This window comes from Polaromonas sp. P1_F9 (genome assembly GCF_056405615.1).
This window is the reverse complement of sequence record NZ_JBFUBT010000002.1, coordinates 55,529-278,517: the sequence shown is the minus strand read 5'-3', so window position 1 is coordinate 278,517 and position 222,989 is coordinate 55,529. Positions and strand designations below refer to the sequence as shown.

Sequence of the window (222,989 nt, the reverse complement as noted above, 5' to 3'; positions counted from 1 at the left end):
AGTTGCAGGGCGCTCCGCTAGCGCAGTTCGTTTGCCACTGCGACGATTGCCAAGCGGTTCATGGCAATGCCTACTTGAGCGCCCTTTATCCAAGTGCAGCAGTGTCGGTGACTCGAGGCGAAACTGATGTGCTTTCTCTTCGAACCACACCTCGAACCAAATGTACCTCCTGCGGCACATTCCTCTTTGCGGAAGTGCCTGGCCTTGGCGTGCGCGGAGTCAACGGTAGCCTGTTCCAGCCAGGTACGTTTCGTCCGCAGTTTCATGTCCAGTGCACCTATGCCCTGGCACCTATCGAAGACGAGCTACCTCACTTCGCGGGCCTGCCAGCCCGGTTTGGGGGCTCTGACGAACTTGTTCAGTGGTAGGGCAGAAAGTGCGGCCTAACCATTCCTTCAAGCGGACCCGCCTACGGCGGTCCGCTTAAGTCAAACGTTAGGCCTCATGGATCGTTTTGACGCTCGGCTCCGCTTGTTTCGTCGCTGGAACTATTTGGCTATAGCTGCCTTTCTCGCCCTCCTGCCGCTCACACTCTTGGTAGGCTGGGCGACGGACGGCGGACCGCTTTCTCCCGCAGCGCCGATCGCATGCTTCTCCGCCTCGGCAGTTGTGATCGTGTTTACCTACATTCGCATTCGAACATTTCGCTGTCCCCGTTGCGGGGAGCTCTTTACGCTCCGTCACGCGCTGGGATCAAATAGTCGTGGGCGCAGGTGCGTCCACTGTGGACTCGATGCTTGGGGAGAAAGAGATGCATAGCCAGCCTTTGGCTCTGAGGCCTAACAAGCCGCTCCAGCGGACAGGCTCTGGTCGGCTTCGCCTCCCGCCCGCCGCGGAGCTTCGGCGTTAAATGGCATGAACTACCGCTGCCCTTTGCCGGAACACCTACAGCGTGAGGCGAGCTCTTTTGTCGAGTTTGCTAACGGCGGCGCTCAGGCGACGGCGAGGCTCAATGATGGCCGAGTGTTTCATGAGGTTCTCATTTCGAACGGCATTGCTGTTGTAGCCGTCCGCGGCTGGGATGCGCCACCTTTTGAGGGGGGCGAAATAGCGAGCCTCTCCCAATCGGAAGACGACAAGAGTCCAAAGGATCGAGGTGGCTGGCAGTTTTGGGACGCCTGGAGCCAACATGCCACTTAACATGTCAATCGACACGGACCCACACCTGCAGGAGGCGGCTTCGCCGCCAAAGGTGGCGGTCCGGTCATCTTCACGTTATGCTGCATATGAGCCAATCGGGTCTGTTTAGCAAAGAAAGGCAAACGTCAGTGACTGTGTCCATCCGTATTCGATTGCTAGTCATTTCAACCGCACTACTTGGCGGCTGCGCGAATAACACGCCTGCCTTCCCCGCACCGAGTCCGAGTGAATTGAAGGAATTGAGGGCACGTGCACCAGAAGGCAGTGCACCGCCACGGGAGTTTGTCCGAACACCTATTCCAAGCACACATCCACTTGTCGGAGTTTGGCGGATTGAACTCGCGGGAGGCAAGTGTGCTGAGGAGTACGAACTCAGAGCTGACGGTACAAAAAAATCTATGTCTGGCGAAGAGCGCAACGAATCAGAATTCATGATTTCGCCGAGCGCTCGTAAGACCTACTGGTACAAGTGGGTTGACAAGATAACTAAGAATAACGGTAAGCCGGACTGCATGGGTTCTCTCACAACCGTGGGGCATACTGCCGTGAACTACGTCATCGTGCATCCGAGCGGCCAACGGTTCGCGCTTTGCGAGAGGGAAGACATGAACTCCTGCTATGCGGAGTTCTTCCGGCAGGTGCGCTGATCGGAACTGCATGCAGCATAACAAGTCGGCCAACACGGACCGCGTTGCGGCAGGCTTCGCCCGCCTCAGAGCGTCCGGTTGCCTCCAACGTTAGGTACGTCATATGAAACACTACGTCGCAACACTCCTTCTAGCCACGAGCTGCGCAATCTGCCTGGCGCAGTCCGAAGTACCGCTTGAGGAGTCGCGGGGCGCAGCGCAAGCGCTGGGGTATGCGAGCGTTTCCCAGGCGCTTGAGTCCCTCAAGGCGAAGCCTGGTGTCAGCATCAACATCACCAAACCCGACGGCTGGGTCATCATCAACGAGCCGAACCCGACATTTGCCGTGTGGTCGTTCACTCCAGAAGGTCACTATGCGCATCCGGCCGTCGTGCGCCGCATCATCCAGCAGCGGCCAAACGGAGAGGTCTACGTTGAAATGGCCGCTCTTTGCCAAGCCACGAAAGAGCCATGCGACAAGCTCATTCGAGAGTTTCAACAACTCAACGAACGCATGCGCGAGCAAGTACGTGCTCGTATGCAGCAAGGCAAGGCGCAGCAGTGAGTACACCGGTGCCTAACCTTCCATCGAGCGGACGTCTTCCAGCAAGCTTCGCTTGCTTCCAGCCGCCGCTCATGTCAAACGGTATATCGCCAGAATCTGGGTTGGCGTGGGGGCGCCAAGTTGAGCTCGTTCCTTTCCGTTGACGGCCTGGTTACGATCGCCGTGTTGGGGCTGGTGTACTTTCTCGCGAACTGGTTCTGGAAGCGGCAGGCCCTTGCGCGAGCTTGCGAATGGGCTGCGCTGTCGAATATGAGAGTAAGCCTCGGATCGCACTCGATGTTTCGAATGCACCACCAAACTCCACGAATCACGTTCGAAGCCGTCGAGGAATCGGGTCGAAGGGTTCGATGCACATTGGAGCTGAAGGCGACATCATTATTCTCGGGACCCTTGGGTCACTCTGCCGTGGCCGAATTATTGGAAAAAACGGAGATGTCAGCCCATGCCCCATAACATGCCAATCGACGCGGACCCACATCTGCAGAAGGCGGCTTCGCCGCTTGGAGTGGTGGCCGGTCATCTCCAACGTTAGGGAGCACAAACACTGTGAGCCACGACATACGTCTGCTTCTTGTCAACGATGGCGAGTCGATCCGTGATGTCGCCTATCGTGATGAACTTGGCGACGAGCAGTACACGTCGGAGGAACGGTCTCGGAACCTCAAGATCGTCGAAGCGTTGGAAGCGGCCTTCCCCGATCTTGATCGCTTCGAATCGAGCAGACACTTCGAACTGACAGATGTCAAAGGAAATACAGGATTGCAGGTGAGTCTGTACAGCTCCTCGGGCGCCGTGGCGTTGCCCTACTGGCATGAGGGCAATGCGGACGAAGTGCTGAAGAAGGTCGACAAGATCCTGCGAATCATTCTGGAGAACGGCCCATTCGTCGCGTTCGATCCGCAGACGGAACAGCAACTATTCGCCGAAGGCGGAGTCAGCGAGGCAGCCAAGCCTGTATACGCCTTCGGCGTAGCGGCAACCAAGCAGATCGGAAAGAAGCCATGGTGGCGCTTCTGGCAGTAGTGCTCCCTAACCCTTCCATCGAGGCGAGAGCTAACGGCTTGGTGCCAGGCCCGCGAGGCACCCAGGTACATCATGTGCCTCGCGGGCCTGGCGCCAACCCGTCGTCTCCGCCTCATGTCAAACGTTAGGTATCCACATGTCCGCTACAACGATCATTGCAATTGGGGCCATTCTGGCCGTATTGGCTTACGTCCTCATCTCGGCGAACAGAGCAGGCCAAGTGGCAGTTCCCGATTTGCGCGTTCTGTCCCAACTGAGGCAAGTTGGCTCCAAGCTGAATCAACCGCACAAGGTCGACTTTTTCTTGTATTTGCCGTCGCAAGATTCAGCAGACCGCGTGGCAAAAGACCCATCTTTCCGCGGATACGACGTGCAGGTGAAGCCCGGCGCGCAAGACTCATCCGAGTGGCTTGTTCAGGCGAGCAAAACGATGATTCCAGATTTAAAGGTCCTAGTAGAGATCCGGGAACATCTTTCAGCTTTAGCCTCGGCAAATGGAGGCGCGTACGACGGCTGGGGCGCCGAGGTGGTCCGATGACCACAACATCTAACCCGGCAATCAAGCGGACGGCCGTATCTGCCGCCGCTTACCTGGTACGTTAGACAACATCAGAAGCCGCCATGAGCCTGCATCCAGACTATCCAATCGTCACGGGAACCTATCAAATGACTGATGAATGGGCGGTCGCTCTTCCTGAAAGGTTCAATCGACGAATAGAAGATGGAAGCCTTGTTCTCTGGAGGGCAGCACTCACCTTCTGGGTCACCATTTGGGGGAACGACAAAGGCACACCCGAAGAGCAGCGGCTAGCTTCAATTCTGGAAACAGCCAGCGATCTTCGAGGCGAGCAACAGATCGAACGCGCCGGGAAGCTTATCCGGCTGACATACGAATTGCCGGAAGAAGATTACTCCCGAGAAAAGTCTTCCTATAAATCAATTTCCGGTTACGTCATCGCACCCATGGGGCATGTTCAGATCTCTGCTTACTTTGATACGCCTGCCGCTCGCACCCTCGGGTACAAGATCATTCATTCAGTGCGCAATGTTGCTTAACCCTTCCTTCATGCGGACGTGCCTCCGGCACGCCACTTAATTCAAACGTTAGGCGCCGCAAGATGCGGAGCGTTCACTCAGAGGTTCTAAATGTCTCTCACTTTGTCTGCATCTGATTTGGCCACGCGCCTGGCAGTCGAGGACGCCGTCGTTCAGATGTTCGTTGCCACCGACGAACGAGACTGGCCAGCGCTGGAAAGTTGCTTTACCAGCCCCTTTACGCTCGACATGACCTCCATGGTCGGTGGAACGCCGACCGAAATGACGCCAAACCAGGTGGCTCAGGCATGGGCTGCCGGATTCAAGCCGCTCGACCACGTTCACCATCAGATTGGCAACCTTCGAACCGAGGTCAGTGGTAATCAAGCGCTTGTCAGATGCCACGGCGTGGCCTTTCACCACCGGGGCAAAGCAATCGGCCTGAAGAGCCGCATCTTCGTGGGTACGTACGAACTGCAGTTGCTGCCGTTCCCGGACAGATGGCGCATCTCCCGGCTTGTCTTCAAGCTCAAGTTCATCGAGGGCAACCTGGAACTTGAGAAGTCGGCATCGCTGTGAGAATGACGCCTAACCCTTCTATCGAGCGGACGTCTTGCCCGTCACCTCGGTCAGGCCGCCGCGCATGTCAAACTTAGCCCGCATATGAGCGACACCTGGCATGTCCAATTTCGCGCAGAGGACTTCAGCGCTGGGAGTGAATTCCTGACGCGAAGTCTGTGGGCGCGCCTGCCACATAGGTGGTTACTCTCCGTTCTGAGTGGCTCGTGTTCTGGTTGTTCTTGTCCGAGCAGCTTATGGCGGACGAACTCTGAGCTAAGGTGGGGGCCTTCTTCGCGGGCATTCGAGAGCTTCCACCGTGATGCCTTCGCACCCAATGCCACCTGACATCTCGTTCGACATGGGTCCACAGCAACAGGCTGAGATCTCGCGGCTCGTGTTGGTGGTCCGGTCATCTTCACGTTAAGTCGCATGAAATACGCCACGCTTTTTTTCCTGCTGTTTGTGCCGGGAGTCTTCGGGCAAATGGAGTGTGATCGAAACTGTGCGCAATCGAGAGTGGATTCGGAGTTCGACAAGGCGGATGCCCAACTCAATCTCGTTTATCGGCGGTTAATGTCGTCACTATCACAGGCTCAGAAAGATAAGCTCCGGGTCGAACAACGACTTTGGATTCACGAGGTTAGAGACGCTTCTTGCACGAGGCGAATCGAGACAGAATGGGGAGGGTCTTGCTCAACCACTTGGTGTGTTATTGCCGAGGAGCAGTGCCGGGTGTCTGAAACGCAGGAGCGCACCAAGCAGCTTGAACAAATGATTGAGGGCGTAATAAGATGAGCATTCGACTTAACTGGTCGCCCGACACGGACACGCGACATCAGACCATCGCTTTGCGGCAAGCGCTGATGGTCCGGTCATCTTCACGTTAGATCAATTCACGAACACTATGTGGCCATTCAATAGAAAGCCGAAAGCGGCGACGCAAACGATGCCTCCCGGAGCAATTTCCTACAGCCAATTGGACATTACGGAGAGCTTTGGCGACAACCTGCGGTTGAAGCCTGAAGACTGGATCGGGACCATTCCGTTGAACAAGAAGATTCCAAGCGGAAGCGGTTTGCCACCAATCGATGCGAGCGAAGAAACCGTTTATGAGATTGCATCACGGCTTTCAACGCTCCGGGAATCCATATCGATACCAAATGACGGTGTTTACTGTCCAGTTTGCCATGTTGCAAACATTGAACTTTCAAGGTTACGCTCGCCCTGTCCCAAGTGTACGCGGCCACTGCTAAAGTTCGGCTGGGATTGACATGACGTGGTTTAACCGGTCGATCCATACGGACACACAGCAGCAGGTTGCCGCTGCGCGGCGCTTGCTGCGTACCGGCGGCCTCCAACGTTAGGCCTCACGATGGCACTTCAGCGAATTGGTTTGGACTCCAACTGCCTGACCTACCTTATCTGCGCCGCAACACAGAGTACGGTCGGAGGCACGCCAATCGACGAAGAAGGCGTCGCACTCATTCGAGCCTGGTTCTATGCTCCAGGTCGCTTCTTCATCACTGACACGGTGGCCAGGGAATGTGGAGATATTCGCGATGCACAGAAACTTGCTGTCCACTCAAGTTTCACGTCGTACACATACTGGGGAATCCCGGTTGACGACCTAGCGGGTACCCGCAGGCGCGCAAATGAACTCAAGGTGCTCCATAGTGGCGAAGCAGACTGCCTTGCCCTCGCAGAGGCGGAAGACGTTGGGCTCGATGTCTTGCTCACCTATGACAGGAACTTTCTAAGACTGAGGGCCACCTCGGGAACAAAGGTCCAACTCTGTCGGCCAACCGAGCATTGGGCGAGCTTGGCAATCCCTAAGGGAGCACCCCCAGTAAATTGGCCAACGCAAGGAAATCCTCTTGAAGGTCAGTCTTGGTGGTTGTGGCAGTGATGCGTAACTCTTCCGTCGAGAGGGGCGTCCAAGGGTTATCGCCCTTGGACGCCGCTCATGTCAAACGTCAGGCATCACAGGAACCGACATGGAGTACTCGTGGGGAACGCAATGGGCATCGCCGTACATGCGCCGAGCGCTACTCGCCTCAATTCGTGGCTATCAGAAGTACCTCTCTCCGTACAAAGGCTTTTGCTGCGCATATGGCCAGCACACCGGTCGCGCCAGTTGCTCCGCATTCGGCTACCGTGCGGTACGCCGCCACGGCGTTTTCGGTGGCCTAGTGCTAATCCGTCAAAGAAGCTACTTGTGCGGCGTCGCTCACCGTCGGCATTGTCAGGTTGGCGGCCGACCGGATCATTCTCAACGTGGCTTTTGCGATGTAGGCTGCGACGCACCATGCGATGCAAGCTGTGGCTTGCCTGGCGGAGAAGGCCTGGTGGATGCCTGTGATCTCGCTAGCTGTGGTGATTGCGGCGGGTGCGATTGGCCACAGCGCAGGAGTAAATCTGCGGAGAAAGAGAAATATGTCTATATTCCACCAAGAGTGTGGAGTCGCGTTGAACCGAGCTCGCATAAAGGCACACGCAGCGATGCCTGACCCTTTAGTCAAGAGGATGTCACCCGGCAAGCCAGGCGCCGCCTCTCATGTCAAACGTTAGAGCCTTTGGCGGACACTCTCGGCTTCTTGTGTGATACCGCCAGTTTCACAACTTTTCTGTAGGAGGAATTATGAGAAATCAGATCGCCGGTGGAGGCGCAGTCTTAATTGGCATTGCTATCGTACTTGTCGTCCTGCTCAGTGACGGACCTGTACCGGTTAAACCGCTATTGGGTGGGCTTGCATTCATCGGTGTTGGAGCCTACTACCTCTTGGTGGGAAAAAAAGCCGCATCGCTGAAGGAGTTCGTAGTGGATGGAAAGATGGTGACCGATGAAACCGACGGCAAGAAGGTCTAACTGGTCGTTCGACACGGAAACGCACCTGCGGGAGGTCGCTGCGCGGCATGTGTTGCGTTCCGGTCAGCTCCACCATTAGATGATGAACACACTCGCCATATGCGTCGTCGTTCTGGTCGTGGCGAACCTCGCCCTCGCTGCGTGGGTTGTGCTTTCGCCGGCACTGACTACGACTCAGAAGACCTTTCAATGCCTGATCGTGTGGCTACTGCCTGTCCTTGGAGCGGTCTGCGTTTTGTTTGTGCACTTGTCCGACGCAGAGCCTCGCAGACGCAAAACGCCTCCACCGGGTGATGGTTCTGATCCAATGCCAGGAGGTACTCAATGAGCAAGCGGGGTCCCGCGTGCACATCTAGCTGGCCAATCGACACGGACTCACAACAGCAGCAGGAGTCGACGGCGCTGCAAGTGTTGGTGATCCGTTCCTTTTTACGTTAGGAGTAATCAATGAGCACCCTTGTGAATGATTCTTCAGCTTTTGGGGCGCGCCAACGACGAATGCTGCTGGAGATCCTGATAACGGTCCGCGATGGCTTCGTCGAAGCTGGAGTGAAGAAGGAGAAGAAGCTGCGGGAGTTGACTGAAAACCTGACGTTCCATTTGGCATGCATCGTCGATGGGTCGAGGGTGATGAATACTGGCGCGGAATATGTGCACCCCGTACTGGCTTTTACGAAAGGCACAGGTAAGAAGCCAGACTACGCGGAGTTGGTCTACTCTGGTGGTGGTTCTTGGATGCACGAGCTGCTTGACGAGGAGCTCACAAATGAAGCATTCGAAAAGGATGATTCCTGACGCGCCCGTCGAGTGGATCGCCTGTGGCGACCGCTCACATACACGTTAGATTTCACACAACCCTCAGGGGAAAACATTGATCCCATTGCACTTTCAGCCAGCCATCGAAACAGTAGATGGATATGCCAGCGACGCCATTCGGATGACGCAAAAGATCTACACCGTCGACATTTCCTCCTTTGCCCCATCCACACTGCGCCGGGTCGACTCCGTTTTGGAAGAATGGAAAACCGGCGGTGCCAAGATGGAGCAGGTAGCAAAGTCCATCTATGCCTTCGGTTCGTTTGCTGGTGAGGTTTTGCTTAAGGCCAGGCATGGCGAGTGGTTTAAGCCAGATCAACCCCCAAATGAAGGAGACTTCTTCGACTATCCGTTCCTGGCTGTTCGCCTGAGTGGCGGAGCAGTCTGGCGCCCCATCAATCTTGGCTTTCAAATCATGGACTCAGTGCCAAACTCAAGCTATTGGAACTCAATCGTCGATCTTCTTGGAAGAGTATCAAGTGAAGCCTGACCTATCAATCGACACGGACCCACAACAGCACGAGGCGGTGTCGCCGCGAAGTGTTGTGCGCCGGTCATCGTTACGTTAGGCCTCTGAGTCCAAGCTATGCGCGCCCTCGAACTCAAGATCCCACCGCCGCTCGTGGCGCTAATCATCGCGGCCACCATGTGGATCGCTAGAAATGTTGCGCCGACGCTTGAACTGTCGCCCGCCACTCGCATCGTCACAGCCGGCGTCGTCGCGGTCATTGGCGGCTACTTCAGCATTGCTGGCACCATCGCGTTTCGGCGAGCCAAGACCACGGTCAATCCTTTGAAGCCGGAGAGCGCATCGTCACTCGTCACGTCTGGTGTCTATCGGATCACTCGCAATCCAATGTACGTCGCACTCGCCTTGCTTCTGGTGGCATGGAGCTTCTACTTGTCAGCACCTGCGCTCCTGGCCGGCTCAGTGCTCTTCGTTCTCTATGTCACTCGCTTCCAGATCCAACCCGAAGAGAGGGTACTGCGGCGCATGTTTGGTAACGAGTACACGTCGTACACACAGAGGGTGCGAAGGTGGCTGTGAGGATTGACCCTCCTTCAAGCGGACTTGCCTTCGGCGGGCGCATGAGTCAAACGTAGTGTGTCTCATGAGGCCGACGATAGCTGCATTCTGGAAATTTCTGACGCTAGCCGTCTCATTCGGCCCCATGGCGCTCGGCGTATGCGTGCTGCTCCTTCCCCGGTTTCGCTCGTTGCATGGCACAGTTGCCGAATGGATACTCCTGGCCGTACTGCTACTGCTTCCGTTTGTCGGCGCGTTCGGCCTGATCAAATACATGCCGTGCTCGCTCAGGGTTCGAATTGCTATCGCCGTGGCCTACGTATTGGCCATGGCTATGCCGGTGCTGCTCACAGCCATCTTCATCGGATGTTCATGGGCGGGCACGTGCTTCTAGGTGCATGCTTTAACATGTTGGTCGACACGGACGCCCAAGGGCGTCCGCGCTTACGACTCTCCTGTCCCTTGGTCGCCGGTCATCTCCTACGTTAGGCGTCAATATGCGCTCACCGCCTAAAACACCCAAGCCGCTGCGCGACATTCGGTACTTCGAGAGCATCGATCCCCCTCGGCTCGATCATTCCATGCCGCACTATGCATCGAAGCTCTACGATTTCCCACGCGCCTGTGTAGCTCTTGGCCAGCGCGTCGGGATGAAGTGTGAAGAGCTTGGAATGTCTATCGGCCATGCCGATCATCTCTACCTGTGCTTTACACCATCTCTGCCCGATGGGGCAGTCAGGATGACTGAATACGCCACGGAGCGTTGGCACCGCTTCGTGCTCTGCGGAATGGATCCAATGTTCAATTCCCTGCCGGACGAAAGAAAGCTGGCTGTAGTCACCGAGGCAACGTTTTCAGCACTCCGCATGCTTGCGCCAGCCGAGGCGCCAGCGCTTGAAGTACTTCGACATTCAGTCGAGTCAGAAGGCGAGGCGCTCAGAGTGTGCCTCAAGGTCAAAGCGACGAAGCAATACCGGGTACGCGTCGAGCAAACGGTCCCCGTGCATCCACAACCCGCCGAGGTATTCGTTGAAGTCACAAATCTGAGAACGCAGCACTCGAAGGTGGTTAGAGTTGCGGAGGTGAAGTTCTACGATGATGCGCCAAGCCTGGTTGATCGCATCGCCATCATTGATCACAAGCTCACGATTCATCCTCGAAAGTCCTTTCGAGCCAGCCTCATTACCGCGGACTACCAAGTTCCAATTCAACTTGGTCTGGCCGACCTGGGTGGCGCCTAATCCTTCCTTCAAGCGAACCCGCCTGCGGCGGTCCGCTTACGTCAAACGTTAGACATTAAGAGTAGAGAGCCGGAGCATGAAACGCATCATGTACATCGAGAACAAATCAGGTGGTTTGAGCGGTTCCGGCCGCATTGGCTGGGTGGAAATGTCGCGCTCGACGCGATCGTACACATACGCCGGGAAGCGTTTTCTGAAAACGAAGTCCGGCTACAAATACAACTGCATCGAGGAAGAGACGGGAGCGCGTTACTGGATCTCTGGCCCCAAGAAGAAAGGTGGCGACACGATGTACGGCGGTATTATCGACATTGATGACGATGCAAGGCTTGAGTACTGGGCCAAAGTCCGAGGCCAGCCGGAGTGCATTCATCTAAAGCAAACCAGGTAACCAGACATGTCTGACATTCCGCTTGGCTCGGACACGCAGCAGCAGGATGCTGCTACGCGGCGCTTGCTGCGCACCGGGAAGCTCGAACGTTAAGCCGCATCAGCGGCGCATCTTTCATCATCAAACAAGCATGACAGCACTTCGCGAAATTCACAGGCACAAAAGTACCTTGCAGTTGGCACGCAAACTCCTCACTGCGGCAATAGTGCTTCAGCTCCCGTTTCTGATCGAGATCGCGCTCAGACAAGCCGATTTACTGCTTCACCTGAACACCCTGGGCAACAGGCAAATGCCGGAAAAGACGTTTTGGTTTTTGAGCCTCACGGCGTCCGCCCTGGCGATAGTCGGGTTCACCATCGTTTGTCGCCAGCTATCGCTATGGGAAGGCGATCTGGAAAACACCGAATTCGTACAGCGAACCCGGCTACTTGGAACAATGAAAATTGCTGCGGGCATTCAACTCTTCTTCTATCTCGTCTTTCTGCTTCCACTGTTCAGCCTCATTCCAGTAGTTTGGGCGAGGTCGAAAGCCACCGCCGCCATTCAAGACCTTGAGGTCTTGATGCCGAATCGTCGGCGTTAGGCGGAGCACTAGCAGGGATGCGCTTGCCCGCATGTCGCGCGGATGCGTCATGTGGCCATTGCGGCCATGCCGGCTGACAAAAAACGGACCCAATACAGGTAAATTTCCCTGGTGCCAAGGCTATAGTGCAAATACTGAACCTGCTTCAGGACTTGGTCCAGCAAGTGGGCAGACTGCAAGGAAGGATTGCGGGGCTTCACGGAATTTTTATAACCGTATGAATTTCGGAGCATTGCCTTGAAACCCGGCATGCAAGCGGCTTACAGGAGGTTTTAATGTCCAGATTAGATTGCAAGCGCCAGGTTATACCGCAGGTTTTGCGGCATACATTACGTTAGAGCGCATCAATACATGATTCGAAACGAACGCGTGACAGCCAGCCTGGAGGGCGAGTTCGTCGTCTTTCTGATCGGACTGCGGATCAACGAGCCACTCAAAGTGCACAAGTGGTGGCCCGTCACTCGCGCAATGCCTAAGATGCTCGAGGAGCTCGGCCGTCAACCCGAGCTTGGGTTCATTCATGCAGAAATGTGGTTCTCCCGGACGACGATCATGGTTCAGTATTGGCGCTCTATGGAGCAGTTGCTGGCCTACGCGAAGAACAAGACTGCAGAGCACCTTCCGGCGTGGCAAGCCTTCAACAAGGCCGTGGGAACGAACGGCTCGGTCGGAATCTGGCATGAGACCTATGCAGCCTCACCCGGAACCTACGAGAATGTATACGTCAACATGCCTCCGTTCGGCCTTGGCAAGGCGGGCGCTCTGCATCCCGCCTCTGGCGGCCGGCAATCGGCAGCTGGCAGGTTGAGTGCAGGCAAGAATGCGCTCTAACCCTTCCTTCAAGCGGACCTGCCGTCGGCAGGCCGCTTAAGTCAAACGTTAGGCAAATGCAAACAATCTTGAGTGTTGCGTTCGGCTTCATGGCGGTGTTAGCTGCCACGGCGATTACGGTGTTGGCAGGTTCGCCGTCCGCTGGACACCCAGCTCAGTACGCCGCAGCATTTATAGTCGCGGGGGTGATGCTGTCCGTGCCATTTGCCCTTGTATCCCTTTGGCTCGCTTTGGCTGACCGAGGCATCGAACGTCGCGAGAGGCTACGGATTCTGGGGATCACGCTTTTGGTGATCGGGGCGGCCCGGTGGCTCGGAATCCTCATGGCGATCGGCCCCGTGTTTGCGGAAGGAAGTCTTCTGCTCATGGCACTTGGCGGGGCCTTTCATATTCGGAGCAAGCAGCTAACCAAAGGGACGGGCAATGCATAACATGGCAGTCGACACGGACGTCCTCAAGGCACCCCGTCGCGCGCATATGGTCTGCCGATCACTTCTACGTTAGGCCGCAGCAAACTCCCTGGCCCCCCGGCACAGATGACATCCCAAAAAAAGCATGCCTAGTTTCACCATTGCCGGTCGCTTGGCCCCTGCACTCTTAGGCGGAGCCCTCGTTGCTCTGCTTGGTTGGGTATCCTTCGGATCACTCCTGCCAGGTGCTGCGGCGCCTGTTGGCGCCTGGATGCTCGGTGCCGCCGTAGCGTTTGGCGCGCCGAGTACATCCAAGGCATGGCGTAGGGTTCTGCTCCTGGCAGGGCTGCTCTCGTTTGTGGCGGCTTGGGCAATGTGGGTTGCGGTTTTAGGCGGAACGCAGGGTGCCGTTCAGGCCACACGCGCCGAAAACGCGCCAGGCTTCTCCCTTCTTGTCCTGGTTGGCGCCGTGTTGTTATTGTTCCTTGGACCTCCATTCTTCATCTTGCTCGGTCTGGGACTCATGGTACTTGCCCACTTTGTGGGCCGAGAGCCACCACGCCGCAAGGGAAAAAAGCCAAGCCTCGCAGATGAAACAGGCGACTAACCCTTCCATCGAGAGAACGGCACAGGGGCTTCGCTCACGCCGCCTCTTATTTCAAACGTTAGACGCCATCTCACACATGCCATCACCAGTCATCATCGCGCTTGACTTCGAATCCTCGGCTGAGGCGTTGGCATTGGTTGATCGGCTCGGCCCCGAAGCCGATCACTACAAGGTCGGCCTTCAGTTGCTCACAGAGGCTGGCCGAAGGCAGTTCGAGAGCTGGTGTCATCAGGCAAACAGGTCTTCCTCGATCTCAAACTTCATGAGATATCGAATTCCGTAGCCAATGCAGTCATTTTTACGTCAGGCCTAAAGAGCCACCTATGTTTCGAATCTTCGGTAGCCGAGTTGTCGCGATCTGTCTTGTTATGTTTGGCATCTTTCTCATGTATGCCGGCCACAAGAACGCCAACAAGTTTTCGGCATTGCGCGACCACGGCAAGACGACAAAAGCCGAGGTAGCCAAGCTGGAGTGGAAGGAAAAGAAGAATACCCATGCTGACAGCCTGTACACAGCGCATGTTCGCTTCACTACGGAGGATGGTCGCGAAATTCGGACTGAGGTCGGTGTTGCTGCAGAGCTTGGCCGTGCTTTGCGCAGCAACTCTGTCCCATCTAACATGACGGTCCGTTATTTACCTGAAGCACCCAGCACGCTTCAAGACATCAACCAGGACGACTCTTCCGATGCCCAGAAGGGAGTTGGTCGCTATATGCTGCTTGCGGGACTGGCAATGCTGGTCATCCGCTTTCTTTTCAGGGCGTGCGAAAATGATGCCTAGCCCTTCCTTCAAGCGGATCTGCCTGCGGCGGTCCGCTTAAGTCAAACGTCAGGCCTCATGGAGAAAGACTGTGGCAAACGAAGCGAGCAAGAAAACCATTGTCATCGTCCCTGGAGGCGTCGACGAATACATAGAAAAGTGTCCCGAGAAGGTGCGATCCCTATTGATGGACATTCGATCCGCAGTGCAGTCAGCGGCACCCGGCTCCACCGAGACCACCAGCTACTTTCAGATGCCTGGCTACCTCTATGAAGGGTATGACTACAACGGAATGTTCGCTTGGTTTAGCTTCAAGTCACAGCACGTGCGCTTGCATGTTCGCCCTCCGGTCCTGGAGAACAACGGAAAAGATCTTGGTGATTTCCCTACAACCAAAGCCATCATCGGTTTTCCCGTAAGCGGAGCGATACCGAGAGCCTTGGTGAAGAAGCTGGTGAAAGCGAGCATCACCGAAATGAAGAAGAAGGCACGTGAATAGAAGGCAATTATTCCTGGTGCATGCGGGGCTGTCGTGTGAGGCCTAACCCTTCCTTCCAGCGGACATGCCTACGGCATGCCGCTTAAGTCCAACGTTAGGCGTCACTTGAAGCAGTTCCTTGTACCGTCAATCCAAAATTGAGAGGTCATGTGCACACGCTTTACTACACCCCCAATACTTGTGCGCTGGCAACACATCTGGCATTGGCTCATGCAAATGCTGAGTACGAACTGGTGCAGATCGATTTCTCGAAGAACGAACAACGGGCGGCCGACTATCTGAAGATCAATCCGAAGGGGCGGGTTCCAGCGCTCGTAACGGAACGCGGCGTCCTGACGGAAACACCGGCCATGCTCATGTTCGTTGCCCAGACGTACCCGGGCGCGCATCTGGCTCCGCTTGATGACATGTTTCGACTTGCGGAGATGAACGCTTTCAATAGCTATTTGTGCTCCACGGTTCATGTCGCCCACGCCCATCGAATGCGCGGTCACAGATGGGCAGACGAACCTGAAGCGTGGGACGCCATGCGAAGGAAGGTTCCTCAATCCGTGGGTGACGCCTTCTCGCTTATTGAAGGCGAGTATTTACGTGGACCGTGGGTTTTGGGAGAAGAGTTCTGTGTGGCAGACCTGTATCTTCTAACCCTTGCCCGCTGGCTTGAGGGTGACGGGGTGGACCTCTCCCGCCTTCCCCGAATCCTTGGTCACAGGGCGCGAATGCTGGCGCTCCCTCTCGTCGCCAAGGTCATTGCTCAAGAGGAAGGGCCGACGAAATGACGTCTGACCCTTCCGTCGGGTGGAGACTCCGGAGGCCGCTTCGCGCCCTTAGGCCTGCCTTTCATGTCAAACGTTATCCAGCTGGTAATTGCGTGGTGTGTATATGAACCTTGCATTCAAGTCGTCCGGACGCATTCTCCTGTCGCTTACGCGCTCGGAGCTGGTCACTTTGTCGAACTCTTTGAATGAGGTTTGCAACGGTATCAATATCACCGAAGCCGAGTTCGAGACCCGGGTCGGTGCAAGTCGAAGTGAGGGGCTTGAGCTGCTCGCTCGAATCATTGCTGCTATCGATGCGCCGCACACCGAAGTCGAAGTCGCGAGAGCGTGGGCCGACAGTGGCGCCGTTATGGTCAAGGCAATTTCTGCATTCGGTGATCCTGTGGAACTGGGTGAGGAGGATGTTCGGCGTTTCGCTGAGGACCTGGCCTCTGCAATTCGGGAGGCATTGTGACAATGAGTAGGCCGGATAACATATCAATCGACGCGGACCCGCAACGACAGGATGTGGCTTCGCCGCAAGTGTTGATGGTCCGATCATCTTTACGTTATGTCGCAAACGCCACCGCCTCCTGACGTCGGCAATCTCTGGCAGCGCGTGCACAAGCAATGGCGCGACGCTGGAGTGGGCGTAAGCGCGGGCGCAACTGAGGAAGCGATTGCGGAATTTGAACGTCGGTACGAAGTAGTTTTGCCTGAGGATGTCCGGGCCTATTTCGTTGCTGAAAACGGAACTGGCCATGAGATGGATGATGTGTATTTCCGCTTTTGGCCGTTGGCAGAGATCAGGCCCGTGAAAGACGAACTGGATGATTCAGGCGGTGTCATTTACCCTGATCGCTTCGCGTATCCCGACTGCTTCGTGTTCGTTGATCATCTTATGAACAGTTGGCTCTACGCCGTCCGACTTACGAGCGACCGGAATCAACTCGCCCCGGTGTACCGCGTCACAGCCTCAGACGAGGGTGGGGAACAGACGGCTCCAACATTCCGTCTATTCATGAGCCGATACGCGGATCGGCCGGAGAGCATTCTTTGAGGCCGTTGCGACATAACCTGTCGTTCGAAACGGACGCCCAGCGGCGTTCGCTCCCTTCGGTCGCAGCTTTGCCGGGTTGCCAGTCAACGTCGCGCTAGGCGCCACCCAACTTCCATCACACATTACTCCCCAGCATCAGCCGCAACATGAAGGTCGGTCAAGCAATCATTCGCACGGCCCTATGGCTCTCGGGAGCAGGTGCGCTTGCCCTGGTTCTCGCAGCCGGCTACTACGCCAACGAAGTGAGGGTTGCCAGAGTTGCAACACCGTCTCTGATTTCCGAAACCTGGAAGCGCTTTGGGGCCCAGCTGAAACCCGCTGACTTGTCGAAAGACAGGCAAGCCATGTTGTTGGCAATTGAAGATCCTGCGTTCACCCGGCATCACGGCGTTGATCTTGAAACCCCCGGCGCAGGAATGACGACCATCACGCAAGGTCTGGTCAAGCTCATGTACTTCCCGGACGGGTTCAAGCAAGGTGTCGCCAAAGTTCGCCAGACGCTGATAGCGCAATACGCCCTGGATTCGCTGGTTTCCAAGAACGATCAAATGCAACTGTTCCTGAATATCTGTTATCTGGGCAGCAAGAATGGCCAGCCCGTTCATGGCTATGCGGCCGCCGCGCAGGCATATTTCGGCAAGAGCTTTGCTGAACTCACTGACGAAGAGTTCCTGTCGCTCGTCGCAATGCACATAGCCCCCGATAGCCTGAAGCCCGGGACGCCTGAAAACACCCAACGCGTTCAACGTATTCACGCCTACCTTTCTGGCAGGTATCAGCCTGCGAGCCTGCTGGATGTTGACTACAACGGAAAGCAACACGGAACATTGGCGGAGGAAGCCCTCATGTCATTCTTGGGGCTTGTCACTGACGCAAGGCCTGAACGTGCTGGTAGCTAACGCACTTGACTTGCAGTGGTGCCCAGCCTTTTAATTGAGACTACGCATCCCGGCAAGCCGGGTCACGCTTCACATCTCAAACGTTAGACCGCACGAATTACGCCATGGCTTTCGCATCACATGAAGAGTACTTCGCGAGCGTGCCCGCTGATTCGCGCCTTCGGCTCCAATCCATTCAGGAAAAAGTTGAGGAGTTGGTGCCACGTGCCTCGCGTTGCATAAGCTACAACATGCCCGCGTTCAAGCGCGGTCGGGTGTTCTTCTACTTCGCTGCATTCAAGAAACACATTGGTGTCTATCCACCCGTCACGCAAGATGCACGCCTCGTGCAGGAACTCGCGCCATACCGTGGCGAAAAGGGCAATTTGTCCTTCCCGCTGAAGGAGGAGCTTCCAATCGAGCTCATTGGCCGGGTTGCCCTGGCGTTGTCGCGGGAGTACGGCCGTGAGTGAACGGTGCGCGTGGTCCCTGACCCTTCGTTGCTTTCTGGAGTTCCCCACGCCGCAGGCAGGGCAGGGCTGTCCGCGCCGACGCTGCCGCATGCGCGCGTCGAGGCCAGCCCCTGTATGAGCTGGAACAAAGACTGCGCCTTGTTCGTCGTCTTTGCTTTGCTATCAAATCAGTAGCTGCTTGCGCTTATCTGCATTGGTCTTGGGGCCTGTTTCGCATATGAAAATCCCCAACAACAGTTGATTCTGGCGCTGCCATATCTCGCAGAAGGCCCCGTAATGGCCTCCAAAGCGGGTTTTGAGCTCTTTTAAAACTGAAAACTGGCTACGGCCCAATCTGAACATGCGCAAGCAGCTATTAAATCAATAGCGTTTCAAGCGGGCAGGGCGCCCATTTGATGACCGGACACATGCGCGCGCCTGTGCTTGTCTGTCGCATCCACGCCATAGATTCCAAAGCGTTCTTGGCGAGGTCGATTCTCATGGTGATAATCGCCGTGATTTGCCTCCCCGGTGAGCAGATGAAATCGCAGGTCTCACGACCGCTTGCCTAGGATGGAAATCCTTGCATTCACAAGCGACAAACGCTGTCGGCCGCAAGGTGGCCGCGAGTTGACCAAAGCGCAGCGGCTTTGTCACGTCCTGACTCTTTCATCAACCGAAGGTGCCCCCGGCAAGCCGGGCAGTGCCGGTCATCTCAAACGTTAGGCGTCACTGGCCATGCAGAAATTTTTACTCGTTGGTGCGTGCTGGGCCTTCTGGCTAATTTATGTCGTCGCCACCGTCAAGACCGATCTGAGAGCCGGTATCTCCTTGTGGCCATTCGTCAAGATGGCAGTCGCCGCTGTTGTTGCCGGATATGTCAGCTCGGTCCTTCTGAGCCCTTCGACCGAAGCGCAGGATGAAGCCGAAGAATCCCACTGGCGGCCTATGCCGCTGTTGATCAGGGTTGTCCTGGCAGTCGCAATCTTCACTGGAGGCCTTGGGCTGATCGCCATGAGCCTGGCTGCCTCTTTGTTCGGTGTCATCGGAGTGGTGATCGGGATTGCCTGCTTGCCCTTAGCGCTCTACTTTCTTGTCGCCGGCAAATACAATCCGCACGATGTGCCTTGAACCCTTCTATCTGGAGGTGCTGATCGGAAGACCGGTCAGCATGGCCCTTCCAAAGCGTTCAACCGTGCACGTAGCGGCAATTCCACTCTTGCTATCTGACGCGGACTACAGGCTTAATACGCGGAAAGCATCACACACAGCACCATGCGTTCACTTTTAACCCTGCTTGCGTTTGTCATCACCTCAACACTCGCCACGGCTGCAGAGCCCAGCAAGTTCCGGGCTAGCTCGTTCGTACTTCTTGCTGAATCAAGGCTTCCCGAAGCAGCGGCCTTTCGTGCACAGCTCGAGGTGCGGCTCAAGGGAAGGATCAAGATCGATGACATGGAAACAGACGGCCAAAAGGTCATTCTTCTTCGATTGCAGGGTGGCACCGTGATGATTGGGCTGATCGATGCGCCCCTGCCAAAAGGCCAGATTGACGACCTGTGCCAAGGCGCCTGGTACTGGAAGAGGGCCTGCGAAGAGACTGCCCGGCACAAAGCCCATGTCTACGTCAGTATTCTGGACACGAAACTCGATCAGCTGGACGCTTATCTCTTGCAGACCGACGTGGTGACAACGCTGATGGACCAGAATGCCATCGCAAGCTATTGGGGTGCGAGCTTGCAGTCCCGAGAGGCATTCCTGAAACAGAGCGCGCAGGCCAGTCGAGCGGGGCCGCCCGTTTGGCTTTGGGTTAACTTCCGTATCTCAACCAATCTGGAGAAGGGGTTCTCGCTGTCGACGCAAGGAATGGAGAAGTTTGACCTGCGGGAAATTGAGACCAAGGACGTGAATCGGAATGGTCTGGAAGTGTTCTCCCTGCTCATGAACATGGCCCAGTATCTCGTCAGCAGTGGACCGGTGATTAAAGACGGGGAAACGATAGGCGCTTCACCAGCATTGAACATCAGGGTTCACCAGGGACCGTCATATTGGCGGGAAGGTGTCACAGTCTACAGAGTGATGTACCCAAAGGAATGAGGGCCGCATGCGTGTGTGGTTTTTTCCCTGACGATCTGCAGGCCAGCACTCGCGACGCAAAACCTCAGCGCGCGCATTGGCCGGCATGGTGAGGAAAGCTTCTACCTCCCGTGCCCTCCGTGTCGTGCGGATGCGTCATGTGGCCATTGCGGCCGTGCCAACGGACAAAAAACGGACCCAGTACAGGTAAGTTTTCTCGGTGCCAAGGCTATAGTGCAAATACCGAACTCGCTCCCGGACCCGGTCCAGCAAGTAGGCGGACTGCAAGGGAGGATCGCAGGGGTCTCACAGGATTTTAATACCTGTATGAATTTTAGAGAACGGCCTTGAAGCTCATCATGCAAGCGGTTTACGGGAGTATTTGATGTCCGGATTAGATTGCAAGCGCCAAGCTATACCGCAAGGTTTGCGGCATACATTACATTCGGCGCCACTATCTAACTTTGCGTACTCAGTCATGATTCGAAAATTCCTGTCACTTCTCATCTCCTTTGCCGCATCTTCCGTCGCTTTCGCACAACCGGCTCAGTCGTTCGACAACAGCTCCTCGAACCTCATGGTGGTGCTACGGGAGTCCGTTGGTTCGAACAGTCAGGACGAATCGCTGGTGCCAATGGGCAAAACCAAGGTCAAGCTTGCGGACGGCAAGGAAATCGAAATCGAAACGGGATGGTACTCATACATCGGAGACATGCACGTTCGTTTTGTCTTCGATACACCCACGTCAATGCCGAACGCCTCTCCGAAAGACCTGGAGCGCTTGAGGCTCACGCCGGAGGCAGCGCTCGAGCTTGCGGTCAAGAACATCAAGCGTGTGTATGGAGAGCCCAAGGCGACTCCCTGGAACGATCTGATGCAGGTCAAGGGAACGTCGCCCGATCTCAACAGCAGCTATTTCCTCGACCGGGAGTTTTGGCTGGGTCTGCTCAAACAACATCCTGAGGGTGTTGTTGCCCTCGTTGCGAAGCGTGGTGGGTTACTCTACTCACCCTTGTCGGACCAAAAGGCCGTCGAGGGCATGCGAAAGGGCGTTGAGTATTTGCACTCCAGCAGCGAACGTCTTCGCGTCTCTTCTGCGCTGTATCTTTTCAAGGACGGAAAGTGGTCAGTCTTCCAGGCTCCAGTGGCGAGGTAGTGGAGCACCGCGTGACGCCTAACCCTTTCGCCGAGGGGGCGTTCAACATTGAGCTTCTCCTGCTGTCGGCCGCCTCTCATGTCAAACGTTGAACCGCATGAAACGCTTTACCATCACCCTCATCCTTTGTATCGCAGCGTCTGGTGCATCGGCCCATCAAGACAGACGACTTTCGCTGTCTTCGGGAGGAGCAATCCCCGAACTGCCTCTCCGGTACGCGGCAACGCGCGTTCAGATCGGGTTCTCGAAGGGCAAAGCAGGAAGGCTCACGAAGCTGACACTAACCTCCGTCGGACGAAGCACTGTCGTCAAAGGCTGCTTGCTCGAACTTGTCCCTGCCAGTTCGTGGAAAGGAGTCGCTCTGGCTGGGTCCTGGTATCACGACAAGCAATTCCTGCCCGACTACATCCAGATTCTGTTCAAGACGTCGCCATCACCTCGCGGCCTTCCAGAAGAGCCTGGCGTCTTGTTCCTATTCAGCCTGGAAGACGCACGCCTACTTGAGGTCAAGAAGATAGTTCCGCTTCCCCAAGAACACGCGGTCGAGTATCAAGAAATCGCGCTACATGATGGTTGCCCCGGCAAGCCGTAGGCCACGTCGCCGCATGCGACCTGACCCCTTGCTCAAGCGCCGACGCGCTACGGGAAGCCGTTTCGTCTCCGCGCGCGTCTTTGCTCGAGTGTTAGACCTCAGATGACTATCTGGCGATTCATCTTGCTTGGACTCGCATGGGGCTTGGCCATGTTGGTCTTCTTTCTTTATGATTTTCGAGGCGGTTCGAATCCAGTCCTTACGCTTCTTCTGGTGACGGGCCTATTTTTGATTGGTGGCGTCCTGTTTGGTGTTTCCATGTTCCTCTTAACGAAAGTCACTGCTCGTGTTGCCGGTTTCGACATATCGATGACTCAAAAGACAAAGCTTGGACTTCGGAGCTCGATTCTCATCGCCGCGGGTATCGTGCCTTCTGTGGCAATCATTGGGGTCGTATTCACGCTTCAATACGAATTTTTGTGGGTGGCACTGGCGGCATGCTTGGGGCCCACACTTGTTCTCTTGCCGGGCTCGGCCAAGTCAATCAGTGGCCGATTGCTGTTCGTTCGATGCATTGGTTCGGTGACAGTGGGTGCATTCGCCGCCGCTACAGCCGGCGCATTGTTGATGTCCTTCGAGTTGAGTCCGGTGTTTCTGTTGACGTGCGTTGCATATGCGGCGGCTTGGACTATCGCTCAAGTTATTTCTATATTGGTTCGTCCGCATTTCAGTCAGCGGGCAGGGCAGTGACGGCGAAATCCAACATGTCGCTCGATGCGGACCCACAACTGCAGAAGGCCGATTCGCCGCGAGTATTGCCGTCCGGTCAGCTCCAACGTTATCCAGCATCGATCCGCAGCGTAGGCATGCGAACCGAAATGGCATGAGAGCTTCGACCTGGCTTCGGTGCGTTGGCTACTCTGTCGTAGTCATTGCTTTACTGCTGCTTTTGGGGGTTGGCGACCTACTGCCAGTTGACCTTTTTCTTTGGCTTCAAGTTCTCTGGTCTGGCGCTTCGACTCCGCGCCACATGCGTGTCGGTCCCACGAGGGAGTCGAGTATGCTCGTGTGGGGTTTGCTGGCATTTGGCCTCATCCTGATTGCGACGGGTTGGGCGCTAAAGCCGAAACGAGAGGAGAAGTGACTTAGGGTGACTTATGCATAACATGTCAAGCGACACGGATCCACAACAGCAGGAGGCGGCTTCGCTCCGAGTTTTGATGGTCAGGCCATCTTCACGTTAGGCTCCTTCTTCCCTGTCTCATGCTTGCAAAGCTATTCGCCGCACTCTTGGCACTCTCTGGAGTACTGCTGGTCCTTGTAGGGAGCGCGGCTATCATCCAGGCCGAACCCAACTCACCATGTTCTTTGGAATGCTATTTGCCTTCGTCGCGTTCGGAGTGGGCTGCCTCATCGCCTCCATCGGTGTCTTCCGAATGCAGCGATACGGCTTCGTTTTATGCATTGGCCTGGGCGTAAGTGCCGCCAGCCTCGCGCTTATCGTTTCTGAATCTGCAGGCCAGGGAGTGCTCTGGCCAATCTTTGCGTTCATGACGGCCAGCGGCGCTGCCGGCTTGTTTGTGAAGTCAGGCGCCGATGCTACGGGAAGAGCCGCGCCGTGACCAAACGTTCGATTTTCTTGACGGCATATTGCCTTCGTTCTACAGCCTAACAGCTCACGTCGAACTTTCGGCGTCTTTCAGCGTCACCAATTTGCAAGGGAGTTAGTTTTGAACAAGGCATGTGCAGTATCGGCAAGTTTGTTGGCCTTCTTGTCGGTTGAAGCCGCAGCCCAAGCCATACCAATGGAGGAACAGACATTTACCGAGTTTGCCGCACAAGCAGTACGGCGAGAGGCTGGCGACACGCCTGTCTTAATAAAGGGGCCACTTACACTGTCAGTTGGCGCCTTGCAGGCCAATCTAGAGAGGGTTTTCGGTTTTTGCGGCTCTAATAATTCCGGTTGCGCATCCGAAATCGACCGGTATGCCAAGGGCGTGGCGCAAGTGCTAAAACAACAGAATGCGCCGGTAGATAAAAGCTCAGTGCGCCTCGTTGTCCGTTCAAGCGAATATATCAAGCGAGCGCAGGAATCTTTGGGTGGTGATGGCCCGACGCTTCAAACGAAGCCACTCGTTGAAGGGCTGGTATCGGTAGCCGTGCTCGATACGCCGCGCGCCGTGAGACCGCTTGACGATCGCGACCTGAGAAAACTCAACATGTCACAGAGTCAGCTATTTGAGCTTGGTAGTGAGAACCTGCAAGCCACACTGAAACCTCTCGCTGACAGTGCGAAGCCCGTCGGAAGCGGGCAGATTGGAGCTATTCCAGGTAGCGTGTATGAGGTCGGCCGCGTCGCCATTCCTTCTCAGTGGGCACCTCTTGCAAATGCTCAGCAAGGTCTCCTTGTTATAGCTCTGCCAACAACGGATATGGTCTTGTACATATCGGAATCTACTCCGTCAGCAATAGATGCACTTCGGGCGCTCTCAAAAGACACCGCTGCAAAATCATCCAATCCTCTTTCGCCAACCACCGTACTCAAATGGACCGCTGAGCGATGGATACCCGTACAGTGAGTGCCAAGGTGGCCGCATCAATGCCTGACCCTGACATCGAAAGGGCTCGACCCGGCAAGCCGGGTCGAGCTTCTCAAACGTTAGACTTCTGGGGAAATATGCACAGTCCCATTGAGCTCTTCAAAACCATATGGCTCGACGCCAGGAATCGCGGGTCGTCCAAACACAGGAACGCTGTTTGTGTTTCCACCATCGATGCGGATGGATACCCCAGTTCGCGATTTGTCGATTTGAAGGAAGCAGAAGAGACGGGCTTCGTCTTTTGCACGCATTTGGACTCTGGCAAGGCCCTGGACATCGCTCGCAACCCCAAGACCGGCATTACCCTGTGGTGGGAGCATATCGCCACGCAGGTGCGTATCAAGGGCATGTGCACCGCGATACCGGAACAGGAGGCCGATGTCCATTGGGCGAGTCGCCTGCGCGATGCCCAGATCGCCACAGCGACATTTCAGCAGAGCCGTCCGCTCGCGAGCCTGGAGTCGCTTGCAGACCAATACGGACGCGCCGTAGCCTCCTACGATGGCAAGTCAATCCCTCGCCCCGCGAACTGGGGTGGATTCAGGCTTCGGGCCGGGCATATTGAATTCCTGGAGTTCAAAGAGAGCCGCCTGCATGCGCGCACCGCCTATTCCCGCGCCGGTACCCGTTGGGAGCAGGCTTTTTTGCAACCGTAGCCGTCGCACCTATCGTCAGAGCATGTACCTCCGGGCATCCCAGCTTCCACAGCTCTCGTCGGTTCGCTACCTTGAGCGAAGCCGCGTCCTCGTCGCCGCTGCCCGCAGTCACAATCGATGGATGTTCGTTCGGATAGCTGCGATCTTCTTTCTAATGCTCGCAACGGCTACAGGTCTCAACTTCCTGCCCGCGTCACTTGATATTTCCGACTGGACCGGAACCGCAGCGGCACTGCTGTGTGGAGTGCTCTTCTATGCGCTTCTTCTGTGGGAACTGAATGGACCGCTTGAGAAAGCTGTGGCAAAGTACCTTTCTGGGAGTCCGCTTGATACGCCCCAAACATCTGTTTGCCCTGGACGCTGAAGCGCTCCAATGCGTCGTAGACTATGGACGGATGCCGGTCGCTCTTCGTGAAGGAAAGTCGTGAGCCTACTGAAGTTCGTTGATTGGCGATATCTCTATGCGCTTTACTGGTTGGTGTTCGCCTGCCTTTCAGTTTCTGCTGCGCAGAGCCCAGGATATGTGCTGCACCCTGAGTCAGTCCCATTTCCCTGGCCCGGCCTCATGGTGCTATGGGCATTGCTGGCGCTCGCTGTGGGCGTCTTCTACGTGATACTCCGGCCGGGTGTATGGGAGACGTCATGGCTTCGCTTTGGTGGGGCTCTGGCACTGTCGGGTGCGCTCCTGATGTCTTGCATATTGACCCTTGTCACCGATATGCCGGGGCTTTACTACATCCCGACCTCGTTCGCTCTGACCACGTTTTCAGCCCTGACCATCATCGGCCTTGCACGTGCAATTGCCGGTGTCTGGAGTCGCGGCTGGCAGGCTCCCTGACATGCCGGTTGGCTGAATGCGCGCCGTGTGGCATGACCCTTTACTCGCGCGGCTTCACGGGAATGGTGATACCGCCGACATTGTTCTCGGCTTTGCAAGGCCTGCGGCGGCAGGTTTGGTCCAAACCTTAGATCTCACCAATGCCCGATTACGACAACCCCGAAGTTGAAGCCCAGTGGTGTGCAGAGCGCCGTGCTGAAGTATCCGAATACTTGCAGCGCGAAGGTTTGGTGCATGGCCGAATCGGCGTGGAGCCGGCATGGCACCTTGCCCCCTATGTCTCAGTTTGGGCCGTCGAAAGCCTTGAGAGCCCTGGTTCGGTGGGCTGGTGGGCTATCTCTGGCGATATGCCGAACGACTATGTTTCCTCAAGCAAGGCTGGAACTCCGCGGGAGGCGGTACATGCCATCGCTTCTCTCTGGCAGGACGCGGCTCGATGCATGGCGCGTGGGGAGCGGCACCCAACGTTTGTCATTGGTACGGGAGAGAACATGGAAGAACTCGCCCCCATGCTCGCATCGAGGGCCGGGTTACTGCTGGAATGGGCCGATGATCCAGCGGTATGGGAAGACGATGAGCTTTAACGAGCTCAAGTTTTTTCTCTAATGACCTCGGTCTTCTCGCATCACAGGCCTAAGCCTTGCTTCGGGTGAGCACACAAATCTTAAGTTCTTCGCATATGCCATCAACAACTCAAGCCCTGTTCATTTTTCTCGCGTGGTCTGGCGTCCAGGCCGTATTGCTTCTTGCGTCGCTGCGGTCCAGGCAACCCTTGCCGGAATTGCTCGCAGCTGTAGAGAAAGTCGAGCCTTCGATGGCGCCGGCGGAAAAAGGTGACATGGCCAGAGGATTCCTCTGGATCAGCGTTGTCTGGTTCGCCCTGGCCACAACCATTTCGGCGGTTTCTTTCAATTCGGCATCGGAGGGAAGCCTGTGGGGCCTGACCGTTTTTACAGCCATAGGTGGCTGGTCGCTCTACGACGCAGCGTCAAGCCCTGTCGTTCTGGGCCGCATGTACCCGGGAAGCATTAAATGGACAAACTGGCTTACAGCTCTATTGAGCTCAACGGTCTGGTTATTGCTCTTTGTGATGCTGGCCATTCAATGGCTCGCCTGAAGCCACCTGGCCCTCTTTTCGCCGGTGGTCCCCGAAATCCGTGAGTGAATCCGCGACGCCTGGATTGGTGGTCGGGGTTGTCAGCTTCGAATCCACCTTACAACGCATAACTTAGCGGGAGCTTTGTCGTTGACTTGATCCGCTCCATGGCAAAGCTGGAATTGATGTCAAGGAATTCCATGTCCTTGATCAAGCTCTTATAGACCCGGTCGTAGGCCCCAATGTCAGGAACAACGACACGCAACATATAGTCCGTCTGGCCAGACATCCGGTAGCAATCCATCACCTCCGGGATCGTTGTGACGAGCTTGTGGAAGGCCAGCAGCCACTTGGCGTTATGTTGACTCGTGCGTATCGAAACAAATACGGTGACGCCGACATTCAACAGTTCGGGCGATAGGAGTGCCACCCGTTTCTGTATGACTCCACGAGTTTCCAGTCCCTGGACACGCCGCCAGCAAGGCGTTGAGGTAAGCCCGACACATTCCGCAAGCTCATTGATAGAAATGCTTGCGTCGGTCTGCAGCGCCTCCAGGATGGCTTTGTCGAATTTGTCCATTGAGTACTGATATTGAGAGGAGTGGAAAATTCTAAGGTTATTCTGTAATTTAGCATTAAATACTCAAAAATTCTACTCAAGTAGGTCATTTTAGGATTTATTTTCCGCAAACCGTCCTAAGATAGCGACCTGGGTTCAGTACTCTTCAACGGCATGTCTTCCCTCAATCAATGGAAATATCATGATGATCAAGTGTCTTATTTTTGCCGGGATGTTTGCAACGTCTCTGTCAATTCCCATTGCAACCCAAGCACAGCCTGCGACGCAGGCGGGCAGACCGGTTCGTATAGTCATTCCATTTGCGCCGGGTGGTGCACAGGACGGCATTGGTCGCTACTTCGCGAACCAGTTAGGGGAACTGTTGAATGCGCCAGTGGTTATCGAGAACAAGACCGGTGCCGGCGGCGTCATCGCTGCAGATGCGGTTGCGAAGGCAATGCCTGATGGGACAACGCTGCTGCTCGCTACTGGCGGCGCAATCAGTATTGCTCCGCACCTCAACAGCAAGCTCCCGTATGACCCTGCGCGCGATCTGACCTCCGTCGCGCTCCTTGCGGACACCCCTATGGTCCTTGCCGTATCAGAAGCAAGCCCGTACAAGACGCTCGCCGACGTCTTGCGTGACGCCAAGGCACGCCCGGGGAAAATAAGCTTCGCTTCGACCGGCAATGGGACGGTTTCTCACCTGAGCGGCGAACTGCTTGCGCAATCCAGCCAGATCAAGCTGTTACACGTCCCGTACCGCGGAGCGGCGCCGGGCATAACTGATCTGCTCGGCGGTCAGGTGAACCTCATGGTTACCAGCGCAGCGTCCATCGATCCATTTGTCGAATCCAACAAGGCGCGAGTCCTCGCGACATTCACCAACAAGCCACTTCAAGCGATGCGCGGAGCTCCGACGGCGGAGCAGGCGGCCGGCCTGAAAGGGCTTGAAATCCCCGTGTGGGTTGGCCTCATGGCCCCGTCAAAGACACCCCCTGCAACGATCGAAAGAATCGCCAACGCTGTTCTCGCCATTTGTCAGAAGCCCGAGACTCGGGACAGGTTTGCCGCCTTGGGAGCGGAGAGGGTTTGTGGTGGTCCCAAGGAACTGGCACGCGTCGTTTCCGAAGATTCGGAGCGCTGGGGCAAGGTCATCCGCCAGGCTGGCATCAAGGCGGAATGAGGTTCGAAGCGTGAAAATCGGAATTATTGGAAGTGGTGGCATCGGTCTTGCAAGTGCAAGCTGGCTCGCACACGGTGGTCACAAGGTCGGTCTCTGGTCAAGGCGAACCGAGAGCGTCGATGAATTGCGACGCGAGTCACTCAGATCGACCGGTGTGCTCGAATCCAGGCAAATGATCGAAGTCGTTGACAGCCTGCAAGAATTGGCGGCGACTTGTCCAGTGCTCTTGATCGCGGTGCCGGTTAACGGCCACCGCGACGTCATCGAGGCGCTCGTTGGGCACTTGCACGATGGTCACACGATCATCGTTAGCTCCATGAGTTCGCTGTCTTCGCTCTACCTGTACGAGTTGGCAGTCATGCGCGGAATCAAGATAGTCGTGGCCAGCTTCGGGACCACTGTGCTTACCGCAAGGCGCGAATCGCCAACGCAGGTTCGCATCATGACGCGTCGGGAAGAATTGGGAGTGTCAGCACTTCCAATCACTGCGCTAGAGAACGTGCGTGCGCTGTGCACCAGTTTGTTCGGGGGCGTGTTTCCGGGGCATCCGAATGCGCTCGCCACGGCGCTAACCAACATAAATCCAGTAGCACATGGTCCGTTGGCCCTGTTCAACTGGACGCGAATTGAGCGCGGTGAGAACTGGCCCCAGTACCACTACATGACACCCCGTGTGGCAGCAGTCATTGAGCGCCTCGACGCAGAGCGTCTGGCTCTGGCGCGAGCCTTTGGTCTCGAGGTGCGCACTATTGAACGGCACTTCGCGCAATCGTTCGGCACACAGTCCGCGCGTCTGGCGGGCATCGCCGCCGAGCTGCATGAAAAACGCGGTGGACCCCCTGGTCCCACGGACATCGCTACGAGATTCCTTGCCGAAGACGTCCCATTCGGGCTGGTCTTTTCACTAGCGCTTGGCGCAATGGCCGGCGTAGCGATGACGGCGACGCAGGCAATAGTCGACATGGCTTCTCTAATCACGTCCAAGGATTTCGCTTCTGAAAACGATCTCATTGATGTACTGAAGCTGCGAGAGGAAAGCATCGAAGGACTGTTGGCTCGGCTATCAAAAGGGGAGGGGCAACTCGCAATCGACCCGGTGTTGGCGTTAGCGAAGGCTGCGCCATGAAGTCCAGGCATTGGTCTTTGGAGGCAGTGCGTCGAATTGGACGCGACTTCCAGCGCTCTGCGGACACCCATCTCATGATGCTCGAATTGCCAGGCTTTCCGGATCTGTCTTTCTATATCAAGGATGAGTCGACGCACCCCACGGGCAGCCTGAAGCATCGTTTGGCGAGGTCGCTGTTTCTCTACTCTCTTTGCAATGGATGGATCTCTCCATCCACCACCATAGTCGAAGCGTCCTCGGGCAGCACTGCGGTTTCTGAGGCTTATTTCGCCAGGCTTCTCGGGCTTCCATTTGTGGCTGTGATGCCGCGGAGCACCTCGCGGACGAAAATCGATCTCATCGAGTATTACGGCGGGCGCTGCCACTTTGTTGAGCGGGGCGACGAGGTCTATTCGGAAGCGCGCCGCTTGGCAGGTGAGTGCGGTGGCCACTATATGGACCAGTTCACGTATGCAGAGCGAGCGACGGATTGGCGCGGCAACAACAACATTGCCCAATCAATCTTCGAGCAAATGCGAGATGAACCTTATCCCGTACCAAGCTGGATTGTCGTGGGCGCCGGCACTGGTGGAACATCGGCCACGATAGGGCGGTACATCCGCTATACGGGGTCTGACACGAAGCTGTGCGTTGTCGACCCTGAGAACTCGGTTTTTTACGAGTATTTCAGCTCTGGGGATGCGTCTTTAACCGGGGAAGTTGCCTCTGGAATCGAAGGTATTGGCAGGCCAAGGGTCGAACCATCCTTTATTCCCGGCGTGATTGATCGAATGCTGAAGGTGCGCACCACCCAGTCTATCGGTGCAATGCGTGTGCTTGAAGAACTGATTGGACGGCGGTTTGGTGGCTCCACGGGCACTGACTTCTACGGCGCGTTGCAACTCGCCTGCGAAATGCAGGTGCGTGGCGAAAAAGGATCGGTGGTGTTCCTTGCCTGCGACGCCGGTGACCGCTACTTGGATACGTACTATAGCGACGCCTGGCTGCTCGATAACAACCTGGACATAGAAGCTGACACAGGAAGAATTCGATCCGTTTGTCAACGTGGAGTGGTGGAAGCGACGACGCTCGTCGCTGAAAAAGTGGGGCGAGCATGAAGAAGTGATAGAGCGGCCCGAGTGGTTGATTGCCGCTTTCGAGCGTGACGAGGCTCCGCCAATCATCGAGCGGCACGCGTCATTTTGAGCGGCATACGTCCTGACCTTTAAAAATCGAGATGATGTACTCCGGCAAGCCGGCTTACCCTCTCTTCTCAAAGTCAGTCATCATCGACACACCTCCAACTACTTGATTCGCCCATGGAATCTCCCAAACTCAGAGTCGGCCAGCCGATTACGCCCGAGCAGTTCGACGAGCTTACGGACGCGCAGCTGTCACGGCTCGTTCCCAAGGCGTATCGCGAATTTTTCCCCGGTAAAGATTTCTGCGCCGATGGGTACTTCTATCTTCACGATGGAACGGCCTGGAGCTTTTATCGAGGGGATTTCCTTGATGAATAGCGCTTGTCTCCCGGCAGATGCGCCTTGGTAACACCTGCGGATATGACGTTCGTTTCCATAGCGTGAAAGTGCTTCACGCGCTAACAGGGCGAGCACAATCCGGGACGCCGGAGCATGCCTCTTATTTATCTACCGCCGCCGATCAGCACGCTATATGCCTCACGCGTCTCCGGCGACACAGAATCCACCAGCTGCGCATGCGGCGTCTTGTGACGCACCAGCACGCGGGCCGAGGCGATGGCCTTTGATTTGCAAAACCAGTGGCAGGTGTGCTGCATCAAAAAGAGCTCGGCTGACATCGTGAAGGCCTTGGCCTTGGGGCTGAGCCCGGCGGCATTTTGGGCCACGCGCGCAATACCGGCGGCGTGAATCGCCAGGGCAATGCGCATGTCAAAGCTCATGGCCGGCAGGATCAGGGTGGCAAATGGAAAACTGATGGGCAGCCGGCTCACGCGGGCGTCGGGTTCGGGCACCCTGGCAAACTCTGCCGCAAATTTGCTGAACTGCACGGCCAGCTGCGCTTCGGAGTTGGCCAGTTGTTGCCAGACCTGCTCACGCCGCCCGGGTTCTTTTTCGCCGAGTGCCCGCAGATAACCGTCGGCCAGGGTTTCCATGAGTTTTTCAATCTGGTAATTTCCCAGATGGCTGCCCAGCAGCGCTATGCGTTGGCGTTCTTCCCTGGCTTTCAGGAGGTAGGTGCCGATGGCGACAAAGGTCACCAGGAGAAAAAGGTCCATGTCGGGTCCGGTTGCATGCGTCAAGCGCTGGCAAAGGTCTCACCAGCATGGGTTAAGTGTAGTCACGCAGCCTTTTCCCGCGCTTGCGTCACGGAACACCCCTTGCTCCTGTTCCCTTTCTATCGCTGAACGGTGACATGGGTGCGACGATTTTGGGGTTTGCTTACAAAATCACTTGTCTCCCGGCCAATGCCTTGCCCCAGGCCAGCAGCCGGTAGCTGCGATGAGCCGGCATGTAGTAGGGGTCGTTTTCGACCAGCTCCGCGGCACGCGCCCTGGACGCAACCTCCATGACCCAGAGGCCTCCCACAAAGCTTTCACCGGGCGCTTCACGTAAACCGCCTGCAATGAGGATTTCGTCCTGGTGTTGCCGAAGATAGGCAAGGTGAAGGGGTTCACGCTCCTGCCGGATCGCCAGCATGGCGGGTGTGTCGTCAAATAGGGCTATCCAGCGCATGGGGCCATCCTGGTTGAAGTGATGAATGAAGTGATGAAGATGGGGGGGTTGGGGCAGTGATGAATCACGATGAGGGTTGTTTGCTCTTGCCGGGAGCCTTTGGCGGCCTGGCAGTGCGCACCTTGCCGCCCTGGCTTCCCGCCGCGGCTTGTCTTAAGCCTGCCAGGGCGGGCTCCAGTACTTTCATGTCTGCGTTGGCTGCGTAGACGGCATAAGCGGGATACAAAAACTCCGGCTTGCCTGGCACGCGGAACAGGCGGCCTTCCTTGATGTGGTTGCGCACCACGTTTTGCCGGAAATAGCCGGCACCGCCCACGGCAAGCAGGTACTCCAGCCCTAACGGCCCCAGGCTGGAGGAGACCCCGACACTGGAAAGCTCCGGGAACGCCAGGCTGTGCTGTGCGGAGAATTCGCGCCCCCAGTCCACGTAGACGTAGTCGGCGGCCTGCGGCATCTCGAGCCGGGGCGAGGTGGTGACCAGCACCAGCTTTTCTTCGATCAGCAGTTCGATCCTGAGGCCGGGGCGCTGCCGCGGTGCATAGGCAATGACGATGTCCAGTGTTCCGTGGGCCACGCGTTCCAGCAGGTCTTCTGCAACACCCACCTCCGTGCGAAGCGCCAGGTCGGGCGCGTGTTTGCGCATCCAGAACAGCCAGTCGAGCATCAGCGGTTGCCAGAGGCTGATTTCACAGCCAACGGTCACCAGCGCGCGGCGCCCGGGTGGCACGGCCATCTGGTGGCGGGCGCGCTCCCAGACTTGCACCAGCGTCATGGCGTGCCGTACAAACTGCTCGCCTGCGGGCGTGAGCGATGCGCCCGCCTTGTTCCTCACGAAGAGCGTGCGTCCCAGCAGTTCTTCCAGCGTTTTCACACGAGCGCTGACCGCGGTCTGGGTGACATGCAGCCGTTCTGCGGCCTGGACAAAACTGTGGCAGGACACGATTTCAAGGAAGGTGCGGGCGAGGTTGATATCCATGGCTTGTCTCCCATTTTTTTGGTTTTGGAGGCCTTGCTCTAAAAGCAATTTTTCTGCATTCAAACGCAATATAAGTCGTTTTACTTCTATACTCGTAAACCCTATATTCTCGTCATGGCCTCTGTTTCGGCAATCGTTGCCGCTCATGTCACTTCGAAAGGACCTTCCATGACACGCACCGCATTTTTCACTGAGCCCGCTTCTGCCAACGCCTCTGTCGGCGGCCGTTCGTTGCAGGCTTCTTCCTCGTTTTCTTCTTTGCTACGCAAGGCGATTCACGCTGCGCAATTTCTCCTGCCGGGTGCACCATCTGTCGCTGCTGCGCCTGGCCAGCCCTACCCATGGCTGACGGCAAATATCCGCCGCAGCATGAGCCCGCGTGCCCAGCGCCTGATCCGCGCCGACTATTGATCCCTTTGGGCGCTGCGCCGCAACTGCGGCCGGCGCCGGCCTGGGGCGCTACATCTTCAGGCGCTGCGCATAGCCCGTCATCTCCAGATACCCCATCCCCACGCGCTTGCCGTTGCTGTCGATCAGCTCGCTCAAGCCTTCCCAATAAATCGCACCCGTCGACTGGCGGCTGTCCAGCTCCTGGTTGTCGATGACGGCGCGTACGGTATAAAAATCGGCCGGTGTTCGCACTATCCATTCCACGGGATAAGTGGCTTGCGTCAGTGGGCTTTTCCAGTGGCGTACGGGTTTAAAAATGACCTCGCCGCGGCTGAAGGTGTACAGCCCTCCCTTGGTTGAGCGGAACGAGCCGCCATCCCACAGCGTGTTGCCGTCTTTGCCCCGCAGCCTGAAAGCGGTGAGGGCGCTGCCGTCCAGCAGGTTCATGCCTATCCAGTCCCAGCCCGTGGCGTCTGAATGCAGAATCTCTTCGCTCCATTCGTGGTCCAGCCAGGCTGTTCCTGTAACGGCAAAGTTTTTTCCCTTGACTTGCAGGCTGCCGCGCGCAGCAAGCTGCGGCTGGCTGTAGTAATAGCTGGCCTGTTTTTCGTCAGGCCCTTTGCGCGACAGGCCCTTGTTGCCCTGTAGCAGCACACCTTGCGTTTCTTCAAACTGCAGCTTGAGTGCAAAGTCGCTGGCCGGAAGCTCTGCGGTGTACCTTGCGCCTTCGGCTTTCAGGGACCAGTCGCGCAGCTTGACGGCCATGTCCTGCTCGCTGGCCATTGCGACGCCAAAACCTTCCCGTGCGATGCGCTGGTCGTGCCAGAGTTTGTTGCCTTGCACATCAGTGATGGCGGCATGCGCAAAAACCAGCTGCCTTGCGGCGAATTTTGACGACATGCCCTGCGTATCGTCTACGCGTGAACGGAAAAAGGTCAGCTGAAAGCCGAAGAGGCGACTATCCGCGGCCGTGGCCTGGCCGGTGATGTACCACCACTCGGTGCGAAAGCCGGGGTGTGCGCCGCGGTCGCGCGGGAATGCGAGTGTTTTGGCCGGCAGGGCGTGGGCTTCCAGGCCAGCCAGGCTCGCCAGGCCGGCCGCGCCTCCCAGCAACAGCTGGCGCCTCGGCAAACCGGCGGGCAACAGTGGCAGGCGCATCGGGCTCTTCAGGCCTGCGCAGGCCGCATCAACCGGTTGATCTGCTCGTTCGCTGCCGTGCAGTCGCCCATTTTTTCAGCGACCCAGTTGGCGTTGTAGTACGTGGGCAGGTAACGCTCGCCGGAGTCGCACAGCAGCGACAGGATAGAGCCCTGTTCGCCGCGCGCCAGCCGGTGCTTTAGGCTGTCGGTGGGGTGGGTCGATTCATCCTTGAGGTAGAAGTCGATGCCGCGCGCGGCGAACTCCGGCAGCGGCAACGGGATCAGGTGCGTGTCGGCGCTGCGCAGGTAGTCGGCCTCAATGCGGGCGATGGCGGCGCTGAGCGAGGAACTGCTGGAGGTCTGTGGGGAAGTCATTGCCTGATTCTCGCAGCAAGACCTGCCGGCGTAAAACGTCTTCTACCGGCTTGCCGGCAGGTGCAAGGGCTTCAGCGCCATTCCAAGTGGCGGGACCCAAGGTCATTCATCAGGCCGGGGATTTCACCACGGCCTATGCCGAGGTCATTGAGTTGGTGGTCGCTCATCAGGCGCAGCTCATTCAGGTTCCGTCGCCTCTGTGCGTTTTTGCGCAGGGCGGCCAGAAGCTTTTGGCCTAGCTCTCTGGCTGGAAAGCCGGGCAGGGCTCCCGGAAAAATTCTCATCGTCTTCGTCAGCATTTCGCGCACTCCTGGTAGGAAGTGCCCTATGGTGCTGAAAATCATGCTATTGTGGAAGTTGAATTTCCTGATCGAAATTATCAGAATTACTGATAGAGACACTTCCATGCGCGAACTGAACCTGGACCAATTAAGAACGCTGGTCGCCATCACCGATCTGGGCACCTTCTCTGCCGCGGCGCAAGGCCTGCACCTGGCGCAGCCCACCGTCAGCCTGCACGTGAGCGAGCTTGAAAGCCGCCTGGGCACGCCGCTGGTGGTGCGCGGCGGTCGGCGCGTTGAGCCCACACCGGCAGGCGCGGTGCTGGTTGAGCGGGCCCGCCGCCTGCTGCGCGACGCCGACGATGCGGTCGATGCGGTGAAACGCCACGTCGAGGGCCGCACCGGCCGCGTGCGCCTGGGCACCACCACGGGCGTGCTGGTGTACTTTTTGCCGCAGGTGCTCAAGGCCATGGAACAAGCCCACCCCGACATCGATGTCGAGGTCAGTATTCTTGGCTCCGCCGACACGCTGCAGCGCTTGCTGGACGGCACGCTCGATGTCGGCCTGGTCGCCACACCGCCGCCCGCGCAGCGCGGCATGGTGATCACCCACTGGCGCAGCGACCCGATGATGGCGTTTGTACCCAAGCGCTGGAAGGCGCCCAAACATGCCACGCCCGCATGGCTGGCCACCCGCCCGCTGATCTTCAACGAAACGCCGACTCACATGTACCGCATGACCATGGCCTGGTTTGCCGACGCGGGTTTCACGCCGCGCGCACGCATCGAGCTCAATTATTCCGAAGCCATCAAGAGCCTGGTGGCCGCCGGTTACGGCGCCGCGGTGCTGCCCAGGGAGCAGTCGCTGGAGGAATCCAACGTGCGGCATGACGTGCAACTGGTGCCGCTCAAGCCCGCGCTGACGCGCCACACGGCCATGGTCCACAGGCCGCTGGATGCGCTCGACGGTGCCACCCGTAACCTGCTCAAGACACTGGCGAGTTTTCGGCAGGCCTGAGCCCATTTTTTTCGAAATTTGCAAAAAAAGTTGCGCCGGGATGTCGATTGAGGCCTATCCCGAACGTCGTGAAGTAGATGGCCGGTCAATCGCATGTCCGGCATCCATAAGGCACTTCACTTAACCAGACTTCTCAGCAAAAGGAGAAACCACCATGACCCTTCCGACGACCCCCACCATCACGGCCTTTGAGCGTTCGCCCGATCGCGGCCGTGGGCTGGCGCGTGACATGCGCGTTCGCTGGGCGCTTGAAGAAGTGAGCCAGCCTTACGAGGTTCGCCTTGTTTCGTTCGCGGCGATGAAGGAACCCGCACATCGCGCGCTTCATCCTTTTGGGCAGATTCCGACCTATGAAGAAGGCGATCTTGCGCTGTTCGAGTCAGGGGCCATCGTGTTCCATATTGCAGAGCGCCATCAAGGCCTGCTGCCAGACGATGCGAATGCCCGCGCACGCGCCATCGCATGGATGTTTGCCGCGCTCAACACGGTAGAGCCGCCCATCATTGACCGCTCAATGGCCGTGCTCTTCGAGCGGGACAAGCCCTGGTATGCGGAGCGCCTGACCGCGCTCGAGGACAGCGTCCATGCGCGGCTGGGCGACCTTTCCAGCCGGCTTGGCAATGCCGACTGGCTTGACGGTGCGTTCAGCGCCGGAGACCTGCTGATGGTGACGGTGCTGCGCAGGGCGGCCGTATCGGGGCTGCTGGAGAAATATCCGAACCTCTCAGCCTATGTGGCTCGTGGTGAAGCGCGGCCCGCTTACCAGCGTGCTTTTGATGCGCAATTGGCGGTTTTCACTGGCACGCCACCCATCGACTGACTGCAGGTCGCGATAGCAGTTTTGCAGCGTTCATTTCGGAAACCGTGAGCACCCACTCCAGGCCCAAAGCGGACATTACGGTTGCAAGTTAAATATGGCGCTGAGAACTGCACCAATGCAGATGCCCAATGTGAAAATAATTATTGCCCAAGCACAGAAGTGATACGCGAGGGGACGATCTTCATAAAACAATCTAGACCCGCTGTATCGCAAGGGCAATCGTTTGCTCCAATGGCGTATGAGCATGACCCCACATGCCCCGCTTAGAGCAATGCCCGCAGCTCGTATTGGCCAACCTCCAATGCGTCCGAGGGCGCAAACACCAAGGATCAGAAAAGCAGTAAATGCCATGCCGAATAGCAGTCGATCAGCCCAAAGCGCCGAGCTAGGCTGCCCACAAGCGACGCAGTACTTATTGGGGGACGGCGATGCCTCTCGGCACCATCGGCAATTCCAACTTAGCTTGGAGCGATTTTTTCCCTTATTGAACATCGTGCATGGCAGGTGAGTGTCCGCTTATGGCCGAAAGCAGCCACCCGCTTTATAGCATCAGGCTACCTTTTCTCCCACTGGTGCGGCGAGAGAGTTCGGAGCCACGGGCCAGGAAGAAGCGGTGCAGTTCCCCGGCATAGCCGCTGCCCACCGCTTGCTGGACTGAGGGACGCGCAGCGAGAGCGGCGCGCCAGGCCTGCACCTTTGGCAATTGTTCAAAGAACCCTGTCTCACCCACGTCGTCCAGCACATCGAAATAACGGAACACGGGCCCGAACACGGCATCGACCATGCAGAAAGATACACCGGCGAAATAAGGTCCCTGATCCGGCAGCACGGCCTCGAGCTGGGCAAACCGGCGCCGGATGTCTTCACGATGCCGCGCCAGCGCCACCGTATCAGCCGCGTTATAGAACGCGCCGATGGCATTGAGCAGGGCGGAGCCGAACTCCATCCAGGCGCGGTGCTGTGCCCGCTTCAGGGCATCAGCCGGATGCAGGCGCGGCAGCAGGGTGTCGTCCAGGTATTCGCAGATCACGGCGGATTCAAAAATCGCGTCGTCGTCGACTTGCAGCACCGGCGTCTTGCCCAGCGGCGAGATCGCCTTGAACCAGTCGGGCTTGTTGGCGAGGTCGACGTTGATGCGCTCAAAGGCGACGCCTTTTTCGGCGAGCACGATGGCTGCGCGCTGCACGTAGGGACACAGGGTGTGGCTGATGAGGGTGAGCTTCATGGTTGTTCTCTTTCTGCAAAGGTCAGCGCGGCACCAGCAGGCGGCTGCGGCGTGCAGCCCAGGCACCATCACCCAGCAGCCATTGGGCGAGCGAGGCTACCAACAGGAACAGGGGGTATTCCCAGCCGCCTTTGGGACTGGTAAACACCCAGCCGTTGGGCCAGTGCACCCAGACGACCACCAGCAGCACCGGCGCGAGCAGCAGCGATGCCTGGCGCCCATAAAAGCCCAGCAGCAGCGCCGCGCCTCCGGCCAGCTCCACTGCCACGACAACGTAGGCCATGAAGCCGGGCAGGCCGACCGATTCAAAGAACTGCGCCGTGCCGGGCAGGGTGAAGACGAAGATTTTGAGCAGCGCGTGGGTGACCCACATGGTGCCAAGGGCCAGGCGCAGCAGGGTGGCGCCGTGGCTGGCGCTGAAGTTTTCAGGGGTTTCGATGGTCATGATGTAAAGCCCGGCAAAGGGCGTAGCGTTGAAGGAGCCGCCACTTTACGATTGCAAAAATACAATGTAAATTGGCAGTCATGAAAACATCTATTGCAAAAATGCAATACGCGCTGACGGCCTCCGACCTGGAAATTTTGCTGGCCATGGTGCGCGGCATGACGCTGGCCGAAGCCGCGCGGCGGCTGGGCGCAGATGCGTCCACAGTGTTCCGCTCGGTGCAGCGCATCGAAAAAAACCTGGGCCAGCGGCTGTTCGAAAGATCGCGCCTGGGCTACCTGCCGACAGAGCCCATGCTGGGCCTGGTGCCGCATGCGGAGCGCGTGGAGGCCGAGCTTGAAGCGGTGCGCGCCAGCATGCAGCGGCCGCATGAAGGCGTTTCAGGCCTTGTGCGGCTGACCACGACAGACGCGGTATTGCGCGGGCTGGTGCTGCCTTCGCTCAAGCCGCTGCTGGCACAGCATCCGCTGCTGCAGCTCGACATGCGCACCGGCAATGAACTGGTCAGCCTGAGCCGGCGCGATGCGGACCTGGCGCTGCGTGCAACGCGCAAGCCGCCCGACCACCTGGTGGGCCGCAAGCTTGGCACCGTGCGCTTTGTGCTGTGCGGATCCAAAGCGCAGGCGAAGGCGGTGTCGTCCAAAAAAATCCCCTTGCTTGATGCGCTGGCGAAACTGGACTGGATAGCGCCCGACGAATCGCTTCCGGAGCACCCCTCGGTGCTGTGGCGGCGCAAGCAGTTGCCCAAGGTCACGCCGCGGCATTATGCGGACGGCATTGTGGCGGTGATGGATGCGATCAAGGCGGGATTGGGGGTGGGCATTGTGCCGCGCTTCATGCTGGCGGGGGAACCCGGGCTGGTGCCACTGACGGACACCCTGGCCGACTGCGAGTCAGACCTGTGGCTGCTGGCGCACGCGGAGTCGCGCCACCTGCGGAGAATTTCCGTGGTGTATGACCACTTTGCAAACAGCATCAGGCTGGCCTGATGCGTCGGACATCGACGTCAAAACGCTGAAGTCCGGAAGACGACTTCCCCGCTGGGGACGTGCACGACACGCACTTCCTGCCGAGTGGGGTCGGCCACGCTTTTCACGGCGACAGCCACGGCCAGCGAGTAGTCTGCGAAAAGGTGATTCGAGCTCGACGGCAGCAGGCTGCCCTCTGCCGGATCGACATTTTCAATGCGGTAGTCGTGCGGCGGTGCTTTAGCAGGTCTCATGATGCAACCTCTCTGGTGAATGCCTCCATGGTAGGAGTTCATCAGGGCGCCGTGATGACAATCGCGCGTCAGAAACGTGACCATGAGTAAGCAAACGAAAACGCCTTTCGGCGTGGCCGCGTGCATTGGAGAAAGCTAAAGATGAGAAGGCAGCAGAAGCTGCAACAGTCAGCGTGGAGGCCCTGTATTCATTGGCCAACCCGCGGAGCGCCTCGTATCAAGATGTACGGCACGATACACACGATGAGACGAGGCTCGCGCGGCGAAGCGGCCATTGCGTGGCAGGCAGCAATTCTCAGTGCAGTTCGCGCCGCGGATCGCGCTCGGAGAGCTCCAGGTTTTTCATCTCGACGGCCACCGACTTCAGCATGTCGAGCGCGGTCTCCGGCGTTTGCACAATGCCCAGCCAGCCGAACAGGTGGTGGCGCAGGAACAGCAGGATCTTTCCGGTCAGCGGATCGCAGGCAACCCAGTGCCGCGGGCTGTAGCTGGGCTCCAGCGCACTCAATGGCGGGCAGTCCAGCGGGTAGGGCGGGTCCATGTCGGCGCGCAAGCCGGCAAGGCTGGCGACGAGTTCTTCGAGCTCTTCCGCCTGCAGCCTCAGGGGCTGGTTGAGTGCCAGGGTCACGCTGCCGTCGTCATTGCGGGTGAGCTGCAAGCCGTGGGGCGGCGGGGAGGAGGCATGCCGTGCGAACTTGCCTGTCGGGTTCGCGTTGGCGCCGGTCAGGGGGCTGGTGTTGGTGGTCATCGCGTTCTCCGCAGGCATTTGAAAGAGAAAAAAAGGGCGTGGGAGACAAGGGCTGGCAAAACACCTGCGCACTTGACGGCCACCGCATGAGCCACAGTGTGATGCCGGGAGCGGCCGGATGGCGTCGGAAACCGGCCTCCACGCCTGTAGGACGGTGCACGGGGGCTGCTCCTTGCCCGTGGCGCATCCTTTCGCGGCAAATGCCGCAAAGGGACAAGGCCTACCAGTCTTCTTTCACCGCCAGCACGGCGTCCCGGCCTGCGGCCGCGCGGCCCGCCAGCCAGGCCGTCACGGTGCCGGCCACCACCACCGCGGCGCACAGCAGGGCCAGGCGCAACCAGGGCACCATAAGGTCCATGGTCCAGTGAAAGCTTTGCGGGTTCACCACGTACACCAGCACGGTCGACACCGCGAGTCCCAGGGCCAGCCCCGCCAGCGCGCCTATCACCGTCCAGGCCGCGCCTTCACCGGCCACCACGGCCAGGATTTGCCGGCGTGTCAGCCCGAGGTGCGCCAGCAGGCCAAACTCCTTGCGGCGTGCCAGCACCTGGGCGCTGAAGCTGGCGGCCACGCCGAAAAGGCCGATGGCGATCGCCACGCCCTGCAGCCAGTAGGTGACGGCAAAACTGCGGTCAAAAATCCGGAGCGATGTGGCGCGCAGCTGGCTGACGGAGGCCAGCTCCAGCAGCGCGCCGGCGCCGGACTGCTGCTCGGCCAGGCCGCGCACGGCCTGCTGCACCTGGCTGTCGCTGGCGCCCTCCGTCAGCCACAGCGCGAGGTCGTTGGTGCGCTGGTCGCCGGTCAGGCGTTCGAAGTCCGTGTGGGCGATGGCGATGGCGCCGAACTGGCGTGCGTAGTCGCGCCAGACGCCCGCCACATAAAACACGGGCATCCCGGATCCCACCTTGCTTGCTATCAAATCAGGAGCTGCTCGCGCAGACCCTGATTGGGTCAGAGCCATAAAAGCTTGTGAAAGTGGGCGAAAGACGGTGCCTGGGCGTGCCCCGTACAGGTCCACCATCGGCTCGCTCACATAGATGCCAATGTGCCCGGGCGGCACCGGCAGCGCCTGGCCCACCAGCGGCAGTGCGGTGGCCGGGTTGTCCAGCGGGCGGGCGATCAGGGTGACGCTGGGCCTGGCGGTATCCAGCAGCAGCTGCGTGGTGCGCAGGCTGCCCACCCGCGCCACGCCGGGCAGGCGGCCCAGCGCGTCGACAAACTCCGGAGAGAAGTACGCCGTGTCGCTGGCGGAGGTTCCCAGCGCCGTGCGCACATACAGGTCGGCCGGCAGCACCACGTCCAGCCAGTGCGTGACCGACTCGCGAAAGCTGGTCACCATCACCGTGAGCGCCACGGCCAGGCTCAGCGACGCCACCACGCCGCTCACGGCCACCGCGGCGCTTTCGCGCACGCGGCGCGCGCGCTCCACAGCCAGCAGCGGCAGCAGCCGGTGGGCCACCCGGGGGCTGAGCCGGTTGTAGATCAGCGAAATCAGCCAGGGCAGGGCGGTGATGCCGCCGACCAGCAGCAAGCCCACTGACACGTACGCTGCCAATGGAATGCCAAATAGCGGTGGAACCAGCGCCAGCAGAGCGCCAGCAGCTATCAAAATGATACTGAACCAGTGGCCGCCGCCGGTGCCTGCCGCAGCGCCGAGGCCCTTGAGGGTTTGCGCGGGCGGCAGTTTTTGCGCCGCACGCGCCGGCCACCATCCTCCCACCCCGGCGGCAGCAATTCCCAGCGCACCGTAAGTGAGTGCGGCCCAGCCGTTCCATTGCAGGGTAGGTGCGACGCCGGAAAAGTAGCCGCCCCCCAGGTCCCCGCCCAGCAGCCGCAGCGCCAGCGCAGCCAGGCCGGAGCCCAGCGCGATGCCCAGCACGCTGCCGGCCACGCCCAGCAGCAGCGACTCGGCCAGCACCAGCTGCAGGCGTTCACGGCCGGTCAGGCCCAGCACGCCCAGCAGCGCGAATTGCTGCGCGCGTTTGGCCACACTCAGCGAGAGCACCGAAAACACCAGGAAGGCGCCTGTGAACAAGGCCACCAATGCCAGCACCGTCAGGTTGACGCGGTAGGCGCGCGACAGGTTGCTGACGCGTTCGGCCGCATCGCCCGGCGCCGTGGCGGTGATGTTGGACGGCAGCTGCAGCGACTCGATCACACGGCGCGCATCGGCGCCGGCGCTGAGCCTGAGGTCGATGCGCGAGAGTTGTCCGGCCTTGCCGAAGAGTTCTTGCGCGGCGGCAATGTCCATCACGGCCAGGGGCCCGCCACCGGCGCCGACGCTGCCGGCCACAGAAACCCTGCGCAGTTCCAGGCCGCTTTGCAGGCGCAACTCCGGCGAGTGCAATGCTTGCTGCGCGGCGGGGTTCAAGAACACCTTGCCAGGCGCAAACAGGGCGAAGCGTCCCGCGTCGGAAGACGGCACCGGCATCAGCGACGGCGCGATGGCGGCCACCGCCAGCGCGTCGACGCCGATGATGCGCAGCGGCAGCCGGCCGGTGGGGGAGGTGTCGTCCAGCGCATACGTGCTGATTTCAAGCACCGGGCTGGCCAGCGCGACTTGCGGATGGTTGGCCACGCGCGCGTACACCGCCTCGTCAAAGCTGCCCTGCACGGCACGCAGCTCCAGGTCGGGTTGACCGTTGACCGCGCGCACCGCCTGTGAGAACTCACTGAGTGCCGACGCATTGATGAGCTGTACGGAAAACGCCAAGGCCACGCCCAGCATCACGGCCACTACGGCGGCGGCGTTGCGCCAGGGGTGGTGTTGCAATTCCCGCCAGGAGAAGCTAAAGAGCAGGGCGCGCATGCGCTCATTGTGCCTTTCAGCGCCGCCGCCAAATCAGTCCTTGGAAAACGAGCGAAGCCGCCATCTGTATCGGTACAGAATCGGGCTTTCTGGCTCTGCCCAGAAAATGCCTCGTCATTTAAGCTTGCGGTCTCTTTTGGATGCCTCCCCGGATCTTTCTGAGTTTCTACCCCGGAATGAAAGCGTATTCACCATGCAACTCCCTACCTACGATGACGTCACCGCCGCTGCCGCGCGGCTTGAAGGCCATGCGCACCGCACGCCCGTGTTGCGGTCCAGTACTGCGGATGCCCGCTGGGGCGCGAATTTCTTTTTCAAATGCGAAAACTTCCAGCGCATGGGCGCTTTCAAGTTTCGCGGCGCCTTCAATGCGTTGTCGAAGTTCGACGCGGCGCAGCGCCGGGCTGGTGCCATCGCGTTTTCGTCGGGCAACCATGCGCAGGCGATGGCGCTTTCGGCGCGCCTGCTCGGCATGCCCGTGGTCATCGTGATGCCCAAAGATGCACCCGCTGCCAAGCTGGCCGCCACGCAGGGCTATGGCGCGGAAGTGGTGCTGTACGACCGTTTCACCGAAGACCGCGAGGCACTGACGAAACGGCTCGCCACCGAACGCGGCATGACCTTGATCCCGCCTTATGACCACCCCGACGTGATTGCCGGCCAGGGTACGGCCGCGAAAGAGCTGATCGAAGAAACCGGCCCGCTGGACCGTCTCTATATATGCCTGGGCGGCGGCGGGCTTACCAGCGGTTCGGCACTTGCAGCCCGCGCCCTGTCACCTCACTGCAAGGTCTATGGCGTCGAGCCTGAAGCCGGCAACGACGGCCAGCAGTCGCTGCGCGCAGGCCGTATCGTGCACATCGAAACGCCCAAGACAATTGCCGACGGGGCGCAAACCCAGTACCTGGGCGAATACACCTTTGCCATCATCCGGCGCGATGTGGACGACATCCTCACGGTCAGCGATGCGCAGCTGATTGAGTCCATGCGCTTTTTTGCCGAACGCATGAAGATGGTGGTGGAGCCGACAGGCTGCCTGGCGTTTGCCGGGGCGTGCGCCGCGCTGCATGCCAACCCTGCCGCACCTGGTGAAAAGGTGGGCGTCATCATCAGCGGCGGAAATGTTGATTTGACGCGCTACGCAGAGTTGCTGGCCCAGGCCTGAAGTCCTGACTACGAGGAGCGCAGCCTACGGCTGAATCCCGTCGGCACTCAGGTGCAGCCGGCGGTCGGCGCGTGCAGCGGCGGCTTCCGAATGGGTGACCAGCACCAGCGAGGCGCCGTGTTCGCGGGTCTGGGCGATCAGCGCATCCATCACTTTGGCGGCCGTTGTTGGGTCCAGGTTGCCGGTGGGTTCGTCGGCCAGCAGCAGGCTGGGCCGGTGCACCAGGGCACGGGCAATCGCCACACGCTGCAGCTGGCCGCCGCTGAGCTGCTGGGGCAGCCGCCCGCCCATCCCCGACAGGCCGACTGCATCCAGCAGCGACTGAACGCGCGCATCGTCCGGCTCGCCGAGCAGCAGCAATGGCAGGGCCACGTTTTGCGCAACATCCAGGTGCGGCAGCACATGAAAGGCCTGAAACACAAAACCCACATGGCGCCGCCGCAGCAGCGCACGCTCGTCGTCGGTCATGGCGCCCAGGTCCTGGCCGTTCAGCAGCACCGTGCCTTCATCCCAGGTATCGAGCCCGGCCATGCAGTTGAGCAGCGTTGATTTACCGACGCCTGATTCGCCGATGATGGCGACGAACTCGCCGGGCTCAACATCCAGCGTGACATGGCTGAACACGGCGGTTGCGCCGTAGCGTTTGGCGAGGTCTCTGAGTTGAAGGCTCACGTTATCCGCCCTACGGAAGCCTCAACCAGCGCAAGCACCTGCTGCAACGCATCGGCCGCATCGCAGGCCACGACCTGGCGCTGCGGCATGGAGCGCAGCCAGGTGATCTGGCGCTTGGCCAGCTGGCGCGTGGCGAAAATGCCTTTGTCGCGCAGCTCGGCCAGCGGGTAGTTGCCATCCAGTGCTTCCCACGCCTGGCGGTAGCCGACGCAGCGCATGGAAGGCAGGTCAGGCGTGAGGTCGCCGCGTGCGCGCAAGGCTTTCACTTCGTCCATCAACCCGCCGGCCAGCATGGCGTCGAAGCGTTGGGCAATGCGCTCGTGCAGCCAGCTTCGGTCTTGCGGTTCAAGGGAAATAAGGGCTGTAGCCATTGACGGCTGTGCGCCAGCAGCTATGTTTTTTGTAGCATTTTGCTGGTGGAAGAATGACAGCGGCTGGCCTGACACGCGGAAAACCTCCAGCGCACGCGAGATGCGCTGCGAGTCGTTCGGTGCGAGCCGGGCGGCCGTGACCGGGTCCACCCGGGCCAGTTCGGCATGCAGCGCCGGCCAGCCGTTGGCGGCTGCTTCGTCGGCTATCAGGGTGCGGGTGGCAGGGTCGGCCCTGGGCATGTCGTCCAGCCCGTCGAACAACGCCTTGAAGTACAGCATGGTGCCGCCCACCAGCAGCGGCAGTTTGCCGCGCCCGCGGATGTCTTCCATCAGCCGGTTGGCGTCGGCCACAAACTCGGCCGCGCTGTAGGCGTTCAGCGGGTCCCGGATGTCGATCAGGTGGTGCGGTACAGCGGCCAACTCGGCCGGTGTGGGCTTGGCGGTGCCGATGTCCATGCCGCGGTAGACCAGGGCGGAATCGACGCTGATGATTTCCACCGCGTGGCGCTGTGCAATCGCCATGGCGGCGGCGGTTTTGCCGGAGGCCGTCGGCCCGGCCAGTGCGATGCCGCGCATGTCAGGCCCTGGCTGCGGCCTCATGGGCAGGCTCTCCGTATTTCTGGATCACGGTCCAGGCCGTGGCGGCGATCAGTGCGCTCCAGAACCAGACGCCGTTGGTCAGCGGCCGCACCGTGCCGTCCATGTGGGTTCCCAGCCAGCCGCCCATGCCGAAGGCTACGACCATCATCAGAAAACCGTTGAGGGCCGATGCAGCGCCCGCCGCCTGGGGGAAGGGGCCTACCGCGCCGCTCTGCCCGCAGGGCTGGTGCACGCCATGCCCCAGCATGAACAGGTAGTAGGGCAGCATGATGGCCCAGACATTCTGGATGCCGGCCCAGGCCAGCACGCCCATCAGGGTTCCGCCGGCCAGTGTGAGGCACGCAGCCACAGCCACCGAGCGCCGCACGCCAAAGCGTGGCAGCAACCGGCGGCAGATGAAGGTGCCGGTGAGGTAGCAAAAACACATCGAAAACATGATGAGGCCGTAATGCGTTTTGGTCAGGCCCAGCACCTTGATAAACACGAACGACGAGGTGGCCAGAAAAGTGAAGAGGCCGCCGTAGGAGGCCGCGGTCAACACCGAAAACGCCAGGAACGTGGGGTTGCGAAGAATATGAACCCAGGTGCGCAGCAGTGTGGCCGGCTGCAGCGCACGCGGGTTTTTCTGGGCCAGGGTTTCTTCAAACCGCAGTGAGATGAGGGCCAGCGTGGCCGCGCCGAACACGGCCAGCGCCATCAGGGCCATGCGCCAGCCGAAAAGCTCCGACAGCAAGCCGCCCAGCGGTGCACTGATGCAGGCCAGCACGCCCAGGCCACTCAAGCCCTTGGACATGGCGCGGGCGCCTTCGAGCGGCTGGTACAGGTCGCGCACAATGGCGCGCGCACACATCACTGCCGCGCCCATGGCGGCGCCCTGCACGATGCGCCAGGTGATCAGCAGCGTCATCGACGATGCGAGCGTGCTGCCGACGGAGGCGAGGGTGTAGGCGCACAGGCCCCAGAGCAGGATGGGGCGGCGGCCAAAGCGGTCAGACAGCGGGCCCCAGATCAGCTGGGAGGTGCCGAAGGCCAGCAACAAGGCGCTGAGCGTGAGCTGCGCCTGCGACATCGGCGCGCCGAAACCTTCGGTCAACGCGGGCAGGGCGGGCAGGTAGAGATCGGTCGTGACCGGCTGGATGCCCAGCAGCATCGACAGCACCAACACGACCATGCCGGGGGACATGGCGGGCGCCGCGGTCTTCGAAACAGGAACATCCATTGAGCTGAGCGTATCAGACAAATGCCGGCGTAGCCCCCGGAGCGGCCGTCTCCAGAATGAGCTCAGGACCCGGAAGAAGGGAACGGAGGGCGCAGAGGGAGCAGGCGGTCCAGGCCGGTGATTTTTGCGTGCTGCAGCAGCATGATGGTCTTGGCGTCTTCGATGGCGCCGCTGCGCACCATGGCGAGCGCGTCTTCCAGCGGCAGCTCGATCACCTCGATGTCTTCGCCTTCATTGACGATGCCACCGCCTTCCCCGGTTCGGTCCGAGCTTTCGTAGGAGGCCACGAAGAAGTGCAGCTTTTCAGTGACCGAGCCCGGGCTCATGTAGGCCTCGAACACCTTGTGCGGCGCCTGGATGCGGAACCCGGTTTCTTCGGCTGCTTCGCGGCGGATGCAGGTCTCGGGGTCGTCGCCATCGAGCAGTCCGGCGCAGGCTTCGATGAGCATGCCGTCGGCACAACCGTTGACCCAGGCCGGCAGCCGGAACTGCCTTGTCAGCACCACGGTCTGCCGCCGGACGTTGACAAGAAGGATCGCTGCGCCGTTGCCGCGGTCGTAGACCTCGCGTGCCTGTTGCTGCCACGTGCCGCCGCGGCGGCGCAACTCGATGGTGAGCTTGCGCAACACATACCAGTTGTCGGACAGGCGTTCGTCGCCGATCACGCGCACGTGTGGTGTGGGCGGTGGAATCAGGAAGGAAGGGCGCATTCGGGTTGTTTGATTTCGTGTAATATCGTGCATTATTATGAAATTTCGTGCAGTTGTCCATCCAGCTTCATCCTGGACAAAAACCGGAGCCGAAACCCCATGCTGACCAGCCAACGCAAACACCTGCTGCTGACGCGCCTTGACAATGACGGGCAGCTGGTTGCCAAGGCCATCAGCCAGGAACTGGGTATTTCGGAAGACACCGTCCGGCGCGACCTTCGCGAGCTGGCCCAGGCGGGCAAGCTCCAGCGTGTCCATGGCGGGGCTTTGCCCGCTTCGCCGGCCGTCGGCAATGTGGCGGTGCGTGAGCAGATTGCGCCGCTGGACAAGCAGGCCATCGGCCGGGCGGCGGCGGCCATGGTCCAGCCCGGGCAGGTGGTGATCATCGACGGCGGCACCACGGCGTTGCAGATGGCGCGGCACTTGCGCGAAGACCTCCATGCGACGGTGTTTACCCACAGCCCGGCGGTCGCCATGGAACTGGCGCGCTGTCCCCACGTCGTGATTCAGCTGCTTGGCGGGCGGCTTTTCCGGCACTCCATGGTGGCCATGGGGGCCGAGTTGATGGAGCAGCTCTCGCGCCTGCGGGCCGATGTGTTTTTCATGGGGGCGACCGGCGTGCATGCGTCGGCGGGCGTGACCACGGGCGATTCCGAAGAAGCCGCCGTCAAGCGGGCGCTGCACCGCTGTGCCTCGGAGACGGTGCTGCTGGCATCGGGCGAAAAACTTGGTGCGGCTTCAGCCTGCCGCATCATGGCGTTGGCCGATGTGTCGGCGGTGGTGGTTCACAGGGGCACGCAGGCAGCGTGGATCAGCAGCGCCAGACGTGCCGGCGTGCGTGTGGTGAGGGCCGGCTGATCAAGCCTGGGGTATCAGGGCTTTGCCGGGGCGGCCAGGCTGTTCAGCGCAGGCCCGACTTGTACCGGGCGATGGCCTTGGCCCGCAGGTCTTCGCTGATTTCTGTTTCACTTGCAGCGGGGGCGGCCGCTACGGCGCGCGACGATGCGGACGCTGACAGCAACGGTTCGCTGCCGCTGCGGGGTCCGAAAATCTTGGTCTGCGCGTAGGCTGCATAGCTGCGCAGGCGCTCGTCCTTGCTATTGAGCGCTTCCTGAATTACCTCAGTGGCGTACGGCAGGTCATGCAGGAATTGATGGACATTCAACGAACGGCCGAACTCCCGCTTCATGGGAATGACCATCCGCACCGCGTAGGCCATGAGATCGGAGTCGTCAGGCGGTGTCATGGTTAGCAGCATGGTTTACGTGTCTTGATGGTGGGGAACTCAAGCACCTGAAATCATTTCACCGTGCTGGGCAAGGTCAAGCCCCAGTTCTTCCTCTGCCGCGGTGACGCGAAGGCCTGCCAGGGGTTTGACCACCAGCAAAATAAGCCAGGTCGCGACGCCTGCGTAAGCTGCAACAGCGCAGGCGCCGACAAGGTTGGTCAGCACGGTGGCGGTCACGGGTGCAATTTCCTTGAGCGCAAAGACCGGGGTCAGGACCGTGCCGATGATGCCGCCAACCCCATGCAGCGCAAACACATCGAGCGAGTCGTCGATTCCAGTGGCCCGCTTGAAGCGGGTCACGGCCAGGAAGCAACCGACGCCGCCCGCAAAGCCCAGCACCGATGCACCCATGACACCGACAAAACCGGACGCTGGTGTGATGGCGACGAGGCCGGCAATGGCGCCTGTTGCCATGCCCAGCACGCTGAACTTGCCGCGCTGGACATATTCGCAAATGCCCCACATGAACGCGCCAACGCAGGCCGCCACCTGGGTGGCCAGCAGGGCGCCCACGGCGCGTGAGCTGGCCTCAAAGGCCGAACCTGCGTTGAAGCCAAACCAGCCGGCCCACAAAAGCCCGGCGCCGATGATGGATACCAGCAGGTTGTGCGGCACCATGGGTACGGTTCCGAAACCTTTGCGCGGACCCACGACCTTGGCCGCCACCAGGCCGCTGACGCCGGCCGCGATGTGCACCACCGTGCCACCCGCAAAGTCCATGTGCCCCATGCTGGCGAGCCAGCCGGTAGGCTGCCAGATCCAGTGCGCTACCGGCGCGTAAACCAATATCGTCCAGAAAGCCGCGAAGAAGATGGTGGCGCTCAGGCGCATGCGCTCCACGGTGGCGCCGATGATCAGCGCGAAGGTGATGATGGCAAATGCCAGCTGGAACAGGAAGAAAGCGGATTCCGGCACGGAAGGCGCCGAAACATGTGCGCCGACTTTTGCGCCCAGCAGCCCTTCGCTCAGCGCGCGGCTCATGTCGCCGATCCAGGGGTTGCCGGGCGTGAAGGCCAGCGAGTAGGCAATGCCCGCCCATACCAGCGTGACAACCGTGGTGGCCGCAAAAGTGTGCGCCACGATGGAGAGCGCATTTTTGGCGCGCATCATGCCGCTGTAGAACAGCATGATGCCGGGAATGGTCATCAACAGCACCAGGACGGTCGAGATGAGCATCCAGGCGGTGTCTGCGCCATTGAATTTCGCAACGGCAGGCGCCGCGGCGGCGGCGGTGGTCTGGGCGTGGAGAGGGGCAGATGCCAACAACGCCAGCGCAGGGGCCAGCAAAGTGAAGGCAGGCGGCCTGCGGATAACCAGGACTTGGCTCATACATTCCCCTCTCGTTGTTTCAGCTGTTATCAGCTGCTATGCGGTACGGGGGAATGTTACATCCGGCTACATGTATTGGGTAAGTAAAAAATACCCGTTTTTGAGCATTTATTCCTTATTCTGGGGTAGTTCTACCTCTTTTGGGGCGCGCTTATTGCCGGCTATTTGCAAGGCCGCGGGCTGGGCGCTTTTGATGAGAGCCTTGTCCGGGCCCTTGTCGAGATATTTATTCATGTCAAACAACTGCCCCAGTGCCTGCCGGTACTGGGGCTGGCCGACCAGGTTGGTGTCGTGGTGCGAGCCACCCGGCACCAGCAGGAAGAGCTTGGGCTGCGCTGCGGCGTCATAAAGTTTGCGCCCCAGGTCCGGCAGGATCAGGCGGTCTTCGCCGCCATGCACCACCAGCAGGGGGGAGCCGATCTTGCCGACCTTGCGGACGGCCTCGAAACGCTGGGTGATCAGCAGCGACACCGGCATCCAGCCCCACTGGGACGTACTCACCACATCGGCGATGGAAGTGAATGTGCTTTCGACAATCGTGCCGCTTTCATCGGCCACTTCAGTGGCCAGGTTGATGGCAATCGGCCCGCCCAGCGAGTGGCCGAAGATGTAACGGGGACGGCCGGGGTACTTTTTGGCCAGCCAGTCCCAGGCGGCACGGGCGTCTTCGTAGGCCGATGTTTCCGACGGCAGTTCATAGGTGCTTTTGCCAAAACCGCGGTAGTCGATCCCCAGGACCGAGAAGCCGAGCTCCTGCATGCGGCGCATGCGCGGCGCGGAGCCGGTGACGTTGTAGCGTGCGCCATGCAGGTACAGCAGCACGGGGGTTTTGCCTGCGGCATCAGGCGAGTCTGCGGGTAGCCACAGGCCGTGCAGGCGGACGGGGTGGTCACCGCCACTGCCGTTGCCGCTGGGGGCGTTGAAGTCAATCCAGACGTCTTCCATGCCAACGGCGGCGGCGGCGCCCCCGCTCCATGTGCGGTCGCTGGGCTGGAAGATCCAGGCCCGCTGCTTTTCGTCAAGGGTGGCGCAACCTGCCAGCAACGCCAGCGTCATCAGGAAAGAAGTAAAGAGGTGCCAGCGTTTCATGCAAGTGAATGATTCGCCGGAGGCTGAAAAGTTCAGCGCCCGCGCATGAAGAGCGTGTCAAGCTCCCGGATGCTGACCTGCCGCCAGGTGGGCCGCCCGTGGTTGCACTGGTCGGAGCGCTCAGTGGCTTCCATCTGGCGCAAGAGGGCGTTCATTTCGTCAAGCGTGAGCTTGCGGTTGGCACGCACGGCGCCGTGGCAGGCCATGGTGGACAGCAACTCGTTCTGGGCCCGCTGTATGACGGTGCTGGCGTCGTGCTGGGCCAATTCGGCCAGCACGCTGCGGGCCAGCTCCACCGCATCGCCCTGCGCCAGGCTGGTGGGTACGGCGCGCACCGCCAGGGTCTTGGGCGAAAAAGGCGTGATTTCCAGGCCCAGCGTTGCCAATGCCTGGGCGTTGGCCTCGGCCGTGGCCACTTCCTGGGGGCTGGCGGCAAAGGTGGCCGGAATCAGCAGCGGCTGGCTGATGATGCTGGCACCATCGGCACCGTCCATCTGGGTTTTCAGGCGCTCATAGACGATGCGCTCGTGCGCGGCGTGCATGTCCACAATAACAAGCCCCTGGGTGTTTTCGGCCAGCACGTAGATGCCCTGCAACTGGGCGATGGCGCGGCCCATCGGCCAGTCGCCGGAGGGCAGGGCGCTTGCGCCTTCAGGCACGCCAGGGTTTGCCATGCCATTTCCGGGCGGGGGAATGGTGGCGTACAGGGCATCCTCGCCCGGCTCCCGCTGGCTGGGTGCGATGGCTTGCGATGAAGGCCACATGGCGTCAAAGTCGGAGGCCCGGTGGCCGCCGTTCGCTACAAAATTAATAGCTGGTTGCGCCCATCCCTGTTGCACAAAAGCCTTGTTTTGCTCAGGAAATCCGGTGGGCGTGACAGCAGCGTCTTCTGCGCCGGCCTGGACAGCTGCCGTGGAGCGCGGGATGGCCAGCGCGTTTTCGGTGGCATGGCGTACGGCCTGGTGCACCTCGCGGCTGTCGCGAAAACGCACTTCGATCTTGGTCGGGTGCACGTTCACGTCCACGCGGGACGGGTCGATCTCGACATACAGCGCATAGACCGGCTGGCGGTGGCCGTGCAGCACGTCCTCATACGCACTGCGCGCCGCGTGGGTCAGCACTTTGTCGCGTACATAGCGGCCGTTGACATACGCAAACTGCTGGTCGGCACGCGAGCGGGCGGCATCCGGAATGCCGGCGACGCCCCAGACGCGCACGGCAGGCAGGCCGTCGGCGCGGCGCGCTGAACTCTCATAGCTGACGGTCACGGACTGTTCGACAAATTCGCTGCCCAGCACATCGGCCAGGCGCTGCTGGTGGGCGTCGTCGCCTGTCGCCGCGCGCCATTGTTCGACCAGCTTGCCTTCGTGCCAGATCGCAAAACCCACATCGGGCCGCACCAGTGCATGGCGGCGTACGGCTTCAACGCAGTGGGCCAGTTCGGTGGAATCGGTTTTCAGGAATTTTCGGCGCGCGGGCGTGGCGTAAAACAGCTCCCGCACTTCCACGCTGGTGCCACGGCTGCGCGCGGCGGGCTTCAGTTCGCCGGTGCGGCCGTCAAGCTGCCACGCGTGTTCATCTGCGGCGGTTCTGGACAGCAGGCTCATGTCGGCGATCGAATTGATCGCCGCCAGCGCCTCGCCCCGAAAACCCATGGTGCCGACGGCTTCGAGATCCTGCAACGACGCAATCTTGCTGGTGGCATGGCGCCTCAGGGCGACGGGAAGTTCTTCGCGCGGGATGCCGAAGCCGTCGTCTTCGACCACGATGAGCCGCACGCCGCCGGCCAGCAGCCGCACCGTCACCTGCGTGGCGCCGGCGTCCAGCGCGTTGTCTACCAGTTCGCGCACGACGGACGCTGGGCGCTCCACCACTTCGCCGGCCGCAATCTGGCTGATCAGTTCATCGGGAAGTTCGCGGATCGGGCGGCGTGCGGGGAGAGTCATTGCGGAGATTTTACGGGTTTGGCTGTGAAGGGACAGACCGTAAACCCCCTGCTTCCCGAGGTCTTCCCGTGCTGGTTCAACGGGTAACTTGTAATAGTCTGTTTAGAGACTTGCGAAGATGAGAGGCATGTCATGAGCGCGTTCGCAAGCCATGCAGGTCCTGCTGGTTCCATACCTGTCAAAATCGCCGGCATGGAACTAGTCACCTTTCTCATCGATTTCATTCTTCATGTCGACAAGCACCTGGAGGCCTTTGTCGCCAGCTACGGCGCATGGGTGTATGCGCTGCTTTTTCTGATCATCTTTGTGGAAACCGGCGTGGTGGTCATGCCCTTTCTGCCGGGTGACTCGCTGCTGTTTGTTGTGGGCGCCATGTGCGGTGTCGGGCTGATGAATTACCCGCTGTCCGTTGGTCTGCTGTTTGCCGCCGCCGTGCTGGGCAACCAATCCAACTACACCATTGGCCGCTATTTCGGGCCCAAGGTGTTCCAGTGGGAAGACTCGAAGTTCTTCAACAAAAAGGCCTTCAACCAGGCGCATGAGTTTTACGAGCGCTACGGCGGCATCACCATCGTGGCGGCGCGTTTCATGCCTTTCTTGCGGACTTTTGCGCCTTTTGTGGCGGGTGTGTCCCAAATGACGCGCAGCAAGTTCACGCTCTATGACATTGGTGGCGGCGCGCTCTGGGTCGGCGGTATCGTCACCATCGGTTATTTTTTCGGCAACATCCCGTTTGTCAAAACCCATCTCGACAAGATCATCTGGGCCATGATTTTGATTCCCGGCCTGATTGTCATTTTCGGCGCCTGGAAGGCCAGGCGAAAAGCCGGCAACGCCGGCGCCTGAAGATGCACTGATACGCGTCCGCGCCAAAAGCCTGATGTTGAACGGGCTTGATGTAACACAGCCACGCGCAACTGCGCACGTGATAAAAATGACAGTGCCGCCTTTCTGGCTGGCAGGAAAACCTGAATGAACATCACTCCCCTGGACCTTGCTGCAGTGCACACCCTGCCGGAATTACTGGCCTTTCGCGTGGCACACAGCCCCGAGGCTGAGGCTTACCGTGAATTCGATGCCGTCACCGGGCAATGGCATAGCACCTGCTGGGCTGAGGCCAGCGAGCGGGTCGCGCAGTGGCGGCGTGCGCTGGCGGCTACACAACTGCCGGCCCATGCAAGTGTTGCGATCCTGCTGCCCAACGGCCTCAATGCCGTGAGCATTGACCAGGCGGCGCTGTCGTTGGCGCTGGTGCCTGTGCCGCTGCATGCCATTGACAATGCCGGCAGCATTGCCTACATCCTGGCCGACTGCGAAGCTTCCCTGCTGATGGTGTCGTCGCTTCCGCAGTGGCAGGCCATTGAGGCTGTTGGAACGCCCTTGCCGGCGCTTCGCTGTGTGGTGGTCGCCGCACCTGAAGCGCCATTGAGCGGGGCGGGTGGGCCGGTAGCTGTCGTGCCCCTGGCCGACTGGCTGGCGGCGGGGGAAGGGTACGCCGGCTTGTTGCCAGCACCGAACGAGGACGACCTCGCGGCCATCGTCTATACCTCCGGCACCACGGGCAAACCCAAGGGCGTGATGCTGACGCACCGCAACATCGTGTCCAATGTGCGGGCCATCCTGTCGCTGGTGGTGCCGGCGGTGGACGATATGTTCCTGTCGTTCCTGCCGCTGTCGCACACGTTTGAACGGACTGCCGGTTATTACCTGCCCATTGCCGCCGGAAGCTGCGTGGCCTATGCGCGTTCCGTGCCCTTGCTGGCCGAGGACCTGAAAACCGTGCGTCCCACTGTGCTGATTTCGGTGCCGCGTATTTACGAACGCGTATTTGCCAAACTGCAGGAGACACTGACGCAGTCGCCGCTTAAAACACGCCTGTTTCTGGCGGCGCAGTCTGTCGGCTGGCGGCGGTTTTGCCGCGCACAGGGATTGCTTTTGGCGGAAAGCGAAAAAAGTCCGTGGGCATGGCTGGATCCCCTGGTCTGGCCCCTGCTGGAGCGGCTGGTGGCCGGAACCCTGCGGGCGCAGTTTGGTGGGCGCGTGCGGGTGGCAGTGAGCGGTGGTGCGCCCTTGTCGCATGCGGTGGCACGCTGTTTCCTCGGGCTGGGCCTGCCGCTGTTGCAAGGCTACGGCATGACGGAGACATCGCCCGTGGTGTCGGGCAATGGTGTCGACGACAACGACCCGGCAACGGTGGGCAGGGCATTGCCGGGTGTCGAGGTGCGCATCAGCGCCAACCAGGAACTGCAGGTGCGCGGCCCGCTGGTGATGAAGGGCTACTGGAAACGCCCCGAAGATACCGCCCGCGTGCTGACGGACGACGGCTGGCTGTGCACCGGAGACCAGGCCGTGATCGATGGCGGGCGCATCCGCATCATGGGACGCCTGAAGGAAATCATCGTGACGTCGACCGGTGAAAAAGTGCCGCCTGGCGACCTGGAGGTGGCGATTGCCGCCGACTCCCTGTTCGACCAGGTCTTTGTGGTCGGTGAAAACCGCCCCTTCATCGCTTGTGTGGCGGTGGTCAACCCGGCCGAATGGCGGCGTGTGGCTGCAGCGCTGGCGCTGGACCCCGAGGACCCGGCCAGCCTGCACCTGCCGGCCGTCCACAAGCTTGCGCTGGAGCGCACGGCAACCCAGACAAAGGACTTTGCACGCTACGCGACACCGCGCGCCATATACCTCACGCGGGAACCGTGGACACTCGAAAACACCCTGATGACGCCGACGCTAAAGCTCAAGCGCAACAACCTGGTGGCTCGTTATGCGCGCGAAATCGAGGCGATGTACCGTCCCGAAGCGCGGATTAGCGCCCACCCTTGAGAAACAGGTCGCGGTCGGGTGCGAAATTGGCATGCAGAGGCAGCATGGCACCGCCCAGTGCGCGAGCGTCGGAGCCAATGCTGCCGGCGATCACCTGGGCGGGCCAGAGGCCTTCCCAGTTGTAGCGGCCGAGTGCTGCGCCCGTGGCGTCAATCAGGCGCTGCAGCAGCGGGCGGCAAAAGGAGCCATCCATCACCACGGCATCGATATCCAGCAAGGCCGTTGCGCTGACCACGCTGTGGGCCAGTGCATTGGCGGCGCTGGCCACCCAGGCCTGCGTGTCGGACTCGAACGGCGGCTGCAGGGCGCGTTCGTCATAGGCTGCAGCCGGGTCAAACCCGCGCGCCTTGAAGCACTGCTCCAGTTCCCAGAGCGAAGCCTGGCTAACCAGCTGTGGCGGCGCGCCGGGTGGCTGGGCCGCCTGCAATGGCAGCGACGCCACGGCGCCGGCGTTGTTGTGGAGGCCGGCATGGAGTTGTGAATTGAGGACCAGGCCGCCGCCCACAAAGGTGTCGACAAACAGGTAGAGAAAGCTCTTGAGGTCGCGCCCGCGGCCCGACACCAGTTCGGCCACACAGGCCGCCGAGGTATCTTTGGCAAAACTCACAGGCAGCTCGGTCATGGCTTGCACTTCGGCGCTGAGGTCGATGTGGTTCCATCGGTCCGACTGCTGCGCTGACAGCCCCAGCATCCGGTGCCAGCCACCGATCTGGAAGGGCGCGGCCACCCCCACACCGATCAGTCGCGGAGCCAGTGCACCGAATTGCTCGCGCAGGATGCGCAGGTTCTGGCCGATCACGGGGAGCAGTGTGTCGGCATCGGGGAAGGCATAGGCCAGCGACAGGCGTTGGCGGACCTGCCCGGTGAAATCGACCAGCAGCCAGTCGGTGCTGCGCCGGCCAATCTTGATCCCCACGGAGAAGGCGCCGTCGGGGTTCAGCGCCAGCGGCACTGAGGGCTGGCCAATGCGCCCGCGCACGCGATCGTGCCGGATCAGCAGGTCGTCTTCTTCCAGCCGGGCAGTGATCAGCCCGATGGTCTGTGCGGTCAGGTTGGTCAGGCGGGCCAGTTCGGCTTTGGGTAAGCTGCCGTGCAGGCGGATGGCCTGCAGCACCACGCGTTCATTGAACTGGCGCATACCCACGTGGTTGGAGCCACGCTGACGCAGCCATACAGGTGCGGCTGCTTCGGATTCCGCGGGGGTAGCGGGAGTGGCCGCAGTGACAGGAGATTCGGTCATGGACGCAGATTTTCGCCGATGACCCCTTTGCGCAGGATGAAGTTGCCAAAAGGCTGCAATTCACCCGTCACCACAATGGCATAGGCCTGACGTACCCGTTCATAAAACGCGTAGCGCTCAACACCTTCGGCCTGCTGGTGGGGCAGCCAGCCCGGCGCCAGCAGCCCCAGTACCTCGCGCTGCAGCTCTGAACGGTAGGGCGCCTCGGTACCGCTGACCTGCATGTAGGCCACCGGATGGTCCACGTCTTCAGCCAGGTGCAGCAGCGAAGCCACGGCCCGAACTGTCCGCGCCATGCCATGGCCAGGCAGGCGCAGCACGGGTTTGCCCGCGCCCACACTCATGGCCGTGAAGTTGGCGTCGGCCAGCAGCAGCGCATCGTCATGGCCCATCTCGGCCAATACCTTGAGCAACTCGGGCGTGAGCAGGGGGTCAATGCCTTTAAGCATGGGAGAGTCCCGGAGCGACAAGCGTGGAAGTCTTCTCCACACCAGCAGGGGCCGCGGATCTGGCTTTGCCAGTCCGCAGGCGCAGCGCCCCCCCGGGGGGCAGCGTAGTACGCGAAGCGACAAGCGTGGGGGCTGTTTCAGGCAAGTGCGGACTCCGGCAGTTCTTCGGCCGTCTTGGCGCCCGTCATCACGGCCACGGTGTCGCTCATGCTGATGGTCTTGGGATTCACGACTGCCGCACGGCGGCCCAGACGCTGGATGTGGATGCGATCGGCGATTTCAAACACATGCGGCATGTTGTGGCTGATCAAGATGACGGGGAGGCCCTTTTCTCGCACCCGGCGAATCAGCTCCAGCACCATGTTGCCCTCTTTCACGCCCAGAGCGGCCGTGGGCTCGTCCATGATGACCACATGCTGGGCAAAGGCGGCGGCGCGCGCCACGGCCACGCACTGGCGCTGGCCGCCGGAAAGTGTTTCCACGGCCTGCGTCATCGAACGGATGCCGACCTTGAGCTCCTGCATGCGTGCAATGGCCTGCTCCAGCATCTTCTTCTTGTCGAGCAGACGCAGCCAACGGCCCAGGGGGCCGGGCTTGAGGAGTTCGCGGCCCAGGAACAGGTTCTCCGCAATGCTCATGGCAGGGGCCACGGCCAAATCCTGGTAGACGGTTTCGATCCCGGCACGGCGCGCATCGATAGGAGACTTGAAGCGCATCGGCCTGCCGTCGAGCAGCAACTCACCTTCGTCGGGTACGGTGGCGCCCGACAAGGCCTTGATCAGCGAGGATTTTCCTGCGCCGTTGTCACCGATCACGGCCAGGATCTCTCCGGCACGCAGTTCGAAGTCGGTACCGTCCAGCGCGGTAACCTGGCCGTAGCGTTTGACCAGCCCTTTGGCTTGCATGATCAGAGGTGCGGAAGTGGGGAGGGGCGTTGGGGTGTTCATCAGCGGGGCCCTTTGCGCGACATCTGGTCGGCCGCGACCGCCAGGATCACCAGAATGCCGGTAATCAGTGTCTGGTAGACGGAGGCAACGCCCATCAGGGTCAGACCGTTGCGGAACACGCCCACAATCACCGCACCGACGAGCGTGCCGAGGATGATGCCGCGTCCGCCAAACAGGCTGGTGCCGCCCAGCACCACGGCGGTAATGGCATCCAGGTTTTCCGTTTGCCCGGCATTTGGGTCACCGACACCGGTGCGCGCCACCGACAGGAGCGCGGCGATGCCGTAAAAAAGACCGGCCAGTGCATAGACGGCCACCAGCACGCGGTCGACCCGGATGCCGGTCAACCGTGCGGCTTCGGCGTTGTTTCCCACGGCATACAGGTGCCGGCCCGGTGCGGTGTCCCGCAAGACAAACCACGCCAGCAGATACAGGCCAATCATGGTGACGGTCCCCAGGCTGACTTCGGTGCTGCCCAGATCGAAGGTATTGCCCAGCGCAGTCAATTCCGCCGGGAGGTTGGGAACGATTTGCGCGTTGGAGTAAATCTGGGTGATCGCAAATGCGATGTTCAGGGTGCCCAGCGTCACGATGAAAGGGGGCAATTTGATGCGGGTGACCAGCAAGCCATTGAGGAGGCCGAAGCCGGTCGTGACTGCCAGGCCACAGGCAATGGCCAGGTAGGGGTTGACGCCGTAATTCACGGCGAACTTGGTCATCACCATGCCACCCAATGCCATCACCATGCCGCAGGACAGGTCGATGCCAGCCGTCAGGATGATCAGGGTCTGTCCAATGGCCAGGACACCGACCACCATCACCTGCTGCAGCACCAGGGACAGGTTTGCACCCGTCAGGAAGCGATCTGACTGGGTGGTAAAAAAGATGCAGGTGGCCAGCAGGGCCAGCCAGGGGCCGAGGGCCCCCCACGGGATGTGGCGCGAAGACAGGTTCATTGGTAAGGGTCCAGGATGGAGAAAATGATTTTGTCATCCCGCACCGGGTTCGGTCCGGGATGACAGTCGGCAAGCAGCAGGTCGATTACTTGGTGCCCCAGCAAAGGTCCATGCCGGTTTTGACGTCTTTGCTGTCTACGCCTGGGAGAGCTTTGGCCGAGATCAGGGTCACGCCGGTGTCGGTGTAACCCGAAGCCTTTTTGCCGCCCTTGGCGTAGCTGACACCTGCTGCCACGCCCAGCGCCGCCATGGTCAGGGGGTATTGCTGCGACGTTGCGGTGATGATGCCGGCTCCCGTGTCCTTGATGCCCTGGCAGCCGCCGTCAACCGAGAGGATGGTCACGCCTTTTTCCTTGCCGGCCTTTTTCAGTGCATTGAATGCGCCAGCGGCTGCAGGTTCGTTGATGGTGTAGACCACGTTGATATCGGGATTTTTTTGCAGGCAGTTTTCCATGGCGGTCTGGCCTTTGGCCTGGTCACCAAAACTGTCAGCCATGCAGACCACGGCCGGGTCTTTGGATAACTCGTTGGATTTGGCATCGGCCGCTGCCAGGCCGAAACCCTTCATGAAGCCGTTGTGACGCTGCGCGCCCACGGGGTGACCGGGAAACAAATCGAGCGTGGCGATTTTGGCGGGCTTGCCGGCCAGTGCTGCCTTGGCGTACTGGCCAATCAGCACACCGGCCTTGTAGTTGTCGGTGGCAAACAGCGCGTCAGCTCCCGCAAAAGGGCTGTCCAGTGCAATGATCTGCACGCCCTTGGCCTGCAGTTTTTTGACGGTGGGTGCGATGGCATCGCCGCTGGCGGTGATCAAAATGGTCTTGGCGCCGGCGGCAGCCATGTTTTCGAGGGCCGTGATCTGTCCAGCGGTGTCGCCGTCCGATTTGCCGGCGGCGGTCAGCAGCTTGGCGCCGAGTTTTTTGGCCTCGGCTTCGGCGCCTTCCTTCATCTTGACGAAGAAGGGATTGGTTTCGGTTTTGGTAATCAGGCCGATCACAGGTTCGCCCGCTGCAAAGGCCGATGTGGCGGCCAGCGCGAGGCTGGACATTGCCAAGAGAGTGGTGGTCTTTTTCATCAAATTGTCTCCTTGTTGAATCGACATTCCAGGCCGTCGGGCACTGGGGTTCGCGGGAAAGTACCCATAAGTGCTGGGCGTTGGTGAACTATAGTGGCGCTTGATTTATTAAATCAAGTTGTTTTAGTTATGGATTACCCTGAGATTATGGAAAACCCTGAGAAATTGGTTCAAGTTGCAACCGCTGGTGAGGCATTGATTGACCTGATCGTTCAACCGGACGGACGTTATGAACCCTGCCCGGGTGGCGCTGTTTTCAACCTGACGCGTGCGCTGGCCCGGCAGGGCGTCAACACCCTGTACCTCAACCCTCTGTCGCGCGACCGCTTTGGCCGCCAGCTGGTCGCAGTGCTGACTGGGGATGGTGTGCGGCTGGCCTGCCCACAGCCGGTGGCAAAAAGCACCTCACTGGCCGTGGTGGGGCTAAATGACGCAGGCCATCCCGACTATGTTTTTTACCGGGAGGAAGTGGCGGACCGTGCGGTCACGGCGGACAGCCTGATCCAGTCGTGTCAATGTGTCCCCGCGCTCGAGATGGTGTACACCGGTGCCCTCGCCCTGGCGCCCGAGGATGCGGGCCGCTACCTGCCATGGCTGCGAGCCCAGCATCAGGCGGGCAGCATGGTGGTGGTGGATGCCAACCTGCGGCCGTCGGTCATGCCGGACCTGCAGGCCTACAGGCGCAATGTGCACGCTGCGCTGCAACACGCCGACGTGGTCAAGGTCAGCGATGAAGACCTCGAAAACCTGGAGATACCTGGCACCGATGTATTTGCGCGGGCGCAGCATCTGCTGGATACGAGCGGAGCCAGCTTGCTGATACTGACCCTGGGGCCGCACGGAGCCTGTCTGTTGACAAGCGATGGCCGGCGGTGGCGCGCCCGCGAATCCCGGCCGTTGTCGGTGGTGGATACCGTGGGTGCAGGCGACTGTTTCCTCGCCGGGTTCATGACCGCCTTGCTCTTGCGGAAAACCGGCGCGAGCGGCACCGACTCCCTGCTGACGCTGCCCGACGATGCGGGGCGCAACTTGCTGGTCCATGCTATGGCCAGCGCCAGCTTGTGTGTCATGCAGCGTGGCTGTGTGCCTCCGACCGGGGCGGAAGTGCAGGCCAGGATGGAAAAGGCAACCTGCGTATTTGACTGACGGCTGCTACCGATGCCTTGCTGAAAAGATCAGGGAAAGAGGTTAGAGATCGTAAGTAAGCGTATTATCTGTCCGAAATCCTGTGCGCAGGTACGCTGCAGGACCCGGAGACACTCAGATGAACGCACCCCATACCCTGTCACGCTGGAGCGACCCCGGCTCCAGTCGCGTGCCCTTTTGGGCCTACACCGATGCGCAGCTGTACCAGCGCGAGCTGGAGAAAATCTTTTACGGCGCGCACTGGTGTTATGTCGGCCTGGAGGCCGAAATCCCCAATGTGGGCGACTACAAGCTCAGCCATGTGGGCGAGCGGCAGGTGCTGATGGTGCGAGACCGCATCGCGCCCAAAGACCGTGCCACCGATCACGGCATACGCGTCGTTGAAAACCGTTGTGCCCACCGTGGCGTGCGTTTTTGCCAGAACCCGCAGGGCAATGCGCGCAGCTTTGTCTGCCCTTATCACCAGTGGACCTACAAGCTCAACGGCGACCTGGCGGGGCTGCCCTTCAAGGACGGCGTAAAAGAAGGTGAGTGCGTCAACGGCGGCATGCCCGAAGGGTTCGATCTCAAGGACCATGGGCTGACCAAGTTGCGTGTCGCAGTGCTGCACGGCCTGGTGTTTGCCACTTTCAGCGACGACACCGAACCGCTGGAAGACTATCTCGGCCCGCAGATCACGCCGTGGCTGGACCGCATCTTCAAAGGCCCGGAAGGGGCGCGCAAACTGACGCTGCTGGGCTACAACCGCCAGCGCATTCCGGGCAACTGGAAGCTGATGATGGAAAACATCAAGGACCCTTACCACCCCGGCCTGCTGCACACGTGGTTTGTGACCTTCGGCCTTTGGCGTGCCGACCAGAAAAGCCGCATGGTGATGGACGGCGAGGGCCGCCATGCCGTGATGATTTCGCGCCGCAATGAGGGCGGGCAGAACGACGCGGTGACCGAAGGCGTGACCTCGTTCAAGGCCAACATGGCCCTGCATGACGACCGCCTGCTGGACGTGGTGCCCGAGCCTTGGTGGAAGATGCCCGATCCATCCAGCCCGGGCAGAGACATTACGCCGACCGTGACCATGATCACGCTGTTTCCCAGCCTGATCATCCAGCAGCAGGTCAATTCGCTGAGCACACGCCACATCGTGCCGCGTGGGCAGGGCGAGTTCGATTTCATCTGGACGCACTTCGGCTTTGCCGACGACACACCCGAAATGACGCAGCGCCGCCTGCGCCAGGCCAACCTGTTCGGCCCGGCCGGTTTTGTCAGCGCGGATGACGGTGAAGTGATCGAGTTCAGCCAGGCCGGCTTTGCACAGGCTGGCGACACCGGCTCAACGCTGTGCGAGCTGGGCGGCACCGGCACCGAGATGACGGAGCACATGGTCACGGAAGCCCTGATCCGCAGCATGTATGCCTACTGGAAGAAAGTCATGGGTCTATGACGGCGAGTGAACAGGGACTGCAGCGCCTGATGCTGCAACTGGAGGTGGACCAGCTCAATGCAGCCTACGCGGCGGCGCTGGACGAAAAGCGCTTTGAAGCGTGGCCGGAATTCTTCGTGGAGGAGGGCAACTACAAGGTGCAGGCCCGCGAGAATTTTGACCGCGGCCTGCCGCTGGCCCTGATGGCGCTGGAAAGCCGGGGCATGATGAAGGATCGGGTGTATGGCGTCACGCAGACGATCTATCACGGGCCGTATTACATGCGCCACATCGTCAGCCCGGCGCGCATCCTCTCGGAGGAAGGCGATGTCATCAAGGCCGAGGCCAATTACGCGGTGTTCCGCACCAAGCCGGGTGGGGTGAGCGAGGTCTACAACGTCGGGCGCTATATCGATGAACTCATCAAAAAAGACGGTGTCCTGAAATTCAGAAGCCGCCTTTGTGTGTATGACAGCGAGATGATCCTCAACTCGCTGATCTATCCGGTGTAGAAGGGGATCGCCGTTGCAAGCCGCACCGACCCCGGCAGGCGCCGAGGCTGCATTGCCTGGCGTTTCTTTTAGCGCCTTTTACCGACCTCGTTACCGATCACCGCACCTGCTGCCGCGCCGCCCACGGTACCCAGGGTGCTGCCGAATACGGCATTACCGACCAAGCCCCCGGCCACCGCGCCAACACCGGTGCCAATCTGTGCATTGGTCGGGCTGGTGCTGCAACCACCCAAGCCTATTAGTGCCGCTGCTGCTACCGCTGACATCATCAATTTCGTATTCATCTTGTCCACCTTTGCTCAGAGTTTCAGGCTCTTGCTGGGTATTCACATGGTGAAGTCCTGACCTTGCCTGTGATTTCACTGTAGGAGGACGGGTATTTGAAGGTTGTAGGAGAAGGTTGCCGCGGCGTGTCGGCTTGCTGCGGTCTTTGGTGGTAATTTTCGGCGCATTAATGCGCATCAATGTGCGGCGATGCGGTGCTTAAACGGCGCGGTTGCGTGCCAGCGGCGGGTTGCGCGCGAAGTAGCGCGTGATGCCGCGCATCAAGGCGTCGGCCAGCTGTACCTGGTATTCGTCGCTGCGCAGTTTGGCTTCTTCGTCGGGGTTGCTGATAAAGGCGGTCTCCACCAGCACACTGGGAATGTCAGGCGCTTTGAGGACAGCGAATCCGGCTTGCTCGACCTTCGGTTTGTGCAGCTTGCCGACATTGCCGATCTCGCCCAGCATGGCGCTGCCAAGCTTGAGGCTGTCGTTGATCTGCGCCGTGGTGCTCATATCGAGCAGGGCTTTCTGTACCTGGGCGTCCTTGGCCTTGACGTTGATGCCGCCCACCAGGTCGGCCGAGTTTTCCTTGTCGGCGATCCAGCGCGCGGCGCTGCTGGACGCGCCTTTTTCGCTGAGCGCGAAGACGCTGGCGCCCTGTGGACGCGCCGTAAAAAATGCGTCGGCGTGGATGCTGATAAAGAGGTCGGCCTGCACGCGACGCGCCTTCTGCACGCGCACATGCAGCGGCACAAAGAAGTCGGCATCGCGCGTGAGATAGGCGCGCATATTGGGCTGCTGGTTGATGCGGTCGCGCAGGCGGTGCGCGATCTGCAGCACCACGTCTTTCTCGCGCGTGCCGCCGGGGCCGACGGCGCCGGGGTCTTCCCCGCCATGGCCCGGGTCCAGCGCGACGATGACGAGACGGTCGGTCTTGTTCTTCGCAATGATGGCCGCTTCGGGCGAGGTCTTGGCGCCGCCCGGGCTGGCAGGGCTGGTGGCTGGTTCGTGGGCCTTGTCCTTGTCTTTTTCCGCGACGGCTGCCGGCGGCTTGCCGTCGGCCTGTTTTCCTGACTGCCGCGCGATGAGGTCGGCGATGGGGTCGTTGGCGGGCGGGGGGGGGGCGCCCGTTTGCCTGTCGGCGAGCTTCTCGGCAATCAGGGCTTCGAGCGGGTCGGCGACCTGCGTCGGGTACAAGTCAAACACCAGCCGGTACTGGTAGGCGGCCACAGGCGGCAGGGTGAACACCTGCGGCTGTATGGGCTGCTTGAGGTCTATCACCAGCCGCACCACGCCAGGGGCGTTTTGCCCCACGCGTATGCCCGAGATATTCGGGTCGTCGGATTTCACCTTGGCCACCAGTTCGCGCAGCGCGGGGATCAGGTCTATGCCTTCGATATCGACGGCAAGGCGCGGCGGCTCGGCGATGAAAAACTGCCGTGCCTTGATCTCACCGTCTGACTCGATGGTGAGCCGCGTATAGTCTTTGGACGGCCAGACGCGCACGGCCACGATGGTTGCGCCGCGCGCGATGTGCTGGACACCCAGCAGAAGTACCACGCTGCCCAGTTGCAGGGCGCTGCGGCGGGTGACGGGCTGCCGCTTCATGCCAGCAATTCCGCGCCTGTGGGCGTGTGAGCCGTCAGGGTAACTGCGCGGGTATCGTCCGGCAGGACTTCCAGGTGGAGCAGCAGATCAGGTAGCGGCAGATGCGGGCCTGCTTTTTCCGGCCATTCGACCAGCTTGAGCCCGCTGCTGGCAAAGATGTCGCGTAACCCCGCCTCTTCCCACTCGCGCGGATCGTTAAAGCGGTAGAAGTCAAAATGCCAGATATTCATCTTCGACAAAGTGTAGGGCTCGACCATCGCATACGTGGGACTTTTGATGCGGCCTTCGACGCCCAAACTCTTGAGCAGGTGGCGCACAAAGGTGGTCTTGCCGGCGCCAAGGTCGCCCTGAAGCTCAATGAGCGCACGGCCAATGGCGGGATGACCCGCCAGTGTTTGCGCGAATGCCGCCGTGGTCGCTTCGTCGGGCCAAGTAATGTTTTTTACAATCAGCGGGTGCCCGCCAGCAATTCTTTGAACAGTCATCAATTCGTTTCTCAAATTCAAACCTGGGCGCGCGAGCTTGGATTTTCGCAAATTGGCGTGGCCGGTGTGGATTTATCGTCGGCCGAGCCCGGATTATCAGCCTGGCTGGCCGCAGGCTTCCATGGTGACATGCATTACATAGCGGCGCACGGGCTCAAACGGGCCCGGCCGGCCGAACTGATACCGGGCACCGTCAGCGTCATCACGGCACGCATGGACTACCTGCCCGCATCGACAGCTGTTGCCCCGGGCGAATGGCAGGCCCTTGAATTCGCCCGGCTTGAACGGCCGGCGGAAGGCATTGTGTCGGTGTATGCGCGCGGCCGCGACTATCACAAGATCATGCGTGCCCGCCTGCAAAAACTCAGTGAACGCATCTCCAGCCACGTCGGCCAGCTGGGTCACCGGGCTTTCACCGACTCCGCGCCTGTGCTGGAGGCCGAACTGGCAGCCCGTAGCGGCCAGGGCTGGCGCGGCAAGCACACCTTGCTGCTCAACCGGGAAGCGGGCTCCATGTTCTTCCTGGGGGAAATCTACGTCGACATTGCCCTGCCGCCCAGCGAGCCGGTGACGCCGCACTGCGGCACCTGCCAGGCCTGCATTGACGTGTGCCCGACGCGGGCGATCGTCTCACCCCACAAGCTCGATGCACGGCGTTGCATCTCTTACCTCACCATCGAACACGCGGGCCCGATCCCGCTGGAGCTTCGTCCGCTGATGGGTAACCGGATTTATGGCTGCGACGACTGCCAGCTGGTCTGCCCGTGGAACAAGTTCGCCCAGCGCAGTGCCTTGCCTGACTTTGACGAGCGCAGCGGCTTGACGGGGCAGCAACTCGTCACCCTGTTCGGCTGGACGGAAGCGGAGTTTTTGCGATTCACCGAAGGCAGTCCGATACGCCGTATTGGCCATGAACGCTGGTTGCGTAACATCGCCGTGGCGATGGGCAATGCCCTGCGTGTGCTGGATGCGGCGGACGGCCGCGGCTTGCACGAGGCCCTGCAGGCGCGAGCCGTGCATGCCAGTGAGCTGGTCAGGGAGCATGTGGCCTGGGCGATGAGCCAGCAGCCGGCCGTCAGCCGTGCCAATTAAAAATTTAATGAATCGGCCTACGACCATTTAAAAATGGGCGTAAGCAGCTACTAAATTGATAGCGCATGCCGACCGCCCATCCGTTGATAATGTGCGCTGCACACGAAAGGAAAAGATATCTTCATGGACCCCACGATCTCAGGCGCGCTGGCGTCACTCTTTGGCGCAGCCGTCGGTGGAAGCATCACCTTCTTTTTGAACCGCCAGCTGCACAGGCACCAACTGGCGCTGGCACGCGAGCAGCACAAGACAGAATTCATGGCCGAGGAAACGGCGCGCCATTTTCTCAGCCACAAGGGCTACACCGACCGCTCGTTTGAGACCCTGCAGACGCATCTGGGCGGATTTGACGAAGACGAATTGCGCAAGATCCTGGTGCGGGCGGGTGCGATCCGGACTTATCGGGAGGATGGGTCGGAGTGGTGGCGGCTGCTTAGCCGGATGGACGAGTACATCGCTAAGAAAAAATGATCCCCACCCAGGCTCACTGCGTGTAGCCTGTTCCTCCCTTCCCCTCTTCAATCCAGCATGAGCCGTGGAACCGGCTTTGCCGGGCCACAGGCGGCGGCCCCCTCGGGGGGCAGGGAGCTACACGAAGTGAGCGACCGTGGGGGCTAACGCAGGATGCCGAGGGCAAACGGCAGGCTGACCACGCCTAGCATGGTGGACAGCGTCACCAGCCCCGCCACGTAACCCCCGTTGTAGCCCATGCGCGCCGCCAGTACATACGCGCTGGAGGCCGTCGGAAGGGCGGAAAACGCCAGCAGGATGGTGCTTTGTAGGTCCGACAGCCCGACGGCTTTGCACAGGCCCAAGGCCATGAGCGGCATCAGCAGGTGCCGTATCGACAGCACGGCCACTGCCAGCGTTTTGGCTTGCGACAGGTGGCCGAACTGCATGCCGGCGCCTGCCGCCATCAGGCCCAGTGCCAGCGAGGCGGCTCCGATGCGGGTCACCGTGGGTTCGAGCCAGACAGGCAGGGTAAAGCCGAGCAGGTTGGCCGCCAGGCCTGTGGCCGTGGCGAGGATCAGCGGATTGCGCACCAGCTCGCCCATGAAGCCGCGCTTGGCATGCCGCGCCATGGGCCACACCGCCGCCACGTTGAAAAGCGGTACGCACACACCAATCAGCACAGCGATCAGCTGTAGGCCCTGGCTGCCTGCCAGCCGGTCGGCCAGGGCCAGCGCAATGAAGGAGTTGAAGCGAAATGCCACCTGCGCGCTGGCGGCGTGCTCACGCGAGTCGATGTGCCTGCCCAGCCATGGCAGGTGCGGCAGGCTGTAGGCCATCGCAATACCGGCAATCCCCAGCAGGATGCCGGCGCTGATGAGGCTGGAGGCGGCGCCCAGATCCAGCGGGCTTTTGACGATCGAATGAAAAAGCAGGACCGGAAACAAAAAGTAATAAACCAGGCTCTCCACCTGTTCCCATACGGTGCGGTTGAGGGCGGTGTAGCGGCAGACGAGGTAGCCGCAAACAATGAGGGAAAAGTCGGGAAAAAGAAGCTGCGCGTAGTTCACTCGCCGAGAATAACCGCAATCCCCCCGGGTTTGCCCTTATGCGTAATCCACAACTGCGGGGCACGAATGTTGCGATTACCATTTCTGCTATTTCATTGAAGGACTGAACATGCAACGTCGTTATCTGTTTGCCTATTCCGTGGTGTCCGCGCTTGCGCTGGGTGCCGCCGCAGGCCCCGCATTGGCACAGGGTTATCCCAACAAGGTGGTCAAGCTCGTGGTGCCGTTTGCACCCGGTGGCACCACTGATATCGTCGCCCGCGTCATCTCCGAGCCCCTGGGCAAGGCCTTGGGCCAGAGCGTGATCGTCGAAAACAGGGCCGGCGGCGGCGGCGTGGTGGGTGCACTCGAGACATCGCGCGCCGTTCCCGATGGTTATGCGCTGGGCGTGGCCACGGTGTCCACGACTGCGGCCAACCCGGCCATCAACCCCAAGATCCCGTACAACACGCTGACGGACTTCACGCCCATCATCAATATTGCGGCAACGCCCAACATCATTGCGGTTCACCCGAGCTTTCCGGCGCGCAACTACAAGGAGTTTGTGGCTGAGCTCAAAAAGAACCCCGGCAAGTATTCCTATTCATCCTCGGGCACCGGCGGCATCGGTCACCTGCAGATGGAGCTCTTCAAGAGCATGTCGGGCACCTTCGTGACGCACATTCCCTACCGGGGTGCAGGTCCGGCCCTGAACGACACCGTGGCCGGGCAGGTGCCCATGATTTTCGACAACCTGCCGTCGGCGCTGCCGTTCATCCAGCAAAAGCGCCTGATCCCCATTGTGGTGGCCGCGCCCCAGCGCCTGGCCGTGCTGCCGGATGTACCCACTTTCAAGGAAGTTGGCCTGGAGCCTGTGAACCGCATGGCCTATTACGGCATCATCGGCCCGAAAGGCTTGCCAAAGGACGTGGTCGACAAGGTCAGCGCCGGGGTGAAGAAATCGCTGGAAGACCCGGCGATACGCAAACGGATCGAAGACACCGGCTCGCTCATCATCGCCAATACGCCCGAGCAGTTCACGGCGCAGATCAAGGCCGAATTTGATGTCTATAAAAAGGTGGTCGATTCGGCCAGGCTCAAGCTCGAATAAGGCTGGGAATCCGGCACGGCCGGAAGCGAAGCTACCCATAAGCCGCCGCGCATTCAAATGTGCGGCGGCTTTTTTGTTATGGTCACCCCATGCAGCCAGAAAGCCAGTCCAGTATTGATGGGTTTATTGACGCCTTGTGGCTGGAAGACGGGCTGTCCAAAAACACGCTGGCGGCTTACCGCCGTGACCTGTCGCTCTACGCCGGATGGCTGGCTGCCAGGGAGCAGGGAGGGCGAGGACTTGACGAGACGACGGAGGCCGACCTCAACCGCTACTTTTCGGCCCGGCACGCTGCGACCAAGGCAACATCCGCCAACCGGCGCCTGACAGTGTTCAAGCGCTACTTTCGCTGGGCATTGCGCGAACACCTGATTGCCGCAGACCCGACGCTCAAACTCCAGTCGGCAAAGCAGGCGCTTCGGGTGCCCAAAGTCATGAGCGAAGCCCAGGTTGAAGCACTGCTGGCCGCACCCGACGACAGCACGCCGCTGGGCCAGCGTGACCGCGCCATGCTGGAGCTGCTGTACGCCAGCGGCCTGCGTGTGAGCGAGCTGGTGGGCCTCAAGACATTTCACCTGGGACTGAACGAAGGGGTGCTTCGCGTCATGGGCAAAGGCAGCAAGGAGCGGCTGGTGCCCTTCGGCCAGGTGGCACGGGAATGGATTGTGAAATACCTGGCGGACGCCCGTCCGGCCATCCTGGGCGGGCAGCAGACCGACGACCTGTTTGTCACCGGCCACGGCAAGGGCATGAGCCGCGTGATGTTCTGGATGCTGGTGAAAAAGTATGCGCGGCTCGCCGGCATCAACTCGCCGCTGTCTCCGCACACCTTGCGCCATGCATTTGCCACGCATTTGCTGAACCACGGCGCCGACCTGCGCGCGGTGCAGATGCTGCTAGGGCACGCCGACATTTCCACCACCACGATTTACACCCATGTGGCGCGCGAGCGGCTGAAGGCGCTGCATGCGCAACATCACCCGAGAGGCTAGATATGGCCCCCACGCTCCCCCACTTCGTGTGGGTCGCTGCCCCCCGAAGGGGCCGCCCGCCTGTGGCCCGGCAAAGCCGGTTCCACGGCTCATGCTGGCTTGAAGAGGGGAACAACCAAGGGTGCCGCGGGACTGGCTTTGCCAGACCGCAGGCACCGCCCCCTGCAAGGGGGGAACGGGCTACACGAAGTGAGACCGGACGGGGGTGTACATGTAGTCCCGAGTGAACGGGTAGCTAGACTGGGCGCCGGTGACCGGTGTGTTGTGCACATCACCTGAGGGCTTGGCCGCCAGCATCTGGTGCAGCGAGATCCAGCCCTGCTCAAAGCTCATGGCACTGCCGGCCAGGTACAAGCGGTAGGCTCGCAGAGTCTTCTCCGCGCGCTCGGCTCCGCCGTCTGTGGCCAGTATCTGGCGCGCATCGTCCAGCCGGGCCTCCAGGGCGTCCGACCAGTTCCACAGCGTGCGGGCGTAGTGAGGGCGCAGGTTTTCCGTGTCCACCATCTCCAGGCCTGCGCGCGACATGTGCTCCAGTACGGCGCTGACATGCATCAGCTCTCCGCCGGGGAAGATGTACTTCTCGATGAATTCACCCATGCCGGCGCCGAGCTGGCGGTTTTCCAGGCCGCCGGCCGTGATGCCGTGGTTCATGACCAGCCCGCCAGGAGCCAGCAGGCGCATGATCTTCTGGAAGTAGGCCGTCATGTTGGCATGGCCCACATGTTCAAACATGCCGACAGACGATACCTTGTCGAAGGGCTGGTCTTCCGGCATGTCGCGGTAGTCGCGCAGCTCCATGCGTACGCGCCCGCCCAGGCCTTTTTCTTCGATCAGGCGCTGCACATGCGCATGCTGGTTTTTCGACAGGGTGATGCCGGTGGCGTCGACGCCGTAATGTTCGGCCGCCCAGATCAGCAGGGCGCCCCAGCCGGCGCCAATGTCCAGGAAACGTTCGCCGGGCTTGAGCATGAGCTTGCGGCAGATGTGGTCGAGCTTGGCCTCCTGGGCCCGGGCCAATGTCATGGCGTTGTCGCTGTAGTAGGCGCATGAATACACCCGCCGGGGGTCGAGCCAGAGCGCATAGAAGGCGTCGGACACGTCATAGTGGAACTGGATTTGCGCTGCATCCCGGCTTTGGGTGTGGGCGGCCAGGGACTTGGCGCGGTGCAGCAGGCCGGACCACCAGCCGGTGTCGCTTTGCACCGGATTGCCGGGCAGCAGCTTGGTGACGGCGCGCATGACGTCGCGCATGGCGCCTTCAAGCTGGAGCTTGCCTTCGACATACTCTTCCGCCAGCGCGCCGATCTGTCCGGCCTTGAGGCGGGCGATGCTGGACCAGTGGGAGAAGGCGAGCTTGACGGGGGCGTTGGGCTCTCCAAGGCATTGGCCCTGAGGCAACTGCAAGGCGATGCCCGCGGGCAGGCGCGGCAGTTGCGAAGGGACGTCTGGAACGAGGTGCGGGATCATGCGCAAACTCCTTTTCAAGAGTTTTGCAGTCTAGCGCCCCCTGAAAATTCCTGCCGCATCCTGTGCGTAGGAATTCGCCGCTTTTCGATGGGAGCGTGTCAGACAGCGTTAATCGTTAGTATTAACAAGACCCAGCAGTGCAAGTTCTGCGTCGTCGAAACCCGCCCGGCGGCGGGCGTCCAGGTTCAGCGGGCCTTTGAGGCGGGGCGCCTCATATTGCCGCGCCAATACCGCATAGGTGGCGACCGGGTCCAGCCCGCGCAGGGTGCACAGATGCCGGTACCAGCGGTTGCCGATGGCGACGTGGCCGATTTCGTCGTGCAGGATGATGTCCAGGATGTCGACGGCTCGCAGCGCGTCCGGCGTGCCGACCTTGCGCAGCTTGGCCTGCATGGGCGGGGTGGCGTCCAGGCCGCGGGCCTCCAGGGTGCGCGGCACCAGCGCCATGCGCGCCAGCACGTCGCCGGCGGTCTTTTCCGTCATGTCCCAGAGGCCGGTGTGTGCGGGGAAATCGCCATACTCGTAACCCATGGCTTGCAGGTGGGCGCGCAGCAGGCTGAAATGGTGGGCTTCTTCGGCAGCTACCCGCAGCCAGTCCAGGTAATAGGCGCGCGGCATGCCGGCAAAACGCCAGATGGCGTCCAGGGCGAGGTTGATGGCGTTGAACTCAATATGGGTGACGGCGTGGAGCAGGGCCGCCAGGCCTTCATGCGTGAAGGGCGAGCGTTTGGGGACATCGAGGTGGGAACGCAGTTCGGGCCGCTCCGGGCAGCCGGGCAGGCCGGCCGGTGCCTCAAGCGGTAGATCGGTTGCTATCAAAAGAGTAGCTGCTTGTCCATGCAGCGCCTGGGTTAGAAGCACTTTTTGTTCTGAATCTTTGGCCAGCAGCGCCCGCAGCGCTTGCTGGCGCAGTTCGGCTGGAGGCGGTGTCATCGTCATGGGGGAATTGTCGGTGATACCGTGAAACGTGGTGGGGCTTGCCGCAGAGCGCCGGGCAGACATCAGGCGGGGGGCTCCTTACAATCGAGGCGTAAGGCTTGTGGCTGGTACACGCCCTGCTTCCTGTCTGCTTTTCATCACTTCTCTTTTAATTTCGAATAAACCCATGGCCATCTATCAACTGGACAAGCTGACCCCCACCGTTCCCGCGTCCGCCTGGGTGGCCGACAACGCCCAGGTGATCGGCGATGTGCGGCTTGGCGAAGACTGCAGCGTCTGGTTTGGCGTGGTGATCCGGGGCGACACCGAAACCATCACGGTAGGCCGGGGCACCAACGTCCAGGACAACAGTGTGCTGCATGCCGACATGGGCGTGCCCCTCACCCTCGGAGAAGACGTCACGGTGGGCCATCAGGTCATGTTGCACGGCTGCACCATCGGTGATGGCTCGCTGATCGGCATCCAGGCGGTGGTGCTCAATCACGCGAAGATCGGCAAGAACTGCCTGGTAGGCGCGGGCTCCGTGGTCACCGAAGGCAAGGAATTTCCGGATGGCTCCCTGATCATCGGCAGCCCGGCCAAAGCGGTGAGGCAGCTTTCCCCCGAGCAGATCGAGGGTTTAAAAATGATCGCGAAGCACTATATAGAAAATGCCCAGCGCTACAAAGCCGGGCTCAAGAAAATCGCCTGAACGGCACTTAAGCATGATCAAACCCAAAATATATACACAGAGCGCTAGCGTCGGAGTTCCCATTCCAGCAGGGGCCGCGGAACCGGCTTTGCCGGGCCGCAGGCGCAGCGCCCCCTCGGGGGGCAGCGCATTACACGGAGCCGAAGGCGAAGTGAAAAGCGTGGGGGCCTAATGTCTGAGTTGCATAAATTCATCTTTGAAGGCCTGCCGGTTCGCGGCATGCTGGTCCGCCTGACCGATTCCTGGCAGGAAATCCTCAAGCGCAGGCAGGCAGGCGGCGGCTATCCGGCCGAGGTTATGCAGCTGTTGGGCGAAATGACGGCCGCCGGCGCGCTGATGCAGAGCAACATCAAGTTCAACGGTGCACTCATTCTTCAGATCTTCGGTGACGGCCCGGTCAAGCTGGCTGTTGCCGAAGTGCAGCCCGACCTGAGCTTGCGCGCCACCGCCACGGTGACGGGTACGGTCGATGCGGGCAGTTCGCTGAGCCAGCTGGTCAACGTGAGCAATCAGGGCCGCTGCGCGATCACGCTGGACCCCAAGGACAAGCTGCCGGGGCAGCAGGCCTACCAGGGTGTGGTGCCGCTTTTTGGCGACCAGCGCGAGAAGATTGAGAATCTGGCGGAAGTGCTTGAGCATTACATGCTGCAAAGTGAGCAGCTCGACACCAAACTGATTCTTGCAGCCGACGGCAAGGTGGCTACCGGCCTGCTGATCCAGCGGCTGCCGGTCAAAGGCCAGGGGAACCTTGAAGGCCAGATTGATCGGGACGCCAATGAAGACCAGATCGGCGTCAATGAAGACTACAAACGTATTGCCATGCTGGCCGGCACGCTCAAACGCGAAGAGCTTTTAACCCTCGACGCCGACACGATCCTGCGCCGTCTTTTCTGGGAAGAGCAGGTCACCCGGTTTGAACCCGCTACCCCCAGTTTCGCCTGCAGCTGTTCGCGCGACCGTGTGGGCAATATGCTGCGCAGCCTGGGTACAGACGAAATCGAGAGCATCATTTCCGAACGCGGCAAGGTCGCGGTCGGGTGCGAATTTTGCGGCGCGCAGTATGAGTTTGACCCGGTGGATGCGGCCCAGCTTTTCACCAGCCAGACCAACCAGCAGCCACCCACGTCCACCGTGCAATAGTTTCGTGGGCCGCGCTGCGGCGGGGCAATGCCTCAAGCGGTTGCTGCGGCGCGCTCCGCCAGCAGGTCGCTGAGCAGGCGGTGCTCACAGGCAGGATCGCTGCACTTTTCGCAGACCCACACCCAGGCCTTCTGGTTTTTTTTGGATCCTGGTGTTGCGCCGGGCGTGCTTCGGGTGAAAGCCGGAGCACGGGGCCGCAGGCTTTGCGCGGCCTCCAGCGCCCGGGCAAGGCGCTGCTCTGCGGTTCCGTACATGACGCGATAGGGAATGCTCGCGTGCGACAGGGCCGCGCGAATCGACTGGTCAGCGCTTTGTTGAAGGTGCCAGCGTTCATCGGCCGTTTTGGCCGCCTGCAATGGCACTTCTTCCAGTCCCATGAGCAGCGTCAGCCCAAAGCTGGGGAGGTCGGCAGGAAGGGACGCGGCATCGGTCACGGCTACGGTGGCTTCGTGCCCTGAAATTTTCAGGGCGCAGTCCAGCGCAGCGGCAAGCTGTCTCTTTCCGGTAAGTGGAGCGCCGGTAACGGCAATTTTCAACACGGACACTTTCGCAGGCTGGATACCAGGGCTTACTTGGTCACCTGCACGAAGATTTCATTCGGCTTGACCATTCCGAGCTCGATCCGGGCTTTTTCTTCGACCATTTCGAGGCCTTCCTTGAGGTCCCGGACTTCTGCAGCGAGCTGGTCATTGGCGGCCTGTGCCTGGGTGTTTTTGGCTAGCTGTTCGGTCAGCCGGTGCTGCATGTCGCGCACGCTGGGAATGCTGCCCCGGCCGATCCAGAGTTGCGCGTGGAATATGCCCAGCAGCGCAATCAGGATGGCGGGGACGAGCCGGTTTCCCATGCCTATGCTTGAAAGTGATGTTTAAAGGGCCAAGTTTTTTCGCCGGGCCGCCCCAAGAAAAAACGCGCCCCCATACGTGAGGAACGGGGCAGCGAACCGCCGTAGGCACGCGAAGCGACGAGCGTGGGGGCCATTTACTTGAGGTTATAGAAGGCCGCGCGGCCTGGGTAGGACGCGATGTCACCCAGGTCTTCTTCGATGCGAAGCAACTGGTTGTATTTCGCCATGCGGTCCGAGCGCGAGAGTGAACCCGTCTTGATTTGGCCCGCGTTGGTGCCCACGGCGATATCGGCGATCGTGGAATCTTCGGTTTCGCCCGAACGGTGGCTGATGACGGCGGTGTAGCCGGCGCGCTTGGCCATCTCGATGGCGGCAAAGGTCTCGGTCAGGGTGCCGATCTGGTTGATCTTGATCAGGATGGAGTTGGCAATCTGCTTGTCGATGCCTTCCTTGAGGATCTTGGTGTTGGTGACAAACAGGTCGTCACCGACCAGCTGCACTTTTTTGCCCAGGCGTTCAGTCAGGGTCTTCCAGCCGTCCCAGTCGCCTTCGGCCATGCCGTCTTCGATGCTGATGATGGGATATTTGTCGACCCAGGTGGCCAGGATGTTGGTCCATTCGGTGGCGTCCAGGCTCAGGCCTTCTGCGCCCAGGACATATTTTCCGTCCTTGTAGAACTCCGATGCTGCGCAATCGAGGCCCAGGGCAATTTGCTCACCGGCCACATAACCGGCGGCATCGATGGCTTCCAGGATCATCTGGATCGCGGCTTCGTGGTTGGCCACATTGGGTGCAAAGCCGCCTTCGTCGCCGACGGCCACGCTCATGCCCTTGTCGTGCAGGATTTTCTTGAGCGCATGAAAGACTTCGGCACCGTAACGCACAGCTTCGCGAAAGCTCGGTGCGCCAACCGGAATGATCATCAGCTCTTGCAGATCGAGATTGTTGTTGGCGTGCGCGCCGCCGTTGACCACGTTCATCATGGGCACGGGCATTTGCATGGCACCGCTGCCGCCGAAGTAGCGGTACAGGGGCAGGCCGGCTTCTTCAGCCGCTGCGCGGGCCACGGCCATGCTGACGGCCAGCGTTGCATTGGCGCCCAGGCGCGATTTGTTGTCGGTACCGTCCAGGTCGATCAGCGTGCGGTCCAGGAAGGCCTGTTCGCTGGCGTCCAGGCCCAGCACGGCTTCGGAGATTTCGGTGTTGATGTGTTCGACGGCCTTGAGCACGCCCTTGCCGAGGTAGCGCGACTTGTCGCCGTCGCGCAGCTCGATGGCTTCACGCGAACCAGTGGACGCGCCCGAAGGCACAGCGGCACGGCCCATGACGCCGGATTCCAGCAGCACGTCGCACTCAACGGTAGGGTTGCCACGGCTGTCGAGAATTTCGCGGCCGACGATATCAACAATTGCGCTCATTAGGTTCCTTTTTTTGTAGAGAGGGGATCAGACCGGGGCGGCAACGCCTTCGACCAGGACCATATTGAAAAACTCGGTGGCGCCAGCACGCTTGGCACGTGCGGCGCGGTACATTTCGTCGTCATAAAAGGCCTTGGCCTTTTCGTAGCTGGGAAAGCGCAGCATGGCGACGCGTGCAGGTTGCCAGGTGCCTTCCAGCGCCTCAAACTTGCCACCGCGCACCAGGTATTCGCCCCCAGCGGCTGCAACCGCGGCGGGCGCGGCCGCCATGTACTGCTTGTACTGCTCGGGGTCGGTGATCTTCATGTCGACAATGATGTAGGCGAATGTCATGGCTTGTGCAGGCTTGCGGGATGGATCGCTGGCTCAGGCGCTGAAGTTGTTTTCGAGGAAGCCGTTTTTCTTGGTGACACGATCCAGCTCGAGCAGTGTTTCCAGCAGCGCCTTCATGTGCTTGAGTGGCACGGCGTTGGGACCGTCGCACAGGGCTTTGGCCGGGTCTGGATGGGTTTCCATGAACAGGCCAGAGACGCCGACGGCCACTGCGGCACGCGCCAGCACCGGCACCATCTCGCGTACGCCGCCGCTGCTGCTGCCCTGGCCGCCGGGCAACTGCACCGAGTGGGTCGCGTCAAACACGACCGGGGCGTTCGTCTCCCTCATGATGGCCAGGCTGCGCATGTCGCTGACCAGATTGTTGTAGCCAAAGCTGGCGCCGCGTTCGCAGGCCATAAAGTTGTCTTCCGGCAGACCGGCTGCCTTGACGGCCGCGCGCGCCTTGGTGATGACGTTCTTCATGTCGCCCGGGGCCATGAATTGGCCCTTCTTGATATTGACCGGCAGGCCGGACAGCGCAACGGCGTGAATGAAGTCGGTCTGGCGGCAGAGCAGGGCCGGTGTTTGCAGTACATCGACGACCTTGGCGACCTGGGCGATCTGGTCTTCGGAGTGGATGTCGGTCAGCACCGGCACGCCAATTTCCTTTTTGACCTTGGCCAAAATCTCCAGCCCTTTCTCTGTGCCCAGTCCACGAAAGGCCGTCTCGCTGGTGCGATTGGCCTTGTCGAAACTGCTTTTGAAGATAAAGGGAATGCCCAGCGAGGAAGTAATTTCCTTGAGCGTGCCGGCAGTGTCCATCTGCAACTGCTCGGACTCCACCACGCAGGGGCCGGCGATGAGGAAAAAAGGTTGGTTCAGGCCAATGTCGAATCCGCAGAGTTTCATGGTCAGGCTACCGCCTTGAGAGGCTTGGCGGCAGCTTTCGGGTCCTGGCCTGCCGTGGCGCGCTGTTGGAGTACGGCCGCGATATAGGCATTGAACAGCGGGTGGCCATCCCAGGGCGTGGACTTGAACTCGGGGTGGAACTGTACGCCGACAAACCAGGGGTGGACGTCTTGCGGCAATTCGACGATCTCGGTGAGTTGCTCGCGCTGCGTCAGCGCGGAGATGACCAGGCCCGACGCACGCAGGGCATCAAGGTAGTTGACGTTGGCTTCATAGCGGTGGCGATGGCGCTCTGTCACCACGTCACCATAAATCTTGTGGGCCAGTGTGCCGGCTGCGACGTCCGAGCTTTGCGCACCCAGGCGCATCGTGCCGCCCAGGTCGGATTTGGCATTGCGTGTCTTGATGGTGCCGTCGGCGTCTTTCCACTCGGTGATGAGCGCGATCACCGGGTGCGGGGTAGCGGGGTCGAACTCGGTGCTATTGGCGTCCTTTAGGCCGGCCACGTGGCGCGCGAATTCGATGGTCGCGACCTGCATGCCCAGGCAGATGCCGAGGTAGGGCATCTTGTGCTCACGGGCGAAACGGGCGGCGCAAATCTTGCCTTCAACGCCGCGTATGCCGAAGCCGCCGGGCACCAGGATGCCGTCAAAGCGTGCCAGGCGCGAGACATTGTCCTGCGTGATGGTTTCGGAGTCGACATACTCGATGACCACCTTGGCGTGGTTTTTCATGCCGGCGTGGCGCAGGGCTTCGTTGAGCGACTTGTAGCTGTCGGACAGGTCCACATACTTGCCGACCATGGCGATGTGCACTTCGGTCTGCGGATGCTCGGTCTCGTAGACCAGGTCGTCCCAGCGCTTGAGGTTGGCCGGTGGCGTGTTCAGGCGCAGCTTGTCGCAGATCAGGCCGTCCAGGCCCTGTTCGTGCAGCATGCGGGGCACTTTGTAAATGGTGTCGACGTCCCACATCGAGATCACGCCCCACTCGGGAACGTTGGAGAACAGCGAGATTTTTTCGCGCTCTTCATTGGGGATGCGGCGGTCGGCGCGGCAAAGCAGCACATCGGCCTGGATGCCGATTTCACGCAGTTGCTTGGCTGTGTGCTGGGTGGGTTTGGTCTTGAGTTCGCCGGCGGCGGCGATCCAGGGGACATAGCTCAGGTGCACGAAGGCCGTATTGTTGGCGCCCAGGCGCAGGCTCATCTGGCGCACGGCTTCCAGGAAGGGCAGGGACTCAATGTCGCCGACGGTGCCGCCGATTTCGACGATGGCGACGTCGACCGCATCAGCCGTTTCGTAGCCGGCGCCGCGCTTGACGAATTCCTGGATTTCGTTGGTGACGTGCGGGATGACCTGCACGGTTTTGCCGAGATAGTCACCGCGGCGTTCTTTTTCAAGCACGCTTTTGTAGATCTGGCCGGTAGTGAAATTGTTGGCCTTGCGCATGCGCGTTTCGATGAAACGCTCATAGTGGCCGAGATCCAGGTCGGTCTCCGCGCCATCGTCGGTCACAAAAACCTCGCCGTGCTGGAAGGGCGACATGGTGCCCGGATCCACATTCAGATAGGGATCAAGCTTGATAAGAGTGACTTTGAGGCCTCGCGATTCGAGGATCGCAGCTAAGGAGGCTGAGGCGATTCCCTTGCCCAGGGAAGACACCACACCGCCGGTGACGAAGACAAATTTGGTCATGTCAGGTACGAACCGCAAGTTCGTAGAGGTGGTAAACGGAGATTATACGGGTTGCTTGCCGTGATACCCCTTGGAGGGTTACTGAATTTGGCCTAAAGCCGTTTCGGGTTCGCATGGCGGCTCGCAGCCCGCGCTTGACAGGCCGGTGTTGACCAAGCAAGCAGGGGCCGCGGAACCGGCTTTGCCGGGCCGCAGGCGCATCGGCCCCCTCGGGGGCAGCGCATTACGCGACGCGAAAAGCGTGGGGGCTTAGCTGCTACATTGCGGAACATGACGAATCAAGAGAATATTCCGGGAAATGGCGCTGACGGTGACGAAGCCCTGGACCTGGCCGGCAAACACATCGTGCTGGGCCTGTCGGGTGGCATTGCATGTTACAAGGCCGCTGAACTGTGCCGGGCGCTAATCAAGGCGGGTGCCACGGTGCAGGTGGTCATGACCGAAGCTGCCGAGCAGTTCATCACGCCCGTCACCATGCAGGCCCTGAGCGGACGGCCGGTCTACACCAGCCAGTGGGACAGCCGTGAAGCGAACAACATGGCGCACATCAACCTGTCGCGCGAATCCGATGCGATCCTGGTTGCGCCCATGAGCGCCGATTTCATGGCCAAGCTGCTTCATGGGCGTGCCGATGACCTGCTGAGCCTGATGTGCCTGGCCCGGCCCATCGACAAGGTCCCGTTGCTGGTGGCGCCGGCCATGAACCGCGAGATGTATGCGCACCCGGCGACCCAACGCAATTTTGTGCAACTGGCCGGTGATGGCGCCACGGTGCTGGGCGTGGGCAGTGGTTTTCAGGCCTGCGGCGAGACCGGCGACGGACGCATGCTGGAGCCTGAGCAGATCCTCGAAGACCTGATTGCCTTCTTTGCGCCCAAAGTGCTGGCTGGGCAGCATGTGCTGGTCACGGCCGGCCCGACCTATGAGGCCATAGATCCCGTGCGCGGCATCACCAACCTGTCGAGCGGGAAAATGGGTTTTGCCATTGCGCGGGCTGCGCGCGAAGCAGGGGCTGAGGTCACCCTTGTTGCGGGTCCGGTCGGGCTGCCCACGCCACGCGGGGTCACTCGCGTTGACGTCAAATCTGCACAAAATATGCTTGAAGCCGTTACAGGACATGCGCAAGCAGCTACTATTTTTATAGCAACGGCGGCCGTCGCCGACTGGCGGCCGGCAGCGCCTTCAACGCAGAAAATCAAGAAAGACGGCTCCGGCCAGACGCCGCAGCTGGTGTTTACCGAAAACACGGACATCCTGGCCACTGTCGCCCAGTCACCCGCCGCCCAGGCAGGCCGGTTATTTTGCGTGGGCTTTGCGGCTGAAAGCCACGACCTGGCTGGCAACGCCGAGGCAAAGCGCCTGCGCAAAAAAGTGCCGCTGCTGGTGGGAAACATCGGCCCCGACACCTTCGGGCAGGACCATAACGCGTTGCTGCTGGTGGATGCGCAAGGCAGCACCGCGCTGCCCAAAGCTTCCAAGCTCTCGCTAGCGCGGCAACTGGTGGCAGAGATCGCGGCCCGGATGGCGGCGCCCTCCAGCGGGAAAGCGGCTGCACCATGAACCTTCCCTCGAATACGCCGCCTGACGGCGATTTCGTCAGCTATGTGGAACGCCTGACAAACGCGAACGCGCCAGGCGTCCATGAAGACCGGCTTGAGCCCCAGGACAAGATTTCGCTCCGCGCCCCGTCTTCGGCAAGCACCGCGACGCCCCCGGCCAAGCCCGTGGCCGTCGTGGCCAGCGGCGCCGCCTTCCTCACCCACGTCAAATGGGTCGTCATCCTGTGGATCGCAACGCAGGTGCTGTCCGAGGTGGTGCCCGGCGCCGGATTCCTGTTTCTGCCCGCGCTGCTGGTGTACGGGGCGTGGGCGGTCTTCCAGGCCAACCGTCATTCATCCGGCGCACTGGTGCGGCGCCTGCGCGAGCTTGCGTGGCAAGCAGCCGAAGAGGCCCGGAAAAATCAACTACCCAAGAAAAAATAGTTCATGCAAATCGACGTCAAAATTCTCGATCCGCGCCTTCAGGGCAACCTTCCCGCCTACGCAACGCCCGGCAGTGCCGGCCTTGACCTGCGCGCCTGCCTGGAGGCGCCCCTGACGCTGGCCGCCAACGCCTGGCAACTGGTACCGACCGGCATTGCCATTTACCTGCACAACCCCGGCTATGCCGCGCTCATCCTGCCGCGCTCGGGGCTGGGCCACAAGCATGGCATCGTGCTGGGCAACCTCGTCGGCCTGATCGACAGCGACTACCAAGGGCAGTTGATGGTCAGCGCCTGGAACCGCAGCGATGTGCCATTCACCATCGAGCCGATGGAGCGAATTGCGCAACTGATGATCGTGCCCGTGGTGCAGGCGCAGTTCAATGTGGTGGCGGAATTTCCCGCCAGTGAGCGTGGCGAAGGCGGGTACGGCTCTACGGGCAAAGCCTGAACGGCTGCCGCGCTGCGGGCAAAGGGCGTCAGGGAGGGTGTTTTCCTACAGCCCCTGCGATACGGCTCCCACGTCGCGACAGCTTTAAACCCCACCTTGTATTTGCTGCGGCGTGTCCTTAATGAGTCATGGGAGTCTCCGCGCTCCTGGTATCGGCTTCCCTTTAGCGTGAATCCGATGCCAGACCGGGATCTCATGAACTTATTAACAGGAGAGACTCATGCAAAACACATTTCGCCTTATTTCCTCGGCTTCCGCGGCGCTGGTACTGATGGGGCTGGCCGCCTGCGCGCCCATGAGCCCTAACAGCGATTCGTCCTATCCCGCTACCACTTCAACCTATCCCGCTTCTTCGCCCTATCCCGCCAATCAGCAGAATGCTTACGTCGAATACGGACGGGTCATCAATGTAGAGGCCATCCATACGACGGAACAAGGCCGTGGTTCTGGCGTAGGTGCAGTCCTGGGCGGCGTCGCGGGTGCTGTGGTGGGGCATCAGATCGGCGGCGGCAGCGGAAAGGATGCTGCAACAGTGGTGGGGGCGGTGGGCGGCGCAGTGGCCGGCAACGCCATCGAGAAGAATCGCAACGCGACCATTCGTGAGAGTTATCGCGTCTCCGTGCAACTGGACAATGGCAGCTCACGCGCCTTCGACGTGCCCAGCTACGGCAACCTTCGCGTGGGAGACCGCGTAAAGATTGAAAACGGCCAGATCAACCGGATCATGTAAAGCTGCGGTTCCTCCGCATCTGAAGATGCCGGCTACTCCCCCAGGGGAATGGCCGGCTTTTTTATGTCGGCAATCACACGCGTCTCAATGCAGCGTGCCGCTTCCCGGTGTGATAGGTTCGAGTTTGAAAAAGCCGGTGCCCAGTGATCCCTGGCCGATTTCCTCTTCGCTGGCTTCACGCACGGCTTCAACCCTGAGGTTCAACCGGATGGCGATACCCGCAAGGGGATGGTTGCCGTCGAGTACGACGTGATCGGGGTAGATCTCGGTCACTGTGTAAATATGATCATGAGGCGCTTGCCCGCTGCTTCCTGGCGGAAGGGCCATGCCGTCGAAGGTCATGCCTTCTTCCAGTTCGGCGGGAAAAATCTTGCGGGGTTCGAGGAAAACCAGGTTCTCGTCGTAGTCACCGAAGGCGTTTTCGGGCTCAAGATGCAACTCAAGCTTCTCTCCGGCTTCATGGCCTTGCAGTGCTTCCTCGATCTTCTCCAGGAGGTCATCGCCGCCGAGTAAAAACTCGATGGGTTCGTCCAGCTCGTCCAGCACATCGCCCAGAGTGTCTTTCAGCGTCCATGTCAGGGCTACGACGCATTGCGGGGTGATTTTCATCCGACAATTGTCCCATGGATGTCAATCAATCTCTAGAGCTCCTCGCCGGCCTGAGCCCGGCGCAATTCATGCGCCGACACTGGCAAAAAAAGCCGCTTCTCATCCGCCAGGCACTGCCGGGGCTGCAGCCTGTGCTCAGCCGCGCAGCGCTGTTCAGGCTCGCGTCGCGTGAGCAAGTCGAATCCCGGCTGATCGTCCAGCAACCCAAAGGGTGGCGGATGAAACAGGGGCCTTTTGCCGCGCGAAGCCTCCCGCCGCTGAGCCAGAAAGCCTGGACCTTGCTGGTGCAGGGGGTGGACCTGCATGACGCCGGCGCGCATGCACTGTTGCAGAAGTTCCGCTTTGTGCCCGATGCCAGGCTCGACGACCTGATGATTTCGTTTGCTACGCCCCGCGGCGGCGTTGGGCCGCACTTTGACAGCTATGACGTGTTTCTGCTGCAGGCCAGCGGCCGGCGGAGATGGAAGATCGGGCGGCAGAAAGACCTGACGCTGCAGGAAGATGTGCCGCTGAAAATCCTACGGAATTTTGTTCCTGAGGAAGAGTTTGTCCTGGAGGCGGGCGACATGCTTTACCTGCCTCCGCGCTATGCCCACGACGGTATTGCCGAGGCGTCGTTGCAGGCCGACGGAAAACCTGCAGATTGCATGACATATTCCATCGGGTTCAGGTCGCCTGCACAGGGGGAACTGGCCGCGGAACTGTTGCATCGCCTGGCCGAGTTCACTGAGGACGATCGCCATGAGGGCGACGAATCTGCCGCGGAAGAAATCGGCCGCAAGGCACGGCCCCGCCTGTACCGCGATGCGGGGCAGGCCGCAACCCCAACACCGGCTGCCATGCCGTCAGAGCTCACGGCCTTCGCCGGCCAGGCGGTTCTGGACGCGTTGAAAGATCCCCTGGCTGTGGCTTGCGCCCTGGGCGAATACATGACCGAACCCAAGCCCTCGGTATGGTTCGATGAGGTGGAGTGCGAGTGGGATGCCGATGCGGCACGGCAGGGGGGTGCCGGTGTGCATCTCGACACACGCACGCGGATGATGTATGACAGCGACCATGTGTTTATCAATGGCGAAAGCTATCGCGCCAAAGGCGCCGATGCTGCCCTGATGCATCGCCTGGCCGACCAGCGCAGCCTGGCCCCCCGGGAGCTGCGCAAGGCTGGCGCATCTGCCATCGCGCTGCTGGGCGACTGGCACGACGCGGGCTGGTTGCGGCAGACGCTGCCTGGGAAAGACGACTGACCTGCTTGCCAAACAGCCTGGAGACGTTTTATGGATACGGAAAAAACCAGTTCTGCCCTGCCGCCCGCCTTGCTGGAAGGCCGGTTTACCGGCCGCAGCGATTTCACGGAGTTGATCAGGCAGTCGCTTTCAGCGGCAGCCGTACAGGGGTGGCGTGAAATCATTGTGTGCGATCCCGATTTCGAAGACTGGCCTCTGGGAGAACGTGCAGTCGTTCAGGCGCTGAATGACTGGTCCATGACGGGCCGGAAATTCACAATGTTGGCCAAAAACTACGATGAAGTGCTCAGGCGGCACGCCCGGTTCGTCACCTGGCGGCGTACCTGGGCGCACATTGTGGAATGCCGCGCCAATACGTCGGGTGCGGCGGACGATATGCCCAGCGCCTTGCTCGGCCCCGGCTGGGTCTTTGAACGGCTGGATGTGCAGCGCTGCACTGGCATTGCCGGCTCTGAGGTAGCCAGGCGGGTGGCGTTGAGGGAGCGAATCAATGAGCGTTTGCTGAAAAGTTCGCCGTCGTTCCCCGCCACCACGCTGGGGCTTTGAGGCGGGCATTTTTGCGTCTGAGGGCGCTACAGGCCTGTAAAGGCTGGCTTAGGGTTTTCCGGCTTGCGTTCCTGTTTGTAATATCCGGCATATAATTTAAAGCTGGGTAGAAAGAGCTCGAGTCCTTTCCCCGGTCAAAAATAACTTGAATTCCGGTTTGGGTTTTCTTTTGGCAATTTCCGGAAATTGTTTTCTTAAATATCATCAAGGATCGTAAAAATGAACAAGTCACTCGTTTTGGCAGCTATCGTTGCCGCTGTTGCTCTGGCTGCTTGCGGCAAGAAAGAAGAAGCTCCAGCACCGGCACCAGCTCCAGTTGCTGCACCAGCTCCAGCTCCTGCTCCAGCTGCTGACGCATCGGCTCCTGCCGCTGCTGCATCGGCACCTGCTGCTGACGCTGCCGCCGCTGCAGCCGCTGCTACCGCCGCTCCAGCCAGCGCTGCGAAGTAATTCTTCAGCGAGTCGAAAAAAGCCGCCGCGAGGCGGCTTTTTTTATGGGCGCTTGGTTGCCGCCATGGCCGGCATGCACCTGCATTGCAGGGCCCGCGACGCTTTTTCAGATATGGATCCAGCGTGTGCCGACGTCGGGCCTGGCCACAATGATGTCTTCCGCGTCCCAACCCACGGCTGCGGCCATCAGGTCTTGCACCAACTCTGGCCGGTTGTTTTGCGCGCTGAGATGGGCTGCCACCAGGTGACGTAGTCCGTGATGCATGACGCCGCGGACAACATCCGCAGCGGCCGTATTGGAGAGATGTCCATATTGACCGCCCACACGCCGCTTCAGGAACGCGGGATAGGACGATTGGGCCAGCATGTCGGAATCGTGGTTGCACTCCAGCATCAGGGCATCGCAGCCGCCAAGGTGTTCCAGGACATGCGAAGTGGCATGGCCGAGGTCGGTCAGAATGCCCAGCTTCGCCGAGCCGTCGGTACAGCTGAGCTGCAAGGGTTCCCGGGCGTCGTGGGGCACCGTAAAAGGCGTCAGCTGCATGCCGCCGAGGTCAATGGCTTTCCCGTCGCGTGCCTTGTGCAGCAACCCGTCAAAATCCGGTGCCCCTATGCCTGCGTGAGTGCCATGGCTCATCCAGACCGGGATCCGGTAGCGAAGCGACAGTGACCGGGCGCAGCCAATGTGGTCACCATGCTCGTGGGTGATGAACACGGCGTGGATGTCTTCGGGTTGCAGCCCCGCCTCACCGAGCCTGTAGAGCAGGTGCTTGAGCCCCAGCCCGCAGTCGACAAGAATGCGAAGCGGCGTGATTCCCGACGCTTCAACCAGTGTGGCATTGCCTGAACTGCCACTGCCCAGGCTTTTGAACCTCAACACACCGGTATGGAATCGTCAGTCGGGATGAACAAGGTCACGAACCGGGATTTACCGCAAATCGTCGGCAATCACCTGAATGATGCGCTGGGCATTGGTCGATGCTTCAGGCGCACCCTGGGCATTGAGAACCGACACCGTGGTGCTTTCGCCCTGGCTCTTGACCGCGATGCGGTATTTCAGTGGCGGCACCGCCGGTGGCGAGCCGCTGAACAGCTTGCTGAAGAAACCGGGCTCAGTCTTGTTCACAATGGGCTCGACGTAGCGCACGAAGTAGGTTCCCTGGCTGCGGTCGCGGTCTTCAACCGTGAAGCCGGTGCGGTCCAGCGCCAGGCCGACGCGGCGCCAGGCGCGTTCAAAGCCTTCGTCGATCTGCACGACGGGCTGGTTGTTGACCGTGGCGATCCGCGAGGTTTGTTTGTTCGCACCGGCGGCCACCAGGGCCTTCGATTGCTCTTGCGTGACACCCAGCTTGACCATCAGGCGGCGCAGGAATTCGGCTTCCAGCTCCGGGTCGGCAGGGCGGGGTTGCCACATGGTGCTGTCCCCGCCGGTGGAGCCTGCCTTGACGCCGGTCAGCACCTCGACCATGCCGCGGTGGCTGACATAGATTTCCGTGCCGCCATCAGGGCGGCGCTCCAGCCGTGTGCGGAACTTGTCGCGCTCACCGGTGGAGTAAAGGCTGTCGAATACTTTGCCGATGGTGTTGCGGATGAAATCCTGCGGGAGCTTGGCGCGGTTTTCCGCGTAATCGGTTTCCATGATGCCGAGGTTTTCCTGGTCCTGCGACAGCAGGAAGCCGCTTTCCAGCCAGAAATCGCGCACGGGTGTCCAGAGCTTGTCTGCAGGCCGGTTCACCACCAGCCAGCGCTGGGTGCCTGCGCGTTCGATGCGAACGTCGCCCACGGTCACAGCTGCGGTTTGTACGGCCTGGGTTGGCTGGCCCACCTGGTAGCTGCTGGCGGACACCGCAGTGCCGGGCACCACATAACGGGTTTCGCGGCTCAGTTGTGTCAGGTCGGGAGGGACCGCCAGGGAAGGAGCTTTGGCGCCGCTGCTTTTGTAGTCGACGCGTTCGCCTTCCATCACATCCCTGATGGAGGAGCAGCCGGCGAGCAGGCCGAGGGCAACCAGTGCAGACACGGTTGCGGCGCTCCGGGCTTTGGAAAATGCAGGATGTGTTGGCAATATCTTCACTTGGGTTCCCTTAAAAATCAGATCAGGCAAATCAGATCAGGCCGCAGATGCGCAGGGCGCTTTCCACGGCGGCTTCGTTCGATGTTTCCAGCGGCGTCATCGGCAGGCGCAATGTGCCGCCGCAAAGGCCCATCCGGGCCATGGCCCACTTGACGGGAATCGGGTTGGCTTCGACAAACAGGTTTCGATGCAGCGGCAGCAACTTTAGTTGCAGCTCCATGGCGCGGCGGGCATCGCCGGCCACGGCGGCCACGCACAGCTCGTGCATGAGGCGCGGCGCGACGTTCGCCGTCACGCTGACATTGCCCTGGCCGCCGCAAAGCATCAGCGCCACGGCGGTCGGGTCGTCGCCTGAATACACGGCAAAGCCCTTGGGCACTTCCTTGATCAACCACTGCGCACGCTCGATGTTGCCGGTGGCTTCCTTGATGCCGACAATGCCCGGCACCTGGGCCAGGCGCAGCACGGTGGCATGCGCCATATCGGCGACGGTGCGGCCGGGCACGTTGTAAAGCACGGTGGGCAGGTCGCCAACCGCTTCCGCAATCGCCTTGAAGTGCCGGTACTGGCCTTCCTGGGTGGGCTTGTTGTAATAGGGGACAACCTGCAGCTGGCAGTCCGCGCCAACGCCTTTGGCAAATTTGGCCAATTCGATGGCTTCGGCCGTTGAGTTGGCGCCGCAGCCGGCCATGATGGGCATGCGCTTTTTGGCCTGCTCAACCGACACCCGGATGATTTCGCAATGTTCTTCGACATTGACGGTTGGGGATTCGCCGGTGGTGCCGACCACGCCAATGCAGTCGGTCCCTTCGGCAATGTGCCAGTCAACCAGCTTGCGCAGGGTGGGGTAATCTACGCTGCCGTCGTCGTGCAAGGGCGTTGCCAGTGCAACGATGCTGCCAGTAATGGGTTTCATGCTCTGCTTGTAAACGTTCGCGGCCATGCAGGTATCTGGGGTGTTCCGGCCTGAACAGCTTCAAGCCGGCCCCGGAAAAGGCCAATCCTGCATTCTACCCAGAGCCTAGGTCAGTCTATAGCGGGGTGGCCCCCCATCCGCGGTATGAAGGGGGGCGGATAAACCCGCAGTGGTGGCTGATTCGCGGACGGCGGCGATGCGCTGGACAAAGCGCGGCGGACGCTCCTCAAAACCCTCCTCGAAGGCCACCACTCTCAAGCCCTGGCAGACCTGCAGCAATTCACCGGGACGCAGCAAAAAGTCGGGGCGTGAGGGCTTGCCCACCGTTTCATTGCCCTGCGTAAAAGTTTCGTAAATCAGCACGCCACCCGGCGCCAGACTGGCCAGCAGCGTGGGCAGGAGCGGCCGCCACAGGTAATTGGTGACGACGACGGCCGCAAACTGTCGTCCTTCAAAGGGCCAGGGGCCTTCTTCAATATCGGCCACCACGGCCTCAACCGCTTGTGCGGGAAGCGAATTTGCTACGAATTCGATAGCTGCTTGAGAACAGTCCACAAGGGCCAGAGGGTGATTTTGTTCATAAAACCAGCGAGCGTGGCGGCCGTAGCCGCAGGCCACATCCAGCACCAGGCCGCGCTCAGGCACCAGGTGCGCCCAGCGCCGCACCCAGGCGGAGGGTGGTTCCGTGCCGTGCGCCGTGGTCATGTTGGCTTTACGTCGTCTTTGAGCGCAGCGAGCGCCATTTCTTCGACCCGGCCCGGCGCGATCAGCTTGAGCCAGCGGCCCAGCTTGCCCTTGGCCGTCATGACGACTTCGCGGTCGCGGCGCTCCATGCCCTGCACGATCAGCCGTGCGCATTCTTCCACGCTCATGGCGTCGTCTTCTTTCAGGCCGCTGGCACCTGCCGCCACGCCGGCCGCGTTAAAGCCGCGGTGGCGGATGCGGGTGGCGACCACGCCCGGGTAGGCCGTCGTTACGCTGACCCCGGCCGTTTTAAGCTCGGCGCGCAATGCCTCGAAGAAGCCCGTCATGGCGAATTTGGTGGCGCTGTAGGCGGTGCGGCCCGGCACGCCGATCAGGCCCGCCAGGCTGGAGACCGCCACGATGCTCCCGTGGCGCACTTTTAAATAGGGCAGGGCGGCATGGGTGCACCAGACACTGCCCCAGAGGTTGATGCGCATCAGCTGTTCGTACCAAGCCAGGTCCTGGGCCTTGACATCTTCAAAAAGGGCTTGTGCCGACATGCCTGCGTTGTTGATCAAGGCATCGATTTGCCCGAACCGGCCGATGGCGGCGGCCACCAGCTGGCGGCATTGGTCTTCATGCGACACATCGGTCTTGACGGCCAGGGTCAGCGCCCCATGGGCAACGCATTGGCCCGCAACCTCATTGAGCAGTGCTTCATTGCGCGCGGCCAGCACCAGCGCCACGCCGGCGCCGTGGGTTTTGGCCAATTGCCGCGCCATTTCAGCGCCTATGCCGTCCGAGGCTCCGGTAATTACTATTGTTTTCATAGCTGCTTGCGCCCGTCCTGATTGGGCCGCAGCCCAAAACACACATAAAACCCCTGGACAGGGCCTTGCACTAGAAGCAGGCCCAGACCTGGTTGGCGAGTGTGAACAGGAAATCCGGCCGTGTGTAGAGGGCAAACACCCCCAGCGACGCGATGATCGCGAGCGTCCACAGGCCGATTCTTTTGGCCATGTCAGGCCCCTTGGGGCACGGCCGCGCGTGCAATCGGTGATTCACGCACAGGCAGGTTCACCAGCGCGGCAAACACGCCCAATGCAATCGCGATGTACCAGACGATGTCGTAGCTCCCCGTGCGGTCATATAAGTAGCCGCCCAGCCAGACGCCCAGGAAGGAACCGATCTGGTGGCTGAAGAAGATAAAGCCGCCCAGCATCGACAAGTGCTGGATGCCGAAGATTTGCGCCACGACGGCGTTGGTCGGCGGAATGGTCGACAGCCACAGCAGGCCCATCAGGCTGGCAAAGATGTAAACGCTCAGGGGGCTAAGCGGCGCCGCCAGGAACACCGCAATGACTACCGCGCGCGAGAGATAAATCGTCGCCAGGATCTTGCGCTTGGCAATTTTCTGGCCCAGCGAGCCCGCAATATAGGTGCCGAACACATTAAAGAGGCCGATCAGCGCCAGCGCATAGCTTGCCACCTGGGGAGACAGGCCCTTGTCCTTGAGGTAGCTGGGCATGTGCACGCCGATGAACACCACCTGGAAGCCGCAGACAAAGTAGCCCGCCATCAGCAATTGAAAGCTCGGGTACTTGAAAGCCTCGCGCAGCGCCTGAAGGATAGTTTGCTCACGCTTGGCGGGCTGCCCACCGGTGAACCCACTTTCGCGCAGGCCCAGCGCCAGCGGCGCAATCAGCAGCACCGCGCCGCTCAGCACCAGCAGAGCCTCTTTCCAGCCCAGGCTGCTGATCAGGAAACCTTCGGTCGGCACCATCAGGAACTGGCCGAACGAGCCCGCCGCCGCGGCCACGCCCATGGCCCAGGAGCGCTTGTCGGCTGAAATATTGCGCCCGATCACGCCGTAAATCACGGCATAAGTGGTTCCGGCCTGTGCGGCACCAATCAGCACGCCGGCAGTCAGGGTGAACAGGAAACCGGTGGGTGACAGCGCCATGCCCACCAGGCCCAGCCCGTACAGCAGCGCGCCGCCCACGATCACGCGGAAGGCGCCAAAGCGGTCAGCCGCCATGCCGGCGAAGATGCCGAACACGCCCCAGGACAGGTTTTGCACCGCCAGCGCAAAAGCAAAAGTCTCGCGCGTCCAGCCCTGCGCCTGCGTGATGGGCTGTAGCCAGAGGCCAAAACCGTGGCGAATGCCCATGGACAGCGTGACGATGGTGGCGCCGCAGATCAGGACCTGCAGCATGGAGAGTTTTTTGGTTTCGGTGGTCATGGACGGGCCGCCGCGAGCGGCGAAAAAAGAAAGGTCTGGAGCGGAGAACGCGCTATCTGCCGACTGTAACGAAAATGGCAAAACACTGCCCGGGCCGCACTTCGTTCCGTGTCTCAAATCAGGTTGACTGTATGTCTATACAGTTACTTTGCCGGCCCCGACTACAATTGCGGCAATTCTTTCATCTGCCATGGCTGACAAACTACCCACCGAATATTCCGAAGGTTCGATCCGCGTGCTCAAGGGCCTGGAGCCCGTCAAGCAGCGCCCGGGCATGTACACCCGCACCGACAACCCCCTGCACATCATCCAGGAAGTGCTGGACAACTCCGCCGACGAGGCCCTGGCCGGCTTTGGCAAGAAGATCAAGGTCACGCTGCACTCTGACGGCTCGGTCAGCGTGGATGACGACGGCCGTGGCGTTCCTTTCGGCCTGCACCCTGAAGAAAAGGTGCCGGTCATCGAGATCGTCTATACCCGGCTGCACGCGGGCGGCAAATTCGACAAGGGCAAGGGCGGCGCCTACAGCTTCTCGGGGGGGCTGCACGGTGTCGGCGTGAGCGTGACCAATGCGCTGTCCAAGCGGCTGGAAGTCACCTCTTACCGTGAAGGCATGGTCGCCCACCTGGTGTTCTCGGGCGGCGACGTCATTGAAAAGCTGCACCTGCGCAAAAACGGCGAGGGAGACCGCAAGACGGGCACTACCGTCCGCGCCTGGCCCGATTCCAAATACTTCGAATCGGCCGCGCTGCCCATGGCCGAGCTCACGCACCTGCTGCGCAGCAAGGCGGTGCTGATGCCCGGCGTCACGGTCACGCTCACCAACGAGAAAACCAAAGACACCCAGACCTGGCTCTACAAGGGCGGCCTGCGCGACTACCTGATGCAGACGCTGACCGGCGACCCGGTGATCCCGATGTTTGAGGGCGAAGGTTTTGCCGACGCTTCGCACGAGAGTTTTGCCGAAGGCGAGGGCGCGCAGTGGTGCGTGGCCTTCACCGAAGAGGGCCAGCCGGTGCGCGAAAGCTACGTCAACCTGATTCCCACCAGCGCCGGGGGCACGCATGAAAGCGGCCTGCGCGACGGCCTCTTCAATGCCGTCAAGAGCTTTGTCGACCTGCATTCGCTGCTGCCCAAGGGGGTCAAGCTCTTGCCGGAAGACGTTTTTGCCCGCGCAAGCTATGTCCTGAGCGCCAAGGTGCTCGATCCGCAGTTTCAGGGCCAGATCAAGGAACGCCTCAATTCACGCGACGCGGTGCGGCTGGTATCCAGCTTTGTGCGGCCGACGCTGGAGCTTTGGCTTAACCAGCACGTCGACTACGGCCGCAAACTGGCCGAACTGGCCATCAAGGCCGCCCAAACCCGGCAGAAAGCCGGCCAGAAGGTCGAAAAACGCAAGGGCTCCGGTGTCGCCGTGCTGCCCGGCAAGCTGACCGACTGCGAAAGCCGGGACCTGGCGCACAACGAAGTCTTCCTGGTCGAGGGCGATTCGGCCGGCGGCAGCGCCAAGATGGGTCGCGACAAGGAAAGCCAGGCCATCCTGCCGCTGCGCGGCAAGGTGCTCAATACCTGGGAGGTCGAGCGCGACCGCCTGTTTGCCAACACCGAAATCCACGACATCGCGGTCGCCATCGGGGTGGACCCGCACGGCCCCAATGACACCCCAGACCTCTCCGGCCTGCGCTACGGCAAGGTCTGCATCCTGAGTGACGCCGATGTGGACGGCTCGCACATCCAGGTGCTGCTTTTGACCCTCTTTTTCCGCCACTTCCCCAAATTGATCGAATCAGGTAATGTCTATGTGGCCCGGCCGCCGCTGTTCCGGGTAGACGCGCCGGCCCGTGGCAAAAAACCGGCATCCAAGGTGTATGCCCTGGACGAAGGCGAGCTGATTGCCATTTTGGACAAGTTACGCAAGGATGGCGTAAAAGAAGGTGCCTGGAGCATCAGCCGCTTCAAGGGCCTGGGCGAGATGAATGCGGAACAATTATGGGAAACCACACTCAATCCTGACACCCGCCGCCTGTTGCCCGTGCAACTGGGCAACCAGGATTTTCTGCAAACCGAGACGCTCATCACCAAGCTGATGGGCAAAGGCGAGGCCGCAGCGCGCCGCGAACTGATGGAGTTGCACGGTGACGCCGTGGAAATAGATATTTGATGAATTCTTTTTTGACGTTGTATTCAGCCTTGCCGCGCCTTGCACGCCTGTTACGCGCGCTGGCCCTGCCCCTGGCCGTCTTTGGGCTGGCTACGCTGTTTGCGGCGCCAGCCCGGGCCGACATCTGGGGCTATGTGGACAAAGACGGCATTGCGCATTTTTCGGCTGTGCGGCTGGATGAGCGGTATGAGCTTTTCTTCCGTGGCGCTGAAAGTTTCAGCGCAGGCGACAACGTTGCCAAAAGCGGCAAAGCCGTCGGCAACGGCGCCAACCGGGCCACCGGCGTGGCCAATGCGCCGCCCAAGCTGCTGGCTTATTTTGATGTGTCGCCCAATTACAAGGCCGTCAAGCACCTGTTGCGCGAAGCTTCCGCCAAGCATGGCATCGACTACGAGCTGCTGCAGGCCCTGATCGCCACCGAATCCGGATTCAACACCCAGGCCGTTTCGCCCAAGGGCGCGGTCGGGCTGATGCAGTTGATTCCACCAACAGCGGAGCGCTACGGCGTGCGGGCTACCAAGGATTCCACCATCCACAAAAAGCTCACCGACCCCAAGACGAATATCCGGGCGGGCTCCAGCTACCTCAGCGACCTGATTGCCATGTTCCCCGGTCAGCTTGAACTGGCGGTCGCGGCCTATAACGCCGGCGAGGGCGCCGTGCAGCGCGCGGGCAACAAGATCCCCAATTACCCTGAAACAAAAAACTACGTCAAAACCGTGATGCAGCTCTATAACCACCTCAAGCCGCCCAGCATGATGGCCGGCCGTGTCCGCATGGAAATGATGGGCGGCGCAACCGGCCGCAGCAACATGGTGTCGCCCACTGTGGTCTCCACCGCTACGGCAGAGGCCCAGCCCGAGCAGAACTGAGGTCACAATGCGCCGTGTGTTCAGCCCGGCAGCCTGAAAAACGGCATTCCTTTTGTAACCCTGTGCCAGCCGCACCCGCGTGTGCCGGCATGCGTCACGCCACCTTACCCGCCAAGCCAAACTCAAGATGGATCTCTTTACACCGGACGCAGTAGCCCCTATTCCCGAACCCGCCGACCAGGATTCCCTGGCTGCGTACGCGCAGCGGGCTTACCTTGAATATGCGCTCAGCGTTGTCAAGGGCCGCGCCTTGCCTGACATTTGCGACGGCCAGAAACCAGTGCAGCGCCGCATCCTGTACGCGATGCACCGGATGGGGCTGTCGTTCACCAACGCTGCGCCTGCGGGTCCGAAGGCGCGCAAAAGCGCCAAGGTGGTCGGCGACGTGCTGGGCAATTTCCATCCGCATGGTGATACTGCTGCTTACGATGCGCTGGTGCGGATGGCGCAGGATTTCAGTCTGCGCTATCCGCTGATCGACGGCCAGGGAAATTTCGGCAGCCGTGACGGTGACGGCGCGGCCGCCATGCGCTATACCGAGGCGCGCCTCAGTCCGATCGCGCGCCTGCTGCTTGACGAAATTGACGAGGGCACGGTCAACTTCATGCCGAACTATGACGGCACGACGGAGGAACCCAAGCTGCTGCCGGCACGCCTGCCGTTTGCGTTGCTCAACGGCGCCAGCGGCATTGCCGTCGGCCTGGCCACCGAAATCCCCAGTCACAACCTGCGCGAAGTGGCCGACGCCTGCGTGGCACTCATCAAGACGCCCAAGCTCAGCGACGAGGAGTTGTACACGCTGATCGCCGGGCCCGATTACCCGGGCGGCGGCCAGATCATCTCGAGCAGCGCGGAAATCGCGGCAGCTTACAACACGGGCCGCGGTTCGCTCAAGGTTCGCGCGCGCTGGAAGATTGAAGAACTGGCGCGCGGCCAGTGGCAACTGGTGGTGCAGGAACTGCCGCCCGGCGTCAGCACCCAGCGCGTGCTGGAGGAAATCGAAGAGCTGACCAATCCCAAGATCAAGACCGGGAAAAAGGCCCTGAGTCAGGATCAGGTGCAGCTCAAGCAGACCATCCTGGCCGTGCTCGATGTGGTGCGCGACGAATCCAGCAAGGACGCCGCTGTTCGCCTGGTGTTCGAGCCCAAGACCAGCAAGATCGGCCAGTCCGAACTCATCAATACCCTGTTGGCCAACACCAGCCTGGAAAGTTCCTCGTCCATCAACCTGACCATGGTCGGGCTGGACGGCAAGCCGACGCAGAAAAACCTGCGGCAGATGCTGCTGGAGTGGATCGAGTTCCGCCAGACAACGGTGCAGCGCCGTTCGCAGTTCCGCCTCGACAAGTTGCTGGCACGCATCCACATTCTTGAAGGCCGGCAGCTGGTGCTGCTCAACATCGACGAGGTGATTGCCATCATCCGCCAGTCGGACGAACCCAAGGCTGCGCTGATTGCGCGCTTCAAGCTCACCGATGTCCAGGCCGATGACATTCTCGACATCCGCCTGCGCCAGCTCGCACGACTGGAAGCCATCAAGATCGAGCAGGAGCTCAAGACCCTGCGTGAAGAGCAGGGCAAGCTCGAGGAAATCCTGGCCAGCCCGGCCGCCTTGCGCCGCCTGCTGGTCAAGGAAATCGAGGCCGACGCCAAGCAGTTCGCCGATGCACGCCGCACGCTGATCCAGGCCGAGAAAAAAGCCGTACTCGAAGTCAAGGTGCTCGACGAACCGGTCACTGTGGTCATCAGCGACAAGGGCTGGGTGCGCGCACGCAACGGCCACGGACATGACCCGGCAGGCTTTGCCTTCAAGTCCGGCGACGGGCTTTACGGTACCTTTGAATGCCGCACCGTCGACACGCTGCTGGCCTTCGGCTCACGCGGCCGCATTTATTCGGTGCCGGTGTCTTTGCTGCCCGGTGCGCGCGGCGACGGCCAGCCGCTTACCACCCTGATCGACCTGGAGTCCGGCACGCAGCTGGTGCATTATTTTGCGGGCCCGTCCAATGCCGCATTGCTGCTGAGCGCCAGCGGCGGCTACGGCTTCCTCGCCACGGTCGAGAACATGACGTCGCGCCTCAAAGCCGGCAAGGCCTTCATCAGCTGCGCCGAAGGCGAAACCATTTGCAGGCCGTCGCACGCCGCCTTCAACAGCGGCGCCGCGCCTTTGGTGCCGGCCACGCATGTGGCTTGCGCCTCGACGAACGGCCGTATCCTGACCTTTGAAATCGCCGAACTCAAGATGCAGGCCGCCGGCGGGCGCGGCCTGATGCTGATCGACCTTGAAGCCAAAGACACTTTGGCCGGTGCAGCCGCTTACACGCGCAGCGTGAAGATCGAAGGCATTGGCCGCGGCGGCAAGGCGCGCGAGGAGACGCTGGAAATCCGCAGCCTGAACAACGCCCGTGCAGCGCGCGCGCGCAAGGGCAAGGCGGCCGACCTGGGCTTCAAACCCACCGGCATCAGCCGCGTTGAGTAAAACTGACTGAAGGCCATAACTGGCGGGCGCAAGAAGCTATTGATTTAATAGCAAGATGCTGCGCTCGCCGGTCTGCCAGCTATCCAGCAATCAAGCTGCCAAGAGCAGATCAAGCTTCTTCAGGCCGGCCACCGTCTCCAGGCAGGCTTGCGCCACTTCCTTGCCCTTGGTCAGGAAATGCGCGGTGAAGAACTTGCGGTGTTCGTCATGCTCATGAAAATGCTGCGGCGTCAGCACCGCTGAAAACACCGGCACGCCGGTTTCCAGCTGGATGCCCATCAGCGCGCTGATCACTGCATCGGCCACAAACTCATGGCGGTAGATGCCGCCATCGACCACCAGCCCGCAACAGACCACGCCTGCATAACGGCCCGACTGTGCGAGTTTTTTCGCGTGGAGCGGAATCTCGAACGCGCCGGGCACTTCAAACGTGTCGATGGATTCAGCGGCGACGCCTTGCCGGGCCATCTCGGCCAGGAAGGCACCGCGGCCCTGATCCACGATGTCTTCGTGCCAGGACGACTGGATAAAGGCGAAACGTGCCTTGGTGGGTGCGCCGCCCGAACGGGAAGCTGAAGGTGGGGAAATATCTGTCTGACTCATGGAATCCTCTTTGCCAGGTGTTACCAGAATCAGGGCGCACGAGCCTGCGGCCAGCACGTGGGAGAACCAACAGCCGCTGCGGAGAACCCGCACCCAGCCATAGGCGCCCACGGCACAGCCGTAAACATCGCGCTCTCTTTCATCCGGACTGTGACCGTCGGCTTTGGAGTTGAACCAAATCTGCTGACCCTGGTTGCCATGTGAAGCACGGCAACCAGGCGCTCGCGGGCTGATGCAGTCGCCTGCAAACACCGCCGGTGGGGAATTTCACCCCGCCCTGAGAACGCTGCCCGGCGAAATGGCCGAGCGCTACGAGTTTAAGCCGGGCCGCCAGATAGCGCTTGTCGCCGGCGCGTCGGCCCCACAGCCATTGCGGGTGCTGCGGTAGCCGGCTTATTCGACTTCAGCAACCAGGTCGATTTCGACGCAAGCGCCCATGGGAACCTGGGCCGCGCCAAAGGCGCTGCGTGCATGCTTGCCGGCGTCGCCGAAGACTTCTGCAAACAACTCGCTGGCGCCATTGGTCACCAGGTGCTGCTCGGTATAGTCGCCGGTCGAGTTGACCAGGCTCATGAGCTTGACGATGCGCTTGACCTTGCCCAGGCCGACGGCGGCTTCGAGTGTGCCCATCAGGTCGATGGCGACCGAGCGCGCGGCGGCCTTGCCTTCTTCTGTCGTCATGTTCTTGCCGAGCTGGCCGACGAGGGGCTTGCCGTCCTTCTTGGCAATATGGCCGCTCAGGAACACCAGGTTGCCGGTCTGCACGAAGGGCAGGTAAGCTGCCAGGGGCGTTGCCACGGTGGGCAGGGTGATGTTCAGTGCTTTCAGCTTGTCGTAGGCGCTCATGATGGTCCTTTTGGTGAAGAAAAATGGTTCCTGCCCAATGGGAGAAAGCGCGAGCAGCTATGTTTTTGATAGCAAATGAGGCTGCGCGGCCGGCTGGCAGTGCAGGGAATTGTAGGATGGTGCCCGGGTTCCGGAGGCCTTTGGGGTCATGAAAGGAATTGATGGAGCGGTGGCGCAGTCACGTTTGAGGGTGCGTTGCTGGAGGAGCCACCAGCCTTGCGAAAACCGGTCAGTTCCCGGCGCTTGCCAACGGCTCCACCGTAACGGCCACGTCGAGGACGTGCTGTGCGCCGCCGCGTATCACACCGCGCATGGGCGATACATCGAGGAAGTCGCGGCCGATGGCCAGCGTGACGTAGTCTTCACCAGGTGCGCGGTTGTTGGTGGGGTCGAAGTCGAGCCAGGCGCCGAGGCCGGGGCAGTACACCGAAGCCCAGGCATGCGAGGCGTCGCTGCCCACCAGCCGTGGCTGGCCGGGCGGTGGCGTGGTGAGAAGGTAGCCGCTGACATAACGCGCCGGCAGGCCCATGGCGCGGCAGCAGGCCACCATGATGTGCGCGAAATCCTGGCATACGCCTTTGCCCAGCTTGAGCGCCTCGAGCGCAGGCGTGCTGACTTCGGTGCTCTCGCTCTCGTAGGTCATGGCGCTGTGAATGCGTTCCATCAGGTCGCGCGCCGCCTCGGGCAGCGGCCTGCCCGGCAGGAAGCTGGGGCGGGCAAATTCGATGAAGGCATCGTCGCGCGGCACATAGGGTGAGGCGAAGAGGAATTCGGAGGCGCTGTCGTAAGCCGCGCCGGCGCGGTAACGGAACTGTTCGCGCACCTGCTCCCAGGCGGGCGATGCAGGCTTGCCCGTGGACAAGGTCGCTTCTGATTGCAGCGGGTTGAGGGCCGATGTGGAGACAATGCTGTCGGCCACCACGGTCAGGCTCTCATGTGCCGCCTGCAGGGAAAAGTAGGTGCGCGTGTTGCCGTAGACGTCTTCGGTTTCGCGCAGCTGGACCGGTTCGGGATTCACCCGCAGCGCATAGTCCAGCAGGGTCTGGCCGTTTCGGCTGGCGGGCTTGAGGTGCACCACATGGTGCGCGTTTTCCACCACCGGGGTATAGCGGTAACGGGTTTCGTGAACGACATGAAGCAGCACGGGAAAACTCCTAGGGCTCAGGCGCCCAGGCTCTGGCTGGCAGAAGCCGCGTGGCTGAAGTAGCGGCGGCTCAAGGTGTCTGACAGCTCCAGCGCGGCATCGCAGCATTGCTCGAGCAGCTGCACCAGCCGCCCGTCATGTTGCCCGCCGTTTTCATCTTCGCTTTCACCGGTGCTGGCCTGCGCTTCCTGGCACAAATCAGCCAGGGCCCAGCTGCCGGGGTCGGGCAGTTCCATGGCCAGGTCGGGCATGTCGCCCGGCGCGCTGCCCGCCAGCTTGGCAAGGCGCCCGCGCAGGGTCTGCACCACCCAGCCGAGGGAGCGCGGGTTGTCGCGGTCCAGCACCAGCAGGTCGAGCAGGGCCGGGATGTCGCGGCGCTGCTGGTACTGCGCGTGGAAGGTGATGGTGCTGTCGAACAGCGCCACCATGGCGTTGAAGCCGCCTTCCTCAAAGACCGATCCGGTTTCGAAACCGCGCACCAATGCGCCCGCCAGGGTGTTGAGCCGTTCAATCAGCCGGCCCACGCTCAGGAGGCGCCAGCCGTCGTCGCGTGTCATGCGGTCGGTTTGCGCACCCGTCATGGCTGAGAGGAAGCCGCTGGCCGACTCGAGCGCCCGCAGCGCCTCGACGGAAGAATATTCGAGCAGATATTGGCTGGATTGGCTCTGGCTTTGCCCACCCTGGCTTTGGGTCTGGCCCACAGCGCTGAACGATGAGCAGCGCTGGAAGAAGTCGGTCTCGGTGCGCACGATCATGTGCCACTGTTCCTGCGACAGCCGTTCGCGCACGGCAGATGCGGCGCTCTTGAGGGCCCGCAGGTTAAAACCGACGCTGGCGGCCTGTTCGGTGTCGGCCAGGTTGGCGATCAGCGCGCGTTCGAAGACACGGCGCGCATGCGTGGCCGGCGGCACGGTGTCCAGCACCAGCGCATTGCCGACGGCCATACTGGTCAGCCAGGCCAGCAAGGGCTGCGAGGTCTGGTCTTCGCCGCCCAGGCATTGCAGCGTGATCTGCGCCAGCCGCGTGGAGTTTTCGGCACGCTCGGTGTAGCGGCCCAGCCAGAAAAGGTTTTCGGCCGCGCGGCTGGTCACGGGCGGGCGGTGGCGCAGCGGCGCAGCGGCCCAGGCAGGCGCCGGCTGCTCGGTGCGCGGCGCGGTGGTGTGTTCGGCCGCCGCCCTGGCTGCCGATGGATCGCCCAGCACCCACACGTCGGCGCTGCTGCCGCCGTGCTGCATCGACGACATGTTTTCGTTCTTGCCCGCCAGCCGTGCCAGCCCGCCCGGCAGCACCTGCCAGGAGCCGTTGCCGTCGGCCACCGCAAACACGCGCAACATGGCCGAGCGCGGGGAAATCCGCTCGCCCTGCCAGGTCGGCGTTTGCGGCAGAGGCAGATAAGCCTGCACGGTGAAGTCTTCGCCCCGGCGAACAATGCGGCCGGCCCATTCGTCCAGTGCACGGCGCGACAGGGTATGGCCGATGACGGATTCCATGCCGGTGCCCGGGTAGGTCGGCTTGATCACGCAGGTCTTGAGCTGGCTCAGCACGTCCTGCATTACCGCCTGCTCGCCGCACCACCAGGTGGCCAGCGAGGGCAGGGCCAGGGTTTCACCGAGCAGGTGCTCGGAGAGTGCGGGAAGAAAGCCGAGCAGCGCGCTTGATTCGAGGAAGGCCGAGCCCGGCGTATTGACCACCAGCACATTGCCCGCGCGTATCACCTGCAGCAGGCCGGGCACGCCCAGTGTGGAGTCTGAGCGCAGTTCCAGCGGATCGAGGAATTGGTCGTCCAGGCGCTTGAGCAGCCCATGCACCCGCTCCAGGCCGCGCAGGGTTTTCAGGTAAAGCTTGTCATCGCGCACCAGCAGGTCGCTGCCCTCGACCAGTGTCAGGCCCAGGAAGCGCGCCAGGTAGGCGTGCTCGAAATAGGTTTCGTTGTAAGGCCCCGGCGTCAGCAGCACCACGCGGCTTTCCTCGTTGCTGTCCGTCGGGCTCATGGCCTTGAGGCCATCCACCAGCGCCTTGTACGACGCGGCCAGCCGCTCCACCTTCATTTCGCGGAAGGCTTCGGGGAACAGCAGTGAAATCGTCAGGCGGTTTTCCAGCAGGTAGCCCAGGCCCGAAGGCGCCTGCGTACGCTGCGACACCACCGACCAGCGGCCGTCGGGGCCGTGCGCGATGTCGAAGGCGGCAATGTGCAGATAGGTGCCGCCGGCCGGCTGCACGCCCTGCATGCCGCGCAGGTAACCCGGGTGGGCATGCACCAGCGCGCTGGGCAGCAGGCCTTTGGAGAGCAGCTCCTGCGGGCCGTAGATGTCGGCCATCACGCGGTCCAGCAGGCGGGCGCGCTGCTGGATACCGGCCTCGATCTGCGCCCAGTCGGCGGGCGAGACCATCATGGGGAATAGGTCCAGCGACCAGGGCCGCTGCGGGCCGTTGGCGTCGGCGTAGACGTTGTAGGTCACGCCGTTGTCGCGGATCTGGCGGCGCAGGTTGGCGGTGCGGTGGTTCAGGTCGTAAAAGCCGTCGCTGCCGAGGAAGTTGAAAAAGCGCGTCCAGTCGGGCGACAGCGCGTCGTCCGTCCCCGCCGCCGGGGCGTCGGGCCGGGCGGGGGCGGTTTCAGGGGGGCTGCCTGCGGCCCGCAGCGCGGGCTGTGCCGGCGCGGCCGTTTCCACGGGCACGGGGCCCTCGGACACACGGCCCCGCAACTCATCGAAATGCCCCGCCGCCGCATGGGGCGCCAGCGCGGCAGCCAGTGCACAGGGGGATTCAAGCGACTGGGCGGCAAAAAGTGACTGGGTGTTATTTTCCACGTGGGTGCAAGTATGCCTGTGGCCCATCCCCTGCAAGGCTCAAGGCGGGTTCAATGCGCGGCCAAATGGCTATTTATGCCGCCTGTGCATGCAAATGTTGCAGCCATAAGACAGCCGTTGACGGTACGGGGAGGTGCTTCGCCCGGGGCTCTCAAGCTCCCGGGCGATTGCCGCCGGCACAGATTCAGCGCAAATCGAGCGTGAACGGGAACTCCCGGCTCGGCTGCGCCGGCGCGACGCGCATCTTGCCGGGTGTATGGCCCATGCGGAAAAAGCGCGTGAGGCGGCGGCTTTCAGCCTCGTACGAATTGACCGGCAGCGTGTCGTAGCTGCGCCCGCCCGGGTGCGCCACGTGGTACTGGCAGCCGCCCAGCGAGCGTTCCATCCAGGTATCGACGATGTCAAACGTGAGCGGCGCATGCACGCCGATGGAAGGGTGCAGGGCCGAAGGCGGGTTCCAGGCCTTGTAGCGCACACCGGCCACATATTCGCCGACGCGGCCGGTGCTTTGCAGCGGCAATGCACGGCCGTTGACGGTGACGACATAGCGGTTGTCGTTCAGGCCCGTCACATGCACTTCGACGCGTTCCAGCGATGAATCCACGTAACGCACCGTGCCGCCGGCCGAGCCTTCTTCGCCCATCACGTGCCAGGGCTCCAGCGCACTGCGCAGCGTCAGTTCAATGCTGTTGGCCTTGACCTGTCCGATCAGCGGGAAGCGGAACTCGAAGTGCGGTTCGAACCAGGCCATGTCGAAGGCGTAACCTGCCTCGCGCAGCTCGGTCAGCACGTCTTCAAAATCCATGCGTATAAAGCCCGGCAGCAGGAAGCGGTCGTGCAGCTCGGTGCCCCAGCGCGTGACACGGCCGTGGTAGGGCTTGTTCCAGAAGCGCGACACCAGCGCGCGCAGCAGCAGCTGCTGGGCAATGCTCATGCGCGCATGCGGCGGCATTTCAAACGCGCGCAGCTCCAGCAGGCCCAGGCGCCCGGTGGCGGAGTCGGGCGAATACATCTTGTCGATGCAGAACTCGCTGCGGTGCGTGTTGCCGGTCACGTCGACCAGGATGTTGCGCAGCGTACGGTCCACCAGCCAGGGCGGCATGTCGGCGCCATACTTCTTGCGGTTGTTCTCGATCTCGCGCAGGGCGATTTCCAGTTCGTACAGCTGGTCGTTGCGGGCCTCGTCCACGCGCGGCGCCTGGCTGGTCGGGCCGATGAACATGCCCGAGAACAGATAGCTCAGCGACGGATGGTTGTGCCAGTAGGCGATCAGGCTGCCCAGAACCTCGGGCTTGCGCAGGAAGGGGCTGTCGGCGGGCGTGGCGCCGCCCAGCACAAAGTGGTTGCCGCCGCCGGTGCCGGTGTGGCGGCCGTCGGTCATGAACTTCTCGGCCGACAGGCGCGTTTCATGCGCGATCTTGTAGAGGAATTCAGTGTGCTCCACCAACTCGCCCCAGTTGTAGGCCGGGTGGATGTTGACTTCAATGACGCCGGGGTCGGGTGTGACCTGCAGCATCTTCAGGCGCGGGTCGCGCGGTGGCGGGTAGCCTTCGAGCACGAGGCTCACGCCCAGCGATTGCGCCGTGGCTTCCACCGCGGCCAGCAGGTCGAGGTAGTCTTCCAGCCGCTCCATCGGCGGCATGAAGACATAAATCGCACCCACTTCGCCACGGCCCGACTTGTTGGCCTTGCTGTCCGGGTCGGCCTTCGGTTTGTCTTTCGGGCCATTGGCGCGGGATGGGTCTCGTACTTCCACGCAGAGCGCGGTGCGCGTGAGCCATGCGGCCGATTCAAAGGGTTTGGGCGCGCGATCGTCGGCAGGCGTTGTTGCCTCTGCGGCCGGCTTGCCATTCAACCCGTCCGTACCGTTCGTTCCGTTGTTTCCCAGCGGGCGGAATTGCAGGATGCGGCTGGCTTGCGACAGCGCGGTATTGCCCGTCATGTAGCGCGCCATGTACTGCGCGAGCGAACTGGCGCTGCCGCCTGCCGAAGGGGCTGCCGGTGTGGCGCCACTGGGCGCACTGAAGCTGCCGTTGTAGCGCGCGGCCAGTGCGGAAGCCGCCGGCAGGTCTTGCCGCGGCGCAAATGGGTCGGACTCGATCATGTAGGGGTAGTCGGTCTTGGACACCCAGGGCACCGAATCCAGCGGCAGGCGATAACCCATGGGCGAATCGCCCGGCATCAGGTACATGCGTTCTTCGCGGAAGAACCAGGGGCCGGTGGTCCATTTGGGCCCACTCAGCGCGGGCGAGGCACCGGCGTTTCTCTGCTTGAGCTGCTCTTTGGTCTGCAGCGGCAGCACATAGCCCACCACGGAATCCAGGCCCTGCATGAAGACGCGGCGCAGGCGTTCGCGCTCCATGGCGTCGTCCAGCTTCGAATCAAACGGGTCGACGTTGACCGGCAGGCGGCGCTCACGCCAGAGGTAGTACCAGGTATCTTCATAGCCCGGAGTGATGTAGGTGGTGGCCAGGCCCAGCTTGCCCGCCAGCGTCTGCACAAAGCGCTGCGCATCGGCGCTGGTGTAGTTGCAGGGCTGGCGTTCGTCGGCAAACAGGTTCGGGTTTTGCCAGATCGGCTGGCCGTCCTTGCGCCAGAAAATGCTGAGTGCCCAGCGCGGGAGTTGCTCGCCCGGGTACCACTTGCCCTGGCCGAAATGCAGGAAGCCGCCTTCGCCATATTCGGCGCGCAGCTTTTGCACGAGTTCGGTCGCATAGCCGCGTTTGGTCGGGCCCAGCGCGTCGATGTTCCATTCGGCCGCGTCGCGGTCGGTGGTGGCCACAAAGGTCGGCTCGCCGCCCATGGTCAGGCGCACGTCGCCGGCCGCCAGGTCTTTATCGACCTTTTCGCCCAATGCCAGCACCGCTTGCCATTGCTCCTCGGTGTAGGGCTTGGTCACGCGCGGCGATTCGTAGATACGCTGCACTGCCATGTGGTGCTCGAACTCGACTTCGGATTTGTCGACACCGCCTTCGACCGGCGCTGCGCTCGACGGCTCGGGCGTGCACGCCAGCGGAATGTGGCCTTCGCCGGCCATCAGTCCCGAGGTCGGGTCCAGGCCGACCCAGCCGGCGCCGGGCAAAAACACCTCGCACCAGGCGTGCAGGTCGGTGAAATCGGCTTCCGCGCCGCTGGGGCCGTCGATGGATTTGACGTCGGCTTTCAGCTGGATCAAATAGCCCGAGACAAAGCGCGCGGCCAGGCCCATGTGGCGCAGCAGCTGCACCAGCAGCCAGCCGGTGTCGCGGCAGGAGCCGCAGGCCAGGCGCAGGGTTTCTTCGGGCGTCTGCACGCCGGGCTCCATGCGAATGGAGTATTTGATGTCTGACTGCAAGCCCTGGTTCAGGCCCACCAGGAAATCGATGGTGCGCTTGGGCGTGCGGTCGATTTTTTCAAGATAACGCTTGAGCAGCGGTGTGGCCGGCTGGGTGGCCAGGTAGGGCGCCAGTTCGCGGGCCTGCAATGCGTTATAGGTAAATGGGAATTCTTCGGCAGCGGGCTCAAGAAAGAAGTCAAACGGGTTGAACACCGCCATTTCCACCACCAGGTCCACCGTGACCTTGAACTCGCGCGTCGGCTCGGGAAACACCAGCCGGGCCTGGTAATTGGCAAACGGGTCCTGCTGCCAGTTGATGAAATGCCCGGCGGGCTCAACCCTGAGGGAATACGACAGCACCTGCGTGCGGCTGTGCGGCGCAGGCCGCAGGCGCACGACTTGGGGACCGAGTTTGACCAGGCGGTCGTATTTGTAATGCGTGATGTGGCTCAGGGCGACGTGGATGGACAAGGCAGCCTCGCTTTTAAAGGAACGGGCGTGTAACCACGCCCTCGGAAAATACGCTCAACAGACCGCCACATCTTGCGGTCTCAGGAACGCCGTGTAAACAGCTTACCCGGATTTGGTGGCATTTCTGAAAGCAAGAGCTGCGCCACGTGGTCTCTTTTTGCTCTCTGATGGCTCCCCGATATCTCTCTGGGGGGCGAGCAGCTGTTTGCTGCTGTCGGCTGGCAGCCCCGCTTTCCCGTTAAGCTCAAAGCGTGAGTGCATAAAAACAAGTCAAAGGGAGGCAGGTTTGAATCGACCTGTATCAGCCGAGGTGCGGCTGCGTGATGCAAGCCCGGGGCCGGTGTTTGCCGGTTTTATTGCGGGCGTTGCCCTGCAGCTGCAGCAGTCCGCCTTGTGGCCGCAACAGATTTATGCCGCCATGGCGCTTCTGGCCTGCACCGTGGCGGGCCTGTACCTGCGCTTTGGCAGGCTGCGCCTTCCTCCATGGGGCAGGGTGGTTTCGGCCTTTGCCCTTGCTGCCTTGCTCGGCGTGGGCCTCACGGGCTGGCGTGCCGGCGCCTTTCTGTCTGCGGCGCTCAACCCGGCGCTGGAGGGCCGCGATATCGAGGTCACAGGCCAGGTGCTGGCGATGCCGCAACCCGGAGAAGACGGGCTGCGCTTTCGCCTCGCCGTGGAATCCGCGCGCCTCAATGGCGGCCAAGTCACCTTGCCGCCGCACATCATGCTGGGCTGGTATTCGGGCTTTGCCGGGCGCGAGCCCGCCGTGCCGGCCCAAGACGCCGACCCGTCCGAGATAGCGCTGGCCTTGCAGCGCCAGCCGCAAGCCCTGCGCGCCGGCGAACGCTGGCAGATGACGGTGCGGCTCAAGGCGCCGCATGGCAACAGCAACCCCTATGGTTTTGACTACGAACTCTGGCTGTGGGAGCAGGGCATACAGGCTACCGGCTATGTGCGTGCCGGGCCGCGGGACACACCGCCGGTAAAACTCTCCAGCAGCTGGCAACACCCCATAGAGCAGACCCGGCAAGCCGTGCGTGAAGCGATCTTTCAGCGCATCGAAAACCGGCAGCTGGCCGGTGTCATTGCCGCGCTGGTGGTTGGCGACCAGGCCGCCATCGAGCGCGCCGACTGGGATGTGTTTCGTGCCACGGGCGTGGCCCACCTGATGAGTATCTCCGGGCTCCACATCACCATGTTCGCCTGGGCTGCCTCACTGCTGATCGGCGCGCTTTGGCGGCGATCAGCGCGTTTCACGCCGCGGTTGTGCCTGGTGTTGCCGGCAGCCGCTGCAGGTGCCTTGGGCGGCTTGCTGCTTGCCACCCTGTATGCGCTGTTTTCCGGCTGGGGCGTGCCCGCGCAGCGAACCATCTGGATGCTGGCCACCGTGATTCTGCTTCGGCAAGGCGGCAGGCAGTGGCCCTGGCTGCAGACCTGGCTGCTGGCCATGGCCGTGGTAGTGGCCCTGGACCCGTGGGCGCTGATGCAGGCCGGGTTCTGGTTGTCTTTCGTTGCGGTGGGCGTTTTGTTTGCTACAGATTCAGGAGCTGCTCGCGCTCATGGGGAAAGGGCTGCAGCCGAATTTCACTCAAAAAATCTGCCTGAAGGCAGGCGCTGGTGGCAGCACCGGCCCAGGTGGCTGGACGGCGTTGCCCGCGCCATGCGGGAGCAATGGGTCGTCACGCTGGCACTCACGCCCCTGTCGCTGCTGCTGTTCAACCAGGTTTCGCTGGTCGGCCTGCTGGCCAATGCCGTGGCCATTCCGGTGGTAACACTGCTCATCACGCCGCTGGCTTTGCTGGGCGTGGCGTGGGCACCGGTGTGGTCGCTGGCGGCATGGTCGGTCGGCGGGCTGGCAGTGTTTTTGCAATGGCTGGCGAGCTGGCCGCTGGCCTCCATCAGTGTGGCGGCGGCACCGCTGTGGTGTGCGGTTGCCGGCGTGGCGGGCGGCGGCCTGCTGGCCACGCGGCTGCCGCTTCATTTTCGGGTGCTGGGGGTTCCCCTGCTATTGCCCGTGCTGTTGTGGCACCCGGTGCGCGTGGCGCCGGGTCAGTTTGAATTGCTGGCCGCGGACATCGGGCAGGGCAATTCCGTGCTGGTGCGTACGGCAAGCCACACGCTGCTGTATGACGCCGGCCCGCGCTTTTCGCGCGAAAGTGATGCCGGGCACCGCGTGCTGGTGCCGCTGTTGCGCGCGTTGGGGGAGCGGCTGGACATGCTCATGATCAGCCACCGCGACATCGACCACATCGGCGGGGCCCAAGCCGTCCTGGCCATGCAGCCAGAAGCCAGCCTGGTGAGTTCGATTGAAGACGGGCATCCGCTGCAAACGCTGCGCAAAGCCAGCCGCTGCATGGCCGGCCAGCGCTGGGAATGGGACGGCGTGGCATTTGAGGTGCTGCACCCCGTAGCCGCTGATTACGACGCCGCCAGCAAGTCAAACGCCATGAGCTGCGTGTTGCGCATCTCCAGCAGCATCGCTGGCGGCAGCCGCACAGCCCTGCTGGTCGGCGACATCGAATCGCCGCAGGAACTCCGGCTGGCGGCAAGCGTTCCGGCCAGCCTCAGGGCCGACTTCCTGCTGGTACCCCACCACGGCAGCAAAACATCGTCCAGCGCGGTGTTCCTCGATGCCGTCAGGCCGCAGTGGGCGATGGTGCAGTCGGGTTACCGAAACCGTTTCGGCCACCCGGTGGAGTCCGTGGTGGCGCGTTATGACGAGCGCGGCGTACACCTGGTGAAATCGCCGCAGTGTGGGGCTGCTACGTGGCAAAGCCTTCGTCCGGACGAGATTTTGTGCCAGCGGGAGCAGGGCAGGCGCTACTGGCATCATGTGCCTGAGCGTTAAAAAAATGAGCGGACGCACCGCCTTGGCGCATAACTTGCTAAGCTACGTTAAAACAATTGCCATGCGCATAACTTGCTGGAGATCAAGCCAATGAGCCGACCGATGTTCGACGAAATGAACGCCACGGAGTCCAGCGTCCGTGAGCATTACCAGGGTTACCAGCGTTGGCTGGCCCGGCAGCCTGCCGACGTGATGCAGGCCCGCCGCGCCGAAGCTGAAATGATTTTCCGCCGGGTCGGCATCACTTTTGCGGTTTACGGTGCCAAGGACGAAGACGGCGCCGGCACCGAACGCCTGATTCCCTTTGACCTGATTCCCCGCATCATCCCCGCCCACGAGTGGGCCAGCATGGAAAAAGGCCTGGTACAACGCGTCACCGCGCTCAACCGCTTCATCCACGACGTGTACCACGGCCAGGAAATCATCAAGGCCGGCGTGGTGCCGTCCGAGCAGATCTTCCAGAATGCGCAGTTCCGACCCGAGATGATGGGCGTTGATGTGCCCGGCAATATCTATTCGCACATCAGCGGCATCGATATCGTCCGTGCACCCGACGCGCAGGGCAACGGTGAGTACTACGTGCTCGAAGACAACCTGCGCGTGCCCAGCGGCGTGAGCTACATGCTGGAAGACCGCAAGATGATGATGCGGCTTTTCCCCGAGCTTTTCAGCGAAAACCGCGTTGCACCTGTTGCGCATTACCCCGACCTGCTGCTCGAAACCCTGCGCGGCATGGCGCCGCCGGCCACGGCCGAACCCACGGTGGTGGTGCTGACGCCCGGCATGTACAACTCGGCCTATTTTGAACACGCCTTTCTGGCGCAGCAAATGGGCGTCGAGCTGGTCGAGGGGCAAGACCTTTTCGTCAAGGACAACTTCGTCTACATGCGCACCACGCGAGGCCCCAAACGCGTCGACGTGATCTACCGCCGCGTTGACGACGACTTCCTCGACCCGCTGGCCTTCCGCCCCAATTCCACCCTGGGCTGCGCGGGCCTGCTCAATGTGTACCGCAGCGGCAATGTCTCGCTGTGCAACGCCATCGGCACCGGCGTGGCAGACGACAAGTCGATTTACCCCTACGTACCCAAGATGATCGAGTTCTACCTTGGCGAAAAGCCCATCCTGAAAAATGTGCCGACCTACATGTGCCGCAACAACGAGGATTTGCAGTACACCCTGGCCAACCTGAAGGACCTTGTCGTCAAGGAGGTGCACGGCGCCGGCGGCTACGGCATGCTGGTGGGGCCAGCTTCCACCAAGGCCGAGATCGAAGAGTTCCGCGCGGCCTTGCTGGCCAATCCGTCGGGCTACATTGCGCAACCCACTCTCAGCCTGTCGACCTGCCCCACGTATGTTGAAAGCGGCATTGCGCCGCGCCATATCGACCTGCGGCCTTTTGTGCTGAGCGGCAAGGAAGTGCAGATGGTGCCGGGCGGCCTCACGCGCGTGGCGCTCAAAGACGGATCGCTGGTGGTCAATTCGTCGCAGGGCGGCGGCACCAAGGACACCTGGATATTGCAGGACGGCTCGTCCATGCAGTACCAGTCCCAATCGCAGTCGCAGTCGCAATCCCGGGGAGGAAAATAATCATGTTGTCACGCACTGCAGACCACCTCTTCTGGATGTCGCGCTACACCGAGCGGGCCGAGAATACAGCGCGTATGCTGGATGTGAACTACCAGACCTCGCTGCTGCCGCAATCCGATGCGCTGGTGCAGGCCGGCTGGCAGGGCCTGCTCAGCATCAGTGAGCTCAAGCCCTCGTTTGCCGCCAAGTACGGCGACACCATCAACCCGCGCGACGTGATGGACTTCATGGTGCGCGACGAGAAAAACTCGTCCAGCATCATTTCCTGCCTGCAGAACGCCCGTGAAAACGCCCGGGCCGTGCGCGGCACGCTGACCACCGAAGTATGGGAAACGCAGAACCAGACTTACCTGGAAGTCATCCGCATGCTGCGCAGCGGCGACTTCGAACGCGACCCGGGCCAGTTCTTTGAATGGGTCAAGTTCCGCTCGCACCTTTCGCGCGGCGTCACGCTGGGCACCATGCTGCAGGACGAAGCCTTTCACTTCCTGCGGCTCGGCACCTTTCTTGAGCGTGCCGACAATACCGCCCGGCTGGTGGATGTGAAGTTTCACGCCGTGCAGAACGACTTCCTCGGCATGGCCGGCGAGAAAGACCAGGAATACGACTTCTACCACTGGAGCGCCATCCTGCGCAGCGTCTCGGGCTTTGAGGTCTACCGCAAGGTTTACCGCGACGTCATCAAACCCGAGCGCGTGGCCGAGCTGCTGATCCTGCGCGCCGACATGCCGCGCTCCCTGCTGGCCTGCCTGAACGAAGTCATGAGCAATCTTGCCATGGTGACCAGCGACACCAGCAGCGAAACCCAGCGCCGCGCCGGCAAATTGCGGGCTGATTTGCAGTACGCACGGATCGACGAAATCCTCGCCACGGGCCTGCACGCATTCCTCACCCAGTTCCTGGACCGCGTGAATGAACTGGGCGCACACATCAGCCGCGAGTTTCTTGTGCCGGCGACGCATTGAGCCCCCACGTTCGCTCGCTGCGCGTAGCTCTCTGCCCCCCGAGGGGGCGCTGCGCCTGCGGCCCGGCAAAGCCGGTTCCGCGGCCCCTGCTGGCGAAAACCTCTCTCTCGGCGACGCTGCAGTGCGGCCGCGGTGCGTCCGATTCAGTATTTGCTCGAGCATGAAACTGCACGTCCGGCACATCACCGACTACCGGTATACCGAGCCGCTGCGCTATGCGCTGCAGACGCTGTGGCTCACGCCGCAGTCCAGCCCGGCGCAGACAGTGCATTTCTGGAGCCTGGGCGCGCCTGAAAAGCTTTTTACCCAGCGTGACGCTTTCGGCAACACCATCAGCTCTTACACCTTTGTGGGCAAGGATGCCGACAACGTGCGCTGGAGCCTGGTCAACGCGGCCGGCGATGTGGAAACCTTTGGCGTGGCCGAGTTCAACGACCCGGAAACCCTGCCGCACCCGTACTTTTTTCTGCGCGCCACGCATCTGGCCGAACCGCACTGGGAACTCGCCGAATTTGGCCGCCGCTTTATTCCGCAAAGCCTGGACGGCACTGCAAGTTTGCCGGCCCTGCTGGCATTGAGCCAGGGCGTGGCAGGCGCTGTGAGCTACCTGAAAAACAGCACCAACGTGACGACCACGGCGCTGGAGGCCTTCAAGTCCGGGGCAGGCGTCTGCCAGGACCAGGCCCACGTCATGGTCGCCATCTGCCGCAGCCTGGGTTACCCGGCGCGCTATGTCAGCGGCTACTTCTACGCAGCCAACGAGCCCGACCTCGCCAGCCACGCCTGGTGCGACGTGTGCCTGGACGTGGCAACGCGCCGCTGGGTCAGCATCGACGTCACCCACAGCTGCCTGATCGACCAGCGCCACGTGCGCCTGGCCATGGGCACCGACTACAACGCCTGCCCACCCATCAAGGGTGTGCGGCAGGGAGGCGGGGAAGAGTCGATGACGGTGGAGATCACGATTCAGCCGGTTTGAGCCTGTTCTGGTGCTATTGTTTTGATAGCTGCTTGGGCTTTCTGGGATTGGGCTGGAAGCATAAATCGCTCAAAAAAAAGCTGGAAAGTGCTCCAAAACCTGTTTTAGCGCTTTAAATGACCGCCTGGGGCGTCAAGGAGGTCTGCAGCGGCCAAAAATGGCCGTCTTTAGGCATAAAAAGCGGACTCAGCCCAATAGGGATAAGCGCAAGCAGCTATTGAATTGATAGCGGTTCAGACAGGACGCGCATCCAGCGAGCCGGCAGGAATTGGCCAGGGCGACCGAATCTCATGGTGAATCAAAGTCGAGTGGATGCTGGATGCCTTACCTGGTCGTTGCAGCGGCTTGCAAACGCCAGCTTATGCCGCAGGTCTGGCTGCATACATTTCGTTAAGCATTGAAGAACGCCCGGCCGTCAGTGCGGCGTAGACTGCTCATCCGTGCACCTCGCGTACTCATTGAAGGAGGCTCCCATGGCTGAGTTGGTTGCCGGGGCGAAGATGCCCATTCGACGCCCCGCAGTAGAGGTTTTCAACGCGTTTGTCCAACCTGATCTCATCACAAGGTTCTGGCTGAAAAGCACCACCGGCCCGCTCGCTCAAGGTGCTCAAGTTGAGTGGCAATTCATGGTTCCCGGCGCGACTGAACGTGTGCGCGTCACCGCATTCGATGCGCCGTGCCGCATTGCGTTCTCCTGGCTGGAAGGCGGGCTGGACGTCGACATGAAGTTTGCCGAGGAACAAAAAGGCGCGACTGTCGCCAGTGTTGAGGTCCGGGGTTTTGAAGACGACGGCGGCACGGATCCGGTGGTGAATGCCACCGAAGGGTTCACCATCGTCCTGTGCGACCTGAAGGTGCTTCTTGAAACAGGGGATCCGGCAGGGCTGGTGAAGGACAAGGCGGAGTTCATACACCGAACCCGCGACAACTGAACTCCCATCGAGAATTGCCTGGAGGCGTGTGCTTCGGCGCGAGATGCGGTACGCTTTCACGATGACCGAGATCAAGCCCGCAAACTTCCCTGATGACCTTGAGCATGTCGTAGCCATCCTTCGGGAGTACGTTGGCAGTCCCAGCGTGAGCCTTGCCTTCCAGAATTACGAGGCGGAATTCGCTGCGTTACCCGGAAAGTACGCGGCACCTGAAGGCCGTTTGCTTCTCGCATGGAAGGGCGACACTGTCGTAGGCTGCGCCGCGCTTCGCCGCGTTGACGCAACCACCTGCGAAATGAAGCGCGTCTACGTGCGGCCGGATGCGAGAGGCGAAAGCCTTGGACGCCGGCTCATCGAGCGCACCGTCGATGAGGCGCGGGCTGCAGGCTACTCCCGCATCTGTCTCGATGTCCTGCCTGAGTTTTCCGCCGCACAGCACGTCTATGAAACGCTGGGCTTTCAGCCGGCGCCGCCCGTCACTTTCAATCCCGTTCCCGGCACCAAATACCTGGCCCTCGAACTTTCCCCGTCACAGATGCGATCTGAGACTTACTGGTTTCCCGCAAAGCGCTACGGTTGGGGCTGGGGCCTTCCAGCCGTGTGGCAAGGCTGGGCCGTCATGGCGGGCTTTGCCTTCCTGATTCTGGCTGGCGCCGTGTTTCTGCTTCCAGGTCACGGTCAAGCTGTATTTGTCATGTATTCGGTGCTTCTATGCGCCGTGCTTGTAGCCGTCTGCTGGCTAAAAGGCGAGCCCCCGAGCTGGCGCTGGGGTGACAAGTGAAGTCACAGATGCATCCCACTCTTGCCGCCGCCGTACTCGCTATCGCCGCAAGCGGTGGCGCACACGCCACCGGCTCCCTGTCGTTCGAAAGTGCCGGCTACGTTCTGGACTTCGAAATCGGGCAGCAGGAGCGCCCCGTTCTGGCTGGCGTGTCGTTTGCCGCGCCTGGGGCGGGCTCGAATTCGATGCTTCGGCCGCCGCACCTGGTGGTCGTGGCATTTGATACAAAGGCCAAAATCCTGCTCGTTCGCTACAGGAATCCGGGAGACAGCAAGCTGCCGCCGGATTTCGAACTCTCCGTCCGCGGCAATGACGGTATCTTGAAGTTACCGAATCGCTCGGTCACCGGCAGGTTCAACTGGGAAATGTGAGCTGGGAATGCCACTCGCCGCATAACGCCAATGTTGAGTGCCGTAACGCGCATATGCTTCACCTTTACGATCGAGAAACTTCTGGCAATGCCTGCAAGGTGCGCCTGCTGCTGGTCTTCCTGGGCATTCCGTATGATCGAATCCTCGTTCCCTTAACGGTCGATCATTTCAGCCGCCCTTGCTGGCCTGTTTGTATTGAATATTGGACTTCATCATGAATAAATTGCTTGTCTTCCAGCTCACGGTTCAAAGCTCCTATGTCGGCAACGTTGAGCATGATGCTGAAGGTGATTACTTCGACACGGTTCAGTGGTGGTTCTCGGAAAACGAGACCTGGCGCATCAAAACGTTTGCAATAGACCAGGACATCCACACGCATCGTATTGCTGGCCCAATCGCTGAAGAAGTTGCAATGGAGAACACCATGAAGCACTACGAAGATGTGGTCGAGAGAGCGTTTGCCGTCGAGTTCGACGATCTGGGTGACGAGAGCGAGGTGTCGGAAGTCATGGAAGATTTAGGGGGAGCCTCCGCGCTGGAGATTGCAAGAAACGGGAGCCAGTTTGCCTTCTGGAATCCGTCACGCCTGAAGTACACCTCCAAGAGTCAACCGGTCTGAAGCTCAACCACTCATCTCAAACACCTGCCCACAAGAACAAAATTCATGAAATTCGAATTTGGAACGCCGAAGGCGCTGGACGATATCTCGCTGCAGGACGCCGAGAATCATCCCATTTGGTTGTGGGCTTGGGAGGCCGGACTGGAAGGCGAGGTGGAAGACGAGACGTGGCAGTGCCCGGTCTTGAACACCTCGGATGTCACGGATGCAATGACGGAGCCGGTCATTACGCTGTGCATCGAGGGGAGCGATGTGATTGGCTCGGCCAGCTACAACGCGGAGCTTGATCAACTGGAAGCAATTTCCATCTGGGAGAACGGTGCCTGGGCAGGAATCCAGGAGACCACGCTGGCGACACCGATTACGTTGATTGCTGTCCCCAGCATTCGCGGCGTCACGGGTGTCAGGTTTGTTTGCAGTGAACCCGACGAAGATCGAGCTTCACGTGAGGGCTGACTGCGGTGGGTACTTGGGGCTGGAGCGGCGCATGACGCAATTTGCCAGCTTGGTCGGCACGGATGTTCGGCCAGCCTGCTTTGCATGCTTGTTGGCTGCCGATTGATTTCAACGTCAGGCTAAAAATGCGTTACCCGGAATCAAAACCGCCATGGACCGGCAGCTGCCTTTGCGCAAAGGTGCAGTACCAGCTGACTGCGCATCCGCTGACGTTCTACGCGTGTCATTGCACAGACTGCCAGCGGCGCACCGGCGGTGCCATGCGGCTGGCCATGTGGGTTGACCGCTCGGCGCTGGAGGTCACGCAGGGAAGCCCGCAGCTCCTGACATTTGACATGGGAAATGGGCGTCAGCGCAGGGCGAAAGTGTGTGTTGATTGCGATACCCGGTTGTGGGCGGAACCGGCCGACAAGCCGACCATGGCGGCGCTGCTGCCCGGCACACTGCACAACGCGCGGGAGTTTGAGCCTGTTGCGCACCTCTGGACAAAAAGCGCGCTCTCCTGGGTGGTGATTCCGCCAGGCGCTGCCGTGTACGAAACCCACCCCGATCGCCCGGGGGAACTCGCCAGGCTGTGGCAGGAGGCGATGCAACAGCATGGCTCCGGCGATGCGAACCAGGCACCGGTCGAGCCTGAAAATTGCGGCAGCTGAATTTCCCCTTTTCGCCAACACATCAACAACAGACATTAATCCCATGATGACAACAGCGCTCCTTATCATCGACGTTCAGACGGCTCTTTGTTCCGGTGAGGGCGGGGCCTTTGAAAGCCGGCGCGTCATTGACAGAATCAACCAGGTGTCTGCCAAGGCCCGCGCCGCGGGAGCTCCCGTCATCCTGATCCAGCACGAGGCGCCGAATGATCCGCTGGAATATGGAACTGAGGGTTGGAAACTCGCCGATGGGCTGGACACCCAGCCGACCGATATCCGCCTGCGGAAGAAGGCGACGGATTCGTTCCACAACACGGAGCTGCAGACCCTGCTGCAGGAGCGTGGCGTCAAGAAGCTGATCATCTGCGGCCTGCAAAGCGACTTCTGTGTAGACACAACGACCCGGCGGGCCCTGGCTCTCGGCTATCCGGTCACGCTGGTTTCGGATGGCCACTCCACCGTGGACAACGGAATCCTCACTGCGGCACAGATTTCGGCACACCATACGACGACGCTGGCAAACATCCAGAGCTTTGGGCCAAGAGTCACTCCACAGCTAGCGGGCGAGATCAAGGTTACGGTCTGAGCCAGTTTTGATTTCCATGCACGCACCCTGGATGCCCATCGCCTTTGCCGAAGCGGGCGTTCGCACATTTCCCGTCGGTCAAAGCAATCCCCGGGTCACCGAATACCACGCGCTCACCAATATCCGCGGCTATGACGACAAGGCCTCGTGGTGTTCTTCGTTCGTGAACTGGTCGCTGGCCCAGGTCGGTATTCCCGGCACCGGGTCTGCGCTGGCACGCTCATGGCTGGACTGGGGCGAGCCCCTCAGCGCGCCTATGCCTGGCTGCATCGCCGTGCTGTCGCGGGAAGATCCCGGCGGCTGGAAAGGGCATGTCGGTTTCTTTCTCCGGGCGGATGCGGAGTATGTGTACTTATGGAGCGGCAATCAGCTCGACGAGGTGCGCGAGCATTTTTATCCGTTGGCGGCGGTGTTGAGCTATCGCTGGCCTTCGCAGAATGCGGGTTGATGCCTGACCCGCAGGAACACGCTATGCCACAAGTTCTGCTCGAGGGGTATACGGTCGATGAGGTGCTGGACCTGCCGACCCATGAACTCCAGGCCATGGTGCTTCGCGACGAGCCGCTCGTGTTCAAGGCCGGCAGCGCCAACATGCTTGGGAAATTCAAGGTGCAGGGCGATACGCTGTTGATGGAGCTGGCGCATATTGATGGCGGAGGCGAGGGTGCCTTGCCCAGCCTGGCTGCCCTTGCGAGCCGCTTTGCAAAGCGCGAGGGCCTCGCTTTCGTGGAGTGGCGGGTCCATGCGGTTCATTGCGCCACGCCGAATCTCAAGTTGCGCCGGGTTCTCGAAAGAAAGGGTTTCGCTGTTCGTGAAATCTCAGGTGTCGGCGAGTGCTATTGGCTGCGCGTACCGGTCGCCGGAACTTAACCAGGGTGTTGCATTCGGATCCATGCCGGCACCCGCCATCGCCTCACTGTCTGACCCGCGCCGCCACTTCCCGCCCCAGCTCAATCACTGCCATCGCGTAATAGCTGCTCCAGTTGTAGCGGGTGATGGCGTAGAAGTTTTCGGTGCCCGCAATGTATTGCGGCGCGTCCGGGCCGTTGAGCAGCTCCACCAGCGCGAGCGGCCCGGTGTGCTGCAAGGCAGGGCCGTCTAAAACCGCACCCTTGGCCGTGAAACTCTCAACGCTGAAGGTGGGCAGGATGTCCGGCGCCATCAGGGCGTCCATGTCGAGCCGGCTTTTGTCGAAGCCCACGGGGTAATGCGTGGGCATGCCGGGCTGCCAGTTGAAAGCCTTGAAGTAACTTGCGACCGAGCCGATCACGTCGGCCGGGCTGCCCGACAGGTCGATGTTGCCATCGCCGTCGAAGTCCACCGCGTATTTGACCCGGCTGGAGGGCATGAACTGCGGCATGCCCATGGCGCCTGCGAAGCTGCCGCGTGCGTCGAAGGGATTGGCCTCAAGCCGGCGTTGCAGGGTCAGGAACTGTTCGATTTCGCCCTTGAAGAATTCGCTGCGCTCTTTAGCGCGGGGGTGGCTGGCCGGAAAGTCGAAGGCCAGCGTGGTCAGCGCATCCATTACGCGAAAACTGCCGGTGTCGCGGCCGTAAATGGTTTCCACGCCGACGATGCCGACGATGATTTCGGCGGGTACGCCGTATTCCTTTTCGGCGCGCTCCAGCGTCTGCTGGTTCTCCAGCCAGAAGCGTCTGCCGGCTTCGATGCGCACCGGGTCGATGAAGCGGCTGCGGTAGACCCGCCAGTTTTTGACGAAAGCCTTGGCCGGCGGCTGCATCAGCCGCACCACGGTGGCGTTGTAGCGCGACTGGCCGATCGCATCGCGCACCCAGTCGGGGTCCAGGTCGCGGCGTGCGGCCATGTCGTCGGCAAACTGCATGGCTTCGGGGCGGGTCGAATACAGCGGCCCTTGCGCCGGGGCCGATTTGGCGGCCACGCGCTTTTTGATATTTGTTGCCTCGCCAGACCATGCTGATCCCGCGCAAGCAGCTATCAAAAAGAGAGCAAATCCGAAACGTTGAAGGCGCATGAAGGAGGGTGATCGAATGACGAGGGGTGAGCGGGGAGGGCTGGCCCGATTTTAAGCGGGCCAGGCGAGCCGCTCGAACTCCTGCCTGAGCACGTGAAGTTCTTGCGCTGTCTTTCCGCTGTTTGCCGGCACGGCGGCGTAGCGCAGGTGTTCGAGGCGCATCAGCCAGTCGTGCAGTGCTTCGCCTTGTGTCCCGTAGCGGCGCAGCACCTCCAGCGCCAGCTGGCGAGGCGAGGTGGCGGGCGTGCTGTGGATACCGGCCTTTTCCAGCCGCTTGCGCACACGGGCCAGCAGGCGCAGCCAGGGGTCGTGCTGCGCACGGTCCCAGAGTGTCCAGGCCGCGCCGGCCAGGGCGGCCAACACCACGATGCCGATCAGCACATAGCTCAAGTCTTCCCAGCTGGGGGACTCAAAGCCGATGTCTTTCAGCAAATTGAGTTGTTTGCCCTGGGTGTAGTTCAGCACCCACTGGTTCCAGCTGTTGTTTACGGCTTCCCAGGTAGCGCGCAGCTGCGCCGTCAGGGTTGGGCTGAAATTGCCCAGGGCTTGTGCCACCACGCCTTGCGGTGCGGCCAGGCGCTGGAACGCCCCTGTGCGTCCCGGCGCCACTGCTGAGGTCGGGTCTACGCGCACCCAGCCTTCACCGGCCTGCCAGACTTCGGCCCAGGCATGCGCGTCGCTTTGCCGCACCATCCAGTAGCCGTCGACGCTGTTGAGCTCGCCGCCCTGGTAGCCGGTGACGATGCGCGCCGGAATGTCGAGGGCGCGCATCAGGATGACAAAGGCCGAGGCGATGTGTTCGCAAAAACCTTCCTTGCGGTCAAACCAGAATTCGTCGGCGGTGTGTTGCCCGTACACACCGGGCTCCAGCGTGTAAACGTAGCCCCCGGTGCGCAGCCGTTCCAGCGCAACCTGCACCAGCGTGCGGGTATTTGCCGCCGCATAACGCGGGTCGCGGCGAATCTCGGCTGCGAGCGCCAGCGTGCGGGGATTAAAGCCGGCCGGCAGGGTGACAAATTCTTGCAGGCCGATCACCTGCTGGCGCGGCCCGTGCCTGAAGATCGGGTAACTCTGGGCCTTGTAGCGCACCAGGTCGGTGATGGGGCGGCTGGTGAACCACTGAAGGTCGGCGTCCATGGTGCTTTGGTAGCCGGGCAGGCTGGGGCTTTGCGGGGCCGCCTCCATCACGAAGATCCAGGGTTGGTTGTTGGGGGCGAGAGTTACTTCATAGTTGACGGGCGCACCAGCCACCTCGAGATTGGCTGGCAAGGCGTAACGCGATGGCAGGAAGGCGCGCAGGGGCTGCCAATTGCGTCCATCGAAGTTTGAAAGGACAGGTCCCCGGAAATACAGGTCTTGCTGGGGTGGCGGTTTGCCGCCCTCAAACCGGATGCGCATGGCCACGCTGTCATCCAGTGCCAGGGTAGCGATAGTGCCCACCTGCATGCTGGGGCTCAGGCCGCTGCGGCCGGTCATGGCGTCGCTCGGTACTCCCCACAAAGGCGCCAGGCGCGGAAACAGCAAAAACAGCACCAGCATGATGGGCGCGCCCAACAGGGCCATCCAGCCAGCTGTTTTGGCGGCTTGCAGCAGCGGCGGTTTGCCCACCGGCAAGTGGGCATTGACCAGCACGGTCAGCAGCCCCATCAGCCCCAGCAGCATGCTGAAAGCGGTGAGCAGGGACTGTGAATAAAAGAAGTTGCTCAGCATGCAGAAGAAGCCGAGAAAGAACACCACAAAGGCGTCACGCCGGGCCCGCAGCTCCATGGTCTTGAGCGTCAGCAACACCACCAACAGGGTCACACCCGCATCGCGGCCAAACAGGGTGCGGTGCGTCATCAGCGTGGCGCCAATGGTGAGCGCCAGCAGGGCCAGCAGCCACCACTTGCCCGGCAGCGGCCTTGCCTGCACGGCCAGCCAGCCGCGCCACACCAGCACGGCGCTGGCCAGCACGCTGCACCACAGCGGCAGGTTGCCCACCTGCGGCAGCAGCACCCAGGCGATGACCAGCAACAGGAACAGGGTGTCGCGGGCGTCGCGGGGAAGGGTTTTGAGGCGGGTCAGCATTGTTGCTCCTGCTGGCCGCCTTCGCGCTGTCTCGATTGCCGCGGGCTTTGCTGCGGTTGCTGGCCGGGGGGTGCCCGGCGGCAAGTAACTTTCTTTTGCTTCGCCAAAAGAAAGTCACCAAAGAAAAGGCGACCCTGGTTCCTGCGTCCCCTGCCCTTCGCTACGGGGCAACCTGCGGTGCTCGGCTCAGGCGGGGTCTCGCTCGAACTCGCCTTCGGCTCAGACAATCGCGATCCCTGATCCGCCTGAGCCTGCGCTCCTCGGCGCATCCACGAGGGGTAATCGGGAGCGGGGACCAATACCAACAAGGACACGCCATGGCGTGTCCTTGTTTCTTCAAGTGTTCGGGTTCTGGTATTCGGCTGTTGGCTGTTGGTATTCCTTACCTCACCCCTTCTGTATGCGCCGAGGAGCGGAGGTCCAGACGGATCAGTGCAAAAACTTGTTTGAGCCGCAGGCGAGTTGTTTTTGACCCCGGCTGGACCGAGCACCGCAGGTTGCCCGTAGCGAAGCGGAGGGACGCAGACAGCAGGGTCGCCTTTTCTTTGCTTACTTTCTTTTGGCGAAGCAAAAGAAAGTGAGTTGCCGCCGGGCAACCCCCGGCCAACAGCCCCCAGCAAATGGCACGGCCGTCGGACAAACGAAAACCTCAACATACCGCCAACGCCTCCAGACAAAGCCTTTTATGCGCCTCCCCACTGGCAGGCTTGATCTCCACCGAAGGCAACCTCAAGCCATAGTCCAGCGCGAGCTTGTCGGCCATCAACACCCAGGCACACAGCCGTGAAAGCTTTTGTTCAACACCCCCTGAGCCCGCATTCATGAAGTCCAGCCAGAGTTCATGCCGCTGGGCTTGCTGCGTGTCGCGCACGACCAGGCCGTTGCCCTGCTCGTCGGCCTTGGCCGCTTTTTTCCAGACGATCAGTTTCATGGGGTCGCCGCGGCGGTAACTGCGTACGCCATCGAATTCACCCGTGCTTTGCGCCCGTGAGGCCGCCGCCGCGCCGCCGGAGCGGGGCTCGCCAGGCGGCAGCGGTGGCGGGTGGGCTTCGGGCTGCGGATAGACCAGGATCTGGGCGGCTGGCCGCCACACCGTCCAGACGCGGAAGGTGCCCAGCGGGTAACGGGTTTCAGCGGTCAGCGTCGGCAGCCGGTGCAAGCCTCGCTGCGGCGGCGTGAAGGCCACCTGCACCACGCTGCTGCCCTCGGCGGGAACGTCAGTCCACACCCAGTGCTGCTCATCGCCCTTTTTTGCGTCCACATCGTGCGGGTTCAGTACGCTCAGCCCGATGCCATGGCGCGCGGTTCGCCTGGCGTTCATGAGTTTTACATCAAATGCGGCGGTAGCGCCCGCATAGTGAGCGGGAGGCGCTACTAAATTCATGGCAAGACCGCGCAGCGTGCCGTGGCAGACGTGCATGCCGACCAGCGCGCTGCCGGCCAGCAAGAATGTCAGCAGGTAGCCCAGGTTGAGCTGGTAGTTGATGGAGGCCACCAGCAGCACCAGCAGCGTCACGCCCAGCATCAGGCCTGGGCGCGTGGGCAGGATGTACACATTTCGCTGGGTCAACGACACGCTGTCTGTGAACGGCAGTTTGCTTTGCCACCACTTCTGGAAGCGCCCGCGAATGAAGGCAGAAGGGTTCCATTCGCGGGCCGCCGTGGAACCGGCTTTGCCGGGCCACTGGTGGCGACCCCCGGGGGGGGAGGCGCCGGAGGCGCTTCGGGGGGCGTCCATCTTCTTCAGGGAAGAGGCACGGCGTCGAGCATGGCCCGCACCTGCTCCACAGGGCCGCGCCCGGCGTCGCTGACGGGAATGAGCCGGTGTGCGGCGGTTTGCGGCAGCACGGCAGCAATGTCGTCCGGCGCTACGTAGTCCCGCTTGCTCAGGAAGGCCTGTGCTTTGGCGGCCCGCATGATGGCAATGCCTGCGCGCGGGCTGAGGCCTTGCAGAAACCAGCGGCCCGAGCGGGTCGCGGTGACCAGGTCCTGCAGGTAGTTCAGCAGCGGCTCCGACGCATGAACCTGCGCCACCATCTGCTGCAGCTCCAGCAGGTCGTGCGGTGCCAGCAGGGCTGGCAGCTTTTCGACCATGTCGCGCCGGTCGGCGCCCCGCAGCAGTTCGCGTTCGGCGGCACGGTCGGGGTAGCCCAGCGAAATCCGCATGTGAAAGCGGTCCAGCTGGGATTCAGGCAGGGCGTAGGTGCCGAGCTGGTCGTGCGGATTCTGCGTGGCGATCACAAAAAACGGCAGAGGCAGGGGCCGGGTTTCGCCTTCGACCGTGACCTGCTTTTCCTCCATGGCTTCGAGCAGGGCGCTTTGGGTTTTCGGGCTGGCCCGGTTGATTTCATCGGCCAGCAGAACCTGCGCGAAAACCGGCCCTGGGTGAAACACAAAACTTTCCTTCTGGCGTTCGTAAATCGACACACCCGACAAATCGCTGGGCATCAGGTCGGCGGTGAACTGCACCCGGGAAAACTGCAGCCCGAAAGAACGGGACAGCGCATGGGCCAGGGTGGTTTTTCCGACCCCCGGAACGTCTTCAATCAGCAGGTGGCCGCCGGCCAGCAGGCAGGCCACGCAGTCCTGTACCTGTGCCGGTTTTCCGACGATGACCGTGTTAAGCTGATCAAGAAGTGCCTGGAGTTTTTCTGTGACTTTCATGGTGCCAACCATACCGTAATTTTTTTACAAATTATTTCCCCATGAACGCGACTGGTTATTTCACGCACGCAGATTGCCGCAAGCATGAGATGGGCCCCGGCCACCCGGAATGTCCGGAGCGGCTCGACGCGATTGACGACTGGTTGCTGGCTACCGGCGTCAAGGACGCCCTGGACGCACGCGAGGCCCCCCTGGCGGCGCTGGGCGACATCGAGCTGGCGCACGACCGCATGATGGTGGCGGCGATCCGCGGCCTGAGCGACAGCCTGGTCGATGACATCCAGGCCGGCGGGCCGGCCTATGCGCAGATAGACCCCGATACCGCGCTCAATGCGTACACCTGGAACGCCGCCCTGCGCGCGACCGGCGCCGTGCTGGCGGCCACTGACGCTGTGATGTCCGGAGAGCTTGAGAACGCGTTTTGCGCGGTGCGCCCGCCGGGCCACCATGCCTGCCACAACCGGTCCATGGGATTTTGCGTTTTCAACAGCGTCGCCGTTGCGGCCAAATATGCGCTGGAGCGCCACGGCCTCAAGCGCGTGGCGATTGTCGACTTCGACGTGCACCACGGCAACGGCACCGAGGACATCCTCAGCGGCGACGACCGTGTCCTGATGGTCAGCTTTTTCCAGCACCCGTTTTACCCTTACACCGGCACCGAAAACCACGCCAGCAACATGCTCAACCTGCCCGTGCCGGCCTATACCAAGGGAATGGCCGTGCGTGAGCTGATCGAAGCGGCGTGGATTCCGCGCCTGGAAGAGTTCAAGCCTGAGATGATTTTCATCAGCGCCGGTTTTGATGCGCACCGCGACGATGACCTGGGCCAGATGGGACTGGTCGAGCAGGACTACGCCTGGATCACCCAGCGCCTGAAGGACGTCGCCAGGCGCCATTCGCAAGGCCGCATCGTCTCGTCGCTGGAAGGTGGCTACAACCTGAATGCGCTGGCGCGCAGCGTGGAAGCGCATATCCGCGTCCTGGCCGATTTGTAGGGCATTCATGAGTGCCGTATCTGCTGAGCTTTCGGCTCCCGTGCTTCATACGCAGGACGCGCGCGGTGTCCAACGTCTGGTGCTGAACCGGGCGGCCACTTTTAATGCGCTCAGTGAAGACGTGCTGTCTGCACTGCAGGCTGCACTGGATTTGATCGCGGCCGACAGCTCGGCGCGCGCGGTGGTCATCTCGGCCGAGGGCAAGGCTTTTTGTGCTGGCCACAACCTCAAGGACATGCGGGCCCGGCCCGAGCTGGCCTATTACCAGAAACTCTTTGCGCAGTGCACACGCATGATGCTCAGTATCCAGAAGCTGCCGGTGCCGGTGATTGCGCAGGTGCAGGGCCTGGCCACGGCGGCTGGCTGCCAGCTGGTGGCGCAATGCGACCTGGCGGTGGCCGCCAGCGACGCGACTTTTGGCGTGAACGGCATTGACGTGGGCCTCTTTTGCGCCACGCCCAGCGTGCCGCTGGTGCGCAACGTTCCTGCCAAACAGGCCATGGAAATGTTGCTCACCGGTGAATTCATTACCGCGGACGAAGCACGTGCGCGGGGGCTGGTGAACCGGGTCGCGCCATCGGAGTTGCTTTGCGATGAAGTCGAAAAACTCTTGCAGTCGCTCCTGTCCAAGCCGCGCGAAGCACTCGCCATGGGCAAGGCGCTTTTCTACCAGCAACGTGAAACCGGCATCGAGGCCGCTTACCAGCTGGCGGGCCAGTCCATGGCCTGCAACATGGCCCATGCTGTGGCACAGGAAGGTGTGCAGGCCTTCATCGAAAAAAGGAAACCCCAATGGCCAGCGCCGGCGCCCTGACGACCCGTTCCGCTTCTCCCCGCATCGATACCCTGGACGGCTGGTTTACGGCGCTGACCCAGCCTACGGCCCTGAAGGAACTGGCGGCGCTGGTCGTCTGCGTGTTGCTGGCCTGGTTGGTGGTGCGCGTGGCAAGCCGGGCACGCTCGCTGGCCGACGAATCCTCCATCCTTTTCGGACGGCGCGTGATTGACGGAGTGCTGTTTCCGCTGTTGCTGCTGTCTTTTGCCTATGCGGCGCAAGCCCTCCTGGCGCGTGTCATGCCGCTGGCCCTGTTCAAGGTGGCGATACCGGTGCTGCTATCGCTGGCCGCAATTCGCCTGGGGGTCAAGGTACTGCAGGTGGCTTTCAAGGACGCCCCGCTGGTGCGGGCCCTGGAGCGCACCATTTCCTGGCTGGCCTGGATCGCCATGGTGTTGTGGGTCAGCGGCTTCTTGCCGGTGATTCTTGATGAGCTCGACGACATCAAGTGGAAGGTCGGCAATTCGACGCTGTCGGTGCGCACCATGATTGAGGGCGCGCTGACGGCCGGCGTCGTGCTGCTGATCACGCTGTGGATTTCCTCGGCCATCGAAGCGCGCGTGTTGCGCTCGGCCACCGGCAGTGAGCTTTCCCTGCGCAAGGCGGTCAGCAACGCCGCGCGAGCGGTGCTGATGTTTGTGGGCCTGCTGCTGGCGCTGTCGGCGGTGGGCATCGACCTCACCGCTTTGTCCGTGCTGGGCGGCGCCATCGGGGTGGGTGTGGGTTTCGGTTTGCAAAAGCTGGCCGCCAGCTATGTCAGCGGCTTTGTCATGCTGGCTGAGCGCAGCGTGCGCATCGGCGACAACGTGCGGGTGGACACCTTCGAGGGGCGCATCACCGACATCAATGCGCGTTACACCATCGTGCGTGCGCCGTCGGGCCGCGAATCCATCGTGCCGAATGAAATGTTCATCAGCAACCGCGTTGAAAACCTGTCGCTGACCGATTCCCAGGTGCTCCAGTCCACCGTGGTATCAGTCGGTTATGACAGCGACGTCGAGCTGGTGATGCGTCTGTTGATCGAGGCGGCGCTGAAGCAGGACCGCGTGCTGCGAGACCCTGGGCCAGGGGCCAACCTCACCAACTTCGGCGCCGACGGGCTGGAGTTCACGCTCAACTACTGGATGGTCGACCCGGAAAACGGCCAGCAGAACCTGCGCTCGCGTGTCAACCTCGCCATTCTGGAGTCCCTGCGCTCGCACGGCATAGACATTCCGTACCCGCAGCGTGTAGTGCATACCCGCGTGAACGTTTCGGAGGACGCAAAAAGCGCGGAGGGCGGGAAAGGCGCCGCCAGTGCCAGGCCTTCCTGAGCGGGTCAAGGATGGCTTGTGGTGCGCCTTTTCCCTGTTCCGTCACCTGTTGCTGCATCGGCAGTTGACGCTTGAAAGACACCTGCAGGCCAGGGGTTGGGCAGGATGCTCTAATTCCGTGTGTCCGGCCCTTTATAATGAAAAATAGAACGACCGTTCTTTTTCTGCCTGGGCCCCCCTGGATACCCTCCGGTGACCAGTCCCGCAGTCCGCATCAGGAATACCGCAGCATAGAATGCAAAGTTTACGTTTACGTTAACGTCAATTCAGTCCCGATTTCATTTCGATTTCAACTAGTACTCAATCCATCAACTCTGGAGTCCTCTCATGAAGGTCTTGGTTCCCGTCAAACGCGTTGTGGACTACAACGTCAAAGTCCGCGTCAAATCCGATGGCACTGGTGTCGACATCGCCAACGTCAAGATGAGCATGAACCCGTTTGACGAGATCGCCGTTGAAGAAGCGACGCGCCTGAAGGAAAAGGGCGTCGTGACCGAAGTCATCGCCGTCAGCTGCGGTGTGCTGCAGTGCCAGGAAACCCTGCGCACCGCCATGGCCATCGGCGCCGACCGCGCCATCCTGGTCGAGACCGCCGAAGAACTGCAGCCGCTGGCTGTGGCCAAGCTGCTCAAGGCGCTGGTCGAAAAAGAACAACCCCAGCTCGTCATCCTCGGCAAACAGGCGATTGACGACGACTGCAACCAGACCGGCCAGATGCTGGCTGCGCTGCTGGGCTGGCCCCAGGCCACCTTTGCCTCCAAGGTTGAAGTTGCAGACGGCAAGGCCAAGGTCACGCGCGAAGTCGACGGCGGGCTGGAAACCCTCTCGCTCACGCTGCCGGCCATCATCACGACCGACCTGCGCCTCAATGAGCCGCGCTACGTCACCTTGCCCAACATCATGAAGGCCAAGAAGAAGCAGCTCGACAACATCAAGCCCGAAGAGCTCGGCGTCGACGTCAAGCCGCGCATCAAGACCCTGAAGGTCAGCGAGCCGCCCAAGCGCAGCGCAGGCATCAAGGTGGCCGACGTGGCTGCCCTGGTGGACAAGCTCAAGAACGAAGCCAAAGTAATTTAAGGACTGATGACATGACCGCACTCGTTATTGCAGAACACGACAACGCCAGCATCAAGCCAGCGACCCTCAACACCGTGACCGCAGCCGCCCAGTGCGGCGGCGATGTGCACGTGCTGGTGGCCGGCAAGGGTGCCGAAGCCGCCGCCAAGGCCGCCGCGGCGATTGCCGGCGTGGCCAAAGTCATCCACGTCGAAGGCGATCATTTCGCCCACGGCCTGGCCGAGAACATGGCCGCGCAGGTACTGGCCATCGCCGGCGCCTATTCGCACATCCTGTTTCCCGCCACCGCCTCGGGCAAGAACATCGCCCCCCGCGTGGCCGCGACGCTGGACGTCGGCCAGATTTCCGATATCACCAAGGTCGATGCCGCCGATACCTTCGAGCGCCCCATCTACGCCGGCAACGCGATCGCCATCGTGCAAAGTCTGGACGCGACCAAAGTCATCACCGTGCGCACTACCGGCTTTGACGCTGCTGCCGCCACTGGTGGCTCCGCTGCGATCGAAACGCCCGCGGGCGTTGCCGACAGCGGCAGGTCGACCTTCCTGGGTTCCGAGATCGCCAAGAGCGACCGCCCCGAGCTGACGGCCGCCAAGATCATCGTCTCCGGCGGCCGTGCGATGGGCTCCAGCGAGAAATTCAACGAAGTGCTGACGCCGCTGGCCGACAAGCTGGGCGCAGCTCTCGGCGCATCGCGCGCAGCGGTTGACGCGGGCTACGCCCCCAATGACTGGCAAGTGGGTCAGACCGGCAAGATTGTCGCGCCCCAGCTCTACATCGCCGCCGGTATTTCCGGTGCGATCCAGCATCTGGCCGGCATGAAAGACAGCAAGGTCATCGTGGCGATCAACAAGGATCCGGAAGCGCCTATTTTTAGCGTCGCTGACTACGGTCTCGAGGCCGACTTGTTCACTGCTGTACCCGAGTTGGTTGCCGCACTGTAATTGCAGGCATCAAAGGGCGTCTTCGTGACGCCCTTTTTGTATCCGGACTTGCCGCGCACCGACGGCAGCCATCGACTAAGTGGAGAGACAAATGAGTTACACCGCCCCCCTGAAGGACATGCTGTTTGACATCAAACACCTGGCCAACATTGAACAGATCGCGCAAATCCCCGGCTTTGAAGAAGCCGGCTTCGACACCGCGCAGGCTGTACTTGAGGAGTGCGCCAAGTTCAATGAGGGCGTGCTTGCGCCGCTGAACCGCGACGGCGACATCAATCCTTCCAGCTGGAAGAATGGTGAAGTCACCACTACGCCCGGCTTCAAGGACGCCTTCCGGCAATACGTCGAGGGCGGCTGGCAGGGTCTGCAGCACCCGGCCGATTTTGGCGGCCAGGGTTTGCCCAAAACCATAGGTGCCGCCTGCGGCGAAATGCTCAATTCCGCCAACATGAGTTTTGCTCTGTGCCCGCTGCTGAGCGATGGTGCCATCGAAGCACTGCTCACGGCTGGCTCCGACGAACTCAAGGCGGTCTACCTTGAAAAATTGGTGAGCGGCCAATGGACAGGCACCATGAACCTGACCGAGCCGCAAGCTGGTTCGGACCTCGCCATGGTGCGCAGCCGTGCCGAGCCGCAGCCCGACGGCACGTACAAGGTTTTCGGCACCAAGATCTTCATCACCTATGGTGAGCACGACATGGCCGAGAACATCGTGCACCTCGTTCTCGCCCGCGTGACCGGCGCGCCCGAAGGTGTCAAGGGCATCAGCCTCTTTGTCGTGCCAAAATTCATGGTCGGCAAAGACGGCACCCTGGGCGCGCGCAACGACGTGCACTGCGTGAGCATCGAGCACAAGATGGGCATCAAGGCGTCGCCCACCGCCGTGCTGCAATACGGTGACAACGGCGGCGCCGTCGGCTACATCGTCGGTGAAGAAAACCGCGGCCTCGAGTACATGTTCATCATGATGAACTCGGCACGCTACGCGGTCGGCATGCAGGGCATCGCGATTGCCGAGCGCGCCTACCAGAAGGCTGTGGAATTTTCCAAAGACCGCGTGCAGAGCCGACCTGTCGATGGCTCCATCAAGGCCAGCGCGCCCATCATTCACCACCCGGACGTCAAGCGCATGCTCATGACCATGCGCGCCTACATTGAAGGCTGCCGCGCCATGGCTTCCGTGGCAGCTGCCGCTTATGACGCGACCCATCACCACCCCGATGCGGATGTGCGCAAGCAGAACCAGGCGTTTTACGAATTCATGGTGCCACTGGTCAAGGGCTACAGCACTGAAATGAGCCTGGAAGTGACTTCGCTGGGTGTGCAGGTGCACGGCGGCATGGGCTTTATTGAAGAAACCGGCGCGGCCCAGTACTACCGCGACGCCAAGATTCTGACCATCTACGAAGGCACGACCGCCATTCAGGCCAACGACCTGATCGGCCGCAAGACTTTGCGCGACGGCGGCCAGACGGCCAGGGCGATTGCCGCGCAGATCGAGAAAACCGAAGGCGAGCTGCTCAAGCAGGGCAGCGCCGACGCGCTGGCCGTGGCCAAGCGCCTGAAGGCCGCGCGCCTGGCATTCATCGATGTGGTGGATTTCGTGGCGGGCAACACTAAGGCCAGCCCCAACGCCGTGTTTGCCGGCAGCGTTCCTTACCTCATGCTCGCGGGCAATGTGGTGGCCGGCTGGCAGATGGCGCGTTCGCTGCTGGTGGCGCAAGAGCAAATCGCCCAGGGTGTTGATGTTGCCTTCATGCAGGCCAAGATCACCACCGCGCGCTTTTACGCCGACCACCTGCTGACCAAGGCGCCTGGCGTGCGCGACAGCATTGTGGAAGGCGCAGACAGCGTCACGGCGCTGGCGCTGGACGCGTTCTGACCTTGCATACACTGCTATTTATTTGATAGCTGCTTGCGCGCGTCAGTAAAGGGATGCAGCATGTTTTTTCTTGAATTCAGAATAACAACGGAGCCACCATGTCCAGACTGCCCGGCGCATTGAACAAGCTGCCTTTGCCCATCATCGGTTCGCCGCTCTTCATCATCAGCAACCCCAAGCTGGTCATCGCGCAGTGCAAGGCTGGTGTCGTCGGCGCCATGCCCGCGCTTAACGCCCGGCCTGCGTCGCAGCTCGATGAGTGGCTGGCCGAGATCACCGAGGCACTGGCAGCCCACAACAAGGCCAACCCCGACAAACCCGCCGCGCCTTTTGCCATCAACCAGATCGTGCACAAGTCCAACGACCGGCTGGAGCACGACATGGAGATGTGCGTGAAGTACAAGGTGCCCATCTACATCACCAGCCTGGGTGCACGCGAAGACATCAACGCTGCCGCCCACAGCTATGGCGGCGTGGTGCTGCACGACATCATCAACAACAAGTTCGCGCGCAAGGCAATTGAAAAGGGCGCCGACGGCCTGGTGGCCGTGGCCGCCGGTGCGGGCGGCCATGCGGGCGTCAAAAGCCCGTTCGCGCTGATCCAGGAAATCCGCCAGTGGTTTGACGGCCCTCTGGCGCTGTCCGGCGCCATCTCTACTGGCGGCGCGGTGCTGGCCGCGCAGGCCATGGGCGCAGACTTTGCCTATATCGGTTCGGCCTTCATCGCGACAGACGAAGCGCGCGCGGCCGACGCCTACAAGCAGGCCATCGTCGACGGCAACTCCGACGACATCGTCTACAGCAGCCTCTTTACCGGCGTGCACGGCAACTATCTCGCGCCGTCGATTCGCGCAGCCGGCATGGATCCTGAGAACCTTCCCGAAGGCGACGTCAAGACCATGAACTTTGGCGGCGGCGAGGGCAGCAAGTCCAAGGCCTGGAAAGACATCTGGGGCTGCGGCCAGGGCATTGGCTCTGTCAGCAAGGTCCAAAGCGCCGCGGCCTTTGTGGACCAGCTCAGGCGCGAGTACGAGCTGGCACGCCAACGGGTCTGCGCTTAAGCGTCATCGGTACCCAGAGCAGCGCTGCGACTGAAACACCCGCTTTGACAACCGCAACCCGACGCTTTCCCGGCATGGATGCCCTCAAAGGGCTGGCCTGCGTCCTCATTGTTTTGCATCACCTGGCTTTTTATGGCCCGATGTCGGATGTGGTGCACCCGTTTGCACCGGCCCTGATGGACTGGCTTTACGACTACGGCCGCATGGCTGTGCAGGTGTTCCTCGTCGTGAGTGGTTTTCTGGCGGCGGCCTCGCTTGCGCCACAGGGTGTGGCCGTGTTCGGCGCACCTGGCGCCCTGATTTTTCGCCGCTACTGGCGGCTCGTCAAACCCTATCTGGTGGCGCTGGCCGTGAGCATGCTCGTGGCCGCGCTGGTCAGGCCCTGGTTCGCACATCATTCGGTGCCGGAGGTCCCTACGGTGCACCAGCTACTGGCCCACGTCCTGCTGCTGCAGGACTTGCTCGGGCAGGACGCGCTTTCTGCCGGTGTCTGGTACGTGGCCATCGACTTCCAGCTCTACGCCATGGCGGTTCTCATTTTTGCCTTTGCCCGGCGGTTCCAGTTTCAGCCGCATGACGGCGACGCAACACACACCACTTCGGTTTCGGCCCCGCTCGGCGTCAGCCTCATTCTGATGGTCGCCTTGGCCTCGCTGCTGTTTTTTAACCGCCTGCCGGCCTTTGATGTCACCGCCCTCTATTTTTGCGGCTCCTATGCCCTGGGCATGTTGGCCTTCTGGGCCGCAAACCGTCTCGGCGCGCGGCGCAGCTTCTGGCTCGTGACCCTGGCGGTCATGGGCGGGCTGGCTCTGGCGCTGGATTTCAGGGGGCGCCTGGTCGTGGCGCTCGTTACCGCCTTCGGCCTGGTCGGGCTGGCGGTGCTGCAGCCAGGTGCCTGGCCGGTGCGGTGGTTGCAGCAACGCCGGCTGGTGCAGTTGGGCCGCATGTCCTACTCTGTGTTCCTCATCCACTTTCCGGTGTGCCTGCTGGTTAATGCCATCGTGAGCCATTTCTGGCCCACGCAACTTGCGGCAAACGTCCTGGGCCTGTTGTCGGCGTTCCTGCTGTCGCTGCTGGCGGGTTGGGTGCTGTATCAGTCGGTGGAATCTCGGCCGATTCCTTTGCGGCCGCGCTGGCTGAGTCGCTTTTATTTGCGTTAAAAAGCAGCTCTTCGCCTTTCTGGACGGGCGCAAGCAGCTATTGAATTAATAGCATTCAACCGGAGCCCGGCTCACCGCCTGAACATCTCCAGCTTCAACGCGGCAGGCTCGCCCAGCCATGACGCATGCGTGGTGTGGTCGGCCAGGTCGTCACCGGTAAGCCCGTGCACAAACACATCCAGCCCGTCGCGGTGTTCTTCGAGCCAGGGAATGACGCTGCCGAACGCCGCACGGTCAAATGCCAGCTGGCAACTCCAGCGCGGGTGCGGTCCCACCTCTCGTTCATGCACCCGCCCCACGGCAATCCCGAAAAGCGCGCCAGCTTTTTCGCACAGGGCACGTGCCTGCTCAACGGTGCCGGGCCCGAAATACACGTGGGCGTGGTAGCGGGCATAAAGGTTTTCAGGTCGCTGAATCATGGTGAAACGGAAGGGAGGAGAGGGAAGGAAAAATGGAAAAATAGAAAAGGGGCGTATCAATCACGCGTTGGATGAGCCTCAGGCATCCTCCAGAAACATCAGGGTCGGTAGCGGTACATCGGGGTTTTCTTCGCGGGCTTTTGCATGCGTCTGCTTCATGCGCCGCTGGCAATGCGCCAGGTCTTTCACCTGAAACAGAAAAAACACCTCGGCCGCGTCTTCCGCGTTTTGCCAAAGATGCTCCAGGTGCATGCCTTGCTTCGCATGTTCGTCCGCGTCATCTTTCAGCTGTTGTTTGACGGCGGCCAGCGGCGCGCCGGTGAGTTTTGCCAGTATGTGTGCCATGGTATGTCTCCTGCTTTAAACCCATTATTGCGGGCACTGCCGCAGGCATTTGCCAAAGGGTTTTTGTTTGAATATACTGTATTTATATACAGTATCTATGCGCCCCTGCCGAGCGCTGCCCTGCCTCCAACCAAAATCCTGTTGACCCATGTCCGACGCCGTCATCCCCCTCCATGCCATCAAGGGCCGGGGCACTGCTACGCGCATGCCGCACCGGTTTGAGAAAGACGTGCGCAACGCATGGGACGATGGCTGGGGAACGCTGGAAGAAGGCGCGGCGGACGAAGCGCCCCGGATCGAAACCACGGTCACGATGGAAGACGCCCGCAGCGCCATCGTCGGCAACGATTCGCCCGACATCTTTTTTGACTACAGCATCAACCCGTACCGCGGCTGCGAGCATGGCTGCGTGTACTGCTATGCGCGGCCCACGCACAGCTACCTGAACCTTTCGCCGGGGCTGGACTTTGAAACCAGAATCATCGCCAAGCGCAACATTGCCGAGGTGTTGCGCGCCGACCTGCGCAAACGCAGCTATGTTCCCAAGCTGCTTAACATCGGCTCGGCCACAGACTGCTACCAGCCCGCCGAGCGCGAGCTGCGACTGACGCGCGGCATCATCGAGGTGATGCAGGAAGTGCGGCACCCGTTCTCTTTGATCACCAAATCCAGCGGCGTGGAGCGCGACCTCGACTTGCTGGCGCCGCTGGCCGCCGACAAGCTAGCCGCCTCCTACGTGACCATCACCACGCTCGACGGCGAACTCGCGCGCAAGCTCGAGCCGCGCGCGGCCGCACCGCATCGGCGCCTGCGCACCATACGCACGCTGGCAGAGCACGGCGTTCCTGTCGGCGTGAGCGTGGCGCCGCAAATCCCGTTTGTGAACGACGACATGGAGCATGTGCTGGAGGCGGCCTGGGAGGCCGGTGCACGCAGCGCGTTCTACACCGTGATCCGCTTGCCCTGGGAAGTGGCGCCCATTTTCAAGGAGTGGCTGGAGCTGCACTACCCGCAGCGCGCCGCGCGCATCATGGCGCGCATCCACGAAATGCGTGGCGGCAAAGACTACGACAGCGACTTCGCCACGCGCATGAAGGGCCACGGCCTGTGGGCTGAGCTCATCAAGCAGCGTTTTGAGAAAGCCTGCAACCGGATCGGCTTTAATCGCCAGCGTATTGAGCTGGATCTGAGCCGGTTCCGGCCGCCAGCGGCTGCGGGTGCCGAAGGGCAGGGCAGGCTGTTCTGAGGGGCACGCGTCAGTTCGACGCGAGGGCTATAGTCCAACAAGTGTGTGCATCACACCTCATGCTGTCTGAAAATTAAAGGAGTTCACCTTGGCCCTCGAGTGGAAATATTCATCGGAAGGCATGGCCGATGCGGACTGGGAAGAGCTCTCCAATCTCTACCGCCTTGCCCCCTTGGGCGACAAGAAGCCTGCGGACCTGCAGATCGTCTTCTCCAACAGCATGTTCAAGTGCTTTGTGTATGAGGGCAGCAGGCTGATTGCCGCCGGCCGTGCGGTAGCAGACGGCAGGGACTGCTCTTACATCTGCGACATCGCAGTGGCGCCGGACCGGCAGGGATCAGGCATGGGCAAAGACATGGTGGCGGCGCTGGTGAAGCTTTCCAGTGGCCACAAAAAAATCATCCTGTATGCGGTCGCCGGCAAGGAACCGTTTTACCGCAAGCTTGGCTTTCGGCACATGCTGACCGCGATGGCGATTTTTGCGAATACCGAGCAGGCGATTCAGAGTGGTTTGATCAGCGACACCTGATTTTGGTGACCGGTGCTTCGCTAGCGCAGGTAGCTGCGGTTGAGGCGCACTTCGAGCTTTTTCTGCAGCGTTTCGAATGAGGCACTCATCGCCCAGTAAATGCCCGCCGCCGCCAGGTACAGCGGAAAGGGCTGAAAGGTCGTGGCAATCACTTCCTTGGTCGCCAGCATCAGCTCGCCCACGGCAATCACCGACACCAGCGAGGTGTCCTTGATCAGGCTGATCAGGCTGTTCGAAAGGCTGGGAACTGCCAGGCGCAGGGCCTGCGGGCCGATCACATAGCGCAGCGTTTGCGCTTGCGTCAGGCCCAGGCTGCGGGCTGCATTCCATTGGCCGTGTTCCACACCGTTGATCGCGCCGCGAATGGTTTCTGAAAGGTAGGCTCCCACATTCAGGCTCAGGCCCAGGATGCCCGCGCTGATCGGGTCGAACTGGATGCCGATGCTGGGCAACCCAAAATAAATCACAAAGAGCTGCACCAGCAGCGGCGTGCCGCGCATGCAGCTGACATACAGCGTTGCAAATTGCGAAAGCCCAGGCACCTTGGCCAGCCGCGTGACGGCCACGAGGGTGCCGACGATGGCGCCGAAGAAAACAGATGCCACTGCCAGCAGCAGCGTCCACGCGGCGCCCTTGAGCATCAGCGGCAAAGCGTCGCGCAGCAACTGGGTCAAGCCAGACAGATCCATGGGAGTCTCCACAAATAAAAACCCCGGCGAAGAGCCGGGGTGTTTCAGGGCGCCTGCCGGAAGGCGGCGCGCGGCTGATCGAATGTTACTTCGGTTATTTCACGGCGACAGGCGGCTTGCTCACGTCGCGGTCAAACCATTTGGTGGAGATCTTCGCGAAGCTGCCGTCGGCTTGCAGGTCTGCCAGCGCCTTGTCGATGGCGGCCTTGAACTTCGGGTTGTTCTTCACAAAAGGAATGCCGGATTTTTCAAGGTCACCCACGGGTGCACCGGGCTTGAGCGGCAGCTTGGTCTGCTTGACGATGTACGGAATCAGCAGGCTGTCGTTGAGCGCGGCGTCGATGCGGCCCAATGCCAGATCCTGCAAATACTCTTGCGCGCCGGGGTAGGTTTTCACGTCGATGCCGCCCACTTTTTTGGCGATGTCGGCGTAGTTGGTGCCCTGGCCCAGGCCGAGCTTTTTGCCCTTGAGGTCGGCCAGCGTCTTGAACTCGCGCTTTTCGTCCTTGCGGATGATCAGCTGCGGGGCCGAAATGGTGTAGGGCTCGGAGAAGTCAAAGGTCTCCTTGCGTTTATCGGTGATACCGACCTGGTTGATCACGACGTCGTATTTGCCGGCCTGCAGGCCCGCCAGGATGGCGCTCCACTCGCTGGTGGAGAACTCGGCTTTGACGCCCAGCTTTTGCGCCAGGGCATTGGCCAGCTCTACTTCAAAGCCGGCCAGTTGGCCGCCCTCTTTGTAGTTGAAGGGCGGGTAGGTGCCTTCGAGCGCCACTTTGAGTGTGCCGCGCTGCTTGACGGTGTCGAGCAGGTCGGCTGCGCTGGCGCTGAGCGCGAGCGTCAAAAGGAGTGTGGAAGTGATAGTGGAGGCGGCGGCCTTGCGAATATTCATATTCAACTCTTGCATAAGAGAATTGTTATTGAGATGAATATTGAATATTAAATCTGCCGCCACTTTGGTGCATGCGCGGCAGCAAAAGCCCTACGGCGAATCCGGATGCTTCGCGGACGCTGCGCGTGAACTCAGGGCTTGGCGCAGTGGGCGTAGATGTCGAGCGCGGGCTTGTAGACGCTGGTCTGCACATTCATCAGGCCGAGCACCGAGTGAAAGTAGTTGTCGTGGCTCACTGGCGCGTCCAACTGCTGCTTCAGGCACGCGGTGGTCAGCTTGTTGCGCTGCTCGAATCCGGGCGAGAGCCAGGTGATCCACGGCACGCGTTTTTGCACCTCGGGTGCGATGCCATAGGGCATGCCGTGCAGGTAGAGGTTGTTCTCGCCCAGCGACTCGCCATGGTCGGCGAGGTAGAGCAGGGCGGGTGCGCTGCGCGCTTCTTGCGCCTTGAGCCACTGGATGGAAGACGCCAGCAATTTGTCGGTGTAGACGATGCTGTTGTCGTACGCATTGAGCAGGCCTTCGCGACTGCAGCTTTGCAGCGCGTTGTCGGTGCACTCGGGCAGGAATTTTTTGACAGCTTGCGGCGAGCGCTTGTAATACGCCGGGCCGTGGCCGCCCATCTGGTGCATCACGACCACCACGCCTTTGGCGCGGCGCTCGGCCGGCAGCGCGGCAATGCGTTCGTCAATGCCGTGCAGCATGACTTCGTCAAAACATTCGCCGCTATCACACAGGCCTGGTACTTTGAGCTGTACGGTGTTCATGTTGGGCACGCGGTCACACACGCCTTTGCAGCCCGATTGATTGTCGATCCACAGCACGGCCAGGCCCGCGCGCTGCAGCACGTCCAGCATGCCTTCGTAGTTGGTGGGCCGCGAATCATAGGCTTCACGCCCGAAATTGGAGAACATGCAAGGCACCGACGCAGCCGTGCTGGTGCCGCACGACCACGCATTGCGCAGGCTCACGATGTTTTCTTTGGCCAACAGCGGGTTGGTGGGGCGGCCGTAGCCGTTGAGTGAAAAGTTGGCGCTGCGCGCTGTTTCGCCCAACACCAGCAGCAGCAACGGCGGTTTGGTTTGGGCTGTGTAATTGGCGCCGAGTCTGGCGTCTTCGCCCAGAGGGAGCACGACGGATTCGTCGCGCTGGAAAGGCTTGGCTGCGATGGCGCCGAGCGCGTAATAGGAATTGAGTGGATTGATCAGGTAGCGCACATACGTGTAGTTGCGCATCACAGAGGCGATGCTCTGGAAGAACACAAACACCACCAGCACCAGCAACACGCAGGCGCCGGTGAAGGTGGTCGCGTTGACAAGCACTTGTCGCACCGCGCCTGCGCGCCTGACCTTTTGCCGCCACAAGAAGACCATCGGCAGGACCGCCAGCGCCGTCACCGTGGCCAGCAGCCGCCAGTTCAGCAGGTCGCGTGTTTCGCGCACATCGGTCTGCAGCGTGTTGATCATCATGGTCTTGTCGATGACCACACCGTAGGCCATCATGAAGTAGGCGCCGAAGGCCGCCGACAAGAGGAAGATCGTGATGGCCGGCTTGAGCGTCCAGCGCCAGGCCAGCAGGCTGAGCAGCGCCGTGGTGGCCAGCGTGATCACCAGCGCCAGCGCAATGCTGATGACGACAGCCTGGCCGCCAGTGAGGCCGGGCAGGCGGGCCAGTTCGCGCCATAAGGCCACATTGCATGCCGTGGCCATCCAGAGGCTTGCAATGACCACCAGCCACAACGGCTGCATGCCGGCGTCTTGCCGCACAGTGGCCAGGGGAGCGGGCCGCGATGTGGAGGATGCGGAAGGGGAAGGGCGCAGCGGCATAGCGCTGGATTGTATTGGGGCGGCCTTAATGCAGGCTTAAGGCAGCCTCACAGCCTTCAATCAAGCGGCCACGGCCGCGGCCAGACCCAGCTGCCGCGCATGGTGCTGCAGGTGTTCGGCCATGAAGGTTGCGATGAAGTAGTAGCCGTGGTCATAACCTGCATGGCGATGCAACGCCAGCGGTTGGCCTACTTTGGCGCAGGCCGTTTCAAAGAGCTCGGGGTACAGCTGCTCGGCGAGGAATTTGTCGTCCAGCCCCTGGTCTATGCGTATGCCGCCCGGGTAGGGCGCCGCGGGCATCAGGTTCATCAAGGCGGTGGCGTCATGTTCAACCCAGTTTGATTCATCGCTGCCGAGGTAGCCAGTGAAGGCCTTGCGCCCCCACGGGCAGTGGCTGGGCGCGCAGATGGGCGCAAACGCAGAGACGGATGTGAAAAGATCCGGATGCCGGAGTGCCAGCGTCAACGCGCCATGGCCGCCCATCGAGTGGCCGAAGATGCCGATGCGGCCTGCGTCAATCGGCAGGGCGCCCGTCAGCAGCGGCAGCAGCTCTGCCGTGATGTAGCTCTCCATGCGGTAGTGCTGCGACCACGGCGCCTGTGTCGCGTCAAGGTAAAAGCCCGCGCTGCGGCCGAAATCCCAGCTGTCGGTCTCACCCGGAATCTTTGCGCCGCGCGGGCTGGTGTCAGGCGCTATCAGCGCCAGGCCCAGCTCGGCCGCCAGGCGCTGGGCACCGGCTTTGATCATGAAAGTTTCTTCGTTGCAGGTGAGGCCCGCCAGGTAGATCAGCGCCGGCACCATCTCCCCAGTCATGGCTTGCGGCGGCAGGAACACCGAGAACTTCATGGGCAGGCCAATCTCGCGCGAGTCATGCTGGTAAAAGCGCTGCACGCCACCGAAGCAGCCGTGTTCGCTGAGGAGTTCCAGTTGGGTTGCCATGGCCGACTAATAGATGACCACACCGCGAATCGATTCGCCGCTTTTCATCAAATCAAAACCTTTGTTGATATCTTCCAGCGGCATGGTGTGCGTGATCAGGTCGTCGATATTGATCTTGCCTTCCATGTACCAGTCGACGATTTTGGGTACATCAGTGCGGCCGCGCGCGCCGCCGAAGGCCGAGCCTTCCCATTTGCGGCCGGTTACCAGCTGGAAGGGACGGGTGCTGATCTCTGCGCCGGCTTCGGCCACGCCGATGATGATGCTGCGGCCCCAGCCCTTGTGCGTGCATTCCAGCGCCTGGCGCATCACCTTGGTGTTGCCTATGCATTCAAAGCTGTAATCCGCGCCGCCGTCGGTGAGTTGCACGATGGCGTCGACGACGTTTTCGGTGTCCTTGGGGTTGATGAAGTGCGTCATGCCGAATTTGCGCGCCATCTCCTGCCGCGCGGGGTTGATGTCGACGCCGATGATCTTGTCGGCGCCCACCATCTTCGCGCCCTGAATCACATTGAGGCCAATGCCTCCCAGGCCGAACACCACGACGTTGGCGCCAGCCTCGACCTTGGCGGTAAAGAGCACCGCGCCAATGCCGGTGGTGACGCCGCAGCCGATGTAGCAGACCTTGTCAAAGGGCGCGTCTTCACGAATCTTGGCCAGCGAAATTTCGGGTGCGACGGTGTAGTTGCTGAAAGTGCTGGTGCCCATATAGTGAAAGATGGGTTTGCCGTCCAGGCTGAAGCGGCTGGTGGCGTCGGGCATCAGGCCCTTGCCCTGCGTGCCTCGAATCAGCTGACACAGGTTGGTTTTGCGCGAAAGGCAGAACTTGCATTGCCGGCATTCGGGCGTGTAGAGCGGGATGACGTGGTCGCCTTTTTTGAGCGTTGTCACGCCGGGGCCGACATCGACCACAATGCCCGCGCCCTCATGGCCGAGGATGGCCGGGAAGATGCCTTCCGGGTCGGCGCCCGAGAGCGTGTAGTAATCGGTATGGCAGATGCCGGTGGCCTTGATCTCGACGAGCACCTCACCGAACTTCGGGCCCTGCAGGTCCACGGTTTCAATGGTCAGGGGCTGGCCTGATTTCCAGGCGACGGCGGCTTTGGTTTTCATGGGTGTTGGCTTGCGCTTGAAGTGAATGGGATGAGGTTCAGTGCGTAGGTCACTATAAGCCAGTCACCATCGACAAATCTCGACTGAGGCCATATCTTCACGGGCCCCGATGTTTCATTTTGAGAAAAGCTGGGCCTCGCACCCCGGGCTGTGTAGCCGGCCCTATGGCTGGAATATGCCGCGCATCGTGGAAGCAGAGCCTTCTCGGCCTTCTCTATAAATAAAAAAGCTGCCTGACCCATTAAATATGAGCGCAAGCAGCTATTAATTTCATAGCATTGAGGTTTGGCAGATGAAACCCGCCACGGCTTGTTTCAGCGGCTAGATTCTTTTAGGTACTGCGTGCGTGCGGCGATGGCGGTGTCGGTGAAGTCGGTGAACACGCCGTCAACGCCTGCGCGGTAAAAGGCCAGGTACTCGGCCTTGGCGTCGCCCCGGTAGTCGGTGGCCAGGCGGCGCGACTCGTTGCGGAAGGTGAAGGGATGAACGAACAGGCCTGCCTTGTGCGCATCGGCGACGAAGCTGGTGGCTGGCTGCGAGGTGGAGTCCGCGTCGTTGAGCTTTCCGTCGCGGTTGATGTCGACCTGCTTTCCGTCGGCGCCGAAGGTGCCCTGGGTGCTGATGATGTAGCGCTTCCAGGGGCCGATGCCGTCTGCGTAGGTCTTGATCTCTGCCAGGCCTGCGGGTGTGACCATGGCGCTGAAGAAACGCTTGTCGCCGGCCTTGGTCCAGTCGTAGGGGCGATCGCTGGGCACCGAAAAGGTCACGCGGCCGGTTTTCGGGTCAATGCCGTCGCCGTCGATCAGCTGGATCAGGCGCGTGTTGAGGCCCTTGCTCTTCATGTACTTGAGGCTGCCGGGCTCGAACGACTGCACGTAGATCGGCGCGGTCTTGCTGTTCCAGCCGGCTGCGTTGATGATGGCGATCAGCTTGTCCTCCATCGGCAGGCCGAGTTCGCGGAAGTAGGTCGGATTCTTGGTTTCCGGGTAGATCGCAATCGTGCGGCCTGTCTTGATGGATTGAGCCTTGGCCATGTCCACCACTTCCTGAAGGGTCGGGATTTTGTATTGGCCGTTGAACTGCTGCGGGCGCTCGGCGTCGGTCGAGATCGCGCCCAGGGTGCGAATCTCGGCCAGCGTGAAGTCGTTGCTGAACCAGCCGGTCTGCGTTTCGCCGTCGACCTGGATGGTCTTCTTGCGCGAAGCGAACTCCGGGTGTTTGGCCACGTCGGTGCTGATCGCCAGGTTGGGGTCGTGACGGGTGACCAGCACGCCGTCCTTCGTCACGACCAGGTCCATCTCGATCACGTCGGCGCCGAGTTCGATCGCCCGCACATAGGCCTCCATCGTTTCTTCCGGCACATAACCCGAAGCGCCGCGATGGGCGATGACCAGTGGCGCCTTGCCGTCAAGGGTGGGCAGGCCTGCTTGAGATGTTGTGCCTGAGGAGGAGCAAGCGGTGAGTAGTACGCTGCTGCAAACAAGGGCGAGCAGGCTGCCTTGCTTCACGGCCTGGCGGGTCGATACGGTCATGGGTGTTTCCGGAGTTAAAGGGCTGATCGTATGTGTCTGATCACGACAGGCGTGTGACAGTGTGTAGCGCCCGGCCATAAAAAATGCCGGAGCAGGTCCGGCATTTTTCTGGGGCGCGGGGATCAGGCGCTGAAGAAGCTCTTGAGCTTGTCGGCCCAGCCTTCTTCGCTGGGTGAATGCTTGGCTCCGCCTTTTTTCAGCGACTCGTCCAGCTCCTTGAGCAGCTTGCGCTGGTGCTCGGTCAGTTTGACCGGTGTTTCCACTGTGATATGGCAATACAGGTCACCCGGGTAGCTGGAGCGCACGCCCTTGATGCCCTTGCCGCGCAGGCGGAACTGCTTGCTCGCCTGGGTGCCTTCGGGAATGTCGATGGCCGCTTTGCCGGCGAGTGTCGGCACTTCAATTTCCCCACCCAGTGCGGCGGTGGTGAAACTGATGGGCACGGCGCAGTGCAGGTCGTCGCCGTCGCGCTCGAAGATGTCGTGCTTCTTCAGGCGGATCTCGATATAGAGGTCGCCAGGCGGGCCGCCGTTGGTACCGGGCTCGCCGTTCCCAGTGGAACGGATACGCATGCCGTCGTCGATGCCCGCGGGAATCTTGACTTCGAGTGTCTTGTTATTCTTGGTCTTGCCCACGCCGTGGCAGGTCACGCAAGGTTCGGGAATCAGCTTGCCAGTGCCTTTGCACTGGGGGCAGGTTTGCTGCACGCTGAAGAAACCCTGGCGCATTTGCACCACGCCGTGGCCATGGCAGGTGGTGCAGGTCACCACCTTGGTGCCGGGCTTGGCGCCGCTGCCGTGGCAGGTATTGCAGTCGTCCCAGCTGGGAATGCGAATCTGTGCGTCCTTGCCGTTAGCGGCTTCTTCGAGCGTGATTTCCATGGCGTAGCTCAAGTCGCCGCCACGGTAAACCTGCCGGCCGCCGCCACGTTGTGCCCCGCCGCGCTGGCCGCCGAAGACGTCGCCGAAGATGTCGCCAAAGGCCTCGGCAAAGCCGCCAAAGCCTTCTGCGCCGGGGCCGCCGCGCATGTTGGGGTCTACACCGGCGTGGCCGTACTGGTCGTAGGCCGCGCGCTTGTTCTCGTCGGAAAGCATCTCGTAGGCCTCTTTGGCCTCCTTGAATTTTTCCTCAGCAACCTTGGATGCATCCCCCTGATTGCGGTCCGGGTGGTGCTTCATCGCGAGTTTGCGATATGCCTTCTTGATGTCTTCATCGCTGGCGTTTTTGGCAACGCCCAGCGTGTCGTAATAGTCTTTTTTGGTGGCCATGGCAGGTCAGTCAGGAATCGTTATTGTGAGGGTCAGCGGGAAACACAAAAGCGGAAATCCTGGATTGCTCCCGGTTTTCCGCCTTTGCTGGCTGCCTTCGCCGTCTGCTTTTGCATGCAGTTATCGCGCCAATGCAGGGATGCTTTGTAAAAAAGCGCTTAGCCCTTTTTGACTTCCTTGACCTCGGCGTCTACGACATTGTCGTCTGCCGGCTTGGCTTCTGCCTGCGCTGCGCCCGCTGCGCCTGCGTCACCACCGGCTGCCGCCTGCGATGCTTGCATGTCGGCGTACATTTTTTCGCCGAGCTTCTGGCTGGCTTCCATCAGGGCCGTGTTCTTGGCGTCGATGGCGGCCTTGTCGTCGCCAGTGAGCGCTTCTTCCATGTCCTTGATGGCGGCTTCAATCTTTTCCTTCTCGCCGGCTTCGAGCTTGTCGCCGTACTCGCCGAGAGATTTCTTCACGCTGTGCACCATGGCCTCGGCGTTGTTCTTGGCGGTAACGAACTCGACTTTTTTCTTGTCTTCTTCGGCGTTCAGCTCGGCGTCTTTCACCATCTGCTGAATTTCGGCCTCAGACAAACCGGAATTGGCCTTGATGGTGATCTTGTTTTCCTTGCCGGTGCCCTTGTCTTTGGCGCCGACGTGCAGGATGCCGTTGGCGTCGATGTCGAAGGACACTTCAATCTGCGGCGTGCCGCGCGCTGCCGGCGGAATGCCTTCAAGGTTGAACTCGCCCAGCGCCTTGTTGCCCGAGGCGATTTCGCGCTCGCCCTGGAACACCTTGATCGTCACGGCCGGCTGATTGTCTTCAGCGGTCGAGAAGGTCTGTGCAAACTTGGTCGGGATGGTCGTGTTCTTCTTGATCATCTTGGTCATCACGCCGCCCATGGTTTCGATACCGAGGGACAGCGGAGTCACGTCGAGCAGCAGCACGTCGGTGCGGTCGCCTGAGAGCACCTGGCCTTGAATCGCTGCGCCTACGGCAACGGCTTCGTCAGGGTTCACGTCCTTGCGGGGTTCCTTGCCGAAGAGCTCCTTGACCTTTTCCTGCACCTTGGGCATGCGGGTCTGGCCGCCGACCAGAATCACGTCATGGATGTCGGCGGCGCTGACGCCGGCATCCTTCATGGCGATGCGGCAGGGGGCAATCGTGCGCTCGATCAGTTCGTCGACCAGGCTTTCGAGCTTGGCGCGGGTCAGCTTGACCAGCAAATGCTTGGGGCCGGTCGCGGGGTCGTGCGCGATGTAGGGGATGTTGACTTCGGTGGCCGGGCTGTTGGACAGTTCGATCTTGGCCTTTTCTGCCGAGTCTTTCAGGCGCTGCAGGGCCACGACATCTTTGGACAGGTCGATGCCGCTGTCTTTCTTGAACTCGGCCACGATGTAGTCGATGACGCGCTGGTCGAAGTCTTCGCCGCCCAGGAAGGTGTCGCCGTTGGTGGAGAGCACTTCAAACTGCTTCTCACCGTCGACGTCGGCGATCTCGATGATGGAGATGTCAAACGTGCCGCCGCCCAGGTCATACACGGCGATCTTGCGGTCGCCCTTTTCCTGCTTGTCCAGGCCGAAGGCGAGAGCCGCTGCGGTGGGTTCGTTGATGATGCGCTTGACTTCAAGGCCGGCGATGCGGCCGGCGTCTTTGGTGGCCTGGCGCTGTGCGTCGTTGAAGTACGCAGGCACGGTGATCACGGCCTCGGTAACGGGCTCGCCGAGATAGTCTTCGGCGGTTTTTTTCATCTTGCGCAGGATGTCAGCAGACACTTGCTGGGCCGACAGCTTCTTGCCGCGCACTTCCACCCAGGCGTCGCCGTTGTCGGCGGCCACGATGGCGTAAGGCATCAGCGCGATGTCCTTCTGGACTTCTTTTTCGCTGAACTTGCGGCCGATCAAACGCTTGACGGCGTACAGGGTGTTCTTGGGGTTGGTCACGGCCTGGCGCTTGGCCGATGCGCCGACCAGCACTTCGCCGTCTTCCTGGTAGGCGACGATGGAAGGGGTGGTGCGCACGCCTTCCGAGTTTTCGATCACGCGGGGCGTGTTGCCCTCCATGACGGACACGCAGCTGTTGGTGGTGCCGAGGTCAATGCCGATGATTCTTCCCATGATGATTTACTCCTGCTTTTTTGATTCGTTAAAGATTGAAGGTGGGGTGGCCGGGGTGTTCAGTGCCGCTGGCCGCGGTATGGATTAACTATGTTGATAACTTGTGGGTAAGTTGTGTGGCTTCAAGGGCTTCAACAATGTTTTCAAGGTTTTTTAAGCGGTTTTTACTTGGGGGCTGCCACCGTGACCAGGGCGGGGCGCAGCACGCGCTCGGCGATCAGGTAGCCTTTTTGCAGCACGTTGACCACGGTGTTGGCTTCCTGGTCGGCGGGCACCATGCTGATAGCCTGGTGCTGCGTCGGGTCGAATTTGGTGCCAGGAGCCGGGTCGATGGCGACCACCTTGTTGCGCTCAAGTGCACTTTTCAGCTGCTTGAGTGTGGCTTCGGCGCCTTCGCGGATCTGCTCGGGCGTGACGTCCTTGATCGCCAGCCCGGCTTCCAGGCTGTCTGCCACGGGCAGCAGGCTTTCGGCAAAGCTTTCCAGGGCAAATTTACGGGCCTTGGCGACTTCTTCGTCTGCGCGGCGGCGGGCGTTTTCGGTCTCGGCCTTGGCGCGCAGGTAGCTGTCGGCCAGCTCGGTGTTCTTGGCCTGCAGCGTGGCGACTTCGGCCTGCGCGACCGTCAGCGCGTCAAACTCGTTGGCGGCCTGCGCCGCTTCCAGTTCTTCAGGGCTGGGCTCACCGCTAAGTGGTTGATTTTGTTCGGGTTGTGTATTGTCAGACATGCTCGAAAACAGGGTTGAAGCTGGTAATGTTTCCAGCTGGGGATGGCAAAGCCCTTTTCAAGACAGGGGCTTCGTTTTTGGTTCAGATAGTTTGGCTGCGGGTGCGCGGCCTGGGGTATCCAGCACGGTTGGGGCCCTGCCGTTCCTGTGCGGACCGGTGTGCCCCAGCCGCAGAAACTGGTTCGTGGCTTGAATTGTAGTGGCTGGCCACCCGTTCCCCGGCCGGCAAGGCTGGTTCTGCCTGTCTACGGGATGGTGCCGGCTTGCAGGCCTGCGCTATGTTATTGATAGCTACCGGCGCACATTTTTATTGGGCTGAAAGGCTAAATCGTCGAGATTTCGACGGCAAAAACCGCTTCAAGGCACTGCCGGTTTCTGCATGTGCATCATGAGTTCGCGCTTGTTGTCACGGCTGCGGTGGGCATGTTCGCGCATCAGGGCTTCGGCACGCGCCCCTTCCCCGGCCAGCAGTGCGGCCAGCACGTCTTCATGGTCGGTTTGTGCGCGCTGGATGAACCCGTATTCGAGCAGGGGCAGGGCGCCGTTCAGGCTGAGCGCACCGGCGCCGGCCATCGGCGTTTTGCTGACGTGGGCCAGCGCGGAGGCGAGTGTGCTGTTGCCGGCGGCGCGCACCAGCGCGTCGTGAAAGCACGCGTTCATCGGCACCCAGCGTGCCGCGTCAATCACATGGCCGGCAGCCTGCGCTTGCTTCAGCAGCAGCCTGCCTTCTTCGACGCAGGCCTGCAGGGCCTCCCGGGTTTCGGGCGTGATGCCGCGCTCGGCGGCCTGCCTGGCTGCCATGCCTTCCAGCACGCCCCGCACGTCGACTGCATTGGCGATTTCGTCAACGCTGAACTGCCTGACGCGAAAGCCGCGTGTCGGCAGGCGTTCCAGCAAGCCTTCCTTTTCCAGCTCGCCGAGCGCAATACGGATCGGTGTGCGCGAAACCGCCAATTGGGCGGACAGCTCAAGCTCCACCATGCGTTCGCCCGGGGCCGCCTGGCCGCTGAGGATTCTTTGCCTCAATGTTTGCGTGGTGTAGTCAATCTGGGAAGACATAAACGGCAGGGGTTGATAGCGGTTGGCTGAGTGAAAGGATTATTGCATGCAGTATTTCAATTTATTAGGGTTAATAAGGTTAAGCAAGCCTCTATTGCGTGCAATAAAATAAGATGACTAAGAATTTTGAGGTGAATGGCGCATGAACAGGCATGAACATCAACCTGCCGCCAGCGTTGCGGCCAATAGCCCTCCAGGAGACACCATGAATCTACTTCGCCTCCATTCCTTGCGACGGCTTGCCCGAACGGCAACGCGGCTGGCAGCGGCTTGTGCTACTTCGTTGGTGCTTGTCTTCACAGGCTTGTGCGTTGCGCACGCCCAGCCGGCTGCAAGTTATCCCAGCAAGCCCATCAAGCTGATCGTTCCTTTTCCTGCGGGCGGTGGTGGTGACACGCTGGCCCGGCTGGTCATGCAGCGCGCAGCGAAGGAACTGGGCCAGCCCGTCGTGGTGGAAAACCTGGGCGGCGCCGGCGGAAACGTGGGCAGTGCAACAGCGGCCAAGGCGCCGGCCGATGGCTACACCCTGCTGTACGGAACCAATGGTACGCATGCCATCAACCACGCGATCTACAAGTCACCCGGCTTCAACCCGTCTCGCGACTTCGAGCCCGTGACCCAGCTCACCCGCATCGCCGCCATGGTGGTGGTGCGGCCCACGCTGCAAGTCAACTCCATGGCCGAGCTCACCAAACTGCTCAAGGCCAATCCGGGAAAATACACCTTTGGCTCCGCGGGCAACGGCACGACGTCCCACCTGGCCGGAGAAATCTACAAATCGCGCGCGGGCCTGGCGGTGGTGCACATACCTTACCGCGGCGGCGCACAGGCCATGACGGACCTGATGGGCGGGCAGGTCGACATGATGATCGAGGTCATGCCGAATGCCGCACCGCAGGCGAAAAGCGGACGTGTCAAACCATTGGCGGTGACGACAGCCACGCGCGTGGCGGGCTGGCCGGATCTACCCACCATCGCGGAGTCGGGCTTGCCCGGATTTGATGTGAGCGCGTGGGACGCGATTTTTGTTCCCGCCGGAACCCCCAGGCCCATCGTCAATCGCCTGAACGAAGCGATCAACAAAGCCCTGGCAGATCCGGAATTGCGCGCACAGCTGCAATCGCGTGGTGCCGAGGTTGCGCCGGGCACCCCCGAGGAACTGGCAAGGCATATTGCCGGCAGCATGACCCTGTGGGGTGATGCGGTGAAGCGTTCCGGCGCTGCGGTGGATTAGGGCGCCGGGAAGTGCGTGGATGAATACCTGATGAATACCGTTGATCGGTAAAACAGCGCAACAAAAAAGCGACCTTCAAGGTCGCTTTTTTTCGGGCCGGTCTGGCCGGGTAATTTACTTTTTCTTGGTCTGGCTGACGGCCCATTTGCCGGCAAACGCCTGCAGGTCGTTCAAGCGCTTGAGCAGGTCGGCGCCCAGCGTGGTGACCGTGTAGCCGTCGCTGCCATGGCCAAGCAGGCCGGCTGCGCGCAATTCCTTGATGCGGGTATTGAGGGTATTGGGTGTGATGCTGCCGATGCTGTCTTGCAGAAGGCGGAACGTCTGGGGATGGCCGTCTTTCAGGGCCCACAGCACGCGCAGTGCATAGCGTGCTTCCAGCAGTTCAAGCAATTGGCCTACCGCTGCATTTTCTTTGGCGCTCATCAGGTTATCTCCTCGGGTCACAGTTTGGTCACAGGGGGTTGTTAAGCAGAAAGCTTCGAAAGCTTGGGGCCAAATATAACGCAAATTGCTGACTGCTACGAGTTTTATAGCTGCCCACGCCCGCTGCCGTTGGACTACAGCCTGAAACTCTCTTGGAAAACCCTGATGCGCCGGATGCGGCAATGGGCTTAAAGAACGCACCGGGTAAGCCCAGGCGCATCATTTCTACCTACATCACGGGGATCCGTGTTGCCGGATGGAGTGCTACAGCGCTGCCTGTTCTGGATGATTCCATGATCGTTTCAATCACCTGTTGCACCCCAAGTGCGGAGCGCCCCGTCACGGCGGGTGCGCATCCATTTTGGACAGAGCGAATGAAATCCTGCAGCACGGCGCGATGAGCGGCATGGTCGAAGGCCATGGGGTCGGCGCCACCGCCGGAGGCCTGGCGTGCACCGGCGGTCAGCGTCTTTCCGCTGGAAAAAACCGCCTGCATTTCACCGCCTTCCAGCGTCACGGTGCCCTGGGTGAAGTTGAGTTCAATGCGCTCGGGAAAACCGGGGTAGGCCGCCGTGGTGGCCTGAACCACAACGATTGCACCATTGTTGTAGTGCAGCAATGCGGCCGCCGTGTCTTCGCCCTCCATGCGATGCACTGCGCTGGTGCCAGCAACGCCTGTGATGCGCTCCGGCATGCCGATGAAGCTGAGCATCAGGTCGAGGGTATGAATGGCCTGCGTGATCAGCACGCCGCCGCCGTCCCGCGACAGGGTGCCGCGTCCGGGCTCATCGTAATAACTTTGCGGCCGCCACCACCGGATCGACGCGGCGGCGCTGACCAGCGGGCCCATGGCATCGTCACGCAGCAGTGCCGCCACGGCAAGGGCCGCGTCACGCATGCGGTGCTGCAGCATCACCGCCAGCTTGACACCCGCAGTTTCGCAAGCCTCGACTAATGCATTGGCCCGGTTCAAATCAATTTCGAGCGGCTTTTCGACCAGCACATGCTTGCCTGCACGAGCAACCTGCTGAACAAGATCCAGATGGGTATTGGGCGGCGTGAGAACCAGCACGGCTGTCACGCTGGCGTCTTCCAGAATATCTTTCAGGCGCGTGGTCCTGCGCGCGCCTCGAGGCACTTCTACCGCAGCCAGCCGTTCGGTGTTTCGCGCATAAACCCAGGCGACCTCTGCTTCGCTGGCCAGGTCTTCAAGACTTCGGAAGTGAGGTGCAGAGCCCAGCCCTGCACCGATGACGGCGAGGCGCAGCCGCTCAGGGCTGGGTACGGACGGCATGTTCAGTCAAGCTTGACGTTGGCCGCTTTGATGACTTGCGCCCATTTCTCGACCTCGGATTTCTGGAAGGCGGAGACCTGCTCGATCGTCATGTTGGACGGTTGCATGCCCAGTCCTTTGAGGCGTTCCTGCATCTCGGGTTGCGCGGTGATTTTCATGATTTCATCGTGCAGCCTGTCAATGATGGGCTTGGGGGTGCCGGTGGGCACAAAAATGGCTTGCCACGAGGCAACCTCAAATCCGGGGACGGATTCGGCCACCGTTGGCACATTCGGCATGGACTCCAGGCGCTTGGCGGATGTGACCGCCAGCGCGCGCACCTTGCCGCTCTGGATATGCGGACCTGCTACGACCGTGGTGTCGAACATCATGTCCACCTGCCCGCCGATCACGTCCTGGATGGCGGGGCCGCTGCCTTTGTAGGGCACATGGATGAACTGGGTGCCCGACTTGAAGCCCAGCAGTTCCAGCGAGAGATGCTGCGACGTGCCGCTGCCGGCCGATGCGGAAGAAATGGTTTTCGGTTTGGCCTTCGCTGCGGCCAGCACGTCCTGCAGCGTTTTGTAAGGGCTGTTGGCTCCCACCACCAGCACGACCGGATTGGTGCCGATGAGCGCCACCGGCGAGAAAGACTTGATCGGGTCGTAACCCAGTTTCGGGTAAAGGCTCACATTGATGGCATGCGAGCTGACCGTGCCGCCCAGCATCGTGTAGCCATCTGCCGGTGCGCGGGACGCGACTTCCGAGCCGACGCTACCGCCAGCACCGCCCTTGTTGTCAATCACGATGGTGGTGCCGAGTACCGGCCCGAGTTTTTGGCCAATCAGCCGGCCCAGGATGTCGGTGGTGCCGCCTGCAGGAAAAGGCACGATGTAGGTGATCGGCTTGCTGGGCCACTTGTCTTGTGCGAGGGCAGGGAGCCCCAGCGCCGACAGGGCAGCGCCGGCAAGTGCGGAATGGATGAGGGAACGGCGTTTCATGGTGTCTCCTGTGTGTTGTCTGGTGGTGTTGGCTGGAACTTACTTGATGGCCTGAATGCGCTCGTACAGGCTCTTGGGCCACGGGGCATCGGCAGCGGTGAGCGAAGGCAAGACCGCTGCGGCAAAAGGCGCGCGGTCTACCTTGTTGACGGTTTTGCCTTTTTTCTCGAACTCGGCGACCAGGCGGTTTTCGGCATCCACAATGTCCTGGCTGGCGCGGCTCGACGCCTCCCATAGCACCTGGTCGAAGACCTTCTTGTCGGCCTCACTGAGTTTGGACCAGACCGAGCCCGACACGGCCGTGAGCAGCGATTCGGTGATGTGGCCGGTCAGGGTGATGTATTTCTGGACTTCGTAAAACCTTTTGGCCTCGATAGTGGGCAGCGGGTTTTCCTGTGCATCGACCGTGCCGTTTTGCAGTGCCAGGTAGACCTCGGCAAAGGCGATGGGTGTCGGGTTCGCACCCACGGCCCTTGGGAACATCACAAAAAGTGGTGCGTCGGGCACGCGCAGTTTGAGGCCCTTCATGTCCTCGGGTTTGTTGATGACTTTGTTGGAAGTCATGTGGCGCAGGCCGTAGTAGGTGTAGCCCGCAATGTGCTGGCCGCCGGTTTTGCTGGCATAGCCCTGGGCCAGCTCCTGAAAGATCGGGCCGTTACGGAATGCCTGGAAGTGCGCGTAATCGCGAAACACAAAAGGCGCGGCAGCGATAGACAACGGCGGGTGCGCACGCCCGGCAAAGGCCGCGCCGGTGTAGATGATGTCGACGGTGCCCAGTGTCAGGCCCTGGTTGATGTCGGTTTCCTTGCCCAGGGATGAAGCCGGGAAAACCTCCACCACATAGCGGCCGTTGGTCTTCTTCCTGATTTCGTCGGCGGCCCAGACGGCCTGTTTGTGAAAAGTTTCCGAGGTCTCGTAGACGTGAGCCCATTTGAGTTTGGTCTGGGCTGCGGCGGCGCCTGCGCCCAGCGTGCCGGCCAGTGCCAGCAGCATCGCACCCGCAATGCTGCAAAGGGTTCTGCGTTTCATGTCTTGTCTCCTGATTGTTTTAGTGGCTCACTGGGTATCGTTGGTGGGGAAAGGGCGCCGCGGTATACCGCCCCCGGCGCCTGGCGGGCAAAAAATATCCCCTGAAAATGGGTATGACAGATTTCCGGAACCCTCTAAATTCCGGCAGCCTGCTGGATTCATCGAACCATGCAGGGCATCTTGTTGTTGAACTTCCAGTCGGGGATCAGGTATTGCATGGCCACGGCGTCGTCGCGCGCACCGAGGCCGTGCTTGAGATAAAGCTGGTGCGCTTTTTCCACTTCGGCCATGTCCAGCTCTACGCCGAGGCCCGGTGTTTTCGGCACTGCAACCTGGCCGTCCACAATTTGCAGGGGTGCCTTGGTCAGGCGCTGGCCGTCCTGCCAGATCCAGTGCGTGTCAATCGCGGTGACCTTGCCCGGCGCGGCCGCAGCCACGTGGGTGAACATGGCCAGGGAAATATCGAAATGGTTGTTGGAGTGAGAGCCCCAGGTCAGCCCCCATGTCTGGCAGACCTGCGCGACGCGAACGGAGCCTTGCATGGTCCAGAAATGCGGGTCGGCCAGCGGGATGTCGACCGACTGCAGGTGAATGGTGTGTGAGAGCTCACGCCAGTCGGTGGCAATCATGTTGGTGGCGGTCGGCAGGCCGGTGGCCCGGCGAAACTCTGCCATCACTTCGCGGCCGGAGAAGACGCCTTCGGCGCCGCAAGGGTCTTCTGCATAGGCCAGCACATCGCCGCGGCCCTGGCAGATGCGGATGGCATCCTTGAGCAGCCACCCGCCGTTCGGGTCCAGTGTGATGCGCGCATCGGGAAAACGCTCGGAGAGGGCGATGATGGCCTCCATCTCTTCCTCGCCCCGCAGCACGCCGCCTTTGAGCTTGAAATCCTTGAAGCCGTACCGCTTGTAAGCCGCTTCGGCCAATGCCACGATGCCATCGGCGTCCATGGCGGCCTCGTGGCGCAGGCGCAGCCAGTCGTCCTCTGCATCCGGCGCACTGGAATAGGCCAGGTCCGTCTGCTTGCGATCGGCCACATAAAAGAGGTAGCCCAGCATGGCCACTGAATTCCGCTGCTGGCCTTCGCCCAACAGGGCGGCCACAGGTACACCCAGGAATTGGCCCAGCAGGTCGAGCAGGGCGCTTTCCACGGCAGTGACGGCATGAATTGCCACACGAAGGTCGAAGGTCTGGTTGCCGCGGCCGCCGCTGTCACGGTCGGCAAAACGTGTGCGCAGGGTGTTGAGAATCTGGTTCCACGCGCCTATCGATTGGCCCTCGATCAGTTCACGCGCATCTTCCAGGGTCTTGCGTATTTTCTCGCCGCCCGGTACTTCGCCCACGCCGGTGCGGCCGGAGCTATCGGTCAGGATCAGCAGGTTACGGGTAAAGAAGGGGCCGTGTGCACCACTGAGGTTGAGTAGCATGCTGTCCTGGCCAGCCACGGGAATCACCTGTACGCGGGTGATTTTGGGTGTTTGCGAGGGAGCGGAAAAGGCTGTTGCGGGGGCGTTTGAAGCGGGCATACCGGACGGGTCGTAGGATGGTTGATAAAAATTTATCAGTTATCGTACAACTCACTGCCAGTTTATGCAACCAGGTTTGTGCCCAGGTTTTGGGGAGATGAGGCCCCGGAGGATTCCTCGGGGGGTTGCATCGTATGCGCGTTGTTGCCCCTGCGAAGCCGTTCCCGGCTATTGGAAAGGTGCGTTCGCATCGCCGCGCGTGCCGCTTCCGCATCCTGGCTTCGGATGGCGTTGTAAATGCTCTCGTGCTCGCTGTTGACCCGCTGGAGGTAATTGAACCGGCCTTCCGGTGCGCTATGCGTCGTGTTGACCCGGGTGCGCGGAATGATCATGGTGCCCAGGTAGGTCATGAGGTCGGCAAAGTGCCGGTTGCCTGTGGCGCGGGCCACTTCCATATGGAACTGGAAGTCCGGCGGCACCGCGTCGGAGTCCAGGCTGATGGAGTCGTGAAAGGCGCGCAGCGCATTTTCCAGGGCCTTGAGGTTTTCTGGCGTTCTCCTCTGTGCAGCGAGGCCTGCAGCTTCCGTTTCCAGGCTGATGCGCAACTCCAGCACGGAGATCACGTCGGCCACAGTTGCAAAGTCTTCGGCGGTAATCTTGAAGTTGCCTGCGTCCTGCGGCTGCAGAACAAAGGTTCCGATGCCGTGCCGGGTTTCGACCAGCCCGGAGGCCTGAAGTTTGGACAAGGACTCGCGCACGACCGTCCGGCTCACGTCAAAGCGGGCCATGATTTCCGCTTCGGTCGGCAGTTTTTCGCCCGGCTGCAAGTGGCCCGAACGGATGCTGGTGGCCAGATTTTCGACGATCTCACCCACCAGTCCGCGGGGGCGGCGTATCCGCAACGACTCTTCGTGAAAGCCAGCCGTAAGGCTTGCCTCAGAGCGACTAGGGGTTTTCCTTGAGTCCATTAAAAAACCATTGACAAGCTAGGGGGCGAACTGGAGAATTCCAAGTCATCAGACAACCTATGACTGCGATGTTCTTGGGTTGACTTTAACAAACTTCATAAAAAAGTCCAGTGTTTGCAATCACACCGGACGCAGATGTAAAAAATGACCATCAAAGTTCACGAAAAGCTTTTGCTGACCGGCGCGGCCGGTGGCTTGGGCAAGGCCTTGCGCGAGCGCCTGAAAGCAAATTGTTCGGTGCTCCGGCTCTCGGATGTGCAGTCCTTCGGTGATGCTGCCGCCAATGAAGAGGTCGTACTCGCGGACCTGGCCGACGCAGCAGCCGTCAACAGCATGGTGCAGGGTGTGGACGCCATTGTCCATCTGGGAGGTGTTTCGGTGGAGGGGCCCTTTGGCCCGATTTTGCAGGCCAACATCCTGGGTGCCTATAACTTGTATGAGGCGGCCCGCAAAAACGGTGTCAAGCGCATCGTCTTTGCCAGCTCCAATCACGTCACCGGGTTTTACCGCCAGGACCAGACCATCAACGCCGACTACCCGCCGAGGCCCGACGGCCTGTACGGCCTGTCCAAGGCCTTCGGCGAAGATCTCTCGCGCCTCTACTTTGACCGTTACGGCATCGAAACTGCCTGTGTGCGCATCGGTTCTTCGTTCCCCGAGCCTAAAGACCGCCGCATGCTGGCGACCTGGCTGAGTTTTGATGACCTGCATCGCCTGATTACCGCCTGCCTGACGACGCCAGTGCTGGGCCACAGCATTGTGTTTGGCATGTCTGACAACGCCGTCACCTGGTGGGACAACAGCCGCGCACACCACATCGGTTATGTGCCCAAGGACAGCTCCGACATCTTCCGCGAGGCCGTCTATGCCCGCACGCCCGCGCCTGACCTGAAGGATCCTGTCGCCCAGTACCAGGGTGGTGGCTTTGTCGTGGCCGGCCCTTTCGGCGACTGAGCGTCTATATTTATGAGTGAAGTTCAAGCCGAACTGGTTCTGGATGCGCGCAACGGCGTGGGCGAAAGCCCCGTCTGGAGTGCGGCTGAACAGGCGCTTTATTGGGTCGATATTCCTGCGCGCAAGCTGTGCCGCTGGAGCGTGGCCGACGCCGCGCTGACCGAATGGGCCGCCCCCGAAATGCTTGCTTGTGTTGCTTCAATAGGCGGCACGCCGGACTGGGTTGCCGGCACTGAAAGCGGTGTGTTCCGCTTGAGCCCGCAAACGGATGGCCAACTGGGTTTCAAGCAGCTTGCCGCTGTGACCCATGCCATGCCCGGCATGCGCTTTAACGACGGCCGCTGCGACCGTCAAGGGCGCTTTCTTGCCGGCACCATGTTGATGAATATGGCCGCTGGCGCACGTGTTGGTTGTATCTACGGCTATCAAAAAGATAGCAAAAATGATTCGCAATTGAAAAAACTCCTGGATGGTTTCATCACACCGAACGGCATGGCCTTCAGCCCCGACGGCCGCACGATGTACCTGTCGGACTCGCATCCGTCGGTACAGGCCATCTGGGCCTTTGACTACGACACCGACACTGGCACGCCATCAAACCGGCGCGTCTTTGTCGACATGAACCCGCTGCCCGGCCGTCCGGATGGCGCGGCAGTCGACGCCGACGGCTGCTACTGGATCTGCGGCAACGATGCCGGCCTGATTCACCGCTTCACCCCCGCCGGCAAGCTGGACCGGTCACTGGCCGTGCCGGTGAAAAAACCTGCCATGTGCGCCTTTGGCGGCGCCGGGCTCGACACCCTGTTCGTGACGTCGATACGCCCTGAAGGTGTCGACTTGTCTGACCAGCCGCTGGCCGGCGGTGTGTTCGCGTTGCGCCCCGGTGTGCGCGGGCTGCCCGAGCCACAGTTTTCCCGCTAGTTATTTATAAACCGGTTCTTCAAGGAGACAACCATGACCTTCCGCAGAAACTTTATCGCCGCAGCCGTTGCGGCAGTCGCATTGGCCACATCGTTTACTGCCTCGGCGCAGAACATCGTGCTCAAGGCATCTGACACGCACCCGGCGGGTTATCCGACGGTTGTCGCCGTCGAGAACATGGGCAAGAAGCTTGAAGCCCAGACCAATGGCCGCATCAAGATGCAGATGTTCCCCGGCGCCGTGCTGGGTCAGGAAAAGGAAACCGTCGAGCAGACCCAGCTCGGCGCCTTGCAAATCAACCGCATCTCGCTGGGCGTGATCGGCCCCATCGTGCCGGAAGTTGACGTGTTCAACATGCCTTTCGTTTTCCGCGACATCCCGCACATGCGCAAAGTGATCGACGGCCCGATCGGCGACGAACTGCTGGCCAAGGTCACTGCCAGCCCGGCGCGCCTGGTTGCCCTCGGCTGGATGGACGGCGGCGCACGCAGCCTGTACACCAAGAAGCTGGTCAAATCCCCCGCCGACCTCAAGGGCGTGAAGGTCCGCATGATGGGCAATCCGCTGTTTGTCGACACCATGAACGCCATGGGCGGCAACGGCATTTCCATGGCTTACGGCGAAGTGTTCAGCGCACTGCAGACCGGCGTGATCGACGGTGCAGAAAACAACCCGCCCAGCATGTTCACTTCCAACCATTACACCGCCGGTGCCAAGTACTACGCCCAAACCAATCACCTGATCATTCCAGAACTGCTGGTGATGTCCAAGGTGACATGGGACAAACTCACGCCAGCCGACCAGGCTCTGGTCAAGAAGCTGGGCCGTGAGGCACAGCTGGAACAGCGCGTACTGTGGGACAAGAGCGTCGAGGAATACTCGGCCAAACTGAAGGCAGCGGGTGTCGAGTTTGTGCCGGTGGATCAGAAGCTGTTCTTTGACGCCACGGCGCCCGTGCGCGCCAAGTACGGCGTGAAGTTTGCTGACCTGATGAAGCGCATCGACGCAACCAAATAAGCGTTGCTCCCGGGCCCAGGTGCGCTGCCGACGCAGCGCGCCCGGGCCGTCTTGCCGTATTGCGGAAATACCATGAAACACCATACCCTTCGCTTCAACGACTGGCTGTACCTTGCGTGCATCTGGATCTCGGGCCTGTCCATCTTTCTCATGTCGCTGATCATTCCCTGGGGCATCTTCACACGTTACGTGCTGGGCACCGGTTCGCAGTGGCCGGAGCCCATTTCAATTTTGTTGATGGTGATCTTTACCTTCTTCGGCGCCGCTGCCGGCTACCGCGCCAACGCTCATATTTCTGTAGCCATGGTTACAGACCGTATGCCCGAACAAATGCGCAGCGTCGTTGCCTGGCTGATGGACATCCTGATGGCGGTGGTATCCGTCTTCATGGCCTATTACGGCGCCAAGCTCTGCATACAGACCTGGGGCCAGTACATCGGCGAAATCCCCTGGATGCCGGTGGGCGCCACCTATCTTCCGCTGCCCCTGGGCGGCTTGATTACGCTTATCTTTGTACTTGAACGCATGGCGCTGGGCCATCAGGGTGACCGCGAAGTTGTCACCTACGACCACGAAAAAATTGAAGGCGAGGCACTCTGATGGATGCATTTGTTCTGCTGGGGTCTTTTCTCCTGCTCATGGTTCTGGGCCTGCCGGTGGCTTATGCGCTGGGCTTGTCCGCGCTGATTGGCGCCTGGTGGATAGACATCCCGCTGGACGCGGTGATGATCGCGATCTCCAGCGGCGTCAACAAGTTTTCGCTTCTGGCAATTCCCTTCTTCGTGCTGGCCGGCGCCATCATGGCCGAGGGCGGCATGTCCCGCCGGTTGGTGGCGTTTGCCAGTGTGCTGGTCGGTTTTGTGCGCGGCGGCCTGTCGCTGGTCAATATCCTGGCCTCAACTTTCTTCGGCGCCATTTCCGGCTCGTCGATGGCAGACACGGCCTCCATCGGTTCGGTGTTGATTCCCGAGATGGAGAAAAAGGGCTACCCGCGCGACTTCGCTACGGCGGTCACCGTCAGCGGCTCGGTGCAGGCCATCCTGATCCCGCCCAGCCACAACGCAGTGATTTATTCGCTGGCCGCCGGCGGCGGCGTGTCGATCGCGGCGCTGTTTCTCGCGGGTGTGCTGCCTGGCTTGCTGCTGGGTCTGACCCTGGCTGTCATGTGCCTGTTCATCGCAAAGAAGCGTGATTTTCCCAAGGGTGAAGTCATTCCCATGCGGCAGGCGCTGAAGATCTGCGTCGACGCGCTGTGGGGCCTGATGACCATGGTCATCATCCTGGGCGGCATTCTGTCGGGCATTTTCACGGCCACCGAATCGGCCGCCATTGCCGTGATCTGGGCCTTCTTTGTCACCATGTGCATCTACCGCGACTACAAATGGCGCGAGCTGCCCAAGCTGGTGCATCGCACGGTCAAGACCCTGTCCATCGTGATGATCCTGATCGCGTTTGCTGCAAGCTTCGGCTACATCATGACGCTGATGCAGATTCCGCAACAGATCACGGGCATGTTTACCAGCGTCTCGAACAACAAGTATGTGGTGCTGCTGATGATCAACGTGCTGCTGCTGATCCTCGGCACGCTGATGGACATGGCGCCGCTGATCCTGATCATGACGCCTATCCTGCTGCCTGTGGTCAAACAGCTCGGCGTTGACCCGGTGCATTTCGGCATGATCATGATGGTCAACCTCGGCATGGGCCTGATCACGCCGCCGGTCGGCGGGGTGCTGTTTGTCGGCGCGGCGGTAGCCAAACTTCCCATCGAAAAGGTAGTGCGGGCGCTGTACCCCTTCTTTGGCGCGCTGCTGCTGGTGCTGTTCATGGTGACCTACGTGCCGGCGCTGTCGCTGTGGCTGCCTAACCTGCTGCTCAAGTAATTCATGTCCGTATTGAAGATCACCGCGGTTCGCATCACGCCCATTGCCTTTCGCGACCCGCCGCTCCTGAACGCGGCCGGTATTCACGAGCCCTGGGCGTTGCGGTCCATCATCGAGCTGGAAACCAGCACGGGCCTGGTTGGCATCAACGAAAGCTATGGCGACTTGTCGATGCTGGAGGCGCTGGCCAAGGTCGCGCCCAGCCTCGTCGGCCTGTCGCCCTGGGCTCTCAGCGAGATGGAGTTGCGTGTCGCCGCGCAGGTCACGCCGCCGAAGCAGACCGCATCGGAGTTCCTCGGCCAGCAGGTGTCACTGGCTCCCGGCACTCATGTGTCCAAAACCGTGGCCAAGGTCATCAGTGCTTTCGAGGTTGCCATGCTGGATCTGCAGGGCCAGCTGGCCGGCGCGCCGGTAGTGGACCTGCTGGGCGGTGCGGCGCGCGACCGCGTGCCGTTTTCGGCTTACCTGTTCTACAAATACGCAGAGCACATCGACAAACCTGCTTCTTCCGGGTATCCGCGTGACGCCTGGGGCGAGGCCCTCACACCGCCCCAATTGGTGGCCCAGGCGCGCCGGATGATCGATCAGTACGGCTTCAAGAGCATCAAGCTCAAGGCCGGTGCGCTTGCGCCGGATCAGGAAGCTGCGGGCCTGCTGGCGCTTGCCGAGGCCTTCCCCGGTGTGCCGCTGCGCATTGATCCCAATGCCAACTGGAGCGTGGCGACCAGCCTGAAGATCGTGGAAAAGCTGCGCGGCGTGCTCGAGTACTACGAAGACCCTGCGCCCGGCCTGGAGGGCATGGCGGCTGTGGCGCGCGACTGCGAGGTGCCGCTGGCCACCAACATGGTGGTGACTGATTTTGCCGAGTTCCGCCGCAATGCCGAAATGGGCTGCCCGGTGAAGATCGTGCTCAGCGACCACCACTACTGGGGCGGCCTGCGCGTCACGCAGCAATTGTCGCGGCTGTGCAGCACCTTTGGCCTGGGCCTGTCGATGCACAGCAACTCGCACCTTGGCATCAGCCTGATGGCGATGACCCACCTCTGCGCCAGTGTGCCGCTGCTGACTTACGCCTGCGACACCCACTATCCCTGGCAGGACGAGGAAGTGGTGGAGGGTGGCCGCCTGCGTTTTGAGGACGGCAGCCTGCGCGTAACGACCACCCCCGGCTTGGGCGTGACGCTGGACCGCACGGCTTTGGCGCGCCTGCACGACAACTACCTGCACTGCGGCATCCGCAACCGCGACGACCTGGCGCAGATGCGCAAATACGACCCGGCGTTCACCGGCGCGCAACCCCGCTACTGAACGGCGCCCATCCGCAGGACGAATTCAACCATGAAACAAGGACTTGCCATGCTTCCAGCCTCGTTGCGCACTTCGTTTTTGCTGCTCGCCGGCGCGGGCCTGATCGCCGCCTCCGGTGCCGCCAGCGCGGCCACCTGGGTGTACGTTGCCAATGCCGACAGCCAGGACATCTCGGTGATGCAGCTGGACCGCGCGGCAGGTGCCCTCAAGCCGGTGGCCAGCGTGCCTGTGGGCGGCACGGCCATGCCCATGGTGGTGAGCCGCGACAAAAAATTCCTCTATGTGGCGCTGCGCTCGCAGCCCTTTCGTGTCGTGACTTTCGCCATCGACGGGGCCACGGGCGGCTTGAAGAAGCTGGGCGAGTCCACGCTGGCCGACAGCATGGCCAACATCGACCTCGACGCGACTGGCAAGTGGCTGCTCAGCGCCTCGTACGGCGGCAACAAGATCGCCGTGAACAGCATAGGCGCCGACGGCGTTGTGGGTGCGGTGCAGCAAATCGTCAGGACTGCGCCCAATGCGCACGCCATCCATGCCGACGCTTCGGGCAAGTACGTTTTCGCCACCAGCCTGGGCGGTGACAACCTCTCGAGCTGGAAGTTCGACCCCGCAACCGGTGTGCTTTCGGCCAACGACCCTGCGCTCATCAACGTTGCCCCGGCCAAAACCGGCCCGCGGCATTTCTTGTGGAACAAGGCGCAGACGCACGTCTACCTGATCAACGAACTGGACGGCGGCGTGGACGTGTTCAGCTATGACGCCGCCAGGGGCGCGATGAACCATCTGCAGCGCAGCACCGTCGTGCCGCCGGGCTTTGCCGGCAAGGTCTGGGCCGCCGATCTGCAGATCTCGCCAGACGGCAAGTTCCTCTACGGCTCCGAACGCACGTCGAGCACGCTGACCACCTTCAAGGTCGACCCTGCCACAGGCCGTATTGCCGTCGTCGGCCAGACGCCGACCGAAAAGACCCCGCGCGGCTTCGCGGTGGACTCGACCGGCCGCTTCCTGATCGCTACCGGCCAGGACTCGCACGGCGTTTCGCTGCATGCCATCGACCCCGCCACCGGCCTGCCGGGCGCGGGCAAGAGCCAGCCTGGCGGCAAGAACCCCAACTGGGTCGAGATCGTGGACTTCTGATGACTGCACCCATGAGCCGCCCACCGCTGTACATCCGCATGCACGATGCGGACAACGTCGCCATCGTCGCCAACGACGGCGGCCTGGCGCCGGGCGTAGTGTTTGCCGACGGCCTGACGCTGATCGACCGCGTGCCGCAAGGCCACAAGGTGGCGCTGGTCGATTTGCCCAAGGGCGCGGCGGTGCTGCGCTACAACGTGCCCATCGGTTATGCGCTGAAAGACATTCCCGCCGGCAGCTGGGTGCACGAGCGCCTGCTCGCCATGCCCGACGCGCGCGGCCTCGACGGCCTGCCGATTGCCACCATCAAGCCGCCGGCACAGGCCCCGCTGGAAGGCTACACCTTCGAGGGTTACCGCAATGCCGACGGCTCGGTCGGCACCCGCAACATCCTGGCCATCACCACCACGGTGCAGTGTGTGGCCGGCGTGGTGGAGTTCGCCGTCAAACGCATCAAGGACGAATTGCTGCCGAAGTTTCCCAACGTCGACGACGTGGTTGGCCTGGAACACACCTACGGCTGCGGTGTCGCCATCGACGCCCCCGACGCCATCATCCCGATACGCACGTTGCGCAACATCAGCCTGAACCCCAACTTCGGCGGCGAGGTGATGGTGGTCAGCCTGGGCTGCGAAAAGCTCCAGCCCGAGCGCCTGATGCCGCCCGGCACCATCCAGATCGTCGACGAACGCAGCGTGGCCGACGTCGGCATCAGCGCCGAAGCGCCGCTCGATGTGGTCTGCCTGCAGTCCGAGAACCATGTCGGCTTCATGTCCATGATCGACTCCATCATGCAGGCGGCCTTGCTGCATCTTGAGAAGCTCGATGCGCGCCGCCGCGAGACCGTGCCCGCCAGCGAACTGGTGGTCGGCGTGCAGTGCGGCGGCAGCGATGCCTTCTCCGGCGTCACCGCCAACCCGGCGGTCGGCTTTTGTACCGACCTGCTGGTGCGCGCCGGTGCCAGCGTGATGTTTTCCGAAACCACCGAGGTCCGCGACGGCATCGACCAGCTCACCTCGCGCGCGGCCACGCCGGAAGTGGCACAGGCCATGATTCGCGAGATGGCCTGGTACGACGCCTACCTGCAAAAAGGCCTGGTCGACCGCAGCGCCAACACCACGCCCGGCAACAAGAAGGGCGGCCTGTCCAACATCGTCGAAAAAGCCATGGGCTCCATCGTCAAGTCCGGCAGCTCGCCCATCAGCGGCGTGTTGGCGCCCGGTGAAAAGCTCAAGAACAAGGGACTGACCTACGCCGCCACGCCGGCCAGCGACTTCATCTGCGGCACCTTGCAGCTCGCCGCCGGCATGAATTTGCATGTGTTCACCACCGGCCGCGGCACACCTTACGGCCTGGCCGAATGCCCGGTGATCAAGGTCGCCACCCGTAGCGATCTGGCGCGCCGCTGGCACGACCTGATGGACATCAACGCCGGCTGCATTGCCGACGGTGACGCCAGCATCGAAGACGTGGGCTGGGAGATGTTCCACCTCATGCTCGAAGTGGCCAGCGGCCGCAAGAAGACCTGGGCCGAACACTGGAAGCTGCACAACGCGCTGGTGCTGTTCAACCCCGCACCCGTGACCTGATTTTTCGTTCAAAAACACGCAAGGAGACATCATCATGCAACGCCGTACCCTGATTCACACTGCCATCGCCGCAGCTGCCGGCGGCCTGTCGGCCCTCTCTGCATTTGCGCAAGGCGCCTGGCCCACTGGCAAGGCCATCACCTATGTTGTGCCGTTCCCGCCCGGCGGCAACACCGACACGCTGGCCCGCCTGATCGCCCAGCCGCTGTCCACCGCGCTCGGCACGCCAATCGTCATCGACAACAAGGGCGGCGCCGGTGGCAGCGTGGGTTCGGCCATCGCGTCGCGCGCACCGGCCGACGGCTACACGCTGCTGGGCGGCACCGTCAGCTCGCACTCGATCAACGTCAGCCTCTACAGTACGCCCATCGGCTACGACCCTGTCAAATCCTTCACCCCGGTCGCCATGCTGGGCGTGAGTCCGTTGCTGCTGGTGGTGCCGGCCAGCAGCCCGCTGCGCACCCTGGACGACGTGCTCAAGGCCGCCCGCGCCAAGAACGGCGGCCTGAGCTCGGGCTCGCCGGGCATCGGCACCTCGCCGCACATGGCGCTGGAGCTGCTGGCCAGCCAGTCGGGCGTCAAGTTCACCCATGCGCCGTACAAGGGCTCGGCGCCCGCGGTGCAGGACCTGATAGGGGGCCAGCTCGACATGATGTTCGACACCAGCCTGATTGTGGGCCCGCACATCCAGAGCGGCAAGCTGCGCCCGATTGCCGTCACCGGCGGCCAGCGCGTGCCCAGCTACCCGAATGTGCCGACCATCGCCGAGAGCGGCCAGAAGGGCTTCGACATGGTGTCCTGGCAGGCCATGTTCGTGCCCGCGAACACACCACAAGCCGTGGTCGACCGTCTGCACGCCGAAGTGATGAAGGTGCTGGCCTTGCCCGAGATTCAGGCCAAGCTCAAGGTGTTCGGCATGGAGCCCTCCAGCATGACGCCCGCGCAGTTGCTTGAGTATCAGAAAACCGAGGTCGACAAGTGGGCCAAGGTTATCAAGGCCGCAAACATCAAGGCCGAATAAGCCCGTACCCCCTTCAGAGAGCAACAGCAAACCACCATGACACAAGCCACGCCTTACCAATCCTTTCCCAACAGCTTCAAGCGCGACCTGCTGGCCGGCAAAAAACTGATCGGCTGCTGGTCCTCGCTGTCCAACGCCATCACCACCGAGGTGCTGGGCGTGGCCGGCTTCGACTGGATCCTGCTTGACGGTGAACATTCGCCCAACGACATGGCCACCTACATCCCGCAGCTGATGGCGCTGAAGGACAGTGTCAGCGCACCCGTGGTGCGCCCGACCAGCAATAACTCGGTTGAGCTCAAGCGCCTGCTCGACGCCGGCTTCTACAACTTCCTGATTCCTTTTGTCGAAAGCGCCGAGCAGGCCGTCAGCGCCGTTGCCGCCACGCGTTATCCGCCCCAGGGCATTCGAGGTGTCTCGGTATCCCAGCGCAGCAACAAGTACGGCACGGTGCCGGACTACCTCAAGTCCATCAACGACCACATCTGCGTGATGGTGCAGATCGAAAGCATCGCCGGTACGGCGGCTGCTGACGAGATCGCCGCCACCCCGGGTGTCGACTGCATGTTTGTCGGCCCGTCCGACCTGGCCGCCGGACTGGGCCACCTCGGCAATGCCGGGCACCCGGAGGTGCAGGCCGCCATGGTGAAAATTTTTGCTGCCGCCAAGGCGCACGGCAAGCCGATCGGCATCCTGGCGCCGGTGGAAGCCGACGCACGCCGCTACATGGAGATGGGCGCGACGTTTGTCGGCGTCGGCAGCGACCTCGGTGTGTTCCGTGGCGCCACGCAGGCCCTGCGCGACAAATACCTCGCCTGATTTTTCTATTCTGTCATCCCGGACCGCGCGGCCGGGGCCATCCCTATTTTTACGAACAAGGAGCATTTTTATGAGCAAGCTTGGTTTTATCGGCCTGGGCATCATGGGCGCGCCGATGGCTGCGCACCTGATTGCGGCAGGACACGAGGTTTTCATGAACACGCGGAGCAAAGTGCCCGCGGCTCTCTTGACAGGCAAAGGCAAGGCCTGCGATTCCATCGCCGACGTAGTAAAGCAGGCGGACATCATTTTCCTGATGTTGCCGGACACGCCCGACGTGGAGAACGTGCTGTTTGGCGATGGCGGAGTGGCCTCGGTGCTGACCAAAGGCAAGACAGTGGTCGACATGAGTTCCGTCTCGCCGATGGACACCAAAGAGTTCGCCAAGAAAATCAACGCCCTGGGTTGCGACTACCTCGACGCCCCGGTGTCGGGCGGTGAAGTCGGCGCCAAGGCTGCCAGCCTGACCATCATGGTGGGCGGCCCGCAGGCGGCGTTTGACCTCGTCAAGCCGTTGTTCGAACTGATGGGCAAGAACATCACCCTGGTGGGCGGCAACGGCGACGGCCAGACCTGCAAGGTGGCCAACCAGATCATCGTGGCGCTGAACATTGCGGCCGTGGGTGAGGCCTTGTTGTTTGCCAGCAAGGCTGGCGCCGATCCAGCCAAAGTGCGCCAGGCGCTGATGGGCGGTTTTGCCTCGTCGCGCATTCTGGAGGTTCATGGAGAACGCATGATCAAGCGCACCTTTGCGCCGGGCTTCCGTATCGGCCTGCACCAGAAGGACTTGAACCTCGCGCTCAGCGGTGCACGTACGCTGGGCCTGGCTTTGCCGCAAACGGCGGGCGCCGCCCAGCTGATGCAGGCCTGTGCCGCCAACGGCATGCAGGACCTGGACCATTCCGCTCTGGTGCGCGCGCTTGAACTTCTGGGCAACCACGAAGTCGCGTAACTCATCCGCATAAAGAGTCCACAGAGGCTCTCGGCGCAGCTGGTGGAGGACACCGCTTTTCATACATCCGGAGACGAACATGCCGATCAATCGACGCGAGCTTATGGCTGCTTCACTGGCTTTGGGGACTGGCGCTGCGAGCGCGCAGGCGTCATGGCCATCCAAACCCGTACGCCTGGTGGTGCCGTACCCACCCGGCGGTTCTTCAGACATCATCGCGCGCGCCATTGCGCAGCCTCTGTCCGAGGCGCTCAAGCAGTCGGTCATCGTGGACAACAAGGCTGGCGCCAACGGTAACCTGGGCGCCGACATCGTCGCCAAGTCCGCACCCGACGGCTACACGCTTTTGCTGTGCGACACCGGCGCGCTGGCCATCAGCCCTTCGGTCTATACCAAGCTGGGATTTGATCCGTCCAAGGACTTGCGCGGCGTCACCATGCTGGCGTATTCACCGCACCTGCTGGTGGTTCATCCCTCGGTCCCCGCCAGCAATCTCAAGGAGCTCGTGGCGCTCTCGCACAAGACCGACCTGAACTTTGCGGTAACGGCCATGGGTAGCGCGCCGCACCTGGCCGGTGTCGCGGTTGAGCGGGCGAGCAAGGCGAAGTGGCAGTACATCCCGTATAAGGGCGGTTCGCAAGCCGTCAGCGATACGATCGCCGGCCAGACCCAGGTGTTGATGAACGGCATGCTGGCCACCTTGCCGCATGTGCAAAGCGGGAAGCTGAAGATCCTGGGTGTCTCCAAGAGCACGCGCATGCCGCTGATTGGCAATGTACCGACGCTGGCGGAGCAGGGTCTTGCCAACTTCGAGTCGGGCACCTGGCAGGGTTTGCTGGTGGCCAACGGTACGCCGGCAGCCGTCATCAATCGCCTCAACACCGAGCTCATCAAGATCATCCGCAGTCCGGACATCCGCGCCAAGCTGGCGGGGCAGGGTGCCGAGGTGGTGACCATGACGTCGGCCCAGCAGGATGCATTCTTCAACCAGGAACGCGCTCGTTGGGCCAAGGTTGTTGCAGAAGCGAATATCAAGCTGGACTGAAAAAATCATTGCGTGACTTAGTGGTGGTATCGCCTGATATTTTTGGGTGATGAGCGCGGATCCGTGGGAATATCGAGCAAGGGATTCAATTTTGAAAAGAAACGAGTCGGACCCATCAGAGGCTGACCGTTATAGCCACGCCAGGAGACAACATGCGGACTTCATTCAAGGGGCTTTTGTGCCTCTCTTTCGCCCTATGCGCGGGCGCCACCATGGCGCAGACCAAGCTGCGGGCATGGAACATTCATCCCGACGGCTATCCGGTATCGGAAGCGATGAAGAGCTTCGTGGAGCAGGTGGCCAAGAGCACCAGTGGCCGCTACAACATAGAGCTCTTCAATAGCGGCACGCTCGGTGACCAACCCAAGGCCGTTCAGATGCTCAAGAGCGGCGAGATCGATGTGGCCGAATTCAGTTCGGGTCCGCTGTCGGACGCCGTGCCGGGCATCAAGGTGCTGAACCTGCCCTTCCTGTTCACTGATTCCGCGCACATGTTTCGCCATCTGGACGGCAAGCTGGGTGAGCGTTTTGCCGCCAACCTGAAGGCCGCCGGCTTCGTTGTGCTGGGCTGGTATGACGGCGGCGGCCGTTCTTTTTACTGCGTCAAGCCCGTCAACAATATCAGGGACCTCGCCGGCATGAATATTCGTGTCCAGCAGTCCGAAATTTACATCGAGATGGTGAAGCTGATGGACGCCAAGCCGGTGGCCTTGCCCTTCAAGGACGTGCTGGGCGCCCTGGAGCAGGGCAAGGTGGACTGCGCCGAGAACAACCTGCCTTCGTATGAGTCCACCGGACACTACAAGGTGGCCAAAAACGTTTACGTTACCAACCATGTGATCTCGCCCGAGGCCTTGGTCGTCTCGACCAAGCTGTGGGAAAAACTCAGCAAGGAAGACAAAGCCGCATTCACCGAGGCCGGCGCCAAGTCCGCCCTCCTGATGCGCGAGCTGTGGAACAAGCGGGTGGCCGCGGCGCTGGAGACCACGACGAAGCAGGGTTCGCAGTTCGTCAAGGTCAGGGATGCTTCGCCCATGGTCAGGCGAATGGGGCCTTTGTATGGAAAATACATGGCGGACCCGACCACACGCGAAGAACTGTTGACAATTATTTCGAAGTGAGCGTTCCAGACGTCAGACACTGCCATGCTGCTTGACCCCGCACGATTTGTACGAGAGATCGACGGCAAGTTCACCGCGTTGTTCACGCTGCGCAACGGTCAAGGCATGACTGTGTGCGTGACAAACTACGGCGCAAAGATCGAGCAGGTACTGGTGCCGGGCCGCGATGGCCGCTTTGACGACGTGGTGCTGGGTTACGACAGCATCGACGGCGCGATCGGCGGAGCGCCCTCGGTGGGGGCTTTCATCGGGCGGTATGCAGGCCGTATTGGCCATGCGCGCTTCACGCTGGGTGGCAAGGAGCATGTGCTGGCCGCCAACAACGGCCTCCACTGCTTGCATGGCGGCGTGAAAGGCTCGCGTTTTCGGGTATTCGATGCAGTGCAGCGTAGTGATTCCAGCGTTGAAATGCGTTATGTGTTTGCCGATGGGGAAGAGGGCTTTCCGGGCACGATGGCGCTGCGCTTGACCTACAGCGTGACCGAGGCGAACGAGCTGGTGCTCGACTATGAGGCGCTCGCGCTGGATGCCCCCACGGTAGCCAATCTCACCACGCATGCTTTTTTCAATCTCGAAGGCGCGGGAAGTCGTAACGCACTGGAGCATGAGGTCACGATTTGCGCCAGCCGCTATTTCGAGATGGCGCCTGACCTCATCGCGACAGGCAGGTTGCTGCCGGTGGAAGGAACGCCGTTTGATTTGCGCAAGCCGGTCGTGCTGAACACGCGCGTGTGCGGCTTGCAAGCCGAGGCCGGTATCGGCCTCGTCGCCGGGTATGACGACTGTTTTGAGATTGACCGCTCTGCCGCCAGTGATGAAGATCTGGCGCTATGCGCGCGCGTGAGTGTACCCATTAGCGGGCGGGTGATGGAAGTCTGGTCGACAGAGCCCACCATGCAGTTCTACACCGGTCTTGTGGCAGGCGAGCCGCTGGCTGGCGGGCCGGGCAAGGGCGGCAGGCAGTACGCGCAGCAGCAAAGCCTGTGCTTTGAGCCCCAGGGCTACCCCAACGCACCCAATGTGCCGGCATTTCCTTCCGCCGTGCATGAGCCGGGACAGAGCCGCCAGGGCCGCACGCTCTACCGCTTCAGCACTTCTTAGGCAAGTGCGTTCCGCATGTCAAAATGCTCCGGCAACAAGCAAGGAGCTGAGCATGCGATGGTGGAAACTGGCGTGGATGTTTGGTATGGTGTGGGTGGCGCAGACGACTGGCATGCCCGCATGGGCGCAGCAGCCCGAGCGCGTGCCGCCGCAGATCGTCAAACTGCCTCTGCAGATCGACGGTAAACAGTATGAGGTTGTCACCCATCTCTACAAGCCCGCGGGCGAAGGTTCGTTTCCGCTGGTGATCTTTTCCCACGGTCGGGCGCCGTCGCGTGTTGACAGGGCCAAGCTTGAGTATCCGGTGCTGGTCGGGCACGCCAACTACTGGCTTCGCAAGGGTGTTGCCGTGGTTGCCCCGGTACGGCCAGGATATGGGGACACCGGGGGCACCGACAGGGAGGACTCCGGCATCCGGTGGAGCGGCAAGGTTTGCACCGGCGACCCCGACTTCACGCGTGTGGCCAGCCACGCGGGCCAGACGGTGGTCGCGCTGCATCAATGGGCGCTGCAGCAGCCTTGGGTGCGCAAGGACAGGGCGCTGCTGGAAGGACAGTCAGTGGGCGGCATGACGACGGTGTCGGTTGCGGCGCTCAACCTGCCGGGCGTCGTCGGCGCCGTCAATTTCGCGGGCGGCTCAGGGGGTAATCCTGAGGACTCTCCAACCAGGAGTTGCAAGCCCGAGAACATGGGCAAAACCTATGGCGAGCTCGGCAAGCTGGTCAAGGTGCCCAACTTGTGGCTCTACGCCGAAAACGACCAGTTCTGGGGAGCCGAGGCGCCCCGCGAATGGCACGATGCCTTCAAGGTCGGCGGCAGCGATACGCAGTTCGTTCAGACCGGCCCGGTGCAGGGACATGACGGGCATTCACTGCTGACCTACGGCGGAAAAATGTGGTCGGTGCCGCTCGATGCGTTCGTGCGCAAAGTGGGACTGACGGCGCCCTGAGTTTTGATCAGGCGTAAAAAAGCCCGGCGCCTTTTTGGAGGCCGGGCTTTTGAGAGGAGCAAGCGCGTTTACAGCGTATCGATAAAGCTGCGCAGCTTGTCCGAACGCGAAGGGTGCTTGAGCTTGCGCAGCGCCTTGGCTTCGATCTGGCGGATGCGTTCGCGTGTCACGTCGAACTGCTTGCCGACTTCTTCCAGCGTGTGGTCAGTCGACATCTCGATACCGAAGCGCATGCGCAGCACCTTGGCTTCACGTGGCGTCAGGCTGTCGAGAATGTCTTTCACCACGTCCCGCAGGCCGGCCTGCATCGCGGCTTCCAGCGGTGCGGTGTTGGCGCTGTCTTCGATGAAGTCGCCCAGGTGCGAATCGTCATCGTCACCGATCGGCGTTTCCATCGAGATCGGCTCTTTGGCGATCTTCATGATCTTGCGGATCTTGTCTTCAGGAATCTCCATCTTGGCGGCCAGGATGCTGGCGTCCGGCTCGAAGCCGAATTCCTGCAAGTGCTGGCGCGACAGGCGGTTCATCTTGTTGATGGTTTCGATCATGTGCACCGGGATGCGGATGGTCCGCGCCTGGTCCGCGATGGAGCGCGTGATCGCCTGGCGAATCCACCACGTGGCGTAGGTCGAGAACTTGTAGCCGCGGCGGTATTCGAACTTGTCGACGGCCTTCATCAGGCCGATGTTGCCCTCCTGGATCAAGTCAAGGAACTGCAGGCCGCGATTGGTGTACTTCTTGGCGATCGAAATCACCAGGCGCAAGTTGGCCTCGATCATTTCTTTCTTGGCGTCGCGCGAGTTGGACTCGCCTTCGTTCATGCGCTTGTTGATGTCCTTGAGCTGACCAAGCGGCACCACAACGCGGGCCTGCAGTTCGGCCAGTTTGGTCTGCAGTTCCTGAATGGGCGGCACGTTACGCGCCATCACTACCGACCAGGGCTTGCCGGACGCGACCTGTTTTTCAACCCACTTGAGGTTGAGCAGGTTGGGTGGGAAGTCCTTGATGAAGACTTCCTGCGGCATGCCGCATTTCTCGACAATGATGCGGCGCAATTCGCGCTCCTTCTTGCGCACGTCCAGGACCTGACCGCGCAGCATGTCGCAGAGCTTTTCAATGGTCTTGGCGGTGAAGCGCACGGTCATCAGCTCGTCGCTCAGGGCTTTTTGCGCCTTCACGTAGGTGGGTGTGCCGTAGCCTTCCTTGTCGTAGGTCTTGTGGACCTTCTCGAACAGGGTGGCGATCTTGTCGAAGCGGCTGAGCGCTTCTTTCTTGAGTTCTTCGAGCTTTTTGGTCAGGGCCTTGGAGCCGCCCTTGCCGTCGTCGTCGTCTTCTTCGTCGAATTCGTCGAAGTCTTCTTCGGCCACATAGTCGTCGGCTTCGTTGGGGTTGGAAAAGCCGTCGACCACGGTGGAGATGACGATCTTGCCTTCGCGGATTTCTTCGCCCAGGCGCATGATTTCAGCAATCGTTGCGGGGCTTTCCGAGATGGCTTCCATCATCTTCATGAGGCCGCCCTCGATGCGCTTGGCGATCTCGATTTCGCCTTCGCGCGTCAAGAGTTCGACCGTGCCCATCTCGCGCATGTACATGCGCACCGGGTCGGTGGTGCGGCCGAATTCACTGTCGACGGTCGACAGGGCGGCTTCGGCTTCTTCTTCGGCTTCCTCTTCGGTCGCAACCGTAGGGCCGGTGTTGTTCAGCAGCAGGGTTTCCGCGTCAGGCGCCTGCTCATACACGGCCACGCCCATGTCGTTGAGCATGTTGACCACGACTTCCAGCGTTTCAGCATCGACCAGCTTGTCGGGAAGGTGATCGGAGATTTCGCCGTGCGTGAGGTAGCCGCGGGTTTTACCGAGCTTGATCAGGGTCTTCAGGCGCAGGCGGCGCTTGAGCATGTCTTCTTCGGAGAGGACGGTTTCGTCCAGGCCGAATTCCTTCATCAGGGCGCGTTCCTTCGCCTTGCTGATCTTCATGCGCAGCGGTTTGACCTTCTCGGTCGTTTCCGCGATGGGTTCGCCGACCAGATCGTCTTCAATATCAGACATGTCGAGGTCTTCCCCCGTCTTGATCGGCCCGGCTGCGTTCTTCGGCTTGCGGCCGCGCTTGGCGCCGGTGGTGGCGGCGGGCACGCTGCCTTCGGCCGCCGGGTTCTTGGGCGGGCGACCGGGTTTCTTCTTCACGGGCACGTCGGTAGGGGCGGCGAGGGGCTTGGCTTCGGGACTGGACTTGGTCGGCACGGCGGGGGCTTTCTTCAGGGGCAAATCGGAAATCGCGGATTTCGCGGTTTTCAAGGGAGTTTTGCTCACCGGAGCATTGGGTTTGCTGGGTTTGACAGATATGGCGTGTTTTCCCGGCTTTTCAACCTTGCCGCTTTTGGCGGCAGGCTTTGCGGCGGCTTTGACTGGAGGCTTGGCTGCGGGTCGAGCTGCAGCTTTGGGCTTTGCGACAGCTTTCGGCTGTGCGCTTTGGGGCTTCTTGGACGTGCTCGGCTTCTTCGGCTTGGCAGTAGGCATGGGACCTCCAGTTGTCGGGAATTGTTCTAAATATCGATCAGCTACCAGTAAACAAAAATGCGCCTTGGCGCCTGTACAAAGCACAGGCACGGTGACAAGGATTCAGAGTCAAAACGAGAGGGCGGAAAAACAGGCCGGGCAATGCCAAAGGCACGTGGCGGTTTATTTTTCCGGGCAAGCTGTTTGGGCGAACATTTGGTGTGCAGTCCTTGCGGAGATTCCCTGGGGGAAGTGGCCGCCTCATCTGTGAGTTCCCCGAAGTTTCGGGGTGGCCGGGCCGGAGGTGCTGCTGTCGCGCTTGCCGTCAAAAGTCGGATTATACCCTGTTGCCTGTTTTTTGGGCGATTTTTTGGGCCTAGAAACAGGTATTTTTCCCGGGCCGGGCGGGCTCAGCGGGTCGGGTCGGCGGCGTTTTTGAGGCTGGCGGCCAGTTCCTGGTAGCGCTTCCGGGCGGCCGGGTCCGTGGCGGCCCGGGCGGCCAGTTCGCTCATCTCGCGCTGGCGGTGCAGGCGCAGGAGCTGGTCCAGGATGCTTCGAACCTCATCCCAGTCACTTTCGATGCCTTCGGGAATCTGTGCGATCTGCGCTGCGGCATGTCTTTCGTGGGGGTGGCCTCGCAGCCCTTCGCGCAAGGCGGCCCACGGCTGGGGCCCGTGCTCATGCAACTGGCTCTCCAGCCAGATGAAAAGCGGGCCGTGGGGCTCAGGCAGTTCGACCAGCAAATGATGCTCTTCAGTGGTGAGCCGGTCCCAGGTCTGGGCCTCGGTCAGCAGCAACCTGAGTACGCGGTCTTCACGGCTGGCCGGCAGGATACGGCCAGCCACGCGGCGTGGAGCCCGCGCGCCGAAGCCGCGTCCCGTCGTTGACGATGCCGGGGGGAAATAGCTGCCAGAGGGCTCGGACGAGGTGTAATCGGGCTCCTCGCGAAAATCCGGCAGATAGTCCGCGGGGCCAGACATGTCTTGGGAAGCGCCTGATGTTGAGGATGATTCCGGCTTCTGGCCCTTATTGGAAATGCGCAAGCTGCTATTATTTTTATAGCCACCCTTGGAGGTCGCAGGCTGCCAAAGCTGCATCAGTTCGCGGCTGTCAATCAGTACCCTGTCGGCAATTTCAGCCAACAGCTGGCGCTTCAATGCGCCATCAGGCATCAGGCTCCACAGCGGCCGCGCATTGCTGGCCATGTGGGCGCGGCCCTCGGCGGTGTCCAGATCGCAGCCCTCGGCGGCGGCTTCCAGCAGGAAGCGGCTGAGCGGCACGGCCTTGCTGACATAAGCCGCGAAACCTTCCTGGCCGTGCTTGCGGATGTAACTGTCGGGGTCGTGCTCGGCCGGCAGGAACAGGAACTTGACGGTGCGCACGTCGGTGGCAAAGGGCAGGGCGGCGTCCAGCGCCTTGCGGGCGGCGCGGCGGCCGGCGCTGTCGCCGTCAAAGCTGAAGACGACCGAGTCGGTGAAGCGGAACAGCTTTTGCACGTGATCCGCCGTGCAGGCGGTGCCCAGGGTTGCCACCGCATTGGCAAACCCCAGTTGGGCCAGGGCCACCACGTCCATATAGCCTTCGGTGACGAGGGCGTAGCCGTGTTCGCGCAGGGCGGTGCGGGCCTCGAACAGGCCGTACAGCTCACGCCCCTTGCTGAAAACCGGGGTTTCGGGTGAATTCAGGTATTTGGGTTTTTCGTCGCTCAAGACGCGACCGCCGAAGCCTATGCATTCACCCTTGACGTTGCGGATGGGGAACATGACCCGGTCGCGAAAGCGGTCGTAACGCTTGGCTTCGCCGGCGGCATTTTCGTCGCCGGGCTCGCCTGTAATGACCAGGCCGCTTTCGACCAGCAGCGGGTCGTTGTAATCCGGAAAGACGCTGGCCAGGCTGCGCCAGCCCTCGGGCGCATAGCCCAGGCCAAAGGTCTTGGCGACTTCGCCCGAAACGCCGCGGCCCTTGAAGTAATCAATGGCGCGCTCGGAATTGCGCAGGGCCTTGATGTAGGCGACGCCGGCCTTTTCAAGCACGCTGGTGAGCGTGGCCTGCTGCTCGCGCATCTGCGCGGCGCGGGCGCGGTCTTGTGGCGAGACATCGTCTTCAGGCACCTGCAGGCCGTATTGCTGGGCCAGGTCTTTGACGGCTTCGACAAAGGTCATGCCGCCGTGTTCCATCAAGAAGCTGATGGCGTTGCCGTTCTTGCCGCAGCCGAAGCAGTGGTAGAACTGCTTGGAGGGGCTGACGCTGAAGGAGGGCGACTTTTCGCCGTGGAAGGGGCACAGGCCCATGAAGTTGGCGCCGCCCTTTTTGAGCTGTACGTAGCGGCCCACGATGTCCACGACGTCCGCACGCGCGAGCAACTCCTGGATGAATGTTTGGGGTATGGCCATGGGGTGGAAAGAGGGGGGGTCAATTTAGCACACGCGCCCCGGCGGGGCGGGTCTGCGCCGATAGCCCTGAGGGGACATGGGCGCTGGGCTGACATGCACTGGAGGCATCTGGCGGCAGGGTGGGGCGCTTTGGCGGTCCATCATGGGCTTTTCCCTGCAGCCCCGGAAACGGGGCCTTCCGATGAAGCTTGCGCCCAACCTTGCCTATGTTTTCAGCCATCCCGGCGCTTTCACGCTGCGGGTGCTCAAGGGCTTTCGCGCCAACCAGGGCTTGCTGCTGGCCGGCGCCGTGGCCTATTACGCGCTGCTGTCCATCGTGCCTCTCCTGATTCTTGTCGCAATTGCGCTGTCACATGTCATAGCGCAGGACGCGTTGCTGCAGGCGCTGGGCCGTTACATCGGATGGCTCGCGCCTGGCCAGGGTGGATTCATCACCGCAGAGCTGGCCAACTTCCTGGCTCACCGGGAAGTACTGGGCTGGGTCCTGCTGGCCACGATGCTGTTCTTCAGTTCACTGGCTTTCACGGTGCTGGAAAGCGCGATGTCGGTTATTTTTTTGCACCGCGTGGCGATTCGCCGCCGCCATCTCCTGGTGTCTGCCGTTCTGCCGTATTGCTACATCGTGTTTGTGGGGCTGGGTTTGTTGCTGGTGACGCTGGTCTCGGGCAGCCTGCAGGCGCTCGGTGAAAAAAGCGTGGACTTTCTGGGTCTTGAATGGTCGCTCAGCGGGTTTTCCGGTGTGCTGCTGTACCTGCTGGGCCTGACGGTGGAGGTGCTGCTGCTGACCTCGCTGTACATGGTGATGCCGGTGGGCCGGCTGCAATGGCGGCACGCGCTACTGGGCGGTGTCACAGCGGCGCTGCTCTGGGAGCTGACGCGCCATTTGCTGGTGTGGTACTTCTCCACGCTGTCGCAGGTCGGCCTGGTTTACGGCTCCCTCACCACGTCCATTCTGGTGCTGCTGAGCCTGGAAGTGGCCGCGACCTTGCTGCTGCTGGGCGCGCAGGTAATTTCAGAATACGAACGCCTGAGCCCGGCTCGGCAGGACCAGCCTGCCAAGCCCATGCGGCTGGACTAGAGAACAGCTTCAGTCGCCCAGCACCAGTCCTTCACGCCGCGGATCTGCACCGCCGAAAAGGCCCTGTGGCGTTCTCTGGATCGCCTGCAAACCACTGGTCATGGTCTGTTCGCGCACTTCAGCGCCACGGCTTCGCAGCGCTTCGACGGTCGCCGGCGAAAAGCGCTTTTCCTCCAGGATGCTCGGGCCGTTGAGTGAGGCGAAGTTGGGCAGGTCGATCGCCTGCTGGGCGTTGAGGCCCCAGTTCAGCGTGGCATACAGCGTCTTGGCGGTGAAGTGGATGATGAGCGCGCCGCCGGGGCTGCCACCACTCATGACGAGCTGGCCGGAGTTTTTGTCAAACACCAGCGTGGGGGCCATCGACGAGCGCGGGCGTTTGCCGGCCTGCACACGGTTGGCCACGGGCTTGCCTTCGGCATCTGTCGGGGCAAAGCTGAAGTCGGTGAGTTCGTTGTTGAGCAAAAAGCCGCCGGCCTTGCCGGTGCCGCCATCCGTCATCAGGCGTGAGCCGAACTGGTCTTCAATCGTCGTGGTCATGGCAATCGCATCGCCGTAGCCGTCGATGATGCTGATGTGCGAGGTGCCGTATTCGGGCTGGTCGGGCATGGGCGCATAGGCGGTCGCGACAGCGCCTGGAACGCCCGGCTTGGCGGTTTTCATGCTCGGGCCGGCGGGCTGGATCAATTTGGCGCGCTCGCTGAGGTAAGCAGGGGCGAGAAGGCTCATCCAGCTGCCGCCCGGGGGCTGCACGAAATCAGGGTCACCCAGGTATTGGGCACGGTCGGCGAACGCCAGGCGCGAGGCCTCGGTGTAGAGGTGCAGCCAGTCAGCCGAGGGCGTAGGCGACACGGTGCCGGGAACGCCGCCGGTGCCAGTGACCAGGCCCAGCGACGCGGCCGGTGTGTTGTTCAGGATGCCGAGGATTTGCCCGACCGCAATCGCGCCCGAGCTGGGCGGCGGCATGCCGCAAAGGCGGTAGGCCTTGCCGGCCGCGCTGTAGTCAGAGCAGATCGGGTCGCGCTTTTTGGGTTGGTAGCCGGCGAGGTCGGCCAAGGCCAGCTTGCCGGGGTTGGTGGCGTGACCTTGCACCTTGGTGACGATGGCCTGTGCGACCTTGCCTTCGAGCAGCGCACTGGAGCCCTTGGCTGCGATTTGCCGCAGTACGTCGGCCAATGCCGGGTTGCGCAGCACAGAGCCCACATCGACAGGGTTGCCGTCGGCTTTGTAGAAATAGGCTGCGGCGGTGGCGTCCTTCTTCAGATGCACTTCACCCTTGAGCAAGGTGTTGAGCCGCGGGCTGACCTTGAAGCCGCCTTCGGCGAGCTGAATCGCCGGTACGAAGAGCTGGGCCCAGGGCAGGCGGCCGTATTGTTTGTGGGCCATCTCCAGCATGCGCACCGTGCCGGGCGTGCCGACGGAGCGGCCGCCGACCACGCCGTCATAAAAAGCCATGGGTTTGCCGTCGGGCCCGAGGAAGAGTTTTTCGTCGGCGGCGACTGGCGCGGTTTCACGGCCGTCAAAAGCTTCGACGGTTTTACCGTTGTAGTGCAGCATGAAGGCGCCGCCGCCGATGCCGCTGGACTGTGGCTCGACCAGGGTGAGCACCATCTGTACGGCAATGGCGACATCCACCGCCGAGCCGCCGGCCTTGAGGATCTGGTAACCGGCATCGGTGGCCAGCGGGTTGGCCGCGGCGACGGCGAATTTCTTCGTGGCCCAACCCGGCTTGGGCGTGAAGCCCGATGAGCCTTCGGGCTGCATGTACTTGGCGCCGCGCGCCACTTCATCGGCGGGGACCTGGTAGGTGAAGGAGGAGGGGCTGCTGGCGCAGGCAGCAAGCAGCGCGGTGGCTGCCAGCGCCGGGAAGGCGTGTCTCATGGGATATCCTTGAATGTCGTTATGGGTTGTCATGGGGCTTTGGACCAGGTCTCGTGCCCGCTGGCAAATATATCGAGCCACCCTGCACCCCACAATGGCGTTTCGGAGAAATCACTCTTCCATGGAATTTGACAATCTCGATACCCTGCGCGTATTGCTGGCCACGGCAGAAACCGGCAGCCTCACGGGTGCGGGCAAGCGCTGCAGGCTGTCTACTGCGGCGGTGAGCGCGGCGATCAAGCGGCTGGAGACTTCACTGGGTGTGCGCCTCTTTGAGCGCACCACGCGCGCCGTGCGGCCCACCGCCGAAGGCGCGGTCATGGTCGACCATGCGCGCCGTGCGCTCGAGCTGGTGGCTGAAGGCCAGGCCAAGGTGCGCGCCGGTACGTTTGGCCTCACGGGCAGCATACGCATCACCGCAACTGCCATGCTGGCGCGCGAGATGCTGGCCTACTGGCTGGCCGAATTTGCCAGCACCCATCCCGGCATTGAAATCGACTTGCAAATCAGTGACGCGCGTGTGGATCTGGTGAGGGAGGGTATAGACATCGCCCTGCGCAACGGGCCGCTGATGGATTCGACCCATTCGGCGCGCCTGCTGGCGCCGGCCCGGCGCGTGGCCTGCGCCAGCCCCGATTACCTGGTGCGCCGCGGCACCCCTCTGGAGCCTTGTGAGCTTGCGCAACACGACTGCCTGGTCTGCCACGTGCGCGAGCGCCGGCAGGATCAGTGGCAATTCGATTTGCAGGGAGAGGCCAGCGCGCCTTTTCAGGTGCGCGTCGCCGGGCCGCTGGCCTGTAACGACGCCTCTATTGCACTGCAGTGGGCGCTGGAAGGGCGGGGCATTGTTTACCAGTCCGAGATCGACCTCATGGCCTCTTTGGCCGGCGGCAAGCTGGTGCGCCTTTTCGCGGGTTACCTGGGTGAGCCGGCGCCGCTCTATGCCGTGGTGCCGAGCCGGCGCTATGTGCCGGCTCGCGTCAACGAGGTGATCGAGCGGTTCTCAGCGTTGCTGACCGAACGGCTGGCAGCGCTGCACCCCGAGGCTTGAAATCGCCAAAAGCAGATTAGCGAGGTGCAAGGCGGATCGCGCCGTCCAGGCGAATGACTTCACCATTGAGCATGTCGTTTTCAATGATGTGTTTGGCCAGGCGCGCGTAGTCCTGCGGCGTGCCCAGGCGCGAGGGGAAGGGAACACCCGCGGCCAGCGAGTCCTGCACTTCCTGCGGCATGCCAAAAAGCATGGGCGTGCCGAAAATGCCGGGCGCGATGGTCATATTGCGGATGCCGTTGCGGGCCAGGTCGCGGGCGATCGGGAGGGTCATGCCGACGATGCCGCCCTTGGAGGCGCTGTAGGCCGCCTGGCCGATCTGGCCGTCGTAGGCTGCCACAGAGGCGGTGGAGATCAGCACACCGCGCTCACCGGTGGCTTCCGGGTCGTTCTTGCACATGGCGTCGGCTGCCAGACGGATCATGTTGAAGCTGCCCACCAGATTGACTGTGATGGTTTTGCTGAATGCGCCCAGGCCGTGCGCGCCGTTTTTGCCCACGGTTTTTTCGGCGGGCGCAATGCCGGCGCAGTTCACCAGTCCCATCAGCTTGCCCATGGCAACCGCCTTGGCCACCACGGCCTGGCCGTCGGCTTCCTGGCTTACGTCGCATTTGACGAAAGCGGCTTTGCCATCGCCCAACTCCTTGGCGATGGCCTCGCCTTTGTCTGCCTGCATGTCGGCGATGACGACTTTGGCGCCATTGGCCACCAGCATGCGTGCCGTGCCTTCACCCAGGCCCGATGCGCCGCCGGTGACGATAAATACCTTGCCTGCGATTTCCATGGTGGTTCCTTGATGAAAGATGAAGAGATTTTGAATAGGTTGCGCAACGGCCAAGGCACTTCTACGCGTGAAGGCGACATGACGTTAACGTAAACGTCAATTATGGCGCATGCGCGGGGCATAAAAAAGCCCGGCGCCTTTCGGCAGCCAGGCTTTTTTGCAAAAAGTGAAGCGCTGGCTTATTTGTAGCCCACGCGGTCCAGCATCTGCTGCACCTTGAGCTGGTTGTTGCCCACCGCGCTGATCGGGATGGTTTCAGACTTGAAGCTGCCATTGCCCGAAGGGGACATGGCCTTGAGCGCCGGGTTGCTCACGCCCAGGCCGGGCACAGCGGCCCACTCGTTGTTGCCATTGGCAAAGTACTCCTGCGCGCTCGGGCTGGCCAGGTATTCCATGAACTTGACGGCATTGGCCGTGTTCTTGGCGTTCTTGGCGACGGCCGCGCCGGCGATGTTCACATGCGTGCCCCAGCTGTCCTGATTGGGGAAGACCACGCCGACGCGGTCGGCCACGACTTTGTCTTCAGGCGCGTTGGAACGCATGATGCGCGCCAGGTAGTAGGTGTTGGTCAGCGCAATGCCGCATTCACCGCTGGCCACGGCCTTGATCTGGTCGCTGTCGCCTCCCTTGGGGTCGCGCGCCATGTTGGCGACCAGCCCCTTGAGCCATTGCTCGGCCTTGGCTTCGCCCAGATGTTCGGTCACCGCGCCGAAGAGCGACAGGTTGTAGGGGTGCGCGCCCGAACGGGTGCACAGCAGGCCCTTGTTCTTCGGGTCAGCCAGCTCCTCGTAGGTATCCACGTCGGCTTTTTTGACCTTGAGCTTGTCGAACACCACAACGCGGGCGCGCGTCGAGAAGCCGAACCAGGTCGTGCCTTCGGCAGTTTCCTTGGCGCGCAGCTTGGCCGGGATGGCAGCTTCGAGGGCGGTCGATTTGATGGGCTTGAAGAGGCCGTCCACATCGCCCTTGTGCAGGCGGGCGGCGTCGACCAGCAAAATCACGTCGGCGGGAGAGGCCGCGCCTTCAGCCTTGAGGCGCGCCAAAATGCCGGCGTCGTCCGCGTCCACGCGGTTGACCTTGATGCCGGTCGCTTTGGCGAAGTCACTGTAGAGCTTTTCGTCCGTCTGGTAATGGCGGGCAGAATACAAGTTGACCACTTGTTCCTGGGCCGAAGCCAAGCCTGCCAGCAGCATCAGCGACGAGAGAACCACTTTTTTGTACATAACTTTCCACTTCCTTACTGGTATTTTTAAAGCCCGGCCATGATAAAGCAAATAAGAATCATTCTTGGTAGTCCCCCTACGTTGCGCAAGCCTTCACGAGGGCCCGACTGGCTGGCGGGCTTCTGCCTGGCTGCGGGTTTATCGCTGTTTGCTGGCTGCACCACATCGCCGCCCGGTCCGGGCGCACCCGCGGCGCCACTGCCGGCAGAGACCGCCAGAAAGCCGCCGCGCATCGGCCTGGCGCTGGGCGGGGGCGCCGCACGCGGCTTTGCACACGTGGGCGTGATCGCCGTGCTGGAGGAGGCCGGGCTCAAGCCGCAGCTGGTGGTCGGCACGTCGGCCGGCAGCCTGGTGGCGGCGCTGTATGCCAGCGGCAAGACCAGCGCGCAGTTGCAGCAGACCGCGCTGAACATGGAGGAAGTTGCCATCACCGACTGGATGCTGCCGATCGTCGGCCGCGGCATGTTCCGCGGTGACGCGCTGGCCCGCTATGTCAACGACCTTGTGGCCAACCGGCTGATGGAAAACATGGCCATTCCGCTGGGCATCGTCGCCACCGACCTCAACAGCGGCCAGGCCGTGCTGTTCCAGCGCGGCGATACCGGCACCGCAGTGCGCGCATCCAGTGCAGTACCGGCCGTGTTCGTGCCCGTCAAGATCAACGGCCGCGAGTATGTGGACGGCGGCCTGGTCTCACCGGTGCCTGTGCGCTTTGCCAGGCAGATGGGCGCTGACGTCGTGATTGCGGTCGACATCTCCAGCCCGCCCGAAGCCAACCTCGCCGGCGATACGTTGCAAATCCTGCTGCAGACTTTTGCCATCATGGGCAAAAGCATCAACCAGTACGAGCTCAAGGATGCTGACGTCGTGGTCCGTCCGTCGCTTACGGGTCTGAAAAGCGCCGACTTCTCTGCGCGGCAACGCGCCATCGATTCAGGCCGTGCGGCCATGCTGGCCGCGCTGCCCCAGCTGAAGATAAAACTGGCCGCTGCGGGGGTGGCGATGGCAAGGTAGTTGCTATTGTTTTGATAGCTGTCAGCGCTTGTTCTCATTGGGTAAATCGCCTGAATGGCTTAAATCTGGATGCGCCAGGCAAAAAAAAGCCCAATCTTGCGATTGGGCTTAACTGGATCCGTGAAAATGAATTTCGGATGGATCCGAGGAGACAAGCGGTCTGGAATCGTGCTGTTACGCAAGGTTCCGGGATCAGGCTCCGGCCGTTCCCGCAGAAATGCGGGAACAATGAATAACAATTAACGCTTCTTGGAGGCGGTTTTCGTGGCGCTCACTGCGGATGCAGCCACGGTGTTGAAGTTGGCTTCAGCCATTTCGCTGGCTTGCTTGACAGCCTTTTGCATGGATTCGAATGCGTTGTTCGCAGCAGCAACAGCGCTCTTCATCACGGCAACGGCGGTTTCGGAACCGGCGGGTGCGTTTTTGGCGGCGTTGTCGACCAAGCCGACAAACTTCTTTTGTGCGTCAGCGGTTTGGCCTTCAAGGGTCTTGCCCAGTTCAGCACCGGCAGCCGAAGCGATGTCATACAGGTGACGGCTGTAAGCAGCAGTCTTTTCAGCCAGGGGCTGAACCAGGCCAGCTTGCAGGGCCATCAGTTCTTGCGCGTCTTTCACGCCCATCACGGCTTGTGCGTGGTTGGCGGTTTCGGCAAGGGCAGCCTTGGTGGCTTGCACGTTCAGTTCGACCAGCTTTTCAACGCCTTCGAAGGCTTTGTGGGTCAGACCAAACAGGGTTTCGATGTTGGCTTTGTGGGAGGCCATGATTTGTTCAGCGGTCAGCATAATTAATCTCCAGATATAAGTTAATGAGTCGTCGGGTCAATAGTTGCTTTGCGCTGAATTGCTGCACTGCAACATGACCCCAAGTATAGGCATTGGCCGAGGCATTGCAAGCAGTTTTTGTTGCACTGCACCATTTTAGATGTCGAGCCCTATTTGTACTCCGAAAACAGAGTGCAAAAGTATCCAAAAGTCCACGACTTCCCGCGCTCGGTACTACATGACGGTTGCTGCCGCTTCGGGCCACAATCGTTGAAACCCTTCCTCGCTTCTCATCTTGCAAGCTTTTTACGCCGACAACTTCGTATTGCCGCTGCCGCTTGGGCACCGTTTTCCCATGGCCAAGTACCGGTTGTTGCGCGATCGCCTGGTCAACGAACTGCCGGCCGTTCGAATGGCGCAGGCACCGGCCGCCACCGATGGGGAGCTCGCACTTGTTCACACGCCCGCCTATATAGACGCGATCACGCACGGCACTTTGCCGGCGCCCGCGCAGCGCGAGATCGGCTTCCCCTGGAGCCTCGGCATGGCTGAGCGTGCGCGCCGCTCCGCCGGCGCTACCGTTGCCGCGGCCCGCGTGGCAATGGGGCCAGGGGGCAGACGGGGCGAGGGCGTTGCAGCCAACCTGGCCGGAGGCACGCATCACTCGTATGCCCACAAAGGCGGCGGCTTCTGCGTTTTCAACGATGCGGCGGTGGCCGCCAGGCTCATGCAGGCGGAGTGGGCGCGGCTGCACCGCCACGAGCGCAAATCGCTGCAGGTCGCTATCATCGATCTGGATGTGCACCAGGGCAACGGCACTGCCAGCATCTTTGCCGCGGACACCAGCGTGTTCACGCTTTCGTTGCATGGGCAAAAGAATTTCCCGTTTCGAAAAGAAGCCAGCGACCTCGATGTGGACTTGCCGGACGGCTGCGGCGATGCAACCTATCTGCAGGCGCTGGAGCATGCGCTTGACGAGCTGGAGCGGTGCTTTGAGCCGGGGCTGGTGCTGTTTCTGGCGGGCGCCGATCCATACGTGGGCGACCGGCTGGGACGGCTGGCCCTGAGCTTTGACGGTCTGGAGGCGCGCGACCGGCGCGTCTTCGACTGGGCCTGGCAGCGCCGCATCCCACTGGCGTTTTCCATGGCGGGTGGCTATGGAATCAACATCGACGAAACCGTGCAGGTGCAGATGAACACCTACCGGGTGGCACTTGAGTACTGGAAGCGCTGGAATCCGTAGCGAGGCTGATTCAGCGGGGATTGCTGCTACATTGCCAGGGCAATCCCAGGTGGCCAGGAAGTGAACAAGCTAACAGCAAACAAAAATATGCAGCCACGCTCCGGGGAATCCCAGAAAAATGCCGCAGCCCATGCTGCCCACGTCCTCCGCGTACTGGTATTGGGCGGCACCGGATTTATCGGCCGCCATGCTGTGGCAGCGCTGCACACGTCGGGCGCGCAGGTATCGATCGGCAGCCGCCATCCTTTGCGCCACGAAGAGGCCTATCCTTTTGCTGTCTTGCGCCCTGCGCGCTTTGAGCAGCTGTTGCAGCCCGATGCGTGGACAAACCTGCTGAAGGATGTGGACGTGGTCGTCAATTGCGTGGGCATCCTGCGCCAGCGGCCGAATGAGTCATATGACCATGTGCATCACCGCGCACCGGCGGCGCTGGCCGTCGCTTGCGCCGGCGCCGGCATTCGGCTGATTCATACCTCGGCCCTGGGCCTGCACGCAGGCGCCAAAAGCCGGTTTTTGTCGAGCAAGCTGCTGGGTGAGCACGCCATCGCGGCGTCGGGCAGCGACTACGCCATCGTGCGGCCCTCTTTGCTCGACGGCGAGGGCGGCTTTGGTGCCCGCTGGCTGCGCGGCTTGTCGCGCTCGCCGGTGCAATTTATTCCGCGCGGTGCGCGCGGCGATATTGCGGCGATGGCTGCCACCGATCTTGGGAAAGCGTTTGCTGCGCTTGCGGCTCTTTCTTCCCTGGCAGGTCACCGCGAGGTTGAACTCGGGGGCACCCGCCGATACGGCTACGCGGAGTATTTGCGTGAGCTTCGCGCCGACTACACAGGTACCCGCGCGCTGCAAATTCCGTTGCCTAACTGGGCGGCACGCCTGGGCGCGCATGTGTGCGACGTCCTGCACTTTTCGCCTTTCTCTTTCGGGCACTGGATTTTGCTGCAGCGAGACAACGTGCCTTCACCCAATCGCTTGCCGGAATTGTTGGGGCGCGAGCCGCTTCCGATCAGGCCGCCCAGCAGCCCAAAAGCCCACCCTGAGTCCGGCCAGGTTCGCGCTGGCAAAATAGGTTCTCATGACCTTCCCGACACGCCCGCAGGCTGAAGCCCGTAGCGCCTATAGAGCCTTTCGCGAAATCGGCACCCGCTGGTCCGACAACGATGTTTACGGTCACGTCAACAACGTCGTCTATTACAGCTGGTTCGATACCGCCGTCAACGGCCTCCTGATTGAACGCGGCGCCATCGACATCCACACCGGCAGCGTGATCGGCCTGGTGATCGAAACCCAATGCAATTACTTCGCCCCGCTGGCCTTTCCGGAGCCGGTGGTCGCGGGCATCCGCGTGGCACACGTCGGCTCGTCCAGCGTGCGCTACGAAGTGGCCCTGTTCCCCGGCGATGAGGGTGCACCGTGCGCGGCCCGGGGCCACTTTATCCATGTGTATGTCGACCGCGTCACGCGCCGGCCGGCGCCACTGCCCCCCGAACTGTTTTCTGTACTGGAGACCCTCCGATGACCCAGGCACCGCCCGTGCTTCCCTATATCACCCCGCGCCGCGCAGGCGATGCACGCAATGCGGTAGATGAAGCCATCGTCAGCCGCCAGTCGATACGCCAGTTTTTACCCAAACCGGTACCGCGCGAGACCATCGCCCACCTGCTGGAAGTGGCCAGCCGCGCGCCCTCTGGCACCAACACCCAGCCCTGGAAGGTCTATGTGCTGCAGGGCGCCAGCCGGGACATGCTGGTGGAAAAAGTCTGTCAGGCCCATGATGCGATATACGCCAACCCCGCGCTGGCCGCCGAGTACAAAGAAGAATACGACTACTACCCCGGGAAATGGGTATCGCCCTACATCGACCGGCGCCGCGAAAACGGCTGGGGCCTTTACGGCCTGCTGGGCATCACCAAGGGTGACAAAGACAAGATGCATGCGCAGCATCACCGCAACTTCCGGCTGTTCGACGCGCCTGTGGGCCTGATGTTCACACTGGACCGCGTGATGGGCCGGGGTTCACTGGTGGACTACGGCATGTTTATGCAAAACCTCATGGTGGCCGCGCGTGGCCTGGGTTTGCACACCTGCCCGCAAGCAGCCTGGAACGGTTTTTCCCGGATCATCCTCCCGCACATCGGAGCGGGTAGCGACGAAATGCTGGTGTGCGGCATGTCGCTGGGTTATGCCGATGAAACGGCGCTCGTCAACACCTTCCGCACGCCGCGGGTGCCGGCTTCGGAATTCACCACATGGCTTGACTAGAAGCTAGAAGCGGCGCTGCTGCATCCCCGCACGCGCCAGCTGGTTTAGGCGTTGCGGGTAAAGTCAGGGATTCGCGAAAAGACGCGATTTCTTTTTGCCTGTCTGGGCTCTGTTTTTTTTGCTTTCACCTGTTTTAGAAGGACCTCACCATGAATCTCACCACCACACCTTCCGGTCTGCAATACGAAGACACCGTGCTGGGCACCGGTGCCATCGCCAAGGCGGGGCAGCATGTCAAGGTTCACTACACCGGCTGGCTCTATAACAACGGCGTCCAGGGCGCGAAGTTCGACTCCAGCAAAGACCGCGGCCAGCCTTTCGAGTTTTCCCTTGGCGCAGGGCAGGTGATTCGCGGCTGGGATGAAGGCGTGCAAGGCATGTCGGTAGGTGGTACGCGCCGCCTCGTCATTCCGGCAGAACTGGGCTATGGCGCGCGCGGCGCCGGCGGTGTGATTCCACCGAACGCCACCTTGCTGTTTGAAGTGGATTTTCTCGGTACCTGAGCTGGCGCGAGTTGAAGAAGGCCCCGGTGCGGCATTGGCGCCGGGCCTGCTCACCTGATTAACCGCCAAGGCGCCCTGGCGCCGCGGCCCTCAAGCGATCCCCATGATCATCACCAGCCTGCTAGACACCGACTTGTACAAGTTCACCATGATGCAGGTGGTCTTGCACCAGTTTCCGGGCGCCGAGGTGGAATACCGCTTCAAGTGCCGCAACGCCGGCGCTCCGGGTATTGGTGATCTGGCGCCCTATGTGACCGAGATACGCGAGGAAATCCGTGGTCTGTGCAGCTTGCGTTTCCAGGACGCCGAGCTGGCTTACCTCAAGGCGATGCGCTTCATCAAGAGCGATTTTGTCGACTTCCTCGGCATCTTCCGGCTCAATGAAAAATACGTCAGCGTCACGGCCCTGCCTTCGGGCGAGATCGACGTGTCCATCAAAGGCCCCTGGCTGCACGCCATCCTCTTTGAGATTCCGGTGCTGGCCATCATCAATGAGGTCTACTTTCGCAACACGCAGAAGAAGGCGGATCTGGCCGAGGGGCGCAAGCGCCTGGAGACCAAAATTGGCGAGCTGCAGACGCAAGGCCTGCGAACGCTCAAGATCGCCGATTACGGTACACGCCGCCGGTTTGGCAAAGCCTGGCATGAAGAAGTGCTGCGCACCCTGGTGACACGGCTGGGCACCGGGGTGGGCGGCCAGTTCGCCGGCACCAGCAATGTGCTGTTCGCCATGAAGCTCGGCCTGACGCCGCTAGGCACCATGGCGCATGAATACCTGCAGGCCTGCCAGGCGCTGGGGCCGCGTCTGCGTGACAGCCAGGTCTTTGGCTTCGAGTCATGGGCCAAGGAATATCGGGGCGACCTTGGAATCGCGCTGTCGGACGTCTACGGCATGAGTGCCTTCCTGCGCGATTTCGACATGTACTTCTGCAAGCTGTTTGACGGCGCCCGCCACGACAGCGGCGACCCGTTCCAGTGGGGCGAGCGCATGCTTGCGCATTACGTCAAGAACCGGGTCGACCCGCAGACCAAGACGCTGATTTTCAGCGACGGCCTGACGGTGCCGCGCACCATCGAGCTGTTCCAGCAGTTCAGGGGGCGTTGCCAGCTGGCATTCGGCATCGGCACCAACCTCACCAATGACTTGGGCTACGAGCCGCTGCAGATCGTCATCAAGATGATCCGCTGCAACGGCCAACCTGTGGCCAAGCTGTCTGACACACCTTCCAAGAACATGTGCGACGACGAAAAATACCTGGCTTATTTGCGGCAGGTGTTTGAGATTGCATGACCTTCATCCGTCTGCTTGGCGTGCCTCGCATGGATGCATAACGATAAACAAGGAACCGGGACATCATGAAAACTCCACTACGGCTGGTGGCGCTGGCGCTGCTTTTGTTATTGCCAAACCTCTCGTTTGCCGCTGAACTGGACGGTAGCCGGCTGTCAGCCATGTGGGCGGTGCCGTTCGCTGGCATTTTGCTGTCGATTGCAGTCATGCCGCTGCTGGCGCCTTCGTTCTGGCACCACCACTACGGCAAGGTTGCTGCAGCGTGGGCGCTGGCCTTTTTTGTGCCGTTTGCCGTGCTGTACGGTGGCTCTGCTGCTTTTTCCAGCCTGGTGCACGCGCTGCTGGCCGAATACATCCCCTTTATTGTGCTGTTGGTTGCGCTGTTCACGGTGGCTGGCGGGATCCATATTCGCGGCAACCTGCACGGCAGTCCGGCTTTGAACGTTGCGATCCTGGCCATTGGCGCCGTGCTGGCGAGCTTTATGGGGACCACCGGTGCGTCGATGCTGATGCTGAGGCCCCTTATCCGGGCCAATGACAATCGCATGCACAGAGCCCATGTGATTGTGTTTTTTATTTTCATTGTGTCCAATGCCGGCGGTTCACTCACGCCATTGGGTGATCCACCCCTGTTCCTTGGCTTCTTGAAGGGCGTTGATTTTTTCTGGACAGTCAAACAGATATTTCCGGAAACGCTTTTTCTGGTGGGCAGCCTGCTGGCCATCTTCTACGCGCTGGATGGCTGGTTTTTCCGCCGCGAGGGTGTGCTCCCGGTTGATCCGACGCCCGATACCCGGCGTTTCGGGTTTGACGGTGCGGCGAATTTCGCGCTTCTGGGCGTGGTGGTAGCACTTGTGCTGCTCAGCGGTTTCTGGAAGTCGCCGATTTCCTTTTACGTCATGGGTACGGAAGTGGGTCTTCCTGGCCTCGTGCGTGATGCGGGCCTGGTGTTGGTCACTTTCCTGTCGCTCAGGATCACCGCAGAAACCGTTCATGCCGACAACCAGTTTTCATGGGGCCCGATGATTGAGGTGGCAAAACTGTTTGCCGGTATTTTCCTCACGATCATCCCGGTGATCGCGATGCTAAAGGCGGGTGTCCACGGCCCTTTTGGCGCTGTGGTGTCTGCTGTGACCCGGCCCGACGGTCAGCCTGACCCGGCAATGTATTTCTGGGCCGCCGGCCTTCTGAGTTCCTTCCTCGACAATGCGCCGACCTATCTGGTGTTCTTTAATACGGCAGGCGGCGATCCGGCCTTCCTCATGACAACGTTCGCGCCAACACTGGCTGCCATTTCTGCAGGTGCCGTGTTTATGGGCGCGAACACTTATATCGGCAATGCGCCCAACCTCATGGTCAAGGCCATCGCGGAAGACCGCGGCATCAAGATGCCCGGTTTCTTCGGTTACATGGCCTGGTCCTGCTCTATCCTGGTGCCGCTCTTCGTCATCATGACCTTTATCTGGTTCAAATAAGGAAGTAATTTTTCATGAGCAAGCCCCAAATTCTTGTTGCCCGTGCAGTTTTTCCTGAAGTCATCGCTCGTCTTGAGCAGCATTTCGAAGTCGAATCTAACCAGGCCGACGAGACCTGGTCCAAGGCCCAGCTCATTGAGCACCTTAAAGGCAAGGATGGCGCCTTCACCACGGGAGGGGACAAAATCGATGCGGAGGTGCTGGCCGTCTGCCCGAGCCTCAGAATCTGCGCCAACATGGCGGTGGGCTATAACAACTTCGATATCGACGCCATGACCGCTGCCGGCGTGCTTGCCACGAATGCGCCCGATGTGCTGACCGAGACTACGGCAGACTTCGGCTTTGCGCTGCTGATGGCCACGGCCCGCCGCGTGACCGAAAGCGAACATTACCTGCGCGCCGGCAAATGGACCAAATGGAGCTACGACATGTTTGCGGGCTCCGACATCCACGGCGCGACGCTTGGCATCCTGGGCATGGGGCGCATAGGGCAGGGCATTGCCAAACGCGGTGCCCATGGATTTGGCATGAAAGTGATTTACCACAACCGCTCGCGCCTGGATGCAACGCTGGAGGCAGAATGCAAAGCCAGCTACGTCGGCAAGGAGGAGCTGCTCAAGACGGCAGATCACCTGGTGCTGGTGCTGCCATATTCGCCTTCATCCCACCACACCATTGGTGCGGCAGAACTGGCATTGATGAAGCCAACCGCCAACCTCATCAACATCGCGCGCGGCGGCATCGTTGACGATGCCGCACTCGCTGCGGCCTTGAAGAGCAAGCGCATCGCAGCGGCCGGGCTCGATGTGTTCGAGGGCGAGCCCAAGGTGCACCCCGACTTGTTGACCGTACCCAATGTGGTGTTGACGCCGCATATCGCCAGCGCCACCATTCCCACGCGCCTTGCCATGGCCAGCCTGGCTGCCGACAACCTGATCGCATATTTCGGCGGCAAGAAGCCGCTGACCCCGCTCAACCCCGCGGTACTGGCCGGCAAATAAGCAAGAAGAAGGCAGCAAGCGGACAATGAACACATGATGGAATCCTGGCTGATGATTGCCTTGTTGGTGGCCAACCTGCTGTTGCTGGTCTGGCTGCTGCTGCGCAAGCCCGCCGAACCAGCGGATACGGGCCGCATCGAGCTGCTGGCAAACATCGCGGCAGGCCACGACAAGCTTGAGCGCGAACTGCGGCGCGAAATCGGCGACAACTCGCGCAGCAGCCGGCAGGAATTGGCAACCACCTTCGCCACCTTCCAGCAAACACTGGTGCAGCAAAGCGCCGAAGCGATCCGCACGCAGAACACCCAGATCGACGCGTTCGCGCAGCAGCTCACGCTGCTGCAGAAAACCCTTTCGGACACGCTGAGCACGCAGCTGCAATCCGTCAGCGAATCCAACGCCAGGCGTATGGTCGAAGTGCGCGAGACGCTGGAAAAGCAGCTGGCGCAATTGCAGCAAACCAATTCCGCCAAGCTTGACGAGATGCGCAAGACGGTCGACGAAAAACTGCAGACCACACTGGAAGCCCGCCTGGGCGAAAGTTTCAAGCAGGTGGCCGATCGGCTGGAGCAGGTGCACAAGGGCTTGGGCGAGATGCAGACGCTGGCGGTTGGCGTCGGCAGCCTGCAGCGGGTACTGACCAATGTGAAGACGCGCGGCATGTTCGGCGAGGTGCAGCTTGAAGCGCTGCTTGAGCAGGTGCTGACGGTAGACCAGTACGCCAAGCAGGTCGAGACCAAGCCGCGCAGCGGCCAGCGTGTTGATTTTGCAATCCGCTTCCCGGGCCGCGGCGACGATGGCTCGCCGGTCTGGTTGCCGGTCGATGCGAAGTTTCCGCGTGACGACTATGAGCGCCTTCTCGATGCGCATGAGCGGGTGGATCCGATTGCCGTTGAGGCGGCCGGCAAGGCCCTTGAGGCGCGCATCCGGACTGAAGCCAAGTCCATCGCCGAGAACTACCTGGCCGCGCCACACACCACCGATTTCGCCATCCTCTTCCTGCCGGTTGAAAGCCTGTATGCCGAGGTGCTGCGCCGCCCCGGCCTGATGGACGCGATCCAGCGCCAGTACCGCGTGACGCTGGCCGGGCCGACTACGCTGCTGGCGATGCTCAACAGCCTGCACATGGGGTTTCGCACCCTGGCGCTGGAGCAGCAGGCCTCCGAAGTGTGGAAGGTGCTGGGCGCCGTCAAAACCGAATTCGAGCGTTATGGCGAATGGGTTGCGCGTATCAAGGAGCAGGTCGCCAAGGCCTCCGACACGCTCGACAAGGCCGACACCCGTGCCAAACAGATGCGGCTGGCGCTGCGCAAGGTCGAGGCGCTGCCTGAAATCGAGTCGCAATCGTTGCTGCCGCCGGTGGCCGATACCGACTTGCTGGGCGAATGAGCGCAACGGTGCGGTGTTGTAATGCTACAAAATTGATAGCTGGTTGCGCACGTCATCATTGGACTGCAGTCGTTTTTTACTTAAAAAATGACGCCTGAACTCGCCCGCCTTATCGTGGCGCAGATCTGCCTGCACGCCTGCATGGCCGGCACGCGCATGGCGGCGCCCCTGCTGGCGCTGCGTGAGGGCTACAGCCCCGCGGCGGTGGGAGTGCTGCTTGCATTGTTTGCCCTGACGCAAGTCTTCCTGGCGCTGCCGGCCGGCCGTTTCGCCGACCGGCATGGCCTCAGGCGCCCGATCCGGTATAGCGTGTTCGCTGCGGTGCTGGGAGCCGGGGCTGCGGTGGCTTTTCCGGTCTTCCCGGTGCTGTGTCTGGCGGCGCTGCTCACGGGTGGCGCCACCGGCGCGGCGGTTATTTCCCTGCAGCGCCACGTGGGCCGTGCGGCGGTCGGCGCACTGGAGTTGCGCCAGGTATTCAGCTGGCTTGCCATCGGTCCGGCGGTGTCCAATTTCATCGGGCCGTTTTCCGCCGGCCTGCTGATCGACCACGTGGGCGCCGTGCCCGGAAGCACTTCCGGCTACCGCGCGGCGTTTTTGCTGATGGCGATCCTGCCGCTGGCCTGCTGGTTCCTGGTGCGCAAGACGCGGGAGCTCCCGCCGGTGATCGCCGCCAGCGGCGGGGTGCAGCCCAAGGCCTGGGATTTGCTGCGTCAGGCCAATTTTCGCCGCCTCATGCTGGTGAACTGGTTTCTGTCATCCTGCTGGGACGTCCATACTTTTGTGGTGCCGGTGCTGGGTTTTGAGCGCGGCATCAGTGCCTCGGTCATAGGCACCATCCTGGGATCGTTTGCGGTGGCCGCGGCTTTGATCCGCATGGTGATGCCGCTGGTGGCGGCCCATCTGCGCGAGTGGAAGGTACTGGCGGTCTCCATGCTGGCGACAGCCGCACTGTTCGGCATCTACCCCTTGATGCATTCGGCGATCGGCATGGGCCTGTGCTCCATCCTGCTGGGCCTTGCGTTAGGCATGGTGCAACCCATGGTGATGAGCATGCTGCACCAGATCACACCGGAAGCACGCCACGGTGAAGCGCTAGGGCTGCGCCTGATGGCGATCAATGCGTCCAGCGTGGTGATGCCCATGTTGTTTGGATCCGCCGGCGCGCTGATGGGAATCGGCGGGGTCTTCTGGGTCACCGGGGCCATGGTCGGCGCGGGTTCACGCGCGGCGTGGCTGCTCAAGGACAGCATGTCCACCCATGGCGGGCACCATCCCGAAACCGGGCCTACAGACGGTAAAAGTCCTTGATCAGGTCCCAGGCGACCTGCGCGTCGTCCACATACTGAAAGAGTTTGAGGTCGTTGGGTGAGATCACGCCTTCTTCCACCAGCATGTCGGTGTTGAGCAGGCGCTTCCAGTAGCTGCTGCCAAAAAGGATGATGGGCACCGGCTTGGCCTTGCGGGTCTGCACAAGCGTGATGACTTCAAACAGTTCGTCGAGCGTGCCGAAACCACCCGGAAACACCACAAGCGCCTTGGCGCGCATCATGAAGTGCATCTTGCGCAGCGCGAAGTAGTGGAATTTGAATGACAGCTCGGGTGGCACGTAGGGGTTGGCGGCTTCCTCCATGGGCAGGGCGATCGCCAGGCCCACACTTAAGCCCCCGGCCTCGTGCGCGCCCCGGTTGGCCGCCTGCATGATGCCCGGGCCACCGCCGGTGCAGATGAAGAGCTTGGTCTCGGGCGGCTTTGTCTCGCTGTATTGCGCCACCAGCTTGCCGAAGGCGCGGGCTTTTTCGTAATAGTGGGCATTGCGTGCCAGTTTTCGCGCGCGGTCTATGGTTTCGGCGTCACCACCTGCCTCGGCTTCGGCCACCATGGTGACCGAATCTTCCTCGCTGCGAAACCTGGCGCTGCCGAAAACGACCACTGTGTTTTCAATGCCATGGGCCTGCTGTTCCAGGTCGGGTTTAAGCAGTTCCAGCTGGAAGCGGATCCCGCGTGTTTCACGCCGCAGCAAAAACTCCGGGTCGGCAAATGCCAGCCGCGAGGCGTCGGCTTCCAGCGGTGTGCCTTCCCGTGCGTGGGCCTGCAGCTCAGCCCAGGCGTTGGCCAGGCGGCCTACGGATAAATCTTGTTTTTGGTCCATGAGCTTATTGTGAACGATCAGGCGGGGCGGTTGCTTTTCGGGAACCGGGGCCCGCACAAACAAAAAAGGCTCCGTGAGGAGCCATTTCTGGAAGACATAAGAACAGAGGCGGGTTTACACGCGCTTGCGGTATTCGCCGGTGCGGGTGTCGATTTCGACCACGTCGCCTTGCGCCACAAAGATGGGCACGCCGATTTCAAAACCGGTGGCGATCTTGGCAGGCTTCAGGACCTTGCCGGAGGTGTCGCCCTTGACGGCAGGTTCCGTCCAGGTGATTTCGCGCTGCACGCTCGTGGGCAGTTCAACCGAAATGGCCTTACCGTCGTAGAACACGACTTCCAGTTCCATACCGTCCTGCAGGTAGTTGAGCGAATCGCCCATGTTTTCCGCTTCGACTTCGTACTGGTTGTATTCGGAGTCCATGCAGACATACAGCGGGTCGGCGAAGTAGGAATAGGTGCAATCCTTCTTGTCCAGCACGATCTGGTCGATCTTGTCGTCGGCCTTGAACACGACTTCGGTGTTGAAGTTGGCGACCAGGCTTTTGAGCTTCATGCGCACGGTGGCGGAATTGCGCCCGCCGCGGCTGTATTCGGTCTTGAGCACCACCATCGGGTCTTTGCCGTTCATGATGACGTTGCCAGCGCGGATTTCTTGAGCGATTTTCATAGCAGTTTTACTGAGGTAGGCCGCTAAACGCTTGCACCGGTGTGCAGGTTCCGCGGCGGGTTGTGCAGGACGCCAAAGTCTTGTCGACCTTCAGGCTGTTCTGCAAAGCCTATGATTTTAACGTTTTTTTGCCACAAAACCGAGCAGTCGGGTGCCCAGTTCGTCCTGGGCCATGAGGCGGGAGCGGGCCGCCTTGGCTGTTGCTTGCCAGGCCGGCAGGTCAATGGGTAAGGGCCCCAGGCCGCCGGCGGTGAGCGGCGACGCTGTTTTGCCGTTCCAGGCGGCATGAAAAAGCCGCAGTGAAGGCGGCGCCTGGAGCATGTCCAGGAAGGCCTGCAGTTTGGCCAGGTGGGCGCCGTCATGCTGCGGATAGATGTGCCAGACGAAAGGCTTGCCGGCCCAAAGCGCCCGCACCACCGAGTCCTCACCGCGCACGAAATTCAGGTCCGAGGCCCAGAGCAGGTGGTCAAACCCGGTTTGCGTCAGCAGGGGAAGGTATGAAATTGATAGCTGCTCGGGCCCGCCCTTATTGGGCTGCAGCCGATTTTGATCATCAAGCAGGGCACGAACGGCGTTTGCGGCGCGCCCCGCGGCCACCAGCAGGTGCACCGGTTTTCCCTGCAAGCCATGTTCCGAAAATTGCGCCAGCAGGCCTTCGAGCGCCGGGGGCTCATAGCAAAACAGGGACACCAGGGTCTCGCCGGCCCAGTGGATTCCGTGGGCTTTCAGCCAGCCGGCGCGGTCAAAGCCTGCCTGCCTGTCCTGAAGGCCTTGCTCGCGCAGCAGTCCACCGGTATCAGCCGTGAAGCCCGGGTAGAAAAACCACTTGGTCCAGCCGGCAGCCGGGCCGCTTTGTACCGGCGACGGCATGGCGTGGCACCGCTCCACGTAGTCCTCGGCAGACAGGTATTCGAGATTGATCCATATGGGTTTTTGGCTTCCAACCCAATGCTGTCGGGCGCAAGCAGCTATGAAATCAGGAGCGGCGTCGCAGCCGAAGGCCTCAACCAGCACATCGCAGGGTTGCCCCGCGAACCCTGCGGCCTCCAGGTCCAGGGGTTGATCAGCGGCTGGCCACGTCAAAACCTGCACGCCTTCACAGCCTGAAGGCGCCATCCAGGCCAGCGCGGAGGCGTCGTCCACCCAGAGCCGCACTTTGTGCCCACGCGAGGCCAGGTCGGCGGTCAGGCGCCAGCACACACCAATGTCCCCGAAGTTGTCGATGACTTTGCAAAAAATGTCCCACTGCAGGCTGCGATTCATGAAAGGATTGTCCACAATACGGCCAGTTGCACCATTTCAGCCCATGATCAAAGCCCACGAATTTGACCCCCAACTGCTCAGCGAAGTCGCCGCGCTGCCCGCCTTGCCCGGCGTGTACCGCTACTTCGATGCGGAGGGCGGCGTGCTGTATGTCGGCAAGGCGCGCAACCTGAAGAAACGGGTTTCCAACTACTTCCAGAAGAACCACGGCGGCACGCGCATCGGTCACATGGTGACCAGGATCGCCCGCATGGAAACCACAGTGGTGCGATCGGAAGCCGAAGCGCTGCTGCTCGAAAACAACCTGATCAAGACGCTCAACCCGAAATTCAACATCCTGTTCCGGGACGACAAGAGCTACCCCTACCTCAAGTTGACAGGCGCACGCCCGCCCGAAGAAGGTGCGGCGCCCACGGCCGCTGTCTTTCCGCGCATTGCCTATTACCGCGGCGCGGTCGAGAAAAAGCACCGCTACTTTGGCCCTTACCCCAGCGCCTGGGCGGTGAAAGACACCATCTTGCTGTTGCAAAAGGTGTTCCGGCTTCGAACCTGCGAAGACACGGTGTTCAACAACCGCACCCGGCCCTGCCTGCTGTACCAGATCAAGCGCTGCTCCGCGCCCTGTGTGGGCCATGTGTCACCCGAGCAGTACGCGCTGGACACCGCCAATGCCGAGCGCTTTTTGCAAGGCCAGGCCCAGGACATCCTCACCGAGCTTGAGAGAAAAATGCTGGTGCATGCCGACAAGCTGGAGTTTGAGCAGGCCGCAGAGTTGCGCAACCAGATATCGGCGCTGTCCAAGGTGCTGCACCAGCAGTCCATGGAAATCGGCGGCGACAAGGACGTCGACATCCTGGCGGTGAAAGTGCAGGGCGGCAAGGCCTGCGTCAACCTGGCCATGGTGCGCGGCGGCCGGCATCTGGGTGACAGGGCGTACTTCCCCAGCCATGTGGAGAACGCCACCGATGTCGCAGCGCTGGATGCCGAGATCGATGCGGATGCCAGGCAGGCTGCGCAAGCGGAGGCCGCCGGTGAAAGCGCTGTGCCGGTGCCAGTGCCCGCACCAGCGGGAAAATCCCTGGAGGCCTTGGTGCTGGAAGCCTTCATCGCGCAGCACTACATTGATGTGCCGGTTCCACCCACCCTGGTGTGCAGCGAGCCGGTGGACAAGGAATTGATGGAGGCACTGACTGCACAGACCGGCACCAAGGTCACGGCCATCCACCAGCCGCGCGAGCAGCGCCGCATCTGGCTGGAAATGGCACAGAAGAACGCCGGTCTCCAGCTGGCCCGGCTGCTGGCCGAACAGGGTTCCCAGCAGGCGCGCACGCGTGCGCTGGCCGAGGCGCTGGATCTTCCACTTGATAACCTGGACACACTGCGCATCGAATGCTTTGACATCTCGCACACGGCTGGTGAGTCGACGCAGGCCTCCTGCGTCGTGTTCCAGGAGCACAAGATGGTCAACAGCGAATACCGCCGCTACAACATCGAAGGCATCACGCCGGGCGACGACTACGCCGCCATGCGGCAGGTACTGATGCGCCGCTATAGCCGGCTGGCCGAAGCCGCACGCAATGGGGAGGCCAAGCTACCCGACCTGGTGCTGGTCGACGGCGGCAAGGGGCAGGTGTCCATGGCACGTGAGGTGTTCGGGGAACTGGGCCTGGACCTGGGCCTGATTGCCGGTGTTGAAAAAGGGGAAGGCCGCAAGGTCGGCCTGGAAGAGCTGGTGTTTGCGGACGGCCGTGACAAGGTCTATTTAGGACGGGATTCAGCCGCGCTGATGCTGATCGCGCAGATCCGCGACGAAGCGCACCGTTTCGCCATCACGGGCATGCGTGCCAAGCGTGCCAAGGTGCGGGTGGGCGGCAGCAAGCTTGAGGACATTGCCGGCATTGGCCCCAAGCGGCGCGCCAGCTTGTTGCAACGCTTCGGCGGCATTCGCGGCATCGCCTCGGCCAGCGCGGAAGACATTGCCACGGTGGATGGCATTTCGAAGGACCTGGCTGAGGAAATCTACCGCGCCCTGCATTGAAGTAGCATCGGTTGTGTGCCCTGTTTCGGCAGCAGTTCCTTGAAATTTGCTCAGATGTATTTGTGCAACGGAACGCACTGTTTTGGCGTGCTTTGCACCGCTATCCGGCACCACCGCACGGCTCATGCCAAAATCGGGGCATGTTTCTGACCATCCCTACGCTGATGACCTGGACCCGCATCGTTGCGATTCCGCTGATCGTGGGGGTGTTCTACCTGAACATCGCCGAGACCGATCGCAACCTGATTGCGACCGTGATGTTCGTTGTGTTCGCCGCGACCGACTGGCTGGACGGCTTCCTGGCGCGCAAGCTGAACCAGACGTCTTCGTTCGGTGCCTTCCTCGATCCGGTGGCCGACAAGTTCCTCGTCTGCGCCTCGCTGCTGGTGCTGGTTCATTTGGGGCGCGCCGATGTGTTTGTGGCGCTCATCATCATCGGCCGCGAAATCGCCATCTCCGCATTGCGCGAATGGATGGCGCTGATCGGCGCCACCAAGAGCGTGGCCGTGCACATGATCGGCAAGGTCAAGACCACGGTGCAGATGGTGGCCATCCCTTTCCTGCTGTTTCACGGCACGTTGTTCGGCGTTATCGACACACAGCTATGGGGCACCTGGCTGATCTGGATCTCCGCCATCCTGACGGTCTGGTCCATGATTTATTACCTGAAAAAAGCCATACCGGAAATCCGGGCGCGCGCCAAGTAGTCCTGCCCTTGGTGTTGCCGTTTTAAGGCTTCTGTCCTTGAGTTCTTCCTCTTCTTTATCCTCTCCCGGTGCGCTGATCCGGGCCATGCCCGTCGTGTTCGTCCTGATCTGGAGCACCGGCTTTATCGTCGCCAAGTATGGCTTGCCGTATGCGCCGCCGCTGACTTTCCTGGCGATCCGCTATTTTTTGTCGATTGTTTGCTTCCTTGTCTGGATCGTGCTGGCCCGTGCCGCGTGGCCGCAAGGCCGGGCGCAATGGCTGCATCTGGCCATGACCGGCGTGCTGATGCATGCCGGTTATCTGGGTGGTGTCTGGATTGCCGTGAAGTCGGGCATGGGGTCGGGGTTGACCGCACTCATTGTCGGACTTCAGCCCGTGTTGACTGCGCTGTGGGTTTCGTGGGTTGCCTCGCCCGAGGCAAACGGCGGCGAGGCCAAGGTCACTTCACGCCAGTGGGCCGGCCTGGCGCTGGGGCTGGGCGGGCTGTTGCTGGTGGTTTCGCGCAAATTCGGCACGGGCCATGAAGTGACGGCGCTGACGCTGGCCTGCACGGTCTTTGCGTTGTTCAGCATCACTGCGGGAACGCTTTACCAGAAACGTTTTGTCAAACCTGCCGATGTGCGCAGTGCCAATGCCATTCAGCTGGCCGCTGCTTTCGTAGTGACCCTGCCGCTTGCGCTGTTTGAAACTGCAGCGATCACGTGGAACCACCAGGTTCTGGGCGCCATGGCGTGGTCGGTGCTGGTGCTCACGCTGGGAGGAAGCTCCCTGCTTTACCTTTTGATCCAGCGTGGCGCAGCGACAGCCGTGACCAGCCTGCTATATCTGGTTCCGCCAACGACCGCCCTGATGGCATGGCTGTTGTTTGACGAACCCATTACGCTCAGCACGATTGCCGGCACCGCGCTCACGGCGTTGGGCGTGAGCCTCGTGGTACGGGCCGCGAAGCCGGCGGCAACGTAGTTTTCCAGGGCGCTTCCTGGAACTGTGCGACCAGGTGGTCAATCAGCAGGCGAATACGGCGTGGCTGGTCGGTGCGGTAGGGGGCCAGCCAGTGAATGTCGGCATCGGGCATTGAATAGGCTGGTAAAACGCGCACGAGCCGGCCCGATGCGATGTGCGGCGCAATATCCCAAAGGCTGCGCAGCATGATGCCGCGGCCTTCCATGCACCAGTCACGTACCAGTTCTCCTGAATTGCTGGCCAGCGGGCCGTGTACGCGAACGCGCACCGCTGTTTTCTCGCGTTCCCTGTGCAGCGGCCAGACATCAAAACGCTGTCCCGGGGCATTGCCGTTTTCGCGCACGATCAGGCAGGCATGGTCCTGCAAGGCCTCCAGGCTGGCTGGTGAACCGTGTTGTTTGATGTAGCGGGGCGAGGCCACCATGATGCGCTGGTTGCGCGCAAGACGGCGAGACACCCACTGCGCCGCCTGCCGCCCCTGTATCGACCAGAGCCAGATGGCGCCGTCGTAACCCTCCAGCGCGAGGTCGGGCAAATGCTCGGTGAGCTCCAGCTGTATCTCGACACGTGGATAACGCTCCTGGAAGTCCGCCAGCGCAGGGCCCAGCCACAGGCGGCCGAATCCAAAAGTTGCAGCGAGCCGGATCAGACCGGTGGGCTCCGCTTTTCGCTCCTGCAACTCAGCCTCGAGCGCCTGGAAGCCCTGCAGGAGGATGATGGCCCGTTCGCAGACTGTTTCGCCTTCGGCGGTGGGGCTGACGCGGCGGGTGGTGCGCTGGAACAGCCGCTGGCCCAGCCTGGCCTCCAATGCTGCAAGCCGCTTGGTGACCACCGGCGGCGCCACGTCCAGGCTTTGCGCCGCGGCCGCCAGGCTCCCGTGGTCGCGAACGGCAAGCACCAGTTCAAGGTCGCTGCGTTCCATTAATTCCTTTTTGGAAATAATTGATTGCCTGATTATTGCTTGTATTGGGCGCCACTGTTCTACAAAATCAGGCAAGGATCTAAAAAACGTTCAAGGCATTCAGCACCGGGGCGCCGGGAATTGATTGCCCGAACGTGAACCAAGGCGACTGATTGATGTTTGAGAATTTCGTTTCGTACGATTTAGACGGCCCGGCTGGCAGCTTGCGCACCCTGCGGGGCGGTGCAGGAGCGTCACTTCTGTTGCTCCACGGGCACCCGCAAACCCACGCGATGTGGCACCTGGTCGCCGGAGAGCTTGCAAAAAAATTCACTGTCGTGATGATGGACCTGCGCGGCTACGGTGACTCCTCGCGGGTTACCAGTGATGCAGCGCACGAGGCCTATTCCAAACGTGCGATGGCGCTGGATGCCGTAACCGCCATGCGTCGTCACGGGTTCGAACGATTCCAGGTGCTGGCGCACGACCGCGGCGCGCGCGTGGCCCATCGCCTTGCGGCGGATCATCCTGGCGCGGTTCAGCGGCTGATGCTGCTTGACATCGCGCCCACGCTGGCCATGTACGACAACACAACGGAGGCTTTTGCGCGCGCTTACTGGCACTGGTTTTTCCTGATCCAGCCGCCGCCGTTGCCCGAAGCGTTGATCGAGTCCGATCCGGTGCGGTATGTGCGCAGCGTGATGGGTAAACGCCATGCCGGCCTGGCGGCTTTTGCGCCACCCGCACTGGCCGAGTACGAACGCTGCGCGAAAATCCCCGGCACCGCTCAAAGTATCTGCGAAGACTACCGGGCCTCCGCCACCATCGACCTGGAGCACGATTGCGCGGACGTCGCTGCCGGCCTGCGCCTGGCGCAGCCGCTGCGGGTGTTGTGGGGCGAGCATGGCGCGGTGGGCCAATGTTTTGATGTACTGAACCTCTGGCGGGACCGTGCGAAAGATGTCTCGGGCCGGAGCCTGCCTTGTGGCCACTACATTGCGGAGGAAGTGCCGGCGTTGCTGCTGGCAGAAGCGCTTGGCTTTTTCAAATCCTGAATCAACGGCATTCAACTGACCAAATCGACCTCACTCCAATTCAACCCAATCCAAAAGGAACACCATGAGCAAGAGCTCCGGAAAAAAACGCATAGCAGTCATCGCAGGCGACGGCATCGGCAAAGAGGTCATGCCCGAAGGTGTGCGAGTGATGGAGGCTGCGGCCGTCAAATACGGCATCGACCTGCAGTTCGACCACTTCGATTTTTCAAGCTGGGACTACTTTGAAAAGCACGGCAAGATGATGCCGGACAACTGGAAGGACCAGATTGGCGGCCATGACGCAATCTACTTCGGCGCCGTGGGATGGCCCGCGAAAATTCTCGACCATGTTTCACTGTGGGGGTCGCTGCTGCTGTTCAGGCGTGAGTTTGACCAGTACATCAACCTCCGGCCGGCGCGGCTGATGCCCGGCATCATCGCGCCGGTTGTCAGGCGTGACGGGAGCGCGCGCCAGCCCGGTGAAATAGATTTTTACATCGTCCGTGAAAACACCGAGGGCGAATACTCCAGTATTGGCGGGCGGGCTTTTCCTGGTACGGAGCGCGAGTTTGTCCTGCAGGAGTCGGTGTTCACTCGCATCGGCGTGGACCGCGTCCTGAAGTTCGCCTTTGAACTCGCCCAGTCCCGTCCCAAGAAGCACCTGACCAGTGCGACCAAGTCCAATGGCATTTCCATCTCCATGCCTTACTGGGATGAGCGCGTGGCCGAGATGGCGAAAAACTATTCGGGTGTCCGTCTTGATCAATTCCATATCGACATCCTGACCGCGCATTTTGTGCAGCGCCCGGACTTCTTCGATGTGGTGGTGGCCAGCAACCTGTTCGGCGATATCCTGAGTGACCTGGGGCCGGCCTGCACGGGCACCATCGGCATTGCGCCCAGTGCCAACCTCAACCCCGAACGCAAGTTTCCCTCCCTGTTCGAACCGGTGCACGGTTCGGCCCCGGACATTGCCGGGCGCAACATTGCCAACCCCATTGGGCAGATCTGGTGCGGCGCCATGATGCTGGAATTCCTCGGACACAAAGAGGCGCATGATGGCATCCTTGCTGCGATTGAAGCTGTGCTGCTTCCAGGAAGCGGTGCGCCACGCACGCCGGATCTGGGCGGAAAAGCCGGGACGGTCGACCTCGGCAAGGCCGTGGCAGCCGCCCTCAGCGGGTTATAAAGTCGTTTTTTGTCAAGCATGAAAATTACACATCATGCTTACGATTAAGCCGTGAAAGCGCTGAAAAACCGTCTAGAATCCGCCTCCGCACGTTGTAAAAACTTGCTGCTGTATTGACAGGTTAGGAGTCCATGGCTCTAATTGGAATCAGCAGAAAACTGCACATGCCGCTCCCGCTGACACACTCAACACAGTGTCCCGGGAGATATTTTTTAGAGACAACCAGATTAACTTTTTATCAACGAGGGGCTCCTTGTGAACAAGACTGAACTGATCGAGCACATTGCCAAGCATGCTGATATTTCCAAAGCTGCCGCTACGCGCGCGCTGGAGTCAACCATTGGCGCTGTGAAAACAACCCTGAAAAAAGGAGGCTCCGTGTCTCTGGTGGGTTTCGGCACTTTTGCCGTGGGAAAACGTGCTGCGCGCACCGGCCGCAATCCGCGTACCGGCGATGCGATTAAAATCAAGGCTGCCAAGGTTCCAAAGTTCCGTCCAGGCAAAGCTCTCAAGGATGCTTTGAACTGAAACGGAAACTCAACGTGGGGTGCTTAGCTCAGTTGGTAGAGCAGCGCCCTTACACGGCGTAGGTCGGCGGTTCGAGCCCGTCAGCACCCACCACCCACGAAAAAAGGCGAACATGGTTCGCCTTTTTTGTTGTTGGCTCCCGGTTTGTTCGTAAAGCTGTTGCAGCACAGGAAGTTCGAGATGTTTGATTTCATTCGCAAGCACACCAAAGTCACGATGGCGTTGCTGTTTTTGCTGATTGTTCCGTCCTTCATATTGGTGGGCATGAACAGCAACGGTCCCGGGAGTAAAAGCGGGGTCGTTGCCGTGGTTGATGGGAAAGACATCACGCAGCCCGAATGGGACCAGGCCCACCAGAACGAAGTCCAGCGCATACGCGCTTCCATGCCGTCGATTGATGTCAAGCTGCTGGATACACCACAAGCACGCTACGCGACGCTGGAGCGGCTGGTACGCGACCGCGTGGTTGCTGCTGCTGCCCACGTCACCGACGACTATCTGGCGCGCGAGCTGCAGAAAATCCCTGAAATCGCCGCCCTGAAAGGCCCGGACGGCAAGCTCGATATGGAGCGCTATCGCCAGTTGCTGGCGTCGCAGGGCATGACGCCGGAAATCTTTGAGGCCAATGTCAAGGCCGGGCTGCCGAGCCGGCAGGTGCTGGGCGGTATTGGTGCAAGCGGCTTCGCCACGAACGCTGCGGCTGATTTGTCGCTCAATGCCTATTTCGAGAAGCGCGAAATCCAGCTGGCCCGTTTTGATGCTGCCGATATGGCAGCCAAACTGGCGCCGACCGATGCCGACCTTGAGCAGTTCTACAAAGCCAACGAGAAACTCTTTCAGGCGCCCGAACAGGCCAACATTGAGTATGTGGTGCTTGACGTCGAGACTGTCAAAAAGACGGTCACCGTCAACGAGGCCGATCTCAAGACCTACTATGAGCAGAATATCCAGCGCCTGGGCGGCACCGAAGAGCGCAGGGCAAGCCACATCCTGATTGCAACGCCCAAGACTGCCTCGGCAGCCGATCGCGAAAAGGCGAAAGCCAGGGCAGAGGAATTGCTGGCGCAGGTCAGGAAGGCACCCGATACTTTTGCCGATGTGGCACGTAAAAATTCGCAGGATACCGGTTCGGCACCTTCCGGCGGCGATCTCGATTTCTTCGCGCGCGGCTCGATGGTCAAGCCATTTGAGGACGCCGCCTTTGCGATGAAAAAAGGCGACATCAGCAATGTCGTGGAGTCGGAGTTCGGTTACCACATCATCAAGCTGACGGACATCAAGGCACCGAAGCGGCCAGCGTTCGAAGAAATGAAACCGCAGCTGGAAGCCGACCTCCGCAAGCAGGAGGCCCAGAAGAAATTTGCTGAAGTTGCCGATGTCTTCACCAATGGCGCCTATGAGCAGCCCGACAGCCTCAAGCCCGTGGCGGACAAGCTGAAGCTTGAAGTCAAGGCGGCCAGCAATGTGGCCCGGCAGCCCAAAGCCGGTGCGGCTGGCGTGCTGTCGAATCCGAAATTCCTGGGCGCACTTTTTTCGCCTGACGCGATCGAAAAGAAGCGCAATACCGAAGCCATAGAAACAGCGCCCAGCCAGCTGGTTTCAGGCCGGATCACCCAGTACACCCCGGCACGCACCCAGCCCTTTGCCGAAGTGAAAGATGTCGTGCGCCAGCGCTGGGTTGCCCAGCGCAGCGCCGAAGAAGCGCGCAAGGAGGGCGAGGCCAAACTGGCTGCCTGGAAGGCCGCCCCGGCGTCCGCAACGGCTTTGGCCGCACCTGTGGTCGTGTCGCGTGAGCAAACCCAGAAGCTTCCCAATCCCGTGATCGACGCGGCGCTCCGCGCTGACGCGGCTGCCTTGCCGGCATTTGCCGGGGTTAGCCTCGGCGCACAAGGTTACGTCGTGATCAAGGTCAACAAGGTGGTTCCGCGCGAGGCGCCACTTGAAGCGGCAGCCAGGCAGGAACGCAACCAGTACACGCAGTGGTGGACCGCCGCAGAAAATCTGGCGTATTACAACGGCCTGAAAGATCGCTTCAAGACGAAAATCCTGGTGGCAAAGCCTCCTGTCGCCAAGGCAGGCGCAGAAGAAGTCGTCACCCAGTAAATTGCAGCGGCTTTGCCGCTATAATGCAGGGCTCCGGTGGCTGTAGCTCAGTTGGTAGAGTCCAGGATTGTGATTCCTGTTGTCGTGGGTTCGAGCCCCATCAGCCACCCCAGTATTTGAAGTCCCGCTTGCCGCAAGGCTCGCGGGACTTTTTCATTTGGGGCCTGGTGCAGCTGCCTTGTGCAGGCGGGCCAGGCCCTAGTTCACCATGACCAGCTTGCCCTTGACGCCACGTGAGCCCATGTGGGCATAGGCGGCTTTCAGTTCGGCCATGGGCATGGTGCGGTCAATAACCGGCTTGATCTTGCCTTGGGCATACCAGCCGGCCAGCTCGGCCATCATGGCCGCATTGGCTTTGGGTTCGCGCTTGGCAAAGTCTCCCCAGAACACGCCGACGATGGATGCGCCCTTGAGCAGCGTAAGGTTGAGCGGCAGGGACGGGATGGGCCCCGAAGCAAAGCCCACCACCAGGTAACGGCCCCGCCACGCGATGGAGCGAAAGGCCGGCTCGCTAAACTCGCCGCCGACCGGGTCATAAATCACGTCAGGCCCTTTGCCTTCGGTCAGTGCCTTGATTTCGTCACGCAGGTTTTTCGTGGTGTAGTTGATGGTGGCGTCCGCGCCAATGGACGTACAAAGGGCGCATTTCTCATCGGTCGATGCGGCCGCGATCACGCGGGCCCCGGCGGCTTTGGCAATCTGTATGGCTGCGGTACCCACACCGCCTGCCGCACCCAGCACCAGGACGGTTTCACCGGCCTTGAGTTGTGCGCGGTCCATCAGGGCGTGCCACGAGGTCGCGTAAATCATGATGAAAGCGGCGGCGTCCACAAAGGGAAACCCTTTGGGCAAGGGCATGCACAGGGCCGCCGGTGCAAGGGTGTGCGTGCCGAACCCCCCGGTGCCGGAGAGGCAGGCCACGTTTTGCCCCACCTGGAGGTGTGTGACGCCTTCGCCTACCGCCTGAACGATGCCGGCGTATTCGGAGCCGGGCACAAAGGGCAGGGGCGGCTTGATCTGGTACTTGTTTTGCACGATCAGTAGGTCGGGAAAGTTCAGGCTGGCGGCCTTGATCTCAATCAGCACTTCGCCTGCCTTGGGTTGCGGTGTTGGCAATTCTTTCCAGGTCAGGGCGTCTACGCCGGTGGGGTTTTCACAAAGCCAGGCTTGCATGAGATGTCTCCGATAGAAGGAATGCTGCGACAGGTGCAGAAGAAACAGAAGAAGAACGACGGGCCGCCAGCGGAAAGACACGGCGCCTTGCTTGCATCATAGGCAAAGCGGCAGGTTTTGCGATGTCCGGCAGGGCTCAGGCTGTCGCAGCCGTGACCGTAAAATCAGTCCATGAAAATCCTCATTTGCAACGACGACGGTTACCAGGCCTCCGGCATCATTGCCCTCTACGAAGCGCTTAAAACCGTTGCCGATGTCGAGGTGGTGGCACCCGAGCACAACAACAGTGCCAAATCAAACGCACTGACCCTGCACTCGCCGATGTACGTGCAGACCGCGGCCAACGGCTTTCGCTACATCAACGGCACACCGGCAGACTGCGTTCATATCGCGCTGACGGGTTTGCTGGGCTACCGGCCCGACCTGGTGGTTTCAGGCATCAATAACGGCGCCAACATGGGTGATGACACGATTTACTCCGGAACCGTGGGCGCCGCCATGGAAGGCTACCTGTTCGGAATTCCTTCCATCGCGTTTTCCCAGACTGAAAAGGGTTGGGCGCACATTGATGTGGCAGCCCGGCGTGCAGCCGAGCTGGTGCAACAGTTGATTCCTTCACTGGAGACCATCGCCGAAGGCGCGGAGCCGACGGTGCCGCCCTGGCTGCTCAATGTGAATATTCCCAACCTGCCCGACAACGAGATCCAGGGTGTGAAAGTGGCCCGGCTGGGGCGGCGCCATGCGGCCGAACGCGTCATCGTGCAGACCAGCCCGCGCGGCGAAACCATGTACTGGATTGGCGGCGCAGGGCCTGCGAAAGAGGCTGGTGAAGGAACCGATTTTTACGCCACCAGCCAGAAGTTTGTGTCCATCACCCCGCTGCAGGTGGATTTGACCGATCATGAGCGTCTGCCTTATTGGGCCCAAACCGCTGCCCGGCTGGCCGAGTTGCACAAAAAATCGTCATGAAATCCAGCCTCAAACCGCCGTTCAATCCCACTGCCAAAGCGCCGGTCGCTGCAGGCCGCCCGGCATTTCCGGTTCGACTGAAGCCTGACGCGGGTGTTCCGTCTGCTACAAAATCAATAGCTGGTGGCGCAATTCCAGAGCGGGCGGCAAGCCAAAATAGCTTGAAAAAACCAGCAAAACCGGTGATTTCCACTCAACCAGGCGGTGTCGGGCTCGATTCACACGCCGTACGCGCGCGCATGGTGAGCAAGCTTGCTGCACAAGGTGTTGCCGATGCGTTGGTACTCGCCGCCATGGGGGCTGTCGAACGCCACCGTTTTGTCGACACCGCGCTGGTCAACCAGGCCTATGAAGACACCAGCCTGCCGATTGGCTTGGGGCAAACCATTTCCAAACCCAATGTGGTGGCCCGCATGCTGGAACTGCTGCGCCACGGCGCGGCCGGAAAGCTGGGGCGGGTGCTTGAAATCGGCACTGGCTGCGGCTACCAGGCCGCGGTGCTCAGCCATCTAGCGACGGAGGTCTACAGCATCGAAAGGCTGCGTGGCCTGCACGACAAAGCCAGGGAGAATTTGCGGACTTTACGCCTGCCCAATGTGCACCTGCTGTTTGGTGATGGCATGATGGGCTACGCCAGGGGCGCGCCTTATGCGGCCATCATTGCAGCTGCCGGCGGGGAGGCCATTCCGCCTGCCTGGATTGAGCAACTGGCGGTAGGCGGCAGGCTGGTGGCGCCCATGCAAACCGCCGGGGGTGCCCAGGCGCTGGTGGTGGTCGACAAAACCCCCCAGGGCGTCAGGCAGACCCTGCTGGAGGCCGTTCATTTTGTGCCTTTAAAATCGGGGACAAGCTGATGATCCGGCCCCTGCAGGACCCAGGCCGGTTGTCGATATAGCAGTGACGGCATTGAACCATCCGATCATCCAGTTAACCAATACGCCATACCCGTCAGATTGACGACGAAAGAACCAATGAATCAAACCGTACGGCCGAACCGGGCAGTGTCTGTGGATGCCGCAGACGCAAGTCATGGCGCCCGCTCAACGCTCGGCAGGCTGGCCCTGCCATGCGCCCTGGCGGCAGCGCTGCTGCTTGCCGCGGGCTGCGGCACGCGTTCTCCCACCCATGCCCCGGTTGAAGACCGCGGCACCGGCTTGTCGCGTCCCACGCCGGGCGCGGTGGACGCAGGCAATGTCAAACAGTTGCCCGGCTTTGAAAACGCCGGAAAACCTGGTTACTACACCGTTAAACCCGGTGACACCATGATTCGGATCGGCCTGGAAAATGGCCAGAACTGGCGTGACATCGTGCGCTGGAACAACCTTGAAAACCCCAACATCATCGAAGTGGGGCAGGTGCTGCGTGTGGTGCCGCCGACCAGTGAAAACCCGCTGGTGGTGACCCGCCCCGTGACGTCCGGGTCGGCCACCACGTCGACAGCATCCACCACGCCGACGCAGGCTGCCAGCGCGGCGCGTCCCGCGTCAGCACCGGCTGCCAGCCCGACACCCTCTGCAACGGGCGATGAAGACATCGCCTGGATCTGGCCCGCGCAGGGCACGATGCTGGCGGGTTTCGATGAAGCCAAAAACAAGGGCCTGGATATTTCCGGCAAGGCCGGTGATCCCGTCATTGCTTCGGCCGACGGCCGCGTGGTGTACGCCGGCGCCGGCCTGCGCGGCTATGGCAACCTGATCATCCTCAAGCACAACAGCACCTTCCTGACGGCCTATGCGCACAACCAGACTTTGCTGGTCAAGGAAGACCAGAGCGTGCGAAAGGGCCAGAAGATTGCCGAGATGGGCAACAGCGACGCGGACCGCGTGAAGCTGCATTTCGAGATTCGCCGCCAGGGCAAGCCTGTCGATCCTTCCAGATACCTGCCCGCCAAGTAAGCGGTATTTCCATCCACAGAAAGGAGCCCCGCGTTTGCCGGGCTCCTTTTTTGTTTCTGGTGCCTTGGCGCTGCTTGTGCCAGGGAAAATTTATGGAAAAAATCTCGCAGTCCAGTATGGACGAGCGCAGGAAGCTATCTATTTTGTAGCAAATGGTTGCGCGGAAATACAGCTGCCTGCCCCGGAGTTGTGATCAGTGAGGCTGCAAAATCTCGTCGTAGCCACGGCCCTTGAACTCCAACAGGTCAATGCCATGGCCAAAAGGGTCGGCCAGCCCCGCAATTCGCCCCCAGACCCGTTCGGCCACGGGCATTTCCAGAACGGCACCGTGGCGCTGCAGCCGGTCAACCGCCGCATCAATGTCTTCCACCACAAAATCAAGGTGAACAGGTGTCCAGTGGCGCTGGTAGGTGCGAACGCTCTCGCTGCCCTGACCGCTGGCGATCGGCCGGGTACCCGGCGCATTGAAGAGCAGGTCGATCGGACTGCCTGCACCGAGGATTTCCACGAAGTCGCTCTTGAAACGGCGGCCTGTGCGCAGCCCGAGTGCCTCTGTGTAGAACTTGACGGCACGTTCCATGTTGTCAACATCGATGCAAATACGAAGCTCCATGGCGCCTTCCTTTCACGGGTTCAGAAAATGGTACCGCAGCCTGAGACAATTGGTGCATGACAGAAGAAAGCCAGAACAAGCAGCCTGCTACGGCGGCCGACTACCCGCCAGACGTGCTCGAGGTCGAGTCGCTCGACATCGAAGCCCAGGGCATTGCCCACAGGGCTGACGGCAAGGTGGTTTTTATCGAGGGTGCCCTGCCTTTCGAACGAGTGACTGCCAACGTCTACCGCAAGAAAAGCAGCTTTGAAAAAGCCATGGTGATGGCCATCCACCGTGAATCGTCCCAGCGCGTGCGCCCGGCATGCCCGCATTTCGGCATGCACACCGGCGCCTGCGGCGGCTGCAAGATGCAGCATTTGCATGTGGGGGCGCAAGTGGCCGTGAAGCAGCGTGTGCTCGAAGACAACCTATGGCACATCGGCAAGGTCAGGGCGGACAACCTGCTGCGGCCCATTGAAGGGCCGGCCTGGGGATATCGCTATCGTGCGCGGCTGTCGGTACGGTATGTCCGCAAAAAGGGTGCCGTGCTGGTGGGGTTTCACGAGCGTAAAAGCGGCTRCGTGGCCGATATGACCGAATGCCACGTGGTGCCCCGGCACGTCAGTGACATGCTCGTGCCTCTGCGCGAGCTGATCGGCAGCATGGATGCGAAGGAAACCCTGCCCCAGATCGAACTGGCCTGCGGTGACGAGGTCACGGCCATGGTGCTGCGCCATATGGAGCCCCTAAGCTCCGGTGACTTGAACCGCCTGCGTGCTTTCGCTGCGCAGAACCCCGGCCTGCAATGGTGGCTGCAGCCGGGGGGGCTTGAAACAGTCAAGCTGCTGGACGACGCTGTGCAGGAGTTGAGCTACGGCCTGCTGGAGTTTGATGTGGTCATGCCATTCAAACCGACCGATTTCACGCAGGTCAACCCCCATATCAACCAGGTGCTGGTGTCGCGTGCACTGCGAATGCTGGCGGTGCAGCCGGACGAGCGGGTGATTGACTGGTTTTGCGGCCTGGGCAATTTCACCTTGCCGCTGGCCACACGCGCCCGTGAAGTGCTGGGTATCGAAGGCAGTGAAGTCCTGGTCGCCCGCTCACGCGAGAATTTTGAAAGAAACAGGCCTGCATCCAGCGTCCGCCGTGCGCTGGCAGCTACGAAATTTGTAGCGCGCAACCTCTTTGAAATGACGCCGGCGATGCTGGTGAAAGATGGCCGCGCCGACAAATGGCTGGTGGACCCTCCGCGTGAAGGCGCTTTTGAGCTTTTCAAGTCCCTGGCGGCGCTGCACCAGCAGATCGTCAGCGGCGTCCCCTGTGATGACGGTGAGCACCAGCAGAGCCTGGCCCTGAACGGCTGGACGCCGCCGCAGCGCATTGTCTACGTGAGCTGCAACCCGGCCACCCTGGCGCGGGATGCGGGCGTGCTGGTGGACTGTGGCGCCTACCGCTGCACAGCGGCTGGCGTGGTCAACATGTTCCCGCACACGGCCCATGTGGAGTCCATTGCTGTGTTTGATTTGGCTCCCACGGTCTCTCACTGCGTGTAGCTCCCTGCCTCCGAGGGGGCCGCTGCACCTGCGGACTGGCAGAGCCAGATCCGCGGCCCCGGCTTGAATTGGAGAAGCCCCAACTCACCCTGCGGAGAATGAAACGAGGTGTGCATGAAAAAAGGGCCCTGAGGCCCTTTTTTTATTCAGTAGCGAAGCGGATCAGTCCCGGTCGCCGCCGAAGATGCCCAGCAAGGCCAGCAGGCTCTGGAAAATGTTGAACAGGTCCAGGTAAATGGCCAGTGTGGCGCTGATGTAGTTGGTTTCGCCGCCGTCGATCACCTGCTTCAGGTCGTACAGCAGGTAGGCGCTGAAAACCGCGATGGCCAGCGTGCTGATGACTGCCATCATCATGGTCGAACCAAGGAACACGTTGATGACGGCCGCCACCATGATCACCAGGGCGCCGGCGAAGAGCCACTTGCTCATGCCGCTCAGGTCGCGCTTGATGACGGTGGCCAGGCTGGCCATCACGAACATCACGCCGGCCGTGCCGGCAAAAGCCGTCATGACCAGTGATGCGCCGTTGCTGAAACCCAGCACCATGGCAATCATGCGCGAGAGCATCAGGCCCATGAAAAAGGTAAAACCGAGCAGCACAGGCACGCCCGCGGCCGAGTTCTTGGTCTTTTCAATGGCGAAAATAAAGCCGAAGGCGCCGCCGAGGAACACGATCAGGCCCAATCCGCCCGTCAGGGAGCGGGTAATGCCCGTTGCCACGCCCAGCCAGGCGCCCAGCACGGTGGGCAGCAGGCTCAGGGCCAGCAGCCAGTAGGTGTTGCGCAAGACCTTGTTGCGTTGCTCGACGCTGGAAGCAACGCCGTAGTCGAGGGTTTGAACATTGTCAGTCATGAAAGTCGTCTCCGAGGCGCCAGCAAATGCCGGCAAGATTATTTTAGGGTGCATTGCTGTTTTTCCAGCCCTCACTCCCTACTTTTTGTAAGGGTTCTATAAGCTAATTTGGCGGCAATGCGGGCGAAGGGCGGCCCCAAATTTGCGTATGCTCGGTATCTTTGCCAACAAACTCCGGAAATCCTGAAGACCATGAAATCAAAAGCAGTGCTTGAACTCGCCGACGTCAAACTCATCGCCGCTGCCGCCGAGGCCGAAGCCCTCAAGAACAACTGGGCCGTCACCATCGCCATCGTCGACGACGGTGGTCACCTGCTGCACCTGCAGCGCCTGGACGGTGCGCCGCCCATTTCCTCGCACATTGCACCCTCCAAGGCCAATACGGCCGCCATGGGCCGCCGTGAGAGCAAGGTTTACGAAGACGTCATCAACGGCGGCCGTACGTCCTTTCTGTCGGCGCCCTACATCCACGGCATGCTGGAAGGCGGCGTGCCCATCGTGAAAGACGGGCAGTGCATTGGCGCTGTCGGTGTGAGCGGCGTGAAGTCCAGCGAGGACGCGCAAATTGCGCGCGCCGGTATTGCCGCTATCGGCCTGTAAACCGCTTCGCAGCGGGAATAAAAAAGAAAAAAGCCGACCACGAGGTCGGCTTTTTTGTTGGTGAGAGCAGAACAACATCAAGGAAAAAAAGCCTGGCTAAACAACTCCAAAAGAGTCTGTGGCTGGCTAAAAACGACCTTGGAGGCTTGGTAGCCCCGGATCGCCCCACGATGAAACTGTGTTGATGAAGAGGGTGATGAAACGGTGAAGGGGGCTTACTTGGTCAAAATCAGTTTGCCCAGGCGAGTGGCCTGAAGGCGGTAAGTCGAGCCGTTGTGGTTGATTTCCACCGCCTTTTGCCCGCGCAGGATTTCGGTGCTGTTGACGCAAGCGGCGGAAGCGCCCGAAGGATGGCCACCAGAAGCGGTCTCTGTGTGCGCAGGGGCGCGGGCAGGAAGGCTCAAGGTATGGGAAGCGGGCATTGCGATGGACATGATGGTTAAACCTGTTTGACCTGTTTGGGCTGCGTTAAGTTAATGATAACCATTCTCATTTGAAAGTCAAGCGAATCCAGGCTGCGGTTTGTTTCTTTCTGTGTGAAAAACCTGGAGTGCCTGTCCAGCAGGCATGCATCCAGGACCCGATCAGTCCTGCAGGCCCTGGTCAGTTCTTGGGTTCAGTGATGAAACCGATCTTGCGCAGCCCGGCCTGTTGGGCTGCTGCCATGGCTTGCGCCACGCGCTCGTAGCGCACTGATTTGTCGCCGCGGATATGCAGGTCTGGCTGCGGGTTTTGTGCCGCCGACGCCCGGAGCTGCGTGACCAGTTCTTCGTCTGAAATTTTGGTCTCGTTCAGGAAATAGCTGCCTTCCGCATCCACGCTCAGGCGAACCGTTTCCGGCTTGATGTTTTGCGCTTCGTTGGAGGCGCGCGGCAGGTCGATGTTGACGGAATGCTTCATCACGGGGACCGTGATGATGAAAATGATGAGCAGCACCAGCATGATGTCCACCATGGGCGTCATGTTGATCTCGTTCATCACCTCATCGCTGTCGTCTTGGGTTCCAAAGGCCATGGTGCTTCTCGGTCACTGAATGAGGGAGCTCCGCGGCTGTGGGGCGGCAGAGCAGGATAAAGGGCGGGCTTTCAGGCTTTTTTCATTGGCACCACATTGGCCTGCTGGCCGCCGGCGCTCACGCGGGCGCCGGTCACGAAGTAGGCGTGCAGGTCATGCGCAAAGCGGCTGAGTTTTTGCAGCACGCCCTTGTTGCCGCGTACCAGGGCGTTGTAGCCCAGCACCGCCGGGATGGCGACCGCGAGACCCAGCGCTGTCATGATCAGCGATTCGCCGATTGGGCCGGCCACCTTGTCGATGGTCGCCTGGCCGGCTGCGCCGATGGACAGCAGCGCATGGTAGATGCCCCACACGGTGCCGAAGAGGCCGACGAAGGGGGCGGTGGAGCCGACCGAGGCCAGGATGGCCAGACCCGACTGCAGCTTGCCGGTGAATTCGTCGATGGCATTGCGCAGCGTGCGCGTGACCCAGTCGCTCACGTCCAGGGCGTCGTGCAGGTGCGCCTTGGTGTTGCGATGGTGCAGCGTGGCTTCGCGGCCTTCCAGGGCGAGCTGGCGGAACGGGTTGGTCGGGTCGGCGCCCAGCTTGGTCAGGCCCGCGGCAAAGTCTTCGCTGTGCCAGAAGTCTTCAGAGGCGCGGGCGATCTTTTTGTACTTGATGAGGTCCAGCGTCTTGATGACGATGACCATCCAGGACGCGAGCGACATGACCAGCAGCAGCACGGCCACCGATTTGGTAACGATATCGCCCTGGCTCCAGACGTTGGCAAGGCCGAATTGGGAATTCATGAGTCAATACTCCACGGGTTTCAAAAAAATTACTCCAGGACGAAGTTGATGGGTACGTTGAACCACATCTCTTCGGCCACACCGCCACGCTTGCCTGGCACGTAGCGCCAGCGCATGACGGTGGTGACCGCTGCCTGGTCAAGCCGGTCAAAGCCGCTTGACTGGCGGATTTCGGTTTTCTTCGCCTGGCCGTCTGCACCAATCAGCACTCGCACGATCACTTTGCCCTGCTCGCCAAGGCGCCGGCTGATGGGCGGATAGGCGGGCTTGGGGTTTTGCAGGTAGTCGGCATCGCTCGATGGCAGCTGTACTGCCGGTGGTGCGGCCGGTGCAACGGGGGCCACGGCCACAGGCGCGGGCGGTAGCGGCGGCGTGACAACGCCTGTCGGGGCATTGGGCGAAGGTGTCGGGTCTGCGATGGCCAGCGGCTGGGGCGCGGGTTTGTCGGGTGCCCTGGCAACCGCTTTTTTCTGCACGGTGGGCGTGGGTGGGGTAGGGGGGACGGGCTCCACCTTGGGGGCGGGCGGGTCCACGAATTGCGTGAGGATTTCTGCAGGAATCACGATTTCGGCAGCTCGCATCAGCAAGCCGCTTTGCAGCGCCCAGATGAACCCTGCATGCAGGGCCACCACTGTCAGCGCGATAACGGCATTGCGGCTGAGGGGCTGGCGCGGCGGGGTGGGGCGCGGTGCGGTGGAGAAAGTGGCGTTCATCGAGAGGGAGATAGGTGGGCGAATGGCCACATGAGGCGCGGTTTCGGTCAAAAAGGCAACCGGGAATCAGCGGCGGAAGATCCACCACGCGGAGCCTATCACCAGGACAAGGCTGACAGGAAGGGCCGAAATCAGTATTGGGGAGAGGGTTGCAAGGTGTTCCATGGGCTGCCTTCCAGCGTGTGGGTGGCGAGCGTGATGTTGGCCGTCGGGCAGTTGGCGCTGCACTGCGCCACCACGTCGCGGGCGCAGCCTTCGCACTGGCCGCACTGGGTGGCCACGCCGAGTTCGAACTGGATCTCGTCAAAGCCCAGGCCTGCACGGGCATGGCGGGCAATTTCGCGGTCGGAGATTCGGCGGCAGACGCAAACGATCATGGATGGGCTTGGCTGGTGATTGATTCAATCGGTGCGTCGATTATAAATGCGAATCTATCGCATTTGCAATCATGAGATGCAGATTTCAGGAAGTGCGAGCCATTTGCAGAGGATTTTTGGCCTCGTTTTCGAAGCCAAATTCAGCAGTAAGCCTTTCTGAGCGGGCGCAAGCAGCTATGAATTAGATAGCGAAAAGGCAGTTCCTTGAGGCGAGCGAGGCATCCTGGGGGGTGATGGATTGCCAAGACCCTTCACGATGCAGGACAAACGCGGTCCAACCGCCTAAACCTCAGCCCACATCCGCAGCAGGTTGTGATAGCAGCCTGTAAGCCGTACCACCTCGGCACCTTCGGCCGCACCTGGGGTTGAGCGTTCCAGGTCCTTTTGGCGCAGCGAGGTAATGGCCATATCCATTTCATACAAAAGCCGGCGCTGGGCATCGGAACGCACCATGCTCTCAATCCAGAAGAAGCAGGCCAGCCGTTCACCGCGCGTGACAGGCTCCACGCGGTGCACCGATGTGCCCGGGTACATGACCAGGTCGCCCGCCTCGAACTTGATGCGTTGTTCGCCGTAGGTGTCCTGTACGACCAGTTCGCCGCCGTCGTAGCTGGCCGGATCGCTCAGGAACAGCGTGCAGGAAATGTCGGTTCGCACGTGCCGTGCTGTGGCGGCATGGGTACGTACCGCGTTGTCGATATGGTTGCCGAAATTGTTGGCGTCGCCGCCGTAGCGGTTAAAGAGCGGCGGATAGACCGATTTGGGCAGCGCCCCGGTCACGAACATCGGATTACGGGCCAGCGCCACCGACACGATGTGCCGCGCTTGCTGGGCGGCGGGCAGCTCTTCAGGCAGCTGCAGGTTGTTCTTGACGGTGCCGCTCTGGCTGCCGGCGGTGATGCGGCCGTCGGCCCAATCGGCGTCCAGGATCAGCTGGCGAACCTGCGCAAGTTCGTCCGGCTTGAGGGCTTGTTGAATGCGAAGCAGCATGGGGTTCCATCAATAAAAAAGGCACCCGGAAGTATCTCCCAGGTGCCTGAGTTTGGAAAATCCGATTCTCAGATCAGAATTTGCTGGTCCAGGTGGCACGCAGACTGCGTTCCGGTGCAGCAGGGCCGGGCCAGCCTGTATACAGGGCGGTGTAATAGACTTTGTTGAATACGTTGTCCAGATTGACCTTGATGGAGTTGTTCTGGTTAATCTGATATTCAAGCAGGGCATCGAATTTGGTATATCCCGGCACACTGTTGGTTGTCGGCACCGGCAAGGCGGGTTTGTTTTTGCTGACTGCTGTCAAGCCACCACCCACACGCCATTTGTCAGAGAACCGGTAGGTAGTCCACAAATTGGCTTGGCGGTGAGGAAGCAGCCCTGGTTCCTGGCCGACAGTCGCGGCTGACGCGGGGCTGGAGCCGGCCTTGTCAATGACACCGCGCATGAAGGCGATGCCCGCAAAAACGTCCCAGCTTGCGCTCAGGCGACCAGCAACTTCGAACTCCAGTGAGTTCGTGTGGCGTTGCCCCGACAACAGGAACTCCGTACCACCGGGCACAGTTTGCGTGTCGGTACTGCGCTCGTTGTACTTGTCTGTTCGGGCAAGGGCTGTGCGCAACGACAGATCTCCTCCAAACAGCTCCCACTTGGCGCCTATTTCGATGTTTCGGCTTTTTTCCGGTGGAGTGTTGGCCGTGGTCGCATCGTATTGGTACAGATCGCCTGAGGTGTTGAATGAGGTGCCATAGGATGCGTAATAGCTGACTTCATCGGTCGGCTGGTACATCACGCCCAGGCGAGTACTCAAGAGATTGTCTGAGCGGGACAGGCGGCCGCCAGTTACCCGGTCGTACTCCCCCTTGAAACTGTCGTGGCGAAATCCGCCGACCAGTTTCCAGGCCTGTGTCAGGCTGATGATGTCTTGCGCATATATGCCCACCGTGGTGGCCGTGAAGTTGTTGGCCCATGTCCGTACCCGGGTGTCGGCAACGCCTGCATTGCTTGCAATGCCGACCGTCGTTGAAGGTTTTCCGGGAACATTGCTGTAGCTGTCCCGGCCAGAGCGCTCCAGTGCGTATTCCCCGCCAATCAGGAGGTCATTCTTGAGACCGAACCAGTTTGTTTTCGTGACGTAGTCACTTTGCAGGAAGGTATGACGGTCCTGCCCTGCGCGTGTCTGGTTTCCGCGGTTGACGACTGTGTTCTGGTTGAAGTTCGCTTGCGTGACGCTAGCGGCGAACCCGTTAATTTGCGTGGCCCACAGATCACGGCTGAAATGTCCGTCTCTCAGCGTTGTTTTGAGGGTGCTGCCATCTGCCCAGCGATGCGTATGCGTGCCGGTGACAATGTCGGCGCTGTCGCGCTGGTAGTCCGAATCTACGCCATACCATTTATCGGGAGAGAAAGGCGCGGGTGCGTTCTGCAGCCAACGCCCGCCGAGGTCGGGCTTGTCGTTGTAGTTGAGATGGTACAGGCTGACCATGAATTCGTCCGACGTACCAATGCCCCAGCGGTAGTCTGCGGCCAGGCCGCGACGATGTGTTTCTGCTTTTCCGGCGCGGCCATCCCAGTCCGTTGTCATGACCCCGATGCGAAATGCAGCGTCATCCGATGTCTTGAAGTTGAAGTCGCCTGACAGGCGTAAGTAATTGCCGGTTCCTATCGTCGTATTCACTTCATGCTCTGTGATCAGGCGCGGAGTTTTGCTGACCTGGTTGATGATGCCTCCGGTAGAACCGCGACCAAAAAGCATGGATGCCGCACCGCGCAAGACTTCAACCCGGTCATAGTTGAAGGTGTCCCGGTTGTACTGGGAAATGTCGCGCATGCCATCCAGGTAGATATCTCCAGCAGCGCTGAAACCGCGCAAGCGAATGTTGTCGCCGATGCGCCCGCCTTCCCCTGCTTCAAAAGTAATACCGACAACGTTCTCAAGGGCGCTCTTGAAGCTGTCCTTGCCCTGGTCGTGAATCAGTTTTTCGTTGACGACCGTCAGCGATTGCGGAATGTCCTTGGCTGCCAATGGCGCTTTACCGACACTGGTAGTGCCGCTCTGATAAGTCTGGCTGGCGCGGTCGCGTGTGCCTGTCACCGTCACGGGCGCCAGGCTCCTGCCTTCGGGTGCAGTGGATGAAGTGGTCGTCGTGGCGCCGGTGCTGGGCGTCGGGGTGATGCTCTGGGCCCAGCCTGACACCGAAACCGCCAGCATGAGCGCGCCAAGCGGGAGCAGGGCTTTGTCGGAAGACGCGGCAGGATTGGCATCCGGGCCGGCAAGCGGCGTGAAATTGTCAGCGCCCGTGGTGCGGGTCTTTTTGTTGCGCGCAGGGCGTGCGGCGCGAGCAGAAGGGTGTGCCAAGATGGCCTCCAAGCTGGGTCCTGCCTTGCAGGCGGCGGACCGGGTTCAGGAAAAAGCTTGGCTGGCTCGAAATGCCCTCGGGCGCGAGTTGGCTGGCTCGTGAAGTTCGCTCGAAGTGTATATCAAATGATAATGATTCGTAATACCTTGTATTTGGATGTTGCAGGAATGACGAAAAAGCGATGCTTGTGTGGCGAAAACGCGATATGTCTCTGCGCAGCCGCAAAATTGAGGCCGGGAAAAGAGCTTCTGAAAACCAGGGGCAGTCAGCGTTGGCGCAAACAAAAAACGGGGCCTGTGCCCCGTTTTTTGTTTGCGCCAGGCATGTCATCCGGCTAGTTCAGGACAGCATTCAGCTCAACTCGCCCATCTGGCTTTGCAGGTAGTTTTGCAGGCCAACCTTGCCAAGCAGTTCAATCTGTGTTTCCAGGAAGTCGATGTGCTCTTCGGTGTCATCGAGGATTTCCTGCAGCAGGTCGCGCGAGACGTAGTCGCGTACGCTTTCGCAGTGGGCAATGCCGTCCTTGATGGTGGCCTGTGCACCGGTTTCGGCTTTCAGGTCGCAGTTCAGGGCTTCTGGAACATCCTCGCCGATCATCAGCTTGCCCAGGTCCTGGAGGTTGGGCAGGCCATCGAGCATGAAGATGCGGTCCATCAGCTTGTCGGCGTGCTTCATCTCGCCGATGGACTCTTCGTATTCCTTCTTGGCCAGCTTGTCCAGGCCCCAATGCTTGTACATGCGGTAGTGCAAAAAGTACTGGTTGATGGCCGTCAGCTCGTTCTTCAGCTGCGCCTGCAGGTGAGCGATGACTTTTGCGTCGCCTTTCATGGAGATTCCTTATCGTTGTGTAGTGCGGATCGCCCATTGTCACTGGCCGCGTGCGGTAACTCAAGCATTCCCCTGCCGGGGCG

Annotated in this window: 224 protein-coding genes, 2 tRNA genes, 2 pseudogenes and 1 riboswitch (1 of these 229 cut by a window edge); of the genes and pseudogenes, 135 read left to right on the top strand and 93 right to left on the bottom strand. The window is 61.2% G+C overall.

Features of this window, described 5'->3' with window-relative positions:
* The 38 genes from AC1DYR_RS06480 to AC1DYR_RS06295 form a co-directional block, all read left to right on the top strand.
* Nucleotides 1–368, top strand: the 3' portion of a protein-coding gene (locus AC1DYR_RS06480; RefSeq protein ID WP_477704780.1) for a GFA family protein. 46 nt of this gene lie to the left of the window's left edge; 368 of the gene's 414 nt are visible here — the last part of the coding sequence; its start codon lies off the left edge, out of view; the stop codon is at nt 366–368.
* A gap of 1,284 nt (nt 369–1,652) precedes the next feature.
* Entirely contained in the window at nt 1,653–1,787 is a 135-nt protein-coding gene (locus tag AC1DYR_RS06475; RefSeq protein ID WP_477704371.1) for a hypothetical protein, read from the top strand.
* A 103-nt stretch (nt 1,788–1,890) separates the two neighbouring features.
* The gene (locus AC1DYR_RS06470; RefSeq protein ID WP_477704370.1) at nt 1,891–2,331 is read left to right on the top strand and encodes a hypothetical protein; all 441 of its coding nucleotides are present in this window, start codon (nt 1,891–1,893) and stop codon (nt 2,329–2,331) included.
* A gap of 546 nt (nt 2,332–2,877) precedes the next feature.
* Entirely contained in the window at nt 2,878–3,354 is a 477-nt protein-coding gene (locus tag AC1DYR_RS06465; protein WP_477704369.1) for a hypothetical protein, read from the top strand.
* Nucleotides 3,355–3,490: 136 nt separating this feature from the next.
* Nucleotides 3,491–3,892: a ribonuclease E inhibitor RraB gene (locus AC1DYR_RS06460; RefSeq protein WP_477704368.1), complete on the top strand. Its 402-nt coding sequence runs from the start codon at nt 3,491–3,493 to the stop codon at nt 3,890–3,892.
* Between the two features lie 83 nt (nt 3,893–3,975).
* Nucleotides 3,976–4,410 carry a hypothetical protein gene (locus AC1DYR_RS06455; protein ID WP_477704367.1) on the top strand — a complete coding sequence of 145 codons (435 nt, stop codon included), beginning with the start codon at nt 3,976–3,978 and terminating at the stop codon, nt 4,408–4,410.
* Nucleotides 4,411–4,500: 90 nt separating this feature from the next.
* A complete protein-coding gene (locus tag AC1DYR_RS06450) occupies nt 4,501–4,968 on the top strand; it encodes a nuclear transport factor 2 family protein (RefSeq protein ID WP_477704366.1) in 468 nt (155 codons plus the stop codon).
* A 411-nt stretch (nt 4,969–5,379) separates the two neighbouring features.
* Complete coding sequence (locus AC1DYR_RS06445; RefSeq protein ID WP_477704365.1) at nt 5,380–5,745, top strand: lysozyme inhibitor LprI family protein; 366 nt, start codon at nt 5,380–5,382, stop codon at nt 5,743–5,745.
* Between the two features lie 1,199 nt (nt 5,746–6,944).
* Nucleotides 6,945–7,457, top strand: coding sequence for a membrane protein insertion efficiency factor YidD (yidD, locus tag AC1DYR_RS06440; RefSeq protein WP_477704364.1), 513 nt, complete (start codon nt 6,945–6,947; stop codon nt 7,455–7,457).
* A 131-nt stretch (nt 7,458–7,588) separates the two neighbouring features.
* Complete coding sequence (locus AC1DYR_RS06435; RefSeq protein WP_477704363.1) at nt 7,589–7,816, top strand: hypothetical protein; 228 nt, start codon at nt 7,589–7,591, stop codon at nt 7,814–7,816.
* A 447-nt stretch (nt 7,817–8,263) separates the two neighbouring features.
* Nucleotides 8,264–8,611, top strand: a complete 348-nt coding sequence (locus AC1DYR_RS06430; RefSeq protein ID WP_477704362.1) for a hypothetical protein — start codon at nt 8,264–8,266, stop codon at nt 8,609–8,611.
* A 76-nt stretch (nt 8,612–8,687) separates the two neighbouring features.
* Entirely contained in the window at nt 8,688–9,122 is a 435-nt protein-coding gene (locus AC1DYR_RS06425) for a hypothetical protein (protein ID WP_477704361.1), read from the top strand.
* 96 nt (nt 9,123–9,218) lie between these two features.
* Complete coding sequence (locus AC1DYR_RS06420) at nt 9,219–9,680, top strand: methyltransferase family protein (protein WP_477704360.1); 462 nt, start codon at nt 9,219–9,221, stop codon at nt 9,678–9,680.
* A gap of 124 nt (nt 9,681–9,804) precedes the next feature.
* Complete coding sequence (locus AC1DYR_RS06415) at nt 9,805–10,053, top strand: hypothetical protein (protein WP_477704359.1); 249 nt, start codon at nt 9,805–9,807, stop codon at nt 10,051–10,053.
* Between the two features lie 103 nt (nt 10,054–10,156).
* Nucleotides 10,157–10,900: a hypothetical protein gene (locus AC1DYR_RS06410; protein WP_477704358.1), complete on the top strand. Its 744-nt coding sequence runs from the start codon at nt 10,157–10,159 to the stop codon at nt 10,898–10,900.
* 76 nt (nt 10,901–10,976) lie between these two features.
* Nucleotides 10,977–11,291 (top strand): 1-deoxy-D-xylulose-5-phosphate synthase, encoded by a 315-nt coding sequence (locus AC1DYR_RS06405; protein WP_477704357.1) that lies wholly within the window; start codon nt 10,977–10,979, stop codon nt 11,289–11,291.
* Between the two features lie 130 nt (nt 11,292–11,421).
* Nucleotides 11,422–11,874, top strand: coding sequence for a hypothetical protein (locus AC1DYR_RS06400; protein WP_477704356.1), 453 nt, complete (start codon nt 11,422–11,424; stop codon nt 11,872–11,874).
* A 351-nt stretch (nt 11,875–12,225) separates the two neighbouring features.
* Entirely contained in the window at nt 12,226–12,705 is a 480-nt protein-coding gene (locus AC1DYR_RS06395; protein WP_477704355.1) for a DUF4188 domain-containing protein, read from the top strand.
* A 56-nt stretch (nt 12,706–12,761) separates the two neighbouring features.
* Complete coding sequence (locus AC1DYR_RS06390; protein WP_477704354.1) at nt 12,762–13,136, top strand: hypothetical protein; 375 nt, start codon at nt 12,762–12,764, stop codon at nt 13,134–13,136.
* A gap of 569 nt (nt 13,137–13,705) precedes the next feature.
* Nucleotides 13,706–14,005: an orotidine 5'-phosphate decarboxylase / HUMPS family protein gene (locus AC1DYR_RS06385; protein ID WP_477704353.1), complete on the top strand. Its 300-nt coding sequence runs from the start codon at nt 13,706–13,708 to the stop codon at nt 14,003–14,005.
* Nucleotides 14,006–14,045: 40 nt separating this feature from the next.
* Nucleotides 14,046–14,504, top strand: a complete 459-nt coding sequence (locus AC1DYR_RS06380) for a DUF3592 domain-containing protein (protein WP_477704352.1) — start codon at nt 14,046–14,048, stop codon at nt 14,502–14,504.
* 70 nt (nt 14,505–14,574) lie between these two features.
* Nucleotides 14,575–14,982 carry an iron chaperone gene (locus AC1DYR_RS06375; protein ID WP_477704351.1) on the top strand — a complete coding sequence of 136 codons (408 nt, stop codon included), beginning with the start codon at nt 14,575–14,577 and terminating at the stop codon, nt 14,980–14,982.
* A 149-nt stretch (nt 14,983–15,131) separates the two neighbouring features.
* Nucleotides 15,132–15,761 (top strand): glutathione S-transferase family protein, encoded by a 630-nt coding sequence (locus AC1DYR_RS06370; protein ID WP_477704350.1) that lies wholly within the window; start codon nt 15,132–15,134, stop codon nt 15,759–15,761.
* A 103-nt stretch (nt 15,762–15,864) separates the two neighbouring features.
* The gene (locus AC1DYR_RS06365) at nt 15,865–16,215 is read left to right on the top strand and encodes a hypothetical protein (RefSeq protein ID WP_477704349.1); all 351 of its coding nucleotides are present in this window, start codon (nt 15,865–15,867) and stop codon (nt 16,213–16,215) included.
* 144 nt (nt 16,216–16,359) lie between these two features.
* Entirely contained in the window at nt 16,360–16,800 is a 441-nt protein-coding gene (locus AC1DYR_RS06360; protein WP_477704348.1) for an SMI1/KNR4 family protein, read from the top strand.
* A 146-nt stretch (nt 16,801–16,946) separates the two neighbouring features.
* On the top strand, nt 16,947–17,699 hold the full coding sequence (locus AC1DYR_RS06355; RefSeq protein ID WP_477704347.1) for a transglycosylase domain-containing protein: 753 nt from the start codon (nt 16,947–16,949) through the stop codon (nt 17,697–17,699).
* 104 nt (nt 17,700–17,803) lie between these two features.
* The gene (locus tag AC1DYR_RS06350) at nt 17,804–18,151 is read left to right on the top strand and encodes an iron chaperone (RefSeq protein ID WP_477704346.1); all 348 of its coding nucleotides are present in this window, start codon (nt 17,804–17,806) and stop codon (nt 18,149–18,151) included.
* A gap of 717 nt (nt 18,152–18,868) precedes the next feature.
* Nucleotides 18,869–19,261 carry a hypothetical protein gene (locus AC1DYR_RS06345; protein WP_477704345.1) on the top strand — a complete coding sequence of 131 codons (393 nt, stop codon included), beginning with the start codon at nt 18,869–18,871 and terminating at the stop codon, nt 19,259–19,261.
* A 144-nt stretch (nt 19,262–19,405) separates the two neighbouring features.
* Complete coding sequence (locus tag AC1DYR_RS06340) at nt 19,406–20,227, top strand: DUF4261 domain-containing protein (protein ID WP_477704344.1); 822 nt, start codon at nt 19,406–19,408, stop codon at nt 20,225–20,227.
* 457 nt (nt 20,228–20,684) lie between these two features.
* Nucleotides 20,685–21,362: a DUF1444 domain-containing protein gene (locus AC1DYR_RS06335; RefSeq protein WP_477704343.1), complete on the top strand. Its 678-nt coding sequence runs from the start codon at nt 20,685–20,687 to the stop codon at nt 21,360–21,362.
* Between the two features lie 97 nt (nt 21,363–21,459).
* The gene (locus AC1DYR_RS06330; protein WP_477704342.1) at nt 21,460–21,954 is read left to right on the top strand and encodes a hypothetical protein; all 495 of its coding nucleotides are present in this window, start codon (nt 21,460–21,462) and stop codon (nt 21,952–21,954) included.
* A gap of 123 nt (nt 21,955–22,077) precedes the next feature.
* Complete coding sequence (locus AC1DYR_RS06325; protein WP_477704341.1) at nt 22,078–22,644, top strand: hypothetical protein; 567 nt, start codon at nt 22,078–22,080, stop codon at nt 22,642–22,644.
* A 611-nt stretch (nt 22,645–23,255) separates the two neighbouring features.
* On the top strand, nt 23,256–23,516 hold the full coding sequence (locus tag AC1DYR_RS06320) for a hypothetical protein (RefSeq protein WP_477704340.1): 261 nt from the start codon (nt 23,256–23,258) through the stop codon (nt 23,514–23,516).
* 108 nt (nt 23,517–23,624) lie between these two features.
* Nucleotides 23,625–24,473, top strand: coding sequence for a DUF1444 domain-containing protein (locus AC1DYR_RS06315; RefSeq protein WP_477704339.1), 849 nt, complete (start codon nt 23,625–23,627; stop codon nt 24,471–24,473).
* Entirely contained in the window at nt 24,455–25,150 is a 696-nt protein-coding gene (locus AC1DYR_RS06310) for a pyridoxine/pyridoxamine 5'-phosphate oxidase (RefSeq protein ID WP_477704338.1), read from the top strand. Before AC1DYR_RS06315 ends, AC1DYR_RS06310 begins: the two co-directional genes overlap by 19 nt.
* Before the next feature lie 424 nt (nt 25,151–25,574).
* Nucleotides 25,575–25,988: a hypothetical protein gene (locus AC1DYR_RS06305; RefSeq protein ID WP_477704337.1), complete on the top strand. Its 414-nt coding sequence runs from the start codon at nt 25,575–25,577 to the stop codon at nt 25,986–25,988.
* A gap of 140 nt (nt 25,989–26,128) precedes the next feature.
* Nucleotides 26,129–26,572 carry a DUF4826 family protein gene (locus AC1DYR_RS06300; protein WP_477704336.1) on the top strand — a complete coding sequence of 148 codons (444 nt, stop codon included), beginning with the start codon at nt 26,129–26,131 and terminating at the stop codon, nt 26,570–26,572.
* Nucleotides 26,573–26,667: 95 nt separating this feature from the next.
* Nucleotides 26,668–27,105 (top strand): hypothetical protein, encoded by a 438-nt coding sequence (locus AC1DYR_RS06295; RefSeq protein ID WP_477704335.1) that lies wholly within the window; start codon nt 26,668–26,670, stop codon nt 27,103–27,105.
* Between the two features lie 97 nt (nt 27,106–27,202).
* On the opposite strand, the gene AC1DYR_RS06290 is transcribed toward AC1DYR_RS06295, so the two are convergent.
* A complete protein-coding gene (locus AC1DYR_RS06290) occupies nt 27,203–27,664 on the bottom strand; it encodes an Lrp/AsnC family transcriptional regulator (RefSeq protein WP_477704334.1) in 462 nt (153 codons plus the stop codon).
* A 181-nt stretch (nt 27,665–27,845) separates the two neighbouring features.
* On the opposite strand from AC1DYR_RS06290, the gene AC1DYR_RS06285 reads away from it, so the two are divergent.
* From AC1DYR_RS06285 to AC1DYR_RS06270, 4 genes are all read left to right on the top strand, one after another.
* A complete protein-coding gene (locus AC1DYR_RS06285) occupies nt 27,846–28,829 on the top strand; it encodes a Bug family tripartite tricarboxylate transporter substrate binding protein (RefSeq protein ID WP_477704333.1) in 984 nt (327 codons plus the stop codon).
* A 10-nt stretch (nt 28,830–28,839) separates the two neighbouring features.
* Nucleotides 28,840–29,955 carry an NAD/NADP octopine/nopaline dehydrogenase family protein gene (locus tag AC1DYR_RS06280; protein ID WP_477704332.1) on the top strand — a complete coding sequence of 372 codons (1,116 nt, stop codon included), beginning with the start codon at nt 28,840–28,842 and terminating at the stop codon, nt 29,953–29,955.
* A complete protein-coding gene (locus AC1DYR_RS06275) occupies nt 29,952–31,052 on the top strand; it encodes a PLP-dependent cysteine synthase family protein (RefSeq protein WP_477704331.1) in 1,101 nt (366 codons plus the stop codon). The genes AC1DYR_RS06280 and AC1DYR_RS06275 overlap by 4 nt, the downstream gene beginning before the upstream one ends.
* Before the next feature lie 201 nt (nt 31,053–31,253).
* Nucleotides 31,254–31,454, top strand: coding sequence for a hypothetical protein (locus AC1DYR_RS06270; protein WP_477646891.1), 201 nt, complete (start codon nt 31,254–31,256; stop codon nt 31,452–31,454).
* A 125-nt stretch (nt 31,455–31,579) separates the two neighbouring features.
* On the opposite strand, the gene AC1DYR_RS06265 is transcribed toward AC1DYR_RS06270, so the two are convergent.
* From AC1DYR_RS06265 to AC1DYR_RS06255, 3 genes are all read right to left on the bottom strand, one after another.
* Nucleotides 31,580–32,191 carry a hypothetical protein gene (locus AC1DYR_RS06265; protein ID WP_477704330.1) on the bottom strand — a complete coding sequence of 204 codons (612 nt, stop codon included), beginning with the start codon at nt 32,189–32,191 and terminating at the stop codon, nt 31,580–31,582.
* Nucleotides 32,192–32,354: 163 nt separating this feature from the next.
* Nucleotides 32,355–32,648, bottom strand: coding sequence for a YciI family protein (locus tag AC1DYR_RS06260; RefSeq protein ID WP_477704329.1), 294 nt, complete (start codon nt 32,646–32,648; stop codon nt 32,355–32,357).
* Nucleotides 32,649–32,712: 64 nt separating this feature from the next.
* The gene (locus AC1DYR_RS06255; RefSeq protein ID WP_477704328.1) at nt 32,713–33,624 is read right to left on the bottom strand and encodes a LysR family transcriptional regulator; all 912 of its coding nucleotides are present in this window, start codon (nt 33,622–33,624) and stop codon (nt 32,713–32,715) included.
* Nucleotides 33,625–33,792: 168 nt separating this feature from the next.
* Here AC1DYR_RS06255 and AC1DYR_RS06250 point away from each other — a divergent pair, with 168 nt between their 5' ends.
* Nucleotides 33,793–34,035 carry a hypothetical protein gene (locus tag AC1DYR_RS06250; protein WP_477704327.1) on the top strand — a complete coding sequence of 81 codons (243 nt, stop codon included), beginning with the start codon at nt 33,793–33,795 and terminating at the stop codon, nt 34,033–34,035.
* A gap of 48 nt (nt 34,036–34,083) precedes the next feature.
* On the opposite strand, the gene AC1DYR_RS06245 is transcribed toward AC1DYR_RS06250, so the two are convergent.
* From AC1DYR_RS06245 to AC1DYR_RS06235, 3 genes and pseudogenes are all read right to left on the bottom strand, one after another.
* A complete protein-coding gene (locus AC1DYR_RS06245) occupies nt 34,084–35,172 on the bottom strand; it encodes a lipocalin-like domain-containing protein (RefSeq protein ID WP_477704326.1) in 1,089 nt (362 codons plus the stop codon).
* A gap of 161 nt (nt 35,173–35,333) precedes the next feature.
* A pseudogene (locus AC1DYR_RS06240) lies at nt 35,334–35,528 on the bottom strand (PLP-dependent cysteine synthase family protein); the annotation flags it as partial.
* 71 nt (nt 35,529–35,599) lie between these two features.
* Entirely contained in the window at nt 35,600–35,827 is a 228-nt protein-coding gene (locus tag AC1DYR_RS06235; protein ID WP_477704325.1) for a DUF1127 domain-containing protein, read from the bottom strand.
* A 106-nt stretch (nt 35,828–35,933) separates the two neighbouring features.
* Between AC1DYR_RS06235 and AC1DYR_RS06230 the strand changes: the two genes are divergently transcribed.
* Both AC1DYR_RS06230 and AC1DYR_RS06225 read left to right on the top strand, forming a co-directional pair.
* Complete coding sequence (locus AC1DYR_RS06230; protein WP_477704324.1) at nt 35,934–36,827, top strand: LysR family transcriptional regulator; 894 nt, start codon at nt 35,934–35,936, stop codon at nt 36,825–36,827.
* Between the two features lie 154 nt (nt 36,828–36,981).
* Entirely contained in the window at nt 36,982–37,647 is a 666-nt protein-coding gene (locus tag AC1DYR_RS06225; RefSeq protein ID WP_477704323.1) for a glutathione S-transferase family protein, read from the top strand.
* A 541-nt stretch (nt 37,648–38,188) separates the two neighbouring features.
* Here the strand turns inward: AC1DYR_RS06225 and AC1DYR_RS06220 are convergent.
* Complete coding sequence (locus tag AC1DYR_RS06220) at nt 38,189–38,872, bottom strand: glutathione S-transferase family protein (RefSeq protein ID WP_477704322.1); 684 nt, start codon at nt 38,870–38,872, stop codon at nt 38,189–38,191.
* A 22-nt stretch (nt 38,873–38,894) separates the two neighbouring features.
* Nucleotides 38,895–39,317 (bottom strand): DoxX family protein, encoded by a 423-nt coding sequence (locus tag AC1DYR_RS06215; RefSeq protein ID WP_477704321.1) that lies wholly within the window; start codon nt 39,315–39,317, stop codon nt 38,895–38,897.
* 80 nt (nt 39,318–39,397) lie between these two features.
* On the opposite strand from AC1DYR_RS06215, the gene AC1DYR_RS06210 reads away from it, so the two are divergent.
* Nucleotides 39,398–40,306, top strand: a complete 909-nt coding sequence (locus tag AC1DYR_RS06210) for a LysR family transcriptional regulator (RefSeq protein ID WP_477704320.1) — start codon at nt 39,398–39,400, stop codon at nt 40,304–40,306.
* A 17-nt stretch (nt 40,307–40,323) separates the two neighbouring features.
* Here AC1DYR_RS06210 and AC1DYR_RS06205 read toward each other — a convergent pair whose 3' ends face one another.
* From AC1DYR_RS06205 to AC1DYR_RS06195, 3 genes are all read right to left on the bottom strand, one after another.
* Complete coding sequence (locus AC1DYR_RS06205) at nt 40,324–40,539, bottom strand: hypothetical protein (protein WP_477671159.1); 216 nt, start codon at nt 40,537–40,539, stop codon at nt 40,324–40,326.
* A 295-nt stretch (nt 40,540–40,834) separates the two neighbouring features.
* Nucleotides 40,835–41,287 (bottom strand): hypothetical protein, encoded by a 453-nt coding sequence (locus AC1DYR_RS06200; RefSeq protein WP_477704319.1) that lies wholly within the window; start codon nt 41,285–41,287, stop codon nt 40,835–40,837.
* Between the two features lie 220 nt (nt 41,288–41,507).
* Complete coding sequence (locus AC1DYR_RS06195; RefSeq protein WP_477704318.1) at nt 41,508–44,096, bottom strand: ABC transporter permease; 2,589 nt, start codon at nt 44,094–44,096, stop codon at nt 41,508–41,510.
* 193 nt (nt 44,097–44,289) lie between these two features.
* Between AC1DYR_RS06195 and AC1DYR_RS06190 the strand changes: the two genes are divergently transcribed.
* On the top strand, nt 44,290–45,261 hold the full coding sequence (locus AC1DYR_RS06190) for a threo-3-hydroxy-L-aspartate ammonia-lyase (protein WP_477704317.1): 972 nt from the start codon (nt 44,290–44,292) through the stop codon (nt 45,259–45,261).
* 24 nt (nt 45,262–45,285) lie between these two features.
* Here AC1DYR_RS06190 and AC1DYR_RS06185 read toward each other — a convergent pair whose 3' ends face one another.
* The 4 genes from AC1DYR_RS06185 to nudK all read right to left on the bottom strand — a co-directional run bounded on the left by AC1DYR_RS06185 (nt 45,286) and on the right by nudK (nt 48,833).
* Nucleotides 45,286–45,933 carry an ABC transporter ATP-binding protein gene (locus AC1DYR_RS06185; RefSeq protein WP_477704316.1) on the bottom strand — a complete coding sequence of 216 codons (648 nt, stop codon included), beginning with the start codon at nt 45,931–45,933 and terminating at the stop codon, nt 45,286–45,288.
* Nucleotides 45,930–46,880 (bottom strand): tRNA (adenosine(37)-N6)-dimethylallyltransferase MiaA, encoded by a 951-nt coding sequence (gene miaA, locus AC1DYR_RS06180; protein ID WP_477704315.1) that lies wholly within the window; start codon nt 46,878–46,880, stop codon nt 45,930–45,932. The genes AC1DYR_RS06185 and miaA overlap by 4 nt, the downstream gene beginning before the upstream one ends.
* A 1-nt stretch (nt 46,881) precedes the next feature.
* Nucleotides 46,882–48,123: a multidrug effflux MFS transporter gene (locus AC1DYR_RS06175; RefSeq protein WP_477704314.1), complete on the bottom strand. Its 1,242-nt coding sequence runs from the start codon at nt 48,121–48,123 to the stop codon at nt 46,882–46,884.
* A gap of 62 nt (nt 48,124–48,185) precedes the next feature.
* Nucleotides 48,186–48,833, bottom strand: coding sequence for a GDP-mannose pyrophosphatase NudK (nudK, locus tag AC1DYR_RS06170; RefSeq protein WP_477704313.1), 648 nt, complete (start codon nt 48,831–48,833; stop codon nt 48,186–48,188).
* 99 nt (nt 48,834–48,932) lie between these two features.
* On the opposite strand from nudK, the gene AC1DYR_RS06165 reads away from it, so the two are divergent.
* Nucleotides 48,933–49,691, top strand: a complete 759-nt coding sequence (locus AC1DYR_RS06165; protein ID WP_477704312.1) for a DeoR/GlpR family DNA-binding transcription regulator — start codon at nt 48,933–48,935, stop codon at nt 49,689–49,691.
* Nucleotides 49,692–49,734: 43 nt separating this feature from the next.
* Here AC1DYR_RS06165 and AC1DYR_RS06160 read toward each other — a convergent pair whose 3' ends face one another.
* From AC1DYR_RS06160 to mutL, 4 genes are all read right to left on the bottom strand, one after another.
* On the bottom strand, nt 49,735–50,091 hold the full coding sequence (locus AC1DYR_RS06160; protein ID WP_477704311.1) for a hypothetical protein: 357 nt from the start codon (nt 50,089–50,091) through the stop codon (nt 49,735–49,737).
* Nucleotides 50,092–50,118: 27 nt separating this feature from the next.
* Nucleotides 50,119–51,450: an ammonium transporter gene (locus AC1DYR_RS06155; RefSeq protein ID WP_477704310.1), complete on the bottom strand. Its 1,332-nt coding sequence runs from the start codon at nt 51,448–51,450 to the stop codon at nt 50,119–50,121.
* A gap of 108 nt (nt 51,451–51,558) precedes the next feature.
* Nucleotides 51,559–52,539, bottom strand: a complete 981-nt coding sequence (locus AC1DYR_RS06150) for an alpha/beta hydrolase (protein WP_477704309.1) — start codon at nt 52,537–52,539, stop codon at nt 51,559–51,561.
* Between the two features lie 32 nt (nt 52,540–52,571).
* Nucleotides 52,572–54,485, bottom strand: coding sequence for a DNA mismatch repair endonuclease MutL (gene mutL / locus AC1DYR_RS06145; RefSeq protein WP_477704308.1), 1,914 nt, complete (start codon nt 54,483–54,485; stop codon nt 52,572–52,574).
* 192 nt (nt 54,486–54,677) lie between these two features.
* Between mutL and AC1DYR_RS06140 the strand changes: the two genes are divergently transcribed.
* Both AC1DYR_RS06140 and AC1DYR_RS06135 read left to right on the top strand, forming a co-directional pair.
* The gene (locus AC1DYR_RS06140) at nt 54,678–55,331 is read left to right on the top strand and encodes a DedA family protein (protein WP_477672462.1); all 654 of its coding nucleotides are present in this window, start codon (nt 54,678–54,680) and stop codon (nt 55,329–55,331) included.
* 126 nt (nt 55,332–55,457) lie between these two features.
* Nucleotides 55,458–57,308, top strand: coding sequence for an AMP-dependent synthetase/ligase (locus AC1DYR_RS06135; RefSeq protein WP_477704307.1), 1,851 nt, complete (start codon nt 55,458–55,460; stop codon nt 57,306–57,308).
* Here AC1DYR_RS06135 and AC1DYR_RS06130 read toward each other — a convergent pair.
* The 5 genes from AC1DYR_RS06130 to AC1DYR_RS06110 all read right to left on the bottom strand — a co-directional run bounded on the left by AC1DYR_RS06130 (nt 57,292) and on the right by AC1DYR_RS06110 (nt 61,975).
* A complete protein-coding gene (locus AC1DYR_RS06130) occupies nt 57,292–58,548 on the bottom strand; it encodes an ROK family transcriptional regulator (protein ID WP_477704306.1) in 1,257 nt (418 codons plus the stop codon). The two genes, AC1DYR_RS06135 and AC1DYR_RS06130, sit on opposite strands and share 17 nt — an antisense overlap.
* Entirely contained in the window at nt 58,545–58,997 is a 453-nt protein-coding gene (locus AC1DYR_RS06125) for an RbsD/FucU family protein (RefSeq protein WP_477704305.1), read from the bottom strand. Before AC1DYR_RS06125 ends, AC1DYR_RS06130 begins: the two co-directional genes overlap by 4 nt.
* Nucleotides 58,998–59,134: 137 nt before the next feature.
* Nucleotides 59,135–59,902: an ATP-binding cassette domain-containing protein gene (locus AC1DYR_RS06120; protein ID WP_477704304.1), complete on the bottom strand. Its 768-nt coding sequence runs from the start codon at nt 59,900–59,902 to the stop codon at nt 59,135–59,137.
* Nucleotides 59,903–59,943: 41 nt separating this feature from the next.
* Nucleotides 59,944–60,900: an ABC transporter permease gene (locus tag AC1DYR_RS06115; protein WP_477704303.1), complete on the bottom strand. Its 957-nt coding sequence runs from the start codon at nt 60,898–60,900 to the stop codon at nt 59,944–59,946.
* Nucleotides 60,901–60,985: 85 nt separating this feature from the next.
* Nucleotides 60,986–61,975 carry a substrate-binding domain-containing protein gene (locus AC1DYR_RS06110; RefSeq protein WP_477704302.1) on the bottom strand — a complete coding sequence of 330 codons (990 nt, stop codon included), beginning with the start codon at nt 61,973–61,975 and terminating at the stop codon, nt 60,986–60,988.
* A gap of 129 nt (nt 61,976–62,104) precedes the next feature.
* Here AC1DYR_RS06110 and AC1DYR_RS06105 point away from each other — a divergent pair, with 129 nt between their 5' ends.
* The 3 genes from AC1DYR_RS06105 (at nt 62,105) to AC1DYR_RS06095 (ending at nt 65,053) form a co-directional block, all read left to right on the top strand.
* Nucleotides 62,105–63,121, top strand: a complete 1,017-nt coding sequence (locus AC1DYR_RS06105) for a PfkB family carbohydrate kinase (RefSeq protein ID WP_477704301.1) — start codon at nt 62,105–62,107, stop codon at nt 63,119–63,121.
* Between the two features lie 118 nt (nt 63,122–63,239).
* Nucleotides 63,240–64,562, top strand: coding sequence for an SRPBCC family protein (locus AC1DYR_RS06100; RefSeq protein WP_477704300.1), 1,323 nt, complete (start codon nt 63,240–63,242; stop codon nt 64,560–64,562).
* Between the two features lie 29 nt (nt 64,563–64,591).
* A complete protein-coding gene (locus AC1DYR_RS06095) occupies nt 64,592–65,053 on the top strand; it encodes an aromatic-ring-hydroxylating dioxygenase subunit beta (protein ID WP_477704779.1) in 462 nt (153 codons plus the stop codon).
* A gap of 68 nt (nt 65,054–65,121) precedes the next feature.
* Here the strand turns inward: AC1DYR_RS06095 and AC1DYR_RS06090 are convergent, their stop codons facing one another.
* The 3 genes from AC1DYR_RS06090 to tsaE all read right to left on the bottom strand — a co-directional run bounded on the left by AC1DYR_RS06090 (nt 65,122) and on the right by tsaE (nt 67,410).
* Nucleotides 65,122–65,337, bottom strand: a complete 216-nt coding sequence (locus AC1DYR_RS06090; protein WP_457278955.1) for a glycine zipper 2TM domain-containing protein — start codon at nt 65,335–65,337, stop codon at nt 65,122–65,124.
* Nucleotides 65,338–65,536: 199 nt separating this feature from the next.
* A complete protein-coding gene (locus tag AC1DYR_RS06085; RefSeq protein WP_477704299.1) occupies nt 65,537–66,925 on the bottom strand; it encodes an N-acetylmuramoyl-L-alanine amidase in 1,389 nt (462 codons plus the stop codon).
* On the bottom strand, nt 66,922–67,410 hold the full coding sequence (gene tsaE / locus AC1DYR_RS06080; protein ID WP_477704778.1) for a tRNA (adenosine(37)-N6)-threonylcarbamoyltransferase complex ATPase subunit type 1 TsaE: 489 nt from the start codon (nt 67,408–67,410) through the stop codon (nt 66,922–66,924). The genes AC1DYR_RS06085 and tsaE overlap by 4 nt, the downstream gene beginning before the upstream one ends.
* A gap of 15 nt (nt 67,411–67,425) precedes the next feature.
* Between tsaE and queG the strand changes: the two genes are divergently transcribed.
* Nucleotides 67,426–68,502, top strand: a complete 1,077-nt coding sequence (gene queG, locus AC1DYR_RS06075; RefSeq protein ID WP_477704777.1) for a tRNA epoxyqueuosine(34) reductase QueG — start codon at nt 67,426–67,428, stop codon at nt 68,500–68,502.
* 123 nt (nt 68,503–68,625) lie between these two features.
* Nucleotides 68,626–68,973 (top strand): hypothetical protein, encoded by a 348-nt coding sequence (locus AC1DYR_RS06070; protein WP_477704298.1) that lies wholly within the window; start codon nt 68,626–68,628, stop codon nt 68,971–68,973.
* Between the two features lie 143 nt (nt 68,974–69,116).
* Here the strand turns inward: AC1DYR_RS06070 and AC1DYR_RS06065 are convergent, their stop codons facing one another.
* Nucleotides 69,117–70,022 (bottom strand): AEC family transporter, encoded by a 906-nt coding sequence (locus AC1DYR_RS06065; protein ID WP_477704297.1) that lies wholly within the window; start codon nt 70,020–70,022, stop codon nt 69,117–69,119.
* A 109-nt stretch (nt 70,023–70,131) separates the two neighbouring features.
* Here AC1DYR_RS06065 and AC1DYR_RS06060 point away from each other — a divergent pair, with 109 nt between their 5' ends.
* Nucleotides 70,132–71,112, top strand: coding sequence for a tripartite tricarboxylate transporter substrate binding protein BugE (locus AC1DYR_RS06060; RefSeq protein WP_477704296.1), 981 nt, complete (start codon nt 70,132–70,134; stop codon nt 71,110–71,112).
* Nucleotides 71,113–71,201: 89 nt separating this feature from the next.
* Complete coding sequence (gene xerD, locus AC1DYR_RS06055; RefSeq protein WP_477704295.1) at nt 71,202–72,104, top strand: site-specific tyrosine recombinase XerD; 903 nt, start codon at nt 71,202–71,204, stop codon at nt 72,102–72,104.
* A 180-nt stretch (nt 72,105–72,284) separates the two neighbouring features.
* Here the strand turns inward: xerD and AC1DYR_RS06050 are convergent, their stop codons facing one another.
* Together AC1DYR_RS06050 and AC1DYR_RS06045 are read right to left on the bottom strand one after the other, a co-directional pair.
* Entirely contained in the window at nt 72,285–73,571 is a 1,287-nt protein-coding gene (locus AC1DYR_RS06050) for a class I SAM-dependent methyltransferase (protein ID WP_477704294.1), read from the bottom strand.
* A 108-nt stretch (nt 73,572–73,679) separates the two neighbouring features.
* Nucleotides 73,680–74,510, bottom strand: a complete 831-nt coding sequence (locus AC1DYR_RS06045; protein WP_477704293.1) for a ferritin-like domain-containing protein — start codon at nt 74,508–74,510, stop codon at nt 73,680–73,682.
* Nucleotides 74,511–74,676: 166 nt separating this feature from the next.
* Here AC1DYR_RS06045 and AC1DYR_RS06040 point away from each other — a divergent pair, with 166 nt between their 5' ends.
* Both AC1DYR_RS06040 and hslO read left to right on the top strand, forming a co-directional pair.
* A complete protein-coding gene (locus AC1DYR_RS06040; protein ID WP_457278945.1) occupies nt 74,677–75,201 on the top strand; it encodes a gamma carbonic anhydrase family protein in 525 nt (174 codons plus the stop codon).
* A 171-nt stretch (nt 75,202–75,372) separates the two neighbouring features.
* Complete coding sequence (gene hslO / locus AC1DYR_RS06035; RefSeq protein ID WP_477704292.1) at nt 75,373–76,341, top strand: Hsp33 family molecular chaperone HslO; 969 nt, start codon at nt 75,373–75,375, stop codon at nt 76,339–76,341.
* A 32-nt stretch (nt 76,342–76,373) separates the two neighbouring features.
* Here the strand turns inward: hslO and AC1DYR_RS06030 are convergent, their stop codons facing one another.
* The 6 genes from AC1DYR_RS06030 to AC1DYR_RS06005 form a co-directional block, all read right to left on the bottom strand.
* Nucleotides 76,374–76,877 (bottom strand): hypothetical protein, encoded by a 504-nt coding sequence (locus AC1DYR_RS06030; RefSeq protein WP_477704291.1) that lies wholly within the window; start codon nt 76,875–76,877, stop codon nt 76,374–76,376.
* A gap of 32 nt (nt 76,878–76,909) precedes the next feature.
* The gene (locus tag AC1DYR_RS06025) at nt 76,910–77,185 is read right to left on the bottom strand and encodes a septum formation initiator family protein (protein WP_477704290.1); all 276 of its coding nucleotides are present in this window, start codon (nt 77,183–77,185) and stop codon (nt 76,910–76,912) included.
* Nucleotides 77,186–77,319: 134 nt separating this feature from the next.
* Complete coding sequence (eno, locus tag AC1DYR_RS06020; RefSeq protein WP_477704289.1) at nt 77,320–78,603, bottom strand: phosphopyruvate hydratase; 1,284 nt, start codon at nt 78,601–78,603, stop codon at nt 77,320–77,322.
* Between the two features lie 27 nt (nt 78,604–78,630).
* Nucleotides 78,631–78,936: a DUF1330 domain-containing protein gene (locus tag AC1DYR_RS06015; protein ID WP_457278940.1), complete on the bottom strand. Its 306-nt coding sequence runs from the start codon at nt 78,934–78,936 to the stop codon at nt 78,631–78,633.
* Between the two features lie 33 nt (nt 78,937–78,969).
* Nucleotides 78,970–79,827, bottom strand: a complete 858-nt coding sequence (kdsA, locus tag AC1DYR_RS06010; protein WP_477704288.1) for a 3-deoxy-8-phosphooctulonate synthase — start codon at nt 79,825–79,827, stop codon at nt 78,970–78,972.
* A 2-nt stretch (nt 79,828–79,829) separates the two neighbouring features.
* Nucleotides 79,830–81,521, bottom strand: coding sequence for a CTP synthase (locus AC1DYR_RS06005; protein WP_477704287.1), 1,692 nt, complete (start codon nt 81,519–81,521; stop codon nt 79,830–79,832).
* A 270-nt stretch (nt 81,522–81,791) separates the two neighbouring features.
* Here AC1DYR_RS06005 and coaBC point away from each other — a divergent pair, with 270 nt between their 5' ends.
* The 4 genes from coaBC (at nt 81,792) to AC1DYR_RS05985 (ending at nt 84,683) form a co-directional block, all read left to right on the top strand.
* On the top strand, nt 81,792–83,081 hold the full coding sequence (gene coaBC / locus AC1DYR_RS06000; RefSeq protein WP_477704286.1) for a bifunctional phosphopantothenoylcysteine decarboxylase/phosphopantothenate--cysteine ligase CoaBC: 1,290 nt from the start codon (nt 81,792–81,794) through the stop codon (nt 83,079–83,081).
* Nucleotides 83,078–83,503: a hypothetical protein gene (locus tag AC1DYR_RS05995; RefSeq protein WP_477704285.1), complete on the top strand. Its 426-nt coding sequence runs from the start codon at nt 83,078–83,080 to the stop codon at nt 83,501–83,503. The genes coaBC and AC1DYR_RS05995 overlap by 4 nt, the downstream gene beginning before the upstream one ends.
* Nucleotides 83,504–83,506: 3 nt before the next feature.
* Entirely contained in the window at nt 83,507–83,953 is a 447-nt protein-coding gene (gene dut, locus AC1DYR_RS05990; RefSeq protein ID WP_348049028.1) for a dUTP diphosphatase, read from the top strand.
* 220 nt (nt 83,954–84,173) lie between these two features.
* A complete protein-coding gene (locus tag AC1DYR_RS05985) occupies nt 84,174–84,683 on the top strand; it encodes an outer membrane lipoprotein (RefSeq protein WP_477704284.1) in 510 nt (169 codons plus the stop codon).
* Nucleotides 84,684–84,767: 84 nt separating this feature from the next.
* Here AC1DYR_RS05985 and AC1DYR_RS05980 read toward each other — a convergent pair whose 3' ends face one another.
* Complete coding sequence (locus AC1DYR_RS05980) at nt 84,768–85,292, bottom strand: FKBP-type peptidyl-prolyl cis-trans isomerase (protein ID WP_477704283.1); 525 nt, start codon at nt 85,290–85,292, stop codon at nt 84,768–84,770.
* A 14-nt stretch (nt 85,293–85,306) separates the two neighbouring features.
* Here AC1DYR_RS05980 and AC1DYR_RS05975 point away from each other — a divergent pair, with 14 nt between their 5' ends.
* Both AC1DYR_RS05975 and AC1DYR_RS05970 read left to right on the top strand, forming a co-directional pair.
* Nucleotides 85,307–86,536 (top strand): JmjC domain-containing protein, encoded by a 1,230-nt coding sequence (locus AC1DYR_RS05975; RefSeq protein ID WP_477704282.1) that lies wholly within the window; start codon nt 85,307–85,309, stop codon nt 86,534–86,536.
* A gap of 30 nt (nt 86,537–86,566) precedes the next feature.
* A complete protein-coding gene (locus AC1DYR_RS05970) occupies nt 86,567–87,082 on the top strand; it encodes a hypothetical protein (RefSeq protein WP_477704281.1) in 516 nt (171 codons plus the stop codon).
* A gap of 244 nt (nt 87,083–87,326) precedes the next feature.
* Here AC1DYR_RS05970 and AC1DYR_RS05965 read toward each other — a convergent pair whose 3' ends face one another.
* From AC1DYR_RS05965 to AC1DYR_RS05935, 7 genes are all read right to left on the bottom strand, one after another.
* Nucleotides 87,327–87,461: a hypothetical protein gene (locus AC1DYR_RS05965; RefSeq protein ID WP_477704280.1), complete on the bottom strand. Its 135-nt coding sequence runs from the start codon at nt 87,459–87,461 to the stop codon at nt 87,327–87,329.
* A gap of 177 nt (nt 87,462–87,638) precedes the next feature.
* Nucleotides 87,639–88,412 (bottom strand): MBL fold metallo-hydrolase, encoded by a 774-nt coding sequence (locus AC1DYR_RS05960; protein ID WP_477704279.1) that lies wholly within the window; start codon nt 88,410–88,412, stop codon nt 87,639–87,641.
* A 48-nt stretch (nt 88,413–88,460) separates the two neighbouring features.
* Nucleotides 88,461–89,606, bottom strand: a complete 1,146-nt coding sequence (bamC, locus tag AC1DYR_RS05955; RefSeq protein ID WP_477704278.1) for an outer membrane protein assembly factor BamC — start codon at nt 89,604–89,606, stop codon at nt 88,461–88,463.
* A gap of 31 nt (nt 89,607–89,637) precedes the next feature.
* The gene (gene dapA / locus AC1DYR_RS05950; protein WP_477704277.1) at nt 89,638–90,522 is read right to left on the bottom strand and encodes a 4-hydroxy-tetrahydrodipicolinate synthase; all 885 of its coding nucleotides are present in this window, start codon (nt 90,520–90,522) and stop codon (nt 89,638–89,640) included.
* Between the two features lie 105 nt (nt 90,523–90,627).
* Nucleotides 90,628–91,227 carry a class I SAM-dependent methyltransferase gene (locus tag AC1DYR_RS05945; protein ID WP_477704276.1) on the bottom strand — a complete coding sequence of 200 codons (600 nt, stop codon included), beginning with the start codon at nt 91,225–91,227 and terminating at the stop codon, nt 90,628–90,630.
* Nucleotides 91,224–92,036, bottom strand: coding sequence for an SDR family oxidoreductase (locus tag AC1DYR_RS05940; protein WP_477704275.1), 813 nt, complete (start codon nt 92,034–92,036; stop codon nt 91,224–91,226). The genes AC1DYR_RS05945 and AC1DYR_RS05940 overlap by 4 nt, the downstream gene beginning before the upstream one ends.
* A gap of 191 nt (nt 92,037–92,227) precedes the next feature.
* A complete protein-coding gene (locus AC1DYR_RS05935; protein WP_477704274.1) occupies nt 92,228–93,448 on the bottom strand; it encodes an MFS transporter in 1,221 nt (406 codons plus the stop codon).
* A gap of 190 nt (nt 93,449–93,638) precedes the next feature.
* On the opposite strand from AC1DYR_RS05935, the gene AC1DYR_RS05930 reads away from it, so the two are divergent.
* From AC1DYR_RS05930 to parC, 3 genes are all read left to right on the top strand, one after another.
* The gene (locus AC1DYR_RS05930; protein ID WP_477704273.1) at nt 93,639–95,609 is read left to right on the top strand and encodes a DNA topoisomerase IV subunit B; all 1,971 of its coding nucleotides are present in this window, start codon (nt 93,639–93,641) and stop codon (nt 95,607–95,609) included.
* Nucleotides 95,609–96,481, top strand: a complete 873-nt coding sequence (locus tag AC1DYR_RS05925; RefSeq protein ID WP_477704272.1) for a lytic transglycosylase domain-containing protein — start codon at nt 95,609–95,611, stop codon at nt 96,479–96,481. Before AC1DYR_RS05930 ends, AC1DYR_RS05925 begins: the two co-directional genes overlap by 1 nt.
* A gap of 127 nt (nt 96,482–96,608) precedes the next feature.
* Complete coding sequence (gene parC, locus AC1DYR_RS05920) at nt 96,609–98,960, top strand: DNA topoisomerase IV subunit A (protein ID WP_477704271.1); 2,352 nt, start codon at nt 96,609–96,611, stop codon at nt 98,958–98,960.
* A 90-nt stretch (nt 98,961–99,050) separates the two neighbouring features.
* Here parC and AC1DYR_RS05915 read toward each other — a convergent pair whose 3' ends face one another.
* The 5 genes from AC1DYR_RS05915 to AC1DYR_RS05895 all read right to left on the bottom strand — a co-directional run bounded on the left by AC1DYR_RS05915 (nt 99,051) and on the right by AC1DYR_RS05895 (nt 108,147).
* Nucleotides 99,051–99,563, bottom strand: a complete 513-nt coding sequence (locus AC1DYR_RS05915; RefSeq protein WP_477704270.1) for a 6,7-dimethyl-8-ribityllumazine synthase — start codon at nt 99,561–99,563, stop codon at nt 99,051–99,053.
* A 127-nt stretch (nt 99,564–99,690) separates the two neighbouring features.
* A riboswitch (FMN riboswitch) is annotated at nt 99,691–99,852 on the bottom strand.
* A gap of 104 nt (nt 99,853–99,956) precedes the next feature.
* Nucleotides 99,957–100,409, bottom strand: a complete 453-nt coding sequence (locus AC1DYR_RS05910; RefSeq protein WP_477704269.1) for a RidA family protein — start codon at nt 100,407–100,409, stop codon at nt 99,957–99,959.
* 229 nt (nt 100,410–100,638) lie between these two features.
* A complete protein-coding gene (locus AC1DYR_RS05905; protein WP_477704268.1) occupies nt 100,639–101,553 on the bottom strand; it encodes a transglutaminase family protein in 915 nt (304 codons plus the stop codon).
* Between the two features lie 17 nt (nt 101,554–101,570).
* Nucleotides 101,571–104,360 carry a circularly permuted type 2 ATP-grasp protein gene (locus AC1DYR_RS05900; protein ID WP_477704267.1) on the bottom strand — a complete coding sequence of 930 codons (2,790 nt, stop codon included), beginning with the start codon at nt 104,358–104,360 and terminating at the stop codon, nt 101,571–101,573.
* A 184-nt stretch (nt 104,361–104,544) separates the two neighbouring features.
* Nucleotides 104,545–108,147 (bottom strand): transglutaminase family protein, encoded by a 3,603-nt coding sequence (locus AC1DYR_RS05895; RefSeq protein WP_477704266.1) that lies wholly within the window; start codon nt 108,145–108,147, stop codon nt 104,545–104,547.
* 286 nt (nt 108,148–108,433) lie between these two features.
* Between AC1DYR_RS05895 and AC1DYR_RS05890 the strand changes: the two genes are divergently transcribed.
* The 13 genes and pseudogenes from AC1DYR_RS05890 to AC1DYR_RS05830 all read left to right on the top strand — a co-directional run bounded on the left by AC1DYR_RS05890 (nt 108,434) and on the right by AC1DYR_RS05830 (nt 119,794).
* Nucleotides 108,434–110,992, top strand: coding sequence for a DNA internalization-related competence protein ComEC/Rec2 (locus AC1DYR_RS05890; RefSeq protein WP_477704265.1), 2,559 nt, complete (start codon nt 108,434–108,436; stop codon nt 110,990–110,992).
* A 90-nt stretch (nt 110,993–111,082) separates the two neighbouring features.
* Nucleotides 111,083–112,582, top strand: a complete 1,500-nt coding sequence (locus AC1DYR_RS05885) for a circularly permuted type 2 ATP-grasp protein (protein ID WP_477704264.1) — start codon at nt 111,083–111,085, stop codon at nt 112,580–112,582.
* Nucleotides 112,583–112,584: 2 nt separating this feature from the next.
* Nucleotides 112,585–113,547 (top strand): alpha-E domain-containing protein, encoded by a 963-nt coding sequence (locus AC1DYR_RS05880; RefSeq protein WP_477704263.1) that lies wholly within the window; start codon nt 112,585–112,587, stop codon nt 113,545–113,547.
* 160 nt (nt 113,548–113,707) lie between these two features.
* Nucleotides 113,708–114,526 (top strand): transglutaminase family protein, encoded by an 819-nt coding sequence (locus AC1DYR_RS05875; protein ID WP_477704262.1) that lies wholly within the window; start codon nt 113,708–113,710, stop codon nt 114,524–114,526.
* 473 nt (nt 114,527–114,999) lie between these two features.
* Complete coding sequence (locus tag AC1DYR_RS05870) at nt 115,000–115,458, top strand: SRPBCC domain-containing protein (RefSeq protein ID WP_477704261.1); 459 nt, start codon at nt 115,000–115,002, stop codon at nt 115,456–115,458.
* A gap of 61 nt (nt 115,459–115,519) precedes the next feature.
* A pseudogene (locus AC1DYR_RS05865) lies at nt 115,520–115,981 on the top strand (GNAT family N-acetyltransferase); the annotation flags it as partial.
* Between the two features lie 266 nt (nt 115,982–116,247).
* Nucleotides 116,248–116,610 carry a hypothetical protein gene (locus AC1DYR_RS05860; protein WP_477704260.1) on the top strand — a complete coding sequence of 121 codons (363 nt, stop codon included), beginning with the start codon at nt 116,248–116,250 and terminating at the stop codon, nt 116,608–116,610.
* A gap of 214 nt (nt 116,611–116,824) precedes the next feature.
* Nucleotides 116,825–117,229: a hypothetical protein gene (locus AC1DYR_RS05855; protein ID WP_477704259.1), complete on the top strand. Its 405-nt coding sequence runs from the start codon at nt 116,825–116,827 to the stop codon at nt 117,227–117,229.
* 45 nt (nt 117,230–117,274) lie between these two features.
* The gene (locus AC1DYR_RS05850) at nt 117,275–117,685 is read left to right on the top strand and encodes a hypothetical protein (RefSeq protein ID WP_477704258.1); all 411 of its coding nucleotides are present in this window, start codon (nt 117,275–117,277) and stop codon (nt 117,683–117,685) included.
* A gap of 125 nt (nt 117,686–117,810) precedes the next feature.
* Entirely contained in the window at nt 117,811–118,338 is a 528-nt protein-coding gene (locus AC1DYR_RS05845) for a GFA family protein (RefSeq protein WP_477704257.1), read from the top strand.
* A gap of 43 nt (nt 118,339–118,381) precedes the next feature.
* Nucleotides 118,382–118,924 carry a cysteine hydrolase family protein gene (locus AC1DYR_RS05840; RefSeq protein WP_477704256.1) on the top strand — a complete coding sequence of 181 codons (543 nt, stop codon included), beginning with the start codon at nt 118,382–118,384 and terminating at the stop codon, nt 118,922–118,924.
* A gap of 16 nt (nt 118,925–118,940) precedes the next feature.
* Entirely contained in the window at nt 118,941–119,372 is a 432-nt protein-coding gene (locus AC1DYR_RS05835) for a TIGR02594 family protein (protein ID WP_477704255.1), read from the top strand.
* A gap of 23 nt (nt 119,373–119,395) precedes the next feature.
* Complete coding sequence (locus tag AC1DYR_RS05830) at nt 119,396–119,794, top strand: hypothetical protein (protein ID WP_477704254.1); 399 nt, start codon at nt 119,396–119,398, stop codon at nt 119,792–119,794.
* 43 nt (nt 119,795–119,837) lie between these two features.
* Here the strand turns inward: AC1DYR_RS05830 and mltB are convergent, their stop codons facing one another.
* The 4 genes from mltB to AC1DYR_RS05810 all read right to left on the bottom strand — a co-directional run bounded on the left by mltB (nt 119,838) and on the right by AC1DYR_RS05810 (nt 125,648).
* Nucleotides 119,838–120,917, bottom strand: a complete 1,080-nt coding sequence (mltB, locus tag AC1DYR_RS05825; protein ID WP_477704253.1) for a lytic murein transglycosylase B — start codon at nt 120,915–120,917, stop codon at nt 119,838–119,840.
* A 51-nt stretch (nt 120,918–120,968) separates the two neighbouring features.
* Nucleotides 120,969–122,984, bottom strand: a complete 2,016-nt coding sequence (locus AC1DYR_RS05820) for a transglutaminase TgpA family protein (RefSeq protein WP_477704252.1) — start codon at nt 122,982–122,984, stop codon at nt 120,969–120,971.
* Between the two features lie 649 nt (nt 122,985–123,633).
* A complete protein-coding gene (locus AC1DYR_RS05815; protein WP_477704251.1) occupies nt 123,634–124,722 on the bottom strand; it encodes a DUF58 domain-containing protein in 1,089 nt (362 codons plus the stop codon).
* A gap of 5 nt (nt 124,723–124,727) precedes the next feature.
* Nucleotides 124,728–125,648, bottom strand: a complete 921-nt coding sequence (locus AC1DYR_RS05810; protein WP_477646801.1) for an AAA family ATPase — start codon at nt 125,646–125,648, stop codon at nt 124,728–124,730.
* A 41-nt stretch (nt 125,649–125,689) separates the two neighbouring features.
* On the opposite strand from AC1DYR_RS05810, the gene AC1DYR_RS05805 reads away from it, so the two are divergent.
* The 8 genes from AC1DYR_RS05805 to AC1DYR_RS05770 all read left to right on the top strand — a co-directional run bounded on the left by AC1DYR_RS05805 (nt 125,690) and on the right by AC1DYR_RS05770 (nt 134,915).
* Complete coding sequence (locus AC1DYR_RS05805) at nt 125,690–126,643, top strand: histone deacetylase family protein (RefSeq protein WP_477704250.1); 954 nt, start codon at nt 125,690–125,692, stop codon at nt 126,641–126,643.
* Between the two features lie 7 nt (nt 126,644–126,650).
* Complete coding sequence (locus AC1DYR_RS05800) at nt 126,651–127,457, top strand: enoyl-CoA hydratase (RefSeq protein WP_477704249.1); 807 nt, start codon at nt 126,651–126,653, stop codon at nt 127,455–127,457.
* Nucleotides 127,436–128,791 (top strand): mechanosensitive ion channel family protein, encoded by a 1,356-nt coding sequence (locus tag AC1DYR_RS05795; RefSeq protein WP_477704248.1) that lies wholly within the window; start codon nt 127,436–127,438, stop codon nt 128,789–128,791. The genes AC1DYR_RS05800 and AC1DYR_RS05795 overlap by 22 nt, the downstream gene beginning before the upstream one ends.
* A 327-nt stretch (nt 128,792–129,118) precedes the next feature.
* A complete protein-coding gene (locus tag AC1DYR_RS05790) occupies nt 129,119–129,868 on the top strand; it encodes an electron transfer flavoprotein subunit beta/FixA family protein (RefSeq protein ID WP_477700186.1) in 750 nt (249 codons plus the stop codon).
* 11 nt (nt 129,869–129,879) lie between these two features.
* Nucleotides 129,880–130,812 carry an electron transfer flavoprotein subunit alpha/FixB family protein gene (locus tag AC1DYR_RS05785; protein ID WP_477704247.1) on the top strand — a complete coding sequence of 311 codons (933 nt, stop codon included), beginning with the start codon at nt 129,880–129,882 and terminating at the stop codon, nt 130,810–130,812.
* 91 nt (nt 130,813–130,903) lie between these two features.
* The gene (locus AC1DYR_RS05780) at nt 130,904–132,694 is read left to right on the top strand and encodes an acyl-CoA dehydrogenase (protein ID WP_477704246.1); all 1,791 of its coding nucleotides are present in this window, start codon (nt 130,904–130,906) and stop codon (nt 132,692–132,694) included.
* A 98-nt stretch (nt 132,695–132,792) separates the two neighbouring features.
* Complete coding sequence (locus AC1DYR_RS05775; RefSeq protein ID WP_477671082.1) at nt 132,793–133,755, top strand: NAD(P)H-dependent flavin oxidoreductase; 963 nt, start codon at nt 132,793–132,795, stop codon at nt 133,753–133,755.
* Between the two features lie 74 nt (nt 133,756–133,829).
* Nucleotides 133,830–134,915 (top strand): acyltransferase family protein, encoded by a 1,086-nt coding sequence (locus tag AC1DYR_RS05770; RefSeq protein WP_477704245.1) that lies wholly within the window; start codon nt 133,830–133,832, stop codon nt 134,913–134,915.
* Nucleotides 134,916–134,986: 71 nt separating this feature from the next.
* Here the strand turns inward: AC1DYR_RS05770 and AC1DYR_RS05765 are convergent, their stop codons facing one another.
* The gene (locus AC1DYR_RS05765; protein ID WP_477646791.1) at nt 134,987–135,334 is read right to left on the bottom strand and encodes a DOPA 4,5-dioxygenase family protein; all 348 of its coding nucleotides are present in this window, start codon (nt 135,332–135,334) and stop codon (nt 134,987–134,989) included.
* A 78-nt stretch (nt 135,335–135,412) separates the two neighbouring features.
* Nucleotides 135,413–135,679, bottom strand: coding sequence for a hypothetical protein (locus tag AC1DYR_RS05760; protein WP_477704244.1), 267 nt, complete (start codon nt 135,677–135,679; stop codon nt 135,413–135,415).
* Between the two features lie 148 nt (nt 135,680–135,827).
* Here AC1DYR_RS05760 and AC1DYR_RS05755 point away from each other — a divergent pair, with 148 nt between their 5' ends.
* Both AC1DYR_RS05755 and AC1DYR_RS05750 read left to right on the top strand, forming a co-directional pair.
* A complete protein-coding gene (locus AC1DYR_RS05755) occupies nt 135,828–136,925 on the top strand; it encodes a PA0069 family radical SAM protein (RefSeq protein ID WP_477704243.1) in 1,098 nt (365 codons plus the stop codon).
* A gap of 88 nt (nt 136,926–137,013) precedes the next feature.
* Nucleotides 137,014–137,454, top strand: coding sequence for a GNAT family N-acetyltransferase (locus AC1DYR_RS05750; RefSeq protein WP_477704242.1), 441 nt, complete (start codon nt 137,014–137,016; stop codon nt 137,452–137,454).
* 20 nt (nt 137,455–137,474) lie between these two features.
* Here the strand turns inward: AC1DYR_RS05750 and AC1DYR_RS05745 are convergent, their stop codons facing one another.
* From AC1DYR_RS05745 to AC1DYR_RS05700, 10 genes are all read right to left on the bottom strand, one after another.
* Entirely contained in the window at nt 137,475–138,143 is a 669-nt protein-coding gene (locus tag AC1DYR_RS05745) for an amino acid ABC transporter permease (RefSeq protein ID WP_477704241.1), read from the bottom strand.
* Between the two features lie 94 nt (nt 138,144–138,237).
* Nucleotides 138,238–139,035 carry a transporter substrate-binding domain-containing protein gene (locus AC1DYR_RS05740; RefSeq protein WP_477674034.1) on the bottom strand — a complete coding sequence of 266 codons (798 nt, stop codon included), beginning with the start codon at nt 139,033–139,035 and terminating at the stop codon, nt 138,238–138,240.
* Nucleotides 139,036–139,166: 131 nt separating this feature from the next.
* On the bottom strand, nt 139,167–140,861 hold the full coding sequence (locus AC1DYR_RS05735) for a phosphoethanolamine transferase (protein ID WP_477704240.1): 1,695 nt from the start codon (nt 140,859–140,861) through the stop codon (nt 139,167–139,169).
* Nucleotides 140,862–140,921: 60 nt separating this feature from the next.
* A complete protein-coding gene (fghA, locus tag AC1DYR_RS05730) occupies nt 140,922–141,800 on the bottom strand; it encodes an S-formylglutathione hydrolase (RefSeq protein ID WP_477704239.1) in 879 nt (292 codons plus the stop codon).
* A gap of 6 nt (nt 141,801–141,806) precedes the next feature.
* Nucleotides 141,807–142,913, bottom strand: coding sequence for an S-(hydroxymethyl)glutathione dehydrogenase/class III alcohol dehydrogenase (locus AC1DYR_RS05725; protein ID WP_477704238.1), 1,107 nt, complete (start codon nt 142,911–142,913; stop codon nt 141,807–141,809).
* A 314-nt stretch (nt 142,914–143,227) separates the two neighbouring features.
* Complete coding sequence (locus AC1DYR_RS05720) at nt 143,228–144,445, bottom strand: glycerophosphodiester phosphodiesterase (protein WP_477704237.1); 1,218 nt, start codon at nt 144,443–144,445, stop codon at nt 143,228–143,230.
* Between the two features lie 122 nt (nt 144,446–144,567).
* On the bottom strand, nt 144,568–145,713 hold the full coding sequence (dnaJ, locus tag AC1DYR_RS05715) for a molecular chaperone DnaJ (RefSeq protein WP_477704236.1): 1,146 nt from the start codon (nt 145,711–145,713) through the stop codon (nt 144,568–144,570).
* Nucleotides 145,714–145,871: 158 nt separating this feature from the next.
* The gene (gene dnaK, locus AC1DYR_RS05710) at nt 145,872–147,815 is read right to left on the bottom strand and encodes a molecular chaperone DnaK (RefSeq protein ID WP_477646780.1); all 1,944 of its coding nucleotides are present in this window, start codon (nt 147,813–147,815) and stop codon (nt 145,872–145,874) included.
* A 164-nt stretch (nt 147,816–147,979) separates the two neighbouring features.
* Complete coding sequence (grpE, locus tag AC1DYR_RS05705) at nt 147,980–148,540, bottom strand: nucleotide exchange factor GrpE (protein WP_477646779.1); 561 nt, start codon at nt 148,538–148,540, stop codon at nt 147,980–147,982.
* 357 nt (nt 148,541–148,897) lie between these two features.
* Complete coding sequence (locus AC1DYR_RS05700; protein ID WP_477704235.1) at nt 148,898–149,599, bottom strand: GntR family transcriptional regulator; 702 nt, start codon at nt 149,597–149,599, stop codon at nt 148,898–148,900.
* A gap of 205 nt (nt 149,600–149,804) precedes the next feature.
* Here AC1DYR_RS05700 and AC1DYR_RS05695 point away from each other — a divergent pair, with 205 nt between their 5' ends.
* Nucleotides 149,805–150,833, top strand: coding sequence for a Bug family tripartite tricarboxylate transporter substrate binding protein (locus AC1DYR_RS05695; RefSeq protein WP_477704234.1), 1,029 nt, complete (start codon nt 149,805–149,807; stop codon nt 150,831–150,833).
* A gap of 114 nt (nt 150,834–150,947) precedes the next feature.
* On the opposite strand, the gene AC1DYR_RS05690 is transcribed toward AC1DYR_RS05695, so the two are convergent.
* From AC1DYR_RS05690 to AC1DYR_RS05665, 6 genes are all read right to left on the bottom strand, one after another.
* Nucleotides 150,948–151,256, bottom strand: a complete 309-nt coding sequence (locus AC1DYR_RS05690) for a winged helix-turn-helix transcriptional regulator (protein ID WP_457278868.1) — start codon at nt 151,254–151,256, stop codon at nt 150,948–150,950.
* Between the two features lie 229 nt (nt 151,257–151,485).
* A complete protein-coding gene (locus tag AC1DYR_RS05685) occupies nt 151,486–152,550 on the bottom strand; it encodes a Gfo/Idh/MocA family protein (protein WP_477704233.1) in 1,065 nt (354 codons plus the stop codon).
* Nucleotides 152,551–152,552: 2 nt separating this feature from the next.
* Nucleotides 152,553–153,530 carry a Bug family tripartite tricarboxylate transporter substrate binding protein gene (locus AC1DYR_RS05680; RefSeq protein WP_477704232.1) on the bottom strand — a complete coding sequence of 326 codons (978 nt, stop codon included), beginning with the start codon at nt 153,528–153,530 and terminating at the stop codon, nt 152,553–152,555.
* Between the two features lie 39 nt (nt 153,531–153,569).
* Nucleotides 153,570–154,559: a sialic acid TRAP transporter substrate-binding protein SiaP gene (locus AC1DYR_RS05675; RefSeq protein ID WP_477704231.1), complete on the bottom strand. Its 990-nt coding sequence runs from the start codon at nt 154,557–154,559 to the stop codon at nt 153,570–153,572.
* A 158-nt stretch (nt 154,560–154,717) separates the two neighbouring features.
* Nucleotides 154,718–156,085 carry a glucarate dehydratase gene (gudD, locus tag AC1DYR_RS05670; protein WP_477704230.1) on the bottom strand — a complete coding sequence of 456 codons (1,368 nt, stop codon included), beginning with the start codon at nt 156,083–156,085 and terminating at the stop codon, nt 154,718–154,720.
* Nucleotides 156,086–156,147: 62 nt separating this feature from the next.
* Nucleotides 156,148–156,993, bottom strand: a complete 846-nt coding sequence (locus tag AC1DYR_RS05665) for a FadR/GntR family transcriptional regulator (RefSeq protein ID WP_477704229.1) — start codon at nt 156,991–156,993, stop codon at nt 156,148–156,150.
* A 144-nt stretch (nt 156,994–157,137) separates the two neighbouring features.
* On the opposite strand from AC1DYR_RS05665, the gene AC1DYR_RS05660 reads away from it, so the two are divergent.
* The 15 genes from AC1DYR_RS05660 to AC1DYR_RS05590 all read left to right on the top strand — a co-directional run bounded on the left by AC1DYR_RS05660 (nt 157,138) and on the right by AC1DYR_RS05590 (nt 172,810).
* The gene (locus AC1DYR_RS05660) at nt 157,138–157,947 is read left to right on the top strand and encodes an NAD-dependent epimerase/dehydratase family protein (protein WP_477704228.1); all 810 of its coding nucleotides are present in this window, start codon (nt 157,138–157,140) and stop codon (nt 157,945–157,947) included.
* A gap of 12 nt (nt 157,948–157,959) precedes the next feature.
* Nucleotides 157,960–158,868: an SMP-30/gluconolactonase/LRE family protein gene (locus AC1DYR_RS05655; protein WP_477704227.1), complete on the top strand. Its 909-nt coding sequence runs from the start codon at nt 157,960–157,962 to the stop codon at nt 158,866–158,868.
* A gap of 33 nt (nt 158,869–158,901) precedes the next feature.
* Entirely contained in the window at nt 158,902–159,885 is a 984-nt protein-coding gene (locus AC1DYR_RS05650; protein ID WP_457278860.1) for a TRAP transporter substrate-binding protein, read from the top strand.
* Nucleotides 159,886–159,957: 72 nt separating this feature from the next.
* A complete protein-coding gene (locus AC1DYR_RS05645; RefSeq protein ID WP_477704226.1) occupies nt 159,958–160,485 on the top strand; it encodes a TRAP transporter small permease in 528 nt (175 codons plus the stop codon).
* Nucleotides 160,485–161,768, top strand: a complete 1,284-nt coding sequence (locus tag AC1DYR_RS05640; protein WP_477704225.1) for a TRAP transporter large permease — start codon at nt 160,485–160,487, stop codon at nt 161,766–161,768. Before AC1DYR_RS05645 ends, AC1DYR_RS05640 begins: the two co-directional genes overlap by 1 nt.
* 3 nt (nt 161,769–161,771) lie before the next feature.
* Nucleotides 161,772–163,076: a glucarate dehydratase family protein gene (locus tag AC1DYR_RS05635; RefSeq protein ID WP_477704224.1), complete on the top strand. Its 1,305-nt coding sequence runs from the start codon at nt 161,772–161,774 to the stop codon at nt 163,074–163,076.
* Between the two features lie 48 nt (nt 163,077–163,124).
* Nucleotides 163,125–164,213: a lactonase family protein gene (locus AC1DYR_RS05630; protein ID WP_477704776.1), complete on the top strand. Its 1,089-nt coding sequence runs from the start codon at nt 163,125–163,127 to the stop codon at nt 164,211–164,213.
* Nucleotides 164,213–165,802 (top strand): galactarate dehydratase, encoded by a 1,590-nt coding sequence (gene garD, locus AC1DYR_RS05625; protein ID WP_477704223.1) that lies wholly within the window; start codon nt 164,213–164,215, stop codon nt 165,800–165,802. The genes AC1DYR_RS05630 and garD overlap by 1 nt, the downstream gene beginning before the upstream one ends.
* A gap of 34 nt (nt 165,803–165,836) precedes the next feature.
* Nucleotides 165,837–166,823 (top strand): Bug family tripartite tricarboxylate transporter substrate binding protein, encoded by a 987-nt coding sequence (locus tag AC1DYR_RS05620; protein ID WP_477704222.1) that lies wholly within the window; start codon nt 165,837–165,839, stop codon nt 166,821–166,823.
* A 36-nt stretch (nt 166,824–166,859) separates the two neighbouring features.
* On the top strand, nt 166,860–167,642 hold the full coding sequence (gene garL, locus AC1DYR_RS05615; RefSeq protein ID WP_477704221.1) for a 2-dehydro-3-deoxyglucarate aldolase: 783 nt from the start codon (nt 166,860–166,862) through the stop codon (nt 167,640–167,642).
* A gap of 70 nt (nt 167,643–167,712) precedes the next feature.
* Nucleotides 167,713–168,594, top strand: a complete 882-nt coding sequence (locus AC1DYR_RS05610; RefSeq protein ID WP_477649436.1) for a 2-hydroxy-3-oxopropionate reductase — start codon at nt 167,713–167,715, stop codon at nt 168,592–168,594.
* A 79-nt stretch (nt 168,595–168,673) separates the two neighbouring features.
* Entirely contained in the window at nt 168,674–169,639 is a 966-nt protein-coding gene (locus AC1DYR_RS05605) for a Bug family tripartite tricarboxylate transporter substrate binding protein (protein ID WP_477704220.1), read from the top strand.
* Nucleotides 169,640–169,791: 152 nt separating this feature from the next.
* Nucleotides 169,792–170,760 (top strand): TRAP transporter substrate-binding protein, encoded by a 969-nt coding sequence (locus tag AC1DYR_RS05600; protein WP_477704219.1) that lies wholly within the window; start codon nt 169,792–169,794, stop codon nt 170,758–170,760.
* A 24-nt stretch (nt 170,761–170,784) separates the two neighbouring features.
* Nucleotides 170,785–171,861, top strand: a complete 1,077-nt coding sequence (locus AC1DYR_RS05595) for an aldose epimerase family protein (RefSeq protein ID WP_477704218.1) — start codon at nt 170,785–170,787, stop codon at nt 171,859–171,861.
* 52 nt (nt 171,862–171,913) lie between these two features.
* Nucleotides 171,914–172,810: a dienelactone hydrolase family protein gene (locus AC1DYR_RS05590; protein ID WP_477704217.1), complete on the top strand. Its 897-nt coding sequence runs from the start codon at nt 171,914–171,916 to the stop codon at nt 172,808–172,810.
* 68 nt (nt 172,811–172,878) lie between these two features.
* Here AC1DYR_RS05590 and rpoD read toward each other — a convergent pair whose 3' ends face one another.
* Nucleotides 172,879–175,050: an RNA polymerase sigma factor RpoD gene (rpoD, locus tag AC1DYR_RS05585; protein WP_477704216.1), complete on the bottom strand. Its 2,172-nt coding sequence runs from the start codon at nt 175,048–175,050 to the stop codon at nt 172,879–172,881.
* Here rpoD and AC1DYR_RS05580 point away from each other — a divergent pair.
* Nucleotides 175,040–175,576 (top strand): hypothetical protein, encoded by a 537-nt coding sequence (locus tag AC1DYR_RS05580; protein ID WP_477704215.1) that lies wholly within the window; start codon nt 175,040–175,042, stop codon nt 175,574–175,576. The genes rpoD and AC1DYR_RS05580 overlap by 11 nt on opposite strands.
* Before the next feature lie 139 nt (nt 175,577–175,715).
* Here AC1DYR_RS05580 and dnaG read toward each other — a convergent pair whose 3' ends face one another.
* On the bottom strand, nt 175,716–177,698 hold the full coding sequence (gene dnaG, locus AC1DYR_RS05575) for a DNA primase (RefSeq protein ID WP_477704214.1): 1,983 nt from the start codon (nt 177,696–177,698) through the stop codon (nt 175,716–175,718).
* Nucleotides 177,699–177,879: 181 nt separating this feature from the next.
* Between dnaG and AC1DYR_RS05570 the strand changes: the two genes are divergently transcribed.
* Nucleotides 177,880–178,776, top strand: coding sequence for a YihY/virulence factor BrkB family protein (locus tag AC1DYR_RS05570; RefSeq protein WP_477704213.1), 897 nt, complete (start codon nt 177,880–177,882; stop codon nt 178,774–178,776).
* Nucleotides 178,777–178,785: 9 nt separating this feature from the next.
* Here the strand turns inward: AC1DYR_RS05570 and AC1DYR_RS05565 are convergent, their stop codons facing one another.
* Nucleotides 178,786–180,654, bottom strand: a complete 1,869-nt coding sequence (locus tag AC1DYR_RS05565; RefSeq protein WP_477704212.1) for a gamma-glutamyltransferase family protein — start codon at nt 180,652–180,654, stop codon at nt 178,786–178,788.
* A gap of 121 nt (nt 180,655–180,775) precedes the next feature.
* On the opposite strand from AC1DYR_RS05565, the gene AC1DYR_RS05560 reads away from it, so the two are divergent.
* Nucleotides 180,776–181,705: a LysR family transcriptional regulator gene (locus AC1DYR_RS05560; protein ID WP_477704211.1), complete on the top strand. Its 930-nt coding sequence runs from the start codon at nt 180,776–180,778 to the stop codon at nt 181,703–181,705.
* Nucleotides 181,706–181,721: 16 nt separating this feature from the next.
* Here the strand turns inward: AC1DYR_RS05560 and AC1DYR_RS05555 are convergent, their stop codons facing one another.
* Nucleotides 181,722–182,489, bottom strand: coding sequence for a 3-hydroxyacyl-CoA dehydrogenase (locus AC1DYR_RS05555; protein WP_477704210.1), 768 nt, complete (start codon nt 182,487–182,489; stop codon nt 181,722–181,724).
* 179 nt (nt 182,490–182,668) lie between these two features.
* Nucleotides 182,669–183,712 (bottom strand): extracellular solute-binding protein, encoded by a 1,044-nt coding sequence (locus AC1DYR_RS05550; protein WP_477704209.1) that lies wholly within the window; start codon nt 183,710–183,712, stop codon nt 182,669–182,671.
* Nucleotides 183,713–183,751: 39 nt separating this feature from the next.
* Here AC1DYR_RS05550 and AC1DYR_RS05545 point away from each other — a divergent pair, with 39 nt between their 5' ends.
* Nucleotides 183,752–184,726, top strand: coding sequence for a patatin-like phospholipase family protein (locus AC1DYR_RS05545; protein WP_477704208.1), 975 nt, complete (start codon nt 183,752–183,754; stop codon nt 184,724–184,726).
* Nucleotides 184,727–184,965: 239 nt separating this feature from the next.
* Here the strand turns inward: AC1DYR_RS05545 and AC1DYR_RS05540 are convergent, their stop codons facing one another.
* On the bottom strand, nt 184,966–185,511 hold the full coding sequence (locus AC1DYR_RS05540; protein ID WP_457279775.1) for a phasin family protein: 546 nt from the start codon (nt 185,509–185,511) through the stop codon (nt 184,966–184,968).
* Nucleotides 185,512–185,782: 271 nt separating this feature from the next.
* Between AC1DYR_RS05540 and AC1DYR_RS05535 the strand changes: the two genes are divergently transcribed.
* The 10 genes from AC1DYR_RS05535 (at nt 185,783) to AC1DYR_RS05490 (ending at nt 195,956) form a co-directional block, all read left to right on the top strand.
* A complete protein-coding gene (locus tag AC1DYR_RS05535; RefSeq protein WP_477704207.1) occupies nt 185,783–186,730 on the top strand; it encodes a histone deacetylase family protein in 948 nt (315 codons plus the stop codon).
* A gap of 87 nt (nt 186,731–186,817) precedes the next feature.
* The gene (locus AC1DYR_RS05530; RefSeq protein ID WP_477704206.1) at nt 186,818–187,831 is read left to right on the top strand and encodes an NAD(P)H-binding protein; all 1,014 of its coding nucleotides are present in this window, start codon (nt 186,818–186,820) and stop codon (nt 187,829–187,831) included.
* Nucleotides 187,803–188,246, top strand: a complete 444-nt coding sequence (locus tag AC1DYR_RS05525; protein WP_477704205.1) for an acyl-CoA thioesterase — start codon at nt 187,803–187,805, stop codon at nt 188,244–188,246. The genes AC1DYR_RS05530 and AC1DYR_RS05525 overlap by 29 nt, the downstream gene beginning before the upstream one ends.
* Complete coding sequence (locus AC1DYR_RS05520; protein ID WP_477704204.1) at nt 188,243–188,989, top strand: nitroreductase; 747 nt, start codon at nt 188,243–188,245, stop codon at nt 188,987–188,989. The genes AC1DYR_RS05525 and AC1DYR_RS05520 overlap by 4 nt, the downstream gene beginning before the upstream one ends.
* Before the next feature lie 149 nt (nt 188,990–189,138).
* Nucleotides 189,139–189,492, top strand: coding sequence for an FKBP-type peptidyl-prolyl cis-trans isomerase (locus AC1DYR_RS05515; protein WP_457278836.1), 354 nt, complete (start codon nt 189,139–189,141; stop codon nt 189,490–189,492).
* 103 nt (nt 189,493–189,595) lie between these two features.
* A complete protein-coding gene (gene pncB / locus AC1DYR_RS05510) occupies nt 189,596–190,783 on the top strand; it encodes a nicotinate phosphoribosyltransferase (protein WP_477704203.1) in 1,188 nt (395 codons plus the stop codon).
* 65 nt (nt 190,784–190,848) lie between these two features.
* Nucleotides 190,849–192,258 carry a sodium:proton antiporter gene (locus AC1DYR_RS05505; protein ID WP_477704202.1) on the top strand — a complete coding sequence of 470 codons (1,410 nt, stop codon included), beginning with the start codon at nt 190,849–190,851 and terminating at the stop codon, nt 192,256–192,258.
* A gap of 14 nt (nt 192,259–192,272) precedes the next feature.
* A complete protein-coding gene (locus tag AC1DYR_RS05500; protein ID WP_477704201.1) occupies nt 192,273–193,259 on the top strand; it encodes a 2-hydroxyacid dehydrogenase in 987 nt (328 codons plus the stop codon).
* A 36-nt stretch (nt 193,260–193,295) separates the two neighbouring features.
* The gene (gene rmuC, locus AC1DYR_RS05495; RefSeq protein ID WP_477704775.1) at nt 193,296–194,648 is read left to right on the top strand and encodes a DNA recombination protein RmuC; all 1,353 of its coding nucleotides are present in this window, start codon (nt 193,296–193,298) and stop codon (nt 194,646–194,648) included.
* An 87-nt stretch (nt 194,649–194,735) separates the two neighbouring features.
* Nucleotides 194,736–195,956 carry an MFS transporter gene (locus AC1DYR_RS05490; protein WP_477704200.1) on the top strand — a complete coding sequence of 407 codons (1,221 nt, stop codon included), beginning with the start codon at nt 194,736–194,738 and terminating at the stop codon, nt 195,954–195,956.
* On the opposite strand, the gene AC1DYR_RS05485 is transcribed toward AC1DYR_RS05490, so the two are convergent.
* The 3 genes from AC1DYR_RS05485 to earP form a co-directional block, all read right to left on the bottom strand.
* On the bottom strand, nt 195,934–196,797 hold the full coding sequence (locus tag AC1DYR_RS05485) for an LOG family protein (RefSeq protein WP_477704199.1): 864 nt from the start codon (nt 196,795–196,797) through the stop codon (nt 195,934–195,936). The two genes, AC1DYR_RS05490 and AC1DYR_RS05485, sit on opposite strands and share 23 nt — an antisense overlap.
* Before the next feature lie 114 nt (nt 196,798–196,911).
* Nucleotides 196,912–197,466: an elongation factor P gene (efp, locus tag AC1DYR_RS05480; protein ID WP_411883615.1), complete on the bottom strand. Its 555-nt coding sequence runs from the start codon at nt 197,464–197,466 to the stop codon at nt 196,912–196,914.
* Between the two features lie 117 nt (nt 197,467–197,583).
* On the bottom strand, nt 197,584–198,729 hold the full coding sequence (earP, locus tag AC1DYR_RS05475) for an elongation factor P maturation arginine rhamnosyltransferase EarP (protein WP_477704198.1): 1,146 nt from the start codon (nt 198,727–198,729) through the stop codon (nt 197,584–197,586).
* Nucleotides 198,730–198,772: 43 nt separating this feature from the next.
* Between earP and uvrC the strand changes: the two genes are divergently transcribed.
* The 3 genes from uvrC to AC1DYR_RS05460 all read left to right on the top strand — a co-directional run bounded on the left by uvrC (nt 198,773) and on the right by AC1DYR_RS05460 (nt 202,438).
* Nucleotides 198,773–200,767, top strand: a complete 1,995-nt coding sequence (gene uvrC, locus AC1DYR_RS05470; RefSeq protein ID WP_477704197.1) for an excinuclease ABC subunit UvrC — start codon at nt 198,773–198,775, stop codon at nt 200,765–200,767.
* Between the two features lie 140 nt (nt 200,768–200,907).
* Entirely contained in the window at nt 200,908–201,474 is a 567-nt protein-coding gene (gene pgsA / locus AC1DYR_RS05465) for a CDP-diacylglycerol--glycerol-3-phosphate 3-phosphatidyltransferase (RefSeq protein WP_477704196.1), read from the top strand.
* A gap of 85 nt (nt 201,475–201,559) precedes the next feature.
* On the top strand, nt 201,560–202,438 hold the full coding sequence (locus AC1DYR_RS05460; RefSeq protein ID WP_477704774.1) for a DMT family transporter: 879 nt from the start codon (nt 201,560–201,562) through the stop codon (nt 202,436–202,438).
* Here AC1DYR_RS05460 and AC1DYR_RS05455 read toward each other — a convergent pair.
* Nucleotides 202,383–203,360, bottom strand: coding sequence for a LysR family transcriptional regulator (locus AC1DYR_RS05455; RefSeq protein ID WP_477704195.1), 978 nt, complete (start codon nt 203,358–203,360; stop codon nt 202,383–202,385). The two genes, AC1DYR_RS05460 and AC1DYR_RS05455, sit on opposite strands and share 56 nt — an antisense overlap.
* A gap of 155 nt (nt 203,361–203,515) precedes the next feature.
* Between AC1DYR_RS05455 and AC1DYR_RS05450 the strand changes: the two genes are divergently transcribed.
* The 6 genes from AC1DYR_RS05450 to AC1DYR_RS05425 all read left to right on the top strand — a co-directional run bounded on the left by AC1DYR_RS05450 (nt 203,516) and on the right by AC1DYR_RS05425 (nt 208,308).
* Nucleotides 203,516–204,394, top strand: a complete 879-nt coding sequence (locus AC1DYR_RS05450) for an alpha/beta fold hydrolase (protein ID WP_477704194.1) — start codon at nt 203,516–203,518, stop codon at nt 204,392–204,394.
* 64 nt (nt 204,395–204,458) lie between these two features.
* Nucleotides 204,459–205,565 (top strand): tartrate dehydrogenase, encoded by a 1,107-nt coding sequence (locus AC1DYR_RS05445; protein ID WP_477704193.1) that lies wholly within the window; start codon nt 204,459–204,461, stop codon nt 205,563–205,565.
* A 255-nt stretch (nt 205,566–205,820) separates the two neighbouring features.
* Nucleotides 205,821–206,093, top strand: a complete 273-nt coding sequence (locus tag AC1DYR_RS05440; protein WP_007874140.1) for an HU family DNA-binding protein — start codon at nt 205,821–205,823, stop codon at nt 206,091–206,093.
* A gap of 17 nt (nt 206,094–206,110) precedes the next feature.
* A tRNA-Val gene (locus AC1DYR_RS05435) sits at nt 206,111–206,186 on the top strand.
* 87 nt (nt 206,187–206,273) lie between these two features.
* A complete protein-coding gene (locus AC1DYR_RS05430) occupies nt 206,274–208,196 on the top strand; it encodes a SurA N-terminal domain-containing protein (RefSeq protein ID WP_477704192.1) in 1,923 nt (640 codons plus the stop codon).
* A 36-nt stretch (nt 208,197–208,232) separates the two neighbouring features.
* Nucleotides 208,233–208,308 (top strand) — tRNA-His (locus AC1DYR_RS05425).
* 86 nt (nt 208,309–208,394) lie between these two features.
* On the opposite strand, the gene AC1DYR_RS05420 is transcribed toward AC1DYR_RS05425, so the two are convergent.
* Nucleotides 208,395–209,369 carry an NADPH:quinone oxidoreductase family protein gene (locus tag AC1DYR_RS05420; protein WP_477686863.1) on the bottom strand — a complete coding sequence of 325 codons (975 nt, stop codon included), beginning with the start codon at nt 209,367–209,369 and terminating at the stop codon, nt 208,395–208,397.
* 171 nt (nt 209,370–209,540) lie between these two features.
* Between AC1DYR_RS05420 and surE the strand changes: the two genes are divergently transcribed.
* The 3 genes from surE to AC1DYR_RS05405 all read left to right on the top strand — a co-directional run bounded on the left by surE (nt 209,541) and on the right by AC1DYR_RS05405 (nt 212,233).
* Complete coding sequence (gene surE / locus AC1DYR_RS05415; RefSeq protein WP_477695437.1) at nt 209,541–210,338, top strand: 5'/3'-nucleotidase SurE; 798 nt, start codon at nt 209,541–209,543, stop codon at nt 210,336–210,338.
* Nucleotides 210,335–211,192, top strand: a complete 858-nt coding sequence (locus tag AC1DYR_RS05410; protein WP_477704191.1) for a protein-L-isoaspartate(D-aspartate) O-methyltransferase — start codon at nt 210,335–210,337, stop codon at nt 211,190–211,192. The genes surE and AC1DYR_RS05410 overlap by 4 nt, the downstream gene beginning before the upstream one ends.
* Before the next feature lie 117 nt (nt 211,193–211,309).
* Entirely contained in the window at nt 211,310–212,233 is a 924-nt protein-coding gene (locus AC1DYR_RS05405; protein WP_477704190.1) for a peptidoglycan DD-metalloendopeptidase family protein, read from the top strand.
* A gap of 193 nt (nt 212,234–212,426) precedes the next feature.
* On the opposite strand, the gene AC1DYR_RS05400 is transcribed toward AC1DYR_RS05405, so the two are convergent.
* The gene (locus tag AC1DYR_RS05400) at nt 212,427–212,846 is read right to left on the bottom strand and encodes a VOC family protein (RefSeq protein ID WP_477704189.1); all 420 of its coding nucleotides are present in this window, start codon (nt 212,844–212,846) and stop codon (nt 212,427–212,429) included.
* Between the two features lie 56 nt (nt 212,847–212,902).
* Here AC1DYR_RS05400 and rlmD point away from each other — a divergent pair, with 56 nt between their 5' ends.
* Nucleotides 212,903–214,384 carry a 23S rRNA (uracil(1939)-C(5))-methyltransferase RlmD gene (gene rlmD, locus AC1DYR_RS05395; RefSeq protein ID WP_477704188.1) on the top strand — a complete coding sequence of 494 codons (1,482 nt, stop codon included), beginning with the start codon at nt 212,903–212,905 and terminating at the stop codon, nt 214,382–214,384.
* A 162-nt stretch (nt 214,385–214,546) separates the two neighbouring features.
* Here rlmD and AC1DYR_RS05390 read toward each other — a convergent pair whose 3' ends face one another.
* A complete protein-coding gene (locus AC1DYR_RS05390) occupies nt 214,547–215,236 on the bottom strand; it encodes a Bax inhibitor-1/YccA family protein (protein WP_477704187.1) in 690 nt (229 codons plus the stop codon).
* A gap of 192 nt (nt 215,237–215,428) precedes the next feature.
* On the opposite strand from AC1DYR_RS05390, the gene AC1DYR_RS05385 reads away from it, so the two are divergent.
* Entirely contained in the window at nt 215,429–215,836 is a 408-nt protein-coding gene (locus AC1DYR_RS05385) for a GlcG/HbpS family heme-binding protein (protein ID WP_477686869.1), read from the top strand.
* A gap of 215 nt (nt 215,837–216,051) precedes the next feature.
* On the opposite strand, the gene AC1DYR_RS05380 is transcribed toward AC1DYR_RS05385, so the two are convergent.
* From AC1DYR_RS05380 to bfr, 8 genes are all read right to left on the bottom strand, one after another.
* A complete protein-coding gene (locus AC1DYR_RS05380) occupies nt 216,052–216,270 on the bottom strand; it encodes a hemin uptake protein HemP (protein WP_477649635.1) in 219 nt (72 codons plus the stop codon).
* Nucleotides 216,271–216,439: 169 nt separating this feature from the next.
* Nucleotides 216,440–216,850 (bottom strand): ExbD/TolR family protein, encoded by a 411-nt coding sequence (locus AC1DYR_RS05375; protein WP_477704186.1) that lies wholly within the window; start codon nt 216,848–216,850, stop codon nt 216,440–216,442.
* 71 nt (nt 216,851–216,921) lie between these two features.
* The gene (locus AC1DYR_RS05370; protein ID WP_477704185.1) at nt 216,922–217,638 is read right to left on the bottom strand and encodes a MotA/TolQ/ExbB proton channel family protein; all 717 of its coding nucleotides are present in this window, start codon (nt 217,636–217,638) and stop codon (nt 216,922–216,924) included.
* A 29-nt stretch (nt 217,639–217,667) separates the two neighbouring features.
* Complete coding sequence (locus tag AC1DYR_RS05365) at nt 217,668–218,351, bottom strand: energy transducer TonB (protein WP_477704184.1); 684 nt, start codon at nt 218,349–218,351, stop codon at nt 217,668–217,670.
* Between the two features lie 131 nt (nt 218,352–218,482).
* The gene (locus AC1DYR_RS05360; protein ID WP_477704183.1) at nt 218,483–218,728 is read right to left on the bottom strand and encodes a (2Fe-2S)-binding protein; all 246 of its coding nucleotides are present in this window, start codon (nt 218,726–218,728) and stop codon (nt 218,483–218,485) included.
* A gap of 282 nt (nt 218,729–219,010) precedes the next feature.
* The gene (locus AC1DYR_RS05355; RefSeq protein ID WP_477704182.1) at nt 219,011–219,718 is read right to left on the bottom strand and encodes a Fe2+-dependent dioxygenase; all 708 of its coding nucleotides are present in this window, start codon (nt 219,716–219,718) and stop codon (nt 219,011–219,013) included.
* Nucleotides 219,719–219,791: 73 nt separating this feature from the next.
* Entirely contained in the window at nt 219,792–221,930 is a 2,139-nt protein-coding gene (locus tag AC1DYR_RS05350; protein WP_477704181.1) for a TonB-dependent receptor, read from the bottom strand.
* A gap of 499 nt (nt 221,931–222,429) precedes the next feature.
* A complete protein-coding gene (bfr, locus tag AC1DYR_RS05345) occupies nt 222,430–222,906 on the bottom strand; it encodes a bacterioferritin (RefSeq protein ID WP_457278807.1) in 477 nt (158 codons plus the stop codon).
* Nucleotides 222,907–222,989: the final 83 nt, after the last annotated feature.

Bases quoted from the DNA above. Each gene is read 5' to 3' on its own strand.
- AC1DYR_RS06475 (WP_477704371.1), top strand. From the start codon at position 1,653: ATGGGTTCTCTCACAACCGTGGGGCATACTGCCGTGAACTACGTCATC.
- AC1DYR_RS06470 (WP_477704370.1), top strand. From the start codon at position 1,891: ATGAAACACTACGTCGCAACACTCCTTCTAGCCACGAGCTGCGCAATC.
- AC1DYR_RS06460 (WP_477704368.1), top strand. From the start codon at position 3,491: ATGTCCGCTACAACGATCATTGCAATTGGGGCCATTCTGGCCGTATTG.
- AC1DYR_RS06455 (WP_477704367.1), top strand. From the start codon at position 3,976: ATGAGCCTGCATCCAGACTATCCAATCGTCACGGGAACCTATCAAATG.
- AC1DYR_RS06450 (WP_477704366.1), top strand. From the start codon at position 4,501: ATGTCTCTCACTTTGTCTGCATCTGATTTGGCCACGCGCCTGGCAGTC.
- AC1DYR_RS06445 (WP_477704365.1), top strand. From the start codon at position 5,380: ATGAAATACGCCACGCTTTTTTTCCTGCTGTTTGTGCCGGGAGTCTTC.
- yidD (WP_477704364.1), top strand. From the start codon at position 6,945: ATGGAGTACTCGTGGGGAACGCAATGGGCATCGCCGTACATGCGCCGA.
- AC1DYR_RS06435 (WP_477704363.1), top strand. From the start codon at position 7,589: ATGAGAAATCAGATCGCCGGTGGAGGCGCAGTCTTAATTGGCATTGCT.
- AC1DYR_RS06430 (WP_477704362.1), top strand. From the start codon at position 8,264: ATGAGCACCCTTGTGAATGATTCTTCAGCTTTTGGGGCGCGCCAACGA.
- AC1DYR_RS06420 (WP_477704360.1), top strand. From the start codon at position 9,219: ATGCGCGCCCTCGAACTCAAGATCCCACCGCCGCTCGTGGCGCTAATC.
- AC1DYR_RS06415 (WP_477704359.1), top strand. From the start codon at position 9,805: ATGGCGCTCGGCGTATGCGTGCTGCTCCTTCCCCGGTTTCGCTCGTTG.
- AC1DYR_RS06410 (WP_477704358.1), top strand. From the start codon at position 10,157: ATGCGCTCACCGCCTAAAACACCCAAGCCGCTGCGCGACATTCGGTAC.
- AC1DYR_RS06405 (WP_477704357.1), top strand. From the start codon at position 10,977: ATGAAACGCATCATGTACATCGAGAACAAATCAGGTGGTTTGAGCGGT.
- AC1DYR_RS06400 (WP_477704356.1), top strand. From the start codon at position 11,422: ATGACAGCACTTCGCGAAATTCACAGGCACAAAAGTACCTTGCAGTTG.
- AC1DYR_RS06395 (WP_477704355.1), top strand. From the start codon at position 12,226: ATGATTCGAAACGAACGCGTGACAGCCAGCCTGGAGGGCGAGTTCGTC.
- AC1DYR_RS06390 (WP_477704354.1), top strand. From the start codon at position 12,762: ATGCAAACAATCTTGAGTGTTGCGTTCGGCTTCATGGCGGTGTTAGCT.
- AC1DYR_RS06385 (WP_477704353.1), top strand. From the start codon at position 13,706: ATGAAACAGGCGACTAACCCTTCCATCGAGAGAACGGCACAGGGGCTT.
- AC1DYR_RS06380 (WP_477704352.1), top strand. From the start codon at position 14,046: ATGTTTCGAATCTTCGGTAGCCGAGTTGTCGCGATCTGTCTTGTTATG.
- AC1DYR_RS06365 (WP_477704349.1), top strand. From the start codon at position 15,865: ATGAACCTTGCATTCAAGTCGTCCGGACGCATTCTCCTGTCGCTTACG.
- AC1DYR_RS06355 (WP_477704347.1), top strand. From the start codon at position 16,947: ATGAAGGTCGGTCAAGCAATCATTCGCACGGCCCTATGGCTCTCGGGA.
- AC1DYR_RS06350 (WP_477704346.1), top strand. From the start codon at position 17,804: ATGGCTTTCGCATCACATGAAGAGTACTTCGCGAGCGTGCCCGCTGAT.
- AC1DYR_RS06345 (WP_477704345.1), top strand. From the start codon at position 18,869: ATGCAGAAATTTTTACTCGTTGGTGCGTGCTGGGCCTTCTGGCTAATT.
- AC1DYR_RS06340 (WP_477704344.1), top strand. From the start codon at position 19,406: ATGCGTTCACTTTTAACCCTGCTTGCGTTTGTCATCACCTCAACACTC.
- AC1DYR_RS06335 (WP_477704343.1), top strand. From the start codon at position 20,685: ATGATTCGAAAATTCCTGTCACTTCTCATCTCCTTTGCCGCATCTTCC.
- AC1DYR_RS06330 (WP_477704342.1), top strand. From the start codon at position 21,460: ATGAAACGCTTTACCATCACCCTCATCCTTTGTATCGCAGCGTCTGGT.
- AC1DYR_RS06320 (WP_477704340.1), top strand. From the start codon at position 23,256: ATGTTCTTTGGAATGCTATTTGCCTTCGTCGCGTTCGGAGTGGGCTGC.
- AC1DYR_RS06310 (WP_477704338.1), top strand. From the start codon at position 24,455: ATGGATACCCGTACAGTGAGTGCCAAGGTGGCCGCATCAATGCCTGAC.
- AC1DYR_RS06300 (WP_477704336.1), top strand. From the start codon at position 26,129: ATGCCCGATTACGACAACCCCGAAGTTGAAGCCCAGTGGTGTGCAGAG.
- AC1DYR_RS06295 (WP_477704335.1), top strand. From the start codon at position 26,668: ATGCCATCAACAACTCAAGCCCTGTTCATTTTTCTCGCGTGGTCTGGC.
- AC1DYR_RS06290 (WP_477704334.1), bottom strand. From the start codon at position 27,664: ATGGACAAATTCGACAAAGCCATCCTGGAGGCGCTGCAGACCGACGCA.
- AC1DYR_RS06285 (WP_477704333.1), top strand. From the start codon at position 27,846: ATGATGATCAAGTGTCTTATTTTTGCCGGGATGTTTGCAACGTCTCTG.
- AC1DYR_RS06275 (WP_477704331.1), top strand. From the start codon at position 29,952: ATGAAGTCCAGGCATTGGTCTTTGGAGGCAGTGCGTCGAATTGGACGC.
- AC1DYR_RS06270 (WP_477646891.1), top strand. From the start codon at position 31,254: ATGGAATCTCCCAAACTCAGAGTCGGCCAGCCGATTACGCCCGAGCAG.
- AC1DYR_RS06265 (WP_477704330.1), bottom strand. From the start codon at position 32,191: ATGGACCTTTTTCTCCTGGTGACCTTTGTCGCCATCGGCACCTACCTC.
- AC1DYR_RS06260 (WP_477704329.1), bottom strand. From the start codon at position 32,648: ATGCGCTGGATAGCCCTATTTGACGACACACCCGCCATGCTGGCGATC.
- AC1DYR_RS06255 (WP_477704328.1), bottom strand. From the start codon at position 33,624: ATGGATATCAACCTCGCCCGCACCTTCCTTGAAATCGTGTCCTGCCAC.
- AC1DYR_RS06250 (WP_477704327.1), top strand. From the start codon at position 33,793: ATGACACGCACCGCATTTTTCACTGAGCCCGCTTCTGCCAACGCCTCT.
- AC1DYR_RS06245 (WP_477704326.1), bottom strand. From the start codon at position 35,172: ATGCGCCTGCCACTGTTGCCCGCCGGTTTGCCGAGGCGCCAGCTGTTG.
- AC1DYR_RS06235 (WP_477704325.1), bottom strand. From the start codon at position 35,827: ATGCTGACGAAGACGATGAGAATTTTTCCGGGAGCCCTGCCCGGCTTT.
- AC1DYR_RS06230 (WP_477704324.1), top strand. From the start codon at position 35,934: ATGCGCGAACTGAACCTGGACCAATTAAGAACGCTGGTCGCCATCACC.
- AC1DYR_RS06225 (WP_477704323.1), top strand. From the start codon at position 36,982: ATGACCCTTCCGACGACCCCCACCATCACGGCCTTTGAGCGTTCGCCC.
- AC1DYR_RS06220 (WP_477704322.1), bottom strand. From the start codon at position 38,872: ATGAAGCTCACCCTCATCAGCCACACCCTGTGTCCCTACGTGCAGCGC.
- AC1DYR_RS06215 (WP_477704321.1), bottom strand. From the start codon at position 39,317: ATGACCATCGAAACCCCTGAAAACTTCAGCGCCAGCCACGGCGCCACC.
- AC1DYR_RS06210 (WP_477704320.1), top strand. From the start codon at position 39,398: ATGAAAACATCTATTGCAAAAATGCAATACGCGCTGACGGCCTCCGAC.
- AC1DYR_RS06205 (WP_477671159.1), bottom strand. From the start codon at position 40,539: ATGAGACCTGCTAAAGCACCGCCGCACGACTACCGCATTGAAAATGTC.
- AC1DYR_RS06200 (WP_477704319.1), bottom strand. From the start codon at position 41,287: ATGACCACCAACACCAGCCCCCTGACCGGCGCCAACGCGAACCCGACA.
- AC1DYR_RS06195 (WP_477704318.1), bottom strand. From the start codon at position 44,096: ATGCGCGCCCTGCTCTTTAGCTTCTCCTGGCGGGAATTGCAACACCAC.
- AC1DYR_RS06190 (WP_477704317.1), top strand. From the start codon at position 44,290: ATGCAACTCCCTACCTACGATGACGTCACCGCCGCTGCCGCGCGGCTT.
- miaA (WP_477704315.1), bottom strand. From the start codon at position 46,880: ATGCGCGGCATCGCACTGGCCGGGCCGACGGCCTCCGGCAAAACCGCC.
- AC1DYR_RS06175 (WP_477704314.1), bottom strand. From the start codon at position 48,123: ATGGATGTTCCTGTTTCGAAGACCGCGGCGCCCGCCATGTCCCCCGGC.
- nudK (WP_477704313.1), bottom strand. From the start codon at position 48,833: ATGCGCCCTTCCTTCCTGATTCCACCGCCCACACCACACGTGCGCGTG.
- AC1DYR_RS06165 (WP_477704312.1), top strand. From the start codon at position 48,933: ATGCTGACCAGCCAACGCAAACACCTGCTGCTGACGCGCCTTGACAAT.
- AC1DYR_RS06160 (WP_477704311.1), bottom strand. From the start codon at position 50,091: ATGCTGCTAACCATGACACCGCCTGACGACTCCGATCTCATGGCCTAC.
- AC1DYR_RS06155 (WP_477704310.1), bottom strand. From the start codon at position 51,450: ATGAGCCAAGTCCTGGTTATCCGCAGGCCGCCTGCCTTCACTTTGCTG.
- AC1DYR_RS06150 (WP_477704309.1), bottom strand. From the start codon at position 52,539: ATGAAACGCTGGCACCTCTTTACTTCTTTCCTGATGACGCTGGCGTTG.
- mutL (WP_477704308.1), bottom strand. From the start codon at position 54,485: ATGACTCTCCCCGCACGCCGCCCGATCCGCGAACTTCCCGATGAACTG.
- AC1DYR_RS06140 (WP_477672462.1), top strand. From the start codon at position 54,678: ATGGAACTAGTCACCTTTCTCATCGATTTCATTCTTCATGTCGACAAG.
- AC1DYR_RS06135 (WP_477704307.1), top strand. From the start codon at position 55,458: ATGAACATCACTCCCCTGGACCTTGCTGCAGTGCACACCCTGCCGGAA.
- AC1DYR_RS06130 (WP_477704306.1), bottom strand. From the start codon at position 58,548: ATGACCGAATCTCCTGTCACTGCGGCCACTCCCGCTACCCCCGCGGAA.
- AC1DYR_RS06125 (WP_477704305.1), bottom strand. From the start codon at position 58,997: ATGCTTAAAGGCATTGACCCCCTGCTCACGCCCGAGTTGCTCAAGGTA.
- AC1DYR_RS06120 (WP_477704304.1), bottom strand. From the start codon at position 59,902: ATGCAAGCCAAAGGGCTGGTCAAACGCTACGGCCAGGTTACCGCGCTG.
- AC1DYR_RS06115 (WP_477704303.1), bottom strand. From the start codon at position 60,900: ATGAACCTGTCTTCGCGCCACATCCCGTGGGGGGCCCTCGGCCCCTGG.
- AC1DYR_RS06110 (WP_477704302.1), bottom strand. From the start codon at position 61,975: ATGAAAAAGACCACCACTCTCTTGGCAATGTCCAGCCTCGCGCTGGCC.
- AC1DYR_RS06105 (WP_477704301.1), top strand. From the start codon at position 62,105: ATGGATTACCCTGAGATTATGGAAAACCCTGAGAAATTGGTTCAAGTT.
- AC1DYR_RS06100 (WP_477704300.1), top strand. From the start codon at position 63,240: ATGAACGCACCCCATACCCTGTCACGCTGGAGCGACCCCGGCTCCAGT.
- AC1DYR_RS06095 (WP_477704779.1), top strand. From the start codon at position 64,592: ATGCTGCAACTGGAGGTGGACCAGCTCAATGCAGCCTACGCGGCGGCG.
- AC1DYR_RS06090 (WP_457278955.1), bottom strand. From the start codon at position 65,337: ATGAATACGAAATTGATGATGTCAGCGGTAGCAGCAGCGGCACTAATA.
- AC1DYR_RS06085 (WP_477704299.1), bottom strand. From the start codon at position 66,925: ATGAAGCGGCAGCCCGTCACCCGCCGCAGCGCCCTGCAACTGGGCAGC.
- tsaE (WP_477704778.1), bottom strand. From the start codon at position 67,410: ATGACTGTTCAAAGAATTGCTGGCGGGCACCCGCTGATTGTAAAAAAC.
- AC1DYR_RS06070 (WP_477704298.1), top strand. From the start codon at position 68,626: ATGGACCCCACGATCTCAGGCGCGCTGGCGTCACTCTTTGGCGCAGCC.
- AC1DYR_RS06060 (WP_477704296.1), top strand. From the start codon at position 70,132: ATGCAACGTCGTTATCTGTTTGCCTATTCCGTGGTGTCCGCGCTTGCG.
- xerD (WP_477704295.1), top strand. From the start codon at position 71,202: ATGCAGCCAGAAAGCCAGTCCAGTATTGATGGGTTTATTGACGCCTTG.
- AC1DYR_RS06050 (WP_477704294.1), bottom strand. From the start codon at position 73,571: ATGATCCCGCACCTCGTTCCAGACGTCCCTTCGCAACTGCCGCGCCTG.
- AC1DYR_RS06045 (WP_477704293.1), bottom strand. From the start codon at position 74,510: ATGACGATGACACCGCCTCCAGCCGAACTGCGCCAGCAAGCGCTGCGG.
- AC1DYR_RS06040 (WP_457278945.1), top strand. From the start codon at position 74,677: ATGGCCATCTATCAACTGGACAAGCTGACCCCCACCGTTCCCGCGTCC.
- hslO (WP_477704292.1), top strand. From the start codon at position 75,373: ATGTCTGAGTTGCATAAATTCATCTTTGAAGGCCTGCCGGTTCGCGGC.
- AC1DYR_RS06025 (WP_477704290.1), bottom strand. From the start codon at position 77,185: ATGGGAAACCGGCTCGTCCCCGCCATCCTGATTGCGCTGCTGGGCATA.
- eno (WP_477704289.1), bottom strand. From the start codon at position 78,603: ATGAGCGCAATTGTTGATATCGTCGGCCGCGAAATTCTCGACAGCCGT.
- AC1DYR_RS06015 (WP_457278940.1), bottom strand. From the start codon at position 78,936: ATGACATTCGCCTACATCATTGTCGACATGAAGATCACCGACCCCGAG.
- kdsA (WP_477704288.1), bottom strand. From the start codon at position 79,827: ATGAAACTCTGCGGATTCGACATTGGCCTGAACCAACCTTTTTTCCTC.
- AC1DYR_RS06005 (WP_477704287.1), bottom strand. From the start codon at position 81,521: ATGACCAAATTTGTCTTCGTCACCGGCGGTGTGGTGTCTTCCCTGGGC.
- coaBC (WP_477704286.1), top strand. From the start codon at position 81,792: ATGACGAATCAAGAGAATATTCCGGGAAATGGCGCTGACGGTGACGAA.
- AC1DYR_RS05995 (WP_477704285.1), top strand. From the start codon at position 83,078: ATGAACCTTCCCTCGAATACGCCGCCTGACGGCGATTTCGTCAGCTAT.
- dut (WP_348049028.1), top strand. From the start codon at position 83,507: ATGCAAATCGACGTCAAAATTCTCGATCCGCGCCTTCAGGGCAACCTT.
- AC1DYR_RS05985 (WP_477704284.1), top strand. From the start codon at position 84,174: ATGCAAAACACATTTCGCCTTATTTCCTCGGCTTCCGCGGCGCTGGTA.
- AC1DYR_RS05980 (WP_477704283.1), bottom strand. From the start codon at position 85,292: ATGAAAATCACCCCGCAATGCGTCGTAGCCCTGACATGGACGCTGAAA.
- AC1DYR_RS05975 (WP_477704282.1), top strand. From the start codon at position 85,307: ATGGATGTCAATCAATCTCTAGAGCTCCTCGCCGGCCTGAGCCCGGCG.
- AC1DYR_RS05970 (WP_477704281.1), top strand. From the start codon at position 86,567: ATGGATACGGAAAAAACCAGTTCTGCCCTGCCGCCCGCCTTGCTGGAA.
- AC1DYR_RS05965 (WP_477704280.1), bottom strand. From the start codon at position 87,461: ATGCAGCAGCGGCAGGAGCCGATGCGTCAGCAGCTGGAGCAGGAGCTG.
- dapA (WP_477704277.1), bottom strand. From the start codon at position 90,522: ATGAAACCCATTACTGGCAGCATCGTTGCACTGGCAACGCCCTTGCAC.
- AC1DYR_RS05945 (WP_477704276.1), bottom strand. From the start codon at position 91,227: ATGACCACGGCGCACGGCACGGAACCACCCTCCGCCTGGGTGCGGCGC.
- AC1DYR_RS05940 (WP_477704275.1), bottom strand. From the start codon at position 92,036: ATGAAAACAATAGTAATTACCGGAGCCTCGGACGGCATAGGCGCTGAA.
- AC1DYR_RS05935 (WP_477704274.1), bottom strand. From the start codon at position 93,448: ATGACCACCGAAACCAAAAAACTCTCCATGCTGCAGGTCCTGATCTGC.
- AC1DYR_RS05930 (WP_477704273.1), top strand. From the start codon at position 93,639: ATGGCTGACAAACTACCCACCGAATATTCCGAAGGTTCGATCCGCGTG.
- AC1DYR_RS05925 (WP_477704272.1), top strand. From the start codon at position 95,609: ATGAATTCTTTTTTGACGTTGTATTCAGCCTTGCCGCGCCTTGCACGC.
- parC (WP_477704271.1), top strand. From the start codon at position 96,609: ATGGATCTCTTTACACCGGACGCAGTAGCCCCTATTCCCGAACCCGCC.
- AC1DYR_RS05915 (WP_477704270.1), bottom strand. From the start codon at position 99,563: ATGAGTCAGACAGATATTTCCCCACCTTCAGCTTCCCGTTCGGGCGGC.
- AC1DYR_RS05910 (WP_477704269.1), bottom strand. From the start codon at position 100,409: ATGAGCGCCTACGACAAGCTGAAAGCACTGAACATCACCCTGCCCACC.
- AC1DYR_RS05885 (WP_477704264.1), top strand. From the start codon at position 111,083: ATGAGCCGACCGATGTTCGACGAAATGAACGCCACGGAGTCCAGCGTC.
- AC1DYR_RS05880 (WP_477704263.1), top strand. From the start codon at position 112,585: ATGTTGTCACGCACTGCAGACCACCTCTTCTGGATGTCGCGCTACACC.
- AC1DYR_RS05875 (WP_477704262.1), top strand. From the start codon at position 113,708: ATGAAACTGCACGTCCGGCACATCACCGACTACCGGTATACCGAGCCG.
- AC1DYR_RS05870 (WP_477704261.1), top strand. From the start codon at position 115,000: ATGGCTGAGTTGGTTGCCGGGGCGAAGATGCCCATTCGACGCCCCGCA.
- AC1DYR_RS05860 (WP_477704260.1), top strand. From the start codon at position 116,248: ATGCATCCCACTCTTGCCGCCGCCGTACTCGCTATCGCCGCAAGCGGT.
- AC1DYR_RS05855 (WP_477704259.1), top strand. From the start codon at position 116,825: ATGAATAAATTGCTTGTCTTCCAGCTCACGGTTCAAAGCTCCTATGTC.
- AC1DYR_RS05850 (WP_477704258.1), top strand. From the start codon at position 117,275: ATGAAATTCGAATTTGGAACGCCGAAGGCGCTGGACGATATCTCGCTG.
- AC1DYR_RS05845 (WP_477704257.1), top strand. From the start codon at position 117,811: ATGCGTTACCCGGAATCAAAACCGCCATGGACCGGCAGCTGCCTTTGC.
- AC1DYR_RS05840 (WP_477704256.1), top strand. From the start codon at position 118,382: ATGATGACAACAGCGCTCCTTATCATCGACGTTCAGACGGCTCTTTGT.
- AC1DYR_RS05835 (WP_477704255.1), top strand. From the start codon at position 118,941: ATGCACGCACCCTGGATGCCCATCGCCTTTGCCGAAGCGGGCGTTCGC.
- AC1DYR_RS05830 (WP_477704254.1), top strand. From the start codon at position 119,396: ATGCCACAAGTTCTGCTCGAGGGGTATACGGTCGATGAGGTGCTGGAC.
- mltB (WP_477704253.1), bottom strand. From the start codon at position 120,917: ATGCGCCTTCAACGTTTCGGATTTGCTCTCTTTTTGATAGCTGCTTGC.
- AC1DYR_RS05820 (WP_477704252.1), bottom strand. From the start codon at position 122,984: ATGCTGACCCGCCTCAAAACCCTTCCCCGCGACGCCCGCGACACCCTG.
- AC1DYR_RS05815 (WP_477704251.1), bottom strand. From the start codon at position 124,722: ATGGACGCCCCCCGAAGCGCCTCCGGCGCCTCCCCCCCCGGGGGTCGC.
- AC1DYR_RS05810 (WP_477646801.1), bottom strand. From the start codon at position 125,648: ATGAAAGTCACAGAAAAACTCCAGGCACTTCTTGATCAGCTTAACACG.
- AC1DYR_RS05805 (WP_477704250.1), top strand. From the start codon at position 125,690: ATGAACGCGACTGGTTATTTCACGCACGCAGATTGCCGCAAGCATGAG.
- AC1DYR_RS05800 (WP_477704249.1), top strand. From the start codon at position 126,651: ATGAGTGCCGTATCTGCTGAGCTTTCGGCTCCCGTGCTTCATACGCAG.
- AC1DYR_RS05795 (WP_477704248.1), top strand. From the start codon at position 127,436: ATGGCCAGCGCCGGCGCCCTGACGACCCGTTCCGCTTCTCCCCGCATC.
- AC1DYR_RS05790 (WP_477700186.1), top strand. From the start codon at position 129,119: ATGAAGGTCTTGGTTCCCGTCAAACGCGTTGTGGACTACAACGTCAAA.
- AC1DYR_RS05785 (WP_477704247.1), top strand. From the start codon at position 129,880: ATGACCGCACTCGTTATTGCAGAACACGACAACGCCAGCATCAAGCCA.
- AC1DYR_RS05780 (WP_477704246.1), top strand. From the start codon at position 130,904: ATGAGTTACACCGCCCCCCTGAAGGACATGCTGTTTGACATCAAACAC.
- AC1DYR_RS05775 (WP_477671082.1), top strand. From the start codon at position 132,793: ATGTCCAGACTGCCCGGCGCATTGAACAAGCTGCCTTTGCCCATCATC.
- AC1DYR_RS05770 (WP_477704245.1), top strand. From the start codon at position 133,830: ATGGATGCCCTCAAAGGGCTGGCCTGCGTCCTCATTGTTTTGCATCAC.
- AC1DYR_RS05765 (WP_477646791.1), bottom strand. From the start codon at position 135,334: ATGATTCAGCGACCTGAAAACCTTTATGCCCGCTACCACGCCCACGTG.
- AC1DYR_RS05760 (WP_477704244.1), bottom strand. From the start codon at position 135,679: ATGGCACACATACTGGCAAAACTCACCGGCGCGCCGCTGGCCGCCGTC.
- AC1DYR_RS05755 (WP_477704243.1), top strand. From the start codon at position 135,828: ATGTCCGACGCCGTCATCCCCCTCCATGCCATCAAGGGCCGGGGCACT.
- AC1DYR_RS05745 (WP_477704241.1), bottom strand. From the start codon at position 138,143: ATGGATCTGTCTGGCTTGACCCAGTTGCTGCGCGACGCTTTGCCGCTG.
- AC1DYR_RS05740 (WP_477674034.1), bottom strand. From the start codon at position 139,035: ATGAATATTCGCAAGGCCGCCGCCTCCACTATCACTTCCACACTCCTT.
- AC1DYR_RS05735 (WP_477704240.1), bottom strand. From the start codon at position 140,861: ATGCCGCTGCGCCCTTCCCCTTCCGCATCCTCCACATCGCGGCCCGCT.
- fghA (WP_477704239.1), bottom strand. From the start codon at position 141,800: ATGGCAACCCAACTGGAACTCCTCAGCGAACACGGCTGCTTCGGTGGC.
- AC1DYR_RS05725 (WP_477704238.1), bottom strand. From the start codon at position 142,913: ATGAAAACCAAAGCCGCCGTCGCCTGGAAATCAGGCCAGCCCCTGACC.
- AC1DYR_RS05720 (WP_477704237.1), bottom strand. From the start codon at position 144,445: ATGACCGTATCGACCCGCCAGGCCGTGAAGCAAGGCAGCCTGCTCGCC.
- dnaJ (WP_477704236.1), bottom strand. From the start codon at position 145,713: ATGGCCACCAAAAAAGACTATTACGACACGCTGGGCGTTGCCAAAAAC.
- dnaK (WP_477646780.1), bottom strand. From the start codon at position 147,815: ATGGGAAGAATCATCGGCATTGACCTCGGCACCACCAACAGCTGCGTG.
- grpE (WP_477646779.1), bottom strand. From the start codon at position 148,540: ATGTCTGACAATACACAACCCGAACAAAATCAACCACTTAGCGGTGAG.
- AC1DYR_RS05700 (WP_477704235.1), bottom strand. From the start codon at position 149,599: ATGTCTTCCCAGATTGACTACACCACGCAAACATTGAGGCAAAGAATC.
- AC1DYR_RS05695 (WP_477704234.1), top strand. From the start codon at position 149,805: ATGAATCTACTTCGCCTCCATTCCTTGCGACGGCTTGCCCGAACGGCA.
- AC1DYR_RS05690 (WP_457278868.1), bottom strand. From the start codon at position 151,256: ATGAGCGCCAAAGAAAATGCAGCGGTAGGCCAATTGCTTGAACTGCTG.
- AC1DYR_RS05685 (WP_477704233.1), bottom strand. From the start codon at position 152,550: ATGCCGTCCGTACCCAGCCCTGAGCGGCTGCGCCTCGCCGTCATCGGT.
- AC1DYR_RS05680 (WP_477704232.1), bottom strand. From the start codon at position 153,530: ATGAAACGCCGTTCCCTCATCCATTCCGCACTTGCCGGCGCTGCCCTG.
- AC1DYR_RS05675 (WP_477704231.1), bottom strand. From the start codon at position 154,559: ATGAAACGCAGAACCCTTTGCAGCATTGCGGGTGCGATGCTGCTGGCA.
- gudD (WP_477704230.1), bottom strand. From the start codon at position 156,085: ATGCCCGCTTCAAACGCCCCCGCAACAGCCTTTTCCGCTCCCTCGCAA.
- AC1DYR_RS05665 (WP_477704229.1), bottom strand. From the start codon at position 156,993: ATGGACTCAAGGAAAACCCCTAGTCGCTCTGAGGCAAGCCTTACGGCT.
- AC1DYR_RS05660 (WP_477704228.1), top strand. From the start codon at position 157,138: ATGACCATCAAAGTTCACGAAAAGCTTTTGCTGACCGGCGCGGCCGGT.
- AC1DYR_RS05655 (WP_477704227.1), top strand. From the start codon at position 157,960: ATGAGTGAAGTTCAAGCCGAACTGGTTCTGGATGCGCGCAACGGCGTG.
- AC1DYR_RS05650 (WP_457278860.1), top strand. From the start codon at position 158,902: ATGACCTTCCGCAGAAACTTTATCGCCGCAGCCGTTGCGGCAGTCGCA.
- AC1DYR_RS05645 (WP_477704226.1), top strand. From the start codon at position 159,958: ATGAAACACCATACCCTTCGCTTCAACGACTGGCTGTACCTTGCGTGC.
- AC1DYR_RS05640 (WP_477704225.1), top strand. From the start codon at position 160,485: ATGGATGCATTTGTTCTGCTGGGGTCTTTTCTCCTGCTCATGGTTCTG.
- AC1DYR_RS05635 (WP_477704224.1), top strand. From the start codon at position 161,772: ATGTCCGTATTGAAGATCACCGCGGTTCGCATCACGCCCATTGCCTTT.
- AC1DYR_RS05630 (WP_477704776.1), top strand. From the start codon at position 163,125: ATGCTTCCAGCCTCGTTGCGCACTTCGTTTTTGCTGCTCGCCGGCGCG.
- garD (WP_477704223.1), top strand. From the start codon at position 164,213: ATGACTGCACCCATGAGCCGCCCACCGCTGTACATCCGCATGCACGAT.
- AC1DYR_RS05620 (WP_477704222.1), top strand. From the start codon at position 165,837: ATGCAACGCCGTACCCTGATTCACACTGCCATCGCCGCAGCTGCCGGC.
- garL (WP_477704221.1), top strand. From the start codon at position 166,860: ATGACACAAGCCACGCCTTACCAATCCTTTCCCAACAGCTTCAAGCGC.
- AC1DYR_RS05610 (WP_477649436.1), top strand. From the start codon at position 167,713: ATGAGCAAGCTTGGTTTTATCGGCCTGGGCATCATGGGCGCGCCGATG.
- AC1DYR_RS05605 (WP_477704220.1), top strand. From the start codon at position 168,674: ATGCCGATCAATCGACGCGAGCTTATGGCTGCTTCACTGGCTTTGGGG.
- AC1DYR_RS05600 (WP_477704219.1), top strand. From the start codon at position 169,792: ATGCGGACTTCATTCAAGGGGCTTTTGTGCCTCTCTTTCGCCCTATGC.
- AC1DYR_RS05595 (WP_477704218.1), top strand. From the start codon at position 170,785: ATGCTGCTTGACCCCGCACGATTTGTACGAGAGATCGACGGCAAGTTC.
- AC1DYR_RS05590 (WP_477704217.1), top strand. From the start codon at position 171,914: ATGCGATGGTGGAAACTGGCGTGGATGTTTGGTATGGTGTGGGTGGCG.
- dnaG (WP_477704214.1), bottom strand. From the start codon at position 177,698: ATGGCCATACCCCAAACATTCATCCAGGAGTTGCTCGCGCGTGCGGAC.
- AC1DYR_RS05570 (WP_477704213.1), top strand. From the start codon at position 177,880: ATGAAGCTTGCGCCCAACCTTGCCTATGTTTTCAGCCATCCCGGCGCT.
- AC1DYR_RS05565 (WP_477704212.1), bottom strand. From the start codon at position 180,654: ATGAGACACGCCTTCCCGGCGCTGGCAGCCACCGCGCTGCTTGCTGCC.
- AC1DYR_RS05560 (WP_477704211.1), top strand. From the start codon at position 180,776: ATGGAATTTGACAATCTCGATACCCTGCGCGTATTGCTGGCCACGGCA.
- AC1DYR_RS05555 (WP_477704210.1), bottom strand. From the start codon at position 182,489: ATGGAAATCGCAGGCAAGGTATTTATCGTCACCGGCGGCGCATCGGGC.
- AC1DYR_RS05550 (WP_477704209.1), bottom strand. From the start codon at position 183,712: ATGTACAAAAAAGTGGTTCTCTCGTCGCTGATGCTGCTGGCAGGCTTG.
- AC1DYR_RS05545 (WP_477704208.1), top strand. From the start codon at position 183,752: ATGATAAAGCAAATAAGAATCATTCTTGGTAGTCCCCCTACGTTGCGC.
- AC1DYR_RS05530 (WP_477704206.1), top strand. From the start codon at position 186,818: ATGCAGCCACGCTCCGGGGAATCCCAGAAAAATGCCGCAGCCCATGCT.
- AC1DYR_RS05525 (WP_477704205.1), top strand. From the start codon at position 187,803: ATGACCTTCCCGACACGCCCGCAGGCTGAAGCCCGTAGCGCCTATAGA.
- AC1DYR_RS05520 (WP_477704204.1), top strand. From the start codon at position 188,243: ATGACCCAGGCACCGCCCGTGCTTCCCTATATCACCCCGCGCCGCGCA.
- AC1DYR_RS05515 (WP_457278836.1), top strand. From the start codon at position 189,139: ATGAATCTCACCACCACACCTTCCGGTCTGCAATACGAAGACACCGTG.
- pncB (WP_477704203.1), top strand. From the start codon at position 189,596: ATGATCATCACCAGCCTGCTAGACACCGACTTGTACAAGTTCACCATG.
- AC1DYR_RS05505 (WP_477704202.1), top strand. From the start codon at position 190,849: ATGAAAACTCCACTACGGCTGGTGGCGCTGGCGCTGCTTTTGTTATTG.
- AC1DYR_RS05500 (WP_477704201.1), top strand. From the start codon at position 192,273: ATGAGCAAGCCCCAAATTCTTGTTGCCCGTGCAGTTTTTCCTGAAGTC.
- rmuC (WP_477704775.1), top strand. From the start codon at position 193,296: ATGGAATCCTGGCTGATGATTGCCTTGTTGGTGGCCAACCTGCTGTTG.
- AC1DYR_RS05490 (WP_477704200.1), top strand. From the start codon at position 194,736: ATGACGCCTGAACTCGCCCGCCTTATCGTGGCGCAGATCTGCCTGCAC.
- AC1DYR_RS05485 (WP_477704199.1), bottom strand. From the start codon at position 196,797: ATGGACCAAAAACAAGATTTATCCGTAGGCCGCCTGGCCAACGCCTGG.
- efp (WP_411883615.1), bottom strand. From the start codon at position 197,466: ATGAAAATCGCTCAAGAAATCCGCGCTGGCAACGTCATCATGAACGGC.
- earP (WP_477704198.1), bottom strand. From the start codon at position 198,729: ATGAATCGCAGCCTGCAGTGGGACATTTTTTGCAAAGTCATCGACAAC.
- uvrC (WP_477704197.1), top strand. From the start codon at position 198,773: ATGATCAAAGCCCACGAATTTGACCCCCAACTGCTCAGCGAAGTCGCC.
- pgsA (WP_477704196.1), top strand. From the start codon at position 200,908: ATGTTTCTGACCATCCCTACGCTGATGACCTGGACCCGCATCGTTGCG.
- AC1DYR_RS05460 (WP_477704774.1), top strand. From the start codon at position 201,560: ATGCCCGTCGTGTTCGTCCTGATCTGGAGCACCGGCTTTATCGTCGCC.
- AC1DYR_RS05455 (WP_477704195.1), bottom strand. From the start codon at position 203,360: ATGGAACGCAGCGACCTTGAACTGGTGCTTGCCGTTCGCGACCACGGG.
- AC1DYR_RS05450 (WP_477704194.1), top strand. From the start codon at position 203,516: ATGTTTGAGAATTTCGTTTCGTACGATTTAGACGGCCCGGCTGGCAGC.
- AC1DYR_RS05445 (WP_477704193.1), top strand. From the start codon at position 204,459: ATGAGCAAGAGCTCCGGAAAAAAACGCATAGCAGTCATCGCAGGCGAC.
- AC1DYR_RS05430 (WP_477704192.1), top strand. From the start codon at position 206,274: ATGTTTGATTTCATTCGCAAGCACACCAAAGTCACGATGGCGTTGCTG.
- AC1DYR_RS05420 (WP_477686863.1), bottom strand. From the start codon at position 209,369: ATGCAAGCCTGGCTTTGTGAAAACCCCACCGGCGTAGACGCCCTGACC.
- surE (WP_477695437.1), top strand. From the start codon at position 209,541: ATGAAAATCCTCATTTGCAACGACGACGGTTACCAGGCCTCCGGCATC.
- AC1DYR_RS05410 (WP_477704191.1), top strand. From the start codon at position 210,335: ATGAAATCCAGCCTCAAACCGCCGTTCAATCCCACTGCCAAAGCGCCG.
- AC1DYR_RS05405 (WP_477704190.1), top strand. From the start codon at position 211,310: ATGAATCAAACCGTACGGCCGAACCGGGCAGTGTCTGTGGATGCCGCA.
- AC1DYR_RS05400 (WP_477704189.1), bottom strand. From the start codon at position 212,846: ATGGAGCTTCGTATTTGCATCGATGTTGACAACATGGAACGTGCCGTC.
- AC1DYR_RS05390 (WP_477704187.1), bottom strand. From the start codon at position 215,236: ATGACTGACAATGTTCAAACCCTCGACTACGGCGTTGCTTCCAGCGTC.
- AC1DYR_RS05385 (WP_477686869.1), top strand. From the start codon at position 215,429: ATGAAATCAAAAGCAGTGCTTGAACTCGCCGACGTCAAACTCATCGCC.
- AC1DYR_RS05380 (WP_477649635.1), bottom strand. From the start codon at position 216,270: ATGTCCATCGCAATGCCCGCTTCCCATACCTTGAGCCTTCCTGCCCGC.
- AC1DYR_RS05375 (WP_477704186.1), bottom strand. From the start codon at position 216,850: ATGGCCTTTGGAACCCAAGACGACAGCGATGAGGTGATGAACGAGATC.
- AC1DYR_RS05370 (WP_477704185.1), bottom strand. From the start codon at position 217,638: ATGAATTCCCAATTCGGCCTTGCCAACGTCTGGAGCCAGGGCGATATC.
- AC1DYR_RS05365 (WP_477704184.1), bottom strand. From the start codon at position 218,351: ATGAACGCCACTTTCTCCACCGCACCGCGCCCCACCCCGCCGCGCCAG.
- AC1DYR_RS05360 (WP_477704183.1), bottom strand. From the start codon at position 218,728: ATGATCGTTTGCGTCTGCCGCCGAATCTCCGACCGCGAAATTGCCCGC.
- AC1DYR_RS05355 (WP_477704182.1), bottom strand. From the start codon at position 219,718: ATGCTGCTTCGCATTCAACAAGCCCTCAAGCCGGACGAACTTGCGCAG.
- AC1DYR_RS05350 (WP_477704181.1), bottom strand. From the start codon at position 221,930: ATGCTGGCGGTTTCGGTGTCAGGCTGGGCCCAGAGCATCACCCCGACG.
- bfr (WP_457278807.1), bottom strand. From the start codon at position 222,906: ATGAAAGGCGACGCAAAAGTCATCGCTCACCTGCAGGCGCAGCTGAAG.